A 229,183-nucleotide genomic window follows, 5' to 3' on the forward strand; every position below is an offset into this window, starting at 1 on the left:
CCTTAAGCAGCGCGTCGGTCTTGGCCACCGACCGATTGTGCACTGCCACGGTGTAGCCGTGCCGGGCGAAGTTTCGGGCGATGTTGGAACCCATCACGGCCAGGCCAGTGACGCCGATCTGCGCGATGCCGGCTGGCGATTCCGACGAACTCATGTCCTGCCTTTCAGTTGGGCCCGGCTTCGCTAGGCGATGAACAGCCGCTGCAGCTGCGTGAGCCACGGTACGGCCAGCGCGACGGTGGGCACCACCAGGACGGCGGCCGCAGCTAGATATGCGGCCGCGGACAGAACCGCGCTATTTCCACGCCCCGACAGCCGGCGCACGCGGAGCACCGTGCTGGGACCTCCGACGGCCAACGCACCCGACGGCGCCCGCCCGGACGCACAGGCGACCAATGCCCGAGCCAGGGGAGTGCGCCCGGCGGCGCGCACCGCGGCGTCATCGGCCAGGAGCTCGACGAGTAGCTGCACCGCCCCCAGCGCATTGGCGCTGCGGACCAACCGCGGGAAAGCCGCGTGCACCGCGGTAAACGCCTCCAGGACAAGATCGTGGCGGGCGCGTAGATGAGCCCGCTCATGGGTAAGGATCGCCGCGACCTCGGCGTCGGCGAGCGCGGTCAGTGCGCCTTCGCTGACCACAACCCGGCTGCGCACACCGGGCAGACAGTAGGCAAGGGGCTGCGCGACGTCCAAGACCCGAAGGTCGCGGGCCCGCGCGCACGGCTGGGCAAGCGCGACATTGTGCCCGACCCCGACGAGATCGACCACCATGCGGTGGTGGGCCCGTCGTCGTCGCGTGGCGGTGGCGACGCGCACCACGGCGACCGCCAGCCGGGCACCGACCAGCACAGTCAACGCAAAGACGGTGATGTAGGCCGCCCACAGCGGCCAGCCGAGGCGGCCGGCCGCGCCGACGAAGCTGGTCGTAGGGCGGCCGTCGGGACCGGGCATGAGCAGCCTGCTAGCGATCGCGATTCCGGCGCTGAACGACGACAGCACCGCGGCCAGGGCAATCGCCTGCCACAGCACCATGGCGGCGCGCGGTGCGCGCAGTGGCCACGTTGCCCGGGCTAGCAGGGCTGGGGTCGGGCCAGCCAGCAGCACCGCGAGGATGGTGAAGGCCAGCGCGGACACGCCGTTAGTCTCCCTCAGGTCTCCGTTGCCGCGCCAGCCGGTGGCCGATTGCCATGACCGGCTTCCAATTCGGCGAGCGCACGTCGTAGCGCATCCGCCTCGTCGGCACCGACTCGCTCGACGAAGTGCACCAGCGCGGCTTGCCTGCTGCCGGAGTCCTCGGCCTGAGCCAATGCATCGACCATCAGCCCGGCGACCAATTCGTCGCGGCCGTGCACGGGAGCGTAGCGGTGGGCTCGATCGTCGCGGATCTGCAGCACGAGGTTCTTCTTCGCCAACCGTTGCAGCACGGTCATCACCGTCGTGTAGGCAAGGTCGCGGCGCGCCGACAACGCTTCGTGGACTTGGCGAACGGTTTGGGGTTCCGTTCTGGACCACAAATGGTCCATGACCGCGCGTTCCAAATCCCCCAACCGTGTCAGCTTGGCCATTGTTCGTTCATCTCCTGCGGGTTGAAACCAGCGTACTCCGGCTTACTACTCGCTGTCGTATCCAAACGGGCGGGCGGCCGTACCGGGCCTATGCACCCGGCTCGCAAACATTACACGCTAACGCTTGCTAAATTAGGGCAGCCTTGCCTATCATTACGTCGTCGAGCCACAACGACCGCGGCCGAGTCCTGAGGGCTGCAGTGACCCCCGGTCGACTCGATCGGCGAGCCCCGTGCCTTGGTGCACGGGGCTCGCCCGTTGGTGTAGACACAAGGACGTGCAGCCATCGCCGGACTCACCTGCTCCGCTGAATGTCACCGTGCCGTTCGACAGCGAGTTGGGTTTGCAATTCACCGAACTGGGTCCCGACGGGGCCCGAGCGCAGCTCGACGTCCGGCCCAAGTTGTTGCAGCTGACGGGCGTCGTGCACGGCGGTGTCTACTGCGCGATGATCGAGAGCATCGCCAGCATGGCAGCCTTTGCCTGGCTCAATTCGCACGGCGAAGGCGGGAGTGTGGTCGGCGTTAACAATAATACGGATTTCCTGCGCTCCATCAGCTCAGGGATGGTGTATGGCACCGCCGAACCGCTGCATCGGGGTCGGCGGCAACAGCTGTGGCTGGTCACCATCACCGACGACACCGACCGGGTGGTCGCCCGCGGCCAAGTGCGGCTGCAGAACCTCGAGGCGCGGCCTTAACCCGCTCGAAACCGTTGAACCTGCCGCGGCGTGGCAGGATCGCAGAGCATGCGCCTGACGCCGCACGAACAGGAGCGTTTGCTGTTGTCCTACGCCGCCGAGTTGGCCCGCCGGCGTCGGGCCCGCGGCCTGCGCCTCAATCATCCGGAAGCCATCGCGGTGATCACCGACCACATCCTGGAAGGCGCGCGTGACGGCCGCACCGTCGCAGAGTTGATGGCATCCGGGCGTGAGGTGCTCGGCCGTGACGATGTGATGGAGGGAGTGCCGGAGATGCTCGCCGAGGTACAGGTGGAGGCGACGTTTCCGGACGGCACCAAGTTGGTCACCGTGCATCAGCCGATCGCATGATTCCCGGAGAAATCTTTTACGGCAGTGGTGATATCGAGATGAACGCCGCGGCACTCTCCCGCCTGCAGATGCGGATCATCAACGCCGGCGATCGTCCGGTGCAGGTCGGTAGCCACGTCCATCTCCCGCAGGCCAATCGGGCGCTGTCATTCGACCGTGCGACGGCCCACGGCTACCGTCTGGACATCCCGGCGGCGACAGCGGTGCGCTTCGAGCCGGGCATTCCCCAAATCGTCGGGTTGGTTCCGTTGGGCGGACGGCGCGAGGTACCCGGTCTGACGCTAAATCCGCCCGGACGGTTGGACCGCTGATGGCGCGACTGTCAAGGGAGCGCTACGCACAGCTGTACGGACCTACCACCGGCGACCGGATACGGCTGGCCGACACCAACCTGCTGGTTGAGGTCACCGAAGACCGGTGTGGGGGACCGGGACTGGCCGGTGACGAGGCGGTGTTCGGCGGCGGCAAGGTGCTGCGCGAGTCCATGGGCCAGGGCCGTGCGAGCCGGGCCGACGGTGCCCCCGACACCGTGATCACCGGTGCGGTGATCATCGACTACTGGGGAATCATCAAGGCCGACATCGGGATTCGCGATGGCCGCATCGTCGGGATCGGAAAGGCCGGCAATCCCGACATCATGACAGGTGTGCATCGGGATCTCGTCGTCGGGCCGTCCACCGAAATCATCAGCGGCAACCGTCGAATCGTCACCGCAGGCACCGTCGACTGTCACGTGCACTTGATCTGTCCGCAGATCATCGTCGAAGCCTTGGCCGCGGGCACCACCACGATCATCGGCGGTGGCACCGGACCCGCCGAGGGCACCAAGGCCACCACAGTCACTCCCGGCGAGTGGCACCTGGCCCGGATGCTGGAGTCACTGGACGGTTGGCCGGTGAACTTCGCGCTGCTCGGCAAGGGAAACACCGTGAATCCCGACGCACTGTGGGAACAGTTGCGCGGTGGCGCATCGGGTTTCAAACTCCACGAAGACTGGGGATCGACCCCGGCGGCCATCGACACCTGCTTGGCGGTCGCCGACGTGGCCGGGGTGCAGGTTGCGCTGCACTCCGACACTCTCAATGAGACCGGATTCGTCGAGGACACCATCGGCGCGATCGCCGGACGTTCGATTCACGCCTACCACACCGAGGGCGCCGGCGGCGGGCACGCACCGGACATCATTACCGTCGCGGCGCAACCGAATGTACTGCCCAGCTCGACCAATCCGACCCGCCCGCATACGGTGAACACCCTTGACGAGCATCTCGACATGCTGATGGTGTGCCACCACCTCAACCCCCGGATCCCGGAGGACCTCGCGTTTGCCGAAAGCCGGATCCGACCGTCCACCATTGCGGCAGAAGATGTGTTGCACGATATGGGGGCAATCTCGATGATTGGCAGCGATTCCCAGGCGATGGGCCGTGTCGGCGAGGTGGTGCTGCGCACCTGGCAGACCGCGCACGTGATGAAAGCCCGCCGCGGGGCACTGGAAGGTGACCCGTCTGGTAGCCAAGCCGCCGACAACAACCGGGTCCGCCGCTACATCGCCAAATACACCATCTGCCCGGCCATCGCACACGGCATGGATCACCTGATCGGTTCGGTGGAGGTGGGAAAGTTGGCCGACCTGGTGTTGTGGGAGCCGGCGTTTTTCGGGGTTCGCCCGCACGTCGTGCTCAAAGGTGGGGCGATCGCCTGGGCGGCGATGGGCGATGCGAACGCGTCAATCCCGACCCCGCAACCGGTGCTCCCGCGACCGATGTTCGGCGCGGCCGCGGCAACCGCGGCGGCGACCTCGGTGCACTTCGTCGCGCCGCAATCCATCGACGCGCGCCTGGCGGACCGGCTCGCGGTCAATCGGGGACTAGCGCCGGTGGCCGACGTGCGCGCAGTGGGCAAGACCGACCTGCCGCTCAATGATGCCCTACCGAGCATCGAGGTCGATCCCGACACCTTCACCGTGCGAATCGACGGCCAGGTGTGGCAACCGCAGCCGGCCGCCAAACTACCTATGACACAACGGTATTTCCTGTTCTAATGACCTCGCTGGCCGTGCTGCTCACCCTCGCCGACTCGCGGCTGCCCACGGGTGCGCACGTGCACTCGGGCGGCATCGAAGAAGCCATCGCCGCCGGCATGGTGACCGGCCTGGCCACCCTGGAAGCGTTCCTGAAACGGCGGGTCCGCACCCACGGCCTGCTGACGGCGTCCATCGCGGCCGCGGTGCACCGGGGCGAGCTGGCCGTCGACGACGCCGACCGGGAAACCGACGCGCGCACACCGGCTCCCGCGGCCAGACACGCCTCACGCAGCCAGGGCCGCGGGCTGATCAGGCTGGCACGGCGGGTGTGGCCCGATTCCGGCTGGGAGGAACTGGGCCCGAGGCCGCATCTGGCGGTTGTGGCCGGACGGGTCGGCGCGCTGAGCGGGCTGGCGCCCGAGCACAACGCCTTGCACCTCGTCTACATCACAATGACCGGCTCGGCCATCGCCGCCCAGCGACTGCTGGCGCTAGATCCCGCCGAAGTGACCGTGGTGACCTTCCAGCTGTCCGAACTGTGCGAGCAGATCGCGCAGGAGGCCACAGCCGGACTGGCAGACTTGTCTGATCCGCTGCTGGACACGCTCGCCCAGCGGCACGCCGAGCGCGAGCGTCCCCTGTTCGTTTCCTGAAAGGTAAGGCATGGCAACGCATTCCCATTCCCACTCGCACACCGTGCCCGCTCGGCCAAGGCGGGTCCGCAAACCGGGCGAGCCACTGCGCATCGGCGTCGGCGGCCCGGTCGGCTCCGGCAAGACCGCACTGGTGGCGGCGCTGTGCCGGCAATTGCGGGGAGAGCTGTCGCTGGCGGTGCTGACCAACGACATCTACACCACCGAAGACGCCGACTTCTTGCGCACACATGCGGTGCTGCCAGACGACCGGATCGCGGCCGTGCAGACTGGCGGCTGCCCGCACACCGCGATCCGCGACGACATCACCGCCAACCTGGATGCGATCGACGAGTTGATGGCCGCCCACGACGCGTTGGACCTGATCCTGGTCGAATCCGGCGGCGATAACCTCACGGCCACCTTCTCTTCGGGGCTGGTGGATGCGCAGATCTTCGTCATTGACGTTGCCGGCGGCGACAAGGTGCCGCGCAAGGGCGGGCCGGGGGTGACCTATTCGGATTTGTTGGTAGTCAACAAGACTGACCTGGCTGCATTGGTGGGCGCCGACCTGGCGGTGATGGCCCGCGATGCGGACGCGGTGCGCGACGGCCGCCCGACGGTGCTGCAATCGTTGACCGAGGACCCAGCTGCCAGCGATGTCGTGGCCTGGGTTCGTAGTCAACTGGCCGCCGATGGAGTCTAGTGTTCTGGTGGTCGCGTCGCCGAATCGGTTGCCGCGCATCGACTGTCGGGGCGGTGTCCAGGCACGCCGAACCGCGCCCGACACGGTGCACCTGGTGTCGGCGGCCGCGACCCCGCTGGGCGGTGACACCATGAGAATCCGGGTGATCGTGGAACGGGGTGCCCAGCTACGGCTGCGTAGTGCCGCCGCGACGGTGGCCTTGCCCGGCGTGGATACCCTGACGTCGCATGCTCACTGGGAGATCGACGTGACCGGCACCCTGGATGTGGACCTGGAGCCGACGGTCGTCGCCGCCTCAGCCCGGCATCTGTCGCATGCCACCTTGCGCCTGCACGACGACGGTCGGGTCCGCTTGCGCGAGCGCGTGCAGATTGGCAGATGCAATGAGCGCGGAGGATTTTGGTCGTCATCGCTGCAGGCCGATCGGCATGGTCGTCCCCTGCTGCGGCACCGGGTGGAACTGGGTGCCGGGTCTTTGGCCGACGACGTCATTGCGGCGCCGCGCGCCACTATCAGCGAGCTGCGCTATCCGGCGACGGCATTCACCGACGCCATCGACGCACGGTCGACCGTTTTGGCGTTGGCGGGTGGCGGAACACTGAGTACCTGGCAGGCTGACCGGTTGCCTGGCTAACGCTAGCTGGCCACCTTAGCGCTTGCCGCTGAGCCCTGCGCCTCGGCGGCCAGCTCGGCCAGCTGTTCGAGCCGCGTTCGCGCAAATGCCTGCTGGTCGGTGATGGTCAGCTGGCCGCGGCGAGTACTCAGGAAAGTCACCGTCCACGACAGCAGAGTGGTGATCTTGGTCTTGAACCCGATCAGGTACGCCAGGTGCAGCACCAGCCAAATCAGCCAGGCGATAAAGCCGCTGAACTCAACGGGACCGATCTTGGCCACCGCCGAAAACCTCGAAACCGTGGCCATCGATCCCTTGTCGAAGTACTGGAATGGCTCACGCTCCGCCGGGTTGGCGCCGGCCAGTTCGGCCTTGATCGTGCTGGCGACGTATTTCGCCCCCTGGATGGCGCCCTGCGCCACACCCGGCACACCCTCCACAGCGGCCATATCGCCCACCACGAACACGTTCGGGTACCCGGGAATGGACAGGTCGGGCAGCACTTGGACCCGGCCGGCCCGGTCGAGCTCAACCCGTGATTGCTCGGCAAGGTCCCTGCCCAACCGACTGGCCGAAACCCCGGCCGACCAGACCTTGCAGGCCGACTCGATGCGCCGGACGGTGCCGTCGGAGTCCTTGACGGTGATGCCGTTGCGGTCGACGTCGGTGACCATCGCACCCAGCTGGATTTCCACGCCCAGCTTCTGCAACCGGGCAGCCGCCCGATGACCGAGCTTTGCGCCCATCGGTGGCAGCACCGCCGGGGCGGCGTCAAGCAGAATCACCCGCGCCTTGGTCGAGTCGATGTGCCGGAATGCGCCCTTCAACGTGTGCTCGGCCAGCTCGGCGATCTGTCCGGCCATTTCAACACCGGTGGGGCCAGCCCCGACAACGGTGAATGTCAGTAGCTTGGCCCGCCGTTCCGGATCGCTGGACCGTTCGGCTTGCTCGAAAGCGCTCAATATGCGGCCACGCAACTCCAACGCGTCGTCGATGGACTTCATGCCGGGTGCGAATTCGGCGAAATGGTCGTTGCCGAAATAAGACTGGCCAGCACCCGCGGCGACGATCAGGCTGTCGTAGGGGGTTTGGTAGGTGTGACCGAGCAATTCCGAGACGACGCACTGCCCGGCCAGGTCGATGTGGGTGACGTTGCCCAACAGTACCTGGACATTGCGCTGCTTACGCAGCACGACCCGGGTCGGCGGAGCGATTTCTCCCTCGGAGATAATCCCGGTGGCCACTTGGTACAGCAGCGGCTGGAACAGGTGATGGGTGGTGCGCGCGATCAGCTTGATGTCAACGTCGGCCCGCTTGAGCTTCTTTGCCGCGTTTAGCCCGCCGAACCCAGATCCGATGATCACAACTCGATGCCTACGAGGTGGTTGCGCTGTGGGTTCTTGCTGGGGACTCATGTTCCGCTGCTCCTGACGGGGTCACCTCGATGAGCGAGTTCAGTTAGCTACTACGGTAGTCAACCCGACCGCTGCAGGCCCAGTTGAGGACATGTGTCATCAGCCACACCACAGCGTGCCTGCGTCACCGGCCCCCGGTGGCTACACACCCAGCAGCGGGCGCAGCGCTTCAGCGGCGGTGGTGATGACCCCGGGCAGATAGCCGTGCGGAGCCAAGTTGATGATTAATCCGTCGACACCGGCATCGAGCACCTTGGCCTGAATTTGGTCGGCGATCTGTGCCGGGCTGCCCACCACCACGCGACCGCTCATCTCCGCGGGAATCGCATCTGGCGAGAGTGTCTCGTCGATCATCACCGTCAACAGCAGGCTGGTCTGAAGCGTCGACCGGTCCCGGCCGGCCTCGTCGCACCGCGCGGCCAGCGCCCGCATCTTGCGCGGCAGCTCGTCGACCGCCGCCACGATGTTGAGATGGTCGGCAAAGCGGGCGGCGATCGCGAATGTCTTTTTCTCACCACCGCCGCCGATCAAGATTGGGATGCGGTCGCGATACCGCGGCTCGGCCATCGCCGATTCGGTGGTGTACCAATCGCCGAAAAACGTTGGGCGCTCACCCTTGACCATTGGCTCGAGGATCTGTAGCGCCTCTTCGAGCCGGTTGAACCGGTCACTGAAAGTGCCGAACTCGAAGCCGAGCTGGCGGTGTTCCAGCTCAAACCAACCGGCTCCAATGCCGAGGATCGCTCGACCGGCGCTAACCACGTCGAGCGTGGTGATGATCTTTGCCAGCAGGGTCGGGCTGCGGTAGGTATTGCCGGTCACCAACGCGCCCAGTTGCAGCCGCTCGGTCGCCGTGGCCAGCGCACCAAGGGCCGTGTAGGCCTCCAGCATCGGCTGGTCGGGCGTCCCCAACATGGGCAGTTGGTAGAAGTGGTCCATCACAAACAGGGAGTCGTAACCAGCCGCTTCGGCCTCACGCGCTTGAGCGATGACGGACGGGAAAAGCTTCTCCACCCCTGTGCCGTAGGAGAAGTTGGGGATCTGTAGACCCAGCCGAATAGTCACACTACCTACCGTAGCGATCGGCCGGTGAAGCGAAAGGTTCAGCCGAAGTGAGCCAGCGCGCCGTGGCTGACGTGCAGCGTCTGGCCGGTGATGTGGCGAGCCGCAGGGGTGGTAAGGAACAGCGCCAGCCGCGCAATCTCGGCCGCGACGGGCGCGGGTGTGCGCGAAAGCCCTTCGTAACCGGTCTGCACGCTGCGGCCGCAAGCGACTGTATTGATGGTGATCCCGCGCGTGCCGAAAACGGCGGCCTGGCCCGCGATCCAATTCGAGAGGGCCGCTTTGATCGCGGACTCGGCGCCACCGGCAGGCGGGTTCTCCGCCACCACGCTGACAATCGAGCCGCCGGAGCGCAGGTGATCGCCCACGGATTGCACCGTCAGCACCACCGAGAGCACCGTCGCGTCGAGCGCATTGCGCCAGGCGTTGGCCGTGTCGGACACCGAGTAGGCGCGCGGGTCACCGGCATCCCAGGACGGCGCTGGCACGTTGACGATGGTGTCCAGGTGACGGGGGAACAGTCCCCGTGCCTCGGTGAGGCTGGTCGGGTCGGTGGTGTCGCACACAACGGCGTCCACGTCGAGTTCCTTCGCGGCGACCTCGAGGTCGCCGCGGCGGGCACCCACCAGGGTGACCTTGTGGCCGTCGTTGCGAAAGCCTTCAGCCATTGTGCGCCCGAGATCGGTATCCCCGCCGGTGACCAGCACCTCCACTGCCATGACCTCCTCGTGTTCAACGCTGAACCCAGACCCTGGACCGTTGCCTGGAATTGCATCGTGATGGCGTAAGCTCCGGTAGATGTTACTGGACAGTAGCTATTCGGGGAAACTCCGCACCGCCACGACGCGCAGACGATCTTGGTAACCATTAGGTTTGGCCAGTGCGTTGGATCGGACTGCCAACTGGCCTAGTGTCGGCGATGCTGGTCGCGGGCCTGGTGGCATGTGGATCGAATTCACCCGCATCGTCGCCAGCCGGGCCGACGCAGGGTGCCCGGTCGATCGTGGTGTTCGCTGCTGCCTCGCTGCAGTCTGCGTTCACTCAGATCGGTGAGCAGTTCAAAGCCGGCAACCCAGGGGTTAACGTCAACTTCGCTTTCGCTGGTTCTTCTGAGTTGGCCACCCAGCTGACCCAGGGCGCGACCGCCGACGTCTTTGCATCTGCGGACACCGCGCAAATGGACAGTGTGGCCAAGGCGGGGTTGCTGGCCGGTCATCCGACAAACTTCGCCACCAACACGATGGTCATCGTTGCCGCCGCAGGCAATCCCAAGAAGATCCGATCTTTTGCCGACCTCACGCGGCCGGGGCTCAACGTGGTGGTCTGCCAGCCGTCGGTGCCATGCGGATCGGCGACCCGGCGCATCGAAGATGCAACCGGGATTCATCTCAACCCGGTCAGTGAGGAACTTAGCGTGACCGACGTTCTGAACAAGGTCATCACCGGGCAAGCCGATGCCGGGCTGGTCTATGTCAGTGACGCGCTCAGCGTTGCCACCAAAGTGACGTGTGTCAGATTTCCCGAAGCCGCGGGTGTGGTCAATGTCTACGCCATCGCGGTGCTAAAGCGGACCTCCCAGCCCGCTCTGGCCCGGCAGTTCGTGGCCATGGTGACCGCTGCGGCAGGTCGGCGGATCCTGGATCAGTCGGGTTTCGCCAAGCCCTGACGATGCACCCGCCTACGGATCTGCCTCGTTGGGTATATCTCCCGGCGATCGCGGGGATCGTGTTCGTGGCAATGCCGCTGGTCGCGATCGCCATCCGGGTCGATTGGCCGCGTTTCTGGGCGCTGATCACTACTCCGTCTTCTCAAACGGCCCTGCTGTTGAGCGTGAAGACCGCCGCGGCCAGCACGGTGCTGTGCGTACTGCTGGGCGTCCCGATGGCGCTGGTGCTGGCCCGCAGCCGCGGACGACTGGTGCGGTCGTTACGACCGCTGATCCTGTTACCGCTGGTGCTGCCGCCGGTAGTCGGGGGTATCGCGTTGCTCTACGCGTTCGGCCGGCTTGGCCTGATCGGGCGCTACCTGGAGGCGGCCGGCATCAGCATCGCATTCAGTACCGCGGCTGTGGTGCTGGCGCAGACCTTTGTCTCGCTGCCGTATCTGGTGATTTCCCTAGAGGGTGCAGCCCGCACCGCCGGAGCCGACTACGAGGTGGTGGCGGCGACACTTGGGGCGCGGCCCGGCACTGTCTGGTGGCGCGTGACCCTGCCGTTGCTGCTCCCGGGCGTGGTGTCCGGATCAGTACTGGCGTTTGCCCGCTCGCTCGGAGAGTTTGGCGCGACCCTAACCTTTGCCGGTTCCCGGCAAGGGGTCACCCGTACCCTTCCGCTGGAGATTTACCTGCAGCGGGTGACCGATCCGGACGCGGCGGTGGCATTGTCACTGCTGCTCGTTGTGGTAGCGGCACTGGTGGTGCTGGGTGTGGGTGCTCGTACGCCGATCGGGACCGATACCAGGTAGCCGGTCATGAGCAAGCTGCAGCTGCGCGCGGTCGTCGCCGACCGGCGTTTGGACGTCGAATTCTCGGTGTCCGCGGGCGAGGTGCTTGCAGTGCTCGGGCCCAACGGTGCGGGCAAGTCCACCGCCCTGCATGTTATCGCGGGGCTGCTTCGCCCCGACGCGGGCTTGGTACGTTTGGGGGACCGGGTGTTGACCGACACCGAGGCCGGGGTGAATGTGGCGACCCACGACCGTCGAGTCGGGCTGCTGTTGCAAGACCCGTTGTTGTTTCCACACCTGAGCGTGGCCAAAAACGTGGCCTTCGGACCACAATGCCGTCGCGGGATGTTTGGGTCCGGGCGCGCTAGGACAAGGGCGTCGGCACTGCGATGGCTGCGCGAGGTGAACGCCGAGCAGTTCGCCGACCGTAAGCCTCGTCAGCTATCCGGGGGCCAAGCCCAGCGCGTCGCCATCGCGCGAGCGTTGGCGGCCGAACCGGATGTGTTGCTGCTCGACGAGCCGCTGACCGGACTCGATGTGGCCGCGGCCGCGGGTATCCGTTCGGTGTTGCGTAGTGTCGTCGCGAGGAGCGGTTGCGCGGTAGTCCTGACGACCCATGACCTGCTGGACGTGTTCACGCTGGCCGACCGGGTATTGGTGCTCGAGTCCGGCACGATCGCCGAGATCGGCCCGGTTGCCGATGTGCTTACCGCACCTCGCAGTCGTTTCGGAGCCCGTATCGCCGGAGTCAACCTGGTCAATGGGACCATTGGTCCGGACGGCTCGCTGCGCACCCAGTCCGGCGCCCACTGGTACGGCACCCCGGTCCAGGATTTGCCTACTGGGCATGAGGCAATCGCGGTGTTCCCGCCGACGGCGGTGGCGGTGTATCCGGAACCGCCGCACGGAAGCCCGCGCAATATCGTCGGGCTGACGGTGGCGGAGGTGGATACCCGCGGACCCACGGTCCTGGTGCGCGGGCATGATCAGCCTGGTGGCGCGCCTGGCCTTGCCGCATGCATCACCGTCGATGCCGCCACCGAACTGCGTGTGGCGCCCGGATCGCGCGTGTGGTTCAGCGTCAAGGCGCAGGAAGTGGCCCTGCACCCGGCACCCCACCGACACGCCAGTTCATGAGCCGACCCGCGCCGTCCTTGCGTCGCGCCGTTAACACGGTAGGTTCTTCGCCATGCATCAGGTGGACCCCAACTTGACACGTCGCAAGGGACGATTGGCGGCACTGGCTATCGCGGCGATGGCCAGCGCCAGCCTGGTGACCGTTGCGGTGCCCGCGACCGCCAACGCCGATCCGGAGCCAGCGCCCCCGGTACCCACAACGGCCGCCTCGCCGCCGTCGACCGCTGCAGCGCCACCCGCACCGGCGACACCTGTTGCCCCCCCACCACCGGCCGCCGCCAACACGCCGAATGCCCAGCCGGGCGATCCCAACGCAGCACCTCCGCCGGCCGACCCGAACGCACCGCCGCCACCTGTCATTGCCCCAAACGCACCCCAACCTGTCCGGATCGACAACCCGGTTGGAGGATTCAGCTTCGCGCTGCCTGCTGGCTGGGTGGAGTCTGACGCCGCCCACCTCGACTACGGTTCAGCACTCCTCAGCAAAACCACCGGGGACCCGCCATTTCCCGGACAGCCGCCGCCGGTGGCCAATGACACCCGTATCGTGCTCGGCCGGCTAGACCAAAAGCTTTACGCCAGCGCCGAAGCCACCGACTCCAAGGCCGCGGCCCGGTTGGGCTCGGACATGGGTGAGTTCTATATGCCCTACCCGGGCACCCGGATCAACCAGGAAACCGTCTCGCTCGACGCCAACGGGGTGTCTGGAAGCGCGTCGTATTACGAAGTCAAGTTCAGCGATCCGAGTAAGCCGAACGGCCAGATCTGGACGGGCGTAATCGGCTCGCCCGCGGCGAACGCACCGGACGCCGGGCCCCCTCAGCGCTGGTTTGTGGTATGGCTCGGGACCGCCAACAACCCGGTGGACAAGGGCGCGGCCAAGGCGCTGGCCGAATCGATCCGGCCTTTGGTCGCCCCGCCGCCGGCGCCGGCACCGGCTCCTGCAGAGCCCGCTCCGGCGCCGGCGCCGGCCGGGGAAGTCGCTCCTACCCCGACGACACCGACACCGCAGCGGACCTTACCGGCCTGACCGGATCCGGCCGCACCCCAAGTGATACCCCTGGGCGGGGTGTCAGCGCGGCCGGGCGCTCTTGAGCCGGCGCAGCGGCGTCCATGGAGCGCCGCCGGCCAACGCGGCGTTCTTGGCGCCGGCGCGAACGTTGTTCAGGTGCCAACCGGTGGTGGGTCGTGGTTGGCGACTTGTACCGCTTCCGGTTCTCCATAGGTCGCGCCGGGGACGGGCAGCGGGTCGTGTGCGCGTCTTTCAGTGCACCGTGCGAAACGCCGACACCGTTGAACTCCACCTGAAAGCACCGCTGAACAGCAGAAAAGCGCCCACGAAAACACCGTGGGGCGCCACACACGTTTGATCACGCCACAACCCACCGACACCGTCACTACCCTCAAATCGTTACGCAGAAGCGGTATACCGATATCACGGCCCTGTGCTGGGCTAAGCCAGCGTCTGCAAGGAGAACCGCATGGACATCACGGCAACAACCGAATTTTTCGCCATGAACCTCGACGGCAAGACGGGTATAGGTTGGCTCGGCTACATCGTCATCGGCGGTATCGCCGGCTGGCTCGCCAGCAAGATCGTTAAGGGGGGCGGCTCGGGCATCCTGATGAACGTTGTGATCGGCGTCGTCGGGGCATTCGGCGCCGGCTTGGTCCTTAACGCGCTGGGCGTCGACGTCAACCATGGCGGGTACTGGTTCACCTTCTTCGTCGCCCTGGGCGGGGCTGTCGTCCTGCTGTGGATCGTCGGCATGGTGCGCAAGACCTAGCGCCAAACTGTTGTCGGCCAGGCAAATTGAGTGTGACTGCGGCGGCCGGCGACGGGTAGCGGCATGATGGAGTGATGGTCTCACCGGCGACCACGGCGACGATGAGTGCGTGGCAGGTGCGTCGGCCCGGCCCGATGGACACCGGCCCGCTCGAACGAGTGACCACCCGGGTGCCGCGCCCGGCGCCATCGGAGTTGCTGGTGGCCGTGCACGCATGCGGGGTGTGCCGCACCGATCTCCACGTGACCGAAGGTGACCTGCCCGTGCACCGCGAACGGGTGATTCCCGGCCACGAGGTAGTGGGAGAGGTCATTGAGGTGGGCTCAGCGGTGGGCGCGGCTGCCGGTGGCGAATTCGACCGAGGAGACCGGGTGGGTATCGCCTGGCTGCGTCACACTTGCGGGGTCTGCAAGTACTGCCGGCGCGGCAGCGAGAACCTCTGCCCGCAATCCCGCTACACCGGCTGGGACGCCGACGGGGGATACGCCGAATTCACGACGGTTCCTGCGGCTTTCGCGCACCATCTGCCGAGCGGCTATAGCGACAGCGAGCTGGCGCCGTTGTTGTGCGCCGGCATCATCGGATATCGATCGCTGCTGCGCACCGAGCTACCACCCGGTGGCCGGCTGGGTCTCTACGGATTCGGCGGCAGTGCCCACATCACCGCCCAGGTCGCGTTGGCGCAAGGCGCCGAAATACATGTGATGACACGCGGGGCCCGCGCGCGCAAGCTGGCGCTGCAACTTGGCGCTGCATCGGCTCAGGACGCCGCCGACCGGCCACCCGTGCCGCTGGACGCCGCGATCTTATTCGCCCCGGTCGGGGATCTGGTGCTGCCCGCGCTGGAAGCGCTGGACCGTGGCGGCATCTTGGCGATCGCCGGGATCCACCTGACCGATATTCCGGACCTGAACTACCAGCAGCACTTGTTCCAGGAGCGTCAGATCCGGTCGGTCACGTCGAACACCCGCGCCGATGCGCGCGCGTTCTTCGACTTCGCCGCCCAGCATCACATCGAGGTCACCACGCCGGAGTACCCGCTTGGCCAAGCCGATCGTGCGCTGGGCGACCTGAGCGCCGGCCGCATCGCCGGTGCCGCCGTGCTGCTGATCTGACCGAGCTCAGGTCGACAGGTGCCAGACCAGGGCAGCGGCCAGGGCACCCATCCCGTTCAGCGACCAATGCAGTGCGATCGGTGCGATCAGGCTGCCGCTGCGCCGTCGCAGCCAGCTGAACACGAATCCGGCCACTCCGGTGGCCAACACCGCCAGCATGACACCGGCCACCAGCCCGATGATCCCGCCACCGAACAGTCGAGTGAAGCCGACATTGCTGCTCGTGAGCCCCAGCGACGTCGCAATATGCCACAGACCGAACAGCACCGAACCCGCCACCGCGACACCCCGGAATCCCCAAGCCCGATTCAGCGCCCCATGCAACACACCGCGGAAGGCCAGCTCTTCGGGGATGACGGTTTGCAGCGGGATCATGACCATCGAGGCGATCACCGCGCCGGAGATCGTCGCGTAGTGATGGTTCATGAACATCGGCCGGGTTATCGGCAGCAGGACACCTACCGAGATCACCGCCACCACCAGGGCAACGGCCGCTAGCGCATAGACGAGCCCGGATTTCCAGTGTTGGCGGCTCAGTCCGAGTTCAGCCCAGCCCAGGCCTCTACTCCGCACCAAGATCACCAGTCCGACCGCGGCGGCCGGGACGGTGGCGATGCTCGCCCACGGTGTGGTGAAATGCGCGATCAGGTTCGTCAGTACCAGCACCAGGACGACGACGGCGATGTCGACATATATCCGGAACCGGTGCATCACCGAGAGGTGCGACACCAGTGGACCTGGATGAACGGCTGCGCAAGCAGTCAAGTGGTCAGACATCGTCAGCAGAGTCTACCGGCGGAGGGCTCGGTGTCCGCTCTCGCGCGTAGGCCTTGAGCTCGGCTGCGAGCGCGTCTGCCGCCAACAGCTGGGGAAGCAGCTCCGATTCAGAGGTTCGGGCGCGAAACACGAGCCCGACGGTCACGTTGTGCTCAGGGCGGTAATCGACGGTGATTGTGTCGCCGGCGCGCACTGTTCCGGGAGCGATCACCCGTAGGTAGGCGCCTGGTTTGGCGGCCCGGGTGAAGGTCTTGATCCAATAACGCAAATCCAGGAAGGCCGCGAAGGTCCGGCACGGGATCCGGGGCGCCGAGACTTCCAACACCAATCCGTCGGAGCCGATGCGCCAGCGTTCACCAATCCGCGCGTACGTCACGTCGACGCCCGAGGTGGTCAGATTCTCGCCGAACATTCCGTTGTGAAGGGTGCGGTGAAGCTGGGTTTCCCACGCGTCGAGGTCTTCTCGCGCATACGCATAGACGGCCTGATCATCACCGCCATGGAGCTTCGGGTTGCCGACGGTGTCGCCAACCAGGCCGCTGCCGACACCCGCATGCATCGACCCGGGTGCCCGCACCATGACCGCCTCAGATGCCGCCACTTTGTCGATTCCGGTCAACTTCGACTGCGCGCGCGGATCAGGGTTCGCCCGAACACGAGCCAGGTTGACCGACAACACATGCGCCACCCGCACAGGGTAGCTCTGACGCGCGTTGGTCCACGCCAGCCGGCGCGGCGCAACGGTCACTCCTCGCCGCGAGCCCGAGCCTCGTAGGTCCTGCGCTTCTCCATGTCGACATCGTCGGTGAAGACATGCTCGCCGCCGAGGAGTCGGTTCAAGCCCTCGGAAACCTGGCGCGGCATGAACCGCTGTGCCACGATCATCGAGCCAGCCGCTTTCGTGACCCGCACCCGCGGTTTGGGATGAACAATCAGCCCGACGATCGCGTCGGCGATATCGGCCGGCTCGGCGTTCTTGAATCCTTTGATCCCACCGGTGCCCGCAATGAGCTCGGTGTTGACAAACGACGGCAACACCATCGAGAACTTCACGCCGGCCGAACGGTATTCAAGCCGGGCCGAATCGGTGAACGCGACCACCGCGTGCTTGCTGGCACAGTAAGTGGCCACGCCTACGGCGTAGATTTCCCCGGCAAGCGAGGCGACATTGATAACGTGTCCCCGCCCGCGCGGGACCATCCGCTGCGCCGCCAGCTTGCTACCCAAGATCACCCCGTAGACGTTGATGTCCAGGATTCGGCGGGTTACCGGGTCTGGTTCGTCGACAATCCGCCCCAAGGGCATGATGCCGGCGTTGTTGACCAGCACGTCGATCGGGCCGAGTTGGCGCTCGACGGCGTCGAGGAATCCCGAAAACGAATCCGGGTCGGTGACATCGAGTTTGCCGTACATGTCGAGGTCGAGATCGGCACCCGACTCTTTCGCCATCGCCTCATCGATGTCGCCGATAGCGACCTTGGCTCCCAAGTTGTGCAGCGCGGCCGCTGTGGCCAATCCGATTCCCCGGGCGCCGCCGGTGATGGCGATTACTTTGTCCTGGACCTTGTCCCGGATCTTGACGCCGATGGATGTCCTGCCTGGCACTGTCGTCCCTTCGCTCGGCGGGCCTTAGCCGCCGTCCAATGCGGTCGCGCCCGTGTAGTCACGGTAGCCGCGAACGGCGATGAAACAGCTACGGTGTGCACGTGCCCGAACGATTGCTCGATGCCGTGCGTGTGCTCGACTTGTCCGACGGCTGTTCTGCTGGAGGCACCGATATGGTGACACGACTGCTCGCCGACCTGGGCGCAGACGTTCTCAAGGTGGAACCCCCCGGCGGCAGCCCAGGACGCCACGTGCGGCCCACGCTGGCCGGCACCAGCATCGGGTTCGCCATGCACAACGCGAACAAACGCAGCGCAGTGCTCAACCCGCTCGACGAGAGCGACCGTCGGCGGTTCTTGGACCTCGCCGCCAGCGCCGACATCGTCGTCGACTGTGGTCTTCCGGGACAGGCCGCCGCGTACGGGGCATCGTGTGCCGAGTTGGCCGATCGCTACCGACACCTGGTGGCGCTGTCGATCACCGACTTTGGCGCTGCCGGTCCGCGGTCGTCATGGCGCGCGACCGATCCGGTGCTGTACGCGATGAGTGGTGCTCTCTCGCGGTCGGGCCCTACCGCCGGCACGCCGGTACTGCCGCCGGACGGTATCGCTTCGGCAACCGCAGCGGTGCAGGCAGCCTGGGCCGTACTGGTCGCCTATTTCAACCGATTACGTTGTGGTACTGGGGATTACATCGACTTCTCCCGGTTTGACGCCGTCGTTATGGCGTTGGATCCCCCCTTCGGGGCGCACGGGCAGGTCGCAGCCGGCATCCGCAGCACCGGGCGATGGCGGGGACGGCCCAAGAACCAGGACGCTTACCCGATTTATCCGTGCCGGGACGGCTACGTACGGTTCTGCGTGATGGCGCCGCGGCAGTGGCGCGGGCTGCGCCGCTGGTTGGGGGAGCCCGAAGATTTTCAGGACCCCAAGTACGACGTGATCGGCGCACGTTTGGCCGCATGGCCGCAGATCAGCGTGTTGGTCGCGAAGTTGTGCGCCGAGAAGACCATGAAGGAGTTGGTGGCAGCCGGCCAAGCGCTCGGGGTTCCCATTACCGCGGTGCTGACACCGTCGAGAATCCTGGCCTCCGAACACTTCCAGGCGGTGGGTGCGATCACCGATGCCGAGCTCGTTCCGGGGGTGCGCACCGGGGTGCCTACCGGATACTTCGTTGTCGACGGGAAGCGCGCCGGTTTCCGTACTCCGGCCCCCGCCGCGGGGCAGGACGAACCGCGCTGGCTCGCGGATCCAGCGCCGGTGCCCCCACCCTCAGGCCGGGTCGGCGGCTATCCATTCGAAGGTCTGCGGATTCTTGATCTGGGCATCATCGTGGCCGGCGGCGAGCTCAGCCGGCTGTTCGGCGACTTGGGCGCCGAGGTCATCAAGGTCGAAAGTGCCGACCACCCCGACGGGTTGCGGCAGACCCGAGTCGGGGATGCGATGAGTGAATCATTCGCGTGGACCCATCGCAATCACCTCGCGCTGGGCCTGGACCTGCGCAACAGCGAGGGCAAAGCGATCTTCGGTCGCCTGGTCGCTGAATCCGACGCGGTGTTCGCCAACTTCAAACCGGGAACCCTTACCTCACTTGGGTTTTCCTACGATGTACTGCACGCCTTCAACCCCCGGATCGTGCTCGCCGGGAGTAGTGCATTCGGGAACCGAGGGCCGTGGAGCACCCGGATGGGCTACGGGCCACTGGTGCGCGCCGCCACCGGGGTCACCCGTGTTTGGACATCCGATGAGGCGCAGCCGGACAACTCTCGGCATCCCTTCTACGACGCGACGACGATCTTCCCCGACCACGTTGTCGGGCGGGTCGGTGCCCTGCTCGCGCTGGCGGCCCTGATCCACCGCGATCGAACTGGCGGCGGAGCCCACGTCCACATCTCCCAGGCCGAAGTCGTCGTCAATCAGCTAGACACCATGTTCGTTGCCGAGGCCGCCCGAGCGACCGACGTTGCCGAGATCCACCCGGACACCAGTGTGCATGCGGTCTACCCTTGTGCTGGCGACGACGAATGGTGCGTCATCTCAATCCGCTCCGACGATGAATGGCGTCGCGCGACATCTGTTTTCGGCCAGCCTGAATTGGCGAACGACCCACGCTTCGGGGCAAGCCGGTCACGCGTGGCCAACCGTTCGGAGTTGGTGGCCGCAGTGTCGGCCTGGACCAGCACCCGTACCCCGGTGCAAGCGGCCGGCGCGCTGCAGGCGGCCGGAGTTGCGGCCGGCCCGATGAATCGCCCGTCGGATATCCTCGAGGATCCCCAGCTGATCGAGCGAAACCTGTTCCGCGACATGGTGCATCCGCTGATCGCCCGTCCGCTGCCCGCCGAGACGGGTCCGGCTCCGTTTCGTCACATTCCGCAGGCACCCCAACGCCCGGCGCCGCTGCCCGGACAGGACAGCGTTCAGATCTGCCGCAAGCTGCTCGGCATGACCGCGGACGAGACCGAACGCCTAATCAACGAGCGCGTAATGTTCGGGCCGGCCGTCACTGCCTAAGTGGTCTCGCCGGTGTCGTTCGTCGACGGTCGGCTGATTGCCCTTCCGGCTCCGAGATCGACGTTTTGCCCGCCTGTTCGTGCTTTATCTGCGAAGCCCCGATCTGGGCGCATCGGGGTGACGCATTCGGGCAGCTAAAGCTTTTCGACCCGCAAGCCGGCGGTGCCCCTCCTCGTTCCGTTGCCCGGTCTGCTCGATCGGTTCGGGGTCGCCGCGCTAGGCCCAATTGCCCGGCTCCTCCTCGGGCCGTTCCACGACCCGCATCGTCGCCGGGCTAGGCCCAATTGCCCGGCTCCTCCTCGGGCCGTTCCACGACCCGCATCGTCGCCGGGCTAGGCCCAATTGCCCGGCTCCTCCTCGGGCCGTTCCACGACCCGCATCGTCGCCGGGCTAGCCCCAATTGCCCGGCTCCTCCTCGGGCCGTTCCACGACCCGCATCGTCGCCGGGCTAGGTTCAAGCCATGCCGGTAGACCCCAGGACGCCAGTGCTGATCGGCTATGGACAGGTCAACCACCGAGACGACATCGACGCCGAGAAGCAGTCCATCGAACCCGTCGACCTGATGGCCGCCGCGGCCCGGAAAGCCGCGGATTCGACGGTGCTCGAGGCGGTGGATTCGATCCGTGTGGTGCACATGCTGTCGGCGCATTACCGGAATCCCGGGCAGCTCCTCGGCGAACGAATCAAGGCGAGGACCTTCACCACCGGTTACAGCGGGGTGGGCGGCAACATGCCGCAATCCCTGGTCAACCGGGCATGCCTGGACATCCAGCGCGGGCGGGCCGGCGTGGTGCTGCTGGCTGGCGCCGAAACCTGGCGCACCCGAACGGGCCTGCGCGCCAAGGGCAGCAAACTGGAGTGGACTGTGCAGGACGAATCCGTTCCGCTGCCGGACATGGCCGGCGACGACGTTCCGATGGCCGGTGCGGCTGAGCTGCGGATCAACCTGGACCGGCCGGCCTACGTGTACCCGATATTCGAGCAGGCGCTGCGCATCGCCTACGGCGAGTCGATCGAGAACCACCGAAAGCGGATCGGCGAGCTGTGGGCGCGGTTCAGTGCCGTAGCTGCTGACAACCCGCACGCGTGGATCCGCAACCCGGTTACGGCTGACGAGATCTGGCAGCCCGGCCCACAGAACCGGATGGTCAGCTGGCCCTACACCAAGCTTATGAACTCCAACAACATGGTTGACCAGGGTGCCGCGCTGCTGCTGACGTCGGTCGAACGTGCGACACGTCTGCGAATACCGGCCGAACGCTGGGTTTATCCACAGGCTGGCACCGACGCCCACGACACACCGGCCGTCGCCGACCGCCACCGACTGCATCGGTCGACGGCCATTCGGATCGCCGGTGCCCGGGCGCTGGAACTGGCTGGGCTGGGGCTCGATGACATCGAATACGTCGACCTGTATTCGTGCTTTCCCTCCGCTGTCCAAGTCGCCGCAATCGAACTCGGCCTGGACACCGACGATCCTGCCCGCCCGCTGACCGTCACCGGGGGCCTGACCTTCGCCGGCGGGCCGTGGAGCAATTACGTCACGCACTCCATCGCCACCATGGCTGAACTGCTGGCGGCCAATCCCGGGCGCCGAGGTCTGATCACCGCCAACGGCGGTTACCTGACCAAACACAGTTTCGGGGTCTACGGCACCGAGCCGCCGTCGGAATTCCGCTGGGAGGACATGCAACCCGCGGTCGATAGGGAGCCCACCGGAGATGGGTTGGTCGAGTGGGAAGGCATCGGCACCGTCGAAGCGTGGACCACACCAGTCAACCGGGACGGACAACCCGAGAAGGCGTTCCTGGCGGTGCGCACGCCCGACGGGTCGCGCAGCTTGGCCGTGATCACCGATCCCGCATCGGTGCAAGCAACGGTGCGCGAGGACATCGCCGGCGTCAAGGTTGCCGTCGCCCCCGACGGCACCGCGACCCTGCGATAGCCGGCGGGCAGCACGAGTCACGTTCCAGAAGCAATGGTCGCGCAAGCGACACTGACGTGCCTATTGTCATGAGGAGACGTTGGGGGAGGTGAGGCCGGGTGCAGATCCTGGTTACCGACGCCACGGGTGCCGTCGGGCGGTCGGTCACTCGGCAGTTGATCGCTGCCGGACACACGGTGAGCGGTATAGCCCAGCACCCGCACGATGCTCTGGACCCCCGCGTCGACTATGTTTGCGCGTCGTTGCGCAACCCAGTGCTGCAAGAGTTAGCCGGCGAAGCCGACGCGGTGATCCATCTCGCCCCGGTCGACACCAGCGCCCCGGGCGGTGTTGGCATCACCGGACTGGCACATGTGGCCAACGCGGCCGCCCGCGCCGGTGCCCGGCTGCTGTTCGTTTCTCAGGCCGCTGGGCGACCCGAACTATATCGGCAGGCTGAGACGCTGGTGTCCACCGGTTGGGCACCCAGCTTGGTCATCCGTATTGCGCCACCGGTCGGCCGCCAACTCGATTGGATGGTGTGCCGGACAGTGGCCACGCTGCTGCGGAGCAAAGTCTCGGCACGGCCGATACGAGTGCTACATCTCGACGACTTGGTCCGCTTCCTGGTTTTGGCGCTGAATACCGACCGCAACGGTGTCGTTGACCTGGCCACCCCTGACACCACCAATGTGGTCACCGCGTGGCGGCTGCTCCGATCCGTGGACCCGCACTTGCGAACACGTCGGGTCCGCAGCTGGGAGCAATTGATTCCCGAGGTGGATATCGCTGCCGTGCAGGAGGATTGGAACTTCGAGTTCGGCTGGCAAGCGACCGAAGCAATTGTCGACACCGGGCGGGGCCTCGTCGGCCGCAGACTGCACCCGGCAGGCGCGACCAACGGATCGGGTCAACTAGCACTGCCGGTGGAGGCGCCCCCGCGGTCTGTGCCTTCCCACGGGGAACCCTTGGGCAGCGCGGCTCCAGAAGGGTTGGAGGGAGAGTTCGACGACCGTATCGACGAGCGGTTCCCGGTCTTCAGCTCGGCCAGTCTCGCCGAAGCGCTGCCGGGTCCGCTGACCCCGATGACGCTGGATGTCCAGTTGAGTGGACTGCGCGCGGCCGGTCGGGCGATGGGTCGGGTACTGGCGCTTGGCGGTGTCGTTGCCGATGAGTGGGAGAGAAGAGCCATCGCGGTGTTCGGTCACCGCCCGTATATCGGAGTGTCGGCCAATATTGTGGCCGCCGCCCAACTGCCGGGGTGGGACGCGCAGGCCGTAGCCCGGCGGGCACTGGGCGAGCAACCGCAGGTCACTGAGCTGCTTCCGTTTGGTCGACCGCAACTTGCGGGCGGACCGCTCGGCTCGGTCGCGAAGGTGGTCGTGACGGCGCGGTCGCTGGCCCTGCTGCGCCATCTCCGGAGCGACACACACCACTATGTTGCCGCCGCAGATGCCGAGCACCTCGCTGCCGGGCAGCTTGCCTCGCTACCGGACGCCGGCTTGGAGGTCCGGATTCGGCTGTTGCGTGATCGCATCCACCAAGGCTGGATTCTTACGGTGCTGTGGGTGATCGACACGGGCGTCACAGCGGCGACGTTAGAGCACACCCGCGCAGGCTCCGCGGTGTCCGGAGTGGGCATGATCATGGAAAGTGGCAGAATCGGCGCCGAGATTGCTCCGCTGGCTGCGGTGCTGCGCGCCGACCCGCCGCTGTGCGCGCTGGCCAACGACGGCAACCTCGCCAGCATCCGCGCGCTGTCTGCTCCCGCCGCCGCCGCAGTTGACGCGGTCATTGCCCGGATAGGGCACCGCGGGTTAGGCGAAGCCGAGCTGGCTAACCTGACGTTTGCCGACGATCCGGCGCTACTGCTGAAGACAGCCGCCGAAATCGCCGCGCGGCCCGCCGGGCCAGCTCACCCAGCGACGTTGATCCAGCGACTGGCTGCCGGCACGCGCAGTGCCCGGGAGCTGGCGCACGACACCACCATCCGATTCACCCATGAGCTCCGGATGACATTGCGGGAGTTGGGATCTCGACGAGTCGCGGCGGATGTGATAGACGTCGTTGACGACGTGTTCTACCTGACCTGCGACGAACTGATTACCACGCCGGCCGACGCTCGGCTGCGAATCAAACGTCGGCGCGCCGAACGAGAACGCCTGCAGGCACAGCGCCCGCCAGACGTTATCGATCATGCCTGGGTACCCGTGGAGTAGCGGTCAACACACGTCAATTCGTCGTCAGGTCCGCCAACGGCCACTGCGGATCAACCAGCCTGTCAACGTCGACCGGGTTCCCGGACCGGATCAGGCCCTTGACGTCGTCCACCACGTCCCAGACGTTGACATTCATCCCGGCTAGCACCCGGCTGTCGCCGTCGAGCCAGAAGGAGAGGAACTCGCGGCCGGCAACGTTGCCACGGAACACCACCCGATCACAGCTGGGGGCGTGGCCGACGTACTCCATGCCGAGGTCGTATTGATCGGTGAACAAATAGGGCAGTTCAGCGTATTCGCCCGGCCGGCCCAGCATGCCGGCAGCCGCCACCGCGGGTTGTTTGAGCGCGTTGGCCCAGTGTTCGGTACGGACGCGGGTACCCAATAGCGGGTGTTCAGCGGCGGCAATGTCGCCGACTGCGTAGATGTCGGGATCGCTGGTGCGCAGCGATGCATCAACCAACACACCGCCCTCGCCCATCGCCAGCCCGGCCTGTTGGGCGAGTTCTACGTTGGGCTTCGCGCCCACAGCGACTAGCACGGCGTCGGCGGCAACCGTCGACCCGTCACGCATCTTGAGCCCGGTCGCCTTGCCGTCGGCTGCAGTGATCTCTTCGAGCTGGGTCTGCAACCGTAAGTCCACCCCTTGATCTCGATGTAGGTCGGCAAACACTTTGCCAACCGCTTCCCCGAGCGCGGCCAGCAGCGGTTGTTTGGCGGTCTCGACGACGGTGACGTCGACGCCACGTTGACGCGCACTGGCGGCCACTTCCAGGCCTATCCAGCCGGCACCCACCACTGCGAGGGAAGACCCCTGCACCAGAACGGAGTTCAATGCCACGGCGTCGTTGTAGCTGCGCAGGTAGTGGACGCCGGCGGCATCGGATCCAGGTATTGGTGGGCGCCGTGGGGCCGATCCCGTGGCCAACAGCAGCTTGTCGTAGCGCACCGCAGCGCCGTCGGGAAGCTCTACCGTGTGTGCGGACCGATCCAATGACGACACCCGCACGCCGAGCCGCACATCCACGTCATGGTCGCGGTACCAATCGGAGGTCTGGATGGTGAAGTCGCTCAGCGACTTTTTGCCGGCCAGAAACTCCTTGGAAAGCGGCGGCCGGTCGTAGGGCAGGTGCTCTTCGTCGCCGAACAAGATAATCCGACCGCCGAAGTCGCTGCGGCGCAACGCCTCTACGGCTTTAGCCCCGGCAAGTCCCCCGCCAACAATGACGAACGTGGTTGAGCTGGCCATAATTGCTGCTCCGTCCTGTTGTGTGCGGTGCCGCTTGACAGCCTACGAGCCGGTCGCGTACCTGGGTCAACCGGTCACCTGCAGGCGCAGCTCGTCGTCTAACGCCACTCGCACTAACGCAGCAGCGAGCAGCGCATTGGAGCTGGGTGCCACCGACGCCAGCTTCTTCGGGTCAGTGGGCAAGCCGAGCTGCTTCGCCGCGGCGGTGGCTCGATCGTCGAAATACGGTCGTACCCAGATCCAGACGTCTTGGACCTCGCGTAAGAAAATGTCGGCACCGGTGTCGCCGATTCCGTTGAAAGTCTTGAGCATACGTTTGGCGGCCGAAACGTCGGGTCGTGTGCGCTGGGCGAGTTCCCGCAAATCACCGGAGTACTCGTCGCGAACCCGGTGAGCGATAGCGGTGAGCCGGGTGGCTGAGCTCTCGTCATACCGCACGTAGTGGGCACGGCCAAACGCACTGATCATCGTTTGTCGCTCTGCTGACAGCACAGCTTTGGGTGTCCGCAGGCCCGAGCAGAACAATTCCCGGGCGGCACGTGCTGCCGTGGCGGCACCGATCGGCTTGCTGGCCAGCATGCACAGCACCAGCAGCTGAAACAGCGGCATCGGTTTGTCCCTGATCCGGATTCCCGCCTCCGCCGCGTAAGTGGTGCCGGCGAGTTTAAGCAGTCGTCGTGCCAGTGGCTCCGGCTTGATCACAAGCAACCGCATACCCGCAATGCGTGGCGGCAAACCGCGACTATTGCTCGGGCAAGCGCGCTCCGGCGGCCTAAGCCCCGGTTCCGGCCAACCCCTGTCAGTCCAAATCCACCCGGATGGTCAGCAAGTCGGTGCCCATCGCGCGTACGCCGGCACTGTTCAGCCGGGGCAGGCCGCGCAGCCGCTGCCTCGGATCGTCGTCGGGTAGCAGGTAGGCGGTCCCACTGCGCCATCGGCCGCCGATGCGGACCCGCACGGCGGGGTTGGCCTTGATGTTGTAGACGTAATCGGAATGCTCGCCGTGCTCGGACACCATCCAGAACTGGTTGTCTACGACGCGCCCGCCCACCGCGGTACGCCGCGGCTGTCCCGTTTTGCGGCCGATGGTTTCGAGCATGGTCATCGGCAGTTGCCGGCCGATTGGATTGACCACGAACCGTTGCACGCGATGGACGAATTCCCGCTTGAGATTCATAGCTGCATTCAACGCTACCGATCTGGCCGCGGCCTCACGTTGGTGCCCCGATAGGGCCGAGCCGCCGCAGTTGTGTCACGTGCCGAGGTGACAGCTCCTCAAGGCAGGTCACGCCCAGTAGCCGCATGGTCCGGATCACACCTGTCTGAAGGATCTCGATCGCGCGGTTGACGCCCGCCTCACCACCGGCCATCAGCCCGTAAAGGTAGGCCCGCCCGATCAGCGTGCACCGTGCCCCCAACGCGATCGCCGCGACGATATCGGCGCCCGACATGATGCCGGTGTCCACCAGGATTTCGGTGTGTTTGCCCAGTTCGCGTGCCACGTGGGGCAACAGGTGGAAGGGTACCGGGGCCCGGTCAAGCTGGCGGCCGCCGTGATTGGACAACACGATGCCGTCGACGCCGCGGTCCACCACGGCGCGGGCGTCGTCGAGTGTTTGGATCCCTTTGACAACGAGCTTGCCCGGCCACTGCGACTTGATCCAGGCCAAATCGTCGAAGGTGAGGCTGGGGTCGAACACGGTGTTCAAGTACTCGCCGACGGTGCCAGGCCAGCGATCCAGTGAAGCGAAGGCCAGCGGTTCGGTGGTCAACAAGTCGAACCACCACCGCGGGTGTCCCATCGCGTCGAGAACGGTTCGCAGCGTCAGCGCCGGCGGGATAGACATCCCGTTGCGGACATCGCGTAGCCGGGCACCGGCGACCGGGACGTCGACCGTGACCAGCATGGTGTCAAATCCCGCGGCGGCGGCGCGCCGCACCAATGCCATCGAGCGGTCTCGATCACGCCACATATACAGCTGGAACCATTTGCGGCCCTGCGGCACAGCGATGACGAGGTCTTCGATGGCACAGGTGGCCAGGGTGGATAGCGAAAACGGGATCCCAGCCGCGGCCGCCGCCCGCGCGCCGGCGATCTCGCCCTCGGTGTGCATCAAGCGGGTGAACCCGGTTGGCGCGATCCCGAATGGCAAGACGGTGGGCTGACCGAGGACGTTCCAGCCGGCGCACACGGTGGTGACGTCACGCAGGATAGTCGGGTGAAACTCGATGTCGCGGAACCCTTGTCGAGCACGCTCGATGGACAGTTCGTCCTCGGCAGCCCCGTCGGCGTAGTCGAACGCCGCCCTAGGGGTACGCCGTTTGGCAATGCGTCGCAGGTCCTGGATGGTCAGCGCGGCGCCCAGGCGGCGCTTGGAGGTGTCGAACTGCGGCCTGTTGAACTGGAGCAGGGGTGCCAGATCGCGCACTCTGGGCACTCGCCGGTTGACCGCCATCCGTTTATCTAACCAGTGTGCAACCGTAGTGATATGAAGTCAGCAAGCGACCCGTTCGACCTGAAGCGTTTCGTGTACGCGCAGGCTCCGGTCTACCGCAGCGTCGTCGAGGAGCTGCGCGCCGGACGAAAGCGCGGTCATTGGATGTGGTTCGTCTTCCCACAACTCCGCGGGCTAGGTAGTAGCCCACTGGCAGTGCGCTACGGCATCTCCTCGCTCGAGGAAGCCCAGGCCTATCTGCAGCATGACCTGCTCGGGCCCCGCTTGCATGAGTGCACCGGGTTGGTCAACCAGGTGCAAGGCCGCTCAATCGAGGAAATCTTCGGCCCGCCCGACGACCTCAAGCTGTGCTCGTCGATGACCCTGTTCGCCCGTGCCACCGACGCCAACCAGGACTTTGTCGCGCTGCTCGCCAAGTATTACGGCGGCGGAGAGGACCGGCGGACGGTGGCATTACTGGCGGTCACATAGACCGCGCGATCCACCGGGGCGTCGACGCCTGACAGCGGATGTAGGTTCGGGCTCATGGAGAAGGTGATCGCCGTGCTCATGCGGCCCGAGCCAGACGACGACTGGTGTGCCCGCCAACGAGCTCAAGTCGCCGACGCCCTGCTGGGACTGGGCGTTGCTGGGCTGTCGATCAATGTCCGGGACAGTACCGTGCGCGACTCACTGATGACCCTGACAACGCTGTACCCACCGGTCGCAGCGGTGGTCAGCCTGTGGACCCAGCAGTGCTATGGCGAGCAGGTAGCAGCCGCCCTCAGGCTACTGGCTCAGGAGTGTGATGAACTCGGCGCATACCTGGTGACCGAGTCGGTTCCGCTGACCTTCCCATCGCTCGTCGAGTCCGGTTCTCGTACACCGGGTCTGGCCAACATCGCGCTCCTGCGCCGGCCCGATGGCCTGGACCAGGCGACCTGGCTGACCCGCTGGCAGCGCGACCACACGCAAGTGGCTATCGAGGCACAGGCGACATTCGGCTACACCCAGAACTGGGTGGTACGAGCCCTCACCCCAGAGGCACCGGGAATCGCGGGCATTGTCGAAGAGTTGTTTCCCGTGGCGGCGACAACCGATCTGAAAGCCTTCTTCGGAGCCGCCGACGACAACGATCTGCGGAATCGGATAAGCCGGATGGTCGCGAGCACATCTGCATTCGGTGCCAACCAGAACATCGACACCGTGCCAACCAGCCGCTACGTGTTCAGAACACCGTTCAAGGATTGAGGAACGTGAGATGACAACACTCAACGAAGCCGCGGCACTGGCGGCGGCAGAACGTGGGCTTGCGGTGGTTTCCACCGTTCGTGCCGACGGCACCGTGCAGGCGTCGCTGGTCAACGTTGGACTGTTGCCGCATCCTGTCAGCGGCGAACCATCTCTGGGATTCACCACCTATGGCAAGGTCAAACTCGGCAACCTTAGGGCGCGCCCACAACTGGCCGTCACGTTCCGCAACGGTTGGCAGTGGGCGACCGTCGAAGGCCGAGCACAACTTGTCGGCCCCGACGATCCGCGGCCGTGGCTGGTCGACGGCGAGCGATTGCGGCTGCTACTCCGCGAGGTCTTCACTGCGGCGGGTGGCACGCACGACGACTGGGACGAGTACGACCGGGTGATGGCGCAGGAGCAGCGCGCCGTGGTGCTGATCACGCCCACCCGCATCTACAGCAACGGCTGAGGGACTCAGCAAACGGCGTCGCTCGTGCGACCTGCGGGGTCGAGTTGGGTTGGGTTGAGTCGGGCGGCTGCGATGATAGCTCGCAGTGTGCGCCGGCAGCGTCCGCAGTCGCCGCCAGCCCCGCACACAGCGGCCACTTCTTTGGAGGTCGACGCACCTCGCGCCACGGCGTCACACACGGTTTGGTTGGTGACGCCGACGCACAAGCACACGTACATCAGCAAACCCCCAGCAGATGCTGCGTCGGCGAACGATCAAGCCGCATATTAGTGGAGTCTAACCTAAGCTGATTAGTGGAGTCTAACCTAACAATGACCCGCGGCTTGGACTTTGCGCCGGCGAGACGCGCCGACGCCGCAACAAACCCTGCGCCGACCCGTACTCGCTGCACTAGATTGAGACGCGGCACGCAAACGTGCTGTTATCAGCCCAAGACGAGCCCGACACCGGTGCGCTCCAGCCCTGCCCACCTGGCGCGGTTCGCCACGACAGCCTTATATCCCATAGGAGTGGTCATGCAAGGTGATCCCGATGTTCTGCGCCTGCTCAACGAACAATTGACCAGCGAGCTCACCGCTATCAACCAATACTTTCTGCACTCCAAGATGCAGGACAACTGGGGTTTTACCGAGCTGGCGGCCCACACCCGCGCGGAGTCGTTCGACGAAATGCGGCACGCCGAGGAAATCACCGATCGCATCTTGTTGCTGGATGGTTTGCCGAACTACCAGCGCATCGGTTCGTTGCGTATCGGCCAGACGCTCCGCGAGCAATTTGAGGCCGATCTGGCGATCGAATACGACGTGTTGAATCGTCTCAAGCCAGGAATCGTCATGTGCCGGGAGAAACAGGACACCACCAGCGCCGTACTGCTGGAGAAAATCGTTGCCGACGAGGAAGAACACATCGACTACTTGGAAACGCAGCTGGAGCTGATGGACAAGCTAGGAGAGGAGCTTTACTCGGCGCAGTGCGTCTCTCGCCCACCGACCTGATGCCCGCTTGAGGATTCTCCGATACCACTCCGGGCGCCGCTGACAAGCTCTAGCATCGACTCGAACAGCGATGGGAGGGCGGATATGGCGGGCCCCACAGCACCGACCACTGCCCCCACCGCAATCCGAGCCGGTGGCCCGCTGCTCAGTCCGGTGCGACGCAACATTATTTTCACCGCACTTGTGTTCGGGGTGCTGGTCGCTGCGACCGGCCAAACCATCGTTGTGCCCGCATTGCCGACGATCGTCGCCGAGCTGGGCAGCACCGTTGACCAGTCGTGGGCGGTCACCAGCTATCTGCTGGGGGGAACTGTCGTGGTTGTGGTGGCTGGCAAGCTCGGTGATCTGCTCGGCCGCAACAGGGTGCTGCTAGGCTCCGTCGTGGTCTTCGTCGTTGGCTCTGTGCTGTGCGGGTTATCGCAGACGATGACCATGCTGGCGATCTCTCGCGCACTGCAGGGCGTCGGTGCCGGTGCGATTTCCGTCACCGCCTACGCGCTGGCCGCTGAGGTGGTCCCACTGCGGGACCGTGGCCGCTACCAGGGCGTCTTAGGTGCGGTGTTCGGTGTCAACACGGTCACCGGTCCGCTGCTGGGGGGCTGGCTCACCGACTATCTGAGCTGGCGGTGGGCGTTTTGGATCAACGTGCCGGTTTCGATCGCGGTGCTGACAGTGGCGGCAACCGCCGTCCCTGCGTTGGCCCGACCGCCCAAACCGGTCATCGACTACCTTGGGATCCTGGTCATCGCTGTGGCCACGACCGCTTTGATCATGGCCACAAGTTGGGGCGGAACCACCTACGCCTGGGGCTCAGCGACCATTGTCGGGCTGTTGATCGGGGCCGCAGTGGCGCTGGGTTTCTTCGTGTGGCTGGAGGGCCGCGCCGCTGCGGCCATCCTGCCGCCCAGGCTGTTTGGCAGCCCAGTATTTGCCGTGTGCTGCGTCCTGTCCTTCGTGGTCGGATTCGCGATGCTGGGTGCACTGACCTTCGTACCGATCTATCTGGGGTACGTGGACGGCGCGTCGGCGACCGCGTCAGGTCTGCGCACGTTGCCGATGGTGATCGGCCTGCTGATCGCCTCGACCGGGACGGGTGTCCTGGTCGGCCGGACGGGCCGCTACAAGATCTTCCCGGTCGCGGGGATGGCGCTGATGGCGGTTGCGTTCCTGCTGATGTCGCAGATGGACGAGTGGACGCCACCGCTGCTGCAATCGCTGTACCTGGTCGTCCTAGGTGCCGGCATCGGATTGTCCATGCAGGTGCTCGTTCTCATCGTGCAGAACACGTCGTCTTTCGAAGACCTCGGCGTCGCAACATCGGGTGTGACCTTCTTCCGGGTGGTCGGCGCCTCGTTTGGTACCGCAACATTCGGTGCGTTGTTCGTAAACTTCCTGGACCGAAGACTCGGTTCCGCGCTGACGTCGGGCGCCGTGCCTGTCCCGGCAGTGCCATCTCCGGCTGTCTTGCATCAGCTGCCCCAGAGCATGGCCGCCCCGATCGTGCGGGCATATGCCGAGTCGCTCACCCAGGTGTTCCTTTGCGCGGTCTCGGTCACGGTGGTCGGTTTCATCCTGGCGCTGTTGCTGCGAGAGGTACCGCTCACCGACATCCACGATGACGCCGACGACCTCGGCGACGGGTTCGGTGTGCCCAGAGCCGAATCGCCGGAGGATGTGTTGGAAATCGCGGTTCGGCGTATGCTGCCGAACGGGGTGCGACTGCGCGATATTGCGACACAACCCGGTTGCGGACTCGGCGTCGCCGAGCTGTGGGCCCTTCTGCGGATCTATCAATACCAGCGGCTGTTCGAGGCAGTACGGCTGACCGATATCGGTAGACACCTGCACGTGCCCTATCAGGTCTTTGAACCCGTCTTCGACCGTCTGGTCCAGACCGGCTACGCGGCACGCGACGGCGACATCTTGACGCTAACCCCGTCCGGGCACCGTCAGGTCGACTCCCTCGCAGTTTTGATCCGTCAGTGGCTGCTCGACCACTTGGCCGTGGCGCCCGGCTTGAAGCGACAGCCAGACCACCAATTCGAAGCCGCTCTGCAGCACGTCACCGACGCGGTGCTCGTTCAACGAGACTGGTATGAAGATCTGGGCGACCTGTCGGAATCACGCCAACTCGCGGCTACAACGTAGCGATGCTTGCCGCGCGTAGCCGCGCGAGCTGATCCGCGCTGCAGAATGACTGCCATGACAGCCACACCGCTTGCCGCGGCCGCGATCGCCCAATTGGAGGCAGAGGGCGTCGACACCGTCATCGGCACCGTCGTGAACCCCGCCGGACTCACCCAGGCCAAGACCGTGCCGATACGCCGGACCAACACATTCGCCAATCCTGGCCTCGGCGCCAGTCCGGTGTGGCATACCTTCTGTATCGACCAATGCAGTATTGCATTCACCGCAGACATCAGTGTGGTCGGCGATCAACGTCTCCGCATCGATCTGTCCGCCTTGCGCATCATCGGCGACGGGTTGGCGTGGGCGCCCGCCGGGTTCTTCGAGCAGGACGGCACACCGGTCCCCGCCTGCAGCCGAGGAACGCTGAGCCGGATCGAGGCCGCGCTTGCTGATGCCGGCATCGACGCGGTAATCGGCCACGAAGTCGAATTCCTCTTGGTCGACGCGGACGGCCAGCGGCTGCCTTCGACGCTGTGGGCGCAGTACGGTGTCGCCGGGGTGCTCGAGCACGAGGCGTTCGTCCGCGATGTCAACGCCGCGGCAACGGCAGCAGGCATCGCTATCGAGCAGTTCCATCCCGAATACGGTGCCAACCAATTCGAGATCTCGTTAGCGCCGCAGCCGCCGGTCGCGGCCGCCGATCAGCTGGTGCTGACCCGCCTCATCATCGGCCGTACCGCCCGCCGGCACGGGTTACGCGTGAGCCTATCGCCAGCGCCCTTCGCCGGAAGTATCGGATCCGGTGCCCACCAACACTTCTCGCTGACTATGTCGGAAGGGATGCTGTTCTCCGGTGGGACTGGAGCAGCTGGCATGACCTCGGCCGGGGAGGCCGCGGTGGCAGGAGTGCTTCGCGGACTGCCGGACGCCCAAGGCATCCTGTGCGGATCGATCGTGTCCGGTCTGCGAATGCGACCCGGTAACTGGGCCGGAATCTATGCATGCTGGGGTACCGAAAACCGGGAAGCGGCGGTGCGATTCGTCAAGGGCGGGGCTGGCAGCGCGTACGGCGGGAACGTGGAGGTGAAGGTCGTCGACCCGTCGGCCAACCCGTATCTCGCGTCGGCGGCGATCCTCGGACTGGCACTCGACGGCATGAAGACCAAGGCGGTGTTGCCGTCGGAAACGACCGTAGACCCGACACAGCTGTCTGACGTGGATCGTGACCGTGCCGGCATTCTGCGACTTGCTGCCGATCAGGCGGATGCAATTGCTGTACTGGATAGTTCGAAACTGCTTCGGTGCATCCTTGGCGATCCCGTGGTAGATGCAGTGGTCGCGGTACGCCAGTTAGAGCATGAGCGCTACGGTGACCTCGATCCTGCGCAGCTGGCCGACAAGTTCCGGATGGCTTGGAGTGTGTAACGATGGCCGACTCCGCCGGTTCGGACCTGACGCGGCACACGGCCGAAGTGCCGTTGATCGATCAGCACGTCCACGGATGCTGGCTGACCGAGGGGAACCGGCGGCGGTTCGAGAACGCGCTCAATGAGGCCAACACCGAACCCCTGGCAGACTTCGACTCGGGATTCGACTCACAACTCGGGTTCGCCGTGCGCAACCACTGCGCTCCCATCCTTGGATTGCCTAGGCACGTTGATCCGCAGACTTATTGGGATCGCCGCAGTCAATTCAGTGAAGCTGAATTGGCTCGCAGATTTCTGCAGGCCGCCGGGGTAACCGACTGGCTGGTGGAGACCGGAATCGGCTACGACGTGTCCGGAATGGCAAGCGTCGCCGGCCTCGGCGAACTGTCGGGCAGCCACGCTCACGAGGTGGTTCGTCTTGAACAGGTGGCCGAACAGGCCGTGCAGGCATCCGGCGACTACGCCTCGGCGTTCAACGAGATACTGCGCCGGCGCGCAGCCACAGCGGTGGCAACCAAGTCCATCCTGGCCTATCGAGGTGGATTCGACGGTGATCTGACCGAGCCACCCGCGGCGCAGGTCGCCGAGGCCGCCAAGCGCTGGCGCGACCGTGGCGGTGTCCGATTACAGGATCGGGTTCTGCTGCGCTTCGGGTTGCATCAGGCGTTGCGCCTGGGCAAGCCGCTGCAGTTCCACGTCGGATTTGGCGACCGGGACGCTGATCTGCACAAGGCCAATCCGCTGTATCTGCTCGACTTCCTGCGGCAGTCCGGCAATACCCCAATCGTGTTGCTGCACTGCTATCCCTACGAACGAGAAGCCGGTTATCTGGCACAAGCCTTCAACAACGTCTATCTTGACGGCGGGTTGAGTGTGCACTACCTGGGGGCCCGGTCGCCGGCCTTCATCGGCCGACTACTGGAGCTTGCCCCCTTCCGCAAGATCGTGTACTCGTCGGACGGATTCGGCCCCGCGGAACTGCACTTTCTCGGTGCAACGTTGTGGCGCAGTGGAATTCAGCGTGTTCTGCGTGGCTTTGTCGAGCGCGACGACTGGTGCGAGACCGATGCCCTGCGGGTGGTCGACCTAATTGCCCATGGCACTGCCGCACGCATCTATCGCCTTGGCGATCGGTAGCTTTCAGGTGGCGCAGGTGTGGCCCCGTCACGGGCTAACCATGGACCGTGCCGGACCCAGTGTCACCGGCAGCGTCGACCAACCGCGCAGCACCCGCGTGTCACGCCGACTTCCGGCACCCGCGGCCCGCACATCGGGGAAGCGGTCGAAGAACGTTCTCAGCCCGACCTCGCCTTCGGCGCGGGCCAGGGCGGCCCCCAGGCAGAAGTGGCGGCCGGTAGAGAACGCAAGATGTCGTCCGGCATTGGGGCGTTCGATGTCAAAGCGGTGCGGATCCGGGAACACAGCGGGATCGCGGTTGGCGGCTGCTAGGTAGATCACCACGACTTCGCCGCGTTTGATTCGCACACCAGCCACCTCGACGTCACGGCAAGCCACCCGGGCGGTGAGCTGAACCGGCGAATCCAGCCGCAGGATTTCTTCAACCGTATTCGGCCACAGCTCCGGATGTTGGCGCAGTGTGGCCAGATGTTCGGGGGTATCCAACAACATGCGAATCCCGTTGCCTAACAGGTTCACTGTGGTTTCGAATCCGGCGACCAAAACCAGTCCGGCGATCGCCCGAAGTTCGGTCTCGTCGAGCTGTGTCTCGTTGTCCCCGCTTTCGGCGATCTGGATCAACTGACTCATCAGGTCGTCACCCGGAGCGTGCCGCAACTGCTGCAGATGCCCTTCCAGCCAGCAGTCGAATCCTCGTATCCCCTGCTGCACACGCAGGTACTGCCGCCACGGAATCCCGATGTCTAGACTCGGCGCTGCCAACTCACCAAATTCCAGGACGCGCGGCCTGTCATGCTCGGGCACGCCCAAAATTTCGCTGATGACCACGATCGGCAGTTGCGAGCAATAGCGTCCTACGACGTCCACAATCCCGGGCTGCTCAGCGAACCGATCCAAGAGATTGATCGCGGTCTGTTCGACCAGATCGCGTAGCGCGCTGACCGCCCGTGAGGTGAACACCGCCGACACCGTTTTGCGGTAGCGAGTGTGATCGGGCGGCTCGACGGCCAGCAGCGAAGGTTCTCGCAGGGGGTGAAGTTGATCGCCGCGGGTCCGCCGCTCCAGCCAGCGCAGCGGTGGTGGCAGATTCTCGCCGAAGGAGACGACGCGGAAGTCGTCCGATCGCAGCAGGTCATGGGCGAGCCGATGGTCGACGGTCAGGTAGTTGGCGCGGTTGCGCACCAGGGCGCCGTGGGACCGGACTTCGTCGTAAAAGGGCACCGGATCGGTGGCGACGGCCGGATCCGCGATCAGCCGGGCCTGCAAGTCGCCACGCCGAATCCCGATTGCCGCAATGCCGCGGATCACCCCGTGCATCGCCAACCAGTGCAGCTTGTCCTTCACCGCGCCTCCGTCGATCGAGTGGCTTTTCTTCAAGACTAGAACCCGCAATTCAACATTCGGCGAGGATGTTGAAGTCTGTTGACACCACCGTGTTGGGTTTTTTGCTGCTGATGCCGTAGGCACTGCCGGCAACTGTGTATGTGTTGCGGGCGCGGTCGGCGCGGGCGTTGCCCACCCCGCCGTGCCAGAAGCTGCCGTTGAACCCGTCGACGTTACGGATCTTCACCCACTGCGGGATTACCCTGTCACCGCTGAGCAATACCACGGCTTGGACGGTGCTGTCGTGGTTGCGGATGTCGATGGTCCGGTAGGAGTGCTCCTGGCTGCATTTTGCGGGACGTGTCGTGTGAGTGACGCCGTCAATAGTCAGGCGTGCGGCTTTTCGGGGTACCGTCTGAGCTTGCCCGCACGCGGAGAGACCAGCCGCGACGACCATTGCAACTCCGGTCACTGTGACCAACCGATTGCACACCAGCCACCTCCATTCGGGCCTGAGCATCGTGCTCGGGACATTACTTCCGTTTTGGCTCCAACGTGGCCAGGGACTTGGCAATGTGACGTCGGACGAACTCCGGACTGACGCCCTTGAGCCGATCAATCCAGCGAATGCTTCGGGGCACATACCAATGCAACCGTGTGGGGTGCTGGTAGGCCCGCCAGGCTGCCTCGGCGACGCTGGACGAGGGCATCAGCCGGAACATGCCCTTCTTGGGCGCGGCAGCGCGGATCTGCTCCGCGGAGATCGTGTAGGGGCCCTCGTCGGAATGCTGGCGCGTCGAGGTGAGGATAGCGGTGTCGATCAGACCGGGCAGCACGTCGGCGACGCGAACCCCATGACGCTGCCACTCAACGCTCAACGCCTCGGTCAACCCCTTGACGGCGTGTTTGGTCGCCGAGTAGACCGCGATACGCGGCATGCCATAGGTGCCCGCGGACGACGACGTCGAGAACATCAGACTTCCCGGTGCTTTCTTGAGGTAAGGCAGTGCGGCGTAGGCGCCAGTGAGCACCGCCTTGAAGTTCACGTCGACGACGCGCACGGCGGCCTCGTACGGCACGTCCTCGAACCAACCGCCTTCGCCGATGCCGGCGTTGTTCCACATCATGTCGAGACCGCCGCCGACATTGCCGGCGCAGAAATCAGCGAGCGCACCCTCAAGGGCCGCCTTGTCCGTAACGTCGACGGCGCGGGCCCACAGCCGTTCGGCACCAAGCTGTACGCGCAGGGCAGCCAGCCCATCCTCATTGCGGTCTATCGCACCTACTCGCCAGCCGTTGGCGTGGAAAAGCGTTGCACCCTCGCGGCCCATTCCACTGCCGGCGCCGGTGATGAATATCGCTTTCATGCGGAATCCGGAATAGCCGAACCGCCCTCAGCCTGCTTCAACCAGATCTTTGATGCGCTGCAACGTCTTGGTCATGTCTCGGATGTTGCGGCGCTGACGCAGCCAGCCCCCGAACACCCGGTAGTACACGGTGGTCAACACGGACGGGGGGAGCCGAAACGACTCAGTGACCTCGGTGCCGTCGGCGGTGGGCGTCAAACGATAATGCCAATTGTTCACCGGTCTGTCGCCGAGCAGCACAGCAAACCCGAACTCACGGCCCGGTTCGCATGCCGTCACCTCGCATACCGTCCAGTAGACCGGCCCGATCCCGTTGCGCCGGACATGCCCGCGGAATCGAGCGCCAAGCGCGGGGCCGGTGGCACCGTCAAGCCACTCGGCCTCGAAGGTTTCCGGCGAGAACCGGCCGGTATTGCGGACATCCGCGATCAATGTCCAGATCTTGTCCGGCGGCGCTGCCATGTGAACTGTGGCCGAACCTTCCATGACCTGATCCAAACACATACGTCGACCTGGTCATAGACCGCACACGCCGCCAACCGTCAGCGCGGAATACTTGCCTGAATGCCTGCCCAAATGATCTCGTTGATGATTTGCTTGATGCCCTGCGCGGGTTTCGACCACAGTGCGATCGGAAGGCCAGAGGCGGCGCCGCACGTCGGCCACGCGTCCAATCCCTGTTCGGCGAGAACCCGATTGGCAACTGCGATTTGTTGTTCCCGAGAGGCAGCTGCTGGGTTGCCGACACCGCCGAATGCGGCCCAGGTGGCCGGCTTGAACTGCAGTCCGCCGTATTTGCCGTTTCCGGTGTTGGCCGCCCAGTTGCCCCCGGATTCGCACTGCGCGACGGCGTCCCAGTTCGGGCTGGGACCGGCGTGGGCAACGGCGGTGGAGAGCGACATGGATGCCGTGACGAGTCCTGCGGCCATGGCGGACTTGATGAGCGGCTTGGCGATTCTTGTCATGCTCGACATATCGCCGGAAGTGGCCGAAGCGTTACCGATTAGAGAGAGTGGTGAGATCGGGTGTCTATTGCACCGCGACCGGCCGTGGTCGGCCGGCAAAGGATACACAACCGGATTAATCAGGCCGGCGGTAGGGCCTGGCAATACGACTGTGTTGCTGTCGTCAGGGCCCGTTGATAGAGGCTATCGAGGTGGCGGGACCGCACTATGTCGCGTTTGGCGCGGTCGAGTTGGGCGGCGCAGGACGGCGCGGACAGCAAACTCCAGTGACTCCAAATCTGCGACAGCATCCGATTATTCAGGGAGTCGATCGCCGATCGCGATGCCGATAGATCCGGCGGCTCCGGGGGCGCGCTGGCCGGGTTGAGCTTCCAGTCCGAGAACCGGCTGTACTCGATTGCCTCGGTGGCGCGAATCTGGTCGTCGAAGACGCGGGTGACGTAGTCGGGGTCGATGTGCTGCGAGCGGGCATCTTCGCCCAACTTTGCGAGTTGCTGTTCGACTCGGCCGGAATCCTCAATGGGCAGCTGAGCACGCCACTTGAAGGCTGCCACCGGGTCGGCGACCTCCAACCGCTCAGCGGCGGCGTCGACCAACTCGGCTAACTGGCTGGTGCCGTCGGCTCGCGCCAGCGGGGGGCCTAGTGGTGCAATCAGCGACAACAGGATGCCGATCGAGACGGCGGTCGCGAGGTATATCTCACGTGGACGGGTAAGCAACCCTTCGGTTGATCCCGTCAGCCGGCGCCTAACGAACTCTGCAGGTCACCCTTCATGGCGTTGAGCTGAGCGCCCCAGTACTCCCAGCTGTGCGTGCCGTTGGGCGGGAAGTTGAACACGGCGTTGTGCCCGCCCGCGGCGTTGTACGCATCCTGGAACTTCAGGTTGCTGCTACGAACGAAGTTCTCCAAGAACTCGGCGGGTATGTTGGCACCGCCCAACTCGTTCGGGGTGCCGTTCCCGCAATAAACCCATAGCCGGGTGTTGTTTGCGACCAGCTTGGGGATCTGCTGCGTAGGGTCGTTGCGCTCCCATGCCGGGTCACTCGAGGGACCCCACATGTCTGCGGCCTTGTAACCGCCGGCGTCACCCATCGCGAGGCCGATCAGGCTAGGCCCCATCCCCTGAGAGGGGTCCAGCAGGGCCGACAGCGAGCCGGCGTAGATGAACTGCTGGGGGTGGTAGGCGGCCAAGATCATTGCCGACGAGCCGGCCATCGACAAGCCGATTGCAGCGCTGCCGGTGGGCTTCACGGCCCTGTTGGCGGACAACCATTGCGGCAGCTCGCTGGTCAGGAAGGTTTCCCACTTGTAAGTCTGGCAGCCAGCCTTACCGCAGGCCGGGCTGTACCAGTCGCTGTAGAAGCTGGACTGCCCGCCGACCGGCATGACTATCGACAGTCCCGACTGGTAGTACCACTCGAACGCCGGGGTGTTGATATCCCAGCCGTTGTAGTCGTCTTGGGCGCGCAGGCCGTCGAGCAGATAAACCGCAGGTGAGTTGTTCCCACCGCTCTGGAACTGAACCTTGATGTCGCGGCCCATCGACGGCGACGGCACCTGCAGGTACTCGACCGGCAGCCCCGGCCGGGAGAACGCGCCCGCGGTTGCCGCTCCGCCGGCAAGCCCCACCAGGCCCGGAAGGACTACAGCCGCTGCCGTGCCGATCATCAATCGGCGTCCCCAAGCTCGAATCTTTCGGCTCACGTCTGTCATACCTGTGCCCCTTTGTCCTGTATGTCGTCGTGTGCTCGGGCCAGAACATACCGTGTGTGGAGGCCAAATGTCGATTCGGGCGCAAAGTCGTCTCATTTCCGTATCGGTTACCGCCGCGGACAGAGCAAGTGTGTTAGAGGGCTCACAAACGGTATGGCGGTATGGATCTATCGCGGATTTCTCAGAATCGCGGCCCGGGGCTACCGGCTGTGCTCCCCCAGGGAGGCCGAACTTGCGTTCACCGCGTAGGCTCGCTCGAAGCAAGCCGACGAAGACCACGCTATCCCGGTCTGTTCCGGCGTCCGCGTAACACCGCACTGGGGTTTGTGGCGTGCGATGGTGCGGGCTGAGGGCATCGGAGGTTCCGGGAACGATTGAGGTGCGAGAATTTGGACACGGTACTTGGGCTCTCGATAACGCCTACCACCCTGGGGTGGGTCCTCGCTGAAGGACACGGCGCAGACGGCGCCATCTTGGACCGCAACGAATTGGAGCTACATAGCGGTCGTAACGCGCAGGCCATACATACCGCAGAGCAGCTGGCGGCGGAAGTTCTGCTCGCCCATGAAGTGGCCGCTGCAGGCGATCATCGGTTGCGCGTCATCGGAGTGACCTGGAACGCCGAAGCTTCGGCTCAGGCGGCGCTGCTGGTAGAGTCGCTGACCGGTGCAGGTTTCGACAATGTGGTGCCGGTTCGGCGGCTACGTGCCATCGAGACACTGGCGCAGGCTATCGCACCCGTTATCGGCTACGAGCAAATCGCGGTATGCGTTCTTGAGCATGAGTCGGCGACCGTCGTCATGGTCGACACCCACGACGGAAAGACGCAGATCGCCGTCAAGCATGTGTGCCGCGGATTATCAGGACTGACCTCCTGGCTGACCGGCATGTTTGGTCGCGATGCCTGGCGCCCGGCCGGCGTGGTCGTGGTCGGCTCGGATAGCGAGGTCAGCGAATTCTCGTGGCAGCTCGAAAGGGTCCTGCCGGTGCCGGTCTTTGCGCAAACGATGGCGCAGGTTACGGTCGCGCGGGGTGCGGCCCTGGCGGCGGCCCAGAGCACCGAGTTCACCGATGCGCAGCTAGTGGCCGACAGTGTCAGCCAACCAACGGTCGCGCCCAGGCGATCCCGGCACTACGCCGGGGCGGCGGCAGCGTTGGCCGCCGCGGCCGTGACCTTCGTGGCTTCGCTGTCCCTAGCGGTGGGCATCCAGCTGGCTCCGCACAACGATACCGGGACGGCGAAGCACGGAGCGCACAAGCCGACGCCACGTATCGCAAAGGCCGTGGCGCCGGCGGTGCCGCCTCCGCCGACGGTCACGCCACCAGTCCCTGCTCGGGCACCCCGGCCGGCTGCGCAGCACGAACCACCCGCTCGCGTCACCTCCGGCGAAGCGCTCACGGAGCCGAACCCGCCTGAGGAGCAACCGAATGCTTCTGCGCCGCAACAGGATCGGAATGACAGCCAGCCGATCACTCGAGTGCTAGAGCACATACCCGGCGCTTACGGTGACTCGGCACCCCCAGCTGAGTAGTCGGAGGCCGCCGTAGCCGGTTGCGAAACCTGTTCGCGCGGACCCATGTCGAGGCGAAGCGGTGGGTACTCGTCGCGCATCAGCGTGGTGTATGCGCGGACCCGCAACGCCCACCGGTTTACTCCGATCACCAGGTTGTATAGCCCTATGGGGTACCGGCCGGTGAACAGGAGCGCCACCACGGCGACGAGCAGCAGGATCACCAGTAGCGAAGGCCACATTATGCCGACGCGGTCGTGGGGGTCGATCAGGAAGACTCGCCAACCGCTGGAGAGGAAGACCGCCAGGATCAGGTAGTGGGGGATGGCAAGTAGCCACCACTTAATCAGCACCAGGCCGCGGCTCAACCGCTCCGGATAGTCAACCTCCAAGTCAGCCGGATACTCCGCCTTTGTCTGCAGGCTGAAGGGCGGGTACCGGTCGGTTCCCAGCGCCGACAGCGCATAGAAGGCAACCCGCCAGCGCCACCGCATGACGCCGACATTGAAGTCGAACAGCGTCCGGGGATATCTGCCGGTGAACAGGATGGCAAAGAACGCGATCACGGTGACCACCACGGCGGCAACGTGCAAGAAGAACAAGACAATGTAGTGCGGGATGGCCAAAAACCACTTGACTAGCCACTGCCAACGTGACAACGCAGGATCGAGGTCACCCCGGACCCGGACTGGATAGGCGTCAGGTTGCATGATCGACGGCTCCTTTACATGCGCGTCGGCTCGATCCACGAGCCAGGCCCATTGTCTCTCATCTGCCGCGCATGGGCGAAGCCATCGTCGTGCGCTACGGACACCGGATCGACGTGCAGTAATAGCCTTGGGCTGTAGGCAGCTTTCCGGGCGATGACGGCGGCACTGGTAATCCATTGTCGGCCAACAATTTACTGAGAGGGGTCGGTACAGATTGCCAGCCGTGGCTATCCAGGTACGTGGCAACGTCGTTGCGCTCGCCGTCGCTGTATAGCAGGTGGGTGATTTCTATGTCGAACCCGTGGACGCTCCAGCGCTGCGAAGCGGTGTCAAGGAGGTCGGATGCCGGTCCGCCATCGTCATCTACCGACTCCCCGGCGCGCTGAGCGCGGTGATGTTGTCCAGCAAGCGATCCTGAGCGTCGGGCGGCAGGAATGCCAGCAGGCCCTCGGCGAGCCAGGCACTGGGTTGGTTGGGGTCAAAGCCCGCTTGGCGCAACGGGGTCGGCCAGTCACGTCTGAGGTCGACGGGAACCGCGCGAGGTCAGCTGTTGCAGTGGCATCCAGATCAGCAAGTGTCGTCATCGGTATGCGCGCGCGTCAAGACCTGAGGCCAGGATGACAGCCTGCCGAATCCCCGCAGACGTCGCGTCACGGAAAAACGCATCGAAGTACCGCGTCCGGGCGGCCAACAGGTCGGCCAATCGCTGCAGTCCCCACGTGCCGTCGGGGTCGTCGACGTCGGTCGCCTTGATGTTTCCGGCGGCCCAGCGAGTGAAGAAGTCAATCCCCACGGCTCTCACCAGTGGTTCGGCGAACGGATCATCGATCAGCGGGTTATCGGCCCTGGTGGCCACCGCGCGGGCGGCAGCCACCATCGTCGCCGTTGCTCCGACGCTAGTTGCCAGGTCCCACGCGTCGTTGTTGGTGCGCGGCATCGGGATCCTTTCGGCTCGGCCAGCGATATACAGCCTTCGAAGTCCACCGCTTGTGGGATCAATCGTCCTTTGCCCGAACCGCGGTGAATGCCACGCTCACTTCGTCGGCGACCCGTATTGAACCCATCAACAGCGAGTAGGGTTTGACGCCGTAGTTGGACTGGCGAACCGTGGTGTCGGCAGAGATGCGCCACGCAGCACCGAGATCCTCTGTGTGCAAGTCGATGACGTGTTCTCGCGACTTTCCCCGGATGTGCAGTTTCCCGGTCAGGCGGTACCCATTCCCGGTCTGGGCAATGGCTTCCGTGGTAAAGCGAATATGGGGGAAGCGGCTGGCGTTGAGCGTTTTCAGCGCGTTCGCCCGCACCAGAGCTTTCTCAGGCTCGGACAGCCCCTTCACGCCACCCTCACCGCGCATCACCTCGAAGGAATCCACCTCAGCCATAAGCTCGACGGCGACGGGATCGGTGCCGGACCAGTTCACCAGGGCCTGCCACCGTGTCATCGCGATGGTCAGGCGATGACCCAAGCGCGCGGCTCTGCCAACGACTCCGGTGCGAAGTACCAGCTCGCCGTCGGAAGCATCAAGAGTCCACACCTCGTCGCTCACGCTACGACTGTATTCAGACGACCTGCCTGCCCGCCCCTCCCGCCGCGTCTTGTGGGCCACGACACAATCGTTATGCTTGGTGAGGCTCGCCGGTGCCGTTGGAGGGGTGCAACATGATTCGCGAACTGGTCACCACCGCTGCGATCACGGGTGCCGCGATCGGTGGGGCGCCAGTCGCGGGCGCAGACCCGCAGCGTTATGACGGCGATGTGCCGGGGATGAACTATGACGCTTCGCTGGGCGCCCCATGCTCCAGCTGGGAGCGCTTCATTTTTGGACGAGGCCCCTCCGGTCAGGCCGAAGCCTGTCATTTTCCGCCTCCTAACCAGTTCCCCCCGGCCGAAACCGGCTACTGGGTGATCTCCTACCCGCTGTACGGCGTCCAGCAGGTCGGTGCGCCGTGTCCGAAGCCGCAGGCGGCCGCGCAGTCTCCGGATGGGTTGCCGATGCTGTGTCTGGGAGCCCGTGGATGGCAGCCGGGATGGTTTACCGGGGCCGGGTTCTTCCCCCCGGAGCCATAACCGGTGGGTGTTTCTCATGATCATGTGCGAAGGCCGGCCCACCGAATCACCGATCCCACGGTGGCTGCGCTTCGTGCTTACGTCTGACCGTGCCGGCTCGGCATGGTATATCGGGGCGGGCTTCTTCTTCGCGCCAGTGCTGGCGGTGCTTTCGCCATGGCCGACCATCACCGCGGTGCTGTGGTGGATCATCGGACTGGCGGGACTATGGCTCGGACTGCTCGGAATCGCGATGGCAGTCGGACTGGCCCGGGTGTTGCGTTCCGGCGCCGAGATACCGGAAGCCTACTGGCGCACGCTGGTCGACTACCGATCCGCCAACGAATAGGAGACTCCGATGAGCTTCAATCCCAAAGATGCGGTCGACGCTGTCCGGGACATTGCGGCCAATGCCGTCGAGAAGGCCTCGGACATCGTGGAAAACGCCGGCCACATCATCCGCGGCGACATCGCTGGCGGGGCCAGCGGCATCGTCAAGGACTCCATCGACATCGCCACCCACGCGGTCGACAGAACGAAAGAAGTGTTCACCGGCAAGACGGACGACGAAGGTTAGTCGAGACTAGTCGGCGCGCGCTTGTCGTCCGTTGTCAAACGGACGCGGCAGCATTGAGTGCGTCCAACCGGGCGGTCGCCTCGAGGTATTCCTGCACCCAGCGTTCGATAACGGTAGCCGTCTTTTCCACCTTGGTGAACTGCCCAACAACCTGCCCCACCGGGTTGAACGCGACGTCGACGGTCTCGTTCGGGTATTTATGTGTGGCCTTGACGGCCATGCCGGAGACCATGTATTGCAACGGCATACCGAGCGGCTTCGGGCTCTCCGGTTGCTCCCAGGCCTCAGTCCAGTCGTTGCGCAGCATCCGGGCCGGCTTACCCGTGAAGGAACGACTGCGCACGGTGTCGCGGCTGGTCGCTTTGGCGTATGCGGCCTGTTGAACCGCGGTGTTTGCGGCTTCCTCGACCATCAGCCACTGCGAACCGGTCCATGCCCCTTGGGTCCCCAGCGCCAACGCTGCAGCGATCTGCTGACCGCTGCCGATTCCACCCGCCGCCAACACCGGAACCGGCGCTACCTCCTTGACGACCTGAGGCCACAACACAATGGAGCCCACCTCGCCACAGTGCCCGCCGGCCTCGCCGCCCTGGGCGATGATGATGTCGACGCCCGCATCGGCGTGCTTGCGGGCCTGCGAGGGTGAGCCGCACAATGCGGCCACCTTGCGACCCGAGTCGTGGATGTGCTTGATCATGTCCGCTGGGGGGGTGCCAAGCGCGTTGGCGACCATCGTCATCTTGGGGTGCTTCAGCGCCGCGTCGACCTGTGGGGTGGCCGTCGCCTCGGTCCAACCGAGCAGCTGCAGACTGTCCTCGTCGGCGTCCTCGACCGGGACACCATGATCGGCGAGGATCTTGCGGGCGAAGTCCAGATGCTCCTGCGGGACCATCGACCGCAGCGTCTTGGCGAGCTCATCCGCCGACAGCTGGGAGTCCATGCCCTCGTACTTGTTCGGGATCACGATGTCGACCCCGTAGGGGTGGTCGCCGATGTGTTCATCGATCCAGTTGAGCTCGATCTCCAGCTGCTCCGGAGTGAACCCAACTGCTCCGAGCACACCAAAACCACCAGCTTTGCTGACGGCGACCACCACATCGCGGCAGTGAGTGAAGGCAAAAATAGGAAACTCGATACCGAGCTCGTCGCAAATGGCAGTGTGCATGCCTGCTCCTGGAATGCTAGCGGACGCAAATAGAACTGAAACGTGTTCTAGTTTAGTACCCGTCTTGGTAAGGTGGCCAACAGCCCAGGTTCCGGTCGGGTTTCGGCGCGCACCCCGGCGAAGCTGACGAGGCGGTCTAAGGTCACCTTCACCCGCGCATGGCCGGCCAGCAACAACGACGGCTGTCCTACCGAGCAGAAGTACTGGGCGATGGTGTGCACCGCGGTCGGCTACCACCGCGACGACCCCGCGGCAGAACTGCTGTTACGCAACGAAGGCTTGGCAGCTGCAGTCCAAACTGGCCACCTACGTCTACCCGCCACAGAAACTAGTCGCCAAGGTCCGTGCGGGCGCCAAAGTGTCCGACAACCACGACCAGGCGACCACTCTGTTCCACCACGCGATCGATCACCCAACCGTGACCGTGCAGCAGACCTACTCCCTGATCAACCCTCAATCGGCCCCGGGGCGATGGACCTTGATCCGCTGGGGCCCCACCGGTAGCCTAGTGCTGCGAATTACGCTATGCCGAGTCTCGGAATTGCCGGCCCGCCGTTCACCACGTTCAAACGCCCGAGACCGGTGCCAGGCAGCTACGCGAACCTCATGGGTCTCAATTCGTTCTGCCACAAAGAAAGTGAGTAAGCCAGCATGCGTGCGGTAGTCATCGACGGGGCCGGCAGCGTCAGAGTCAACACCCAGCCCGACCCGGCACTGCCCGGGCCTGACGGAGTGGTTGTCGCCGTGACCGCCGCCGGCATCTGCGGATCCGATCTGCATTTCTACGAAGGCGAATATCCGTTCACCGAGCCGGTGGCCCTCGGTCACGAGGCGGTAGGCACCATCGTCGAGGCCGGGCCACAGGTGCGCACCGTCGGAGTTGGCGACCTGGTCATGGTGTCTTCAGTGGCCGGCTGCGGCGTCTGCCCGGGATGCGAAACCCATGATCCAGTCATGTGCTTCTCCGGCCCGATGATCTTCGGCGCCGGCGTGCTTGGCGGCGCACAGGCCGATCTGCTGGCGGTGCCGGCCGCCGATTTCCAGGTGCTCAAGATCCCCGAAGGTATCACCACCGAGCAGGCACTGCTGCTCACGGACAACCTCGCCACCGGTTGGGCGGCAGCCCAACGGGCCGATATTTCATTCGGCTCCGCCGTGGCGGTCATCGGCCTGGGAGCCGTCGGCCTCTGCGCGCTGCGCAGCGCCTTCATACACGGTGCCGCAACGGTTTTCGCTGTCGACCGAGTAAAGGGACGCTTGCAACGCGCGGCCACCTGGGGTGCTACGCCGATACCGTCACCGGCGGCCGAGACGATTCTGGCCGCGACGCGGGGTCGCGGCGCAGACTCGGTGATTGACGCCGTCGGCACCGACGCCTCGATGAGCGACGCGCTCAATGCGGTGCGCCCTGGCGGCACCGTCTCGGTTGTCGGCGTGCACGATCTTCAGCCGTTTCCCCTGCCCGCACTGACGTGCCTGTTGCGAAGCATCACGCTGCGAATGACCATGGCACCGGTACAACGAACCTGGCCGGAACTGATCCCGTTGCTGCAGTCGGGCCGACTCGATGTCGATGGCATCTTCACCACCACCCTGCCGTTGGACGAAGCGGCCAAGGGCTATGCAACCGCGAGGGCGCGCTCGGGTGAGGAGCTTAAGGTTCTGCTTACGCCCTGACAGCCGTGATGTACTGGGAGCGCATGAAACTGTCGATCTTTACGTCCACGTCCGGCGGTGTCAGTCCGTAGCCGACCTGCAGCTCGAGGGTGCTGCGGACGGGGTCGACGGCCCATCCATGCTCAACTAGCCACTCCACGGGATCGGTCTTGTCGTCGTAGGTGAGCGCGGAGAAATTCACGTCACCAGACATATTGACCCCCGGGTGTGCGGTTTCCAGCGCGGCGAGCTGCTCGTGATCCAACCGGGACCCTAAGGCGCCCAAGGCAACTCGGCTGCCAGGCGCACACAACTCATCGATCCGGGCGAACAGAGCATATTGCGCATCGCCGGTCAGGTAGGGCAGTAGTCCCTCGACCGACCAGGCGCTGGGTCGTTGCGAATCGAACCCGGCCGCTTTCAGCGGCGTGGGCCAGTCCGTACGCAGATCTGCTGGCACCGCCACCCGGTGAGCTTTGGGTACAGCACCCCGCTCACTTAGCACCCGTGCTTTGAATTCCAGGACCTTCGGCACATCGATCTCGAAAACCGTTGTCCCGGGCTGCCAGTCAAGGCGATAAGCGCGGCAGTCCAGACCGGCGGCGACGATCACCGCCTGTCGTATGCCAGCCTCATCAGCGCAGTTGAAGAAGTCGTCGAAGAACCGGGTTTGCACGCCGTAGAGCCGGGGGAAAGCGGTGCCGTCCTCCGACGTTCTCGGGTTTGCTAGCAGACCCTCCAGATACGGGTCGGCCGAAGCGGTGATGAAATGCTTCGCGTATTCGTCTTGGACCAGCGGTTTAGGGCCCGTGGTGTGCAGTGCACGCCAACCCGCAACCAGTAGCGCGGTGTAGCCCACGTTGCTGACAATGTCCCAGTGGTCGTCATCGGAACGAAGCGAGCCATACTCAGGTGTAGTCATCTCATCAGCCTTCCAGCATTACGGTCACCGGACCGTCGTTGACCAGTTCGACCTGCATGTGGGCACCGAACACGCCGGCTTCCACGTGCGCTCCCAACTGGCGCAGCGCTGCCGCGAACGCTGCTATCAGGGGCTGCGCCACCGCACCTGGCGCCGCGGCGTTCCAGGACGGTCGCCGACCCTTCGCGGTGTCTGCGTAGAGGGTGAACTGGCTGATTACCAGGATCGGTGCGTGCACGTCGGAGGCGGATTTCTCGTCGGCGAGAACTCGCAAATTCCAGAGCTTTTCGGCGAGACGGCGCGCCTTGTCGAGATCGTCGCCGTGGGTGACACCGACGAACGCGACCAGGCCCTGCCCGTCCGGCCGGATAGCGCCGACCACCCGACCATCGACCCTCACCGCAGCCGATGAGACCCGTTGCACCAGAACCCGCACGAGCCTCGATGCTGCCAGGCCGGCTGTGCAGTCGCTGGGGCTGGGTAGGCTCATTGTGTGTCTGTGCTGGTCGCGTTTTCCGTCACCCCGCTGGGCGTGGGGGAGGGGGTCGGCGAGATCGTCACCGAAGCGATTCGCGTGGTCCGTGATTCCGGCCTGCCGAACCAGACAGATGCCATGTTCACCGTGATCGAAGGCGATACCTGGGCGGAAGTGATGGCCGTCGTGCAGCGCGCGGTGGAGGCCGTGGCCGCCCGGGCACCGCGAGTCAGCACGGTGATCAAGGTCGACTGGCGTCCCGGGGTCACCGACGCGATGACCCAGAAGGTCGCTACCGTCGAGCGGTATCTTCTCCGGCCTGAATAGCAGCGCTAAACGCCCGCTCGGCCGCATCCCCATGGACCGCAAATACCACCCTTTGCAGCGACCCCGGCCGGTGCCGACGGACGGCGTCGACCATCAGCCGCGCAGCGTCGTCGAGCGAAAAGCCGCCCACGCCCGTGCCGAAAGCCACCAGCGCCAGTGAGCGGCAACCGAGCTCGTCGGCTTTCCGCAGGGTAGCAGCGGTGGCTGCGGTGATGATCTCGTCCGAGGTCGGACCTCCTAGCTCCATCGTCGCCGCGTGGATCACGTAGCGCGCCGGCATGTCACCTGCGGTGGTCTCGACCGCCTCCCCGAGCCCAATCGGCGCCTTCTCGGTGGACTCGCGCTGCAGCTCGGGGCCGGCGGCGCGGGCGATGGCCGCAGCGACACCACCGGCATGCCGCAGTCGGGTGTTCGCCGCATTGGTGATGGCGTCGAGCTCGAGCTTGGTCACGTCGGCCTGATGTACCTCCAACTCGATCATCGACACATTGTCCCCCCTGCAAGTACTCGGCGGCCGCGGTGATGCACCCCTTATTGTGTTGGACCGTCGCCACCATCGCCCACACAATCGAACCCTCGCCCGGCGCCACTGCGGCCCATCGAGACTCCGGCCCATCGAGCCCAGATTCGGGGTAGCTTGAGGTGAACGAGGACAATCAAGCGGCTGGCAAGGAGACAGACCGATGGCTCGTGATCCAGTTGTACCGAGGGTGCGAACAGCATGAGTGGCGACGACGCCGGGCCGGGCGAGGTCAGCCATGCCCGCGGCGTCGGTGGGCCGGGCGGAGCCGGAGGCGCCGGTGGCCGGGGTGGTGCCGGCGGTCGCGGCGGGGCGGGCGGTAGAGGCGGCGACGGCGGGCAAGGCGGTCGCGGCGGGGCGGGCGGTAGAGGCGGAGATGGCGGCATAGGCGGGGCAGCGGGCCCCGGCGGTCAACCCGGCCAGGGCGGGGTGGGCGGCGCACCCGGCCCCGGTGGAACCCCCGGCGAACCAGGTCAGCCCGGCAAACCAGGACAACCGGGGCAACCCGGCAGCCCGGGACATTAGCGCGTGCGGGTGGCGTCGTCGCGCATGAGCACGCATAGCCGCCATCTGCCCGGTACGCCCTTGAGTTCCTGCTCACCACGCTCGGCGAACCGGTGCCGTGATCCGGCGACGATGTCTCGCACGGTCGAGGACACCAGCACCTCACTGGGTCCGGCCAGCGCGCAGACGCGCGCACCGATATGCACGGCCACGCCGGCGACGTCGGTACCGTGCGAGGCATCGCGCACCTCGACCTCGCCCGCATGAATACCGATCCGGACCTCAATACCCAGCGCGGCGACCGCGTCGACGATGTCGTCCGCGCACGCGATCGCGGCACTCGGACTGGTGAACGTCGCGACGAAACCGTCACCGGCCGTGTTCACTTCGCGACCGCCGAACCGCTGGATTTCGTGGCACACGATGGTGTCGTGGTTGTCCAACAGGTCGCGCCATCGGTCGTCGCCGAGCGCGGCGGCGTGCTGGGTCGAGCCGACGATGTCGGTAAACATGATGGTGGCAAGCATGCGCTCGGCGTCAGCGCCGCCGCGCACGCCGGTGATGAATTCCTCGATTTCATCGAGCATCGGCCCGGTGTCGCCAACCCAGTACAGGGTATCGGTGCCGGGTAGTTCGACCAAGCGGGATCCAGCGATGTGCTCGGCGAGGTAGCGACCATGTCCCACCGGGATGTACGTCGATCCGACACGGTGCAAGATCAGTGTTGGAGCCTCGATGTGTCCCAAGACATCTCGTACGTCGGCCTCGGCTATGACCTTTGAAACGGCACGGGCCATGCTCGGCGGTCCGGCACGGTTGCCGGCGAGATCCCACCAGGCTCGAAACACGTCATCTCCGGCTACGGTAGGAGCCACGATGCTCAGCACGTCGAAGCCCCGCTCGACGGCATCCGGTTCCAGCGCCACCGTCAGGAACGGGTCAGCTCGACGAACCTGGGCGCCTACCGGGTAGTCGGGCGCCCATAGTGGGCGCGCCGAGCCGTTGACGACGATCAGGCTGCGCACCCGCTCGGGGTAGTCGGCGGCGAGAACAAGTCCGTTCATGGCGTGGAAACTGGGCGCGAAAATTGTCGCCTGCTCGCATCCGACCGCGTCCATCACCGCGATCGCGTCCTGGGCCCAGAACTTCGGCCCCAGCGTGGTTATCGCGGCGAGCCGTGACGACAGGCCGACCCCACGATGGTCGAGGCGGATCACCCTGCTGAATGACGCAAGACGGCGATGGAAACGGTACAGCGATGGCTCGTCGTCGATCGAGTCGATCGGCACGAACGGCCCCGGCAACACCAGCAGATCCGTCGGACCGTCACCCAGCACCTGGTAGGCGATATCCATGTCGCCGCATTTTGCGTAGCGGGTCCTGTGAATGTGGGGAGCCTGCGCCACGGTCCTACGTTAGTTCATGCGTAGGCTCATGGCGGTGAGCGCACGTGCGGGCATCGTGATCACCGGAACCGAGGTCCTGACCGGGCGGGTCCAAGACCGCAACGGCCCCTGGATCGCCGATCGGCTCCTGGAGCTCGGGGTCGAGTTGGCACACATCACGATCTGCGGCGACCGTCCCGCCGACATCGAGGCACAGCTGCGATTCATGGCTGAGCAGGGTGTGGACCTGATCGTCACCAGCGGCGGCCTGGGGCCGACCGCCGACGATATGACCGTCGAGGTGGTGGCGCGCTATTGCGGGCGCGAGCTGGTGCTGGACGACGAGCTGGAGAACAGGATCGCCAACATCCTCAAGAAGCTGATGGGGCGAAATCCCGCTATTGAACCCGCCAACTTCGACTCCATACGCGCCGCCAACCGCAAACAGGCCATGATTCCGGCCGGATCGCAAGTGATCGATCCGGTGGGCACCGCCCCCGGTCTGGTTGTGCCGGGACGGCCAGCGGTGATGGTGCTTCCCGGGCCACCGCGCGAGCTGCAGCCGATATGGAGCAAGGCCATCCAGACGGCTCCGGTACAGGATGCGATTGCCGGCCGGACGACCTACCGACAGGAGACCATCCGGATCTTCGGCCTGCCGGAGTCTTCTCTGGCCGACACACTGCGTGACGCCGAGGCAGCCATCCCGGGTTTTGACTTAGTCGAGGTCACCACCTGCCTGCGGCGCGGCGAGATTGAAATGGTCACTCGCTTTGAACCGAACGCCGCGCAAGTGTACACGCAATTGGCACGGTTATTGCGCGACCGGCACGGCCACCAGGTCTATTCGGAAGACGGTGCGTCCGTGGACGAGCTGGTCGCAAAATTGCTAACTGGCCGCCGGATAGCGACCGCCGAATCCTGCACCGCAGGGTTGCTGGCGGCACGGCTCACCGACCGGCCCGGGTCGTCCAAGTACGTGGCGGGCGCAGTGGTGGCCTACTCTAACGAGGCGAAGGCACAGCTTCTCGGTGTGGATCCGGCGCTGATCGAGGCCCACGGGGCGGTTTCCGAGCCGGTCGCCCAGGCAATGGCAGCGGGGGCGCTGCAAGGCTTCGGCGCCGACACCGCCACCGCGATCACCGGAATTGCGGGTCCGAGTGGGGGAACGCCGGAAAAGCCTGTGGGAACAGTGTGCTTCACCGTCCTGCTGGACGATGGCCGAACAACCACCCGAACCGTGCGGCTGCCCGGGAACCGGTCAGACATTAGGGAGCGCTCGACGACTGTGGCGATGCACCTGCTGCGGCGCACCCTGAGCGGTATCCCGGGCTCACCCTAGCGACGGCGAAATCGACAGCAGCGCGACAAAGTTCGACGAGAAGACACCGCGCTAATGTCGATTTCGATGACGAACAAGAAAAGCAGTTTCCGTAGTACCAAAGCGGATTCCGGTGGCATCCTTGCCAATCGCCGTCAGCACCGCTACGACCAATAGCACGGGCACGATCGTCGCGGCCAAGGCGAAGGGGTAGCCATGGGATTCGGCCAGACGCTCTTGAATAGGAAGGTTGAACGCCGCCAGCAGATTACCGAGCTGGTAGGTTACGCCGGGGTAGACGCCCCGGATAGCGTCTGGCGACATCTCGGTCAGATGCGCGGGGATCACACCCCAGGCACCCTGTACGAAGACTTGCATCAAAAACGAACCCAGGCACAACATCGCCGCAGTGCGCGAGTAAGCGAACAGCGGCACGATCGGCAGTCCCAGCGCCGCACAGAAAACGATGGTGTAACGGCGGCTGAACCGCTGGGACAACGTGCCGAACGCCAGACCGCCGATGATGGCGCCGATGTTGTAGATCACCACTATCCACCTGGCGGTCAGGCTGGACAAACCGGCACCATGATCGGTAGTCGCGGTCAGGAAGGTCGGGTAGACATCCTGGGTGCCGTGGCTCATCCAGTTGAAGGCGGTCATCAACAGCACTAGGTAGACAAACCGGCGCACAATTGCGGGGTTACCCAGGACATCGCGGATTCGGGTCTTGGTGAGCCGCATGCGGTCCTGCGCGGCTTCCCAGACTTCGGATTCCTTTACCCGGTACCGGATGATCAAGCTGATCAGAGCCGGGATGATGCTTAGGCCGAACAACCACCGCCACGACAGCCCTAGCCAGTTCATCACCACCAGCGCTGCCACACTGGCCAGCAGATAGCCGAACGCGTAGCCCTCCTGCAGCAGCCCGGAGAAGACGCCACGCCGCTCGGCTGGAACCTTCTCCATGGACAGCGCGGCACCCAGCCCCCACTCTCCGCCCATGCCAATGCCGTAGAGCAGTCGCAGGATCACCAGCACGGTGAAGTTGGGTGCGAATGCGCACAGAAATCCGATCACCGAATAGAACGACACGTCGACCATCAGCGGGACCCGCCGGCCCACCCGGTCGGCCCATAGCCCGAACAGCAACGCACCCACGGGGCGCATGGCCAGGGTGGCGGTGGTGAGAAACGCGACGTCGGTCTTGGTGTGGTGGAAGGTCGTTGCGATGTCGGCATAGACCAGCACCACGAGAAAGTAATCGAACGCATCCATCGTCCAACCCAAGAAAGATGCCATAAAAGCGTTTCGCTGGTCGCCGGTCAACCGCGGTGCTGCCACGTCTGCATCGTGGCGTACCGGGCGCGGCACCGCGAGTCCGGGGACATGGCGAACAGCGGCGGCTCGCATGTCCGTGGCAGGATCGGGCAATGGTGCCTTTTCTGATGCGCGCCGCAGTGACCGGATTCGCATTATGGGTGGTGACTCTTTGCGTCCCGGGCATGCGGTTTGCGGGCGGCGACACAACGCTGCAGCGGGTCGCCATCATCTTCGTCGTCGCGGTGATCTTCGGTCTGGTCAACGCGTTCATCAAGCCCATCGTGCAGATCTTGTCGATCCCGTTGTACATCCTGACTCTCGGTCTTTTCCATGTAGTCGTTAACGCGTCGATGCTGTGGCTTACCGCGTGGATCACTGAGCACACCACCGGTTGGGGACTGCAGATCGACCACTTCTGGTGGACCGCGATCTGGGCGGCGATCTTGTTGTCGATCGTCAGCTGGATCCTGTCGCTGTTGGCTCGTGACTTTCGACGTGTCACTCGCGCACACTAGAGCCACAAATTTTGGTGGGGGGACATCCTAGGTTTTCGGGGCATGTTCCACTTATGCTTACTCACACTGCTTGCCAACCTCGTCCAAGACAGGCACCCTGTCTTCGGCGTGATGACGCTGACCTCCCGCCCTCCAATACGCCGGACGGCAGCACCTAACAGCACACGACGACGGGACTGCAAATGATGCGCACTGTCGCGATTGGACCAGGTGCCGGTCCTTCGAGCACACGGCCGAGTTCGCAACCCAGTGACCTGCATAGCGGCCTACGCGCGGTTACCGAGTGCACCGGCTCAGCGGTGGTCGTTCATGTGGGCGGCGACATCGACGCCAGTAACGAGGTCGCTTGGCAGCGTCTGGTGAGCAAGAGCGCCGCTATCGCCATCGCGCCGGGTCCGTTCGTCATCGACATTCGGGACCTCGACTTCATGGGATCATGTGCATACGCTGTGTTGGCCCAGGAGTCGGTGCGGTGTCGCCGGCGCGGGGTGAATATGCGGTTGGTGAGTAACCAGCCGATCGTGGCCCGCACCATTGCCGCGTGCGGACTGCGGCGACTAATTCCGCTGTATGCAACGGTCGAGACCGCACTGGCGCCGCCTCCCAGCGCGCATTGACCGACCCATTAACCGACCGGTGCCACCCAACCCGCCATGGTGTCGGGTTAACCGCCGCCGACAAGATTGACCACCTCCCGCGCACAACCCCATGACAGGGTCACGCCGTCACCTCCGTGGCCATAGTTGTGGATGCACAGCGCTCGCCCGATCGGTTCAGCTTCCACCCGCACGGACGGCCGATCAGGACGCAGCCCGGTAATCGTCTCAATCACTGCCGCCTCGGCAAGCCGTGGTTGTATGCGGCGACACCGTTGCAGGATCCGCTCGGTTATCTCCGGCTCTGGGGTGGTGTCCCACCTGCCAGGGATACTGATGCCGCCGCAGACTACACGCTGCGGGTGGGCAAAGTAGCAGATCCATTCCGAGCCGCCGGTGCGCTCGATAAACAGTTGCTCTAGACCTGGATTGGTGAGGACGACGTGCTGGCCGAACCGCGGCCAGACCGTGGCGTCGCCGGCCAGTTCCCGAGCGCCCAGACCAGCACAGTTGATCACTATGGGCGCCGCCTCAGCGGCCTCGGCCAGCGACCGTAGCGGGCGCGTTTCGATTTCACAGCCAGTCGCCGCCAATCGCTGGGTCAGACAGTCGAGGTACTGGGGCATATCGATCATCGGCAAGGTGGCATGAAACCCAGCACGGAAGCCCCCGGGCACGTCGGCCGGGTCAGCCGGCCGCACGTCGGGGATCAGCTCCAACCCGGGCGGCATCGCACCGGTCTCGATACGATCGCCGACACTCAGCGCCGGCGTCATGCGCACGCCGGTGGCGGGATCCTTGGCCAAGTCGCGAAACACGTGCAATGACTGTTCGATCCACCCGCGTACCTTGGCAACGGGTTCCTTCGGCCGCGGCCCCCAGACCGCACCCGCCACCGCCGATGTCGTTTGCTGCGGCAATGCGGCCGCCCATACCCGCACCGGCCACCCCGCCTCGGCCAGGCATATGGCCGACGTCAGTCCGCTGACGCCGGCCCCAATCACGATGACCTGTTGCTCACCTATTGCCACAGCAGGACCGTAGCCGAAGCCAGCGTCAGTTAGGGCTGAGGCACTCGCCCTCCAGTCGGTCCGAGTAAGCCGTTGAGGATGCCGAGCTGATTTTGTAGTTGGGCCCCCGCTTCAGGTCCAGGAACTCCGGCAGGGGCAGCGCCTTCGCTGCCCGTGTTCTGCCAGGGTTGGCAGCCGTGCGTCTTGAACGCCTTGTCGGTCGGCTCAATCGTCACTACCTGTGGTTTCTTGCTGAGTGCGTTATCGATGAGCGCGCCATCGGGGTTACCCATCCGCTTCCAATAGCAGGTGCCGTCGCCGACGGGTCCCGCGGAGCTGTACGTGCCGGGAGCGATGTCAATCCCCACCGCATAGGTGCCGTCGCTATCAATTGCCGTCTTCGGTGTCGGTGCCGGCTCCGGATCGGCGCCGGCGAGGCCCACGGATCCGGCCCAGCCTGCGAGGATCAGGCCGGCGACGGCAAAGGCTGCAGCAGGAGATGGGGCTGGCTTCAAGCGCATCACACAATAGCCTACTGGGGCCTACCGGTATCCGGAACTCACTCGGCCTGGAAGCAATCACTCGTTCTCCCGCCGCCGATGGGCTTGTTCGATCCCCATATGCGCCTGCGAGCGCACGGACGGCGCGCCACCGACGCAGTGTCCGGCAATGATGCGGTAAATCGCGGACGGCGCCAACGCTTCCACCGAGTCACAGCCTTGTCCGCCAGCACACCGCCCAGACCGCATGTATCGGAGGATGTCCGGAAGCCGTTGGCCACCTCCGTGTCGAGCAACCACCGCTGTCACTGCATTGCTGTCACTAAATCGTTGTCCGGCAACACGTTTAGAGCGCTCGCGTCAGGCTGACCTCCTGGTGGCTCGCATCCCGAGCACCGGCTGGGTACCGCGACCTTCGTCGAAGTCCGCCGCCCACGGCCAGCGACCACGCCGGTCGGCCCACACCAACTGCAAGGCCGTCACCTTGTCGCCAAAGATGGCGATCGCACAATACAAATGCGCGTCCGGATGTGTAACCTGGACCGTTTCGACAAGAGGGCCGGCTGGGAGGGTGGTCTGCATACCGGGAGTCAGCAAGTCACCGACCAGAGCCCTGCGAGCGGCGATGTTCAACAACCGCTGCCCACGTCGTGGCGAGAGGCCAGTCACCACCAGTTCGGGCAAGCCGCGCCGGGTTAGACCAACCGTGTAGGCAAATGGCCGTCGCTCGCACTCCACGTGCTGTACCGCCCAGCCATGCATGAGCATTATCCCGTACACCTCGTCGAGGTACTCCTCGGCGGTGGCTTCCGGGTGATCGCACATCCAGCACATTTCGGCGCCCTTTCTCCTCATCCCCGTCTCGTCATCCCCGTCTCGTCGTGCCTGCGACCACCATGCACGCGGGGTCTGACAAATCGCGCCGGGCAAACACCAGCACCCCGCGAGCCGGTCAGCTCGCGGGGTGCTGCGGCGGGTTGTGGTTGATCGGCGGGCAGGGCCGATCAACCCGAATCAGCGCACGTCGAACCTGTCGAGGTTCATCACCTTGTCCCAGGCAGCGACGAAGTCCTGCACGAACTTCGGCTGCGCGTCATCGGCGCCATAGACCTCGACAAGCGCCCGCAACTCCGAGTTGGACCCGAAGACCAGGTCCACGCGGCTGCCGGTCCACTTCACCTTGCCACTGCCATCCTTGCCCTGGTAGGTCCCGTCATCTGCTGGCGAGGGCTCCCAGGTGATACCCATGTCGAGCAGGTTCACGAAGAAGTCGTTGGTCAGTGACTCGGAGGCCTCGGTGAACACGCCCAGCGGTAAGCGCTTGTAGTTTGCGCCGAGGACGCGCAGGCCACCTACCAGCACCGTCATCTCAGGGGCACTGAGCGTAAGCAGGTTCGCCTTGTCGAGCAGCATGTACTCGGCCGGCAACGGGTTGCCCTTTCCGAGGTAGTTTCGGAAGCCATCTGCCTTGGGCTCCAGCACGGCAAAGGATTCCACGTCGGTTTGTTCCTGCGACGCATCCGTGCGGCCCGGGGTGAAGGGCACCGTGATGTTGTGGCCAGCCGCCTTTGCTGCTTTCTCTATGGCGGCACAGCCACCGAGCACGACGAGGTCGGCGAAGGACACTTTGATGTTCCCCGGCGCCGCGGAGTTGAATGACTCCTGGATCTCTTCCAGGGTGCGAATGACCTTGCGCAGATCCCCGTCGGGGTCGTTGACCTCCCACCCGACTTGTGGCTGCAGGCGGATGCGACCACCGTTGGCGCCGCCGCGCTTGTCGCTACCACGGAACGACGACGCCGCCGCCCATGCGGTCGAAACTAGCTGTGAGACAGTCAATCCCGATGCCAGGATCTGGCTCTTAAGGCTGGCAATCTCGGCTTCGCCGACGAGGTCGTGGCTGACCGCAGGGACCGGATCCTGCCACAGCAGGGTCTGCTTGGGGACCAGCGGCCCAAGGTATCTCGCAACGGGACCCATGTCTCGGTGGATCAGCTTGTACCAGGCCTTGGCGAACTCGTCGGCCAATTCCTCGGGGTGTTCCAGCCAGCGACGCGTGATCCGCTCATAGATCGGATCCACCCGCAGCGAGAGGTCAGTGGCCAGCATCGTCGGGGAGCGCCCTGGCCCGCCGAACGGGTCCGGGATGGTGCCGGCACCGGCGCCGTCCTTGGCGGTGTATTGCCAAGCGCCAGCAGGGCTCTTCGTCAGCTCCCACTCGTAGCCGTACAGGATCTCGAGGAAACTGTTGTCCCATTTCGTCGGGGTGTTCGTCCATACGACCTCGATGCCGCTGGTGATCGCGTCCTTACCGGTTCCGGTGCCATACGAGCTCTTCCAGCCCAAGCCCATCTGCTCCAGCGGAGCAGCCTCGGGTTCGGGGCCGACCAGATCGGCCGGGCCGGCGCCATGGGTCTTACCGAAAGTGTGACCGCCGACGATCAGCGCCGCTGTTTCGACGTCGTTCATGGCCATGCGCCGAAACGTCTCGCGAATGTCGACCGCCGCGGCCATGGGGTCCGGGTTGCCGTTCGGCCCCTCCGGGTTCACGTAGATCAGCCCCATCTGCACCGCGGCCAGCGGGTTCTCCAGATCCCGCTTACCGCTGTAACGCTCATCGCCGAGCCAGGTGGCTTCCTTGCCCCAATAGACCTCATCGGGCTCCCACTGGTCGACCCGGCCGAAGCCGAACCCGAACGTCTTGAAGCCCATCGATTCCAGCGCGCAGTTGCCGGCGAAAACAATCAGGTCCGCCCATGAGAGCTTCTTGCCGTACTTCTTCTTGACCGGCCACAGCAGCCGGCGCGCCTTGTCCAAGCTGGCGTTGTCGGGCCAGCTGTTAAGCGGCGCGAACCGCTGCATGCCGCCCCCGGCGCCGCCGCGGCCGTCGTGGATGCGGTAGGTGCCGGCAGCGTGCCACGCCATCCGGATAAACAGCGGCCCGTAGTGGCCGTAGTCGGCGGGCCACCACGGCTGCGAGGTGGTCATCACTTCCTCGATGTCCCGCGTCAGGGCGTCAACGTCGATGGTCGCGACCTCCGCGGCATAGTCGAACGCCGCACCCATCGGGTCAGCGACGGCCGGGTTTTGGTGCAGTACCTTCAGATTGAGCCGGTTGGGCCACCAGTCCTGGTTTCCGCCGCCCTCGACGGGGTATTTCATATGACCCACGACGGGACAACCGTTGCTAGCGGCTCCGGTGGTGGTTTCTGTAATGGGTGGGTGTTGCTCGGGCACAGCATTCCTTCCAGGAGTTGGTGTTATCGGGCTGTGATCACGGATGTGATCGCGAAGTGTCGGATATCGAACAATCAGGACATAGACCCCAGTAGATGACCTCCGCCTCGTCCAACAGGAAGCCGTTATGGTCCGAGGCCGTCAGACAGGGTGCCTCGCCAACAGCACAGTCGACATCGGCGATAACCCCGCAAGACCGGCAGACGATGTGATGGTGGTTGTCGCCGACCCTGGACTCGTAGCGCGCGACGGAGCCCGAGGGTTGGATCTTTCGCACCAAGCCCGCGGCGGTCAGGGCATGCAGCACGTCGTACACGGCTTGCCGGGATACGTCGGGCAGCGCAAAACGCACGGCACCGAAAATCGTTTCCGTGTCGGCGTGTGGATGCGCATTCACTGCTTCCAGGACGGCGACGCGCGGTCGGGTCACGCGCAGGTCGGCCGTCCGGAGCTGTTCGGCGTAGTCCGGTATAGAGGACACACTAGACAATATGACTCCCTTTTCTGGAATCAGTCAAGACTTTGGCTAGCGTGACAGGCGTCTGCCAGGACCCGATCGCCCCGGGGCCGCTGGATCGTGGGATGGCGGGTGGATCAGCCTTCGTATGTTCCGATGAGCCGGGCCTGCATGGTGGCGGCCTGCGCGATCACCCGCGCCGCTTGTGTCCCAGCCAGTCCCGCGAGTGGAGGCACGGCAGGAAGGTGGTAGAGGGTAAACCGGTAGTGGTGTGTCCCGGTGCCCGCCGGCGGGCAGGGTCCGGTGTATGCGGGCTGACCGCTGGAGTTCGGCAGGCTGATTCCGCCACCGGGAGTCTCACCATCGGCGGTGCCGCCAGCACCAGGGGCGATCCCGATCACGATCCAATGGACGTAAGGTTCGCGAGGTGCGTCCGGATCATCGACAACGAGTGCGCCGCCAAACGGCGCCGACCAGGTCAACGGAGGCGCGATATTGGCTCCTTTGCAGGTGTACTGTTCCGGGATCGGCGCACCGTCGGCGAATGCCGGACTGCTGATTGTCAGTACATCGCCGGTAGGCGTTTCGGGCATACTCCGACCGAGCGCTGCTGCTTTCGGCGCCAGCGGCGCCGCCTTTCGACTGTCACCGTTGCCACCGTAGGCAACTAGCGCCACGGGGAGCGCCAGCCCCAAGATGGCCAGTGCGAACCGGTGAAATGCGTGCGCCACTGTCGATTCCATATTGATCATTGTCGCCAGGCGCAATTGGAGAAGCCAGGGTTTCGACCACCTCGCCAGGGATGCCGCGGCGTCAGCCTTCGAATGTGCCGACGAGCCGGGCCTGTCCGCTGGCGGCCTGTGCTATCGCCTGTGCCGCTTGGACTCCCGTGGCTCCCGGTGGCAGCTGGAGCGCGACAGGAAGGTGGTAGAGGGTAAACCGGTAGTGGTGTGTCCCGGTGCCCGCCGGCGGGCATGGACCGAAGTATCCTTGCCGACCACCAGAATTCGGCACGCTGTGCCCACCAGCAGGAGTCTGACCATCCGCCGTGCTGCCAGAGCCAGGGGCGATTCCGGTCACGATCCAGTGCACGTACAGTCCGCCGACCGCGTCGGGGTCATCGACGACGAGTGCCAGTTCGGCTGCGCCCGCGGGCGACGACCACGTCAACGGTGGCGCCACGTTGGCCCCCTTGCAGCTGAATTGCACCGGGATCGGGGCGCCGTCGGCGAACATGGGACTGGCGATCGTCAGTGGCTCGGCGGCCGGCGCCGGCGTTGTTGCGTCGACGGTCGTCGCTTTCGGCACGTATGGCGGTGTCTCTCGACTGTCACCGCCCCCGCCCCCGCAGCCACCCAGCGCCATTACGAGCGCCAGCCCCGCGGTGGCTAATGGGGTTCGGTGAAGTGTGCTCGTCATTGGAGATTCCATAGCACATTGTTACTAACTGGGATTCGAGAGTACAGCTGTTTTGCGGCCGCGCTTACCAGACAGCCGGGCCCCGGGCCACCCATCGCCTCACGGTACCAGCACCACCTTGCCGACGTTCTCCCGTGCGGCCAGAATCCGATGTGCCTCAGGAGCTTCGGCGAACGGCACGATTGCATGAACGATCGGCAGGATCGTTCCGTCGTTGAGCGCCTTGGTCAGCGGCGCGATCCAGGGTTCAAGGGTGCGGCGATCGTCCCACAACCGCAGCATGTTAAGACCGATCACGGTTTTCGACTCCTCGAGTTGTTTCATCAGGTTAAAGCCGCGCAGCATTGACAACGCGTGGGGCGCCACCCTGCGCATCGATCGTTTCTCGCCGTGCTGCATATTCGAAATCCCGTAGCCAACCAGCCTTCCACCCGGGCGCAGCAGAGTGTAGGACCGCCGCAGCGAGGTGCCGCCGAGCGCGTCAAGCACGACGTCATACGGGCCCAATCCCTGCCACCAGCCGTCCCGGCGGTAGTCGATCGCGCGGTCCACACCGAACTCGGCCAGCTTCTGATGTTTTTGGGGTGATGCGGTGCCGTGCACTTCGGCCTTGGCTGCTTTCGCGAATTGGACCGCCGCGATGCCGACTCCACCGGCCGCGGCGTGAATCAGCACCCGCTCACCGGCGCGCAACGATCCGTAGCCGTGCAGCGCCGCCCAGGCGGTCGCGTAATTCACCGGGACCGCGGCACCCTGTTCGAAGCTCAGCGCATCGGGGAGCACAACCGAGTCGGTGGCCGCAACGTTGACGATCTCGCAGTAGCCACCAAATCGTGTACCGGCCAGGACTCGTTCGCCGACCCGGTTCGGGTCGACCCCATCACCGACAGCCTCGACCGTCCCAGCGACTTCGTATCCGACCACCGCCGGAAGTTTCGGCGCGTCTGGGTACAGGCCGACGCGGGCGAGATGGTCAGCGAAGTTCACCCCTGCTGCGCGGACGGCGACCCGCAGCTGGCCCGGGCCCGGTGGCGGCGGGTCCGGTCGCTGCCGCACCTGCAAGACCGATGGGTCGCCATGTTTGGTGATGACCACTGCTCGCATAATGTTCTCCTTGTCAGGCTTGACGGGTCGCACCCGCGAACACCCCTCTGTGATAGCACGAGTTATCAGGAGGTTCGGCGGGGCGTTACCTTTGCGGTTGTGCACTTCGACTGGGAGCGCCTGACCGACAGCGTGCATCGCTGCCGGCTGCCGTTCTGTGACGTCACCGTTGGGCTGGTCCGGGGCCGCACCGGAATACTGCTCGTCGACACCGGGACCACCCTCGGCGAAGCAACAGCAATCGCGGCCGACGTCACGCAGATCGCTGGTTGCCAGGTAACGCATGTTGTGTTGACACACAAGCATTTCGACCATGTGCTGGGTTCCTCGGTGTTCGACCAAGCGGAGGTGTTCTGCGCTCCCGAGGTCGTCGAATACCTACGGTCGGCTACCGACCGGCTCCGCGAAGATGCCCTGAGCTACGGCGCGGACACAGCTGAGGTTGACCGCGCGATCGCGGCCCTGAAACCACCTCAGCACGGGATCTACGATGCAGCCGTCGATCTCGGGGACCGCACCGTCACCATCACTCACCCCGGCAGCGGCCACACCACAGCAGATCTCGTCGTGGTGGCGCCGGCCACCGGCCATGCAGACGGCCCAACGGTGGTCTTCACCGGTGATCTTGTCGAGGAGTCAGCCGATCCTGATATCGACGCCGATTCCGACCTGGCGGCCTGGCCGGCAACGCTTGATCGGGTACTTGCGATCGGCGGCCCTGACGCCAGCTACGTCCCGGGGCACGGGAAGGTCGTCGATGCGCAGTTTGTCCGTCGCCAGCGCGCCTGGTTGCGAACACGTGCGAGCCGCCAGCCTCGTGAAACGCCAGCTACTTTGCCGTGCAAGCGGTGACGAGCGCATCCGGGTCGGTAACGCTGACCCACAATTCGCGCACCGTCATCGACTTCTTCCACATCTTTGCCTGTTCGGGCGGATCGATCGTCAGTGCCACCAGGCCCTTACGTGACCCGTTGACCAGCCAGCGGCCGAATCCAAAGTGCACCCCGGCTGCGTAGACCCTTGCGTTGGTCGCCTCTGCCTTCGTGATCGACGTCAACGGGATGTCGGCGGCAAATGCCCATCCCATCTTGACGTGCAGGCTCCCCGCCCCAACCCATAGCTCGCTGTTCTTGGGGCCGAGCCCGAGCGGCACCGCAAGCGGGAGAAACCAACGGTCAAAGCGCAACTGGGTCGGCACCAAGATGACCCTACCGGTGCTAGTGCGGCTCAGTACCATGTAGGAGTTAGTCTCGAACCGCCCCAGTGGCGTTGCGGAATTTGCGAGCCGTCATCGGTCAGTGATCTAGGTCGCCCGTCCGGGGATACACTCGGTCCGTCAGGTGAATCGGGGCTGCAGAGGAGCGCAAGGCCATGGCCATCGCCGAAACGGACACCGAGGTCCACACACCGTTCGAGCAGGACTTTGAGAAAGACGTAGCCGCCACTCAGCGATACTTCGACAGCTCGCGCTTTGCTGGGATCATTCGGCTCTACACCGCCCGCCAAGTTGTGGAACAGCGCGGCACGATCCCCGTCGACCACATCGTGGCGCGAGAGGCGGCGGGCGCCTTCTACGAGCGTCTGCGCGAACTCTTTGCAGCCCGCAAGAGCATCACGACGTTTGGCCCCTACTCGCCGGGGCAGGCGGTGAGCATGAAGCGGATGGGTATCGAGGCGATCTACCTCGGTGGTTGGGCTACCTCAGCTAAGGGCTCCAGCACCGAAGATCCGGGGCCCGACCTCGCCAGCTACCCGCTGAGCCAGGTGCCTGACGATGCCGCGGTGCTGGTGCGCGCCTTGCTCACCGCGGACCGCAACCAGCACTATCTACGCCTGCAGATGAGCGAGCGACAGCGTGCGGCGACACCGGCTTACGACTTCCGCCCGTTTATCATCGCCGACGCCGACACCGGCCACGGCGGCGATCCGCACGTACGCAACCTGATCCGCCGCTTCGTCGAGGTCGGTGTGCCGGGCTACCACATCGAGGACCAACGACCCGGCACCAAGAAGTGCGGCCACCAGGGCGGCAAGGTCCTGGTGCCGTCCGACGAACAGATCAAGCGGCTCAACGCCGCCCGCTTCCAGCTCGACATCATGCGGGTGCCCGGCATCATCGTCGCACGCACCGACGCGGAGGCGGCCAACCTGATCGACAGTCGCGCCGACGAGCGTGACCAGCCGTTCCTTCTCGGCGCGACCAAGCTCGACGTACCGTCCTACAAGTCCTGTTTCCTGGCAATGGTGCGGCGTTTTTACGAACTGGGCGTCAAGGAGCTCAATGGTCATCTTCTCTATGCGCTTGGCGACAGCGAGTACGCGGCGGCCGGCGGTTGGCTTGAGCGCCAAGGCATTTTCGGCTTGGTCTCCGACGCGGTCAACGCGTGGCGGGAGGACGGCCAGCAGTCGATCGACGGCATTTTCGACCAGGTCGAGTCGCGGTTCGTGGCGGCCTGGGAGGACGACGCCGGCCTGATGACCTACGGAGAGGCCGTGGCGGACGTGCTCGAATTCGGTCAGAGCGAGGGCGAACCCATTGGCATGGCTCCCGCGGAGTGGCGGGCGTTCGCCGCGCGTGCATCGCTGCATGCCGCCCGGGCAAAGGCCAAGGAGCTGGGCGCCGATCCGCCATGGGACTGCGAGCTGGCCAAGACCCCGGAGGGCTACTACCAGATCCGCGGCGGCATACCGTATGCGATCGCCAAATCGCTGGCCGCGGCACCGTTTGCCGACATTCTTTGGATGGAGACCAAGACCGCCGATCTCGCCGACGCTCGACAGTTCGCCGAGGCGATCCATGCCGAGTTCCCCGACCAGATGCTGGCGTACAACCTCTCACCATCGTTCAACTGGGACACCACCGGCATGACCGACGAGGAGATGCGGCGCTTCCCCGAGGAGCTCGGCAAAATGGGCTTCGTCTTCAACTTCATCACCTATGGCGGGCACCAGATCGACGGTGTCGCGGCCGAGGAATTCGCCACCGCGCTGCGCCAGGACGGCATGCTGGCGCTGGCTCGGTTGCAGCGCAAGATGCGCTTGGTCGAATCTCCCTATCGCACACCGCAAACGCTAGTCGGCGGGCCGCGCAGTGACGCCGCATTGGCTGCCTCCTCCGGACGCACGGCGACCACGAAGGCAATGGGCAAGGGCTCCACCCAGCACCAGCACTTGGTGCAAACTGAGGTGCCGCGCAAGCTGCTAGAGGAATGGCTGGCCATGTGGAGCGGTCACTACCAGCTCAAAGACAAACTGCGCGTACAGCTTCGGCCGCAGCGGGCCGGCTCGGAGGTGCTCGAGCTCGGCATCCACGGCGAAAGCGATGACAAGCTCGCCAACGTGATATTCCAACCGATCCAAGATCGCCGCGGCCGCACCATCCTGTTGGTACGCGACCAGAACACGTTCGGTGCGGAACTACGCCAAAAGCGGCTGATGACCCTGATCCACCTCTGGCTCGTCCACCGCTTCAAGGCGCAGGCGGTGCACTACGTCACGCCCACCGACGACAACCTCTACCAGACCTCGAAGATGAAGTCGCATGGAATCTTCACCGAGGTCAATCAGGAGGTGGGCGAGATCATCGTCGCCGAGGTGAACCACCCGCGCATCGCCGAACTGCTGACGCCCGATCGGGTGGCGCTGCGGAAGTTGATCACGAAGGAGGCGTAGCCAGCGCTGCCAACTGTCTTGGGGGCCAACCGGGTGTGCGTCGAGGTGGCGCACATCGCGAAACGCGAAGGATGCTGTCAGACGGCGTCTGCGGTGGCCTGTCGAAGATCCAGCGCACCGGCGTTCACCTGCGTCGGCCCGCAGTCGCGACTACCATCGCCGCCCCCGTTTACGGGCTCTTCATGATCGAGGGTGTAGTCGGGGTTTGAATCCGCCGGTTTCCAGGAGGGATCGGGTGATGTAGTGGGTGAGGTTGCGAAATCCCAGCGCAGAGCCGCGTAGGTGTTCGAGGCGGCCGTTGATCGCCTCGGTGGGTCCGTTGGATGTGCCAGGCCGGTCGAAGTAAGCCAGAACGTCGGCGGCGCGTTTCTTCAATGTGCGCCCCAGGGTGATGACCTCGGTCAATGCCGCGGGGACCGCGTCGCTGATCGACTCGATCAGCGCGCTCATCAGCTCGCGGCCCCTGCGGCGGTCGGGGTTGCGGTAGGCGCTGATCATGCGCTGGTAGATGCCCCAGGTCGCCTCGACTTCGATGTGGGTGTCGACGGCGAATAGCTTTGTCAGCCGGTCTTTTTGCTTGTCGGTGAGCAGGTCGGCCCCGGTCTGCAGGGTGCGCCGCGCGGCGTAGAGCGGATCAGTCTTGCGACCGCGGTGTCCACAGGTGTCGAGTTGAACGCGGCGCCGGCATTTATCCAGCGCCTCACCACCGAGCCGCACCACGTGGAAGGGATCCATCACCGCCACCGCGTCGGGCAGTTCCTCGCTGGTGGCGGTCTTAAACCCGGTGAACCCGTCCATCGCCACCACTTCCACCGCCTGGCGCCAGGATTCTTCTCGTTCGGCCAGCCAGGTCTTGAAGGCCTGCTTGGAGCGTCCTTCGACCATGTCCAGCAGCCGGGCCGGACCGGTGCCCTCACGGATGCCGGTCAGGTCGATGATCACGGTGACGTACTTGTCGCCGCGCCGCGTGTGGCGCCACACGTGTTCGTCGACCCCGATCACCGTGACTTCGTCGAACCTGCCCGCATTGTCGATCAACACCCGCTTGCCCTCGGCCAACACGGCGTTGTTGGCGGTGTTCCACGACACCCCCAGCCCTTCGGCGACACGGGCGATGGTGAGGTGTTGGCACACAACGGCTTCCAATGCCCACCGCAGCCCATGGCGCGACAACTTCGCCCGCGGCTCGGCTGCCGCGCTGCTGTCTTGCCGCCACACATGAGCGCAGCCGGCACACCGATAGCGGCGCACGGTAAGCACCAAGGTCGTCGGGCGCCACCCGAAGGGCTCATGAGTAGCCCTGTGTCAAGCCGCCGTTTGGCGAACTTGGTTACGGAGAGCCTGCAGGGCTCGGTGTTGGGTGGGATCGTAAGCGACGCCGTCTTGCCAGCAGTGCCAGATGACGTAAAGCCAGGCGCGGGCGAGGATGCGTACGGCGTGAGGGTGGTCGTGGCCGCGGGCTCGGGCGCGGTTGTAAAGGTCGGCGGCCCAGGGGTTGGCTCGGCGGCTGTCGCCGGCGAAGTCGCAGACGGCGTCGCGGAGTTGTTTGTCTGCGGCCCAACGGAACCCGACGTGGGTGACTTTGCCGGACTGGCGGGTGGAGGGGGCGACGCCGGCCAAGCAGGCCAGCGATTCGGGCGTGGGAAAACGGGCTCGGCAGTCACCGATCTCGGCGAGCAGCCGGGCCGCGCGCACGGTGCCGGAGCGGGGCAGGGAGGTGAAGATGTGCGCGTCGGCGTGCAGGGCGAGCTGCTCGGCGATCTGCGCGTCGAGGGCCTTGATCTGCGTGGCGATGCTGGTAAGCGCAGCGAGCAGGGCGCGGGTGATGTGTGCGTTGGCGGCGCCGTCCTCACCTGTGACACCGCGCGGGGCGCCGGTGAGCCGGCCGTGAAGCACCGCGGGGTCGACGCGCCCGCAGTAGCCGGCGGCGGCCAGCCAGGCGGCCAGGCGCTTGACCGACAACCAGTCTGCGCGGTCCTGGCAGTCGAATCGGGTCAGGAACGCCAGGCTGATCGGCGAGTCGATGTCGGCGAACAGCCCGACCACGCCCGGAAAGACGATGCGCAGGTGCGCGCGCAGCTGGTTGGCCAACGCCACCCGGTGCCCGACCAGGTCTTTGCGAGCGCGACAGGTCCGGCGCAGGGTGGCCGTGGCCGCGGTGTCGGGCAGCAGTGGACGCAGCCGGGACCGGTCGGTGCGCAGCGTGTCGGCGAGCACGAACGCGTCGAAGCGGTCGTCCTTGTTGCCGGCCGAGCCGTAACGGCCGCGCAGATTCTTCAGCTGGTTCGGGCTGATCACCACCACCGTGAGCCCGGCCTCGAGCAGGGTGTCCACCACCGGGCCGTCCGGGCGTTCGATGGCGACCTCGCGCACACCGGCCCGGTTCAGCAGCTCGAGCAGCTCGCGCAGTCCGGCGGCGTTGTGCTCGATCGTGGCGCGGCGAACCTCGCGGCCACGCGCATCGACGATCGATACCGCGTGATCGTCTCGCGCCCAATCAATTCCACCCGTGACGCCGTTCTGCGGCTCGTCGCGCAATGTGGTTTCGGCAGTAGACTCCATAACAGCCTCCTCGCTGCTAGACCCAGTGGGGAGGCACCCTCGTGCGAGGCCCGAACGCGGCTGCCGCATCGCTCACTGTTCGGCGCTCGTCGGCGCTCAGTCCTGTCGACGGTCGGCGCGTCCGGGGCAACCGCCGGACTCCGCAAAACTCATGATGGACATCACGGCTGTCAAGCGAGCAGGGCGATAACCCAGCGGCGCCTCGGGTGCATCGGGCAATCCATCCAAGATCACCGACACAAGGATGGTGCACCAGTGAGCCAATCGGCGGGTTACGGTATCCCGGACGGCGCCTTGCTCGCCGCAACGTCGACACCATCGATCCTCGTCGGTGATCCGACACGCCAGCACCGCCCGCTCGGAATCCAGGTGTTGGCCGGTCACCTCCACCCCGAGCTCATCAAGCCGGCAGAAAGCGGTCAGATCGGGGCGGACAAAGCCCGCACCACCGGTAGCGTCGTGCACGTCGAGGTCTTTCGGATGAGAGGTGTAGGAAACCCCATCATCGGAAGACCTCGACCCCTACCCCGGCAACGACGCGCCGACCCGCCCTACACCCTCAACTGCGAAGAGCCCGTTTACGGCCCGGCACCCGGTGAGAAGAAGCCCAGGAGCATTTGGCCGATGTTGTTGACGCCCGAGTTAAACGCAGCGGTGAGGTGACCAACGGTGCTCGTGTTGTTGAAGCCCGAGACGGTGTTGCCTAGGTTCGCCACGCCCGACGCCAGCTGCCCGACGTTGTAGATTCCCGAGACTCCGCCTTGCAGCGCGTTCGGCACCTGGTTCCAGAGGCCCGAAATGCCGGGCCCGACGTTGCCGAAGCCGGATGCGCTTCCATCGCCACTGTTGAAGAAGCCCGAAGACGGGGTGGTGGTGGAGTTTCCGAAGCCCGGGGCGCTCGTGATGTTGATCGGGATGTTGATCGGTCCCAAGCCGCCGTTGGCGGTCAAGTTCAGGGGGGATCCGGGAATGGTGAAGCCGGGGATCGTAACCGGGCTCGTGCCCCCGCTCAACGGAACATTCAACCCAAACGGATTAATCGCGAAACCAGGGATCGTAACCGGGCTCGTGCCCCCGCTCAACGGAACATTCAACCCAAACGGATTAATCGCGAAACCGGGGATCGTGACAGCGTTGGTGCCCCCGCTCAACGGAACATTCAACCCAAACGGATTAATCGCGAAACCGGGGATCGTGACAGCGTTGGTGCCCCCGCTCAACGGAACATTCAACCCAAACGGATTAATCGCGAAACCAGGGATCGTAACCGGGCTCGTGCCCCCGCTCAACGGAACATTCAACCCAAACGGATTAATCGCGAAACCAGGGATCGTAACCGGGCTCGTGCCCCCGCTCAACGGAACATCCAACCCAAACGGATTAATCGCGAAACCAGGGATCGTAACCGGGCTCGTGCCCCCGCTCAACGGAACATCCAACCCAAACGGATTAATCGCGAAACCAGGGATCGTAACCGGGCTCGTGCCCCCGCTCAACGGAACATCCAACCCAAACGGATTAATCGCGAAACCAGGGATCGTAACCGGGCTCGTGCCCCCGCTCAACGGAACATCCAACCCAAACGGATTAATCGCGAAACCAGGGATCGTAACCGGGCTCGTGCCCCCGCTCAACGGAACATCCAACCCAAACGGATTAATCGCGAAACCAGGGATCGTGACAGCGTTGGTAGCACCGCTCAACGGAATATTCAAACCGAACGGATTAACACTGAATCCCTGGATGCCAGACTCCAGGGTGCCGCCGGCCAGCGTGACGCCTAATACGAATGTGCTAAGCGGGATGGGGCCGATGTAGCCCGTGAAGATACCAGCGACGTTAAACGGAAGTTCGTTGAGAGTGATGTTGACCGGTATCCTGATGTTAATCGTAAGGGGGATGCGGGAAATAGGGACGCCGGGAACGGTGATCGGACCGACACCACCCAGCGCGTTCAGGCTCAACGGAATACCAGGAATAGTAATATCCGGCACCACAATCGGACCGATACCACCCAGCGCGTTCAGGCTCAACGGAATACCAGGAATAGTAATATCCGGCACCACAATCGGACCGATACCACCCAGCGCGTTCAGGCTCAACGGAATACCAGGAATAGTAATATCCGGCACCACAATCGGACCGACACCACCCAGCGCGTTCAGGCTCAACGGAATACCAGGAATAGTAATATCCGGCACCACAATCGGACCGACACCACCCAGCGCGTTCAGGCTCAACGGAATACCAGGAATAGTAATATCCGGCACCACAATCGGACCGACACCACCCAGCGCGTTCAGGCTCAACGGAATACCAGGAATAGTAATATCCGGCACCACAATCGGACCGACACCACCCAGCGCATTCAGGCTCAACGGAATACCAGGAATAGTAATATCCGGCACCACAATCGGACCGACACCACCCAGCGCATTCAGGCTCAACGGAATACCAGGAATAGTAATATCCGGCACCACAATCGGACCGATACCACCCAGCGCGTTCAGGCTCAACGGAATACCAGGAATAGTAATATCCGGCACCACAATCGGACCGATACCACCCAGCGCGTTCAGGCTCAACGGAATACCAGGAATAGTAATATCCGGCACCACAATCGGACCGATACCACCCAGCGCGTTCAGGCTCAACGGAATACCAGGAATAGTAATATCCGGCACCACAATCGGACCGATGCCACCATTCACTTCGACGCTCAGTGGGATGGCGGGAATGCTGAGTGTGTCTGAGTAGCCAATCAGACCCTGGTAATCGCCCCTCCACAGTATGCCGTTGCTGTAGCTGCCCGAGATCAGGGCGCCGGTGTTAAGGTCGCCAATGTTTCCCCAGCCGGTGTTGAGGTCGCCGAGGTTTAGGTACCCCGTGTTGGCGTTGCCCGGGTTGAGGTCGCCCGTGTTGGTGTCGCCGGCGTTGTAGCTGCCTGTGTTGTAGCTTCCTGCGTTGCCGATTCCAGTGTTGACGTTGCCGGTGTTGAACAGGCCCGTGTTGGCGTTGCCCACGTTACCCAGGCCGGTGTTGTAGTTGCCGGAGTTGCCGATGCCGACGTTTCCGTTGCCTGAGTTGAAGAAGCCGATGTTGCCGTTGCCGGAGTTGAAGAAGCCGATGTTGCCGCTGCCGGAGTTCAGCGCCCCGAATCCGACCTGATTGTCGCCGGTGAGCCCGATACCAATATTTCCAGTGCCCGTGTTGCCGAAGCCGATGTTGCCGTTACCGATGTTCGCGAAGCCGTAGTTGTTGCCGCCGATGTTCCCAAAGCCAATGTTGTGCAGGGCCTCCGTCAACCCCGGACCCGTGTTTGCAAACCCAAGGTTGTTGCTGCCGACGTTTCCAAAACCGAAGTTGTTGCTTCCGATGTTTCCGAAACCGAAACTTCCGTTGCCGATGTTTCCGCTACCGAAGTTGTAGCTACCGACGTTTCCGCTACCCACGTTGTAGTCGCCGAGGTTTGCGTTGCCCAAGTTGAGTGTGCCGTCGTTGGCGAAGCCGAAGTTGAATAACGTCCCACCTGCGGCGTTGCGCATGAAGCCGGCGAGTTGGCTGTCGGTGTTACCGACGCCGGAGTGAAAGGCCGATGTCGCTAGGCCTAGCGTGCTGGTGTTGTAGAGGCCTGAGACGGTGTTGCCGAAGTTCAAGATTCCCGATGTCAGTGGCCCGACGTTAAGGAATCCGGAGTTGCCGAGATTCCCAGCAATGTTCCAGAAGCCAGATCCGCCCGAACCGACGTTCCCGAAACCCGATGTGCCGCCCGTACCGCTGTTGAAGAAGCCCGATGACGGGGTGGTGGTCGAGTTTCCGAAGCCTGGGGTTCCCGCGATTTCGATCGGGATGTTGATCGGCCCGAGGCTGCCGGACACGTCGATGCCCAACGGGATTGCGGGGATCGTGATTGGCGGGGTAGTGAGGGGGCCGATGGCGCCGCCCACATCAATACCCAACGGGATTGCCGGAAGTGCGTAGCCATCCGGGAACACCGTAAACGGGCCTAACCCTCCACCCACATCAATACCCAACGGAATAGCCGGAAGTGCGTAGCCATCCGGGAACACCGTAAACGGGCCTAACCCTCCACCCACATCAATACCCAACGGAATAGCCGGAAGTGCGTAGCCATCCGGAAACACCGGAAACGGGCCTAACCCTCCACCCGCATCAATACCCAACGGAATAGCCGGAAGTGCGTAGCCATCTGGGAACACCGTAAACGGGCCTAACCCTCCACCCACATCAATACCCAACGGAATAGCCGGAAGTGCGTAGCCATCCGGGAACACCGTAAACGGGCCTAACCCTCCACCCACATCAATACCCAACGGAATAGCCGGAAGTGCGTAGCCATCCGGAAACACCGTAAACGGGCCTAACCCTCCACCCACATCAATACCCAACGGAATAGCCGGAAGTGCGTAGCCATCCGGGAACACCGTAAACGGGCCTAACCCTCCACCCACATCAATACCCAACGGAATAGCCGGAAGTGCGTAGCCATCCGGAAACACCGTAAACGGGCCTAACCCTCCACCCACATCAATACCCAACGGAATAGCCGGAAGTGCGTAGCCATCCGGGAACACCGTAAACGGGCCTAACCCTCCACCCACATCAATACCCAACGGAATAGCCGGAAGTGCGTAGCCATCCGGAAACACCGTAAACGGGCCTAACCCTCCACCCACATCAATACCCAACGGAATAGCCGGAAGTGCGTAGCCATCCGGGAACACCGTAAACGGGCCTAACCCTCCACCCACATCAATACCCAACGGAATAGCCGGAAGTGCGTAGCCATCCGGGAACACCGTAAACGGGCCTAACCCTCCACCCACATCAATACCCAACGGAATAGCCGGCAAACTATAACCACCCGATAAGAAGGTGATGGGACCGATTTGACCACTCACTGTCACGTAATCTGGAGGGAATCCGGGGAAAAATGGCGGAATCGCGGGAAGCTCAGGAGTGCCTAGCTGTATCGATATGCTACCCGGGCCTATGCTGCCAACGGTGGGATTTACGCCGAATAAGCCGATCGCAAGCGGAGACGCGGGGATCGAAATCAATCCCACGTTAATGACCTGGAACGCCGATAGCTCTAGGCCAATAGAATTTAGAGTGATCGGCGGGATGTTGATGGGGCCAACGAGTGCCCCGGTACTGTTGATGCCCAGCCCGATGGCGGGAACAGTAATAGGCGGAACATTGATCGGCCCCACCAACGCCCCGGAACTGTTAATGCCCAGCCCGATGGCGGGAACAGTAATAGGCGGAACATTGATCGGCCCCACCAACGCGCCCGAACTACTCACACCCAAACCGATGGCGGGAACAGTAATAGGCGGAACATTGATCGGCCCCACCAACGCCCCCGAACTACTCACACCCAAACCGATGGCGGGAACAGTAATAGGCGGAACATTGATCGGCCCCACCAACGCCCCGGAACTGTTAATGCCCAGCCCGATAGCGGGAACAGTAATAGGCGGAACACTGATCGGCCCCACCAACGCCCCCGAACTACTCACACCCAAACCGATAGCGGGAACAGTAATAGGCGGAACACTGATCGGCCCCACCAACGCCCCCGAACTACTCACACCCAAACCGATAGCGGGAACAGTAATAGGCGGAACACTGATCGGCCCCACCAACGCCCCCGAACTACTCACACCCAAACCGATGGCAGGAACAGTAATAGGCGGAACACTGATCGGCCCCACCAACGCCCCCGAACTACTCACACCCAAACCGATGGCAGGAACAGTAATAGGCGGAACACTGATCGGCCCCACCAACGCCCCCGAACTACTCACACCCAAACCGATAGCGGGAACAGTAATAGGCGGGACATCGATCGGACCCACCAACGCCCCGGAACTGTTAATGCCCAGGCCGATTTCGGGAATGGTGATGGACGGGATGGTGATGGGGCCGATTGAGCCGAGGCCATTGAGGTCTAGGCCAGCAGCGGGAATGGTCAGTGTGCCGGAGAAGCCGATCAAGCCCTGGTAGTCGCCTCGCCAGAAGAAGCCGTTGCTGTAGTTGCCAGAGTTGAATCCACCGGTGTTGACGTTGCCGGTGTTTCCCACGCCGGTGTTGAGGTTGCCGGGGTTGAAGAAGCCTGTGTTGGAGCTGCCCGTGTTGAAGTCGCCCGTGTTGAAGCTGCCTAGGTTGAAGCTGCCCGTGTTGTAGTTGCCCGTGTTGCCGATGCCAGTGTTGGCGATGCCGGCGTTGAAGAAGCCCGTGTTGGCTTGGCCCGTGTTGCCGATACCCGTGTTGTAGCTGGCACCTGAGTTCCCGATGCCGAAGTTTCCGGTGCCCGTATTGCCGATGCCGATGTTGCCGGTGCCTGAGTTGAACAAGCCGATATTGCCGGTCCCCGAGTTCCAGCCGCCGAAGCCCTGCTGGTTGTCGCCGGTGAGGCCGAAGCCGATGTTTCCGTTGCCCGTGTTGCCGAAGCCGATGTTTCCGTTGCCGGTGTTGCCCAAGCCAACGTTGTTGCTGCCAACATTTCCAAGGCCGAAGTTGTTGCCGCCGGGATTTAGGCCGCCCAAGTTCAAAATGCCAAGGTTAGCGGCGCCCATGTGTCCGAAGCCCGAGTTTGCCAGGCCTAAGCTAAGATTTGCCAGCACACCCTTGGAACTGGTGATCGCCGCGTTGACGACGGCCGCCGGAGCGGCCGCCAACTGGGCCGGCAGGCCTGTGAGGTTCTGCGGCGGCGCAGTGAACGGCGTCAGGGCCGACGCCACCGCCGATGCCCCGGCATGGTAGGCCGACATCACTGACACATCGATGGCCCACATCTGCTCGTATGCGGCCTCAATCGCAGCGATCGCCGGAGCATTCTGCCCGAAGAGGTTTGAGAACACCAATGACACCAAGTCGGAGCGGTTGGCCGCCACCAGCGCCGGTTGCACCATCGCCGCCCGGACAGCCTCGAACTCGGTCACTAGGGCCGCGGCTTGGGTTGCCGACCGCTGGGCCTGGGCCGCTGCCGTGGCAAGCCATCCCAGGTACGGCGCTGCCGCAGCGGCCATCGCCGCCGATGACGGTCCGAGCCACGATTCGCCGACCAGGCCCGACGTCACGGAGTTGAAAGAGGCCGCTGCCGAGGCCAATTCCATCGCCAGCTGGTCCCAGGCGACCGCGGCCGCCGACATGGGTTCTGATCCCGCCCCGCCGAATATGAGGGCCGAGTTGATCTCTGGTGGCAATGTTGAAAAATTCATGGCCCCGACCTTCCCTGGGTGCACCGAATTCATGGCAGGTCACCAACCCGCGGTCGGCGAGCGCCGTGTCGCTCCACGCTAGTCGGCGATCTTCGCGGCCGTATACATATCACCCGAATAGGGCCATGATTCATAGATCTCGTCAAACTGATTTACGGCGGGCGCTTTTTAGCCGCTCTAGGAATCGACGCCAAACCCAACGAACGAGCCTCAGCCAAAGGCCGAAATCGATTATTCCCCCGATGATTTCATCGTTGTGGAGGTCGTCGCAGGCGTCGTTGATCTGATCGTGGCGATTACGGCTGGTGATCCTCTCCGCGGGGCGGGGTCCGCACGGATTATGGCGTGGTGCTCTGGAAGAACAGGCCCGACAGGTTGTTGCCGATGTTGGCCAAACCGGAGACCAAGCTGGTCACGGCAAACGGCAGGGTGCCGGTGTTGGCGAAGCCCGATATGCCGCTGCCAACGTTGGAGAAGCCGGAGATAAGACCACCGTAGTTCTGGTAGCCCGAGCCGGCTAGCAGCCCAACAGGACTTGTGTTGAACCAACCCGACAGTCCCGAGCCGCTGTTGCCGAAGCCCGAGTTCCCACCGATTCCGGCGTTGAAAAAGCCCGACGAGGGCGTTGCGCTCGAGTTGAAGTATCCCGGCCCCGCTGGGATTGCGAATCCGCCCATGGTGGTGCTCGGCAGGTGGATGCTGGCGATGGTGAGTGCGGGTGTGGTGAAGGCCGCCAAGCCCACCGGCTGGATGGTGAACTCTGGCGTGGTGATCTCCGGGATATTGACCTGGGGGAGGGTGAAACCGCTAAGTCCGATCGGGTCGATGGCGAACGGTGGAGTCGTTATCTCGGGCGTCATGATCTGAGGAAGCGTGAAACCACCCAGCGCTATCGGATCGATCGTGAACGCCGGGGTGGTAATCGCCGGGATGCTGAGCTGCGGCAGCGTAAACCCACCCAGCGTGATCGGGTCGATGGTCAACTCCGGGGTCGTGAACTGTTGAGTAGTGATATCCGGCAGGCTCAATGCACCGACACCAATCGGACTGATCGTCAACGCCGGAGTGGTGAATTCTTGGGTGCTGATCTCTGGCAGGGTGAACCCGTCGACCGAGATCCCCCCGAGGGACCACGGTTGGATGACGACGTTGGGGAGGGTGAAGGGGGTGACGTTGATTGCGCCGATCGAGAAGCCGACGCCGTTGATTTGGCCTCCACCTACGGTAATGGTCCCAGTATTAATAAAGGCAGGGGGCGTATTAGGGAAGCCGCCAATTTGCGGGAATACCCCGGGCATATTGGTTTGCAAAGCAGTGATGTTATTCGGAATGAACACCACCAAATTAGTTATCGTAATGCCGTTAAGGCTAAAGGTGGGAAGATTGATGACACCAGAATTTGCTTGCGTGGCTATGCCGGGAGTGCTAAAGCCGCCTATACTTATTTGGGGTGTACTTATTAACGGGGTGTGTATCGTGGGTAGCGTAAATCCGCCGACAGTGGTGCCAGCCGGAATCGTGATCGGCGGAACCGTCACCGACGGAATACTCAGCGTCGGCAGATTGAACGCACCTAGCGCTGTGCCAGCCGGAATCGTGATCGGCGGAACCGTCACCGACGGAATACTCAACTGAGGCAAGTTAAACGCACCTACCGTGATGTTGGCTGGTGTCGTTGTAGCTGGAATCGTCAACGACGGCACCGTCAACCCCGGCAAATCAAACGCACCCACCGTGATGTTAGCTGGCGTCATCGCCGCTGGAATCGTCAACGACGGCACCGTCAACCCCGGCAAATCAAACGCACCCACGGTAACGTTGGCCGGCGTCGTCACCGCCGGAATCGTCAACGACGGCAAGGTTATCGCGGGCAGGCTGAACGCGGGAACCGAGATTCCGGGTATTTCCAGAGACGGAAGCGTCAAATCAGGGCTGGTGATGGCGAACTGCAGGCTGCCTTGGCCCACACCACGGTAAAAGACACCATTGTTCATGTCGCCCGTGTTGAACAAGCCGTTATTCATGTCGCCTATGTTGAAGGCGCCGGTGTTGATGCTTCCTGTGTTGAACCAGCCGGTGTTGGCGCCGCCCGTGTTGAAGGTACCCGTGTTCGACGGGCCCGGGTTGAAGGCACCGAAGTTGTAGTGGCCTGCGTTGAAGCTGCCGGTGTTCGCGTTCCCAACGTCGAACATGCCCGTATTGAAAGAGCCCGCATTCAGGAATCCGGTGTTGCCGTGTCCGGGGTTGAACAGGCCAGTGCTGAAGTTACCGGAGTTCCCGATGCCAAAGTTGCCGTTGCCGGAGTTGAAGAAGCCGATATTGGCGCTACCCGAGTTGAATAATCCGACGTTACCGTTACCGGAATTGAGTCCGCCGATGCCGATTTGGTTGTTTCCAGTCAGGCCGATGCCGATATTGTTGTTGCCGGTATTCGCAATTCCGAAGTTGCCGATGCCCGCATTGGCGAACCCCGTGTTCAAATTGCCCAGGTTTGCAAGACCGAAGTTGCTGGCGCCCGCGTTTCCTATACCGATGTTGTTGCCACCCAGGTTGGCCGAGCCGATATTGAAGCTACCAAAGTTGCCGGACCCCAGATTGTTGTTGCCAAGGTTGGCGTTGCCAATGTTGCGGAGCCCAATGTTGGCGTTACCGAGGTTGCCACCGCCAACGTTGGCCAAACCAAGGTTGGCGGCGATCGCGCGGCCCGCAAAAGTCGGTATGCCCGCGGCCGTGGTGAGCGCGGTCACCACGGCCGCGGGCCCGGCCGCCAGACCCGCCGGAAGCCGCAGCGGGAGGGCGAATGCCGGTAGCGCCGCAGCGACGGCCGACGCCCCGGAGTGGTAGGTCGCCATCGCCGACACATCGAGAGCCCACATCTCCTCGTATGCGGCTTCGGCGGCCGCGATCGCGGGAGCGTTTTGGCCAAAAAGGTTCGCCATTACCAGCGATACGAGGCTAGAACGGTTGGCGGCCACCAGCGCCGGTTGTACCATCGTCAGCCGCGCAGCTTCGAACTCGGTCACGATCACCTGGGCCTGGGCGGCCGCCTGCTCGGCCTGGGTCGCCGCCGCGGCCAGCCACCCCGCATACGGGGCTGCCGCCGCTGCCATCGCCACCGATGACCGACCCTGCCACGACCCGCCGACCAGCCCGGCTGTCACCGAGCCGAAAGAGGCAGCAGCCGAGGCCAATTCCGTTGCAAGCCCGTCCCAGGCCGACGCCGCCGCCAGCATCGGTCCGGATCCCGCCCCGGCGAAGATCAAGGCCGAGTTGACCTCCGGCGGCAACACCGAGTAATGCATCGCTCCCCAACCTTCCGGGGTGAGCCTGGTGCTGATGAAAGGTCACACGCCCGTCGTCGATGACATGCTGGTAGCGCACGACGCTACGCGGTGATCTTGAATTGTATACCTAAGCAATGAAACCGTTATCTATTTGTTATAGACATATCGGGCGCGGCTGCAAAGTTTTTTTACACGCTATGCTTAATCACGATCCGGGCCGTCTGATGTAAACCACCGACGTAGCCGCACTGACCTAAATGCACTGATTACCATGGCGATTGGGTGAAATAATTATCCCGCAAAACTGTGCTCAATAGGAACGATTATTGGTTTGAATCACTGCCATAATCCACCCTATGTGCAACCCGGATGCATTCCGATCGCGCGCTTACTCCTGGCAAACATTCGGGCTTTAGCCCCGGCCCACCACGCGGGCACCAATCCGACGCTGCCCATACAGCGAAATCACCGGCGCACCGCCTCCCGCTCGGCCGCCTTCACCAGTTGACCCGCGAAGAACCTGACCGCGCCACCCAGCGCCGCCCGCATCACCGGCCCCGTCCCACGAACCTTTTCGGTAAACGAGCCACTCCAGCGGAGATCGGTACCGCCCGATGCATTTGGTGTAAGGACCACCTCGCCGAAGTAGTCCTGGACGGGTGTCCTCGCGCCAACCAGCTTGTAGACGTGGCGACGGTCCTGCTCATACTCGACGGTCTCTTCCTGTACGAACACCGGCCACATGCCTAGTTTGCGGATGGCCCCGATGCCGCCGGGCGCGGGATCACCGCGTCGCGCCCAACTCGATTGAGCAACGATGGGCTTGGCCCAGGTCGCCCAGTTGCCACCGTCTGTCACGAGCCGAAACAAGGTTGCAGCCGGCGCGCTGCTGGTCTTGGTGACCTCGAACGAAAATTTCCGACCCGACATGCGCGACTCCCGAAACGACAACTGAAGCGGCCCGATATGGTGCTGCCGCGTACCCTACCGCGCAGCCGGCCGTGCCGGCCGTAGTGGACCAGCCAAGGTGTTCCCGCGCTGGCCGCAGCAGGCGCATAATCACGAGGTGTCCCGCGCAGATACCGTCTCAGTGCCCCGTGCGCCCACCCAGGCTGAGGTCGCCGCAGTGCTGCGCATCATGACGCCGCTGCGCAAGGTGATTAAACCAAAGGTCTATGGGATCGAAAATGTGCCGACCGAACGCGCATTGCTGGTTGGCAACCACAACACGCTTGGCTTGGTCGACGCGCCATTGCTGGCCGCCGAGCTCTGGGAGCGGGGGAGAATCGTCCGGTCCCTTGGCGACCACGCCCATTTCAAGATTCCGGGGTGGCGCGACGCGCTGACACGAACAGGGGTCGTCGAAGGCACCAGAGAGATCACCTCGGAGTTGATGCGACGCGGCGAGCTCGTCATGGTCTTTCCCGGCGGCGCCCGTGAGGTCAACAAGCGCAAGAACGAGCGCTACAAGCTGGTGTGGAAAAATCGGCTGGGGTTCGCGCGCTTGGCAATTCAGCACGGCTATCCGATTGTGCCGTTCGCTTCGGTGGGTGCTGAACACGGCATCGACATCGTGCTCGACAACGAATCCCCACTGCTGGCACCGGTCCAGTTCCTCGCCGAGAAGCTGCTCGGCACCAAAGACGGTCCGGCGCTGGTCCGTGGTGTCGGACTGACACCGGTACCGCGCCCCGAACGGCAGTATTACTGGTTCGGCGAGCCAATCGACACCACAGAGTTTATGGGGCAGCAAGCCGACGATAACGCCGCACGCAGGGTGCGCGAGCGTGCCGCCGCCGCTATCGAACACGGCATCGAGCTGATGCTGGCCGAGCGCGCAGCCGATCCAAATCGATCCCTGGTCGGACGGCTCTTGCGCTCGGACGCCTAAGGCGCCCCTGAGGCGTTCCCGGGGCCTGATTCAGAAGTCAGAAGACCGAGTCGACTTGATCGGGGATTGGGGTGCCGTCGTTGCGCAATACCGGTTGTTTCGATCCGTCGGGGTTGATGAATGCCTCCCCGCATACGTAAGGAGCGTGCTGGGGTAGCGGGTCGATAAACATCGGGTTGATCGCCCACTTACCGCCCCTGGTGAACAGGCCGTCGTAGGCCCGGCACATGAGGTCGTCCTGGTTGCGGTTGATCACGAGTGACACCACGGTGGCGTCGCCGACGAAGGCGGCGTCGCTGTTCGAGTCGCCGGCGGCGAGGACTTGACGACGATCCGCCGCGAGCTGATTGAAGGCTTGCGGGCCGGTCACCCCGAAGATGACCTGATTGGCCCAACACCGTTTGCCATCAAGGTAGGTCATGACTGAATCGTCGCCGTCGCGAACGCCTCCGCAACCGACGAGGTGAGCGGTGAGTTTCCCGGACTGGTCGGCGACGCTGCGGACTCCGACGACATGCTGATCGTCTAGACCTACCTCGCCCGCCCACACCTTCACGATCGGTTCGGGTGACGCTGACACCACCCAGGTGTCGATACCGTGTGCCTGCAGAGTACCGATGAGGTCTTTCATTTGTGGATAGACGCGGATGTAACCGTCGACCTGCTGTGTTCCGACCTGCTGGGTTGCGCCGACATCGGCGGCAAGGTTCTGTTTCTTGGCCTGGTCTGCGAATCCGGCGAGCTCCTCAGCGGTGTAGCCCGCCGACAGTGCGTTGCCCCACGCGTACGGACCCGCCAACCGGCGCACGTTGTTACCCACGAAAGCCGGCTGTCCCGTGGTGGTTTCGCCGTCGAGAAGGGAAAGGATCTCGTTCGCGCACAACGCATTGCTGCCGGTCGGCAGCGGCTTGCCGGCAGGTACAACCTTGCCGCATGCCACGCTCAGCGCGTTCGCCGCCGCGTCGGTCAGGTATCGGCTGGCGGCGTGCCAATCCTGGTTGGCTGGCTGCAGCACCAGGCTGTGCTGCAGCATGTAGTAGTTCGTGGCGTAGCCGATGTCGTTCTTGACGACGGTGTTGTCCCAGTCAAAGATGGCGACCTTGCGCGCAGAACCGTCCGCGGTGCCGGTGCACCTGCTGTTGGCATCGATCGCCGACTGCAGGAATTCACGAACTCCGTGGTGCCACTTCAGAGACGCGTCGAGCTGACGACAGCCGGACGCTGGGGTCGGGGGTTGGTGGGCCGAGCAGCCGATGACGCCACCGAGCACGGTTGCCATTGCCAACAGCGACGGTATGAGTCGCACCATGTAAGCCCTTCGTCAGCCCTTGGTCGTGCCAGCATGCGCCGGATGGAAGGGGGATGGGAACTGAATGGTTGCCTGCTGAACTGAACGCTGAGCAAATTCGATGCCGACGAAACATTATGGGTTTGTTTCTCGACGGCAACCCGTGCGCGATTCGGCAGTCACCGCGATGCTGCCGACGCCGGCCCGCGCTCCCGGGCAATCCGCGTGAGCAGCGTAATCTCGTGCGCACGAATTTGCGGCCCGGACTAGCGCGAAAGATAGATGTTGAACAGATGGATTCGACTGTAACGGCCTCGATCCGACGCATGCTGGGACTGCTCGCCGCCACATTGCTGCTCGGCGGCTGCACCGGCCAGCACACGACACGCACAGCGGCGAGCACCACATACACGCCCCACATCAAGGCCAGCAGTCAGGACGTACTGGACGGCGCCATCAATGCCGACGAGCCAGGTTGTTCGGCCGCGGTAGGAGTCGAGGGGAAAGTTATCTGGTCAGGCGTTCGCGGCATTGCGGATCTGGCAACCGGCGCCAAGATCACCACGGACACCGTGTTCGACATCGCGTCGGTGTCCAAGCAGTTCACCGCCACCGCGATCCTGCTGCTCGTCGAAGCCGGAAAGCTAACACTCGACGACCCGATATCCCAATACGTACCCGAGCTACCCGACTGGGCCCAAACCGTCACCGTCGAGCAGCTCATGCATCAAACCAGCGGCATCCCTGATTACGTCGCATTGCTGGCAGCCAGGGGGTATCAGGTCAGCGACCGCACCATCGAGGCCGAAGCCCGGCAGGCGTTAGCGGCCGCCCCGGAGCTGCAATTCAAGCCTGGCACCAGGTTCGATTACTCCAACTCCAACTACTTGCTGCTCGGCGAGATTGTCCACCGCGCATCGGGACAACCGCTGCCTGAGTTCCTCAGCGCCGAGATCTTTCAACCGCTTGGTCTGGCCATGGTGGTGGATCCGGTCGGGAAGGTTCCCAACAAAGCCGTGTCATATGAGAAGGGCACTGGTGGAAACCGGTCCGAGTACCGGGTGGGCAATCCGGCCTGGGAGCAGATCGGCGACGGTGGCATCCAGACCACGCCTAGCCAACTGGCCCGGTGGGCGGACAACTACCGGACAGGAAGCGTCGGCGGCCTGAAACTGCTCGAAGCACAACTTGCCGGTGCGGTGGAAACCGAACCCGGTGGCGGCGACCGCTACGGCGCCGGAATCGTGTCGCGCGCCGACGGAACACTCGACCACGCGGGCGCCTGGGCCGGATTCGTCACGGCATTCCACATCAGCAGTGACCGACGGACCTCGGTGGCCATCAGCTGCAACACCGACAAGCCGGACCCGGTGGCCATGGCCGATGCGCTGGGGCGCCTTTGGATGTAGCGGGGCTACCGCGGTTGGCCGCCGGTACCCAGGCTGCAATCATTCACGGTATGGCGCAACCACCGTCACTCCTCACAACTGACAATGGCCTACCCTCCGGCGTGCAAGGTGCCTGCGACTCCCGTTTCACCGGAGTCATCCGTGCCTTTGCTGGGCTGTACCCCGGCCGCAAGTTCGGGGGTGGGGCACTGTCGGTTTATATCGACGGTCGCCAGGTCGTCGATGTCTGGACGGGGTGGTCCGATCGGCAGGGCAAAGTACCCTGGACGGCCGATACCGGGGCAATGGTGTTCTCCGCGACCAAAGGGTTGGCCGCAACGGTGATTCACCGTTTGGTCGATCGCGGCCTTTTGTCCTACGACGCGCCGGTCGCGGAGTACTGGCCCGAGTTCGGAGCTAACGGCAAGTCTGAGGTCACCGTCAGCGATGTGTTGCGACATCGGTCCGGACTGGCGCACCTCAAGGGGGTGGACAAGGACGAGGTCATGGACCACCTCCTGATGGAGCAGAAGTTGGCGGCTGCGCCGCTAGACCGCCAGCACGGGAAGTTGGCTTACCATGCGGTGACTTACGGATGGCTGCTGTCCGGCTTGGCTCGTGCAGTGACCGGCAAAGGCATGCGTGAACTGTTCCGCGAAGAACTCGCTCGCCCGCTGAACACCGATGGTATTCATCTCGGCCGGCCACCGGCCGACTCGCCTACCAAGGCGGCACAGACACTTCTGCCCCAAGCCAAGGTCCCCACCCCACTGCTCGATTTCATCGCACCAAAGGTTGCGGGGCTGTCGTTCTCCGGGCTGCTCGGCGCCGTCTACTTCCCGGGCATCCTGTCGTTGCTGCAAGACGATATGCCGTTCCTCGACGGTGAGGTTCCGGCGGTCAACGGCGTTGTGACCGCGCGCGCCCTGGCCAAGACGTATGGGGCGTTGGCCAATGACGGTGTGATCGACGGCACCCGACTGCTGTCGTCGCAGGCGGTACGTGGATTGACGGGGAAGTCCGAGCTATGGCCGGACCTTAATCTCGGTCTTCCTTTTACCTACCACCAGGGTTACCAATCGTCTCCGGTGCCTGGGCTGCTGGAGGGGTACGGCCACATCGGGCTCGGTGGCACGATCGGATGGGCCGACCCGGAGACCGGCAGCGCATTCGGATATGTGCATAACCGCTTGCTGACGCTACTGTTGTTCGATATTGGCTCGTTCGCAGGGCTGGCTGCGCTGCTGAACAGCGCCGTCGTGGCAGCACGTCGCGATGACCCCCTGGAAGTGCCGCATTTCGGTGCGCCCTATAGCGAACCGCGTCATGAGCAGGCGGCCTCGGGTGCATAACTGCTCCCGTTATGCCGCGAGCGCGAGCCCGACGGGCTAGAACTCGTAAACGAGTAGCCAGACGAGAGCGACGGCCGCCAAGAACAGACCAACCAGGATAGCCGCGCGGGTAACCAGTACCTGGCGATGGAACCACTCTCGCAGCTGGGTGAATCGCCAGTCGGTCCAGGCGTAGGCGCGCACAGCCCACTGCGCCTCGACCGCGAGCAGTCGAAACGCGACCAGCAGGGCCGGGATGCCGAGTTCGGGGAGCAGCACGATCATCGGCAGGGATACGACGAATAGCCCGCCACCGACCACAGCGAGTGTCGCGCGAATCAGTAGCGGCCTGGCCCGTACCCGCTGTCGGTATGCGAGCACTCGGGCGAGCGCGGCGTCGCGGGTGGAAGTCGGGTTGATGACGTCGGCCGGGTCCATGACTGCTCCTAGTGTGCCTGCCTCGACGCCTAGCGGACGGCTGTGTCGGGGGTGGTTTGGTTCGGACTCTAGTGGAGCCCGGTTGCGCACTCGGGTCCGACCAATGCGGGGCCGCGCCTCATACGCACGATAAGCGTGGGTGCATAGACTGCGGTTATGAATGACGGCTCCCGGCAGGAACTCAGGGTTCGTAGCGGCCTACTACAAATCGAGGACTGCCTGGATGCTGACGGCGGCATCGCATTGCCGGCAGGCACCACGCTGATCTCGCTCATCGAGCGCAACATCAAGTATGTCGGCGACCTCGTGGCGTATCGCTACCTGGACCACGCCCGTTCGGCCGCCGGATGCGCCCTGGAAGTGACCTGGACGCAATTCGGTATGCGATTAGCGGCCATAGGTGCACACGTGCAACGGTTCGCAGGCCCCGGCGACCGCGTTGCGATCCTCGCACCACAGGGCATCGACTATGTTTGCGGGTTCTACGCTGCAATCAAGGCAGGCACCGTCGCGGTGCCGTTGTTCGCACCCGAACTGCCGGGTCACGCCGAGCGTCTTGATACGGCACTTCGCGATTCGGAGCCAGCGGTCATACTCACGACGGCGGCGGCGAAAAACGCCGTTGAAGGTTTTCTGAACAACGTTCCGCGCCTGCGAAAGCCGACAGTCCTCGTCATCGATCAAATACCCGACCGCGAGGGGGAGCTGTTCGTCCCGGTCGAGCTGGACATCGACGCCGTATCCCACCTGCAGTACACCTCGGGCTCGACGCGACCCCCGGTCGGTGTCGAGATCACCCACCGCGCGGTCGGCACCAACCTGGTGCAAATGATCCTGTCGATCGACCTGCTCAACCGAAACACCCACGGCGTCAGTTGGTTACCGCTGTACCACGACATGGGCCTATCCATGATCGGCTTTCCGGCGGTCTATGGCGGACACTCAACCCTGATGTCGCCCACGGCGTTTGTCCGCAGGCCACTGCGATGGATCCAGGCGTTGTCCGAGGGGTCGCGGACCGGACGCGTGGTCACCGCGGCGCCAAACTTCGCCTACGAGTGGGCCGCACAGCGTGGACTACCCGCGCAAGGCGACGACGTCGACCTCAGCAATGTCGTGCTGATCATCGGTTCCGAACCAGTCAGCATCGATGCGGTGACCACGTTCAACAAAGCGTTCGCGCCCTATGGTTTACCGCGTACAGCGTTCAAACCCTCGTACGGCATAGCCGAGGCGACCCTGCTCGTCGCGACCATCGACCATGCCGCTGAGCCGACGGTTGTTTATCTTGACCGGGAGCAGTTGGGCGCCGGACACGCGACGCGCGTCGCGCCGGATGCGCCCAACGCCGTCGTGCACGTGTCGTGTGGCCATGTGGCCCGCAGCCTGTGGGCCGTGATCGTCGACCCGGATACCGGCCCCGAGGCGGGCGCCGAACTGCCCGACGGTGAGATCGGTGAGGTTTGGTTACAAGGCGACAACGTTGCTCGGGGGTATTGGGGACGGCCGGAAGAAACGCGGATGACGTTCGGTGCCCGCTTGCAATCACCGCTCGCCGAAGGCAGCCACGCCGACGGGTCCGCGATCGACGACACCTGGCTGCGCACCGGAGACCTCGGCGTGTACCTCGACGGTGAGCTCTACATCACCGGTCGAATCGCGGATCTGCTGACCATCGACGGCCGCAACCACTATCCGCAGGACATCGAGGCCACGGCCGCCGAGGCCTCGCCGATGGTGCGGCGCGGATACATAACCGCTTTCACGGTGCCGGCCAGCGACGGGGACGACCGCAATCAGCGACTGGTGATCATCGCCGAACGCGCGGCAGGCACCAGTCGCAGCGACCCGCGGCCGGCGCTCGACGCGATTCGCGCAGCGGTTTGCAACCGCCACGGGTTATCCGTTGCGGACCTGAGTTTCCTGCCGGCCGGCGCCATTCCACGCACCACCAGCGGGAAGCTGGCTCGCCAGGCCTGCCGCGCCCAATACCTCAGCGGTCGCCTGGGCGTGCATTAGCTACGATCTACGGCTCCCAAATCAGCAGATCCTCCATGCCGTTGTTCATCGCGACGATGGTTGGCGATGGGCCGGTGACATCGAAGTAGATTTTGCCGGTCGATTGTTCGCCTTGGGGGATAGTGGCTCCGCTAATGGTGTCGGGACCCGCGGCTTGCCACAGCACCCGGTAGTTGATGCCGTCGGCGGTGCGGGCATTGAACTGCGAGATCGCGGGCGTGACGCTGCCGCGAATCGCATTGACCGTGGCAGTGGCCTCCCAGACCTGGCCGGCCACCGGATAGCCGGGGATGACTGCGGTGCTGGATTTGAGATCACTGACCTTCCAGCCGAGCACGACTTGGCCAACGGTGTCGGTCATCGTTAGCTCACTGCCAAGTTTTCCGGTGATGGGATAGGCAGCCAACGCGACCGGTGCCGCAAAGGTCGCGATGGCAGCCATGGCCACGACCGCTACTGCCGTCTTGATCATTGTGGTGAGCTTCATTGGTCCCTACCTCCACTACTTGTTGGGGCGATTACCTGGTTCGAACCTCGCCGACGTCATTACCTTAAGCCGCAAATGACCCGTTGCTAACTCCAGATTCGATAGTGGGGCAGACGATGCCGTTCACATCCGTAGCCGGCGCACCGACGACGGGCGTGGCCATGAATGCTTGATGGCCGAGTCGTAGGCGACCAGCGCAAGGGAGCCAAACCGCATGTCAGGATGGTGTGGTGACCGCCATACCCGGCCCGTCGGGCGCCGAACCCGGTGAGAGCCGCGCGCTCGCGGGTTACCCGGTGACGCCGCCGGCGCTGCCCCGCCCGGTGATCTTCGACCAGCGCTGGACTGACCTGACCTTCATCCACTGGCCGGTGCTGCCGGAGAGCGTGGCAGGCAGCTACCCGCCCGGGACCCGCCCCGATGTCTTCGCCGATGGGATGACCTACGTGGGTCTGGTCCCGTTTCGCATGAGCAGCACCAAACTCGGCACCGCACTGCCGATCCCGTATGTCGGCACCTTCCCGGAGACCAATGTCCGGTTGTACTCCATTGATAACGCCGGCCGGCACGGGGTGCTTTTCCGGTCGCTGGAAACAGCTCGACTGACTGTCGTACCGCTCACGCGGATAGGACTCGGCATCCCTTACGCCTGGGCGAGGATGCGGATGATGCGCTCTGGTAAGCACATTACGTATCACAGTGTCCGCCGCTGGCCACGGCGCGGACTGCGCAGCCTATTGACGATCACCATCGGTGACCTGGTTGAGCCGACGCCGCTGGAAGTCTGGCTTACCGCACGGTGGGGTGCGCATACCCGCAAGGCTGGCCGGACTTGGTGGGTGCCGAACGAGCATAAGCCGTGGCCGTTGCGGGCCGCGGAGATCGCCGAGTTGAACGACGAGTTGATCGACGCAAGTGGCGTGCAACCCACTGGCGATCGGTTGCGCGCCCTGTTTTCACCGGGTGTGCATGCCCGATTCGGCCGTCCGTGTGTCGTTCAGTGACGTTTAGGGGCAGGTGTATCCACCATCAATCACGATGTCGGAACCGGTCATATAGCTGGAAGCCTCGCTAGCCAGATACAGGTAGAGGCCAGCGAGTTCTTCGGGCCGGCCCAACCGGCCCAACGGAATCTTGGGCTCCCATAGCGGCTGGTATTCCGTGTACGGTTCGACGAGCTCGGTCAGGATATAGCCCGGACTGACACTGTTCACCCGGATTTTATGCGGCGCCAACTCCACGGCCATGGCTTTGGTTAGATGAATGACCGCCGCCTTGGAGGCGCAGTAGTGGGAAACCTGCTGCGGGACGTTGATGATGTGGCCTGACATGGAAGCAGTGTTGATGATGACCCCGCCTTGGCCTTGTTTGACCATCGCCTTGGCAGCGGCCTGCGCGGTAAGGAAGACGCCTGTCACATTGGTGTTTTGGAGGCGCTGGAACTCTTCCAGCGGCATGTCCAGCATCGGAGTGACCGTGATGATGCCGGCGTTGCAGACCGCGATGTCGATCCCACCCAGCTCCGCGGTCACCTGATCCAACATGCTGGTCACCTGCTGGTGCTGGCTCACATCGCAGCAGACGGGCACGACCTTGCCACCTGATGTGCCAATCTCATCCGCCAACTTCTCTAAGGCATCCAAATGCCGTGCGGCGATCGCCACTTGAGCCCCGGCTTCGACGTATGCCAGGGCAACTCTCTTGCCGATGCCGGTGGATGCCCCGGTTATCAGCGCCCTCTTGCCGTGCAAGTCGAACAGGTCCAACACGCTCATTCGTGATCCCCTTTCGCGCGACGCAGGGCCGATACCTGATGGAATCACATGCCGAAATGCGTTCGATGAACTGCCGCAATGGCTTCCAGTGGTCCGCTCACTTCGACCCGCGCTACGGCTCGGCGTCCAAAGACGTACAGCAGCAACTCGCCGGGCGGTCCGGTCAGGCGAGCCGTCGGCTCGCCTGACCGGACCCTCACCCGCTTACCGGTTCCAACCCACTCGATCTCAAGCCCGCAACCGTGCAGCCGCCGACTCAGGAAGTGGCTGCCGCGCCGAACATTTCGCCATAGGGCAGCATCCATTTCGGGCGTGAGGCTTCGGGGCCCTCGTCCGCTGGCGCGGCGAACGTCCTCGTGATGGACAAAGAATTCGTTGAGGTTCGCCAAGGTACGAACCCATCCGATGCGGAAGAACCCCATCGGTGGACCGGACCGAATCCGAGCGACGAGCCACGTGAAGTCTTTACTCTGAGCCAATCTCGCTCTACGGCGTTCGGCAAACCGCTGGAAGGGACCCGGTAGAACGATGCAAAGGCCAGCAACGAGATCGCGTTCACGCAGCACGATGTGAGCGGCCAGGTCGTGAGCAGTCCAGCCCTCGATCAGTGTAGCAACCGCAGGACCGAGCTCCTCAAGGAGATCACAGAGCTCCAAGCGTTCTTGCGCGTCCAACGGGACATCAGCCACGCCGCGGGAGTCTACGGGCGACGTGCCTGCGCGCCAACGGGCTGCCGCTTGCGCCGTCGCGACTGCACAGCAGCCAGCGCCCGCTCCCAGGCGAGCAGCGTTGCGGCCGTCAGATTGGCCGGTTTGGCGCTGTCCTTGGACAGCAGCGCGGTCGCGGCGGCTTTGGTGGTCGGCGACGCCTTCGACATGTGACCGGAGTCGAACGGCGGCTGCGGGTCGTACTCGATCGCCAGCTGAATCGCCTTGGCCCGGGCCTCCCCGCCCAGCTGTCCGGCCAGCCAGAGGGCGAGATCGAGCCCGGCGGACACGCCCGCGCTCGTGACAATGTTGTCCTGGTGCACAATCCGCTCGTCGGCGACCGGGATAGCGCCGAATGCCTTGAGCGCGGGAAGCGTCAGCCAATGCGAGGTCGCGCGCCGGCCCCGGAGCCACACGAACCGCACCTGGGCGTGCGGCAGGTTTCGCAGCACCTCGTACGGGCCGACCACGTCCAGCGCGGTAACGCCGGGGTAGGCCACGAATGCGATTTGCGTCATCGGTGTTCTCCCTAGTGTCAGGCGAAGGCTTTGCGGTATTGGTCGGGTGATATCCCGACGCGGCGAATGAAGCTGCGGCGCATGGTTTCCGCGGTCCCGAAGCCGCATCGGGCGGCAATTGCCACCACGGTGTCGTGGGTCTCCTCCAACTGGCGGCGCGCAGCCTCGGTGCGGATGCGTTCGACGTACCGGCCGGGCGCCTCGCCGACCTCGTCGCTGAACACCCGAGTGAAATGACGCGGGCTCATGGCCGCACGTTGAGCCAGTTCGCCGATGCGGTGCGCGCCCCCGGCTCGGCCTCGATGGCCTCCTGCACCCGGCGGATCGAGGTCCGTTTGGCGCGTGGCATCCACACCGGAGCCGCGAACTGGGTCTGCCCACCGGGTCGGCGCAGATACAGGACGAGCCAGCGGGCAACCGTCTGGGCAATCTCGGTGCCGTGGTCGTCTTCGACCAGTGCCAGCGCGAGGTCGATGCCGGCGGTGACTCCAGCCGCGGTCCACACCTTCTGCGAACTGCGCATGAAGATCGGGTCGGCATCGACCCGAACGGCCGGAAATTCGCGGGCGAAATGTTCGGCAAAGGCCCAGTGCGTCGTCGCTCGGTGTCCGTCCCAACAACCCCGCTTCGGCCGCAAGAAACGCGCCCGTGCACACGGTGACGACGCGGCGGGCGGTGCCGGAGACGGCTTTGACCCAGTCGATGAGGGCCGGTTCGGACCGTGCGGCATCGACTCCGGCGCCACCGGGCAGGATCACGGTGTCGACGGGGTCGCCGGGGAATCCCACGATAACCACTCTTCGCGCCATGAATGCCAGTGTTGGCCAGGCGCTGGCCTGGCGTCCACGCCACACACCGCACAGATTAGGACACGCCGGCGGCGCAGCCCTGCCCGAAAGACCGTGCACCGGTCTTGGCAGACTGTGCCCATGGCACAGATAACCCTGCGAGGAAACGCGATCAATACCGTCGGTGAGCTACCTGCTGTCGGATCCCCGGCCCCGGCCTTCACCCTGACCGGGGGCGATCTGGAGGTGATCAGCAGCGACCAGTTCCGGGGTAAGTCCGTGTTGCTGAACATCTTTCCATCCGTGGACACACCGGTGTGCGCGACGAGTGTGCGAACCTTCGACGAGCGTGCGGCGGCAAGTGGCGCTACCGTGCTGTGTGTCTCGAAGGATCTGCCATTCGCCCAGAAGCGCTTCTGCGGCGCCGAGGGCACCGAAAACGTCATGCCCGCGTCGGCATTCCGGGACAGCTTCGGCGAGGATTACGGCGTGACCATCGCCGACGGGCCGATGGCCGGGCTGCTCGCCCGCGCAATTGTGGTGATCGGCGCGGACGGCAACGTCGCCTATACGGAATTGGTGCCGGAAATCGCGCAAGAACCCAACTACGAAGCGGCGCTGGCCGCGCTGGGCGCCTAGGCTTTCACAAGCCCCGCGCGTTCGGCGAGCAGCGCACGATTTCGAGCGCTGCTGCCGAAAAGCGCCTCGGAGGTCTTGGCCCGGCGGTAATACAGGTGCAGGTCGTGCTCCCACGTGAAGGCGATGGCACCGTGGATCTGAAGAGCGGAGCCGGCGCATAACACAAAGGTTTCCGCGGTCTGCGCCTTCGCCAGCGGCGCGACCGTCTGGAGTTCGTCACCGTTGGCCGCGCTCATCGCGGCGAACATCACGGTCGCCCGGGTGGCGTCGATCTCGATCATCATGTCGGCGCAGGCGTGCTTGACCGCCTGGAACGAGCCGATCGGTCGATCGAATTGTTTTCGGCTCCGGGCATATTGGACCGCCAGGTCAAGACAGGCCTCGGCGCCGCCCAGCATCTCGGCAGCCAACAGCACCCGGGCCACGTCGAGCACCCGCTCCATGTCGTCGGGTGTCCCGGCGGTCAGCGGCTCGGCGGGGGACCCCGCCAGCCGGAGCGTGGCGACCGGACGGGTGATGTCAAACGAGGGCAACGGTGTGACGGTCACCCCGGGGGCGTCGGCGGCCACGACGTGCAGAACGATCGACCCGTCGGCCACCGCGGGCACCACGAACAGGTCTGCGACGTGACCGTGCAGCACCGGGGTGCACTCACCGGTGAGTGCGGGCCGACCGTCGCGCCGAACGGCCCGAACGGTGGTAGCCGACGCGACGTCGTGGCCACTGACGGCGATCGTTCCGATCCGCGCGCCGGTAAGCAGACCGGCGAGCAGGCGCTTGCGCTGCTCGTCGTCGCCCATGCGCAGAATCGCTTCGATCGCAAACACCGTGGCCGCAAAGGGAATTGGGGTGAGCGCCCGGCCGAGTTCGGCAAACGCGATCGCGGTCTCGACTAAGGTGGCACCCAATCCGCCGTGCTCCGGCGGGACGTGCAGCGCGGGTAATTCGAGCTCGGTGCAAAGCCGTTGCCACAGCCTGCGGTCGGATCCGTCCGCGGCAGCCATCTCCCGCACGGGCGCGCCCCGGCCAAGGAAGCCGCGCAGCGAGGCGCGGAAATCGTCTTGTTCGGTGCTGTATCGGAAGTCCACGTCAGCAGAGCACTTCGGGCCGCGGCTCCTTGGGGAGGCCGAGCAGTCGCTCGCCGATCACGTTGCGCTGGATCTGCGAGCTGCCGGCATAGATCGTCGCGGCCCGTGCGTAGAGCAGCTCATCCATCCAGCAGGCCGGGGAGTTTGGCGTACCCGCCTCCGGGACCAGCCGCGCACCGCCGTTGCCGGGCCCCCGCGGGCCCAGCGCCTCGAGCCCCAGGATTTCGACGGCGAGATCGGTGTACCGGCGGAAATATTCGCTCCAGATGACCTTCGTGATCGCGGCTTCCGCGCCGGGCGGCCGTCCGGTCAAGGCCAGGGTGAGGTCACGGTAGCCCCGATACCGCATGATCTGAACCCGGGCATAGCACCACGCCAAGCCGTCTCGTACCCGTGGATCGGTGTGTAATCCGCGGTCACGGGCCAGCTCGCACAGCCGCTGCAGGTCCCGCTCAAAATCGATGGCCGCGGTGGTGATGTGCGACCCGCGTTCGAAACCGAGCAGCGTCAGGGCGGTCGACCAGCCGTCGCCGACCTTGCCGACGGCATTGCCGGCGCTGGTGCGGGCATCGGCCAGGAAGACCTCGCTGAACGAGGAGTGCCCGGCCGCGTTGACGATCGGCCGAACCACCACGCCGGGCTGGTCCATGGGCACCAGCAGAAACGACAGGCCCCGGTGTTTCGCAGCGCTGGGATCCGTGCGCGCCAGCAGGAAGATCCAGTTCGCGGTGGCGGCGGCCGACGTCCAGATCTTGTGGCCGTTGATCACCCATTCGTCACCGTCGAGCACCGCCCTGGTGCGCACGGAGGCCAGGTCGGAGCCCGCCTCCGGCTCGGAGAATCCCTGGCACCACCGATGCGTACCGGCCAGGATGCGCGGCAGGAAATGCCGCTTTTGCTCCTCGGACCCCAGGGCGATCAGGGTGTTGCCCAACAGGTCGATTCCGAGCAGGTCGTTTTCCGCGCGTTCGGGCGCGCCGGCGTGGGCGAACTCCTCGGCAAGCACCACCTGATCGATCGGGGACAGGCCACCACCCCCGTATTCCGCCGGCCAGGACACCGCAATCAGGCCAGCGCCGGCCAGGGTCCGCCGCCAGTGCCGTGCGAACTCTTCCCGCTCGTCGGGCGGCAGCGCCCCGGGTCCCGACCAGCCGGGCGGCAGGTGCTCGGTCAGGAAGGCTCGGATCCGACCGCGGAACGCTTCCGCTTCGGGTGGGTAGCTGATGTCCACGACGCGCCCCGGCCTCAGGGCCGCTGCTTGATCGCGGGCCGGATCTGCGGTGTGGCACGCCAATCCTCCAGTCCGTACTCGACCGTTCCGTAGGACAGCTTGCCGCCGGTGACTTCGCCCCAGTGCGCGTGATTGAGCTGGTGAATCTTGAAGCAACCGTCCAGTGCGGCGGAAAACCCCATGGCATCGACGGTTTGGTTCACCGATTCCTTGATCAGCAGTGCGGCCATCGTCGGTACCTTCGCGATTCGACGCGCGAATTCGATTGTGCTGGTGGCGAGTTCGTCAACGGGAAACACCTTGCTGACCATCCCCAGCGCGTGGGCCTCGTCGGCGTCTATGCAGTCGCCGGTGAGCAGCAGTTCCTTGGTCTTGCGCGGCCCGAACTCCCACGGATGGCCGAAGTACTCGACCCCGCACATGCCCAGCCGGGTGCCGACCACGTCGGCGAACACGGTGTCCTCGCTGGCGACGATCAGATCGCAGCACCAGGCCAGCATCAACCCCGCCGACAACACCGCCCCGTGCACCTGGGCGATGGTGATCTTGCGCAGGTTGCGCCACCGCTTGGTGTTTTCGAAGTAGTAGTGCCACTCCTGGCGGTTGCGTGACTCGACCCCGCCGAAACTTGCCCCGTTGCACCGGTAGCTGGGGTGCTGGTCCGGTCCGGGCGAGCGTTCCCGGATATCGTCAGCCGATCCGAGGTCGTGACCGGCGGAGAAGGCGGGTCCGGCGGCCCGCAGGATCACCACCCTGACGGTGTCGTCAGCCTCGGCGAGTTCGAATGCGGCGCCCAGCTCGACCAGCATGCCCCGGGTCTGGGCGTTGCGTAGTTGTGGGCGGTCCAGGGTGATCGCGGCGATGCGCCCATCGTCGATCGTTTCGTAGCGGATGTATTCGAACTCCCGGGGCCGCTGGCAGCGTTGCCCGTCCGATCGGCGATCGACCGGACTGACCCCGCCGACGGACATGTCCGCTCCTTACTGGACGTGAACGGCTGACCTGTGCGAGGTTACCCGCCAACCAGGCATCATGTCCATAGTTAATACGCACATGATAGCGCCATATGATGGACAAATCCCCATGAAAATCGGTACTTGTAAACATTGAAGTATCTTGGTAGTACTGTGATATACGCCTGAAGCGCCACCGCAGGCGCCGGCATCGGACCGAACAACCGGGAAGGGTTGACCATGGAGATCGGGATATTCCTCATGCCGGCCCATCCACCGGAGCGCACCCTCTACGACGCCACCCAGTGGGATCTGGACATCATCGAGCTGGCCGACCAACTCGGCTACGTGGAGGCCTGGGTCGGCGAACACTTCACCGTGCCGTGGGAGCCGATCTGCGCCCCCGATCTGCTGTTGGCGCAGGCGCTGCTGCGCACCAAACGGATCAAACTCGCGCCCGGCGCGCATTTGTTGCCCTACCATCATCCGGTCGAGTTGGCCCACCGGGTGGCCTATTTCGATCACCTCGCCCAGGGCCGCTTCATGCTCGGCGTGGGCGCCAGCGGCATCCCGGGTGACTGGGCGCTGTATGACGTGGATGGCAAAAACGGCGAGCATCGCGAAATGACCCGGGAAGCGCTGGAGATCATGCTGCGCATCTGGACCGAGGACGAGCCCTGGGAACATCGCGGAAAGTACTGGAACGCCAACGGAATCGCGCCGATGTTCGAGGGCCTGATGAGGCGCCACATCAAGCCGTACCAGAAGCCCCACCCGCCCATCGGCGTCACCGGGTTCAGCGCCGGCTCGGAGACCCTCAAGCTTGCCGGCGAACGGGGCTACATCCCCATGAGTCTAGACCTGAACACCGAATACGTCGCCACCCACTGGGACGCGGTGTTGGCTGGCGCGCAGCGCAGCGGCCGAACCCCGGATCGCCGCGATTGGCGGCTGGTGCGGGAGGTGCTGGTGGCCGAGACCGATGAGCAGGCGTTCCGGTATGCCGTGGACGGCACGATGGGACGCGCCATGCGTGAGTATGTGCTGCCGACGTTTCGGATGTTCGGCATGACCAAGTTCTACAAACACAATCCGTCGGTGCCCGACGACGAGGTGACACCGGAGTATCTCGCCGAGAACACCTTCGTCGTCGGCTCGGTGCAGACCGTGGTCGACAAGCTCGAGGCCACCTACGACCAGGTCGGCGGGTTCGGCCACCTGCTGATCCTCGGGTTCGACTACAGCGATAACCCGGGCCCGTGGAAGGAGTCGTTGCGGCTGCTGGCCCACGAGGTCATGCCCAGACTCAACGCCCGCCTCGCCACCAAGCCCGCCATCGCGGTGGTGTAGCCATGGCGGATCGTCAGGTCACCGTCGGCTATTCGGACGGCACGCACAAGACGATGCCGGTGCGGTGCGACCAGACGGTCCTGGATGCCGCCGAGGAACACGGCGTGGCCATCGTCAACGAATGCCAAAGCGGGATTTGTGGCACCTGCGTGGCCACCTGCACCGCCGGCCGCTACCAGATGGGACGCACCGAGGGACTGTCCGATGTCGAGCGGGCGGCGCGAAAGATCCTCACCTGCCAGACGTTTGTTACCTCCGATTGCCGGATCGAGCTGCAGTATCCGGTCGACGACAACGCCGCCCTGCTGGTCACCGGTGACGGTGTGGTGACCGCGGTCGAGTTGGTGTCGCCCAGCACCGCCATCCTGCGGGTGGACACCTCTGGCATGGCCGGCGCGCTGAGATACCAGGCCGGCCAGTTCGCCCAATTGCAGGTTCCCGGTACCAACGTATGGCGCAACTACTCCTACGCCCATCCGGCCGACGGCCGCGGTGAGTGCGAGTTCATCATCAGGTTGCTGCCGGACGGCGTGATGTCGAATTATCTTCGCGACCGCGCCCAGCCCGGTGACCATATCGCGCTGCGCTGCAGCAAGGGCAGCTTTTATCTGCGCCCGATCGTGCGACCGGTGATCCTGGTCGCCGGAGGAACCGGCCTGTCAGCGATCCTGGCGATGGCCCAGAGCCTGGATGCCGATGTCGCTCACCCGGTCTACCTGCTCTACGGGGTCGAGCGCACCGAAGACCTGTGCAAGCTCGACGAACTCACCGAGCTGCGCCGCCGCGTTGGCCGCCTGGAGGTGCACGTCGTCGTCGCGCGCCCGGACCCCGACTGGGACGGTCGCACCGGGCTGGTCACCGACCTGCTCGACGAGCGGATGCTGGCGAGCGGTGACGCCGACGTGTATCTGTGCGGTCCGGTCGCCATGGTCGACGCAGCCCGAATCTGGCTGGACTACAAGGGCTTTCACCGCGTCGGGTTGTACTACGAGAAATTCGTGGCCAGCGGGGCGGCGCGCCGCCGCACCCCGGCGCGGCTGGACTACGCGGGCGTGGACATTGCCCAAGTGCGCCGCCGCGGCCGCGGCACCGCGGTGGTCATCGGCGGCAGCATCGCGGGCATCGCGGCGGCAAAGATGCTCAGCAACACCTTCGATCGTGTCATCGTGCTGGAGAAGGACGGCCCGCACCGTCGCCGCGAGGGCAGGCCGGGCGCGGCACAGGGTTGGCACCTGCACCACCTGCTGACCGCCGGGCAGATCGAGCTGGAGCGCATCTTCCCCGGCATCGTCGACGACATGGTGCGCGAGGGCGCGTTCAAGGTCGACATGGCGGCGCAGTACCGCATCCGGCTCGGCGGCACCTGGAAGAAGCCCGGCACCAGCGACATCGAGATCGTCTGCGCCGGAAGACCGCTGCTCGAATGGTGTGTGCGCCGCCGGCTCGACGACGAACCCCGCATCGAATTCCGGTACGAATCGGAGGTGGCCGACCTCGTCTTCGACCGCGACAACAACGCCGTCGTCGGCGTCGCCGTCGACCGGGGCGACGCCGACGGAGGCGACGGTTTGCAGGTGGTGCCCGCCGAGTTCGTCGTGGACGCCTCGGGCAAGAACACCCACGTGCCGGAGTTCTTGGACCGCATCGGCATTGGCGCTCCCGAGGCCGAACAGGACATCATCAACTGCTTCTACTCCACGATGCAGCACCGGGTTCCACCGGACCGGCGGTGGCAGGACAAGGTGATGGTGATCTGCTATGCGTACCGCCCTTTCGAGGACACCTACGCTGCGCAGTACTACACCGACAGCTCCCGCACCATCCTGTCCACCTCACTGGTGGCCTACAACTGCTATTCGCCGCCGCGTACCGCCCGAGAATTCCGCGAGTTCGCCGACCTGATGCCGTCACCGGTCATCGGAGAAAACATCGACGGACTGGAGCCGGCCTCGCCCATCTACAATTTCCGCTATCCCAACATGCTGCGGCTGCGCTACGAGAAAAAACGCAACCTGCCGCGCGCGCTGTTGGCCGTGGGTGACTCGTACACCAGCGCCGACCCGGTGTCCGGATTGGGTATGAGCCTGGCGCTCAAGGAAGTTCGTGAGATGCAGGCGCTGCTGGCCAAATACGGCGCCGGTCACCGGGATCTGCCGCGCCGGTACTACCGGGCGATCGCCAAGATGGCCGACACGGCCTGGTTCGTGATCCGCGAGCAGAACCTGCGCTTCGACTGGATGAAGGACGTCGACAAGAAGCGCCCCTTCTATTTCGGTGTGCTGACCTGGTACATGGACCGCGTGCTGGAGCTGGTGCATGACGATCTCGACGCGTACCGGGAATTCTTGGCCGTCGTCCATCTGGTCAAGCCGCCGTCGGCGCTGATGCGACCCAGGATCGCCGGCCGCGTCCTCGGCAAATGGGCACGAACCCGATTGTCGGGGCAGCAGACGCTGATCGCCCGCAACTACGAAAATCGTTCGGTGCCTGCGGCACCCGCGGATCAACTGGTAGACGCGTAGGAGAGGCCAAGATGTCACGGGTTCATCGAATCTTGGACTGCCGGGGCACCCGCATCCACGCCGTGGCGGACGGCCCACCCGACCAACAGGGGCCGTTGGTGGTGTTGCTGCACGGTTTTCCGGAGTCCTGGTACTCGTGGCGGCATCAGATTCCCGCGCTTGCCGGCGCGGGCTACCGCGTGGTGGCCATCGACCAGCGCGGGTATGGCCGCTCGTCGAAATACCGGGTGCAAAAGGCCTATCGCATCAAGGAATTGGTGGGCGACGTCGTGGGCATCCTCGACTCCTATGGTGCGGAGCAGGCTTTCGTGGTGGGCCACGACTGGGGCGCGCCGGTCGCCTGGACCTTCGCCTGGCTGCACCCCGACCGATGCGCCGGCGTGGTGGGAATCAGCGTTCCATTTGCCGGTCGCGGCGTGATCGGCCTGCCGGGCAGCCCGTTCGGCGAGCGCCGTCCCAGCGACTACCACCTGGAGCTGGCCGGGCCCGGAAGGGTCTGGTATCAGGACTATTTCGCCGTGCAGGACGGCATCATCACCGAGATCGAGGAAGACTTGCGGGGCTGGCTGCTCGGGTTGACCTACACCGTTTCCGGTGAGGGGATGATGGCGGCGACCAAGGCGGCCGTCGACGCGGGCGTCGACCTGGAGTCCATGGACCCGATCGACGTGATCCGTGCCGGACCGCTGTGTATGGCCGAAGGCGCGCGGCTCAAGGACGCGTTCGTCTACCCGGAGACCATGCCGGCCTGGTTCACCGAGGCCGATCTCGATTTCTACACTGGCGAATTCGAACGTTCCGGGTTCGGCGGGCCGCTGAGCTTCTACCACAACATCGACAACGACTGGCACGACCTGGCCGACCAGCAAGGCAAGCCGCTCACCCCGCCGGCTCTGTTCATCGGCGGCCAGTATGACGTCGGCACCATCTGGGGCGCGCAGGCCATCGAGCGTGCGCACGAAGTCATGCCGAACTACCGCGGCACCCACATGATCGCCGACGTCGGACACTGGATCCAGCAGGAAGCGCCCGAAGAGACCAACCGGCTGTTGCTCGACTTCCTAGGCGGGCTGCGGCCGTGAGCTGCACCTTCGACATGGTCCCGGAGACCGTCGATCATCTCGACGAGGTCGGGCTGCGGCGGGTCTTCGGCTGCTTTCCGTGCGGCGTGATCGCCGTCTGCGCGATGGTCGACGACCAGCCGGTCGGCATGGCGGCCAGCTCGTTCACGTCGGTTTCAGTTGACCCGCCGCTGGTATCGATCTGTGTGCAGAACTGTTCGACGACGTGGCCGAAGTTGCGCGACCGCCCACGGCTCGGTGTGAGCGTGCTCGCCGAGGGGCACGACGCGGCCTGTATGAGCCTGTCGCGCAAGGAAGGTAACCGGTTCGCCGGGGTGTTCTGGAGCGAATTGTCCAGCGGGGGTGTGGTGATCGCCGGGGCCGGCGCCTGGCTGGATTGCCGCCCGTACGCGGAGATCCCGGCGGGGGATCACCTGATCGCCCTGCTGGAGATCTGCGCGGTGCGCGCCGATCCCGAGACACCGCCGCTGGTGTTTCACGGTAGCCGGTTCCGCCGGTTGGAGTCTCGATGAAGACGACCGATGTGCGGGTACGTCGTGCGATCACGGCGATGGCGGGCGGTCACGCCGTGGTCCTGACCGGCGACCCCAATGGCGATGGCTATCTCGTCTTCGCCGCCCAGGCCGCGACGCCGCGGCTGGTTGCCTTTGCGGTCCGGCACACCTCGGGTTATTTGCGCGTCGCGCTGCCGGGCGCCGAATGCGAGCGACTGCACCTGCCGCCCATGTGTGACCGAGACACCACGCATTGCGTGTCGGTCGACGTTCGCGGCACCGGCACCGGAATCTCGGCGAGCGATCGCGCCTGGACCATCGCGGCACTGGCTTCGGCCACCTCCGTCGCCGCCGATTTCCAACGTCCGGGCCATGTGGTGCCCGTGCAGGCGCAAGCCGACGGTGTGCTGGGTCGGCGGGGACCCGCCGAGGCGGCCGTCGACCTGGCCCGCCTGGCGGAACGGCGGCCGGCCGCCGCGCTCTGCGAGATCGTCTCGCCCGATAATCCCGTCCAGATGGCGCACCACGCCGAGTCGGTCGAATTCGCCGTCGAACACGGACTGGCCATGGTCTCGATCGGGGAGCTGGTGGCGTATCGCCGGCGGATCGAGCCCCAGGTGGTCCGGTTTACGGCAGCGACGCTGTCCACCTGGGCCGGCGCCTCGCGTGTCATCGGCTTTCGTGACGTTTACGACCTCGGCGAGCATTTGGCGGTCATCGTGGGTGCGGTCGGTGCCGGGGTGCCCGTGCCGCTGCACGTCCACATCGAGTGCCTGACGGGCGACGTGTTCGGCTCGACGGCGTGCCGCTGCGGCGAGGAACTCAACGGCGCGCTGGCGAGGATGTCGGCTCAGGGCAGCGGCGTGGTCTTGTATCTGCGTCCGCCCGGACCCGCGCAAGCGTGCGGCTTGTTCGCCCGGGGCGATGCGGCGACCGATGTCATGCCGGAGACCGTGACATGGATCCTGCGCGATCTTGGGGTGTATGCGATCCGACTTTCCGATGATGTGCCAGGATTTGGGCTTGTCATGTTCGGGGCGATCCGAGAAGCCAGCACGTTGGCGGCCGCAGGTTGAACCATCCAGACCTGGCCGGCAAGGTCGCGATCGTTACTGGGGCGGGCGCCGGAATCGGTCTGGCGGTTGCCCGGCGACTCGCCGACGAGGGCTGCCATGTGCTGTGCGCGGACATCGATGGTGATGCCGCGGATGCCGCGGCCACCAAAATCGGTTGTGGCGCAGCGGCCTGCCGGGTTGACGTCAGCGACGAACAACAGATCATCGCCATGGTCGACGCCTGTGTTGCCGCGTTCGGCGGGGTGGACAAGTTGGTCGCCAACGCCGGTGTCGTTCATCTGGCTTCGCTCATCGACACCACCGTCGAGGACTTCGATCGGGTCATCGCGATCAATCTCCGCGGCGCCTGGCTGTGCACCAAGCATGCGGCACCGCGGATGATCGAGCGCGGCGGGGGAGCCATTGTCAACCTGTCGTCGTTAGCGGGCCAGGTAGCGGTGGGCGGCACCGGCGCATACGGCATGTCGAAGGCCGGCATCATCCAGCTCAGCCGCATCACCGCCGCCGAACTGCGCTCGTCGGGCATCCGCTCCAACACGCTGCTGCCCGCATTCGTCGACACCCCGATGCAGCAGACCGCCATGGCAATGTTCGACGGGGCCCTGGGCGCGGGGGGTGCGCGCTCGATGATTGCCCGGCTGCAGGGCCGCATGGCCGCACCGGAGGAGATGGCCGGCATCGTGGTGTTCCTGCTGTCCGACGATGCGTCGATGATCACCGGCACCACCCAGATCGCCGACGGCGGGACGATTGCCGCGCTGTGGTGATCCCCTCGGGTCAGGCGGTTTCGAAAGATCACGCGAGACATTGCCTGCGACGGCATGCTACATATGTGATTCCGGTGTATTCGGGCCTCTGCGCATTGCTTTCGATCACAATGAGCTTGGCCGCGAGCCGTCTTGTTCGTTGAGCCACGGGGCCGTTCGAATGCGTTCGTCAGAACTCCGGCTCGGATTCTCGCTAGTTTGCTGACGTGTCATCGAGAGCAATCGACGGCGACCTCGAGGGCCGTGCAGATGGCGCGCATCCGGATGTCGGCGAGGCGGCCAAGCCGATTCACCAATACCGCGACCGAGACACTTTCGACTGAGTCCAAATTCACCGCGGAACGGCGCGGGATCGGGTCGGAACCGGGTTCAAGAACAACCTCACTGGCTAGCCCTCGGATGGTCGTGGTGCAGGGCGCGACAAGTGCGCGTCGCAGCCGAGGGATCGCGGCATCGCGCGACAGCACGACGACTGGTCGCCGACCGATCTCAGCCATCTCACACCACCACACCTCTCCGCGCGCCGGAAGTGCGGTCACGAGTCTCCAGCCGCCCGCCGCCACGACGCTAGATCGCCCCACTCGTCGGGCTCATCGACCGGGTGCTTGTCGTAGGCCGCATAGCTGGCATCCACCTCGGCCGATCGATGACGAGCCAGTAATGCCGCAAGGGCCTCATCGATGAGGGCTGCGTCAGTGATTCCTGCCCGCATGTCGCGCGCACTTGTCAAGAGTGCGGCGTCGACAGTAGTGCTCAGCCGTATGCGATTCATGCCACTACTATGCCACACTCCGGGGCGTGGATCCGCCTGATCGGACGCAACGTGCTCGATACGGGCGAAACATTGGTCGCTGGACGAATTGATGAGGTCTACCGCGCAGCGCAACGTCACCTGCAACCGGGCCGTCTTCACGGTGCGGGTTCCGTGTCGATGAACGACGCTGCGGCACAACACTTTTTGTACTTGTGCCCCGAGCCGCACCAGCACTGTTGGTTGCGGCCCGGTGGCCAGGCCATCACATCGTGGTCACCGTGTGCTGTCAGGTACGCGGCATACTCGGCGCGGGCCTCCGGCGAGTCCGGCTCCTGACCCTGTTCGGCGCACCAGGCAGCGAAGGGTGCCACGCGCATCGCGGCGACCGCCAGTCCTGGGAAACCAGCCTCGGCGAATTCGACCAGCTTTTGCTGCATCCTCCGGCAGTACAGCGGGTGCGCCACCGGCCCGTCCGGACCGGTCACCAGGTCGCTGCCGGCGAAGTCTGGCCACAGGTCGAGCGCCCGCTCGTAGTCACCGGCAGGCAGCCACGCCAATGACACCGCGGTGATCGGTTCGGCGGATTCCGCCGCGGGTGTCTCATCGACGGGAGGCACCCGGCTGGCTCCGTTGTCACTCATGGTCCAACATCCTGTCGCATCACCACCGCACGCGGCATATGATGCTCGAAGTCGCGGTGGTGCGGCCTTATCGCCATGAGCGAAATCTTCTGTATCACTGATCATTCCGAGCCTATGACGGCCCGGTTCTTGTCAGTGGTGCTTCGTAGAATCCGAGGCATGAGGTCGGACACGCGCGAGGAGATCTCCGCGGCGTTGGATGCCTACCACGCCTCGTTGTCGCGGGTGCTCGATCTCAAGTGCGATGCGTTGACCACCCCGGAATTGCTGGCCTGTTTGCAGCGACTCGAGGTCGAACGGCGCCGCCAGGGCGCCGCCGAGCACGCCTTGATCAACCAACTCGCTGGGCAAGCCTGCGAGGAAGAGCTCGGCGGGACGCTGCGCACGGCGTTGGCCAACCGGCTACACATCACTCCCGGTGAGGCCAGCCGCCGCATCGCCGAAGCCGAAGACCTCGGTGAGCGCCGCGCCCTGACCGGTGAACCGCTGCCAGCGCAGTTGACCGCGACCGCGGCCGCTCAACGTGAGGGCAAGATCGGCCGAGAACACATTAAGGAGATCCAGGCCTTCTTCAAGGAGTTGTCCGCCGCGGTGGATCTGGGTATCCGCGAGGCCGCCGAGGCCCAGCTGGCCGAACTGGCCACCAGTCGGCGTCCCGATCACCTGCATGGCCTGGCCACGCAGCTGATGGACTGGCTGCACCCCGACGGCAACTTTTCCGACCAGGAGCGTGCCCGCAAGCGCGGCATCACGATGGGTAAGCAGGAATTTGACGGGATGTCACGTATCAGCGGTCTGCTGACCCCGGAGTTGCGGGCTACCATCGAGGCGGTGTTGGCCAAACTGGCCGCACCGGGGGCGTGCAACCCCGATGACCAGACCCCGGTGGTGGATGACACACCGGATGCGGACGCGGTGCGCCGCGACACCCGCAGCCAAGCCCAACGACACCATGACGGTTTACTGGCCGGGCTGCGGGGCCTGTTGGCCTCCGGTGAGCTGGGCCAACACAAGGGGCTGCCGGTAACGATCGTGGTGAGCACCACGCTAAAGGAGCTGGAAGCCGCCACCGGCAAGGGGGTAACCGGTGGTGGTTCGCGGGTGCCGATGTCGGACCTTATCCGGATGGCGAGCAACGCGCACCACTATCTGGCATTGTTTGACGGCGCTAAGCCGTTGGCGTTGTATCACACCAAGCGGTTAGCTTCCCCGGCGCAGCGAATCATGTTGTACGCCAAGGATCGTGGCTGCTCCAGGCCGGGTTGCGACGCCCCGGCCTACCACAGTGAGGTCCACCACGTAACGCCGTGGACAACCACCCACCGTACCGACATCAACGACCTCACACTGGCCTGCGGCCCCGACAATCGCCTTGTCGAAAAAGGCTGGAAAACCCGCAAGAACGCCAAAGGCGACACTGAATGGCTACCGCCGGCCCACTTGGACCATGGCCAACCACGCATCAATCGATACCACCACCCCGAGAAAATCCTGTGCGAACCCGACGACGACGAACCACATTGACACCCAATGACCGTGGCATTGCCGGTCACGTCGCAACCAAGTACTGCGACCGTAGCCGCGCTCAAGGCTCGGGGTAGACGAGCGCGGAGAGAGGCACGTTGCCGAGCTGCCTGCCGACGACGAGTATCCCAATATCGTGCTCACCCATAGCGTTTCAGCGGGCAACCAACGATTGCCGGCCAGCGAATCTCGGTGGCGGTAGCCAGCATGAAGGACGCAGATGACCTCGCCGACTACGGGCTGAGCATAGAGCAGGTGCGTGCAGCCGTCGACTCGCATGTGGACGTGGACCATTCTGTCTCAGCGCTGTGACCGCACGGTAGAGTTCGCCATCGTGGCTGACGATGACGTCACCGGTCAGGATGGCTCCGGCGACGGCACCGATCCGCGCACCATGCTGGGCCGGTTTGCCAACCAGCACAACGAATGGGTGCGCCTGAGCGTGCGCCACGTGCTCGATGCGGGCGAAGCATTGGATGCCGGACAGATTGATTAGGTCTACCGCCACTTTCGGCAGGAAAAGGCACTGGACACACGCCACCGAGCCGGCCGTACCACCGTTGACACTCGGCATCAGCAACCCGGAAACAGCCGAACCCCTGATCATCTGGCCGACCTCGCCCCTGGCCGCACCGCGACCATCGGGCTGCGGGATTCCAGCTGCCTGCGCGTGGACCGCTACAACGACCAGGCGTCCGGGCGAGCGCTCATCGAGATCCGGTTGTGCAACGAACGTGCCACGCCGATGCCAATCCCGATCGGGCTGTGGATGTTTCAGACCAAGCTCCACGTCAACGCCGGCGGCGCTGACGTGTTCCTGCCGGTCTGCGACGTGCTGGAGCAAGACCTCGCCGAGCGCGACGAGGAGGTGCGCCAGCTGAACCTGCAGTACCGCAACCGGTTGGAGTATGCGATCGGGCGGACTTGCTCGGCGGCCTGGTCGGTGAACGGCTCGCGGCGCCCGTCGGCAGTGTGGACCACCTGGCTGCCGGTCGCCGAAACACCCCACACCCGGGCCCGGTCGGTGGAGAACGCGCTGTTGTCCATGGACAGTCGCGGAGGGGTTACGTAGCGGACTGGCGTCGTTCGTCGCGGGATATGGAAGCTGGTTTCAGGGTCAGGCGGCTGTCGCGGCCGAGCTGCCCGAGCACCTGCACCCGACCGCCGACGAGAGGCTGGCTCATGTTGCGGCCGAAAAGGAAGCGCTGCGCTGCTTCCAGTTCATGAACCAGGTGATGCGCGATCACCGTAAAAGCTTGTCAGAGGTGCAGTGAACACTGTTTCCATGACCAAGAGCAACGGGCACTGTTGAGACACAGCGCGTCGCCAACGGGCGCTGCCTGTGGCCGAACATCGTAAATCAAGCATATTCGTCAACAGATATCATCAATGTCGGCGCCGGACTATTCAAATCATCGATATACTGGTGGCCTGGTCCTTCGCCATCGATCAATGGCGATAGCTTATCGAGGATTTCTACCAACTTCGTGTCATCGAAGCGCCATACAACGGTTTGCGATCCCAGTTCCATATCCGCAGTTCCGCTTTCTCGAACTATCCGTTGCTGTACACCATCTATGTCGAAAGTTGCCTGACCACTCTCATGGGCCGATCGCACGGCGTACTGGAAAATGCGAAGCCCATCCCGGTCTGCGGCCGCCAGAACCACGTCACCGAAGTAGTTATCCGGCTTGATACGGAAAACGGTCATTCTGGTCCAATCACTTGTGAGTCGGAAGGTCCCCGATGGGAATATTCTGCCACCTGGCGGTCGGCGAATCGTGGGGGTTGTAATCCCAATGCGGATAGCGGTAATTGTCTCCCGGAAAATATCGCCACTCGCCGCCGTTCTCGTCCCAGAGGCTTTCGCCGCCGCGAGCCTGTTGGCTAGGACGACTGGGCGGTCCAACCGTTAGGTTGCTCTCGGCGGGCGGGCTGACACCGGGCGGAGGTAAGCCTTCGTTCGGTTGTGGTCCAGCGGGGTCGGGAGCAGGAGGGGGTTCGCCTTCGACCGGCACGCCCAATTCGCCTAACCGGGCTCTGATTGCGGCTTGTCTTTCAAGGAGAGAACCCTTGTCCGCGATGCACGCGTCGTAGGCTGCCTGCTCGTTGGGCAGAACGAAGGTGCGTCCGCATCGGGCGTTGTACCGAGCGATGTCAGCGTTGACGGCGTCCCAGGCTGCGCGTGCCTGTGCGGCTGTCATGTCTTTCGGGTCGCCCGGCATCGGTGAGGGTGGATCTTGTTTCCAGCTGCGGTCGACCGCGTGGATTTGCGGTTTCTCGTTGTGGGGCACCGGTGTCGGTAGCGACGGTGCGATTGGGGGTTCGTGGAAGCCGACGGTGTTAAGGGGTGCGGTAGCGGTGGCTATTTTGGCGGCCACTTCGTGTTCGACTCCGATGAGTTGTGTCGCGCGTTGGCGGATATCCCCGGCCAATGCTTGTGCTTGGGCCTGGCGAGCTGCTTGTTCGGCGGCGGTGCGGCTGGTTCGGGTGTCGGTGACCGAGAGGTCCTCTTCGACGTTGAAGCCCGCGTTGTGGGCATCTTGAACGGCATAGATGACCCTGCGCTGGGCTGCGCCGATGGTTCCGGCGCCTTCACGGGCAAGCCCACTCGCTTGGCGCAAATGCTCGGCTATGCCACTGACTATCTGTAGGTCAGCGCCGGTTCGCTGTCGCAGCCCATCACCGCCTGCGCCTTCCCACGCGATGAAGTGGGATCGGTTACGCATCTCTAGGAACACGTCCTCCCACTGATCGGCGACCTTCGTCCAGTAGTAGGCCGCCTCGATGAGATGTTCGGTGTCCCAGGCGTGGATATGCGACAGGGTCGGCAGCAATTACACCAGCCTTAAGTGCGGCACGGTCGCCATCTCGGTCGCTGCGGCCGCCTCGTTGTTGGCATACTCCGCCGCGGCCGCCTCGACCGCACTGGCCGTGGCGTGTGTCCGGGCGGTAAACGCCGCCACGGCAAGACCAACCGCTGCGTGGGCACCGCCCACAGCCGCCGTGGTGGGTTGGAACGGCTGCCCCAGCGGAGGTGGTGCAAGGACGCTGAGTTCAGTGCTTCGCCCGCTCCATTGGCTGGCCGTAGCCGCTACCTGTTGGATATTGACCCGCAGCTCACCGGCTTTCATCCTCGGAAAGTTTAATAGCGAGCTACAGGGTGGCAACTCATCGCAGGTCGAGCCAACTACTGCCGGGCCGGGTGACCGCAGCTCGTGCTGAGGCAGCACCGAGGCTGGCTGACTCAAGCAGTCTCGGCGTATGCCAGCCTGATCGCGAACACGGGAGTCAACCGGGGCAACCGCCGTCCGCCGCGACAACCTCGATCCGATATCAATTAAGCGATATCGTCATCTCCGATGGAGCAGATCGTGATCCGCAACCTTCCCGAGGGGACCAAGGCGGCACTACGGGTCCGTGCTGCACGTCATCACCACTCCGTCGAAGCGGAAGCCCGCGCGATCCTCACCGCGGGATTGTTGGGCGAAGAAGTCCCCATGCCGGTACTGCTGGCCGCCGACAGTGGCCATGACATCGACTTCGAGCCCGAACGTCTCGGCCTGATCGCCCGCACCCCGCAACTGTGACCTACGTCCTGGACACCAACGTGGTGTCCGCTTTGCGCGTGCCGGGACGCCACCCCGCCGTGGCGGCGTGGGCGGACTCGGTGCAAGTCGCCGAACAGTTCGTTGTGGCGATAACGCTGGCCGAGATTGAGCGAGGCGTGATCGCCAAGGAACGCACCGACCCGACCCAGAGTGAGCACCTACGGCGCTGGTTCGACGACAAGGTGCTGCGCATATTCGTGTTCGCCCGCCGGGGCACAAACCTCATCATGCAGCCCCTAGCTGGGCATATAGGTTACAGCCTATATTCTGGTATAAGCTGGTTTTAGACGAAAAGGACCCCACCTCGGGGTCTGATGGCCAGGAGCAGGGTCGTGTGCATTGGGGATGCAGGTTGCGACTGTACACCCGGCGTGTTCCGCGCGACAGCGGGTGGGATGCCGGTGCTGGTGGTCATCGAGTCTGGGACAGGAGGTGATCAGATGGCTCGTAAAGCTACGTCCCCGGGTAAGCCGGCTCCGACGTCGGGACAGTATCGCCCGGTTGGCGGTGGCAACGAGGTGACCGTTCCGAAGGGACACCGTCTGCCTCCCTCGCCCAAGCCCGGTCAGAAGTGGGTGAACGTCGATCCGACGAAGAACAAGAGCGGCCGCGGCTGAGCTTGTGCCGTCGGGATGGGTGTCGCACCGTCTCGGCGGGTCGCCCAAGTGCATAAGTGCTTTGTCGCTGCCCTCCGGTACCGTCGGAGCCCCGTCCAAGCCGGACAACGACGCCACTCGAGGCAGGACAAGACCAACTGTGCCGCCCCCTGATCCACGCGCCATAGGTACCTGGAAGTTCTTCCGGGCATCTGTGGATGGCCGGCCGGTATTCAAGAAGGAGTTCGACAAGCTTCCTGATCAGGCCCGGGCCGCGCTGATCGTGCTAATGCAGCGGTATCTCGTCGGCGACCTCGCCGCAGGGAGCATCAAACCGATTCGTGGCGACATTCTGGAGTTGCGATGGCATGAGGCGAACAACCACTTCCGGGTACTGTTCTTCCGCTGGGGCCAGCATCCCGTAGCGCTGACAGCGTTCTACAAGAACCAGCAGAAGACTCCCAAGACGAAGATCGAGACGGCCCTGGACCGGCAGAAAATCTGGAAAAGAGCCTTCGGCGACACCCCACCGATCTGAACAACGCCCAACCACTGTTACGAGGCTAGGAGAGCACAACCATGAGCATTGACTTCCCTTTGGGTGACGACCTCGCCGGCTATATTGCCGAGGCGATTGCGGCTGATCCCAGCTTCAAAGGCACTCTCGAAGACGCCGAGGAGGCACGCAGGCTGGTCGATGCGCTGATTGCGCTGCGCAAGCACTGCCAGCTGAGCCAGGTTGAGGTTGCTAAGCGTATGGGGGTGCGCCAGCCCACCGTGAGCGGTTTCGAGAAGGAACCCAGCGACCCCAAACTGTCTACGCTGCAACGTTATGCCCGTGCATTGGACGCCCGGCTGCGGCTGGTGCTCGAAGTTCCCACGCTTCGCGAAGTGCCTACGTGGCATCGGCTCTCCTCTTATCGGGGCTCCGCACGGGACCACCAGGTCCGGGTGGGTGCAGACAAGGAAATCCTGATGCAGACGAACTGGGCCCGCCACATTTCGGTTCGGCAGGTTGAGGTGGCATGACTGACCGAACCGACGCCGACGACCTTGACCTGCAACGCGTTGGCGCGCGGCTGGCAGCCCGCGCACAGATCCGCGATATCCGGCTGCTGCGCACTCAGGCCGCTGTCCATCGTGCGCCCAAGCCTGCGCAGGGCCTGACCTACGACCTCGAGTTCGAACCCGCTGTGGATGCCGATCCGGCCACTATCTCAGCATTTGTGGTGCGGATTTCTTGCCACCTGCGCATTCAAAACCAGGCGGCAGACGACGACGTCAAGGAAGGCGATACCAAAGACGAGACACAGGACGTAGCCACCGCTGATTTCGAGTTCGCGGCACTGTTCGACTACCACTTGCAAGAAGGTGAAGACGACCCCACCGAAGAAGAACTTACGGCATACGCCGCCACGACCGGGCGGTTCGCGCTTTATCCGTACATCCGCGAATACGTCTACGACCTCACCGGCCGTCTCGCACTGCCACCGTTGACCCTTGAGATATTGTCTCGGCCGATGCCGGTTTCTCCCGGCGCCCAATGGCCGGCAACGAGAGGAACGCCCTGACCAAACGAGGGTGAATCAAGCTGCCCGACGACCATGGTTTCCACACCTACCGCCAGATGCAGCGCTGGACTGTCAGCCCAGCGGCACGGGTCGAGATCCTGGGCCGCTACTGGTGGAGAATCCGCCGCCGTGCCACCGAAGGGGCGAAGGCGAAATCCAAAGGCAAGGCCCGCCGCGGCTCTCAGTTCAAGGTTCTCGAACACGGGTGATGCGGTTCGAGCCCGGGAAGGTGGAGCGTTAGCCGCAGGGGAGGGAATCTTGGCGGGTCGGCCGACAAGAGGTTGAACTTGACTGCGGGACAGCAGTTTACGGCTCTTGTCGCCACGCCTACAGCGGATTCGCATACCGCCGGGGTTCATTGACAACCGGCGGGAGTTCGTTCCGCCGTGTTTCCGAGGTAGGTATCGGCGGGGGTGTATGTCGGTAGGCCTCGGGAATGTCCGACAGGCGCGATGGGAGATCTTCGCGTTGATCACCGCGCCAATGGATGGTGTCGGGATCATCCCCCGGCTGACGGGAAATGCGGCCCGGCCATTCTTCCTCAAGATCGAGTCAGAGGTTCCGGTCGACGTCCATCCGTTGGTGCAGGACTCGCACGACGTCGATGGTGCCTTCGCCAGTCACCCGATAGAACAACGTGTGTGACCCGGCCGAGAGCTTGCGATAGCCGGGGCGAATCTCGTCGCACGCTCGTCCGATCCGCGGGTTTGCCGCAGCACGGTCGATAGCGTGTTGAAGTTCGCGCAGGTACTGCTCGGCCTGATCGACACCCCAACGGTCATAGGTGCAGTCCCAGATCTCTTCCAGATGTGCCTGCGCGGCAGGCGAGAGAAGGTATCGGCTACTCACCGGGCACGCGAGGCGTCAGCCCGCTTACGACCGAGGAATCCGTCGAAGTCGAACGGTGTCGAGCTGCCGCTGCGTTCGCCGGCCTCGAGAGCCTCACGAAGCGCGCGCAGCTGGGTTTCACGGTCCTCGAGCAGTCGCAACGCGGAGCGGATGACTTCACTGGCCGACCGGTAGCGGCCCGCGGCGATCTCGCCGTCGATGAAGGCGCTGTAGTGCTCGTCGAGGACGAAGGACGTGTTCTTACCCACGAACGCACAATACCAATTGTTGGTAGTAGGTGTTAGCCCCTGGGACACCCCAAGCCCCAGCGGCAGAATCTCCTGGGGATCGGCATGGCCGCACCAGGCGCGGCGCGCCCAGACATGTCAGAGGGTGAGGCGACACTGGATGATCGACACCACCGAAGCGGCATATCGGCTGACGTATCAGCCGGACGGCACGTCGATCACCGTCCGGGAGAACCTGGTCGACATCCTGGCGCGTGAGCTGCTCGGCCCGATCCGCGGCCCGCAGGAGGTGTTGCCGTTCAGCCCGCGCTCGCAATACCTGGTCGGGCACCTCGCCCCGGTAAAGCTGACCGGCGCCGCGCTCATCGACGACAACGCGGTCCAGGCCCGTGCCAACGCCGAGGCGCTCGCCGAGGGCGGTGGCGTGCCGGCCTACGCGGCCGACGAAACGCCGACACCGACGACGACGCCCAAGACCGCGCACCCAAGCAGGGCCTGATGATCCCGGCATCAATGGGTTTACGGTTTCAGGTGCCACCCGATCTGGTGTCGTTCACCATCACCGCGTCATGGATAACCTACGAGACCGTCGAGAGCGGGAGGTGACCAAGGCCGGCCGTACGATAGCCAGCGCGATAGCAGTGATCTCGTCCCGGCTTCATCGCGCTTGTCCGGGTGCGACGACCGCCAACGACAGGGCCTCGGCGGCTTCCTTAAGGCGGTTGTCGTAGGTAACCAGCGCGGTCAATGGTGCAACGGATCCGGCGGTTTGAGCAGTGGCTAGGTGTATCGCGTCGAGCGAGCGCAGTGCTGGGTTGGGGTAGGCCGCCGCGGTGGAGCGTATGACCGCGTCGATTTCGAAACGGTCCAGCCTGGCTAGCACGGAGGGCACCGCCGGTAGCCCTTCTGGGGAGACTGCGCGGATGGCTCTGGATAGCTCAACTTCGGTCAAAGCCGATGTGATCCACCGTAGTTCGGTGCGGTCATCGAGCCAATCAGCTAAAGCGTCAGATTCGACCTCGATCCGAATTAGCTTGACCAGCGCCGAGGTTTCCAGGTAGATCACGCGCTAGTACCGCTCCTCGGCGCGCATGCGCTCCAACAGCGTTCCCGAGTCGAGACCGCCGCGCATCGGAATCGTGGGCCGAGGCGCCGGGCCATGCACTCTCGCCGGTTGCACACTGCCGGTGCTGATCAGTGAGTCGAGAGGGCCGGCAGAAGCCGGGATTATTCGGGCGATAACCTTGCCGCGCTCAGTCAGGTTGATCTCTTCACCGCGCTTGACGCGGGCCAGGACCTTGGACGTCTCCTGGTTGAGCGTTCGTATGGACACCTCATTCACACCGATAATGTACTACCTATTTGTTCTACATGCTATGCGCGCAAGAGGTTACCTGCCCCGCTGGTCAGGATCGCCAGCGCCAGGCCACTGATCTCGTCGGCGACTCCGGCGTAGCGCGTGAGATGCCAGGTGCGAGCGACGTCTTCGATGAAGCTAATCGCCGCCGCGACCAGCAGTCGCCCCTGGGCGACACTGGTCGCGGGTACCAGCTTGCCGATGAGGTCGATCCACACGGCCTCGCGGTCGCCCTGATTTCGCAGGTAGCCGTCGCGTACTTCGACAGAGGCGTGCGACAGTTCGGTGACCGACACTGCCACCAGATCCGGAGCGTCCAGGCTGATCCGAACGTGCCCTTCGACCAGGCCGCGCAACCGTTGTGTCGCTTGCTGATTCGCTCGTAGCGCTCGGATGCACTCCAGGCAGCGCCACTCGTCGAGGCGGCGGATGAGCGCGTCCAGGATGGCCTGTTTGGAAGAAAACGAACGGTACAGCCCCGGGCCCGCGATGCCGGCTCCCTTGCCGATTTCGCTGGTGTTGACGGCCGGATAGCCCTGCGCACGGAACAGCCGCGCGCCTGCGGCCAGCAGGGTCTCGTAGCGGGAGAACAGCACGTCGGCCTCGTCGCGCGCGGCATCACCGGCCGGCAGTGGCGGCAATTCGCAGACGGGAGGCGTCCTTGCCGCGGCCATACACGCCTGGTAGAGAAGCTTTTTCAGTTCCTCGCCCGGCAGGCTTAGGCTGTGCCGGCCCAGGCTGGTCAAAGTGCTGGACACCGCCCACGCCCGCAACTCCGAATGCTGTGGACTCAGATCGGGCACCTCCAGCAGCACGCTGTCACGCATGCCGGCGACGATCGCGTTGATGCGGCGCCGGACCGCCGTGCGGTCGTCCTCGTTGAGGTAGCGGGCCTCGCGCTGCCACAGCACCGTCAACGCCCGAGAGGCGACCGCCGCGGCGATCAGGTCTTCCAGATCGGCGTTCAACGGCCGCGGCGTCGGCTCCGTCTCGCCCTCGGTGAGACGACGCGCGCTCTGGTACTGATCCTGGCCGGTTCGGATCGCTTCGGCGAGCAACGCCTGCTTGTTGTCGTAGTGGCGATACAACGCGCGCGCGGTCACCCCGGCCGCCTCGGCAATGTCCTCCAATTTGACCGAATGGAAGCCACGTTCGATGAACAGTCCAACGGCCTGATCCAAAATCTGCTTCTTCCGGTCCTTTGGGCGGCGCCTAACGGGTTGGGCGACGGATGCCATCGGCTCGAACCCCCTTCTTGCGCACCGGAATCACAAATCCTGCTAGCAGCATCGCCTCAGCTTCACCCCGCTCATTCTTCACCTCGAATGCGCCGGTCACCGGGTGCGACACTTACCGGCCGTCGTTCATGGTGACGTTTCGAGGCTGTGCTGCTGCCAAGACCCCAGGAAGTCTCGGACGAGAGACTCGCTAGCCTCCGTGGTATCGGGCATCCCTATCACCCCTGCTCGATCCTCAATATCGGACTAACAAAATACATCATCGCGCCTGTATACGCGATTACATTGCAATTTATCCTTATCACCCTTCTTAGAGTGCATATCAGTAATAGACATATCGCGCTCCTCGCGCCCCAGGAGGCGGTCGACGAATTCGCCGTGCGCAACGACATGAGCCGTCGCTGAGCCTGAAAACCTGCAGACAAAGCGCGAGTGGGGGCTGGCAAAACTACAGGCTCGTTAGCAGCAAGTTGCTTCGACGACCATGGTGGCAACCTCGCCGGTCGCGAAGGCTCTGGTCGGCGGGCCCGAATCGAGGCGGTCAGGATGCGGCATCCGATCACCGCCCGTCGGGCGCGCTGTTGATGCCTGATCGTGGTGCCTCGCCAGCGTGACTCGAGCAACGGCTTGACCGGTGATGCGCCTGTCAGCCGCCAAGGCAGCAGAGCACATCGCCCCGCGCTATAGGATACTAGCAAGATACATCATAGCCAATATATGCCAGTTTGCATTGCTATTTACCGATCAGTTGTCCAAGCAATCGCGTATTGGCTATGGACATCAGCGGTCTCTGCCGCGTACGCTCACCAATGTCACCGATCGTCGACCTGTCCGGGGGGCCAGCGTGCGCCACCTCACCCAACGGCCCAGCATCGAATCCAGCTGGTGCGCCGCGCCATGGTAATCGCGGCCGACAAGGCGGCCGGTCGGGTCGCTGATCCGGTCTTGCGGCCGGTGGGCGCGCTGGGCGATTTCTTCGCGATGACGCTCGACACGTCCGTGTGCATGTTCAAGCCGCCTTTCGCGTGGCGTGAATACCTACTTCAGTGCTGGTTCGTGGCGCGGGTGTCGACGCTGCCTGGGGTGTTGATGACGATCCCATGGGCGGTGATCTCGGGGTTTCTCTTCAACGTCTTGCTGACCGACATCGGTGCCGCGGACTTTTCCGGCACCGGCTGTGCGATCTTCACCGTGAACCAAAGCGCCCCGATCGTCACGGTCTTGGTGGTCGCGGGCGCGGGCGCCACCGCCATGTGCGCCGATCTGGGTGCGCGCACCATCCGTGAGGAACTCGACGCACTGCGGGTGATGGGCATCAACCCGATCCAAGCGCTAGCGGCTCCGCGCGTGCTGGCGGCCACCACGGTGTCGTTGGCGCTGAATTCGGTGGTGACCGCGACGGGGCTGATCGGCGCGTTCTTTTGCTCGGTGTTTCTCATGCACGTCTCGGCGGGGGCATGGGTGACCGGGCTTACCACGCTGACCCACACCGTGGACGTCGTCATTTCGATGATCAAGGCGACGTTGTTCGGGCTGATGGCCGGACTGATCGCCTGCTATAAGGGCATGTCGGTCGGTGGCGGCCCGGCCGGAGTCGGCCGGGCGGTGAACGAAACCGTGGTGTTTGCCTTCATCGTCTTGTTCGTGATCAACATCGTCGTCACCGCGGTCGGCATCCCATTCATGGTGTCCTGAGGTGAACCCATGACGGCAGCGAAAGCCCTTGTAAGCGAATGGAATCGGATGGGATCGCAGATGCGGTTCTTCGTCGGCACGCTGGCCGGGATTCCCGACGCCCTCATGCACTACCGCGGCGAGCTGCTGCGGGTGATCGCGCAAATGGGGTTGGGGACCGGGGTTCTTGCGGTGATCGGTGGAACGGTCGCGATCGTCGGGTTCTTGGCGATGACCACCGGCGCGATCGTGGCCGTGCAGGGCTACAACCAGTTCGCTTCGGTGGGTGTGGAGGCGCTGACCGGCTTCGCGTCGGCCTTCTTCAACACCCGCGAGATTCAGCCCGGAACCGTGATGGTCGCGCTAGCGGCCACCGTCGGTGCCGGTACCACCGCTGCGCTGGGGGCGATGCGGATAAACGAGGAGATCGACGCGCTCGAGGTGATCGGCATCCGCAGCATCAGCTACCTGGCGAGCACCCGGGTGCTGGCCGGAGTGGTCGTGGCCGTCCCTCTGTTCTGTGTGGGACTGATGACGGCCTACCTGGCCGCGCGCGTCGGCACCACCGCCATCTATGGCCAGGGGTCGGGCGTGTACGACCACTACTTCAACACGTTCCTGCGCCCGACCGACGTGCTCTGGTCGTCGGTTGAAGTCGTCGTGGTCGCTCTGATGATCATGCTGGTGTGCACCTATTACGGCTACGCCGCACATGGCGGGCCGGCCGGGGTTGGCGAGGCGGTCGGCCGGGCCGTGCGTGCCTCGATGGTCGTCGCGTCGATCGCAATCCTTGTCATGACGCTGGCCATCTACGGCCAGTCGCCCAACTTTCACCTGGCGACCTAGTGACATGAGACGCGGGCCGGGTCGACACCGTTTGCACGACGCGTGGTGGACGCTGATCCTGTTCGCGGTGATCGGGGTGGCTGTCCTGGTGACGGCGGTGTCCTTCACGGGCAGCTTGCGGTCGACTGTGCCGGTGACGCTGACGGCCGACCGCTCCGGGCTGGTGATGGACTCCGGCGCCAAGGTCATGATGCGCGGTGTGCAGGTCGGCCGGGTCGCCCAGATCGGTCGGATCGAGCGGGCCCAGAACGGGGCGAGCCTCAGACTGGAGATCGACCCCGACCAGATCCGGTACATCCCGGCCAATGTCGAGGCACAGATCAGCGCCACCACCGCATTCGGTGCCAAGTTCGTCGACCTGGTGATGCCGCAAAACCCAAGTCGTGCACGGCTGTCCGCTGGGGCGGTACTGCATTCGAAGAACGTCAGCACGGAAATCAACACCGTCTTCGAAAACGTCGTCGACCTGCTCAACATGATCGACCCGCTGAAACTGAACGCCGTGCTGACCGCGGTCGCCGACGCCGTTCGCGGGCAAGGTGAACGGATAGGCCAGGCCACCACCGACCTCAACGAGGTGCTGGAGGCACTCAACGCACGCGGCGACACCATCGGCGGCAACTGGCGATCGCTCAAGAACTTCACCGACACCTATGACGCGGCCGCCCAAGACATCCTGACGATCCTGAACGCCGCCAGCACCACCAGTGCGACCGTCGTGAATCATTCGACGCAGCTGGATGCCTTGCTACTCAACGCCATCGGACTATCCAACGCTGGCACCAACCTGCTTGGCAGCAGCCGAGACAATCTCGTCGGCGCGGCCGACATCCTGGCGCCGACCACGAGCCTGCTGTTCAAGTACAACCCCGAATACACCTGCTTCTTGCAGGGCGCCAAGTGGTATCTCGACAACGGCGGCTATGCGGCCTGGGGCGGGGCCGACGGGCGCACGCTACAACTCGATGTGGCGCTACTGTTCGGCAACGACCCCTATGTCTATCCGGACAACCTGCCGGTTGTCGCGGCCAAGGGGGGTCCCGGCGGAAGGCCGGGATGCGGGCCATTGCCGGATGCCACCCACAACTTCCCGGTGCGCCAGCTGGTCACCAACACCGGATGGGGAACCGGGCTGGACATCCGGCCCAACCCCGGCATCGGGCATCCCTGCTGGGCCAACTACTTCCCGGTGACCCGCGCGGTGCCCGAGCCGCCGTCGATCCGTCAGTGCATCCCCGGGCCGGCGATCGGGCCCAACCCCGCGGCGGGGGAGCAGCCATGAGGGAGAACCTGGGGGGCGTCGTGGTGCGCCTCGGCGTCTTCCTGGCGGTATGCCTGCTGACGGCGTTCCTGCTGATTGCCGTCTTCGGGGAGGTGCGCTTCGGCGACGGCAAGACCTACTACGCCGAGTTCGCCAACGTGTCCAATCTGCGAACGGGCAAGCTGGTGCGCATCGCCGGCGTCGAGGTCGGCAAGGTCACCAGGATCTCCATCAACCCCGACGCGACGGTGCGGGTGCAGTTCACCGCCGACAACTCGGTCACCCTCACGCGGGGCACCCGGGCGGTGATCCGCTACGACAACCTGTTCGGTGACCGCTATTTGGCGCTGGAGGAAGGGGCCGGCGGACTCGCCGTTCTTCGTCCCGGTCACACGATTCCGTTGGCGCGCACCCAACCGGCGTTGGATCTGGATGCCCTGATCGGTGGATTCAAGCCGCTGTTTCGTGCGCTGAACCCCGAGCAGGTCAACGCGCTGAGCGAACAGTTGCTGCACGCGTTTGCCGGACAGGGGCCCACGATCGAGTCATTGCTGGCCCAGTCCGCGGCCGTGACCAACACCCTGGCCGACCGTGATCGGCTGATCGGGCAGGTGATCACCAACCTCAACGTGGTGCTGGGCTCGCTGGGCGCTCACACCGATCGGTTGGACCAGGCGGTGACGTCGCTATCGGCGTTGATTCACCGGCTCGCACAACGCAAGACCGACATCTCCAACGCCGTGGCCTACACCAACGCCGCCGCCGGCTCGGTCGCCGATCTGCTGTCGCAGGCTCGCGCGCCGTTGGCGAAGGTGGTTCGCGAGACCGATCGGGTGGCCGGCATCGCGGCCGCCGACCACGACTACCTCGACAATCTGCTCAACACGCTGCCGGACAAATACCAGGCGCTGGTCCGCCAGGGTATGTACGGCGACTTCTTCGCCTTCTACCTGTGCGACGTCGTGCTCAAGGTCAACGGCAAGGGCGGCCAGCCGGTGTACATCAAGCTGGCCGGTCAGGACAGCGGGCGGTGCGCGCCGAAATGAAATCCTTCGCCGAACGCAACCGTCTGGCCATCGGCACAGTCGGCATCGTCGTCGTCGCCGCCGTTGCGCTGGCCGCGCTGCAATACCAGCGGCTGCCGTTTTTCAACCAGGGCACCAGGGTCTCCGCCTATTTCGCCGACGCCGGCGGGCTGCGCACCGGCAACACCGTCGAGGTCTCCGGCTATCCGGTGGGAAAGGTGTCCAGCATCTCGCTCGACGGACCGGGCGTGCTGGTGGAGTTCAAGGTCGACACCGACGTCCGACTCGGAAACCGCACCGAAGTGGCAATCAAAACCAAGGGCTTGTTGGGCAGCAAGTTCCTCGACGTCACCCCCCGCGGGGACGGCCGACTCGATTCTCCGATCCCGATCGAGCGGACCACGTCGCCCTACCAACTGCCCGACGCCCTTGGCGATTTGGCCGCCACGATCAGCGGGTTGCACACCGAGCGGCTGTCCGAATCGCTGGCCACCCTGGCGCAGACCTTTGCCGATACGCCGGCGCACTTCCGCAACGCCATACACGGGGTGGCCCGGCTCGCCCAAACCCTCGATGAGCGCGACAACCAACTGCGCAGCCTGCTGGCCAACGCGGCCAAAGCCACCGGGGTGCTGGCCAACCGCACCGACCAGATCGTCGGCCTGGTGCGCGACACGAATGTGGTCTTGGCGCAGCTGCGCACCCAAAGCGCCGCCCTGGACCGGATCTGGGCGAACATCTCGGCGGTGGCCGAACAACTGCGGGGCTTCATCGCTGAGAACCGCCAGCAGCTGCGCCCGGCGCTGGACAAGCTCAACGGGGTGCTGGCTATCGTCGAAAACCGCAAAGAGCGTGTGCGGCAGGCCATCCCGCTGATCAACACCTATGTCATGTCGCTGGGTGAGTCGCTGTCGTCGGGCCCGTTCTTCAAGGCATACGTGGTGAACCTGCTGCCGGGTCAGTTCGTGCAACCGTTCATCAGCGCCGCGTTCTCCGACCTGGGGCTCGACCCGGCCACGTTGCTGCCGTCGCAGCTGACCGACCCACCGACCGGTCAACCCGGAACCCCGCCGTTGCCGATGCCCTACCCGCGCACGGGCCAGGGCGGTGAGCCGCGGCTGACGCTGCCCGACGCGATCACCGGCAATCCCGGCGATCCGCGCTATCCGTACCGGCCGGAGCCGCCCGGGCCGCCGCCCGGCGGGCCGCCGCCCGGCCCGCCCGCGCAGCAGCCGCGAGACCAACCGTGACAACGAAACTCAGACGTGCCCGCTCGGTGTTGGCGACCGCCCTGGTGCTGGTCGCGGGCGTGATCCTGGCCATGCGCACCGCCGACGCCGCCGCCCGCACGACCGTGGTCGCCTACTTCGACAACAGCAACGGTGTGTTCGCCGGTGACGACGTGCTCATTCGGGGCGTGCCGGTGGGCAAGATCGTCAAGATCGAACCGCAACCGCTGCGCGCCAAGATTTCGTTCTGGTTCGACCGCAAATACCGAGTCCCCGCCGATGCCGCCGCGGCGATCCTGTCGCCGCAACTGGTGACCGGCCGGGCCATCCAGCTGACACCGCCGTATGCCGGCGGGCCGACCATGGCCGACGGCACAGTAATCCCGCAAGAGCGCACCGTGGTGCCGGTGGAGTGGGACGACTTGCGGGCGCAACTTCAGCGGCTGACCGCATTGCTGCAGCCCACCCGGCCGGGCGCCGTCAGCACGCTGGGTGCGCTCATCAATACTGCCGCCGACAACCTGCGCGGGCAAGGCGCCACCATCCGCGACACCATCATCAAACTGTCACAAGCGATTTCGGCTCTCGGTGACCACAGCAAAGACATCTTCTCCACCGTGACGAACCTGTCGACGCTGGTCACGGCGCTGCATGACAGCGCTGACCTGCTCGAACGGCTCAACCACAACCTGGCCGCGGTGACCTCGCTGCTGGCCGATGGCCCGGACAAGATCGGTCAGGCAGCCGAGGACCTCAACGCGGTCGTAGCCGACGTCGGCAGCTTCGCCGCCGAGCACCGCGAGGCGATCGGCACCGCATCAGACAAGCTCGCGTCGATCACCACCGCGCTGGTCGACAGCCTCGACGACATCAAGCAGACGCTGCATATCAGCCCGACGGTGTTGCAGAACTTCAACAACATCTTCGAACCGGCCAACGGCGCGCTGACCGGCGCGCTGGCGGGCAACAACATGGCCAACCCAATCGCCTTCCTGTGCGGCGCGATCCAGGCTGCCTCCCGGCTGGGCGGCGAGCAAGCGGCCAAATTGTGCGTGCAATACCTGGCGCCGATCGTGAAGAACCGCCAGTACAACTACCCGCCGCTGGGGGCGAACCTGTTCGTCGGGGCGCAGGCCAGGCCTAACGAGGTCACCTACAGCGAGGACTGGCTGCGGCCCGATTACGTTGCACCAGTTGCGGACACGCCGCCAGATCCGGCCGCGGCCGTGACCGTCGATCCCGCGACCGGCCTGCGCGGCATGATGATGCCGCCGGGGGGTGGCTCGTGAGGATCGGCCTGACCCTGGTGATGATCGCGGCCGTGGTAGCGAGCTGCGGCTGGCGCGGGCTGAATTCGCTGCCGCTGCCCGGCACGCAGGGCAACGGCCCGGGGTCCTTCGCGGTCCAGGCGCAGCTGCCGGATGTCAACAACATCCAGCCGAACTCGCGGGTGCGGGTTGCCGACGTGACGGTCGGCCACGTCACGAAAATCGAGCGCCAAGGCTGGCACGCGTTGGTGACCATGCGGCTGGATGGCGACGTCGATTTGCCCGCCAACGCAACGGCCAAGATCGGCACCACCAGCCTGCTGGGTTCCTACCACATCGAGCTGGCGCCACCGAAAGGCGAAGCGCGGCAAGGCAAGCTGCGCGACGGTTCACTCATTGCGCTGTCACACGGTAGCGCCTACCCAAGCACCGAGCAGACGCTGGCAGCGCTGTCGCTGGTGCTCAACGGCGGCGGACTGGGCCAGGTTCAAGACATCACCGAGGCGTTGAGCACCGCGTTTGCCGGCCGTGAGCACGATCTGCGCGGGCTGATTGGGCAGCTGGACACCTTCACCGCATACCTCAACAACCAGTCCGGTGACATCATCGCGGCCACCGACAGCCTCAACCGCCTCGTCGGCAAGTTCGCCGACCAGCAACCCGTCTTCGATCGGGCCCTGGCCACCATCCCCGACGCGCTCGCGGTGCTGGCCGATGAGCGGGACACGCTCGTCGAGGCTGCCGAGCAGCTGAGCAAGTTCAGCGCCCTGACCGTCGACTCGGTCAACAAGACCACCGCGAACCTGGTCACCGAACTGCGGCAACTCGGACCGGTGTTGGAGTCGCTGGCCAATTCCGGTCCGGCGCTGACCCGATCGCTGTCCCTGCTGGCCACGTTCCCGTTCCCGAACGAGACGTTCCAAAATTTCCAGCGCGGCGACTACGCCAACCTGACCGCGATCGTCGACCTCACGCTCAGCCGCATCGACCAGGGCCTGTTGACCGGCACCCGCTGGGAGTGTCATCTGACCCAGCTCGAGCTGCAGTGGGGTCGCACCATTGGGCAGTTCCCCAGCCCGTGTACCGCGGGCTATCGGGGTACCCCGGGCAATCCGCTGACGATCGCCTACCGCTGGGATCAGGGGCCCTAGATGCTGCATCTACCGCGCCGAGTGATCGTTCAGCTGGCCGTCTTTACCGTGATCGCGGTGGGCGTGCTGGCCATCACGTTCCTGCATTTCGTGAGGCTGCCGGCGATGCTTTTCGGCGTCGGCCGCTACACGGTGACGATGGAGCTGGTCGAAGCCGGTGGGCTGTATCGCACCGGCAATGTCACCTACCGCGGCTTTGAGGTGGGCCGGGTGGCAGCGGTGCGGCTCACCGACACCGGGGTGCAAGCGGTGCTGGCCCTGAAATCGGGCATCGATATCCCGTCGGACCTCAAGGCCGAGGTGCACAGCCACACCGCGATCGGCGAAACCTACGTCGAGTTGTTGCCGCGCAACGCCGCCTCGCCGCCACTGAAGAACGGCGATGTCATTGCGCTGGCCGACACCTCGGTGCCGCCCGACATCAACGACCTGCTCAGCGCGGCCAACACCGCATTGGAGGCAATACCTCACGAGAACCTGCAGACCGTCATCGACGAGTCGTACACCGCGGTGGCCGGGTTAGGGCTCGAACTTTCCCGGCTGATCAAGGGCTCGGCGGAACTGGCGATCGATGCTCGCGCGAATCTCGATCCGCTGGTGGCGCTGATCGACCGGGCAGGACCGGTGCTGGATTCGCAGACCCACACCTCGGATGCGATCGCGGCCTGGGCGGCACAGCTGGCCGCAGTCACCGGCCAATTGCAGACACACGACTCGGCGGTCGGCGATCTCATCGACCGGGGCGGTCCGGCGTTGGGGGAGACGCGCCAACTGCTCGAGCGGCTACAACCCACCGTGCCCATCCTGCTGGCCAACCTGGTCAGCGTCGGCCAGGTCGCACTCACCTATCACAACGACATCGAACAGCTGCTGGTGGTGTTCCCCATGGCCATCGCCGCCGAACAGGCCGGCATCCTGGCCAACCTCAACACCAAGCAGGCCTACCGGGGCCAGTATCTGAGCTTCAACCTCAACCTGAACCTGCCGCCGCCGTGCACCACCGGCTTTCTGCCGGCCCAGCAGCGGCGCATTCCCACGTTCGAGGACTACCCGGATCGCCCGGCCGGTGATCTGTACTGCCGGGTGCCCCAGGATTCGCCGTTTAACGTGCGCGGCGCCCGCAACATCCCCTGTGAAACCGTGCCGGGCAAGCGCGCACCCACCGTGAAGTTATGCGAGAGCGACGAGCCATACCTGCCGCTGAACGACGGCTACAACTGGAAGGGCGACCCCAACGCCACGGTGCCGGGTTTGGGGTCCGGCCAGGACATCCCGCAGACATGGCAAACGATGCTGCTGCCGCCGGGCAGCTGACGGTGATGGAGGGAGGACACGATGTCGGTAGCAGTGGATTCCGACGCCGAGGATGACGCCGTATCGGAGATCGCTGAGGCAGCCGGCGTGTCGCCGGCCCCAGCCAAACCATCCATGTCGGCGCCGCGGCGCATGCTGCTGTTCGGCCTGGTCGTCGTCGTCGCTTTGGCGGTGCTGTTGTGTTGCTGGGGATTTCGCGTCCAGCGGGCACGCCATGCGCAGGACCAGCGTGGTCACTTCCTGCAAGCGGCCCGGCAGTGCGCGCTGAACCTAACGACCATCGACTGGCGCAACGCCGAGGCGGATGTGCGCCGCATTCTGGACGGCGCCACAGGCGAGTTTTACAACGACTTCGCCCAGCGGTCCCAGCCCTTCGTCGAAGTACTGAGGCACGCAAAGGCCAGCACGGTCGGCACGATCACCGAGGCCGGGCTGCAGACGCAGACCGCCGACACGGCCCAGGCGCTGGTGGCGGTGTCCGTGCAAACGTCGAATGCCGGCGAAGCCGACCCGGTTCCACGAGCGTGGCGAATGCGCATCACCGTGCAGCGGGTCGGCGACCGGGTCAAGGTGTCCGACGTCGGGTTCGTGCCGTGAGCTGGTCGCGGGTGATCGCCTACGGGCTGCTGCCCGGGCTGGCGTTGGCGCTGACGTGTGGCGCGGGCTTGCTGAAATGGCAGGACGGCGCCGTCCGCGACGCCGCGGTTGCCCGTGCGGAATCCGTGCGGGCCGCGACCGACGGCACCACCGCGCTGCTGTCTTACCGGCCCGACACCGTGCAGCATGACCTCGAGAGCGCGCGAAGCAGGCTCACGGGCACGTTCCTCGACGCCTACACACAGCTGACCCACGACGTGGTGATCCCCGGCGCACAGCAGAAGCAGATCTCGGCCGTGGCCACCGTCGCGGCCGCGGCGTCGGTGTCGACTTCCGCCGACCGCGCCGTCGTCCTGCTGTTCGTAAACCAGACCATCACCGTCGGCAAGGACGCGCCGACCACCGCCGCTTCCAGCGTTCGGGTGACCCTCGACAACATCAACGGGCGTTGGCTGATCTCGCAATTCGAACCGATCTGACGGGGGGCACCAGTGCAGCGCCAATCATTGATGCCCCAGCAGACCCTTGCCGCCGGCGTTTTCGTGGGTGCGCTGCTATGCGGTGTCGTGACGGCGGCGGTGCCACCACACGCACGCGCCGACGTGGTCGCCTATCTGGTCAACGTGACGGTACGCCCGGGCTACAACTTCGCCAACGCCGACGCCGCATTGAGTTACGGACATGGCCTCTGCGAGAAGGTGTCTCGGGGCCGCCCTTACGCACAGATCATCGCCGACGTCAAGGCCGATTTCGACACCCGCGACCAATACCAGGCCTCGTATCTGCTCAGCCAGGCTGTCAACGAACTCTGCCCCGCGCTGATCTGGCAGTTGCGAAACTCCGCGGTCGACAATCGGCGCTCGGGCTGAGGTAAGGGGACTGACATGTCGCGTCGAGCATCGGCCACGTGTGCCTTGTCCGCGACCACCGCCGTCGCCATAATGGCTGCTCCCGCCGCACGGGCCGACGACAAGCGGCTCAACGACGGCGTGGTCGCCAACGTCTACACCGTTCAACGTCAGGCCGGCTGCACCAACGACGTCACGATCAACCCGCAACTACAATTGGCCGCCCAATGGCACACCCTCGATCTGCTGAACAACCGACACCTCAACGACGACACCGGTTCTGACGGATCCACACCGCAAGACCGCGCGCATGCCGCCGGCTTCCGCGGGAAAGTCGCTGAAACCGTGGCGATCAATCCCGCCGTAGCGATCAGCGGCATCGAGTTGATAAACCAGTGGTACTACAACCCCGCGTTTTTCGCGATCATGTCCGACTGCGCCAACACCCAGATCGGGGTGTGGTCAGAAAACAGCCCGGATCGCACCGTCGTGGTGGCCGTTTACGGACAGCCCGATCGACCTTCCGCGATGCCGCCCAGGGGAGCGGTAACCGGACCGCCGTCCCCGGTGGCCGCGCAAGAGAACGTTCCTATCGACCCCAGCCCCGACTACGACGCCAGCGACGAGATCGAATACGGCATCAACTGGCTGCCATGGATCCTGCGCGGCGTGTACCCGCCGCCCGCAATGCCGCCGCAGTAGGCGGTCGCTAGCGCACCGCTGAGTTCCGCGGCTGCCAGATCTGGGCCGGGCACCGGAGATTAACCGCGTGGGAGACCGGCAGTTCCAGCAGCGAATCTGAGGCGTCTTCGATCGCCGGAGCCCTAATCACTGCGTGCGGCGGGCCGCGTTCGACCCGCGCGGGTCGATAAGGTCACGGAACCGTTCTGCCGGGTAGACTGCCGCACCCAAGTCTCGGACCCGGTCGGTCAACGCTTTGTCCGATGTCACCACACGAATCTCTTGTGGCTGGGCGCCGGATCGGACCAGCCGGACGATCTCGTCGTCGGCCGAGTTGGCGGCCGCCTTGGGCGCATGCGCCACTTCGACCACCGATGACGGGATGGCGGTCGACGGCGGCCGCTCGAACACCACCGTCACGTCGTCGCCCCGAGCCTTGGTGATGGCCCACCCCTCGAGCCTTTCCACCAGCATCACCATCGCGCGATGGCGGTCGCGCCACCAACCATCCGGACGACTCCCGATCACGTTCATACCGTCGACAATCCACCGCATACCTCACGGTACGACGGCGCCACCTCACCGCGTGTGTCGACGCCGGCTATGCGTTTGCCGCACTACCACCATCTGCGCTTTCGGTGCTTCTTCAGCTCTTGCTGGAACTTCTGGTAATGCTCCAGCGCGAATCGCTCTTCCAAAGCCCCAAGGGCGTTAATGACCTCCAGGTGCGAAAGGAGGAGCAGCCCATTCAACTGAAGGACTTGTTCGGGACCAGTTGGCACGTTCCGTCCGTCCTCGGTGTTGGCCAGCAAGAAGTCGCGGAGCGCCTGGCTGCTGGTCATACGCTCGGGGATCTTCATCTGCCGCAAGACGGTGGCGATGTCGGGGTCGGTCACCACACCTCTCCTTCGCTAACGAGTAGTAGCGCAAGCGTAAGAGACCGCTCCCAGGCCTGCGGATGGGTCTGGGGCTACGGCCGTGACGGCGAAAGCAACGAAAAGTAACGAGTTGAACGTCGCGGGCGGCTACGCCAAGCGCTCACCACTGGGCTGGTCGCGCCGGTCTTCCGGGTCCTTGTCATCCTCGTCCGCCGGCCCGGTGGCCGAGACCAGCCCTGCTTTGGAGCTGCCGCCGGCTGGCGTTCCGGCCCCCATTCCGCTGCCCACCGGGGCAGCTCCACTCATCGCCGACGATCCGGCGTTAGCGGCGGTCGATGCCATCGGCGAGGATGCCCCCTCCAACAACTGAGCCATCAGCGGGGTGCGCGCCGCCGATCCGGCTTCGCCGGGCAGCGATCCCGCGCGCATCAGTCCCGCACCTGCGCTTGCGCCCGACCCACCCGCGAGCGGGTGGCGCGATGTCAGGCCGGCTCCGATCGTCAACGCACCCGCCGCATTGTCATCGGTATCCCCATACATCCGAGCGATGTCCGTCAACGCTGTCCCCGCTCGCATCAGCTCCTCTTGAGCTGCCGTGTTCGAAGCGATCATTGAAGCGGCCTCCGTCGCGAACGCCATCACAGCCTGCGCGGACACCTCTTCGCCCCCCGCGGGTACCAGCCCGGTCATGGTCGGCATCGTCGCCGCGTTGCCGGCCGCCAGGCCACGGCTACCGATCTCGACCAGTTGCGATCCGATGTCGCCAGCGGCCGGATCGTGTGACAAGGAATCCATCTGGTTATTGCTCCTGTGTGTTTGTGCGCGGACTCGAACGCTTGTGACGCCCCCGTAGCAATCCCCGCGGAAAGCCGGCGCGACTACCGCCGCAAAGCCCGGTCCGGCTGCGCCGGACAATAAGACAATTCTAGACCCGCTGCGGGTTAGCAGACCCGCGAAGCCGCAGAAATACGTTTGCAGCCACCTGACCTTGCGCCGGATCGCCCTGTGCGAAGGTCGGAACCAGCGTTGCTCGAAGGTGATGCACCCAGCCGCAAGTGTCGACCTATTGCGCAAATCACACTGCGGCACGCGGTCTGCCTGCCCGTGGGACCGAACACAACGAACGAAACGGTCAGTCGCACCCCTGAGTTCGGTCTGGCAAACACCGAAACAATCATGCGATCTGCCGGAATAAATAGCTATTTGCAACACTTTCACATGCGTAGTGAAAGTTGGGCGTCAAACAAAAGCTAAGGCGTACGCAAATTCCATGCCGGGGCTCGGCCGACTGTGTCACACCTGCCATCGCGGGCGGGGAAGCCGCCGTTGTGTCTTCGGCCGCAATGCCGCGCTGAACGCTAATGTGTACGGCGACACCCCGGTGGCGATGCGGACGCCGCGCAGACCGGCCCGCGGGGAGGAGCACGAATTGCGGTTCGATCGGTTCAGCCCGTCCACAGCTCGGCCGTGCTGATGGATAACCTCGAGCGGCTTCGTGGTCACCTTTTCGATCGGTGATGCGTTGGCCAGCTAGTACACCGTCACCGAGAGCGATAGGTGCTATTTCCCTTGCCGTGCTGGGCGCCTGCGGTGCGGCCTTGGTGCTGACCGCGCCGCCGGCCAACCAGGCCCGAGCCGCGGCGAGCCTGCTGTCACGATCGAACTGGGTGCTCGCCACTGCGTTGCCCGCCAGTCAGGACGTCCCGGCCGATTGGGGCTACTCGTTGACCGGGCGGTTGCGACGAGCGGTCTCGCCAAGCACCGTGCCGCCGGCCGCGCTGCCTAACACGAGCCGAGCAGCCGTCTATTCGCCGGCTGGATGCGGAAACATTCCGAAAATCCTGGACCACTCCAGCGCCGACTTGGCCGCCTATGTCCAGATAGACCGCGACGTGCAGGTGTTCGGGCAAGATGCGCCCCTGGATGCTGCCGCGACCGGGGAAAGCGATGAGCGCGGACCCAACGCCCGCTTCGCACTCTGGGCCGTTGCCGACGGCCCGGCGCGGATCGCCAACTACCTGGACTGGCTAAACCGGTGCGGTTCTTACCAGGTCACCAACCACTTTTTGGACGGAACGGTCAAGAACGAACGAACCGTCACCACCGAGGTGGAAGCGCTTTCGGCCGGCGGTGCCGACGCCGCCGTCGCGGTCACAAGGACGTTTACCACCGCCGACGGCCGTGACCCGTCGTCGACTTACCATGTCGCGTACTACGCCGTGCGGGGCGTCCTGCTGGAGTGCACCAGCTATCTTCAGGGCGCCGACCTGGATCTGGTGAGGCAGCTCGCAACCCGAACAGTGCAGAAGTTGCGCGCGTTATGAGCGGCTCGGTGCGACTCCGCGATTCACCGAGGTCAGGGCTGATAGCTGCCGCGCTGTGCGTGCTCGCGACCGCCGCCGTACTGATCACCGCCCCCGCGGTGCACAGCGCCTTACGCTCCGGCGCGTCGGGCCGCCAGCCGCTCGCCCCGAGGCTGGCTGCCCTCAGCGACCAGGAACTAGCGCAGTTGCTGCCCAAGCAGAGCGAATTCCCGGCCTCGTGGACCGTCGACGAGACCACGGAGCTCTCGGACACGTTCGGATACTTCAAATATCACGTGTTCGATGAAGGTCTGGGTTTTGATCCCATCGAGTGCTTCGGGGTGGTGGGGGTGGCCTCGACCGGCGCGTTCGACGCGGCCCAAGTGTTCGGGCACGACCCCGCCACGCAGGTCGCGGTCGCCGACGGCAAGGACATCCTCTTGACGGTTGGCCGTGAGTTCGACCGAAGCGGGTTCGATGCGTTCGTCGGCTTGGTATCCCGATGTTTGCGATTTGGTAGTGCTGTCGCCGGTTCTTACACGGTGCGCATCCTCGAGGATTCTCGGCCGACCGCCGGTCCGCAGCGCTTCCGGTACTCACTCACGACGACGATCAGTGCAGAGCCTGCCGACGAGACGCGCACTGATTACTACTCCTACGGGCGCACATCAGGGTTGATCCTGACTGGTTCGGCCGGCAGCGGTCACCAACAGGCTCTCGATGCCCTGTTCGACATCACCCTGCAGCGAATCGTCGAGCGCTGACTGGCGCCAAACGGGACCGTTCCGATGTCGGATCGCCGCAACCGGTCCGGCTTTATGCCAGAAATACACCCGCGGAAGTGATCACATCTCCGGGCGCTAGCTCGCTCTTGTCGAGCCTGTGGAACAGCAGGCCGACGTTATCGCCGGCCTTTGCCGTGTCCCGCTTTTTGCGAAAGGCCTCGATAGCGTCGACCCGCACAGCTGAACCCTCGTTGATCCGGACCTCGTCGCCGACCCTCAGCTCCCCATGCTCGACGCGGCCGGTAGCCACAAGCCCACGATTGCGAATGAAGAACACGTCTTGGACCGTCATGCGAAACATGCGCGGAACGCTACTCGCCCGACCAGCTGAGCCGCCCAGTCGGCGGCGCGGTGGTCCACCGCCGCGTCAAAGCCCCGCTAGTCGGTGAGAAGCGCGCACTTCTCGGGGCCGCCGGCGATCCCTACGACGCGTGCGCCGTCGGCCTTGGCCAGCTGGCCGGCAACAGAGCCGACCGCACCGGCTGGTGCCCGGCCCGATGCGTCCGGTTGGGCGTTCGCGAAGGAGAAAGCGGCGGTTTCGATCGGCCATGAGCGCACCGTACCGCCAACACGTGCTTGCTGAGGCCAGCACCAGGGCACTGGTCCGCTTATGGTCTCGGCAGCCGTTTCGGTGCCGAAACGAGCAGGTCGCTAATGCTTTTCATCGATCGGTGTCTGGCCCCGGAGCGGGGGCGAAGCCCGGGGTTAATCAATGCAATTGGTAACTATTTTCGTTAACTGCCGTATTCGATCGTCGGCGCTTTTCATACCGGCTACGGCACTTAACGCAGCGCACGCTGCCCGTGTTCGCAGCGGTGCGGATTTCCAGCGAATTCACGGGCAATTCTCATCTAAAGACACGGTTGGGTCACAGCTTTGCCCGGAATCCTGGACAACAAGGTGGAAACACCGGCCATGCATTTGGTGTTGCACGGCGAGTGCAGTTGAGTTGCGTACATCTGAAAGGCGGTGCCAATCGTGGCGAATGCATCAGAGGCGACGGTGATTTTTCTTCAGTCACACCCGGCATGGATTGCAGCTCAGCAGCGTGACCATCAGCTCGAGGAAGAGATGCGCCGCCATCCTGCGTTTTTGGGTCGGCAACGCGCTGCCGAACGAAGTGCCGAAGTCGCCGTCAGCACCAGAGACTTGACGGTATGCCCCGGCGCCGACACACCGGCGTGAACGTATCCGCAACTACGCAGTGCGCCGATAACAGCACCTATATGGGCGCCTGCTCGCCAAACTGAGCGGGATCTTTGACCCCAGGGGTCGATGGCCAATCTCAGGTTGGTAAATCGGGTGCTCAGATCGGCCCTCCAGACCAGGTTGTCGCCTGGGCAGATGTGCGCTCGCTAACCGCCAACTCACTTTCAAACTACGCTGCGTGTTGTGAGCGTAATGTCAGTGATCTGACGGCAAAGGTCACGGATTTCGTCGAGCAGATGGACGGTATTTCGCGAAAAGCGGTTCGACCTACTGGCTCCTGGTGTGTGGCCTCCCAGGGTGCTGGGCTGCGGTTTCGCCAACCAACCTGCTGGTCGGCGCGCCGTATTCTGAAGACCGGACCAACGAGGGGACCGAGCCATGTCTCAGACACCCGCTACAACCCGCAAAACGTTTCCCGAGATCAGCTCAAGAGCGTGGGAGCACCCCGCCGACCGGACCGCCCTTTCCGCGCTGCGCCGGCTCAAAGGCTTCGACCAGATCTTGAAGCTGATGTCGGGGATGTTGCGGGAACGGCAGCACCGGCTGCTGTACCTGGCCAGCGCGGCACGGGTCGGGCCGCGGCAGTTCGCCGACCTCGACGCGCTGCTGGACGAATGCGTGGATGTGCTGGACGCGTCGGCGAAACCCGAACTCTACGTGATGCAGTCACCAATCGCGGATGCCTTCACCATCGGCATGGGCAAGCCATTCACCGTGATCACCTCGGGGCTGTACGACCTGGTGACACACGACGAGATGCGGTTCGTGATGGGCCACGAGCTCGGCCACGCACTGTCCGGCCACGCGGTGTACCGCACGATGATGATGCATCTGCTGCGGTTGGCCCGGTCATTCGGCGTCTTGCCGGTTGGCGGCTGGGCGCTGCGCGCAATCGTGGCTGCGCTGCTGGAATGGCAGCGCAAATCGGAGCTGTCCGGCGATCGCGCTGGGTTGCTGTGCGCGCAGGATTTGGACACCGCGCTCAGGGTGGAGATGAAGCTCGCTGGCGGCTGCCGGCTGGACAAGCTGGACTCGGAGGCCTTCTTGGCTCAGGCCCGGGAATACGAGACATCCGGCGATATGCGCGACGGGGTGCTCAAGCTGCTCAACCTGGAGCTGCAGACCCATCCGTTCTCGGTGCTGCGGGCTGCCGCCTTGACTCACTGGGTGGACACCGGCGGCTATGCCAAGGTGACAGCCGGCGAGTACCCGCGTCGGGCCGACGACGGCAACGCCAAATTTGCAGACGACCTTGGCGCGGCCGCCCGGTACTACCGGGACGGCTTCGACCAGTCCAACGACCCGCTGATCAAAGGTATCCGCGACGGATTCGGTGGCATCGTCGAGGGCGTGGGACGGGCAGCCTCGAACGCGGCCGATTCATTGGGCCGCAAGATCACCGAGTGGCGGCAGCCCTCGAAGTGACGGCCCCTCTGCTACGTAGCTAAGCACGCGCGACCGGCGGGCTGGGGAGCCCGGTCAGCGGTCTCATAGCATTGCGAACACGGGACGTCGAGAGGGGAAGAGCTGCCATGGGTGAGGCGAACATCCGCGAGCAGGCGATCGCCACGATGCCACGGGGTGGCCCCGACGCGTCTTGGCTGGATCGTCGATTCCAGACCGACGCACTGGAGTACCTCGACCGCGACGATGTGCCCGATGAGGTCAAACAGAAGATCATCGGGGTGCTCGACCGGGTGGGCACCCTGACCAACCTGCACGAGAAGTACGCCCGGATAGCCCTGAAACTTGTTTCTGACATTCCCAACCCGCGAATCCTGGAACTTGGTGCGGGCCATGGCAAGCTCTCAGCGAAAATCCTCGAGCTACACCCGACAGCGACGGTGACGATCAGCGATCTAGATCCCACCTCGGTGGCCAACATCGCCGCGGGAGAGCTGGGAACACATCCGCGAGCACGCACCCAAGTGATCGACGCCACCGCAATCGACGGCCACGACCACAGCTATGACCTGGCGGTCTTCGCGCTGGCATTTCACCACCTGCCGCCTACGGTCGCCTGCAAAGCGATCGCCGAGGCCACCCGGGTGGGGAAGCGCTTTCTGATCATCGACCTCAAACGGCAGAAACCGCTGTCGTTCACGCTCTCTTCGGTGCTGCTACTGCCGCTCCACCTACTGCTGCTGCCATGGTCGTCGATGCGCTCGAGCATGCACGACGGCTTTATCAGCGCACTACGTGCCTACAGTCCCTCGGCGTTGCAGACGCTTGCCCGCGCCGCCGATCCGGGAATGCAGGTTGAAATCTTGCCCGCACCGACCAGGCTATTCCCGCCATCGCTCGCCGTTGTGTTCTCCCGTTCGAGCTCAGCGCCAACGGAATCTAGCGAGTGCTCGGCCGATCGCCAACCCGGCGAATGATTCGGTAGTAGTGCAGATAAGCCATCGCCGGTACCACGATGAACGTGATCACGATCAAAGCAATCGAGAAGTAGTTCGGACCACCCCGCACTAGAAAGATGCAGCGGTAGTCGTAGGACACTGCCAGCCCAACCGAGACCACGATCGCAACAAGCGGTAACACCTTGTCGGTGAACGCATTTCGCCGCACAGCAGCATGTTCTACTGCCTGAGACCTCGCCAATGCGATGAGAGCGATCGGCACGATGATGAACTGGACGAATCGGGCGATCACCGCCAGGCCGGTCAGGTGCAGGTTGTCGAACCGCAGCGCCAACGGGAATGCGAGCGCCAACGACGCCGTAATTGCGAAGGAGACCATCGGCACGTCGTATTGGTTCTTGCGTGACAAGCGTGTCGGCAGAACCCCGCTGTCCGCTAACGCGGTCCAAAGCCGCGGTGCACCGAACGAGGCCGCGACATTGATGCCGAACATCGATATCAGGGCTCCGACGACGATGATCGTTCGGAAGGTAGCGTTTCCGATGGCCGCGGCCAGTTTCACGGTGTCGCCCGACGCGGCGATCTTGTTCGATCCGAGCAGCATCGCTACCGTTAGGGCGAGCAAGTAGATCGCGCCAACCGAGAAGATCGCGATCGGTATAGCTCTCGGCAGGTTCCGGTCCGGCGCGTCCATTTCTTCGGCGGCGTTCGCGATCGATTCGAAACCGGTGAATGCGTACAACGCGACAATCGTGGCCAGCGCCATACTCGAGAACGTGCCCTTGCCAATTTCGGCGACGCCAAGCAACGAGTACGGGGTCGCGCTGTATGCCGACCACGCCGTTGCGTAGTTGTTCACGTGCTGGGTGGTGATGATCCACAGCCCGCCGACAATGAATGCCGAGAGCGCGAATGCCTTGCCTACCGTTGACGTTCCGTTGGCCCACTTGATCGCCCGGTTGCCGAAGAGGTTGATGGCCAACAGCACGCCGATAAAGCCGAGAAACGTCAGCGTCTTCACACTGAACAGTTGCTCGGCGTCGGCCCAGGCCTTGTCGGGGAAGGCCACTCGCAACAGCGTCGAGACGAAAAAAGAAGCCAACACCCCCCAAGCGATGGACGCGGTAATGGCGTGGGTGACACCGACATAGATGCCGATCCGGCGCCCAAATGCGGCCGTTGTGTAGGCGTAGGAGGCACCGTTTGTTCTGACGTACCTTGCCGCCGTCGCGAAGACGATCGCCACGACACCCGCGAAAATGCCAGCTAAAACATAGGCCATCGGCGCGAAGGGTCCTGCGAGCCCGATCACCTCACCTGGAGTTAGGAAGATACCGGCGCCGATTATCGAGTTGATCCCGAGCATGACGACGCTGCAGAAACCCAGCTTGTGGATCGCATATCCTCTCGTCCGCGGGCCGACCACCGCACCAAGGCTGTCTAGCAGGGAATCCTCTAACGCACCATAGATTCTCTAGCGACGATTCTTGAGCTCCCGGCCTGTCGATGCCGGCGCTGCAGGTGAGTCACCGCAGTGGGCGCACCGAACACTCACTTCCGCCGCCCCAAATCCGCGCAGCGACCACCGCGCGGTCCTCGCGAGTCTAGGCCAGCATCGAGTCGATCGCGGAACGTGGGACCAATACCTGGGTTGGGCCGGCTGCTTCGGGCAGCAACTCCCCCGGGTTGAAGAAGAAAATCACCCCGTCGTTCGTGACTGCGAAGTTCTGATAATTCACCGGGTCCAAGCCGGCATTCGGCGCTATCGATACCTGTTGTCCGGTCTGCTTGCTCAGTTCACCTTGCACAATGGGGAAGACGACTGGCAGCGGATCGGTGTCAGCCTGCCACAGCGTGTCATAGGTGATTGGCTTGCGATAGGCCTGGTCCCAATCGAAGGCCTTGTACGTGGTCGTTGGGTGCGTGCCGCCGGCGTTCTGGTAGACCTTGAGCACCACGGCCTGCGTACCACGCGGCGGTATCGCGGACTGGTATGTGGCCGAGGTGATATTCAATTCGTAGGGGGCTTCGCGTGGAGTGGACGATGTGGCCGCGCTGAGGAACTTGTCGCGCGTCTGGGCGATGTAATTTTCCAGCGACTTCTGGTCGGGGTAGTAACTGGGCAGGCTGATGTTGATGTTGTAGGCCGGGTCGGACGTTTGAATCTGGCACGCCTGGCCGGTATCGGTGCCTTTCAACTCCTCGCAGTAGGTCTTGGGCGCGGCCGTGGCCACACCCGAACAACAGAGCAAAACGACAGCCGTGACCAGCATGAAGATCTTGATGCGCACGTCGAAATTCCTCCGGGAGTAGTTTGCAGCACCGCCGGCCGCAGGCGGGAGATTGGATTGCCGCGATATCTGAGTCGACGACAAACATAGGGCATCGCGCTGCTGACGACGATGCCTGACCAGACTCAAGCTAGCAGATCGATCGGGCCCGGTGTCGCGTGGTGCTCGACGCCCCCGACGCGCTGGGCGGTTAGAAGTCCCAGTCGGTGTCGGTGGTGGGTTGGTGGGTGCCCATTACGTATGAGCTTCCGGAGCCGGAGAAAAAGTCGTGGTTCTCCCCTGCACCGGGGTCGAGAGCTGCGCGCACGGCCGGGTTCACCTGGCAGGTGTCACGATCGAATGCGGGCTGGTATCCCAGGTTGGCTAGCGCCTTGTTGGCGTTGTAACGCATGTAGGGCAAAACGTCGTCGGTCCAGCCCAACTCGTCGTACAAGTCGTGCGCATAGTCGATCTCGTTCGCGTAGAGCGTGTGCAGCAGCTCGTAGGTGTATTCGCGGTGGTCGGCCCGCTCGGCGTCGGTCAGGTCGGCCAAACCTCGTTGACATTTGTAGCCGATGTAGTAGCCGTGGACGGCTTCATCTCGGATGATCAGCCGGATCAGATCGGCGGTGTTGGTGAGCTTACCCCGCGACGACCAGTACATGGGCAGGTAGAAGCCGGAGTAGAACAGGAAGGACTCCAGCATTACCGACGATGCTTTGCGCTTGAGCGCGTCGTCACCGCGGTAGTAGTCGACGATGATCTGCGCTTTTCGCTGCAGGTAAGGGTTCTGTTCCGACCAGTCGAAGGCATCGTCGATCTGCTTGGTCGAGCACAGGGTCGAGAAGATCGAGCTGTAGCTCTTGGCGTGCACTGACTCCATGAACGCCATGTTGGTCAGGACCGCCTCTTCGTGGGGGGTGACCGCGTCGTCGATCATGGCCACTGCTCCCACCGTCGCCTGCGCGGTGTCGAGCAGGGTCAAGCCGGTGAACACCCGGATCGTCGTCTGCTGCTCGGTGGAACTCAACGTTTGCCAAGATGCCAGGTCGTTGGAGAGCGGAATCTTTTCCGGCAACCAAAAGTTACCGGTCAAACGTTCCCAGACCTGCAAATCTTTAGCATCGAGCAACCGGTTCCAATTGATTGCGTGCACCCGCTCAACGAGCTTGCCGGTCATCGAGGGCCGTCCTGCCTTGCCATGGTCATGCCGCTGTTGGCCGGTGCGTACGCTCCTGTGGGCGTCAAGTCCGGCAGTCGGTCCTTGGGCATTTCGGCCGTCCTCCTTGTCATTGACGGTCTTTCATGGCGTGCACCAGCACTGTAGCTTAGTGATTTCGGCTACCCATATTTTATTCTTCGTGTCGCTGAACTCATTACAAACAGCGATCACCGCGCATACGGTTACGCGACGCCTGGCCAGTAGCCGACGACTCCGCGGAACTCAAGGTCGGTTTGCGGGAAGTCGTTGCCGACGGCCAGCAGTGGTTGGTGGCCCAGCTGGGCGGTCGCGTACGTCATACAGTCTCCGAAGTTGAGAGCCGCGCGGTGGCGCCCCTTGCCGTATCGCAGAAAGGCTCGTTGCGTGGCAGCGGCATGCTCGGCGGTGAAAGATGACACGCTCAAGCCGATTTCGCTGCGAAGTCGTTCGAAGATCGTGCGCGCAACGGGGCCGTGACGGGCGGTCAAGACAATCAGGCATTCGGCGACGGTGGGTGCAGACATGACGGGGCTATCGGCGCCGGCCAGGGCGGCCGCGACCAGGGTGGCGTGCGGCCGCTCGCCTTGAACCAGGGCCACCACGGCGCTTGTGTCCACGATCATTGCGGTGCTCAGACTCCGGTTGCGGGGTCGTAGCCGAGGATTTGTTCGCGCTCGAGCTTGGTGATGGGGGAGCGGTCGGCAAGCAGGGGCCAGATTTCGGTACGCAAGATGTCGAGAAGTTGTGCCTCACGGTCGCCGGCGCGCGACTCCAAAAACGCCAGCTGGGCAGACAGGGCATGCCGGATGGCGGCAGTCTTGCTGGTGTGCAGCCGGTCAGCGAGTTCGGTGGCTAGTCGGTCTACCTCAGGGTCTTTGATATTCAGCGCCACAGGTAGATGGTACCAGCAAATAGCCACTATCTACCTAACGCGTGCTGTGCCGTGCGGTAGCTACTGAAAATCCGAGATGTCAAAGGCAGCGTCTGGATACGCTGTATGCGCGCAGGGATGGTGATCGAGGCGGAGGGGCGGCGTGTCATTTCTGGTCGTGGTTCCCGAGTTCTTGACGTCCGCGGCAGCGGATGTGGAGAACATAGGTTCCACACTGCGCGCGGCGAATGCCGCGGCTGCCGCCTCGACCACCGCGCTTGCGGCCGCTGGCGCTGATGAGGTATCGGCGGCGGTGGCAGCGCTGTTTGCCAGGTTCGGTCAGGAATATCAAGCGGTCAGCGCGCAGGCGAGCGCTTTCCATCAACAGTTCGTGCAGACGCTGAACTCGGCGTCAGGATCGTATGCGGCCGCGGAGGCCACCATCGCGTCACAGTTGCAGACCGCGCAGCACGATCTGCTGGGCGCGGTCAATGCACCAACCGAAACGTTGTTGGGGCGTCCGCTAATCGGCGACGGAGCACCCGGGACGGCAACGAGTCCGAATGGCGGGGCGGGTGGGCTGCTGTACGGCAACGGCGGCAACGGTTATTCCGCGACGGCGTCGGGGGTCGGCGGCGGGGCCGGCGGTTCCGCGGGGTTGATCGGCAATGGCGGCGCCGGGGGAGCCGGCGGACCCAACGCCCCCGGGGGAGCCGGCGGCAACGGTGGCTGGCTGCTCGGCAACGGCGGGATCGGCGGGCCCGGGGGCGCGTCGAGCATCCCCGGCATGAGTGGTGGAGCCGGCGGAACCGGCGGTGCCGCAGGACTTTTGGGCTGGGGAGCGAACGGCGGAGCCGGCGGCCTCGGTGATGGAGTCGGTGTCGATCGTGGCACGGGCGGCGCCGGAGGCCGCGGCGGCCTGTTGTATGGCGGATACGGCGTCAGTGGGCCAGGCGGCGACGGCAGAACCGTCCCGCTGGAGATAATTCATGTCACAGAGCCGACGGTACATGCCAACGTCAACGGCGGACCGACGTCAACCATTCTGGTCGACACCGGATCCGCTGGTCTTGTTGTCTCGCCTGAGGATGTCGGGGGAATCCTGGGAGTGCTTCACATGGGCCTCCCAACCGGATTGAGCATCAGCGGTTACAGCGGGGGGCTGTACTACATCTTCGCCACGTATACCACGACGGTGGACTTCGGGAATGGCATCGTCACCGCGCCGACCGCCGTTAATGTCGTCCTCTTGTCCATCCCAACGTCCCCCTTCGCCATTTCGACCTACTTCAGCGCCTTGCTGGCCGATCCGACAACAACTCCGTTCGAAGCCTATTTCGGTGCCGTCGGCGTGGACGGCGTTCTGGGAGTTGGGCCCAATGCGGTGGGACCAGGCCCCAGCATTCCGACGATGGCGTTACCGGGTGACCTCAACCAGGGAGTGCTCATCGACGCACCCGCAGGTGAGCTCGTGTTCGGTCCCAACCCGCTACCTGCGCCCAACGTCGAGGTCGTCGGATCGCCGATCACCACCCTGTACGTATCGATCGATGGTGGGACTCCCATACCCGTCCCCTCGATCATCGATTCCGGTGGGGTAACGGGAACCATCCCGTCATATGTCATCGGATCCGGAACCCTGCCGGCGAACACAAACATTGAGGTCTACACCAGCCCCGGCGGTGATCGGCTCTACGCGTTCAACACAAACGATTACCGCCCGACCGTCATTTCATCCGGCCTGATGAATACCGGGTTCTTGCCCTTCGCATTCCAGCCGGTGTACATCGACTACAGCCCCAGCGGTATAGGGACAACAGTCTTTGATCATCCGGCGTGATCGAGCCTGTTCGCCGCGAATGTCGCCGCCTGGCTTGTCATCCCCGACTGAACATACGAAACATGCGCCATAATATTGCCGCCTCCGGTGCATATTGGATCGTCGGGAGCACACAAGTTTATGGTCTTAGAGCTATACAGCGGACCGATTGTCGGCAACGACCCGCCGCCCCACAACATGCTGGAGAAACCACTGGATGGCTCGCCGAAAAGGGCGACAGCGGCGACATGATCTGCCACCGCGGGCGGCATCGCCGAGGTGGACAAATCGATGACCGTCGCACCCTGCGAATAGCCACCAAGCACAATCCTGGTGTTCGGGCAGCTGGCGACGGTGCGCTGGATGTGGGCGCTCGCATCATCGGAACCGTTTGACGCGCTCGCGCGGTAGTCGTCGCTTGCTGGGTAGTTCACCGCGTAGACCCCAATCGACCGCCCGCCAACTTGCGAGGTAAGCGAGTCGACGAACGCCTCACCGACGTCGCCAAGACCAGAAGCCTGATGCGTGCCGCGAGCGAAAACGACCGCGATGTCCGAACACGGATCCGCATGCGCGGCACGACCGCCGGCGGGTGCGCTCACCAGCGCCAAGGTCGTCGCAACCACGACACCAACGATGCGAACAAGGCTGCGTGGAGTCATCTGCACATGCTGACATACTGCCGGCGACCGAGGTGGCGGTGGGCCGCTGAGACATGACGTGCCTCACGTCGTCGGCGCCCACGCAGCCCCAGGTCAGAACGGTAGCCTTAGGCGATGACCGACTCTGTGGTCGTCCGCGTCAAGCCCGGCAGTCACAAAGGACCCCTGGTCGAGGTCGGTCCCAACGGTGAGCTGATTATCTACGTCCGCGAGCCGGCGATTGATGGCAAGGCCAACGATGCGGTCACCCGGCTGCTCGCAGCTCACCTTCAATTGCCAAAGAGCCGAGTCAAATTGGTGTCCGGAGCGACGTCGCGGTTCAAGCGTTTCCGTCTGAGTCGTTAAGTTCAACCTGTTTGAGGAAGCGGGTCCAGCAAGGCCGGGACATCGAGACCAAGCCGCGCTGACACAACAACATGCTGGCGTCGGTCAACCCGGTCGGCGGCGGCGTTGCTGGCCCCGGTACAGACCGCTTGCCGCCGCCCTCACCGTGTCGGTAATTCGCGCGATGATCGGACTGTCCAGTTTCCAGCATTGCCAATAGAGAGGGACGTCGAGGTGTATGTCGCAGACCCGTACGAACGATCCATCGGCAAGCGGAGATGCTGCCAGCTTCTCGGGGAACATGCCCCATCCCAGCCCGGCGCGCGCTGCGGCGGTGAAGCCCTCTGTGGTCGGGACAAAGTGCGTCGGTCTGGTGATGGCGCGACGAAAGGCCTTACGCACCAACATGTCCTGCAGCCCATCGTCACGATTCCACGCCAGTGACGGAGCTTTAGCCGCCGCGGCGGCAGTGAACCCGTCGGATAGATGGCGCTGGACGAATGGCCTGCTGGCCACTGGTAGGTAGCGCATTTCACCCAGCGGGTGCACCCGGCAGCCCGGCACCGGGTTCCGCTCGGTGGTCACCGCGCCCATCGCCACACCCTCCCGTAGCAGCCGCGCGGAATGGTCCTGGTCCTCGATCCGAACGTCGAGCAGGACGTCGCCGAGACCGTCGAACACGGCCGAAAACCATGTCGCCATGGAATCGGCGTTTACCGCAATGGTGATCCGCGTGCGTTTCAGCGACGCGTTGCCACCCATTTCAGCGAGCGCCTCGGACTCGAGCAACGCTGTTTGCGCGGCCAACCGCAACAGCGGGATACCTGCGGTCGTCGCCCGACATGGCTTTTCCCTGACCACCAGCACCTGGCCGACCTGCTGCTCCAACGACTTGATGCGCTGACTGACAGCCGAGGGGGTGACATGTAGGCGCTCCGCGGCCGCATCGAAGCTGCCCAGTTCGACCACGGCAGCCAATGCGGCCAGCTGTGGACCGTCAAGCTGCGGATCCACCATCTCAGGTGTAGACCATCTGCGGAGCGTCGCACTGCACATTAATAATGCTAATGTAAATGAAGAATTATTAGCTATACTGACCCATACAAACTGCCTAGTGTCGATTGCGTGAACTCACCACTGGTCGTGGGCTTCCTGGCCTGCTTCACGCTGATCGCCGCGATTGGCGCGCAGAACGCATTCGTGCTGCGGCAGGGAATCCAGCGTGAGCACGTGCTGCCGGTGGTGGCGCTGTGCACGGTGTCCGACATCGTGCTGATCGCCGCCGGTATCGCGGGGTTCGGCGCATTGATCGGCGCACATCCGCGTGCGCTCAATGTCGTCAAGTTTGGCGGCGCCGCCTTCCTAATCGGCTACGGGCTACTTGCGGCCCGGCGGGCGTGGCGACCTGTTGCGCTGATCCCATCTGGCGCCACGCCGGTTCGCTTAGCCGAGGTCCTGGTGACCTGTGCGGCATTCACGTTCCTTAACCCACACGTCTACCTCGACACCGTCGTGTTGCTAGGCGCGCTGGCCAACGAGCACAGCGACCAGCGCTGGCTGTTCGGCCTCGGCGCGGTCACAGCCAGTGCGGTATGGTTCGCCACCCTCGGGTTCGGAGCCGGCCGGTTGCGCGGGCTGTTCACCAACCCCGGCTCGTGGAGAATCCTCGACGGCCTGATCGCGGTCATGATGGTTGCGCTGGGAATCTCGCTGACCGTGACCTAGTACAGCACGTGTGCACACGCGGGTTGGACCACGTGATCGTCGATGGTCACATACCGTTCGGCAGGAGGGCGCGCGGTCAGTCTGCACAACTCAGTCACCAGCTGACACGCCAACGGCGGCCTCGCCCGGGCGTGTCGGCGCCACCAGTGCACATTCGGCGTGACGCGGCCCTACGGATCGTGTTGGAGCTGTAGCCCGTTGATACCGGTCGCGAACGGTGAACGGCGCTAATCGGGGGAGTGGGGTCGAGGCTGTCTGGCCTTCCCCGTCCGCAAGTTCGCGTTCGGCCGGGCCGATATCTGGTTCAGGGTGGGTCGAGGCCAAATTTCATCACGGTTGCGGTTGAGCAAAGTTGCTGTAGCTTGCTCGCGAGGAGACGGCCGATATCGCCTCATTGGCATTAGTGTTGGCTGTCATGGCCGGACTGAACATTTACGTGAGGCGCTGGCGGACAGCGCTTCACGCAACCGTGTCGGCATTGATAGTTGCCATCCTCGGACTCGCCATCACCCCGGTCGCTAGTGCGGCGACGGCCAGGGCGACGTTGTCGGTGACATCGACGTGGCAGACCGGTTTCATCGCCCGCTTCACCATCACAAACTCGAGCACGGCGCCGCTAACCGATTGGAAGCTTGAATTCGACTTGCCGGCAGGAGAATCCGTCTTGCACACATGGAATAGCACCGTTGCACGATCTGGCACGCACTACGTTCTCAGCCCAGCGAATTGGAATCGCATCATTGCCCCCGGTGGTTCAGCCACGGGCGGCCTAAGAGGCGTGCTGACCGGTTCTTACTCGCCGCCGTCGAATTGTCTGCTCAACGGGCAATATCCTTGCACCTAGACGCGACTGCGCACTGAGGCTCGCCGACTGCGACAATGCGGCTACTGCCAGGTGGGTCTAGTGGGTCGTCACGGCCAACGTCATCTCGGAGTTGATGCGGACGGCGCCAGAGCCCTGGGGCTGGTGATGACCAGAAGGTTGCCTGAACCGAGAAATTGGATTGATCGCAGTGCCGGTGGCGGGCTACGGTCGGGCGCGTGGGCATCTACGCAGTGACGGTACGTCGTGTCCGCCCTCGGACGGTCGCGACGGGCATGGGGCTGGCACCGGCTCCATGACGAATGGGCAGCGCGGGTAGTCAGCGCGGCCGCAGTGCGGCCCGGTGAACTCGTGTTTGACATCGGCGCCGGCGAAGGGGCACTGACGGCGCATCTAGTGCGAGCGGGGGCGCGGGTGGTCGCCGTGGAGTTGCACCCGCGACGAGTCGGTGTCCTCCGCGAGCGATTCCCTGGCATTACCGTGGTGCACGCGGACGCCGCCTCGATCCGGTTGCCCGGCCGGCCGTTCCGGGTTGTGGCGAACCCGCCGTACGGGATTTCGTCCCGCCTGCTGCGGACGCTGCTGGCACCCAACAGCGGGCTTGTCGCGGCCGATCTCGTGCTGCAGCGAGCCCTCGTATGTAAATTCGCTTCTCGCAACGCGCGAAGGTTCACCCTGACCGTCGGCCTCATGCTGCCACGGCGCGCGTTCCTGCCACCGCCGCATGTGGATTCCGCGGTGCTCGTCGTCCGCCGCCGGAAGTGCGGTGACTGGCAGGGGCGGTAAACCCGCGGCCGCCAGTCGGTGTACCACCTTTGCTAGAAGTGGCACACTTCGTTCTATGTCGACCACTCGTCCGCGCTACCAAATAACCGAAACCCCGGAGGTAGCTCAGGCATTGGACCGGGCCGCCCAGCGATGGCCTGGCGAGCCCCGTTCCAAATTATTGCGGCGCCTGATCATCGATGCTCGACGATCCGCGTTCCGCGGGTAGCGTCGTTGCGCCGTACGACGATGGCGAGCTGCTGCGTCTCGCCGAACTACGCGCTAGCAGCGGGCTAAAACTACCTGATTGCTGCGTGCCGGATGTGGCAATTCATCACCAGGCAAGCCTCGCAACCTTTGACGACACGCTCGCTGCCGCAGCACGCACAAGGAGCGTGCCCGCTAGCACAAACGGCGCAGCTAACGCAATACGACCAGCTTCACTTGACATAATGTCGCTTATCGGCTTATAAGTGATGCGAGTTGCACCGACCACTCAATTGTTCCGCGTGCGTCGATACGCTGGACGAGCCCTTCATCGAGGGCATCGCTCACACGAACACGCCCTCCGCCATCGCGTCGATGAGCGCCAACACGCGTTGGTACTCGCCGTCTCGCACGAGGTCGGCAGGCTTGCGCTCCATGTCGCCGACTTCCTCGTAGGTCAATCCCAAGCGCTCGATCGCACTCGACATCAGGCCTCGACGGGTTGGGCTACACCAAGCAGGAACGTCACCGTGACGAATTGTCGCGTGGCGCAGTGTCAAAGGTCCAGTACGCGACGAAGTCCTCGGTCAACCTCGTGCATCAAGCTCGCTGGCACCTCCCCAACTCGGTCGGTGAGGTCAGTCTTGTTGAGCGTGACAATCGCCGTGACGTTGACGACCGAGTCACGTGGCAGTCGCGTTGTGGTCGCGGGCAAGAACACGTTGCCGGGCATTGCCGCCAGCGCCGTATTGGACGTGATCACCGCTGCGATCACAGTGGCAAGGCGACTTGCGTTGTACGGATCTGACTGGATTACGAGCACCGGGCGGCGCTTCGCCGGCTGACTGCCTGATGGCGGCCCGAGGTCAGCCCAGTAGATCTCGGCACGACTAATCACCACTCATCGTCCATGGTTTCTAGCACGCGGTATGCGTTGGCCACGGCGAGGGCCTCCGCTTCGTCGGTGCCATGGATGCTCTCTAGAGCCCTGTCGATCTGGCCCGTGAGCAATTGGGCGTCCAGCTCGTGCAGGTAGCGCTGCGCAGCCTTCGTGAAGAACTCGGACCGACTCATGCCGAGCTCACTCGCACGCCGCGATACCCGATCGAACGTCTCATCCGGCAGAGAAATAGCTGTCTTCATACAGATAGTATAACCGGGTATAACTTCCAGAAGACGGCGGCTGTTTCGTCACAGTGACGCTATTGCTGGTCCAAACACACTCCACGATTCCGCGCGTCGCTACCCCGGGATAGTCCGATCAGGTGTCTTGGGTGGCCCGGCAAGTGGTTTGATGCGTCCGGCCCGCACGCCGTTGGCGATGACGATGACCTCGGTGAACTCGTGCACAAGCACGACCGCGGCCAGGCCGAGGATCCCGAACAACGCCAGCGGCATCAGCACGGTGATGATGCTTAGGGACAATCCGACATTTTGCACCATGATCTGCCGCGAGCGCCGGGCATGGTCTAGGACTTGCGGCAGATGCCGCAGGTCTTGGCCCATCAGGGCGACGTCGGCCGTTTCGATGGCGACATCGGTTCCCATGGCGCCCATCGCGATTCCCAGGTCGGCGGCGGCCAGGGCCGGAGCGTCGTTGACTCCGTCGCCGACCATCGCGGTGGGTTGCCGAGCCCGCAGTTGTGCGACCAGATGAGCCTTGTCCTCGGGCCGCAATTCGGCATGTACCTGCTCGATGCCAGCTTGGGCTGCCAGGGCGGCAGCGGTGGCATGGTTGTCGCCGGTGAGCATCGTCACCTGGTAGCCGCCGGTGCGCAGCCCGGCCACCACCTCGGCGGCTTCCGGGCGTAGTTCGTCGCGCACGGCGATGGCACCAAGCAGATGCTGGTCGCGTTCGACGAGAACCGCTGTGGCGCCGGCTTGTTGCATGCACGCCACATGATCTGCGAGCTCGGCGGCATCGAGCCAGCCGGGTCGCCCCAGTCGCACCACCCGCCCGTCGAGGCGGCCTATCAGCCCGGCGCCCGGGACGGCTTGCACGTCGCTGGCGGCGGTCGTCGCTTGGGTCGCGGCAAGCACGGCCACAGCCAGGGGATGTTCGCTGCGGGCTTCCAGGGCGGCTGCCACCGCCAACACTTCCTCGCGGGTAGCGCCGTTTGTGGTGGCGACGTCGATGACGACGGGCCGGTTGGCGGTTAACGTACCGGTTTTGTCCAGGGCTACTGCGCGGATGGTGCCCAGGGTTTCCAGCGCGGCGCCGCCCTTGATGAGCACGCCGAGTCTGGAGGCGGCGCCGATGGACGCGACCACGGTGACCGGAACGGCGATGGCCAGCGCGCACGGGGCGGCGGCGACTAATACCACGAGCGCGCGTTCGATCCAGACCAGCGGATTACCCAAGACGCTGCCGGTCCCGGCGATCAGCGCCGCGGCGATCATGATGCTGGGCACCAACGGTCGCGCGATACGGTCGGCTAGCCGCTGACTAGCACCTTTTCGGACCTGTTCGGCCTCCACGATGTGCACGATGCGCGCCAGCGAGTTGTTGGCCGCGGTAGCGGTGACCCCCACCTGCAGCACGCCCAAGCCGTTGATCGACCCGGCGAACACTTCGTCACCGGGTCCAACCTCGACCGGCACCGATTCGCCGGTGATCGCGGAGACATCCAGGGCGGTGCGCCCGGCACGAATGATGCCGTCGGTGGCCAGGCGTTCACCCGGTTTAACGATCATCTGGTCACCGACGTGCAATTCGGTTGAGGCCACGATGGTTTCGGTGCCCTCCCGCAGAACTGTGGCCTGATCCGGCACCAGCGACAGCAGGGCGCGCAGGCCACGGCGAGTGCGCGCCGTCGCGTATTCCTCCAAGCCTTCGCTGATCGAGAACAGAAACGCCAGCGTAGCGGCCTCACCCAGCTCGCCAAGTGCGACAGCGCCCAGCGCGGCGATGGTCATCAGGGTGCCTACGCCGACGCGGCCTTCGGCCAGTCGTTTGAGGCTGGAGGGCACGAATGTCGAGGCCCCAACCGCCAGCGCAAGGGCCTTCAGTCCCAGTACGACCGGCCACAGCGGATAAGCCCATGCGGCAACTAGCGACGCGGTCAGCAACACTCCGGAGAATGCGGCTCGCCGCAGTTTGGCGACTTGCCAGAGCTGCTCCGGCTCGCGGTCCTCGTTGTCCTCGCCGTCGCAGCAGGCATCGCTCGTCTCCCCCGATGGCTGCGCGGCCACGTCACGCCGAACTCCTGATAGTGTTCGCGTGCTCCAGTCGATGATTTTCTGCACTACCCCGGCCTTGCGGTTACTGGCCGAGCGCGAAGCATACGCGGGCACCGCCGCCGCAGGGACGGTCTCGGCATCGATGATCGCCGACAGGATGGCAGCGGTGTCGCAGATTGCGCGTGAATACCAGATCACAATGGATGCCGTCCGCGGATAGGCATGCACGGCCTGCACACCGGCCACCTTGCCGACGGTGTCCTCGATCGCAACGGCCCGTCCCGCGTCGAACTGAAACCCGGTGGCCTGCACACGCATCCGCCCGGCTGCATCGGATACAACGGTCAGCTGGACCTCGGCGTCAACTACAGTCGTCACTCGTCGACCCTGGTGCCAGCGGGCAGGGGCGCCTCCTCACCGATGCGCCCGCGAGCCTCGGCAACGACGTCGGCGACTGTCAGCCGGGCCGACTCGGCCGCCACCTCTGCGCGCCGGGTTCCGCGCAGGCCCCACTCCATCACGGTCACCGACGCCCGGCGAATGGGCGCCGTACCCAGCGCTTTGCGCAGCGTTTCGTAGGCGCTCACCCCGACCAGTCCGGTGAGCACCGCCCCGGCCGCCTTAACCAATAGCTCATGCGTAACCACAGTCAGTTCTCCTTTGCTTTGTCCTGTAACCACAAGTCGTGTCGTCTGCTGCTCAGCTACCTGTCATCTCGACCGCCTCCCCGGACGCGGCGCGCTCGGCGACACAGGGTTGGTCGGTATCCACCGCGAGAACGACCTGGACCAACTCGCCCAAGGCTCGCGCCAGGTGACTGTCGGCCAGCGCATACCGAACCTGCCGGCCCTCATAGGTTGCGACCACCAGCCCGCAGCCGCGCAAACACGACAGATGGTTGGACACATTCGATCGCGTCAACCCGAGGTGCGCAGCTAGCTGGCCGGGATAGCAAACGCCATCCAGCAACGCCACCAGAATCCGGCACCGCGTCGGATCAGCCAGAGCCCGGCCGAGTCGAGCCAGCGCCGATTCCCGCATCTCACACGTCAGCATAGATCAAATAGTACATCATGTACTGTTATAACAGCAAGAGCTGAATTGTACATCCATAGCAGATATGATCGGCGCGCGTCACAAGCTTCCGGCCGCAGAGCTGCCAACTCACGATATCGTTAACCGATATCCCGAGCCGATAGCTGGCGGGCTCGGGTGGTGGCCAGCGGCGCTGCGACGAAAGGTGTGACCGTAATGAAACAGACACCACCGGCGGCCGTCGGCCGTCGTCACCTGCTCGAGATCTCAGCATCCGCAGCCGGTGTGATCGCGCTTTCGGCGTGTAGTGGGTCGCCGCCCGAGCCCGGCAAAGGCCGGCCCGACACAACCCCGGAACAGGAAGTCCCGGTCACCGCGCCCGAGGACTTGATGCGCGAACACGGAGTGCTCAAACGCATCCTGCTGATCTATCGCGAGGGGATCCGCCGCCTCCAAGCCGATGATCAGAGTCCCGCTCCAGCACTGAACGAAAGCGCGCAGATCATTCGACGCTTCATCGAGGACTACCACGGACAGCTGGAAGAGCAATACGTCTTCCCCAAGCTGGAACAAGCCGGCAAGCTCACGGACATCACCTCGGTCTTGCGCACCCAGCATCAGCGCGGCCGGGTGCTCACGGACCGGGTACTCGCCGCCACCACTGCAGCGGCTGCATTCGATCAGCCTGCGCGAGACACCCTGGCCCAAGACATGGCAGCGTACATCCGAATGTTTGAGCCGCATGAGGCGCGCGAGGACACGGTCGTTTTCCCGGCGTTGCGCGACGTGATGTCCGCTGTCGAGTTTCGCGACATGGCCGAGACCTTTGAAGACGAGGAGCACCGGCGCTTTGGCGAGGCCGGTTTTCAATCGGTGGTCGACAAGGTCGCCGATATCGAAAAAAGCCTTGGCATCTACGACCTGAGCCAGTTCACCCCCAGCTAAAGACACTAATGCCCTTGGGTTAGGGACCATCGCCTCCTGACGCGATCGCGACAGCTGGCTAACGTCGGTAGTACACCCATGCAGAGGGGACGCCAATGTCAGCCCAACAAACGAACCTCGGAATCGTGGTCGGTGTGGATGGTTCACCCTGCTCGCATACGGCAGTCGAATGGGCCGCGCGCGATGCGCAGATGCGCAACGTTGCGCTCCGCGTGGTGCAGGTCGTGCCCCCGGTAATAACCGCCCCGGAAGGGTGGGCATTTGAGTATTCGCGGTTTCAAGAAGCCCAAAAGCGCGAAATCGTCGAACACTCGTACCTGGTCACCCAAGCGCACCAAATCGTCGAACAGGCCCACAAGGTCGCCCTCGAGGCATCCTCCTCAGGTCGCGCCGCGCAAATCACCGGCGAAGTGCTGCACGGCCAGATAGTGCCCACGCTGGCCAACATCTCCAGGCAGGTCGCGATGGTCGTGCTGGGCTACCGAGGTCAGGGCGCCGTAGCCGGCGCCTTGCTGGGATCGGTCAGCTCAAGCCTGGTTCGCCACGCTCATGGCCCTGTCGCCGTAATACCCGAGGAGCCGCGACCGGCGCGCCCGCCGCACGCGCCGGTTGTGGTGGGCATCGACGGCTCGCCCACCTCGGGATTGGCGGCCGAGATCGCCTTCGACGAGGCATCGCGCCGCGGCGTGGACTTGGTGGCGCTGCACGCGTGGAGCGACATGGGCCCCCTCGACTTTCCTAGGCTCAATTGGGCGCCGATCGAATGGAGAAACCTCGAAGACGAGCAGGAGAAAATGCTCGCCCGGCGTCTGAGCGGATGGCAAGACCGGTATCCCGATGTCGTCGTGCACAAAGTCGTGGTGTGCGATCGACCGGCACCCCGCCTGCTCGAATTGGCACAAACCGCTCAGCTTGTGGTGGTTGGCAGCCACGGCCGCGGGGGGTTCCCCGGCATGCATCTCGGCTCAGTCAGCAGAGCGGTGGTCAATTCCGGTCAGGCTCCGGTTATCGTCGCCCGAATCCCCCAAGATCCGGCGGTGCCGGCCTGAGGGCCTGCGATCTGCTCGGGTGGTGCCCACCCGCGCGGAAAGCTCCGTCCGAACCGTGATCGGGCAACGTCGGGCCGGGCCAGCAGCGCTGGACCGTAGGTCCCTGCAGTGGATGACTTACGGCCCTGATCCGCACCGGCGACCGTTAGGCAGGGTTGAGCCAACCGTCGGTTGAGCGTCTGGCTGCGAGGTGAGGTGATTGTCGGCGTCAGTGTCTGCCACGACGGCTCATCATGGCTTGCCAGCACATGAAGTGGTGCTGCTGCTGGAGAGCGATCCATATCACGGGCTGTCCGACGGCGAGGCCGCCCAACGACTAGAACGCTTCGGGCCCAACACTTTGGCGGTGGTAACGCGCGCTAGCTTGCTGGCCCGCATCCTGCGGCAGTTTCATCACCCGCTGATCTATGTTCTGCTCGTTGCCGGGACGATCACCGCCGGTCTTAAGGAATTCGTTGACGCCGCAGTGATCTTCGGTGTGGTGGTGATCAATGCGATCGTGGGTTTCATTCAAGAATCCAAGGCAGAGGCCGCACTGCAGGGCCTGCGCTCCATGGTGCACACCCACGCCAGGGTGGTGCGCGAGGGTCACGAGCACACAATGCCATCCGAAGAGCTGGTTCCCGGTGACCTTGTGCTGTTAGCGGCCGGTGACAAGGTTCCCGCCGATTTGCGGCTGGTGCGACAGACCGGATTGAGCGTGAACGAGTCAGCACTTACCGGCGAGTCGACGCCGGTTCACAAGGACGAGGTGGCGTTGCCGGAGGGCACACCGGTCGCTGATCGTCGCAATATCGCGTATTCCGGCACATTGGTAACCGCGGGCCATGGCGCCGGGATCGTCGTCGCGACCGGCGCCGAAACCGAACTCGGTGAGATTCATCGGCTCGTTGGGGCCGCCGAGGTTGTCGCCACACCGCTGACCGCGAAGCTGGCCTGGTTCAGCAAGTTTCTGACCATCGCCATCCTGGGTCTGGCAGCGCTCACGTTCGGCGTGGGTTTGCTGCGCCGGCAAGATGCCGTCGAAACGTTCACCGCTGCGATCGCGCTGGCGGTCGGGGCAATTCCCGAAGGTCTGCCCGCCGCCGTGACCATCACCTTGGCCATCGGTATGGCCCGAATGGCCAAGCGCCGCGCGGTCATTCGACGTCTACCCGCGGTGGAAACGCTGGGCAGCACCACGGTCATCTGCGCCGACAAGACCGGAACGCTGACCGAGAATCAGATGACGGTCCAGTCGATCTGGACACCCCACGGTGAGATCCGGGCGACCGGAACGGGCTATGCACCCGACGGCCTCCTGTGCGACACCGACGACGCGCCGGTTCCGGTGAATGCCAATGCGGCCCTTCGCTGGTCGCTGCTGGCCGGTGCCTGCAGCAACGACGCCGCACTGGGTCGCGACGGCACACGCTGGCAGATCGTCGGCGATCCCACCGAGGGCGCGATGCTCGTCGTGGCCGCCAAGGCCGGCTTCAACCCGGAGCGGCTGGCGACAACTCTGCCGCGAGTGGCGGCCATACCGTTCAGTTCGGAGCGCCAATACATGGCCACCCTGCATCGCGACGGGACGGATCATGTCGTGCTGGCCAAGGGTGCTGTGGAGCGCATGCTCGACCTGTGCGGCACCGAGATGGGCGCCGACGGCGCATTGCGGCCGCTGGACCGCGCCACCGTGTTGCGTGCCGCCGAGATGTTGACTTCCCGGGGGTTGCGGGTGCTGGCAACCGGGATGGGTGCCGGCGCCGGCACTCCCGACGACTTCGACGAAAATGTGCTACCGGGTTCGCTGGCGCTGACCGGCCTGCAAGCGATGAGCGATCCACCACGAGCGGCCGCGGCATCGGCGGTGGCGGCCTGCCACAGTGCCGGCATTGCGGTAAAGATGATCACCGGTGACCACGCGGGCACCGCCACGGCGATCGCAACCGAGGTGGGGTTGCTCGACAACACTGAACCGGCGGCAGGCTCGGTCCTGACGGGTGCCGAGCTGGCCGCGCTGAGCGCAGACCAGTACCCGGAGGCCGTGGATACAGCCAGCGTGTTTGCCAGGGTCTCTCCCGAGCAGAAGCTGCGGTTGGTGCAAGCATTGCAGGCCAGGGGGCACGTCGTCGCGATGACCGGCGACGGCGTCAACGACGCCCCGGCCTTGCGTCAGGCCAACATTGGCGTCGCGATGGGCCGCGGTGGCACCGAGGTCGCCAAGGATGCCGCCGACATGGTGTTGACCGACGACGACTTCGCCACCATCGAAGCCGCGGTCGAGGAAGGCCGCGGCGTATTCGACAACCTGACCAAGTTCATCACCTGGACGCTGCCCACCAACCTCGGTGAGGGGCTAGTGATCTTGGCCGCCATCGCTGTTGGCGTTGCCTTGCCGATTCTGCCCACCCAGATTCTGTGGATCAACATGACCACGGCGCTCGCGCTCGGCCTCATGCTCGCGTTCGAGCCCAAGGAGGCCGGAATCATGACCCGGCCACCGCGCGACCCCGACCAACCGCTGCTGACCGGCTGGCTTGTCAGGCGGACTCTTCTGGTTTCCACCTTGCTCGTCGCCAGCGCGTGGTGGCTGTTTGCCTGGGAGCTCGACAATGGCGCGGGCCTGCATGAGGCGCGCACGGCGGCGCTGAACCTGTTCGTCGTCGTCGAGGCGTTCTATCTGTTCAGCTGCCGGTCGCTGACCCGATCGGCCTGGCGGCTCGGCATGTTCGCCAACCGCTGGATCATCCTCGGTGTCACCGCGCAGGCCATCGCGCAATTCGCGATCACGTATCTACCCGCGATGAATATGGTGTTCGACACCGCGCCAATCGATATCGAGGTGTGGGTGCGCATATTCGCTGTCGCGACCGCAATCACGATTGTGGTGGCCACCGACAAGCTGCTGCCGAGAATACGGGCGCAACCGCCTTGATGCCCCGTCCGTGAGTACGGGGTGCGTGCGGTCGATCCGACCAGAGCTACCAGGTCGGAACTAGCCAGTTACGTTGTACTCGTGCGGTTCTCGTAGTCAACCAAGCGTGCCTGCAGTTCGGCGTACGGTACCGACCGTGGCAGCGGCTCTCCGTCGCGCACGGCCCGAGCCGCCTGAGCCGCGGCATACAACCCCGCGCTGTAGGGCACTGAACCGGTTGACACCCGGGCCACCCCGAGCTCACCAAGGTCAGCGATCGTCAAGCCGGGCACGGGCAACGTGTTAACCGGGCGCGGAATGTTGCGAGTGAGCTCAGCCAGTTCGTCGGGATCGTTGGCCAGTGGGACAAAGACGCCGTCGGCGCCGGCATCGACGTAGCGCAGTGCGCGCTGGATCGTGCTGGCGGTATCGGCGTCCTGGCGCAACCAGTAGGTGTCGACGCGGGCGTTGACGAATACCTCGGGGTTACGTTGTTTGATCGCAACGATTTTAGCGGCTGCCAGGGCGGGGTCGATGAGCTTTTCGGCGCTACTGTCCTCGATATTGATTCCGGCGGTCGACAGTTGTGCGACGTACTCAGCAACGGCGTCGGGTTCGTCGCTGTATCCGTCTTCGATGTCGACGCTGACGTAGCACTGCAGCGGTGCCAGGGCGGCCGCCAGTGCGATGTTGGCGCCGCGAGTGGCGCGGTGCCCGTCCGGGTGCCCCCCGCTGGACGAGACCCCGAAACTGGTTGTGCCGATAGCCGTGAAGCCCTCCGCGAGGTAGGCCAGGGCCGACGGCACATCCCAGGCGTTGGGCAACACGAACGGAACACCTTGGTGATGAAGATCGTGGAAACTCATTCCCTACCTCCCGGCTGGCGGATGGGCCTGATTGTATGTGTGACCCGCGTCAGCAGGGTCAGTCGGTGAGACCCGTCGCCGCTGGCCGATTCAACTAGGTTGCCGACGGATGACCACTTCGTTGGGTATCACCGGAATCAGTCTGTCGTGCTCGACGAGTGATGATGCGGCGCACACCGTATGCCGCGACACCGACACCGATCACCGCGGCCCCGGCGGCCACCGAGGAGAGTGGCAGCGCGAACGCCAGGACTACGCAGCCGATCAGTCCCACCAGCGGAATCAGGCGGCGGGGCCGGCCCTCGTCGAGCCCCAGAGTCAAGGCGGAGGCGTTGGCGATCGCGTAGTAGACCAGCACACCGAAGGACGAAAAGCCGATCGCACCACGGATATCCGCTGTCGCCGCCAGCGCCGCCACCACCGCACCAACCACCAGTTCGGCACGAAAGGGCACCTTGAACCTAGGGTGCACGGCGGCCAGCCAGCGCGGTAGGTGCCGGTCGCGTGCCATCGCCAAGGTGGTGCGGGAGACCCCGAGAATCAAGGCCAGTAGCGAGCCCAATGCGGCCACCGCGGCCCCTATCTGCACGGCGGGAATCAGCCAGTTCACCCCCGCGACCCGCATGGCCTCCGACAACGGGGCGGCGGCCCGCGCGAGCCGCTGCGGACCCAACACAGCGATCACGGCCACGGCGACCAGGGCATACACCGCCAGGGTGATGCCCAGCGCCAGCGGGATGGCGCGCGGGATCGTGCGGGCCGGGTCGCGGACCTCCTCCCCCAGCGTGGCGATGCGGGCATAGCCGGCGAACGCGAAAAACAGCAGGCCGGCCGCCTGCAGCATCCCCCAGACGTGTGCATCTACACCGATATCGAGTCGCGCCGGGTCCGCAGCGCCGGAGCCATAGGCGGCGACCACGACTGCGGTCAAGACCACCAACACCACGGCGACGATCGACCGGGTGAGCCAGGCCGACTTCTGTATCCCGGCGTAGTTCACCGCGGTCAGTGCCACCACCGCGGCGACGGCCACCGCGTGCGCTTGCGCGGGCCACACATAGAAGCCGACCGTCAACGCCATCGCCGCACACGATGCCGTCTTGCCGACCACAAAGCCCCAGCCCGCCAGGTATCCCCAGAAGTCGCCCAGCCGCATCCGGCCATACACATAGGTGCCCCCCGAGGCCGGGTAGCGCGCGGCCAGCCGCGCCGACGAGATCGCATTACAGTAGGCCACCACCGCGGCCACCGCCAACCCGAGCAACAACCCAGAACCGGCCGCGTACGCGGCCGGGGCCAGGGCGGCAAAGATTCCGGCACCGATCATGGACCCAAGCCCGATCACCACCGCATCCAAGAGCCCCAGCCGTCGCCGCAGCTCATCTGGAATATCGCGTGGGTCTAGCGGGCGTCTCATGCCTCGATAAGGCTACGGCATCCGATATCGGTATACGATATCTACCCGGAATTTGACGCCCGAGACCCGCATGCGTCCAGGGTTTGTGGGTTTGGGGTTTGGTCAGTGGCCGGTCTACGTTGTTCGCTGGCCTAAACTCCACCTGACGCCGCGGCAGCGAAACCGTGTCTTGCATCGGCGACGATTGCTCGCCGATCGCCCGATTTCGTTGTCACAAATTCCAATCCGCACAGGAGGGCCCATGAACGACCCGTGGCCCAGGCCAACGCAAGGGCCGGCGAAAACCATCGAAACCGACTACCTGGTGATAGGTGCCGGAGCGATGGGAATGGCATTCACGGATACCCTCATCACCGAGTCCGATGCGCGCGTCGTCATGATCGACCGCGCGTGTCAACCTGGTGGACATTGGACCACCGCCTACCCGTTCGTGCGGCTACACCAGCCATCGGCCTATTACGGCGTCAACTCAAGGGCACTGGGCAACAACACCATTGACCTCGTCGGTTGGAACCAGGGACTGAACGAACTGGCACCAGTCGGCGAGATATGCGCCTACTTCGATGCTGTATTGCAGCAGCAACTGCTCCCCACCGGGCGGGTTGACTACTTCCCGATGAGCGAATACCTGGGCAACGGCCGGTTCCGGACACTGGCAGGCACCGAATACGTCGTCACCGTCAATCGGCGCATCGTCGATGCCACCTACCTGCGTGCCGTCGTACCATCGATGCGGCCGGCGCCGTACTCGGTTGCACCCGGCGTCGACTGCGTCGCTCCAAACGAACTGCCCAAACTCGGCACCCGGGATCGCTACGTGGTCGTCGGTGCCGGCAAGACCGGCATGGACGTCTGCCTATGGTTGCTCCGAAACGACGTCTGCCCTGACAAGCTGACCTGGATCATGCCGCGTGATTCCTGGCTGATCGACCGAGCGACGCTGCAGCCCGGGCCCACATTCGTCAGGCAGTTCAGGGAAAGCTACGGTGCGACTCTGCAGGCCATCGGGGCCGCGACCTCGACCGACGATCTGTTCGACCGACTAGAGACCGCCGGAACCCTGCTGCGCATCGACCCCTCGGTGCGTCCGAGCATGTATCGCTGCGCCACTGTGTCGCACCTCGAACTCGAGCAGCTGCGCCGTATCCGCGACATCGTCAGGATGGGCCACGTCCAACGCATCGAGCCCGCCACGATAGTGCTCGACGGCGGATCGGTTCCCGCCACACCCACGGCCCTCTATATTGACTGCACCGCCGATGGAGCACCACAACGTCCAGCCAAGCCGGTTTTCGACGCGGACCACCTAACCCTGCAAGCCGTGCGCGGATGCCAACAGGTGTTCAGCGCCGCGTTTATCGCGCACGTCGAATTCGCCTACGAGGACGACGCGGTGAAAAACGAACTCTGTACCCCGATTCCACACCCGGACTGCGATCTGGACTGGATGCGTCTGATGCACTCCGATCTAGGCAACTTTCAGCGCTGGTTAAACGACCCCGATCTGACGGACTGGCTGAGCTCGGCGCGGTTGAACTTGCTCGCCGACCTGCTGCCGCCGTTGTCTCACAAGCCGCGGGTGCGCGAGCGGGTGGTGTCGATGTTCCAAAAGAGGTTGGGCACCGCCGGCGACCAGCTAGCGAAGCTGCTCGACGCCGCCACCGCAACAACCGAACAACGCTAAGGATCGGCCGTGCACCATAACCGCGATGTCGACTTGGCGCTTGTCGAGCGACCCAGCTCGGGATACGTCTACACAACGGGTTGGCGACTGGCCACAACGGACATCGACGAGCACCAACAACTGCGCCTCGACGGTGTCGCGCGCTATATCCAAGAGGTCGGTGCCGAGCATCTCGCCGATGCCCAATTGGCAGAGGTCCATCCCCATTGGATTGTCCTGCGCACGGTCATCGATGTCATCAACCCGATTGAGCTACCCAGCGACATCACCTTTCACCGGTGGTGCGCAGCGCTTTCCACCAGGTGGTGCAGCATGCGTGTGCAGCTGCAAGGATCCGCCGGCGGCCGCATCGAAACCGAAGGGTTCTGGATCTGCGTGAACAAAGACACCCTGACGCCGTCCCGTCTCACCGATGACTGCATCGCACGTTTCGGCAGCACCACCGATAACCACCGGCTCAAGTGGCGCCCATGGCTCACCGGACCGAACATCGATGGTACCGAGACACCATTTCCCTTGCGTCGCACGGATATTGACCCGTTCGAGCATGTCAACAACACCATCTACTGGCACGGTGTGCACGAAATACTCTGCCAGATACCCACCCTGACGGCACCCTACCGCGCCGTGCTCGAGTACCGCAGCCCCATCAAGTCCGGCGAACCGCTGACCATTCGTTACGAGCAGCACGACGACATCGTGCGCATGCACTTCGTCGTCGGCGACGACGTGCGCGCGGCAGCGCTGCTGCGCAGGCTATAACCGTCTGGACGAATCGGCGGTATGCCGACCACCATGAACCAAGGTCCGCAACGCATCGAAGCACGAGGAGAATCCATGTCTGGACGGTTGATCGGAAAGGTCGCACTTGTCAGCGGCGGGTCGCGCGGTATGGGTGCATCCCATGTGCGGGCGATGGTGGCCGAAGGCGCAAAGGTTGTGTTCGGCGACATCCTCGACGAGGAGGGCAAGGCGGTGGCCGCCGAACTGGCCGATGCGGCCCGCTACGTCCATCTCGACGTCACCCAACCCGCGCAATGGACGGCTGCGGTGGACACCGCGGTCACCGCATTCGGTGGCCTGCACGTGCTGGTCAACAACGCCGGCATTCTCAACATCGGGACCATCGAGGACTACGCCCTCACCGAATGGCAGCGCATCCTCGATGTCAACCTGACCGGAGTCTTCCTGGGCATCCGCGCTGTCGTCAAGCCAATGAAAGAGGCTGGTCGCGGCTCCATCATCAACATTTCGTCGATCGAGGGGCTGGCCGGCACGGTTGCTTGTCATGGCTATACCGCCACCAAGTTCGCCGTGCGCGGGCTGACCAAGTCCACCGCTCTCGAGTTGGGGCCCAGCGGAATTCGAGTCAACTCGATTCACCCTGGGTTGGTCAAGACGCCGATGACTGACTGGGTCCCCGAAGACATCTTCCAGACCGCGCTGGGCCGCGCGGCCGAACCCGTGGAAGTGTCCAACCTCGTCGTCTACCTGGCCAGCGATGAGTCGAGCTATTCCACCGGCGCGGAATTTGTGGTCGACGGCGGGACCGTAGCTGGCCTGGCACACAACGACTTCGGTGCCGTCGAGGTGTCCTCGCAGCCGGAATGGGTGACGTAAACGCCGATTGGCAGGCAATGCCCGACCGGTCTGGCGATGACGATCGCGTCCGCGCTCAACCGCAATCGGATACCCAGCCGGCCTGTCCCGCACCCGGCCCAAGGAACGGCGTCGTGGTGGCTATTCCGACTCGAGTGGGTGATCATCCTTAGGCTCGTGCGCTTGGTCGACCGCCGAGATAGCAACGAAGCCGGCGCCGGCTTGGATACCGTCATGGGCGGCTTCGATGTCGTACCGGGCGAGTCCCGGCGGTTGGTGCAGCGTGCAGCGGCGGGCGATGACCCGGAATCCCGAGTCTGCGAGCAGTTGTTCGAGTTCGGCCGCGGTGTAGAAGCGGGCGTCGCGGTAGCCTGGCTGTCCGCGGGCCGCGCGCAGAGCGTACAGGTCGGCCCACGGTGTCCCGCGAGGCAAGAACCCGATAACAAGGCCGCCGCCGTCGGCGAGCAGACGCCGCGTTTCCCGGAATATGGTGGCCGGGTCGGTGACGAAACAGAGCGTGAATGCCATGAGGACCGCCCCGAAGTGCCGGCTGACGAAAGGGACCGCCTCGCCGACGGCATTGGCGACCAGGACGCCGCGCCGGCGTGCGAACATCAGCGCATCACGGGATGGATCGAGTCCGAACCGCACGCCGAGCAGGTCGGCGAAACGTCCTGTACCGACACCGATTTCCAAGCGTGGCTGGGCAAAGACCTCGATGAGCGGCCGCAACGCGGCGACCTCGGTCGCCAGGATCGGCCGCCCGGTGGGTGAGTCATACCAGACGTCGTAGGCCGCCGCGTCGCGCCCGGCGGCCGACGATGCCGGCATCCGGGTGTCAGGCGTCACCGCGAGCTGATTCCAGCAACAATCGGCGTTCGGCGGCCGCGACCGACCCCGGGGTAGCAGCAATCGCGCCCGAATGGACCCACACTGAGGTGATTCCCATCCGGACCAGATGCTCGGCGAAAGTCAGGTTGCCCGAGAGCGCTTGACCACACAGCGACGATGTGCTGCTGACAGTGATGGTTGGCATCGGTTTTCCTTTCGGCGTTCTCAGATCGCGCTGCGCCAGATGTGGTAGGCCTGTCCCACGGAGCGCTCACGCGGCCCCGCCGTGTCGATCCGGTGCCCGGTGTCCCAGTCCGCTTGCCGGGCGGCCAAGGCCGCCGCGATCTCGGCGGTGGCGTCGGAGTTGCCCCCGGCTCTGGCAACGATTCTGTCGGCCATCACGTCAACCGTCGCCGAACACCTGAATTCGACAATCGCCGAGTGCGTGTCCGCCGCGAGACGCCGGGCGCAGGCGCGCATCTGCGGATCACCCCAGGTACCGTCGAGGATCACTGAGTGCCCACTACCCAAGAGCAGGCGGGCTTTGCGCAGCGCCTCCTGGTAGACCGCCACAACGTTGGCACGACTGTAGAGCCCGGAGTCCAAAACGCCGGGCTCCCCGATGATTACTCCGCAATCGCGTAGCCGCCGGCGCACATCGTCGGTTGAGATCACCTGCGCCCCCACCAGTTCGGCGACCCCGCGGGCCAGGGTCGACTTGCCGGTGCCCGGATTGCCACCGACCAGCGCCAACCGGACCGTAGCGTGCTGTAGGTGTTGGGTGGCGATGATCAGGTGGCGCACGGCGTCCGCAGCGGCCTCCGGTTTGCCCTGGGAGAATCGCACGCACTCGACTTTCGCGCGCACCACCGCGCGATAAGCAATGTAGAAGTCGCGCAGCGACGCCGGGGCGGTATCACCCGAACGCACCGCATAGCCGGCCAGGAAGTAGTCCCCAAGATCTTTGCGGCCCAAGAACTCCAGATCCATGGCCAAAAAGGCGGCGTCGTCGATGCGGTCGAGGTAGCGAAGCTCGTCTTCGAACTCCAAGCAATCCAGCAGCGCCGGTTCGCCATCCACCAAGAAGATGTCATCGGCCAGTAGATCCGCGTGGCCGTCTACAATACAACCTTCTTTGATCCGGCCGGCGAACAAAACCTCGCGCCCGGAAACGAATTCGTCGACCATGTGTTCAATCCGCCGAATCACATCCCCGGAGACCACTTTGCCCGCGTGGTGGCGAAGTTCGGCCAGGTTTTCGTGCCAACGCCGCGCCACCGCACCGACCTCACCTTGAGTATCGATGCACCGGTTGCGCTGTGCGCGCTGGTGAAACCGGGCCAACACCTCAGCGATCGCGTCCAGGGCACCCTCGACCGGCAGGCCGGCGGTCACCATCGACGCCAGCCGCTGCTTGTCGCGGTAACGCCGCATGACGACGACCGGTTCGGCGTGCCCGCCGCTTGGATCGCTGAGATGGGCAATGCCCAAGTAGCTCTGCGCGGCCAGCCGACTATTCAACTCGAATTCCCGGATACAGGCGCGCTCACGCTGTTCCGCCGTGCGGAAGTCGCAGAAATCCGTCACCACAGGCTTTTTCGCCTTGAACGCCCGGTCGCCGGCCAACACAACCACTGCGGTGTGGGTTTCGCGCACATCGATGAAAGGCTCATCTGTCACAGGATGGTCGTCACACGTGCCGTCGTTGGTCGGTGAGTCCATGGCGGTAGCCAAGCCAAGTAGTCACGACTGCCGTGCCACGATCACTGGCACCCGCGCGGCGTGTAAGACCGCGTTACTGACCGACCCCAGAAGCATGCCGGTCAAGCCACCTCGGCCATGACTGCCAACGACGACAAGCTGGGCGGACGCCGACTTTTGCACTAGCTTCCGCGCCGGGCGATCGCAAACGACAACCCGGCTCACCGGCACATCGGGATAGCGTTCTTGCCAACCTGCCAAGCGTTCGGCGAGACTAAGCTCCGCTTCCTGCTGTACAGCCGAGAAGTCCAAACCCGGAAGTTCCACCACTTCGACGTCACTCCACGCGTGCACGGCGATCAGTTCGACGCCGCGGCGCGACGCCTCGTCAAATGCCACCGCCGTCGCAAGCTCCGAAACCGGCGAACCGTCGATTCCCACCAGCACGGGAGCGTGCTGCGGATCAGGGATCACCGCACCATCGCTGTGGATGACCGCGACCGGGCACCCGGCGCGTCGCACCAGGCTCGAGCTGACCGAACCGAGCAAGCCTCGGGCCAGCGCTCCCCGGCCCGAGCTGCCCAAAACCACCATCTCTGCCTCGTTGGAGATTTCAACCATGGTAGGTACCGGCGTGGAAAATACGAGCTCGCTCTTTACGCTGAGCTTTCGATCCGCTCCAACCGCCTCTTTGGCGAGCTTGACGGCGTTGGCGACGATCTGGCGACCCTCGTCCTCCTGCCAAACCCCCCAGGTCTCCGGATACGGCATCGGCGGCCACGTCGCTACATCGGCGTTCACCACGTGGACCACGGTCAGCGGAATGTTCCTCATCGCCGCATCGGTGGCACCCCAACAGACGGCGGCATCCGATTCGAGCGAACCATCTACCCCGACGACAAGTCCGTGCTGCTTGCGGGGTTTAGACATTTCATTCTCCCTTCGCCTCGAGCAACGCTATGAACCGGGACAGTCACCGGTCATGAGGCTTTAGTCCCCAATCGGACGGCCAACCGACCATGATTGGATTCGACGCCCGAATCCAGGCGTGCGCTGTGGCATCGTCGTCAATGTGACCGGACCGCCGCCCACCATCGACCGGCGCTACCACGACGCTGTCATCGTCGGCCTCGACAACGTGGTCGACAAGGCCACGCGAGTGCACGCCGCGGCATGGACGAAGTTCTTGGATGACTACCTCACCCGACGACCCCAGCGGACCGGCGAAGACCATTGCCCCCTCACCCACGACGACTACCGCCGCTTCTTGGCCGGCAAACCCGACGGTGTAGCCGACTTCTTGGCCGCCCGCGGAATCAGGCTGCCGCCGGGCTCCCCGACTGATCTCACCGACGACACCGTGTACGGGCTGCAAAACCTCGAGCGCCAGACATTCCTGCAACTGTTGAACACCGGTGTCCCCGAGGGCAAGTCGATTGCCTCGTTCGCACGTCGGCTGCAGGTTGCCGGTGTCCGCGTGGCCGCCCACACCTCCCACCGTAACTACGGGCACACGCTGGATGCCACCGGCCTGGCAGAAGTGTTTGCCGTCTTTGTCGACGGCGCCGTCACCGCCGAGCTCGGGCTACCGGCCGAGCCTAACCCGGCCGGCCTGATCGAGACGGCGAAGCGGCTGGGAGCAAACCCCGGTCGCTGTGTGGTCATCGACAGCTGCCAGACCGGTCTGCGCGCCGGCCGGAACGGCGGATTCGCGCTGGTGATCGCCGTCGACGCGCACGGCGATGCCGAGAACCTGCTGTCCAGCGGAGCCGACGCCGTGGTCGCAGACCTGGCCGCCGTCACGGTGGGAAGCGGCGACGCCGCCATCTCCACGATTCCCGACGCCCTGCAGGTCTACAGCCAATTGAAAAGACTACTGACCGGCCGACGACCAGCGGTGTTTCTCGATTTCGACGGCACGTTATCCGATATCGTCGAGCGCCCCGAAGCGGCAACGCTCGTCGACGGCGCAGCAGAAGCGTTGCGAGCGCTGGCGGCCCAGTGTCCGGTGGCGGTGATAAGCGGACGCGACCTGGCCGACGTTCGCAACCGGGTCAAAGTCGACGGGCTGTGGCTGGCCGGCAGCCACGGCTTCGAATTAGTGGCGCCAGACGGCAGCCATCACCAAAACGCCGCCGCCACTGCAGCTATCGACGGATTGGCCGAGGCGGCAGCGCAATTGGCCGACGCACTCCGCGAAATCGCCGGAGCAGTAGTGGAACACAAACGCTTCGCAGTCGCAGTGCACTATCGTAACGTTGCCGACGACAGCGTCGACAACCTGATTGCGGCGGTGCGCCGACTCGGACACGCAGCAGGGCTGCGTGTCACCACCGGCCGCAAAGTCGTCGAGCTTCGCCCGGATATAGCCTGGGACAAGGGCAAAGCACTCGATTGGATCGGTGAGCGGCTCGGCCCGGCCGAAGTCGGCCCCGACCTACGGTCGCCGATCTACATCGGCGACGACCTTACCGACGAAGATGCCTTTGATGCCGTGCGTTTCACCGGTGTCGGGATTGTGGTGCGCCACAACGAACACGGTGATCGACGGTCTGCCGCTACCTTTCGTCTCGAATGTCCTTATACCGTTTGCCAATTCCTCTCCCAGCTGGCTTGCGATCTGCAGGAGGCAGTGCAGCACGACGATCCGTGGACTCTGGTCTTCCACGGCTACGACCCTGGCCAGGAGCGGCTGCGTGAAGCGCTGTGCGCGGTGGGCAACGGCTACCTGGGTTCGCGGGGCTGCGCACCCGAATCAGCGGAAAGCGAGGCACATTATCCGGGCACCTATGCGGCCGGGGTGTACAACCAGCTCACTGACCACATCGAAGGGTGCACCGTTGACAACGAAAGCCTGGTCAACCTCCCCAACTGGTTGTCGCTGACCTTCCGTATCGACGGCGGAGCATGGTTCAACGTCGATACGGTCGAGTTGTTGTCCTACCGGCAGACGTTCGACCTACGCCGTGCCACGTTGACCCGCAGCTTGCGATTCCGAGACGCCGGCGGACGAGTGACCACGATGACCCAGGAGCGGTTCGCGTCCATGAACCGGCCCAACCTGGTCGCACTGCAAACTCGGATTGAATCCGAAAATTGGTCGGGCACAGTTGATTTCCGCTCACTAGTCGACGGAGGTGTGCATAACACCCTGGTGGAACGCTATCGGCAACTATCCAGCCAACACCTTACCACCGCCGAGATAGAAGTCCTGGCGGACTCGGTGTTGTTGCGCACCCAGACGTCGCAATCGGGTATCGCGATCGCGGTCGCCGCTCGCAGTACCCTGTGGCGCGATGGCCAACGGGTCGACGCGCAATATCGGGTCGCCAGGGACACCAACCGCGGCGGCCATGACATCCAGGTCACCCTGTCAGCGGGGCAATCGGTCACGCTGGAAAAGGTCGCGACGATCTTCACGAGCCGGGACGCCGCGACATTGACAGCGGCAATAAGCGCACAGCGCTGTCTAGGTGAGGCCGGTCGCTATGCCGAGCTCTGTCAACAGCACGTCCGCGCGTGGGCACGGCTGTGGGAACGATGCGCCATCGATTTGACCGGCAACACCGAGGAATTGCGGCTCGTGCGACTGCACCTACTGCACCTGCTACAGACCATTTCGCCGCATACCGCTGAGCTCGACGCCGGGGTCCCAGCGCGCGGGCTGAACGGAGAGGCCTACCGCGGGCATGTCTTCTGGGATGCGCTGTTCGTCGCTCCGGTGCTCAGCCTGCGGATGCCGAAGGTGGCGCGATCGCTGCTGGACTATCGGTACCGACGACTACCCGCGGCCCGCCGAGCGGCGCACCGGGCGGGCCACCTTGGCGCGATGTATCCCTGGCAGTCGGGCAGCGACGGAAGCGAAGTGAGTCAGCAGCTGCACCTCAATCCACGGTCCGGGCGGTGGACTCCCGATCCCAGTGACCGTGCCCATCACGTCGGTCTAGCGGTTGCCTACAACGCGTGGCACTACTACCAAGTGACCGGTGACCGCCAGTATCTCGTCGACTGCGGGGCAGAGCTGCTGGTTGAGATCGCACGCTTCTGGGTAGGCCTGGCCAAGTTGGATGACAGTCGCGGCCGCTACCTGATCCGGGGAGTAATCGGTCCCGACGAATTCCATTCGGGGTATCCCGGCAACGAGTACGACGGAATAGACAACAATGCGTACACCAACGTGATGGCGGTATGGGTGATCCTGCGGGCAATGGAGGCGCTGGACCTGCTACCGCTGACCGATCGCCGCCATCTGATCGAAAAGCTCGGGCTGACAACGCAGGAGCGCGACCAATGGGACGACGTGAGCCGACGCATGTTCGTTCCATTCCACGACGGCGTGATCAGCCAGTTCGAGGGCTATTCGGAACTGGCGGAACTGGATTGGGATCACTATCGGCACCGATACGGAAACATCCAACGACTCGACCGGATCCTGGAAGCCGAGAGCGACAGCGTGAACAACTACCAGGCGTCCAAGCAAGCCGACGCGCTGATGCTGCTCTACCTGCTGTCTTCCGACGAGCTGATCGGCCTGTTGGCCCGGCTTGGCTACCGCTTCGCGCCCACACAAATCCCAGGCACCGTGGATTACTATCTTGCCCGCACCTCGGATGGATCTACCCTGAGCGCTGTCGTGCATGCGTGGGTTCTCGCCCGCGCCAACCGGAGCAATGCCATGGAGTACTTCCGTCAGGTCCTGCGCTCCGATATCGCCGACGTCCAGGGCGGCACAACCCAGGAAGGAATTCACCTGGCGGCCATGGCCGGCAGCATCGACCTGCTGCAGCGGTGCTATTCCGGATTGGAACTGCGCGACGACCGGCTGGTGTTGAGCCCGCAATGGCCGGAAGCACTTGGACCACTTGAGTTTCCGTTTGTGTACCGCCGCCACCAGCTGAGCCTGCGAATCAGTGGCCGAAGCGCCACCTTGACCGCAGAAAGTGGAGACGCCGAGCCAATTGAGGTCGAATGCCGTGGCCACGTGCAGCGGCTACGGTGCGGGCACACCATCGAAGTCGGTTGCAGCAGGTGACCAATGTCGCACATGGTGGGTCGACGATCTCTCCTGGAAAGGACGGCCGGCCGCGGTTTCCCTTATTGCGTTGGGTGTTGTGTGCTCGTCGCCTGCGACTAAGGGCACTCTACCGGGATAGCCGCGACCAGAGGCGTGTCGACTCCGATCGGGCCCACCGCTGCGGCACCACCCGGCGAACCCAGCGGAGCCACTCGGCCCGGCAGGACTTGGTGGAAAAAGGCGGCGTTGTCCCCCAGATGCTGGTGTTGGTCGTCGGGTAGATCGCCTTCCCAGTAGATCGCCTCGACGCGGCAGGCCGGTTTGCACGCACCACAATCCACGCACTCGTCGGGGTTGATGTAGAGCATTCGGGCGCCCTCATAGATACAGTCGACCGGACACTCCTGCACACAGGACTTGTCCATCACATCCACGCACTCACTACCGATCACATAGGTCACAAACGGCAAGCTACCGGCCCGATGCCGAGGATCGCGCCTATCCAAAGACCCCTACCGGAAAGGACCAAAGGCCTTATTCGTCAAGTTCGTCACCGGCACGTCGACGCGGGGTGCAAGAAAACCGGGGCGGTTCACCCGACCGCCAGCGGGATTCACGCTCCCCCAGGGCATAAACTTACGATAGCCCGTCATTTCAATAGCGCGAGAAGTTCATCGACACTCCCGGTGGTCAAGATCTGATCCGCGGGAACCGCAACGACCGTGTCGCTCAAGGGAAAGCGGTGTTCGCCAGGGTAGACGATTGCCAACCTCGCCAGTTGGAGGTCGACAAGAGCCGAGCGCATCGACCGGGAAATCGACGGTGTAGACGTCCGCTTGATCTCGAATCCATAGGGACGGCCAGATAATTCGACATAGAGATCGAGTTCGGCGTCTTGCTGGGTGCGCCAGTAATACAGCGGATTCGGGGCGAGCAGGGCCGCAAGCTGCTCGAGCACGAACCCCTCCCAGCTCGCGCCGAGCTTCGGATTGCGTTCGAGGGCAAGCCGATCGTCGATACCGAGCAACCTGTGCAACAAACCGGTGTCCCGGATGTAGATCTTGGGTGATCGGCGTTGTCGCTTTCCGATGTTGGCGAACCAGGGCGTCAGCTGACGGACGACGAGTGCATCGGTGAGCGCATCGAGGTATCGTCGCGCCGTCGTCTGAGCAACGTCGAGTGAGCGGGCAAGTTCTGCGCCGCTGAAGAGCTGGCCATGGTAGTGGGCGAGCATCGTCCACGCGCGCCGCATCGTCGCGGCCGGAATGCGCACACCAAGCTGGGCGAGATCGCGCTCCAGAAACGTGGTGATGTAGCCGTCGCGCCACGCCGCGGAGTCCTCGTTGGAGCGTGCCGTGAACGAGGGCGGTAGACCCCCACGCAACCAGAGGCGATCGGCGGCCGAGGATCCGACGTCGCGGACCGTCAGGCCGGACAACTCCACCAACTCGACGCGTCCGGCCAAACTTTCGGACGCCAGCCCGACAAGATCGGGTGAGGCGCTACCCAAGATAAGAAACCGGGCCGGCATGACAGGCCTGTCGACGAGCACGCGTAGGACCGGAAACAGATCCGGAATCCGTTGCGCCTCGTCGATCGTGATCAACCCGCTAAGGCCGGATAAAGCCAACATCGGGTCGGCAAGCCGTGTCGCGTCGACGGGATTTTCGGCGTCAAACGTACATTCGGGTGCGGACTTGCCCACCAGCCGGCTAAGGGTGGTCTTGCCGGCTTGACGAGGTCCGGTAAGCAACACCACCGGCGCTCGGTGTAGCGCGCGTCGCAACCGCGCGGCGGCGTCGCGGCGTTCGATCAACATGCATGAAATTCTAGCGGTAGGCGCTGATATTTCATGGTTAGCCGCCCCCCGGGAGACTCGGTGGTGGGTCCCACACGCCTAGAAAGTCGCCCGCGATAACGACCGGCCACGTCAGCGGGGTTGGCCGCAGCCCGATAAGGCTCTCGATCTCGTCCATCAGGCATGCTCCACATCGCCTGCACCAGGGCAAAGCTGCACCGGTCGTGCGAGCCGGTTAGCAAATAGCACGTTCATACACATAAATGTGTATAGTGGTGTTGTGTCACGGACCAACATCGAGATCGACGACGAACTCGTGGCCGCCGCACAGCGGATGTACCGACTCGATTCCAAGCGAAGTGCCGTCGACCTCGCGCTGCGCCGGCTCGTGGGTGAACCGTTGGGCCGCGATGAGGCTTTGGCGCTGCAGGGCAGCGGTTTCGACTTCAGCAACGATGAGATCGAATCGTTCTCGGATACGGACCGCAAGCTCGCCGACGAGTCGTAGATGATCGTCGACACCTCGGTCTGGATCGAATATCTCTCCACGTCAGAGTCGTTGGCCAGTCGCTGGCTAGCCGATCGCATTGCCGCTGACTCGACGGTGATCGTGCCCGAGGTGGTGATGATGGAGCTGCTGATCGGTACGACCGATGAGGACAGCGCCGCACTGCGCCGACGGCTCCTGCAACGATTCACTATCGAACCGCTGGCCCCGGTCCGCGACGCGGAAGATGCCGCCGCCATTCACCGGCGCTGTCGTCGCGGCGGCGACACCGTACGCAGCCTGATCGATTGCCAGGTGGCCGCGATGGCGTTGCGGATCGGGGTCGCCGTGGCGCATCGTGATCGCGACTACGAGGCGATCCGCACACATTGCGGACTACGCACCGAGCCGTTGTTCTGACTGCGGACACCCGGACGATTTCGTGTCTCACATCTGACCCGTGGCCGTCGTCGTCCGCCGCCGGGTACATCGACATAGTGGACCAGGGAAGACATAGTGGACCAGGGAACATCGCCAGCGCATGAGTGAGCGCGGATACCACCCGGTCCGGGGACGCGTTGGCGCTGGCCGAAGCCGACCGGCCCAGCGATGACATCGACTTCAAGGACGTTCGGCTTTCAGCGCGACGATCATCCGCCTCAGGCTGTCGCGGGTCGCTTGCAGCGCGGCCGGGTCTACGGCGTCAGCAAGTCGGTTGTTGACGACGATGGCGCGTTCGGTGATTGCCTGGAGAACGCGGCGACCATTCTCGGTTAGCACCAGCAGTGGTGATGTGCGGTGGTCGGGGTTGTGTCTGAGCTCGGCCAAGCCGCAAACGACCAGATCGTTGGCCACTCGCTGCACCCCCTGACGGGTAACTCCAAGGCGGCGAGCGGCTTGGGGCACGGTCAGCGCTCGATCGGAGACCACGCTCAGCAGCTGCCATCGCGCCTGCGTGTGCCCCTCTCTGGCAGCGACCACCTCACCTGAGCGCCGTAGCAGGCCAGCGAGCTCGAATACGTCTGCTACCAGCCGAGCGATCTCATCGGACATCCCGCCTCCAACTTTGGCAATATATTGTCATCATGGTTCGATGCTGTCAAAATCGAAACGGTCCTGTCGTCGTCGTGAATCCCTTCGCATCGGAGAAAAGATGAGTCTTCAAGCCGCACAGCGTGATGCCATCATGAACCGACCAGCGGTCAACGGCTTCCCCCATCTGGCCGAGACGCTGCGCCGCGCCGGTGTCCGAACCAATACCTGGTGGCTACCGGCGATGCAAAGCCTGTACGAGACTGATTACGGTCCAGTCCTTGACCAAGGCGTGCCCCTGATCGACGGCGTGGCCGAGGTCCCGGCATTCGACCGCACGGCCCTCGTCACCGCGCTGCGCGCCGATCAGGCGGGTCAGACGTCTTTCCGAGAGTTCGCCGCGGCAGCCTGGCGAGCCGGTGTGCTCCGCTACGTCGTGGACCTCGAGAACCGCACCTGCACCTACTTCGGCCTGCATGATCAGACGTATATGGAGCACTACGCGGCAGTGGAGCCTTCCGGTGGTGCCCCTACGAGTTGAGCGGCGCCCGTCGCAGCGACATTCCAGCAGACCGCGACGTCAGTCTTGGGCGGCCTGACTATCGCGATGATCCGTCGCCCGCTCATCAACCCGGTTCGTGGTCAAGACTTTTCACCCGGGGCGACGTTTCCTGGGGCTAGTAAGGCGGTTACCGATCTTCGTGAAGCGGCGGTGTCCGAGACCCACGACACCAAGGACGTGTTAGCCGCTTTGGCCGCGCGCAAGTCCCCGGTACGACCTTTCTGATGCGATCGACGATGTAGGTGGGATCTCGTGCTCTTCGCACCAGTCGTTGGGATCCTGGTCGATTCCGGACGCTTTGTCGGTGGTGACGCGGTCGATGATCCAGCCCAGCGCCGAACCCGAGCCGAGCAGGCAACGCCCGGCCCCAAGTGGTGCGCACCGCCGCCTGTCGGCGGCAACTGAATACTGACCAGAGCGCGGCAACTGAAAATTGACCAGCTTCCTGGAGAGCCTTGGCTATGGGCCAAGGAGGAAGCGAGTGTTGAGCGTGGAGGATTGGGCCGAGATCCGGCGGTTGCGCCGGTCGGAGCGGTTGCCGATTTCGGAGATCGCGCGGGTGTTGAAGATTTCGCGGAACACGGTGAAGTCGGCGTTGGCCTCCGATGGGCCGCCGAAGTACCAGCGTGCGGCGAAGGGCTCGGTTGCAGATGAGGCCGAGCCGCGGATCCGGGAGTTGTTGGCAGCCTATCCGCGGATGCCTGCGACGGTGATCGCCGAGCGGATCGGTTGGTCGTATTCGATCCGGACGCTCAGCGGGCGAGTACGCGAGTTGCGGCCGCTGTATCTGCCGCCGGATCCGGCGTCGCGTACGACGTATGTGGCCGGTGAGATCGGGCAGTGCGACTTCTGGTTCCCCGATGTCGTTGTGCCGGTGGGGTACGGCCAGGTCCGCACCGCCACGGCGTTACCTGTGCTGACCATGGTGTGTGGGTATTCGCGGTGGGCCTCGGCGCTGTTGATCCCGACACGCACCGCCGAAGACTTGTATGCCGGGTGGTGGCAGCATCTTTCGACGTTGGGCGCCGTTCCAAGGGTGTTGGTGTGGGACGGCGAGGGCGCGGTCGGGCGGTGGCGGGCGCGCCAACCTGAACTGACTGCGGCATGCCATGCCTTCCGCGGCACCCTGGCCGCCAAAGTGTGGATCTGTAAACCCGGTGATCCCGAAGCCAAGGGGCTGGTCGAACGTTTTCACGACTACCTGGAGCGGGCGTTCTTGCCGGGTCGGGTCTTTGCCTCTCCGGCGGATTTCAATACCCAGTTGCAGGCCTGGCTGGTGCGGGCCAATCACCGCCAGCACCGAGTGCTGGGATGTCGACCGGCAGATCGCATCGAGGCCGATACCGCAGCGATGCTGACATTGCCGCCGGTCGGGCCCAGCATCGGGTGGCGAGCTGGCGTATCTGACCCGGGCGCTGAAAGCCCCCACCCTGCGCGGGGCCATCGAGCGGCTCGCTGACCGCGCCCGCACCGAGACTTGGAGCTATGAGGAGTTCCTCGCAGCGTGTCTGCAACGCGAGGTGTCGGCCCGCGAATCCCACGGCGGCGAAGGACGCATCAGGGCCGCCCGCTTCCCATCGCGCAAGTCGTTGGAGGAGTTCGACTTCGACCACGCCCGCGGTCTCAAACGCGACACCATAGCGCATCTGGGCACCCTGGACTTCGTCACCGCCAAAGACAATGTGGTGTTCCTCGGTCCACCAGGAACCGGGAAAACCCACCTAGCAATCGGGATCGCGATCCGCGCCTGCCAGGCCGGCCACCGCGTCCTATTCGCCACCGCCTCGCAATGGGTTGATCGTCTGGCCGCCGCCCACCACAGCGGCACCCTGCAATCTGAACTGATTCGGCTGGCCCGATACCCGCTGCTGGTCGTCGACGAAGTGGGCTACATCCCCTTCGAACCCGAAGCCGCCAACCTGTTCTTCCAATTGGTGTCGTCCCGCTACGAACGGGCCAGCCTCATCGTCACGTCAAATAAGCCCTTCGGGCGCTGGGGCGAAGTGTTCGGCGACGACGTCGTAGCCGCGGCCATGATCGACCGACTCGTGCACCACGCCGAAGTCATCGCACTCAAAGGAGACAGCTACCGCATCAAAGACCGAGACCTCGGCCGCGTCCCCACCGTCACGGCCGACGACCAATGAAACCAAGCTGGTCAATTTTCGATTGCCGACACCTGATCAGTTTTCGGTTGCCGTTGACACCCCGCCGTGGATCTTGATGGGAGCACGCGAAGCTCACTGGTGCACCATCCTTGTGTCGGTGATCTTGGATGGATTGCCGATGCACCCGAGGCGCCGCTGGGTTATCGCCCTGCTCGCTCGACAGCCGTGATGTCCACGATGAGTTCTGCGGAGTCCGGCGGTAGCCCCGGACGCGCCGACCGTCGACAGGACTGAGCGCCGACGAGCGCCGAACAGTGAGCGATGCGGCAGCCGCGTTCGGGCCCCGCACGAGGGTGCCTCCCCACTGAGTACAGCAGCGAGGAGGCTGTTATGGAGTCTACTGCCCAAACCACTACCCTGCCCGACGAGCCGCCGAACGGCGTCACGGGTGGAATCGATTGGGCGCGAGATGATCACGCGGTGTCGATCGTCGATGCGCGTGGGCGCGAGGTTCGCCGCGCCACGATCGAGCACAACGCCGCCGGACTGCGCGAGCTGCTCGAGCTGCTGATGCCGGGCCGGTGCCCGCGAGGTCGCCATCGAACGCCCGGACGGCCCGGTCGTGGATACCCTGCTCGAGGCCGGGATCACGGTGGTGGTGATCAGCCCCAACCAGCTGAAGAATCTGCGCAGTCGTTACGGCTCGGCTGGCAACAAGGACGACCGGTTCGACGCGTTCGTGCTCGCCGACACGTTGCGCACCGACCGGTCCCGGCCGCGCCCCCTGCTGCCCGACACCCCGGCCACGGCCACCCTGCGCCGGACCTGCCGCCCCCGCAAAGACCTCGTCGCCCACCGGGTTGCGTTGGCCAATCAGCTGCGCGCGCACCTGCGCGTCGTCTTTCCGGGTGTGGTCGGGTTGTTCGCTGACCTTGACTCGCCGATCAGCCTGGCGTTTTTGACCCGTTTCGACTGCTAGGACCGCGCGGACTGGCTGTCGGTCAAGCGCCTGGCCGGCTGGCTGGCCGCCGCTGGCTACTGCGGCCGTGTCGACCCGGCCGTGCTCCACGACCGGCTCACCGGTGACCCGCGCGGCGCCACCGGTGACGAGGGTGCCGCCAACGCCCACATCACCCGGGCCATGGTCGCCGCGCTCACCAGCGTCGCGACCCAGATCAAGACGCTCGACGCGCAGATCGCCGAACAGCTCTCCTTGCACGCCGACGCGCATATCTTCACCTCCCTGCCCCGCTCCGGCACCGTCCGCGCCGCCCGGCTGCTCGCCGAGATCGGGGACTGCCGAGCCCGTTTCCCCACGCCCGAATCGTTGGCCTGCCTGGCTGGCGTCGCCCCCTCCACCCGTCAGTCCGGCAAAGTCAAACACGTCGGATTCCGTTGGGCCGCAGACAAACAAATCCGCGACGCCGTCTGCGACTTCGCCGGTGACAGCCGCCGAGCCAACCTCTGGGCCGCCGACCGCTACAACCGCGCCATCGCCCGAGGACACGACCACCCCCACGCCGTGCGCATCCTGGCCCGCGCCTGGCTCTACGTCATCTGGCACTGCTGGCAAGACGGCGCCGCCTACCACCCTGCCAACCATCGCGCCCTCCAGGCACTGCTCAACCAAGATCAAGACCGGGCGGCTTGACACAGGGCTACTCATCGGCTTAGCGGGTGGGCGCCACCAGCGGGTAGCACGAACGAAATCCTTGATGCCCCAAACCGTTTAAGCGTTACTGCAGGGTACAGGTACCGAGCGGGACCCGCTGCCGGGCCTAGTTGCTTATCGGAGGTGGTTGCGGCTGGAAGGGTTCATACCACCACCAGTCGGCGCGCTCGCCGGTGGGCCCAGGCCACGGCGCTACCGCCGGCGGCGGCTTCGTCGACGCCCGCGCCAACGATCCCGCGCTCAAAGGTCGGCCCGCGCTGTCGGTGACGGTGAGGTTGTCTGCCGGTCCGGTAATGGTGATCAGGCCCCGATGGTGTGCCCGGTGGTGATACGGGCACACCAGCACCAGGTTGGCCAGCTCGGTGGCCCCACCGTCCTGCCAATGTTGGATGTGATGGGCGTGCAAACCCCGGGTGGCCCCACAACCGGGAACCACACACGTGCGGTCGCGATGCTCAAGCGCCCGGCGCAACCGACGATTGATCTGACGAGTCGTTCGACCGCAGCCAATGACCTGCCCGTCACGTTCGAACCAGGCCTCATAGGTGGCATCACAGAGCAGGTATCGGCGTTCGGACTCGCTGAGCAGCGGACCCAGGTGCAGCGCGGCGGCGCGCTCCTGCACGTCTAGATGCATCACCACGGTGGTGTGCTGCCCATGTGGCCGACGGGTCACCTCGGCGTCCCAGCCGGCCTCAACCAGACGCAGAAACGCCTCTGCGGTAGTCGGCAACGGGGGCCGCTGATCGGACGGGCGATCGCTGTTGTCGTAATCACGCTTGTACTCGGCGATCAACGCATCCAGATGAGACTGCAACGCCGCATCAAACTTCGCCGCCTCCACGTGCGGAAGCTTGATCCGCCAACAACTGAACTGCTCATCGCTGCTCTTAGAGATCGACGGCCGCGGATCCGGCGGAAAATCCGGTTCGGGTTCGGGTCGCGGTTCCAACTTGAGCGCGGTCCGCAACTGGTTGACCGTGGCAACCCCGGCCAACTCCGCATAATGCGCATCCGAACCCTCACCCGCGCGCGCCGCGATCACCCCAACCTGATCCAGCGACAACCGGCCCTCCCGCATACCCCGGGCGCAGCGCGGAAACTCCGGCAACCGCCGCGCCACGGTGGCGATCGTGTGCGCATTTGCCGGTGAGCAGCCCATCTTCCAGGCCACCAACGCCGGCACCGACCGCGCCCCCGTCACACCCCACAGCTGGTCGCGATCCAGCTCGGCCACGATCTCCACAATGCGCCCATCAATCGCATTGCGCTGACCGGCCAACTCCGCCAACTCCTCAAACAACACCTCCACACGCTCGGCAGGACTGACTACCGCTGCGCCAGACGTCGCGGTCGAAGACATGAGTTCATCATCGCAGCAGGGTCTGACAACTCCGGCCAACCCGAATCCACGCCCGGGGCCGTGCCGTCATCACCCCGCAAAGAGATGCTCGGCTCCGGCTCCGCCCCGGCCGGGGCCAAGGGCACTCGAGACAACGAAATCAGCGAACCCACCATGGAAACGCTCAACGGCGTGGGCCGCGAAGCCAGCGAAATGCTGGGAGCAGCTGGTGGACATCGCACAGATAGGCCCCAGACCCAGCCAGCACGGCTCCAACCGTCGACGCGCCTAGGGCGTGTCTCCCAATTTCGGAGTTCCCACTCGGGCGTGGATGACGGCGCAGGCCAGCAGGACGCCGCCGAGGTAGGTCAGGGCGTATTTGTCGTAGCGGGTTGCGATGCCGCGCCACTGCTTGAGTCGATGGAAGCCGCGTTCGACGGTGTTGCGTAGCCCGTAGAGCGCGGCGTCGAATGCTGGTGGCCGCCCGCCGGCAGACCCCTTGGCCTTGCGCCGGTCGATCTGATCTTGGCGTTCGGGGATGGTGTGCTTGATCTTCTTAGACCGTAATGCGGCACGGGTACTTGGGTGTGAGTAGGCCTTGTCGGCGAGTAAGCGGAAATCCGTGCTGCCCAGGGCGTATTCGGTGCTGGCATGGCGATAGTCGTCGAGCAGGGGCAGCAGTTGCGGGTTGTCGCCGGCCTGGCCTGCGGTCAACCGGATCCGCACCGGGGCTTCGCGCTGATCGGTCAGGGCATGGATCTTGGTGGTCAGCCCGCCGCGCGAGCGGCCGATCGCATGATCGTCGGGTTCATCGGCGGATTTCTTGTAATTCGACAGTGCCCCCTGTGGCGAGCGTGTCCGAGCGGGCGCCCGCCGAATGCTGGTGTGCCCGCACGTTCGTGGAATCCACCGACAGCAACTTCTCGATATCCTCGGCCACCTCAGCGTCCACCCCGAACACCGCGGCAACGTGGGCGAACATCTCGTCGTAGGTACCATCCAGCGACCAACGGTGATGGCGCTTCCACACCGTTTGCCACGGCCCGAACTCAGCGGGCAGGTCCCGCCACGGACTTCCCGTACGGAACCGCCACGCGATCCCTTCCAGGATAAGCCGGTGATCGCTAAACCGTCTGCCGCGCTTGCCCTCATGCGACGGCATCAACGGCTCGACCACGGCCCAGAACTCGTCCGAAATCACACCCACTCGCGTCACCGGCCAATCCTCGCTGGCCAGTACCTAAAAATTTGGGAGACACGCCCTAGCTGCAAAATCGCATGCTTGTCAGCGGATACCGGTATATTTTCCGGTATGTTTTCAGAGCCTTATCCGACCGACGGCGAAGTCATGACGGAACTCGGCGACAAGTTACTTGCTGCTCTTGTTAGCGCCATCAGGGATACGCGCGTCGACATCGCCGATATGCGGGAGTGGCGGCCCGGATGGTTTCCGACCATGCATAGCCGGTGTCTGTCCAGCCTCATCCACGACAGAATCTGGGCACACCTGGTCACCCTCATCGCGAGCGATCCAGGCACCAACATCAAGGAGAAGGGTGCCACCCGCGAGATTGTGGTTGGCGCACACCTGCGGTTGCGAATCAAACGGCACCACGCAGGTGACGAGATCAGCACCTACCCGACCCAAACGGCCATCGAATTCTGGCAACAGGGCAGCCAGCCCGCCTTCCCGGGGCTGGAGGAGGTTCGCATTGCGGTGGGCTATCGGTGGGACCCTGATACCCGCGACATCGGAGCCCCCCTGCTGTCGCTTCGCGACGGGAAGGATCACGTCATCTGGGTAGTCGAGCTCGACGAGCCTGCGGCGGGCGTGAAGATCACCTGGACCCCGATCGAGCCGACACTACCGTCCATCGACTTCGGTGACTTGGGTGAAGACTCTGGAGCATCGGGGGAACGATGAACGGTCTGGGAGACGTGCTCGCGGTCGCCCGGAAGGCTCGTGGACTCACCCAGACCGAATTGGCCGAGCTGGTGGGACTCACCCAGCCGGCGATCAACCGGTACGAATCAGGCGACCGTGACCCCGACCAACACATCGTGGCCAAGCTGGCCGAAATCCTCGGTGTGACTGAGGATCTGCTCATACACGGGAACAGGTTTCGTGGTGCGCTCGCAGTCGATGCGCATATGCGCCGCCACAAGACCACAAAGGCGTCGGCCTGGCGTCAGATGGAGGCCCGGCTGAACCTGCTGGGCGTGCACGCGTCATTCCTCTTCGAGGAAGTGGCTATCAATAGCGAGCAACACGTGCCCGCGTTCGACCCGGAGTTCACCGCCGCCGAGGACGCCGCCCGGTTGGTCCGTGCCCAGTGGCGCATGCCGATGGGCCCGGTCGTCAACCTGACCCGGTGGATGGAGGCCGCGGGCTGCCTGGTGTTCGAAGAGGACTTCGCCACCCAGCGCATCGACGGGTTGTCGCAATGGGTCGACGACTACCCCGTCATGCTGATCAACGCCAACGCAGCACCCGACCGAAAACGCTTGACCCTTGCCCACGAGCTCGGCCACCTCGTGCTGCATGCCACCAACCCCACGGAGAACATGGAGACCGAAGCCACCGCCTTCGCCGCCGAATTCCTCATGCCCGAGAGCGAGATTCGGCCCGAGCTGCGCCGGCTCGATCTCGGCAAGCTGCTGGAACTGAAGCGGGAATGGGGCGTCTCGATGCGAGCCCTCCTGGAGCGGGCATATCGCATGGGCCTCGTATCGGCCGAGGCTCGCACCAAGTTCTACAAGGCGATGAACGCGCGCGGCTGGAAAACCAAAGAGCCAGGCATCGAGTCCATCGTGCGAGAAAAGCCGAGCCTACCCGCCCACATCGGCATGACACTCCGAAGCCGCGGATTCACCGACCAGCAAGCCGCCGCCATCGCCGGATACGCCAATCCTGCGGACAATCCATTCCGCCCCGAAGGTGGCCGCCTCCATGCGATTTGACTTCCGATTGACGCTGGGTTGTCATGCCGACGGCGCCAGGTGCGGTCACATAGGGCGGCCGGAACAGGCATCGATTCTTGGCGACGCCGTTGCTGTACCGATAGCGACTGCCCCGTATCGATCCCAGGGAACGTGACGATGGTCGTAGGGGTGACTTGACAGTTTCAACGGGGTGCGACCACCGTTGCGCTCAGAAGGCATACGTTGGTGGAACACGTCGGAAAGCTGGGAGGTGAATCTGATGGCTGGCGACCAAGAGCTGAAACTGCGGTTCGACGTTCCTCTTTACACGCTTGCCGAGGCATCGCGGTACCTGGTGGTTCCCCGCGCCACCCTGGCTAACTGGGCTGACGGCTACGAGCGTCGGCCGGCCAATGCACCGGCGGTCCAGGGGCAACCGATCATCACGGCTCTTCCCCACCCGACCGGCAGTCACGCTCGGCTCCCATTCGTCGGAATCGCCGAGGCGTATGTGTTGAACGCCTTCCGCCGAGCGGGCGTCCCTATGCAGCGGATCCGGCCATCCCTCGACTGGCTGATCAAGAATGTCGGACCACACGCGCTTGCGTCCCAGGATTTGTGCACGGACGGTGCCGAGGTGCTCTGGCGGTTCGCTGAACGGTCCGGGGAGGGCAGTCCTGATGATCTGGTGGTCAGGGGGCTGATTGTCCCGCGATCCGGGCAGTACGTCTTCAAGGAGATCGTCGAGCACTACCTGCAACAAATCAGCTTTGCCGACGACAACCTGGCTTCGATGATTAGGTTGCCGCAGTACGGCGATGCCAACGTCGTCCTCGATCCACGCCGCGGCTATGGGCAACCGGTGTTCGACGGAAGCGGCGTCCGGGTAGCTGACGTACTCGGCCCATTGCGCGCCGGCGCGACGTTCCAGGCTGTCGCCGACGACTACGGTGTGACCCCGGACCAGCTTCGAGACGCGCTCGACGCCATTGCAGCCTGATCCGCATCTCCTCGCCGACCTCGATCACATCTTTGTCGACCGGAGTTTGGGCGCTGTGCAAGTCCCGCAACTCCTTCGGGATGCCGGATTCCGGCTGACAACGATGCGGGAGCACTACGGCGAGACGCAGGCTCAGAGTGTCAGCGACCACGAGTGGATCGCAATGACCGCCGAGTGCGGCTGGATTGGATTTCACAAGGATGCCAATATCCGGCGCAACGCCGTCGAGCGACGGACGGTGCTCGACACGGGAGCCCGGCTATTCTGTGTGCCGCGGGCCGACATCCTGGCAGAGCAAGTCGCGGCACGGTATATCGCGTCCCTTGCGGCGATGGCCCGTGCCGCACGATTTCCGGGACCATTCATCTACACGGTTCACCCGAGCAAGATCGTTCGCGTGCTCCAGTCGTTCATCGCTCCGTTAACCGCCGGCGAGGCCGTCGACGATCTTCATGGTCTCGACGCTGACGGTGGTCACCTTCTTGATGAGGTCGACGATGTAGGTGGGATCGTCGTGTTCGTCGCACCAGTCGTTAGGGTCGTTGACGATTCCCGACGCTTTGTCGGTGGTGACGCGGTAGCGCTCGATGATCCAGCCCAACGCCGAGCGTGAGCCGAGCAGGTATCGCTCGGCCTCGTCGGGGATACCGGCGATGGTGACGCGGGAGTAGAACGATCGCCAAGTGGTCGGTCTTGGCTGCCCACTTCATCACCGGCGTCACCGGCAGGTCTCGCGGCCATATCGCCCAACGGCGGGCGGTCGGTGGTTCGTATCCGGCCAAGAACGGCGAGAACGGATTGTGTCATCTATGCCAGGGTGAATGTCTCATCTCCCAGGCGGACGGTGATATCCAGTTCTCCGCCAAGAGCGGACACGTATTTGCGCAGTGTGTTGACCTGTGCGGTGCCGATGTCGCCGTTCTCGATGCTGGATACCCGGCTCTGCCGGATGTGCGCCAGCTCGGCCACCTGGACCTGGGTGAGTGACTGAGCCGCGCGCAGCTCCCGGAGCCGGAATGCCCGCACTTCATCGCGCATTCGCGCCTTGTGTCGGTCCACCGCCTCCCGGTTGACGGGACGTACGGCGTCCATATCCCGCAGTGTCATCGCCATCGTGCCACTTACCCTTTCTTGGGCTTGCGCTTCTTTCGCTTCGTGTCCTCGAACTGTGCGAGATGTTCGGCAAACATCTCATCGGCCGCTTTGATCTTCTCGTGGTACCACTGGGACCACCGCCCGGCCTTGTTGCCGGCGGCCAGCATGATCGCCTGCCGCGCCGGGTCGAAGGCGAACAGAATGCGGACCTCGGACCGCCCTTGTGATCCTGGACGCAGCTCCTTCATGTTCTTGTGGCGCGACCCACGCACCGTGTCCACCAGAGGACGGCCAAGTGCGGGGCCCTCTTCCTCGAGAACCTCGATAGCTGCGAACACCAATTCGTAGGTCTCTCGGTCCAAGCCGTTGAGCCAGGCGGAGATGCGCTCCACATCCGCCGTCCACCCCACAGAGTCGCAGAGTAGCGCGATACGCGATATCACACAAGGGTGATATTCCTCCGGGTAAGAGCAGCGGGCGACGGGGCTACTCCACACCCAAACCAGCCTCAACGGGAACGACGCCACCACGTGCAAGATCAGTGATGCGCAACACCACCTACCTTCGCGCCGCTGGGTCTGGACCGGCAGCGACCGCCACACTTTGACTTCGGCGTCGGCGCCTTTGACTACCAACAGCGCACCGCCCGTGAACGTCCGCTACCACGAAAGGTGCCGCGGGAAGTGTTACTCCTGAGGCGGTAGTGGCTTATACACCAGGTCTTAGCGATTTCTTGGGATTAAACACCGGCGTGTCGGCCCCGAAACTGTCGGCAGGCGGTGCCACACTTTTCACGCAGCTCGGCCGGTCAAATGATCGAGCCCGGCAACGCATCCGGACGAGGATCGCCGCATGATCTTGTCGGTCCTCGATGAAATAGTCGAACGTTGGCGTGACGCACACCACGCTGGGAAATGCAGATCGGGGTTCAGGTGGACATACGACGCGTGGACATTGCTCATTTTCGGGGGATCGAGCAAATGTCCTGGCGCATTCCGAAAGGAACGCACTTCTTAGCGCTCATCGGCCCAGGAGATAGCGCGAAGTCAACCATCCTGTCAGCGATCGATATGGCGTTGAGTGGCCGGTGGAACCTCGCTATAACCGATTCCGACTTCTACCTGGGAGACGTCGAGAAGCCGATCAGCATCCGGGTAGCACTCAGCGATCTGCCGACCTCGATTCGCCACCACGACATGCTCGGCATGTCGCTCGCGGGGATCGATGATGCCGGTGAACTTTACGAGGATCCGGACGACGATCACGACTGCTGCGCGGTTATTGCCCTAGCCCCAATTTTTCGTCGTGGGTGATGTCGGTCGAACTCGGCGATGGGATGCGTCGTGATTCGGGTTTGTGTGGTTCGGGGCGTGCTGGGGTTGTCCCGTGTCGCCGGGTTGGCGGGCTTTCCCAGGGCCAGTGGGTCTTTCGTGCTTGGTCGGTCAGATGGGCTGTCGGTCAACCGAAGGCGGTGCGGACGCGTTGCCATGCGGTAGCGATGGCTGCGGCCCATCGCCAGGTGGCGTCGATGCGTAGTCGGGTTCGACGGGCGCCGTGGGTGATGCGGGCTGCGACGTGCAGGACTCGGTAGCGGAAGGTGTTGATTTCGGCGCGGGTCAGGCCGGGGTGGCCGGTGAATCCGATGAGCCGGCACCAGGTGACCAGATCGGCTGCGGCCAGAACGATCTTCAGCCAGGCGGCGTTGGCGTCGAATGCGTGACACGGCAGGTTGCGCAGGCCGGTGGCTTTGAGTTCGCGGATGCGGTCCTCGATACGGGCGTGCTGGCGGTGGCGTAGTTCCAGACCTGCCACCTGGCCGGCGACCACACCGGGCGGTGTGTCGGTGATGAACGCGGTGACCCGCATCCCGTCGGCGTCGGTGAACCGCAACTGCGCACCAGGATGGGGCCTCTCCTTGCGCAGGATCAGCCGGGTCCCGGCCGGCCACGCCGACAGGTTGACCAGGTTGGTGGCCTCGGCGACCCAAGCGCCGTCGCGGATACCACCGTCGGTGTCGATCGCCGGATACCAGCACTGACCGATGTTGAGGGTGTCCACGGCGTCCTGCACCCGCCAATCCACGGGGTAGCCGAAGGAGAACCCCACCCCCGCGGCGCGGCAGGCGTCGGCGAAGTCGTGGGTGGCCCCGGCGGTGTCGCAGCGCACCAGCACCGCCGGCTTATCGGGGTCGTCGCGATGATCGGGGTCGGGCCGCCATCGCGCCGGCAGGCCGGCGAGTGCCTGCGCCAGGACACTGGCGTGGTCAGCTGCGGTGTTGGAGCCGGCGCCACCTGGGCGCAGCAGCCCGGCCAGCGCTTCACCGCCGGCGATCTCCGGGCGATCCAAAAACGCCAGCAGCGGGTGATGCCCGAAGGACTTCTTCCAGGTCGCCCCCGCCTTCTCCTTGTTATCGGAATGATCGATAACCAGGGTGGCGTCGATATCGATGTGTAGCCATTGTCCCGCTACGGGGGCGGCTCCAGCGGCCCAGGCCGCCGCGCGGGCCGCAGCCCGGGCGGCACGCACCCGCGGTAGGTGCCCAGCATCGATCCGCTCATCGATCAGCCGCCACATCGTGGTCGTGGAGGCTTTGGCACCCAGGACATGCTCACGGTCGCCGCACAGTTGTCCGACCGCGTCGATGCAGTCCGCCCCATCGGCGACCGCGACAGCCAGATCAGCGAACACCTCACCGGGCGCATACACCCACGGGCCACGGTAGGTATCTGCCAACGCGGCGGTGACCTGCGCCGACAACCCGCTCCGGTCAGCGAGCTCACGCACCATGGCCATCCCGGCATGCGACACGACACCATAACCGTCGGCGGAGACTTTCACCCGCGACCCGACCGCGATATTCTTCACCTGCGAAGTGCCTTCCCGTCAGGATCATTGAACCGTAGAGAAGTCCAATTCTTCCTTGCAGGACAGGCACTTTCGCATATCGACACCCCGAAACTCACAACGCCTCACGAAAAATCCGGGCTAACTCGGGAAATATGCGGTTGTCACTATCTGAGCGCAGCTATCTCATTTGCGGAGAACTAGCCCTGATCAATTCCTGCCTCGGTTACGTGTTTCATGATCAGCCGGCCAGTTCGAGGTTGAGGTGACCTTCGCATAGTGAAGCCTCCCGGGTTTCGTGCGCACCTTCTTTCGAGGGAAGGATGGCACGCTGAGCTGCGAGTTCGTCGCCGAGCATCGATCCCGGTTCGGGGTCGCTGCGATCTGTCGCGTGCTGTGTGGGCAGGGCTGCAGATCGCCCGGAGAACCTTCTACGCCTGGGCAGCGTCGGCCGCCGTCTAGGCGTGCCCTGCGGGAGATGACGGTCACCGAGCCCCTGGCCGGTTACGACGGGCCCGATACCGATGGCCGCCGTAAGCCCGAGTCACTCTACGGTGCGGCCACGATCTGGGATCGACGAGCCATGTTCAGCCGGATAGGCGTGGATGAGGGCGGTGCTCAGCTTGGGAACGGTGTGGGTGAGTGCGTGTTCGGCGTCGTGGGCGATGCGGTGAGCTTGCGCGAGGTCCAGGGCGGGGTCGACGTCGAGTTCGGCATCGGCGTGCAAGCGGTGTCCGATCCAGCGCATCCGCACGCTGCGTACCGCCTGCACGCCGGGCCGGGCCGCCAGGGCTTGTTCGGCGGCATCGACCATCGCTGGGTCGACGCCGTCGAGCAGGCGGCGGAACACATCTCGCGCGGCAGTTCGTAGCACGGCCAGAATCGCCGCCGTGATGAGCAGGCCGACGATGGGGTCGGCCAGTGGGAACCCAAGTGCGACACCGCCGGCCGAGCACAGCACGGCCAGCGAGGTGAATCCGTCGGTTCGAGCGTGTAGTCCGTCGGCGATCAGGGCGGCCGAGCCGATGCGGTGCCCAACCCTGATGCGGTAGAGGGCAACCCACTCGTTGCCGATGAATCCGACCAGCCCGGCCAGGGCGACCCAGCCGACATGCTCGATCTGCTGCGGGTGGATCAGGCGGGCGATGGCTTCGTAACCGGCGATGATGGCCGACATCGTGATCATCGCGACCACGAACGACCCAGCCAGGTCCTCGACGCGACCGAATCCGTAGGTATATCGGCGAGTGGCGGGCTTGGCGCCCAACGCGAACGCGATCCACAACGGCACCGCGGTCAACGCATCAGCGAAGTTGTGGATGGTGTCGGCGGCCAGCGCAACCGACCCCGAGATCACCACGATCACAATCTGGATGAGCGCGGTCAACCCGAGAACCAACAAGCTGATCTTGACCGTACGGATCCCTGCCGCAGTGGATTCCAGGGTGTCGTCGACGCTGTCGGCGGCGTCGTGGGAGTGCGGCGCGAAGATCTCCTTGATCATCGCCGGCACACCTCGTGAATGAGCGTGGTCGTGGGTCATCGGGCGCAGGCCCTTTGCGACAGCAGGCCAGATCGGCCGCGTTCGACCACCAAGTAAGCTCTTTTATCTGCATTCATACGCAGATAATAGCGGATGCTCTCGCCGGTTCCAGTACTAGCTGGGACGGACGACGATCACCGGGATTCTCACCGAATGGGCTACCGCGGAACTCACCGAACCCAACAGCATGCCGGAAAACCCCCCGCGCCCGTGGCTGCCGACCACCACCAGCTGAGCTCGCTCAGAATGCTCGAGCAGCCACCGAGCGGGCTTGTCGCACACCAGCGATCGGTGCACGCGGACATCCGGATACTGCTCTTGCCAGCCGGCGAGGCGTTCAGCGAGGACCTCTGCCTCTCTCTTCTCGCGCTCTCGCCAATCCATCCCCAGGACCGGAAACATCCCCAGGTCGGTCCAGGCGTGCAACGCCACCAGGTCCACCCTTCGGCGGGAGGCTTCGTCGAAGGCTAGGGCCGTTGCCGCCTCAGAGGCTGGCGATCCGTCGATGCCCACCAACACCGGTGCATCGAAGTCGGGAGTCGCGCCATTACCGGAATGAATGATGGCCACTGGACACCGCGCATGGTGGAGCAACGCGGTGCTGATCGAGCCGAGCAGCAGTCGACCCAATGCGCCCATCCCCTGGCTGCCGACGACCATCAGCCAAGCCTGTTGGGATGCATCGATGAGCGTCGGCACAACATTGGAAAAGACCAACTCGGTATGCACCTGCGGCGGTTTGGACTCACCCAAGCTGTTGGTGAGCGCCTCGCGGGCCTGCTCAATGACCTGCTGTGCGTTGTCCTTTTGCCACTCAGTCATATTCGCGTACAGCTGGCCCACCGGCCAGCCGACAACCACAGGGGCAACAATGTGCAGCAGGGTGATGGGCAGCTGGCGCATGACGCCCTCACGGGCGGCCCAGGCTACCGCCGCGTTGGATTGCGCTGATCCGTCGACGCCAACGAGTATTCCGTATTTCGCTGTCGCAGCAGACATTTCACGCTCCTTGCGGTCGGAACACAGTCCATCAATCCATCAGCGCAGCGGTGCAGACCACCGCAGCAAGGTGCCTCCGGTCGGCATGTTCTCGACTGTGAATTCGCCGCCCGCGTCGTCGGCACGCTGGCGGAGATTGCGCAGGCCGCTTTCGGTGATGTCGCCGGAGATGCCGACACCGTCGTCGACGACCTCGACCCGCACATCATCCTCGACGCTGACGTTGATGGCCAGGCTGGTCGCGTTCGCGTGCCGGACAGCGTTGCTAACCGCCTCCCGCAGAACCGCTTCGGCGTGGTTGGCCAGGACGGTGTCGACAACGGACAGCGGGCCCGTGTACTGGACCGTGGTGTGCAGCGCGGGGATCGCGAGTTGGTCGATGACCTTGTCCAGTCGGTGGCGCAGACCCGTCGCCCGGGAGGGCCCGGCGTGTAGGTCGAAGATCGCAGATCGAATCTCCTGAATGATTTCCTGGAGATCGTCGATGCTGCTGTAGATGGATTCCCGGACGGCGGGGACACGTGCTCGCGGAGCGGCACCCTGCAGGGTGAGCCCGACTGCGAAGAGCCGCTGGATGACGTGGTCATGCAGATCACGTGCGATCCGGTCGCGATCGGTCAGGATCTCCACTTCTCGCATCTGTCGCTGCGCGGTCGCCAGCCGCCAGGCGAGCGCAGCCTGGTCAGCGAAGGCGGCCATCATATCGAGCTGTTTGTCGCTGAACGGCTGTTCATCGGCACGGCGAAGTGCGACCAGCACACCGGCAACGGTGTCGGCGGCACGCAGCGGCAGCACCAGGGCGGGCCCGGGCTCCACCGGGCCGTCGACCGTGAGGTCAAGCCGGTCGAACCGGCGGGGCGTACGGTCGTGAAAGACTCCCCCGATCGAGGTCCCGCTGACGGCAACCGTCATTTGCTTGACCGCCGGGGAGATCTCTCCGGCCACCTCTACGATGACCAGGTCGTCGACCTCGCAAGCCGGCGCTTCGTCGTCGAGCGGCACCGCCACCAAGGTGGCTGCCGCAGCCATCAACGTCAACGCTTCCTCGGCGATGAGCCGAAACACCATGGCCGGGTCCGCACCGGCCAGCATCTGCGTTCCGATGTCGCGGGTTGCCTCGATCCACGCTTCCCGGGTCCGTGATTCCTCGAAGAGACGGGCATTGTCAACGGCAATCCCGGCCGCGGCGGCCAACGCCTGCACCAGCACCTCGTCGTCATCGCTGAACGGCTGGCCATCTGCCTTCTCGGTCAAGTAGAGATTGCCGAACACCTCGTCGCGGATGCGCACCGGAACCCCGAGGAAGGTCCGCATCGGCGGATGGTGCAGCGGAAATCCAACCGATGCGGGATGCCGCGCGATATCGTCCAGCCGGATCGGCTTTGGCTCCTCGATCAGCGCGCCGAGAACACCTCGCCCCTCCGGCAATGAGCCGATGAGGTGCCGGGTCTCTTCGTCGATCCCCTCGTAGACGAATTCGACCAATCTATGGTCGTAACCGCGCACCCCGAGCGCCCCGTAGCGGGCATCCACCAACTCGGCGGCGGTATGCACAATGGCGCGCAGGGTGGCGTCGAGCTTGAGTCCCGATGTGATCGCCAAGATGGCGTCGATCAGACCATCCAGCCGGTCGCGGCCTTCGACGATCTGTTCAATCCGGTCTTGGACTTCCAGCAGCAGCTCTCGCAACCGAAGCTGCGACAGTGTCTCGCGCAATGGCGGGCTGCCAGGGTTAACGTTCGCCCTGTCAGGGTGTGTCACATAGCTATGTTGACACCGGAGCTGCGCTCAGCCAACTGGTCTGGCTACCCAGCGGCACAGTCACAGATACTGCTGACCGACGACCAGCAGGGTGCAGCCGGCCTCCTGCAACACGGCGTTGCCCGGCGCTCCCACAAGTTGCTCCACATGCTCCTGGTCGCTCGCGCTGACCACCACCATGTGTACCGATCGACCCAGCCCAGCCAGATAATCCAGCAGCTCGCCGTGCACTGCCGCCGATTGCACCCGCACATCGGGATACCGTGGTTGCCAACGGGCAAGCCAGCGGTCCAGGCTGGCACGGACGTCGTCCCCGGTATCGCCCACTCCGGATTGCCGGCAGGTGACCACCCGAACCGGCGAGTCGCGCAGCCGTGCTTCGGCCATCACCGCCCCCAGCAAAACACCGATATCGGACGACCCGTCCGCCTCGACGACGATCCATGCGGCGTCGCGTCCGATGGGGACCCGGTGGGATCGCACGATCGCCACTGGGCACTGCGCCGATAACGCCAGGGCCGCTGCGGTAGATCCCGCCCGCTCCGGTCGGAAGTGGTGCACGCCGATAGCGCCAACGCACACCAGGGCAGCAGCCGCCGAAGCGCGGATCAACGAGGTGACCGGCCGCTCCTGGGTGATCTCCACCTCGACCTTGACCGGCCGGTCCGCCGCCTCGACCGCCGTGAACGCGTAGCGCACCGCGTTCTCGGCAGCGGCGAGTTTGCGAGCCGCCGCGCCGTGTGCGGCGTACCCGGGATCGTCGGGTTCGATCGCGTACAGCAGACGCAGCGGGATGTCACGGCTGGCTGCCTCGTCGACCGCCCACAGTGCGGCTTGCACGGCCGGCTTCGAGCCATCAATACCGACGACTATCGATGGGGGTTTGTGTGATTGGTTCATGGCGCGGCTTCCGGGTTAACGATCGGGTGCCAAACGTATTGACCCTGCCCGACTTCGGTGGGTTCGGCCGCCAGCTCGAAGAACCTCTCCACATCGTCGCGATTGCAGGCCGCGGTGCCTGGCGTCAGCAGCATGGCTGCACCTGCCGCGTTTCCCAAGCGAACGGACTTGATGAGCGACCAGCCACGGCTGAGGCCCACGGTAATCGCGGCCACCATCGCGTCGCCGGCGCCGACACCGCTAACCGCGGTCATCGGAATCGACGAAAATCGATGGCTCGCATGTCGTGTGGCCAACAGCGCACCCTGAGATCCAAGCGAGACCACCACGACCTCGGCGCGCCCACGGTCAATGAGTTCGTGTGCGGCGGCCAATTGTTCGGGCTCGGTCAGCAGTTCGGATCCGACGCACTCGCGCAGTTCCCGCACGCTCGCCTTGAGAAGAAACACCCCGGACGAAATGTGCTGCAACCCGCCACCAGATGTATCCAGGATCAGCGGAGTGCTCGATCGGCGGCAGATGTCGGCAACCCGCTGATAGTAGTCGGCAGCCACACCTGGCGGCAGGCTGCCACTGGCCACCACAAAGGCGGCCGAAGCCGCCGCACCGCGCAGTTCGTCGAGGCATTTCTCCTGCTCCGCGACGGTCAGCGACGGCCCCGGAAGCACGAAACGATACTGCTTGGCGGTCCTGGACTCGTTGACCGTGAAGCTCTCCCGCGTCGAGGCCGCGATCGGAATGACCCGAAACGGCACTCCCGCATCACCGAGCAGCGCCATCAGCAGGCTCCCGGTCGACCCGCCGGCCGGGAACAGTGCTGTCGAGCAACCGCCGAGGACATGCACAATGCGGGCGACATTGATACCGCCGCCGCCGGGATCGTAGCGAGGTGCGCCACAACGCATTTTCTCGGTCGGGCGCACCACGTCGACGCTCGTCGTGATGTCCAAGGCGGGGTTCATGGTCAAAGTGATGATTCGCGGCTTGCCTTCGCCCCACGCCGCCGGCTCCGTCATCGTCGTGGACTCTGCGCTACAGACCGGTCGGGTAGGTTTCCGGGTTCTCGCCGGCGATCCACCGGCTCGTCACCTCGAGAGGTTCTAGGGCACGGGTCTGATCGATGTGGATCATGGCGTCGAACTGGTCGGCGGGCCGCACGTGCAAGTAGTGACTTTGCCGTTCCGTTGCCGGTAGATAAACGACGCCGATGGCACGTCCCAACCGGACAACGTCCAGCGGGGCTTCGGCGTCGCGGCTTAGCCGCGCTGACACCAGGAAACTGTCTGCAGTCTGGTGGAAGAGCTCCTCGACACTGCCGTGCAGTGCCGGCCGAACCGCTTTGCGTTGGGCGACACCACCCCATTCGCTGGCCGCGGTGACGGTGCCCGTGTACGTGCTGAATCCGATGCTGCGCGACTCGTCACCGTATCGCTCACGGACTATCTGGCCGAGGGTGAGCTGCCCGTCGGCCCACACCTCGGTAGCGCGTGCGTCACCGACGTGGGAGTTATGAGCCCACACCACTATTCGGGCCGGCGGCGCAACGAGGTGTCGGTCCAAATGCGTCAGCAAACTGCCAAGGGTCTGCGCCATGTGCTGGTCGCGCAGGTTCCACGAGGTAACGCGTCCACTGAACATGGCCCGGTAATACACCTCTGCGTCGCGCACCGTCTGCGCGTTTTGCTGGGCGTAGAACAGTTCGTCCTCGGCAAGCAGCCCGTCTTGGCGCGCATACGCCAGGGCATTGCGTTGAACGTCGACCAGTTGCTCGACGGCTTCACGTTCGCACGACGGACCGGCGCCGAATGCGGCCGCGAATCCGTACGCCTGACCGTCATCGGCGCAGGCATGGTCGAAGCACGCATACCGGGCCCGCGCCCGTGCCGCCGCGCGCGGGTCGACCTTGTCGAGATAGCTGATCACCTCTTGGATCGACCGATGCAGGCTGTAAATATCCAGACCGTAGAAGCCGGCTTGCCGCAGCGCGCCCGACTCGTAGCGCTGGTTGCGTGTGCGCAGCCATTCCACAAAATCTCGGACCACGGTGTTGCGCCACATCCAGGCGGGAAACCGCTCGAATCCGCTAAGCGCCTCGTCGGCGTTGGTGTCCTCGCCGAGGCCGCGAACGTACCGATTGACCCGGTAGGCGTCGGGCCAGTCCGCCTCGGCGGCTACCGCACCAAAGCCCTTCTCCTCGATCAGCCACTGTGTCATGGCGGCCCGGGCCTGGTAGAACTCGTGTGTGCCGTGCGAGCTTTCGCCGATCAACACGATTCGTGCATCGCCGACCAGCTCCGCCAACACCTCGTGCGTCGGGACACCCCCGGGGGCGTCGATCACGACTCTGCGCAGGACATCGGCCGCCGTTGACGCCGCGGGCCGGCGCAGCGACGGCCCAGCGGTCGGGGTGGCCAGGAGCCGGCGGACCTCCTCGTCGGTGACCTGCCGGAAGTCCCAAAACGACTCACCGACGGCCAGGAACGGGGTCGGCATGGTCGCGCACACAACGTCGTCGACGAGGCCGGCGAACTCCCGGCACGTGGACTCCGGCGCCGCCGGCACGGCAATCACGATCTGCGCTGGTTGCGCATCGCGCAATGCCTGTACCGCCGCGAACATGCTTGCGCCGGTGGCCAAACCGTCATCGACGACAATGACCGTCTTGCCGGTGATATCGGTGGGCGGGCGCTCGCCGCGGTAGGCGGACTCGCGCCGAAGCAGTTCCCGACCCTCACGTTCGGCGATGTCGCGCAGTTGCTGCGGTGTGATCCGCAGGCCCCGCACGACGTCGTCATTGACCACGACGCGGCCGCCGCTGGCCAGTGCACCAACGGCGAACTCGTCATGACCCGGGGCACCGAGTTTGCGCACGACGAAGGCGTCTAGCGGGGCATGCAGTGCCGCGGCAACCTCCCATGCGACCGGGAGGCCACCCCGGGCCAAGCCGAGCACCATTACGTCCGGCTGGTCCCGATAGGCGGCGAGTAATTCCGCCAGCACCCGGCCGGCCTCGCGGCGGTCACGGAACATGCGCCGCGGCGAGCGCCGGGTGACATCAGCCGCTGCGGTCATCAGCACGGTCCCAGTGGTCAGTTGGTGGACCGGATCTGAATGTGCTTTTCGGTTGGCCTCCCTTCCGAAACCGCCACCGACACAGTAAGAATGCCCTTGTCGTAGGTGGCCTTAATGTCGTCCTCGTCAGCACCTACCGGCAGCGACACCGTGCGAACGAAGGAACCGTACGCGAATTCCGAGCGACCGTCGAAGTCCTTCTGCTCGGTGCGCTCGGCCTTGATGGTCAGCTGACCATCGCGGACCATAATGTCGACGTCCTTGTCGGGGTCGACCCCGGGAAGCTCCGCGCGTACTTCGTAGCGCCCCTCTTTCATCTCGTCTTCCAGCCGCATCAACCGGGTGTCGAAGGTGGGCCGGAGTCCGGCGAATGACGGGAAGGCCGCGAACAGCTCAGAAAACTCGGGGAAGAGGGACCGCGGGTGGCGCTGAACCGGAAGGGTGGTGGCCATTTGATGCCTCCTAATCGATGGAAACGGATGCCTTCGATCCGACCAGCCCATCGTGGCCAGGGCTAGGGACAGAAGTCCCCGAAGCGCGGGCCATTTGTCCGCGCCCGTCGGTGATCCACTTGGGGACCATTGACCCTGTTGTCTGCCAACCGCCGTTCAGAAAGATCGGGGTGATGTCGAACAGCGGAGGTTGATCATGCCGGACACCATGGTGACCACCGATGTCATCAAGAGGGCGGTGCAGTTGGCCTGCCGCGCACCGTCGCTCCACAACAGCCAGCCCTGGCGCTGGATAGCCGAGGACCACACGGTTGCGCTGTTCCTCGACAAGGATCGGGTGCTTTACGCGACCGACCACTCCGGCCGGGAAGCACTGCTGGGCTGCGGCGCCGTACTCGACCACTTTCGGGTGGCGATGGCGGCCGCGGGTACCACCGCCAATGTGGAGCGGTTTCCCAACCCCAACGATCCTTTGCATCTGGCGTCAATTGACTTCAGCCCGGCCGATTTCGTCACCGAGGGCCACCGTCTAAGGGCGGATGCGATCCTACTGCGCCGTACCGACCGGCTGCCTTTCGCCGAGCCGCCGGATTGGGACTTGGTGGAGTCGCAGTTGTGCACGACCGTCACCGCCGACACGGTGCGCCTCGACGTCATCGCCGACGATATGCGTCCCGAACTGGCGGCGGCGTCCAAACTCACCGAATCGCTGCGGCTCTACGATTCGTCGTATCATGCCGAACTCTTTTGGTGGACAGGGGCTTTTGAGACTTCTGAGGGCATACCGCACAGTTCATTGGTATCGGCGGCCGAAAGTGACCGGGTCACCTTCGGACGCGACTTCCCGGTCGTCGCCAACACCGATAGGCGCCCGGAGTTTGGCCACGACCGCTCTAAGGTCCTGGTGCTCTCCACCTACGACAACGAACGCGCCAGCCTACTGCGCTGCGGCGAGATGCTTTCCGCCGTATTGCTTGACGCCACCATGGCTGGGCTTGCCACCTGCACGCTGACCCACATCACCGAACTGCATGCCAGCCGAGACCTGGTCGCAGCGCTGATTGGGCAGCCCGCAACTCCGCAAGCGTTGGTTCGCGTCGGTCTGGCCCCTGAGGTGGAAGAGCCGCCACCGGCAACGCCTCGGCGACCAATCGATGAAGTGTTTCACGTTCGGGCTAAGGATCACCGGTAGCGGACGCCGCCGGGACCGCGTCTAGGCACCGTATCCAAATCGGGCGGATGATGTGTCGACGCCGGCGTCGGGCACGGCGGACAACGGGTCCAGCTCTCGCTTCCGCGGCTATTCGTCCCCGGCCGGCTGAGTGACGAAGTCGATCAGTTCTTCCACCCGGCCGATCAACGCCGGCTCTAGGTCGGTCCAGTCGCGTACTTGCGAACGGATGCGCCGCCACGCCGCGGCGATGTCCGCCTGGTCGGCGTGCGGCCAGCCGAGCGCTTCGCACACGCCGTGCTTCCACTCGATGTGCCGCGGCACCCTCGGCCAGGCGGCCAGCCCAACTCGGTGTGGCTTGACCGCCTGCCAAATGTCGACGTAGGGGTGCCCGACGACCAAAGTGTCGGAGCCGCCCGGTGCGCGGCGCACCACCTCGGCGATGCGCGCCTCTTTCGACCCCGCGACCAAATGGTCAACGAGAACGCCGAGCCGACGCCGCGGGCCGGGCCGGAACTTGGCGACGATGTCCACCAGGTCGTCGACGCCACCGAGATGTTCGACGACGACACCTTCGATTCGCAGGTCCGCTCCCCATACCGCCGCGATGAGTTCAGCGTCGTGTCGGCCCTCGACATAGATCCGGCTGGCCCGGGCCACCCGGGCACGCGCGCCCGGCACCGCGACCGAGCCGGAGGCCGTTCGCCTCGGGCCGGCAGCCGCCGCGCACCGCGGCGCGGTAAGGATCACTGGCAGGCCGTCGAGTAGATACCCGGGGCCCAGCGGAAACCCGCGGGTCTTCCCGTAGCGGTCTTCCAGGTCGATGCGGCCATATTCGACTCGGACCACCGCACCGACGTAGCCGGTCTCGGCGTCTTCGACGACCATGCCGAGCTCGACCGGATGCTCAACCGAGCGGGGCCGGCGCCGCCCGCCTGCGGCAAGCACGTCGGTTCCATAGCGATCCAGCACGCGGCAATATTAGGGAGCCTCTCTGCCGGTCATCGCCGCGACGCGCCGCATGGGTTCTCGGAAAATGCTTGTACCAGTCGACTTGCCGGCGGGCCAACGTCGCCAACCGATACTCGGCTCCAACGGCATGGGGGACGGGATGCCCGGATCACGTGTCACACCACCCGCGCACCCTTGCGGAAGGATATCCGTAAGTCTAGACTTACGGTTCGTGTCCACTTACAGATCGCCGGATCGCGCTTGGCAGGCGCTGGCGGACGGCACTCGCCGGGCCATCGTGGAGCGGCTGGCGCACGGCCCGCTGGCCGTCGGCGAGTTGGCCCGCGACCTGCCCGTCAGCCGACCCGCGGTGTCACAGCACCTCAAAGTGCTCAAGACCGCCAGGCTGGTGTGCGACCGCCCCGCGGGAACACGCCGCGTCTACCAGCTCGACCCGACAGGCCTTGCGGCATTGCGCACCGACCTCGACCGGTTCTGGACACGCGCCCTGACTGGCTACGCGCAGCTCATCGACTCCGAAGGAGACGACACATGACACGCCCGCGAACCGATGCCATCCACCACCACGTTGTCGTCAACGCCCCGATCGAGCGTGCGTTCGCCGTGTTCACCACGCGGTTCGGCGACTTCAAGCCTCGCGAGCACAATCTGCTTGCTGTCCCGATCACCGAGACGGTGTTCGAATGCCATGCGGGAGGTCATATCTACGATCGCGGTGTTGACGGAAGCGTGTGCAAATGGGCGCGCGTGCTGGTCTATGAACCGCCCAGCCGGGTGCTATTCACGTGGGATATCGGCCCGACTTGGCGGCCGGAAACCGATCTGGCCAAGACCAGTGAGGTCGAAGTCCGCTTCACCGCGCAGTCCGCCGAGACGACACGCGTCGACCTCGAACATCGCCATCTCGACCGACACGGTCCGGGCTGGGAGTCGGTCGCCGACGGCGTTGACGGCGAGGCCGGATGGCCGTTATACCTACGCCGCTATACCGACCTGTTCTGCATCCAGGTGCAGCCATGATCGCGGCAGACGACGAGACCGAGATGTCCATGATGGACATGGCCCGCGCCGAGCGGGGCGAACTGGCGGCGTTTCTGACCACCCTCACACTGCAGCAATGGGAAACACCCAGCCTGTGCGCCGGGTGGAGCGTCAAAGAAGTTGTCGCACATATGATCAGCTACGAAGATCTCGGCGTTTTCGGGTTGCTCAAGCGCTTTGCCAAAGGCCGGATCGTCCGGGCCAATGAGGTGGGTGTCGACGAATTCGCTGGGCTCAGCCCACAGGAGTTGGTTGACTATGTCGGCCGGCATCTCCAACCGCGTGGGCTGACGGCGGGTTTCGGCGGAATGATCGCCCTCGTCGATGGCATGATCCACCACCAGGACATCCGCCGCCCGCTCGGTCAGCCCCGCACCATCCCCGCGCAGCGACTTGACCGCGTGTTGCGGCTGATGCCGAAGAACCCCAGGCTGCGAGCTCGGCCACGCATCAAAGGGCTGCGACTGCGAGCCACCGACCTCGACTGGACAATCGGCACCGGGCCCGAAGTAACCGGACCCGGCGAAGCCTTGCTCATGGCAATGGCCGGCAGGCCAGCGGCGGTCAGCGACCTCTCCGGCCCCGGAAAGCCCACGCTAGCCGGACGACTCGGTTAACGACAGCTACAGCGACGGCGTGAACGGGCCGCCGCAGTCAGCCAGATAACCAGCGTAATTCCAGTTCGCCAAGAACTTTTGACCCGCCTGGAATCCGCGTTGGTAAAGAGCCTCGCGTTGTTCGGCGGTGATGTCGAAGTCGATCGGACTCACGTCGTGGGCGGGCACGAAGATGGTGCGCCGAACGGTACACGGATCGTCGATGTAGGCGTTGTCCTGATTGCTCACCAGTGTTTCGATCGCCGCGATGCCCAACGACACTGGCCCTTGGACCGGCCGGGTAGGTGGAATGCCCGGACGCGCCGACAACCTGATCCCGAACGTGGGCCATCGCGGTTCAGCGTCGGTTCGGTCGAACAGCGCCACCGGAAAGTTCGACAGCAAGCCACCGTCGACCCAGGTGGCGCCGCGCACCCGAACAGGCTCGAACACAAACGGGATCGCCGATGAGGCGTGCACCGCACGCGCCACCGAGAAGTCGTCCGGGTGGATGCCGTAGGAGTCCAGGTCCCACGGGATGCGAACGAGTCGGCGACGGGATAGGTCGCTGGCGGTGACCACCAGCGACCAGGCGAACTGTTCGGGTGCCTCGCCGGTGCGCAAGTCGCCAAAGGTGTGCACGCCTAGGTCAGCGAGCAAACCGCCGAGCAGCTGTTCCAGATAGGCCCCGCGGTAAACGCCGTCCGACAACAGCAGAGAGAGTCCCCCGCCGATCAACGGCACGTGTCCTATCAGATTGCGGTCGAGGAACTTCGGGTAGTCGATGCTGCGCATCATCTCGGCAAGCCGCGTCACCGGCTCACCGGCCGTTTGTAGGGCCGCGACCAGCGACGCGACGATCGCACCCGCGCTGCTGCCCGCCACCCTGGGAAATCGGTAACCGGCATCGGCCAGCGCGTCCACCGCTCCAACCAACCCTATCCCCCGGACCCCGCCGCCTTCACACACCAGGTCGACGCGTGCTGTGCTCACCAGCGCCACGTTAGCCCGGAATCCGACGCCCGTCGACGGCGAAGAAGTGCAGGTGTCCCGGTGTGGGACATAGCCGCACGCGACTACCCCGCTCGGGCGGGCCGCGGCCGTCCACTCGAGCGACGATTGACTGGTCCATTTCGCAGCCGCCCGACACGATTCGACCATACAAGTAGGCGTCCGCTCCAAGTTCTTCGACCATGTCGACGTCCATCTCGATGCCGGCGCCGCCCAGCTCCAAATGTTCGGGGCGAACACCGATAATGACCTCGGCTGCCGTACCGACGACCGCACGCGGCAGCAGGATCTGCCAATCACCCAGTGACACCGTGGAATCGGCGATGGAAAGCCTGAACAGGTTCATCGCCGGGGAACCGATGAACCCCGCGACGAACACGTTGCCCGGCTTGCGGTAGAGCTCTCGAGGCGAAGCACACTGTTGCAGCACACCGTCAGACAGCACCGCGACGCGGTCACCCATCGTCATGGCCTCGACCTGGTCGTGAGTGACATACACGGTGGTGGTACCCAGTTGCCGTTGTAACGCGGCGATCTGATTGCGGGTTTGCCCGCGAAGTTTGGCGTCAAGATTGGACAGCGGTTCGTCCATCAGGAATACCTGTGGGCGCCGCACGATCGCACGACCCATCGCCACCCGTTGCCGTTGGCCGCCGGAGAGATCTTTCGGCTTGCGATCCAGATAAGATTGCAGATCAAGCAATTTCGCTGCGGCAAGCACCCGCTGGCGGATCTCGGCCTTGCCGATCTTGGCGACCTTCAACGCGAAGCCCATGTTCTGCGCCACCGTCATGTGCGGGTAGAGGGCGTAGTTCTGGAACACCATGGCGACATCACGATCCTTGGGATCGACATCGGTGACGTCGCGCTCGCCGATCCGGATACGCCCACAGTCCAGCGTCTCCAAGCCAGCCACCATTCGTAACGACGTCGTCTTGCCACATCCGGACGGCCCCACCAGGACAACGAACTCGCCATCGCCGACGATCAGGTCGAGCCGATCCAGGGCCGGTCGGTCCGTGCCGGGATAGCGCCGGGTTGCCTGCTCTAAACTCACCGAAGCCATGGTTACCCGCCGAGCCCAGTCACCGCGATACCACGGACAAAGGAACGTTGTGCGACCGCATAAAGGATGACCAACGGCACCAGCATCAGCATCGACGCCGCCATCAGCACCGGCCACCGGGCGACGTATTCGCCCCGCAATCGGACCAGGCCAAGGGTGAGCGTCGCCAGGCTGTTTCGCTGGATCATCAGCAGCGGCCACAGAAAGTCGTTCCACACGTTGACCCAGGTGAGCACACCCAGCACCAGCACCGCGGGACGTGAATGCGGCAGCAGAATCCGCCAGTAGATCTGCCACGGCGAGCAACCGTCGAGAATCGCGGCTTCCTCGAGATCGGTCGGCAGCGTGCGGAAGAACTGCCGCATCAGGTAGGTACCGAACGCGCTACCGAACAATCCCGGCACGATCATCGCCCACGGCGTATCCACCCACCCCACGATCCGCATGAGAATGAACTGTGGGATGACGGTCACCGTCAACGGCACCATCAAAGTGCCCAAGTACAAGACGAACAACGTATCGCGGCCCCGGAACTGCAGTCGCGCGAAGGCATAACCGGCCAACGAGCAGAAGAAGACCTGCCCGGCGGTGACACATCCGGCATACAGCACGGTGTTGAAGAACATCCGCCAGAACGGCATCAACGCGAACACCTCGCGGTAGTTGGACCATTGCGGATGCGACGGGAACAGCGTCGGCTCGGTCACCTCGCCGTCCGCCTTCAGGGAGCCCGACAGCGCCCAGATGATAGGGAACAGCGCGCACCAAGCGATCCCGATCAGTCCCGCGTACAGGGCGAGCCCACGAATGAAGTGGCGGTGGACTATTCGATCAGCCCAGCCCACGGGACGCCTCCCAGGAGCGCCGGTGCGTAATTCGCAACTGCAGCACGGTCAACACCAGCAAGATGGCGAACATCACCCACGCCAACGCGGACGCATAGCCGAATTCCAGGAACGAAAACGCGTGCTGGAACAGCATGATGCCCAAAACATAGGTAGCCGTCTCGGGCCCACCGTTGGCACCGGTAAGGACGTAGACAAGGTCAAACGCCTGGAACGCGTGGATGATCGATATGACCACCACGAATGACAATGCCCCCCGGATCAGCGGTACCGTGATGGACACGAACTGGCGGATCTCGCCGGCACCATCGATCCTGGCCGCCTCGTACACAGTCTCCGGAACCCCCTGCATCGCGGCCAGCAGGACGACCGTGGCGAAGGGCACACTGCGCCAGACGCTGACCAGGCAAAGCGAGACCATGGCCCATCGGGGTTCGATTAGCCATGGGATGGGGCCGATTCCCAACCAGCCGAGCATGATGTTGAGTAGGCCATTGTCGGTGTTGAAGACGAACTGCCAGACGACCGCCATCACCACCGAGGAGATCGCCAACGGCAAGAAGACGACCGTCCGAAAAAGGCTGATGCCTTTGATTTTCCGGTTTAGAAAGGCGGCGACGACGAGGCTGACGACAACGGTCGGTACCACGGTGCCGACGGTGTAGACCGCGGTGTTGACCACGGCGATGAGAAACAGCGGATCAGAAGTGAAGAGGTTTCTGAAATTGTCCAACCCCACGAACGTCGCATGTGTAAACAAGTCCCACTTCTGAAAGCTCATGTACAGCGAGAATCCCAGCGGAAACAGCATGAACACCACAACGGCAGCCAAGTTCGGCGCGACGAACATACGCCCCGCCCACGCGCGTCGCCCCCTGCGCTGTGTCATGGATTGCGCAGCACTTCATCGACGGCCTGCGATAGCCCGGTCAGCGAGGTCGCCGGCCGGGATCCACGCAGCACGGGTCCGAAGTAGCGGTCCATCAGGGCGGCGATCTTCTCCCAGGCCGGGGTCACCGGCAAGCCTTCCGAATAGGCCGGCCCCTCGCTGAGCACGGCAAGATTGCCTACCCTGCGGTGGGCGTTGGCGAATCCGTGCGAGTTGATCGCCGATCTCAGCACCGGCACGAACAGGCGGGATTCGCCGATCAGTGCCTGCCCCACCGGGCCGGTCGCGAACTTTACGAATTCCCACGCCTGGGCCTTGCGTCGACTGGTCGCCGCAATGGCCAGCCCGGTGACACCGATATCTGAACAGGCGGCTCGTCCGCGCGGACCGATGGGCAGTGGGGCGACGTCGAAGTCCAGACCGTCGGCACGGTCGAACGTCTGATATCGCCAGTGCCCGGCCAACGCGATCCCGGCCTTGCCCACAGAAAACAGGTCCGCCGTCGACATCGACTGCTGCTCAGCAGCGCTGGGGGCTACCTTGTGCTTGTTGGTCAGGTCGGCGTAGAACTGCACCGCTTCGAGGAACCCGTCGTGGTCGAAATTGAGGTGGGTGGGATTCATCCGCGGAACCGACCACGGTACACCGTTATTCATGGCGAACAACCCGGCAGCGTAGAACGAGACCCACGCGTTGACGAAGCCCCATTGCCTGTCCCGTCCCGACCGGCCCTGCTTGGTAAGCGCCTGGGCGGCATCCAGGAATTCGGCGAAGCTCCATGGCCGTTCCCAGCTACCGGGCGGCGGTGGCACGCCGGCGTCGTCGAATAGCTGTTTGTTGTAGAACAAGAAGTTGCCGGACCATTGCTCCGGAAAGGCGTACTGGCCTCCGTTGAACGTGAAAGTCTCATACAGGGCCCCGATGCTGTCCGATTTCAGCTCCGCGGCGAAAGCCTGGTCGCGCGCCAATAGCGTGTTCAGGTCAAGCAACACCCCCCGGTCGGCCAGTTCGGCATAGGTCAGTTCCCATGCCATCAGCACATCCGGACACTTGCCACCCGCGCAAAACGTTGCGAGCTGCTGCATGACGCCGGGTCCGGACAACAGGGCCCGTACCTTGATATCGGGATAGCGCCGCTGGAATTCGTTGACGACGCGCATCCGGGGACGGAGCTCGTCCGGATTGGCTGCAAAAAAGAAAGTCAACGCGTCATCGTCATCGGCAGCACACCCAGCGGCCCAGGGAGCCAGCGAGGCCGCAGTAAGCGCGCCCGCACCCCGTAACAGACTGCGCCGCTCGAACGGCTTATTGACCATCGTGCTCCCGATTTTGGGTCCTGTGGTACAACGACCGTCAGGCTGGGAAGTACCGAATCCGATTGATCCGGTTGCCGCGCCACGGCACGTCGGCGAACATGATGCCGCGCCGGTGGTCCGACGCGAGCGACACCGCGACGGTGGATCCGGCGCCGGTCACCTTGGTCCAGCTAGCCCCGCGCAGCTGCTCGAACAGCTCGACAATGTCGAGTAGCTCATCCTCGCCTAAAGTCATTGTGGCAGTGCGTGATAACGCGTGATACGCAGCGGGCTTGTCTGCCCGGGACGCGGCGTTGAGGAACGTTTCCACCAGCTTCTTGTGCCGCCGGCCCGCCCGGCGAAAGCCGGTCAGGAATCCTGCGGTGCCGCCCAACCCTTGATTGCCTAGCAGCGCTCGCGACAGTTGCAGGGCGGGTCTTGTGGCCCCCGATCCCGTACGCAGAAACTGCAGCATCATCGCCGGCAACTCCCAGTACGCCCGCAGTGCGGCAATCTGCCACTCGCCGGTAACCGGTCGTAGGTCATAGCGTAGGAAGGCGGGAATGAACACCGTCACAGCCGAGTCCATCGCGACCTCGAGTTCGAGATCGCGCAGCACCACCGTGCCGGAGACGATATCCAGATCGCGATGGAACGTGATATCCCGCGGCCCGATGAAGGTGTCGTAGAAGCGGCCGATGGCCTCATGCCCCACCTGCGGCCGCGAACCCACCGGGTCTTCGACCCGCGCGTCACCGGTGAACAACCCGACCCAGCCGGCGCGGTCGTGCGCGGCGGCCGCTTGCGGCGAGCGCTCCACCGCCGCCAACAGTTCATCCCGGTTCGGCGGTGCCATCAGGAGCTGCAAACCAACTCGACGCTGGCGGTGCGCATCTCCTCCAGCGCGGCGACGGTGGTATCGGCCGACACACCCGCTGTCAGGTCCACCAGCACCCTGGTGGCCAAGCCATTGCGTACCGCGTCCTCGGCCGTCTGGCGCACACAATGATCGGTGGCAATACCGACCACGTCGACCTCATCGACGCCGCGTTGCCGCAGCCAATTCAGCAGTGGCGTGCCGTTCTCGTCGACTCCTTCGAAGCCGCTGTACGCTCCGGTGTAGGCACCCTTGTAGAACACCGCCTCGATTGCCGACGTGTCCAGACTGGGATGGAAGTCCGCGCCGGGAGTACCGCTGACGCAATGCGGTGGCCACGACGAGGAATAGTCCGGTGTGCCGGAGAAGTGGTCACCCGGGTCGATGTGGAAGTCCTTGGTCGCCACGACGTGATGGTAGTCCGCCGCTTCGGCCAGGTAGTCGCTGATGGCGCGGGCCAGCGCGGCGCCACCGGTTACCGCCAGCGAGCCACCCTCGCAGAAGTCGTTCTGCACGTCGACGATGATCAACGCCCGCATACGTCCACCATACGTTCGGGCGACTGCCCGGGCAGTTTGCCTACCGACGCGGCAGCCACAGATATAGGGTCCATGACGCCGTGACGATCGCGAACATGACCAGCTGAGCGGCGGCCACCCAACCGGCGGGATAGATCACGCCGGTGATGTAGTGAGCGACAAATCCGTCCGGTGACAGAGGTGTCATCGCGGCCTTGGTGCGAGCCCAGCGCTCCACCCAGGTCAGCGGGCAGTCGACCCGCTTAGCGGCGATGCCGATCCCCCATATCACCGCCGGAACATGCAGCCACATCGTGCGTCGCCACCGCAGGGCAAGGAAACCGCCGGCAAGGACGTAAGCGATGAAAGCGAAGTGCATTACCACCGTTGATACAACGACGGTTTCGTACATCTCTCGGGTTGCCTTTCCAGGTCGCGGCGCTTCGGCCACTGACAGAAAAGGTTCAATTCGCCAGCGAAAACCCGTCCCATGCGATCCGGCGGTGCTGATGCGGATCGAACTCGATGCGGCACCTGCGGTCGAAAACCAGGACGGCACGGTCGTCTTGGGTGTAAGCCGGCCAGTCGTCGCCCGGAACGCCAATTTGGCTGAAACAACGCCAGCGGCGTTGCACCTCGTTGCTGACCCGAAGGGCGGCACGGCGGTCGGCGGCGGCGGTCAGCAATGCGCCAAATCTGGTGCGATAGATGTCGAAGACGGCAAACAGTTCGGTGGCATGGGTGGCGCCGAAACCCGACCAGCGCAGCGTCCGTGGCGCGTAGTCATATCGGTATAGGTAGGTGGGCGCATTGGCGCCGTGAGCCTCGGCGATCTGCCAGGCCGCCGAGCTAAAGGCGAAGTCACCACCGAGCTGGATGCACGCCGAGGGCGCAGGGTAGTTCGGGTAGGCGGCGGTAATGCGTTCACGATCGGCCGGTTTCATGCCCGACAGTAGCTCTTCAACCATCGGTTCGTTGGTCGGCAGCATCCCCAGAAAGCGGGTGAACAACCGACCCTCTTCGGCGTTGGTTCCCACGATCAGCGGAACCGCGTGCACCCGGCCGGACCGCATCGCCTCGACGGGGTCCATGGGCAGGTAGTCGTCGCCGAACACCGGACCAATCGGGAAGGCGCCCAGCCTTTTCCGCATTCCCTGGCGAATCAGGTGGTGTTGGGCTTCCACCAGCTGCGCGGGGGACGCCTGCATCAACGCATTGGCGGCATCCTGGGTACGCGCGCCGATCAGATTGGCAAAGCGTGCCGCGAACTCGGCGGCCACCTCGCGCGAACGCACCATGCCCGCCGCTGGGCTTTCCGAGATCGCCCTGGCGAACAGGCCTTTGGCGGCTGGCACCGCCAACAGTGTGGCGGTGATATGCGCGCCCGCGCTTCCGCCGAAAATGGTGACATTGCCTGGGTCACCGCCGAACTCCGCGATGTTGTCGTGGACCCAACGCAACGCCAACACCAGGTCGCGCAGGTACACGTTGCTGTCGAGGGTGATCTGCGGTGTCGACAAGGACGACAGGTCAAGACACCCCAACGCGCCCAGCCGGTAGTTGACCGACACGTACACGCAGCCGCGGCGTGCCAACGCTGCGCCGTCGTATATGGGGGTTGCCGAGCTGCCCAGGATGTAGCCCCCACCGTGGATGAACACCATTACCGGCAGCGGCTGGGTGGCTGGCTCTTCGGGTGTGACGACGTTGAGGGTGAGACAGTCCTCGCTGCGGGTCTGGTACCTGCCGATGCCCATCACGGTGTAGCGGCGCTGCTGAGGAGCACAGTTGGCAAACGTGTGGCAGTGCCGTACGCCCGGCCAGGGCTGCGCTGGCTGCGGCGCCCGGAATCGCAGCGAGCCCACCGGCGCCCTGGCGTAAGGGATTGATCGCCAACGGTGCACACCGTCGCGCGTGAAGCCTTCAACGATGCCGGTGGCCGTGCGGGCGCGCACGGTGCGCTCGTGCATAGACCCGACGGTAGCCGACTCCAGGGCCACGCGGCATGCGCAGCGCAGGAATGGGGCGGGGCGGCTAGCCTGTCGGGATGCGGATCGCCGCGCTGGTCGCAGTGTCGTTGCTGATTGCGGGGTGCTCGCGCGAGGTCGGCGGTGATGTAGGGCAGTCGCAGACCATCGCCCCGCCGGCGCCCGCCCCGTCGGCGGCGCCGTCAACACCACCGGCCGCAGGAGCGCCGATCACCACTATCGTGTCTTGGATTGAGGCGGGTCACCCGGTTGATCCCGCCGCCTATCACGTCGCCACCCGCGACGGCGTCACCACCCAGCTTGGCGACGACGTCGCGTTCAGCGCTTCGTCGGGCACGGTGGCCTGTATGACGGATGGCAGGCACACTAGCGGCACCCTGGCCTGCCTGGTCCGACTCGCGAACCCACCACCCCGGCCCGAGACGGCCTACGGTGAATGGAAGGGCGGCTGGGTCGACTTTGACGGCATCCACCTGCAGGTCGGGTCCGCCCGCGCCGACCCGGGCCCGTTCGTCTACGGCAATGGACCCGAGCTGGCCAACGGGGACACGCTGTCGATCGGGGACTACCGCTGCCGCTCCGATCAAGCGGGCCTGTTCTGCGTGAACTACGCCCATCAGTCCGCGGTCCGGTTCGCCAGCGCCGGGATCGAGCCGTTCGGCTGCCTGAAGCCGGTGCCGCCACCCGACGGCGTGGGCGTTGCGTTCGGCTGCTGAGGTGCACCCGTCACAAGCTGACACGACGAACTAGGTTCAGCGACTGAGATCGCTTCCCGGAAGCGCCGGCCCATCTTCGGACGCCAGCTCAACCACATGAATTTCCCCGGTAGCCCCGTCGACCTCCACCAATGCTCCTGGTGGCAGAAACCGGGTAGCTCCCTGGGCGTCGACCACGCAAGGGAATCCGAACTCGCGGGCGACCACCGCGGCATGTGACATCGGGCCGCCGAGCTCGGTCACCACGGCGGCGGCGTAGCAGAAGGCCGCGGTGTAGCCGACGTCGGTGACCTCGGCGACCAGAATCTCGCCGGGCTGCAAATCGTCGATGGTCTCCGGACGCACGATCCGCACCCGGCCGCGCACCCGTCCGCCGCAGACGCCGACTCCGCGTAGAGTGTCCCCGGCCGCCAGCGCCGCCGCCGACGAAGGCGACGATTCCCAGCTTCCGCTGAACACCGTGGGCGGAACGATGCCGGCAAGCCTGCGCTGTTCGGCACGGCGCCGAGCCACCAGCCCCGACACGTCTGCCGGCAGCGCATCGATTTCGTCGACCAAGAGGTAGAACACATCGTCCGGGGTGTCGAAGACGCCGGCCTCGGTCAGCCGGCGCCCGTACTCCCGCAGCAGAGCACGCAGCACCCAGATGGCACGCACCATCCTGTCGCGGCGGACCTCGCGGTCGCGGAGCTGGCGCGCCGCCAGCAACGCAACGGGCTTGGCCCGCAACGGAATCACCGGCGTCGGCGGTTGCGGCGCTGGCACCGCACGTAGCGTCTTGGCTACCATCCGCACCAGCAACTCGGGGTTGTCGGCATAGCTGGTGGCGGCCATCTCGACTTCCGCCGGACCGCGGTGCCCGATCAGCGCCAGCTCGGCCAGCACCGCGGAATGGAACTCCGGCGCCTCGACAGCTAGCTTGTCCAGACGCTCCCCCGGCTCGGCCAGCAACCGAATCACGACCGGATCCCGCCGTGCCGCGGCCACCAGCCGCTGCACCGCCTCCACCGATCGCGCGCTGACCAACTCCGGCCCGGCCGCCGGTGCGGTGTCCCGCCCGCACAATCCTCGCAACAACACGTTGAACGCCGCACACAGCATGAACGACCCCGAGGCCAGCACCCAGCCGTGCACGACGTGGTCACGTGCCAACAAGATCAGGCTCAACAACCGGCGGTCGTCGTGGGTAGCGAGGTTATCGAAGGCGAGACGCTCCAGGCGATCGACGTCGGCGACATAGGCATCGGTGTCGCGGGGTGAGCCGGCGGACAGGCCCACCAGGTTGACGCCGAACACCCCGATATTGCGTAGCGTACGTAACCACCTGCGGGCACGGCTGGATTCCGATGGCGGTCGCTGCGCGCCAAAGATGGGCAGCGAAGCCATGCTGGGTCCGAAGAACCCGCTGTTGCTGACGATCGTCGCCGGCTTGGCGAAGGGGACGGTTGCTGCCATGAAATGCGCCGACGTGATGGCCCCGTACAGCCGGTGGGCGAACACCGCGACGGTCCGCATGGCGATTTCGCGCTGGATCACCCCGCCGGGCCGCAGCCGCTCCGCGATGCCCACCCCGCCGGCACGCAAGCCCCGCACAGTCACCGATGCCGACGACGGCGAGAACGGGCCGGGCAGCGCCTCGGAGAGGTTGGTGGCCAGATAGGTCGGGAAGCGCGGGTCGATCGGCGTGTCGAACTCGCCGTTGGCCCCTTCTGGGCCGGCCAATCTGGGTGCGACACCGTCGTCTGCCGGGGAGTCGACCGCCGGAAGGTCCTGGATGTTAGCCAGCCGCCAAGGCAGGGAAAAGGTTCGCTTTCCCAGACCGATCCGGCCACGCACCGCCAGGGTGAAGTCTTCGAGACACTCCTCGGCGTTCCAGGCCGGCTGGAATCCCCAGTGGTCACGCAGGAGCGTGACATCCATCAATGGCGCGCTGTGCAGGAGTTCGAGTTCGGCGAACGAGGTGACACGTCGTAGCACTGGGGAGCCAATAGGCACCATGGGCCGCCCGAGCGCGGCCGCGATGCGCCGAAACGTCAACTCGCCAGGGGCGGCGAGATTAACAGGGCCGCTGTCGATTACCGTGTCCAGTAGCGCGCGAACCAACAGCCGCTGCGCGTCGTCGGAGTGGACGACTTGTACGACGCGATCAGCATACCCGGCGGGTAACACCGGCAGAGCAAACAGCCGCTGCACCCAGTTGTCGACATTTCGACCGAAAATGAGCGCGCAGCGCACGGCGACCCATTCCAGGCCGCAGTCGGCCAGCATCTGCTCGACGCGGGGTTGGTGACCGCTGGACGTGAAAACGATGCGCCCGGTTCCGGTCTCGGCCATCGCCTTGAGGACATTGGCGGTGCCGTCGATATTGATGTGGTCGTTTCGGCCACGCACCCACGCACAATGCGCGACCACATCCGCACCTGTCATAGCACTTTCGACGGCGGTGGCATCCCGGATATCGGCCGCAATGAAATCCGCTGAGCTCGGCCAGCTGTCCGGTCGATGACGTGCGATTCCGACGACCTCGTGACCCTGACTCAGCAATCTGGCGGTCAGGCCGCGGCCGAGAACTCCGCTGGCCCCGGTGACGGCGATTCTCACGGTCCTACTCGTCGTCGTTCCGAAACGCCGCGTTGACCAGGTCGTCGAGGTCCATGTCCGCGATCTCTTGTTCGGCGGTCGGCGCCAACGCCGGGTCCTGGCCGCTGGTTTCGGTTTCATTTGCCAGCGCGAGCAACAGATCCAGCACTCCCGCCTGCCGTAAGCGCTTGACCGGAATGGACGCCACAATGCGTTGTAGTTCGGCTTCCCCGGCCGCCACGGCTGAAGTGTCTTGCGGTGATGAGCCGAGCAGTTCTCGACGCATGTAGCCGGCCAGCGCCGCGGAGTTGGGGTAGTCGAAGATGAGCGTGGGTGAAAGCGCCAGGCCGGTGGCGGATTTGAGCCGGTTGCGCATTTCGACCGCGGTGAGCGAGTCGAAACCCAACTCCTGGAATGCCCTATCCGGGTCGATGGCTTCGGGGCTGGCGCTACCCAGCACGGTGGCGATGTGCGAGCGCACCAGGTCCAGCAGGACGGCGTGTTGCTCGTCTTCGGGCAGTCCTTCCAGGCGTTGCAGCAGAGCCGATTTCGATTTCGCCGCGGCCAACGAGTCATCGACCTGGCGCCTGGTCGGCGCGTTGATCAGATCGACGAACATCGGCGGCAACGTGCCGCCATCGAACTTGACCTTCAACGCCGCAAAGTCGATGTGGGCGGGCAGCATGAATGGCTCGTCGACGATCATTGCGGTGTCGAACAATTGCAGGGCGTCAGCAGACGACATCGCCACGATGCCGTCGCGGGCGAAGCGTTTGAAGTCCACCGTCGCCAGGCCGCCGGTCATGGCGCTGGCCTGGTCCCACAGACCCCAGCCCAGGGAGATGGCCGGCAGCCCATGGGCCCGCCGGTGGGCGGCCAGCGCATCCAAAAACGAATTGGCGGCCGCATAGTTGGCCTGGCCCGACGATCCGACCAGCCCGGCCATCGACGAAAACATGACAAACGCCGACACATCCAGGTCGCGAGTCAACTCGTGCAGGTGCCACGCCGCGTCCACCTTGGACCGCAACACCACATCCACCCGATCCGGTGTCAGTGACGTCACCACCGCGTCGTCGAGTGCACCGGCGGCGTGGATCACGCCCGACAACCGATGCTGAACCGGAATATCGGCGATCACCTTGGCCAACGCCGCTCGATCCGCCGCATCACAGGCCACCACCTGCACCTGCGCACCGGCGGCAGCCAACTCGGCCACCAGCTCCGCAGCCCCGGGAGCATCCGGGCCGCGCCGACTCACCAACACCAGATTGCGCACCCCATGACGAGCCACCACGTGACGGGCCACCGCCGAACCCGCCATCCCGGTGCCACCGGTGATCAACACCGTGCCCGCCGCCCACGAGCCGGGCATCAGCATGACGACCTTGCCGGTGTGGCGCGCCTGGCTCAGATAACGCAACGCCGCAGGCGCGCGCCGCACGTCAAAAGTGGTGACCGGCAACGGCCGCAGCACCCCATCGCCGAACAGCGTGGCGAGCTCGGCAAGGATCTGCGCAATGCGGTCCGGTCCCGCTTCGAATAGGTCGAAGGCGCGGTAGCGCACGCCCGGGTACTGCTGGGCGATCACGCCGGGGTCGCGGATGTCGGTCTTGCCCATCTCCAAGAACACCCCACCCGGTGCCACCAGACGCAGCGACGCATCCACGAATTCACCGGCCAACGAGTCCAACACCACGTCGAACCCTCGACCGCCAGTGGCCGCGCGGAACTTGTCCTCGAACTCTAGGCTACGTGAATCGGATATGTGGTCGTCGTCAAAGCCCATGGCGCGCAAGGTGTCCCACTTACCCTTGCTCGCGGTCGCGAACACCTCCAACCCCAGATGCCGAGCCAGCTGCACCGCCGCCATGCCCACCCCGCCGGTGCCGGCATGGATCAACACGCGCTGGCCCGACCTAGCAGCGGCCAAATCCACCAGCGCGTAGTGGGCGGTGGCGAACACCACCGAGGTGGTGGCGGCGGCCGTGTGCGACCACCCCGCCGGCACCTTGACCAGCAGCCGCTGGTCGGTGCTGGCGACGGTTCCGGTGCCCTCGGGGAACAGGCCCATTACCCGGTCTCCGACCGCGAAAGATCCCTTGTTCAAGCTGGTTTCGATAACGACGCCGCAGGCCTCAACGCCCATGACCGCGTCCGGATCGGGATACAGACCCAGCGCGATCATGACGTCGCGGAAGTTGGCGGCAATCGCGGACACCGCAACTCGAACCTGCCCGGGGCCCAGCGGCGCGTCGGCATCGGGAATCAGCTCCAGCCGCAGATTCTCGAAGGTGCCGGCGGTGCTCATCGCCAACCGCCACGGCCGGTCACTCGGAGGAACCAACAGCCCGCCCACCGCGCGGCTACCGTGCACCCGCGCCGTATAAACCTCCCCGCGCCGCCACAACACCTGCGGCTCACCTGTCGTCACTACCGCCGCCAGGGCCGAATCGTCGAGCGGCGCATCGGAATCGACCAGCACGATCCGGCCCGGATGCTCGGTCTGCGCCGACCGCACCAATCCCCATACGGCGGCACCCGCCAAATCGGTGACATCTTCGCCCGGCAATGCCACCGCACCGCGGGTCATCACCACCAAAACCCCTGCCCCATCACGGGTTAGCCACGACTGCAACACATCCAGCACCGAACTCGTGGCGGCATACACGCCCGCCACTACGTCACCGGCCAGAGGCACCGACTCAAACACCACCGCCGCCGAGTCCTCCGTTGTCCCCCAGGCGCACACCGGTAGCGGCTCCACCGCGGCCGATGGCTGCGGCGACCAGGTGACCTCGAATAGCCGGTCCGGACCCGAGCTCGACACCGCCGCCCGCAATTGCTGATCGGTCACCGGTCGGGCCAGCATGGAAGCGACTGACAACACCGGCAATCCCAACCCATCGGCCAGCTCGATCGACACCGCCGACGGACCCACTGGCGCGATGCGGGCCCGCACCGCCGACGCCCCCGCTGCATGCAACGAGACCCCCTGCCAGGAGAACGGGACCAACACCGAACCTTGGCCACGCTCGGCGCTTTCCGCGCTCAACACCACCGCGTGCAAGGCCGCATCCAGCAGCACCGGATGCACCCCGAAGCCGGTGACCGAGACCCCGGCATCGGCGGGCAACGCCACCTCCGCGAACACCTCATCACCCCGGCGCCACATCGCGGTCAGTCCCCGAAACGCCGGCCCGTAGCCGTATCCGCGCTCGGCCAGCTGCTGATAGCCGTCCGCCACCTCAACCGGGACGGCGCCCGCCGGCGGCCACATCGCTAGATCCGCGGTCGGTTCCGCCGACCCGGCGCGCAGCGCGCCCTCGGCGTGCAACACCCAGCCGGTACCGACGTCACCACGCGAATACACCGACACCCCGCGCACGCCGGACTCGTCGGGACCATTGACGACCACCTGAACCGCCACCGAACCGGATGCGGGCAACACCAACGGCGCGGCCAGCGTTAATTCGTCGACAACGCCACAACCCACTTCGTCGCCGGCGCGGATCGCCAACTCCACAAATCCCGCTCCCGGGAAGATCGTCACGCCGGCAACGGAGTGGTCGGCCAACCAGCCCTGCACGCTGGGCGACAGCCGACCCGTCAACACCACCCCGCCCGAGGCCGGCAGATCGATCACCGCGCCCAAGAGCGCGTGCTCACTGGCCGCCAACCCCAAGCCGGCCGCGTCCGCCGCGACACCATCACCGGACAGCCAAAACCGCCGCCGTTGGAAGGCATACGTCGGCAACTCGACAAACTGCGCCTCGCCTACCACAGCGCGCCAATCCAGGTCCATACCGGTGACAAACCCTTGCGCGACGGCGTTGGTCAACGTCGCCGGCTCGGGGCGATCCTTGCGCAGCGCAGACATCGTTGTCACCGCAACGTCGGGCAACGACTCTTCGATCGACGCAACAAGGCCACCGCTGGGCCCGACTTCGAGGAATCGGCTGCCTCCGGCCGCCTGCGCGAAGCGCACACTGTCGGCGAACCGCACGGCTTGCCGGATGTGACGTCGCCAGTAGGCCGCTGATCCGAAATCGTCGCCCGCCAACTGCCCGGTCACGTTGGAGATGATTCCGATGGTGGGCCGGCCGATGGCGATTCCGGCAGCGACGGCTGCGAATTCGTCGATCATCGGATCCATCAACGGCGAGTGGAACGCGTGGGAAACCGCCAGCTGGTGGACTCGTCGTCCGTCGGCGCGCAGCTGGTCGGCCACCGCGGCCACGGCGTTTTGTGCACCCGAAATCACCAGTGACGCTGGACCGTTGACCGCAGCGATGTCAACCTCAGCGCTCAGCAGCGGCCGCACCTCTTCCTCGGCGGCTTGCACGGCGACCATCGCCCCACCGGCCGGCAACGCCTGCATGAGCCGGCCGCGGGCAGCCACCAACACCGCAGCGTTCTCCAACGACAGGACACCGGCGACATGTGCCGCAGACAACTCACCGATCGAGTGGCCCATGACAAAATCCGGTCGTACACCCCAGGATCCCAGCAACCGGAACAGGGCAACTTCCACCGCGAACAGCGCGGGCTGCGCGAATTCCGTGCTGTTCAGTAGGTTTTCGTCGTGACCCCACATCACTTCGCGCAGTGGGCGCAGCAGATGCCGGTCAAGTTCGCCCACTACGGTGTTGAACGCCTCGGCGAACACCGGGTATCCGGCGTGCAATCCCATTCCCATGCCCAGCCATTGGGAGCCTTGGCCGGGGAAGACGAACACCGTCTTACCCGCCGCAGTCGCCGTGCCCCGAACAACCGAGCCGCCCAACTGGTCACCCGCCAGCTCATCGAGCCCGGCCAACAACCGATCACGGTCCCCGCCAACCACCACCGCCCGATGCTCAAAAACCGAACGACCCGCCAACGACCACCCCACATCGGCAACATCGAGGCCATCATCGCCACGCACGTACGCGGCCAACCGAGCCGCCTGCCCCCGCAACGCCGACTCCGACTTCGCCGACACCACCCACGGCACCACCGGCCCCGCCCAACCAGCCTCCCGCCGCGGCACCACCGGCACCGCCTCGATAATCACATGCGCATTAGTGCCACTAATCCCAAACGACGACACCCCCGCACGACGCGTCCGAGCACCAGCAGGCCACACCCGCGGCGCGGTCAACAACTCCACCGCCCCCGCCGACCAATCCACATGCGGGCTAGGCACATCCACGTGCAACGTCGCCGGCAACAGCTCATGGCGCATCGCCAACACCATCTTGATCACCCCGGCCACCCCCGCCGCGGCCTGCGTATGACCCATATTCGACTTCACCGACCCCAACCACAAAGGTTCTCCCGGCTCCCCCCGATCTTGCCCATAAGTGGCCAACAACGCCTGAGCCTCAATCGGATCCCCCAACGTGGTCCCGGTCCCATGCCCCTCCACCACATCCACCTCGGCCGCGCTCAACCCGGCATTGGCCAACGCCGCCCGCACCACCCGCTGCTGCGAAGGACCATTAGGCGCGGTCAACCCATTCGACGCCCCATCCTGATTAACCGCCGACCCGACCACCACCGCCAACACCGGATGACCCAACCGCCGCGCATCCGAAAGCCGCTGCAGCACCAACATCCCACCGCCCTCGGAGAATCCGGTGCCGTCGGCCGCCGCGGCGAATGCCTTGCAGCGCCCGTCCGGGGATAATCCGCGCCAGCGGCTGAATTCCACGAAGATGTCGGGTGTGGCGTTGACGGTGACGCCGCCGGCCAGCGCCAGATCGCACTCCCCCGACCGCAGCGATCCCACCGCCATATGCAACGCCACCAACGACGACGAACACGCCGTATCCACCGACACCGCCGGACCCTCCAACCCCAGCACATAGGCCACCCGACCCGAGGCGACGCTGGACAATTGGCCGGTCAGCCGGAAGCCTTCTACCGGCTCGGCGGCGAACATGCCGTAGCCTTGCGTCATTACCCCGGCGAATACCCCGGTGGCGCTGCCGCGCAATCCGGTCGGATCAATACCGGCCCGCTCCAACGCCTCCCAGGACAACTCCAGCAACATCCGTTGCTGGGGGTCCATCGCGAGGGCCTCGCTCGGCCCCACCCCGAAGAAGGCGGGGTCGAAGTCGCCGACCCCGTCCACAAAGCCGCCGGTGCGGGTGTAGCACGCACCCGCGGCGTCGGGGTCGGGGTTGTATAGCCCGGCCAGGTCCCATCCGCGGTCGCCCGGGAATTCGGAGAGCACGTCGCGGCCCTGGATCAGCATGTCCCACATGTCGTCCGGGGAATTCACCCCGCCGGGATAGCGGCACGCCATGCCCACGATCGCGATCGGATCCTCGCTCGTGGTGCGTACCGCGGGTGTGTGCTTGATTTCCTGTGGGAGGCCGGCAAGTTCGGTGCGGATATAGGAGGCCAGCCGATTGGGTGTCGGGTAGTCGAAGATGAGCGTGGGTGAAAGTGAAAGGCCGGTAGCGGATTTGAGCCGGTTACGCATTTCGACCGCGGTCAACGAGTCAAAACCCAGGTCCTGGAACGCCTTGTCGGGGTCGATGGCTTCTGGCGTGATGTTGCCCAGCACGGTGGCGATGTGCAAACGCACCAGGCCCAGCAAGACGGCGTGCTGTTCGGCTTCGGGCAGCCCGTGCAGGCGATGCGCGAGCGCCGATTTCGACTTTGCGGCGGCCACGGAGTCGTCGACCTGACGGCGGGTCGGCGCGCTGGCTAGGTCGGAGAACATGGGCGGCACCGCCACCGCATGGGCTCGCAGTGCGGTGAGGTCAATGCGGGCGGGCGCCAGGAATGGCTCGTCGACGATCATTGCGGTGTCGAACAGTTCCAGCGCCTCAGCGGTGGACAGCGCCAGCACCCCTTCACGACCCAGCCGGGCCAGGTCTGCGGCGTCCAGGCCGCCGGTCATGGCGCTGGCCTGGTCCCACAGACCCCAGCCCAGGGAGATGGCCGGCAGCCCATGGGCCCGCCGGTGGGCGGCCAGCGCATCCAAAAACGAATTGGCGGCCGCATAGTTGGCCTGGCCCGACGATCCGACCAGCCCGGCCATCGACGAAAACATGACAAACGCCGACACATCCAGGTCGCGAGTCAACTCGTGCAGGTGCCACGCCGCGTCCACCTTGGACCGCAACACCACATCCACCCGATCCGGTGTCAGTGACGTCACCACCGCGTCGTCGAGTGCGCCGGCGGTGTGGATCACGCCCGACAATGGATGCTGAACCGGAATATCGGCGATCACCTTGGCCAACGCCGCTCGATCCGCCGCGTCACAGGCCACCACCTGTACCTGCGCACCGGCGGCGGCCAACTCGGCCACCAGCTCCGCAGCCCCGGGAGCATCCGGGCCGCGCCGGCTCACCAACACCAGATTGCGCACCCCATGACGAGCCACCACGTGACGGGCCACCGCCGAACCCGCCATCCCGGTGCCACCGGTGATCAACACCGTGCCCGCCGCCCACGAGCCGGGCATCAGCATGACGACCTTGCCGGTGTGGCGCGCCTGGCTCAGATAACGCAACGCCGCAGGCGCGCGCCGCACGTCAAAAGTGGTGACCGGCAACGGCCGCAGCACCCCATCGCCGAACAGCGTGGCGAGCTCCAGCATGTACTGATGCATCCGGGGACGTCCCGGTTCGAATAGGTCGAAGGCGCGGTAGCGCACGCCCGGGTACTGCTGGGCGATCACGCCGGGGTCGCGGATGTCGGTCTTGCCCATCTCCAAGAACACCCCACCCGGTGCCACCAGACGCAGCGACGCATCCACGAATTCACCGGCCAACGAGTCCAACACCACGTCGAACCCTCGACCGCCAGTGGCCGCGCGGAACTTGTCCTCGAACTCTAGGCTACGTGAATCGGATATGTGGTCGTCGTCAAAGCCCATGGCGCGCAAGGTGTCCCACTTACCCTTGCTCGCGGTCGCGAACACCTCCAACCCCAGATGCCGAGCCAGCTGCACCGCCGCCATGCCCACGCCGCCGGTGGCGGCATGGATCAACACGCGCTGGCCCGGTTGTACGTCGGCCAAATGTATGAATGCGTAGTACGCGGTGGTGAAGACAGCCGAGATGGCGGCGGCTTCGGCGTAGGACCAGTCGGCGGGCATCGGCAGCAGCAGCCGGACGTCGCCGGCCACCAGGGTGCCGCTGCCGTCGGGGAAGAATCCGAATACCGAATCGCCGACCGAGAATTCGGTGACACCGGGGCCGACCTCGACGACCACGCCCGCGCCTTCGCCGCCGAGCAGCGCGTCGTGGGTGAACATGCCTAGGGTGATCATGATGTCGCGGAAGTTGGCGGCGATGGCGCGCATGGCCACCCGGACCTGGCCGGGCCCCAACGGTGCGTCGGCGTTGGGAACCGGCTCGAGCCGCAGATTTTCGAAGGTGCCCGCGCTGCCCAGACCCAACCGCCATGGCCCATCGCCCGGCGGCACCAAGATGGCATCCGCCGCGCGGCTGCCGCGCACGCGCGCGGTGTACACCTGTCCGCCCCGCAGCACTACCTGCGGCTCGCCAGTCGCCAACGCCATCGCGATCGCCGCGTCGTCGGTGGCCGCATCGGAATCGACCAGCACGATCCGGCCCGGATGCTCGGTCTGCGCCGACCGCACCAGCCCCCACACGGCCGCGCCCGCCAGATCGGCGACGTCTTCGCGGGGCAGCGCCATCGCGCCCCGGGTCGCCACCACCAGCACCCCGGATTCATGGTCGGTCAGCCACGACTGCACTGCGGCCAGAGCCTGGTGGCTGCGCACGTAGCTGCCGGCTACCGGATCTTGGTCAGCCGCAACCGATTCAAAGATCTGGTAGGCGGGCGTGGAACCCAGGGCCGTGACCCCCGATGCACGCGACCAGATCACTTCGAACAGCCGGTCGGGACCCGAGCCCGACACTGCCGCCAGCAGCTGCCGCTCGGTCACCGGGCGGGCCACCATCGAGGCCACCGACAATACCGGCAGACCCAGCCCGTCCGCCAACTCCACCGACACCGCCGATGGCCCCGCCGGCGCGATCCGGGCCCGCACCGCCGAGGCCCCCGTGGCATGCAACGACACGCCCTGCCAAGCGAACGGCAATGCGAGTTCGTCCGGGTCGCCGGCGATCACGACCGCATGCAAGACGGCGTCCAACAAAGCCGGATGCACACCGAACCCACCGACTCCCCCGGCCGCCTCCGGCAGCCTCACCTCGGCGAATATTTCCTCGCCGCGGGCCCACATCGCGGTCAGCCCGCGAAACGCCGGTCCGTACCGGTAGCCGCATGTCGCCAACCGCTCATAGCCATCGGCCACGTCCACCGCCACGGCACCTGCCGGTGGCCACACCGATAAGTCCGCGCCTGGTTCAACCGACCCGGGCCGCAGGATACCCTCGGCATGCAAAAGCCAGCCCGCTTGCGCGTCAGCTCGGGAAAATATCGACACACCACGGGAATTCGAATCCCGGCCAGCGTCGACTACCACTTGCACCGCAACGGAGCCGGTGGCGGGCAACAGCAGGGGTGCGGCCAGCGTCAGCTCGTCAAGCACCGAGCAGCCGACTTCATCGCCGGCGCGGATCGCCAGCTCCACGAACCCGGTGCCCGGGAACAGCACGACGTCCGAAACGGCGTGGTCGGCCAACCACGGCTGCACGTTGGGCGACAACCGACCCGTCAACACCATCAACACCATCCCGCCCGAGGCGGGCAGGTCGACCACCGCGCCCAGCAACGGGTGTTCGCTCGCACCCAACCCCAAACCGAATGCGTCGGCACCTGAGCCCTCGGCCGAGAGCCAAAACCGGCGCTTGTCAAAGGCATACGTCGGCAGCTCGACATAGCCCGCTCCGTCCAGCGTGCCCCGCCAGTCCACAGCCACCCCCGCCACAAACGCGGACGCCGTCGAGAGCAGGAATCGGTGCAGCCCACCGTCTCCACGCCCCAGCGTGGGGACGACAATGGCCTCGCTGTCACCGTCGGTGCACGCGGCGAATGTTTCCTCGACACCGGTAATCAACGCCGGATGCGGGCTGGATTCGATGAACGTGCGGTAGCCCTGCTCGCAGGCGTTGCGCACCGCCTGGTCGAATAGCACGGTCTGGCGGACGTTGCGGTACCAGTAGTCGGCGTCCAAACCAGCTGTATCCAAACGATTTCCGGTCACCGTAGAGAAGAAGACGGTACGCGTGGGTCGCGGTTCGATGCCGGATAGAGCTTCGGCGAGTGGGCCGCGGATCGCCTCGACCTCCACCGAATGCGAGGCATAGTCCACCTCGATCCGGCGGGTCCGCAGTTCCTTGGTGGAGCACAGCGCGATCAGCTCCTCCAGCGCGCCCACTTCGCCCGACACCACCACCGCCGAGGGGCCGTTGACGACGGCGATGCTGACCCGATCGCCGAAGGGCGCCAACAAATCCCGCGCCTGGTCGGCACCGCACGCGATGGACACCATGCCGCCCGGGCCGGCCAGTCCGGCCAGCAACTTGCTGCGCAGCGTGACCACTCGTGCGGCGTCGCGCAGCGACAGCGCGCCAGCAACGTAGGCGGCAGCGATCTCGCCTTGCGAATGACCGATCACCGCATCAGGACGCACTGCGACCGACTTCCACAGCTCGGCCAGTGACACCATCACCGCGAACAGCACGGGCTGCACCACATCCACGCGATCCAGTCCCGGTGCACCGGGGGCGCCACGCAGCACGTCCACCAGCGACCAGTCGACAAATTCCGCGAACGCCTCGGCACACGCGTCGATCTGCTGCGCGAATGCCGGTGCGGTATCAAGCAATTCGATTCCCATGCCCAGCCATTGGGAACCTTGGCCGGGGAAGACGAACACCGTCTTACCCGCGGGGGTAGCCGTGCCCCGAACAACCGAGCCGCCCAACTGGTCACCCGCCAGCTCATCGAGCCCGGCCAACAACCGATCACGGTCCCCGCCAACCACCACCGCCCGATGCTCAAAAACCGAACGACCCGCCAACGACCACCCCACATCGGCAACATCGAGGCCATCATCGCCACGCACGTACGCGGCCAACCGAGCCGCCTGCCCCCGCAACGCCGACTCCGACTTCGCCGACACCACCCACGGCACCACCGGCCCCGCCCAACCAGCCTCCCGCCGCGGCACCACCGGCACCGCCTCGATAATCACATGCGCATTAGTGCCACTAATCCCAAACGACGACACCCCCGCACGACGCGTCCGAGCACCAGCAGGCCACACCCGCGGTGCGGTCAACAACTCCACCGCCCCCGCCGACCAATCCACATGCGGGCTAGGCACATCCACGTGCAACGTCGCCGGCAACAGCTCATGGCGCATCGCCAACACCATCTTGATCACCCCGGCCACCCCCGCCGCGGCCTGCGTATGACCCATATTCGACTTCACCGACCCCAACCACAGCGGCTCTCCCGGCTCCCCCCGATCTTGCCCATAAGTGGCCAACAACGCCTGAGCCTCAATCGGATCCCCCAACGTGGTCCCGGTCCCATGACCCTCCACCACATCCACCTCGGCTGCGCTCAACCCGGCATTGGCCAACGCCGCCCGCACCACCCGCTGCTGCGAAGGACCATTAGGCGCGGTCAACCCATTCGACGCCCCATCCTGATTAACCGCCGACCCGACCACCACCGCCAACACCGGATGACCCAACCGCCGCGCATCCGAAAGCCGCTCCAACGCCAACATCCCACCGCCCTCGGACCAGCCGACCCCGTCGGCAGCCCCGCCGTAGGGCTTGCACCGGCCGTCGGGTGCCAGCCCGCGATGCCTGCTGAATTCCACGAAGACCGTCGGCGTGGCGTTGACGGTGACGCCGCCGGCCAGCGCCAGGTCGCACTCCCCCGACCGCAGCGATCCCACCGCCATATGCAACGCCACCAACGACGACGAACACGCCGTATCCACCGACACCGCCGGGCCCTCCAACCCCAGCACATAAGCCACCCGACCCGAGGCGACGCTGGAGGTCATGCCGGTCAACCGGTAGCCCTCGATCTCCTCGGCCAACATTCCGTAGCCGCCGACGATGAGTCCGGCGAATACCCCGGTGGCGCTGCCGCGCAATCCGGTCGGATCAATACCGGCCCGCTCCAACGCCTCCCAGGACAACTCCAGCAACATCCGATGCTGCGGATCCATCGCTAACGCCTCGCTGGGCGAAATACCGAAGAACGCGGGATCGAAATCCGCGACACCATCCACGAAGCCCCCGGTGCGCGCGTACGACTTATGGCGCGCGTCGGGATCCGGGTCGAACAACCCGGCCAGATCCCAGCCGCGGTCGGTGGGAAACCCGGATATCACGTCCCGACCCTCGGCCACCATCTGCCACAGCCCTTCCGGGGAATCGACGCCCCCCGGGAAGCGACACGACATGCCCACGATGGCGATCGGCTCGCTCGAGCGCTCCAGCAACGCACGGTTGGTGCGCTTCAGGCGTTCCACCTGGACCAGCGCTTTGCGCAGCGCTTCGGTCGCATGCTGGAGTTGATCAACCATTACTAACCTCGCCTAACTCTCGCTAATATTGGCCGTCGCCGACCGCCGGATGCGGCTCTCGCCGAGTCACCGAAGTTGCTGCACAAAACGACGCCGTCGTACGGCGCTCTGGCGCAAGTTCGCTGGTGAGTATTGCCAACTCCGGCAGGATTTCAAAGCGTCCAATACTCCCTGGGCACCAGTGCGCCCGTGCAAAGCCTGCCGTCCATGGCGCGACTGTACCCGCCCGCCCGTCAACGCCGGATGGGCGCATGTCAATGCGGTGCTAGCGGTGGTCTTCACAACACAGCCGCACGAATGCAGCGACTAGGCGCCGGCTCGGCGCCACCCATCGGCAGCCCTGGCGGCCCGGATCAGCTCGTCGCACAGATCGCGCAGTTCGGTCGCCGCGGCTCCTTCGTCGAGCGCGGTGACGACATCCTCGGCGGCGCATCGCACCTGGTAAACACGATCCGACAGATCGGCGGCGTCGTCGGCTGACAACACGACCGCATCGGCGGGCAGCGCCCTCACCTCACCCCGGGTCAGCATGGCGCGCTGCTCGTAAGCCCGCTGCCGGCAAGACTGCCGGCAATACCGGCGGCGACGGCCCATGCCGACGTCGGTCACGTCACGGCCACACCACCCGCACGGCTGCGGACGGGCACGACGAGTCATGCCTGCAGACATTAGTCCGCCCGGGTGTCCGATCCCGGTATCATTGATGGTCGCGCCGCGCGCGTCGCGTGCCGGGAACTACGCAGACGGCCGCAGCGTTTGCCAACCGGAGCCAGTCGCCAGTACGCAACCTACCAGCAGAGCCCAGGGCTCACAGGACCTAAAGGAGTAGCGCCCATGGCTGATCGTGTCCTGCGGGGCAGTCGCCTCGGAGCCGTGAGCTATGAGACCGACCGCAACCACGACCTGGCGCCGCGCCAGATCGCGCGGTACCGCACCGACAACGGCGAGGAGTTCGAAGTCCCGTTCGCCGATGACGCCGAGATCCCCGGCACCTGGTTGTGCCGCAACGGCATGGAAGGCACCCTGATCGAGGGCGACCTGCCCGAGCCGAAGAAGGTTAAGCCGCCCCGGACGCACTGGGACATGCTGCTGGAGCGCCGTTCCATCGAAGAACTCGAAGAGCTGCTCAAGGAGCGCCTCGAGCTCATTCGGTCACGTCGGCGCGGCTGACCCGGCGCGAAAGGCGTCCCTCGATGCCCCAGCGGGCGACTTTGACCAGCGCCTCACGAATGTTGGACCCGCTCATCTTGGACACACCGAGCTCGCGCTCGGCGAAGGTAATCGGCACCTCGGTGACGACGAACCCGTTGCTCACCGTGCGCCAGGTGAGATCGATCTGGAAGCAGTAGCCCTTGGAGTCCACGCCGTCCAGGTCAATCGCTTCGAGTGCTTCGCGGCGGTACGCGCGGTAGCCAGCGGTGATGTCATGGACCCCGATTCCGAGCGCCAGGCGCGAATAGGTGTTAGCGGTCTTGGACAGGACTAGCCGCCGCCAAGGCCAGTTTCGTACCGTCCCCCCCGCGACATAGCGCGAACCAATCGCAAGATCGGCACCAGCGTCGACGGCGTCCAGCAGGCGCTGCAGCTGTTCGGGCGCGTGGCTGCCGTCGGCATCCATCTCGACCAGCACCGAATACTCCCGGCTCAACCCCCAGGCGAAACCTGCCAGGTACGCCGCGCCCAAACCGTTCTTGGCGGTGCGGTGCATCACGTGGGTGCGGCCGGGATCGGCCTGCGCCAGCTCGTCGGCGAGCTGGCCGGTGCCGTCGGGGCTGCTGTCGTCGACGACCAGCACGTGCACGGCGGGGCATGCTTGCGTCAGCCGCCGGTGGATCACCGGAAGGTTCTCCCGCTCGTTGAACGTGGGAATGATCACCAGGACGCGCTGGCTGGGACGGTTACCCGGGGCTGGGGGCGCCGGCTGGCCGGTGGTCATGTAACTCCTCGATGTTGCTCTGTGTCGTCCGAAACCGGATGAGTGTCGGCCGCCCTGATCGGGCTGAATGAGTTCGTCGTCGGATTCACTCAGGGCCGGCGGACCGGAGGCCTCAGATCTGCCCGGGGGCGCATCGGAATCGGCAGATTCGCCCTTTGGCTCCGAGCGCCTCGGACGCGGGAACCACCCATTCTGCCGCATGGCGACGAGAACGACAGCTGCGGCTGCTCCGACGAGAATCCATTGCAGGATTGGACCCCATCGAGTTGCCGGTGTCAGCCTCGTCTTGAGGCGCACCTGGCTGTCCAGGTATGCGGGCTGGAAAAAGTCGGTCCGGATCAGCTCACCACCGTCTGGTGCTATCACCGCACTGATCCCAGTGGTACCGGCGACCACCACGTATCTGTCGTGCTCGACGGCCCGTACCTTGGCGAATGCCAACTGCTGCTCGCTCATTGTCTTGTTGAAGGTGGCGTTGTTGCTGGGCACGGTCAACAGCTGTGCGCCGCTGCGAACGGACTTCCGCGGGGCACGGTCGAAGATCACCTCCCAGCAGGTAGCCACCCCGACCGGTACCCCAGCGATGCGCACCACACCGGTGCCGTTGCGGGGCACGAAGTGGCCGGCGCGGTCGGCATAGCCGGAGAGGTGCCGAAACAACCACGGCATGGGCAGGTACTCGCCAAAGGGCTGCACAATTGCCTTGTCGTGGCGGTCGGACGGCCCGGTGACGGGATTCCAGACGATGGCCGTGTTGGTCCACTCCGGATTTTCACGAGGACGGCCCGGAACATCCATCAGGGTGCCGATCAGGATCGGCGCGCCGATCGCTTCGGCCGCTGCGGAGATCCGTTGCCCGGCGTCGGGGTTGACGAACGGGTCGATGTCCGACGAGTTCTCCGGCCAGATGACGAACTGGGGTTGCTGCGCCAGCCCCGCATGCACGTCGGCGGCCAGCCGCAACGTCTCCTCAACGTGGTTGTCTAGCACCGCTCGACGTTGCGCATTGAAGTCGAGACCGAGCCGGGGCACATTGCCCTGGACCACCGCGACGGTGACCGTGGGTTCGCCGCCCGATCCGCTGCCCGCATGCCGCACCTGCGGCCAGACGATAATGGCGGCGAACAAGACCAGGCATATACACGCGCCCGGCAGCACCACCGCCGGCGGCGCATCCCCCTGACCACCGGTTCGCCACCACTTCTCGATTTCCAGCGCGATCGCGGTCAAGCCGCATCCGACCAGCGCTACCCCCGTTGACAGCAGCGCCACACCGCCAAGCTGGACCAACGGCAACAGCGGGCCTTCGGCCTGACCGAAGGCGACCGACCCCCACGGAAATCCACCGAACGGAAGGATCGACTTCAACCACTCCTGCGCCGCCCACCCCACCGCGAACCAGATTGGCCAACCGGGCAACCGGCGTACCACGACGGCAAACACGCCGAAGATGCCGGGGAACAGCGCGCACGTCGTCGCCAGCGCCAACCAGGGCCCGGGGCCCACCAGCTCGCCGATCCACGGCAACAACGAGACGTAGAACACCAGGCCGAACAGGAAGCCGTAGCCCAGCCCACCCACCGGTGTCGTCGCGCGGTGGGTCAGCACCCAGGCCAGCAATGCGAGCGCGACCACCGCCGCCCACCACCAGTTGCGCGGCGGGAAGCTGGCATACAACAGCAGACCGGCCACGATGCTGACCACCAGGCGCGTCAGCCGCGGCCGCACCGCAGTCCGTGTGGTGGGCAGCTGCGCTGCCACCCAGGCGCCAAGCCCCACCAGGCGCCGGCGGGCCGCGGCGCCGAGCCGGGCAGCCGCGCTCGGCGCGTCGGGGCCTTCCGCCGGCTCGGCCGACAGTTCGATTTCTGGATCGGCGGGGCTCTCCGGGCCGGTCTCGGCGAACTCAGCGGGCCGCGCCTTCCGGCCGAACCATTCCCTAGCCATAGATGACCGCACCTCGATGCACGGTTTGGCGGCAACGCGGCAAGGCGTCGGTCGGGCCCAGCCGCGGCAATGCGGGTACCCGGGAGCGCGGGTCGGTAGACCAGCGCTGGACTGCGTCGCGCGGTGCGTCGACGTCAAAGTCCCCGGCGTCCCATATCGCGTAGGAGGCGGGCGCGCCGGGCACCAGGGTGCCGATCCGACCGTCTCGAACACCACCGGCCCGCCAGCCGCCGCGGGTCGCGGCAGCAAACGCCGCCCGCGCCGATACCCCGCTGCCCGGCGTGCGGTGATTGACCGCCGCGCGCACGCTGGCCCAGGGATCAAAGCCCGTGACGGGCGCGTCGGAGCCAAGCGCGAGGGGCACGCCTTGGGATGCTAACAGCGCCAGCGGGTTGAGTTCGCTGCCTCGCTGGGCGCCCAGGCGGCGGGCGTACATGCCGTCGCCACCGCCCCACAGCTCATCGAAGTTGGGCTGCACACTGGCGATGACCCCCCAAGCGCCCAGCTTCGCGGCCTGGTCCGCGGTGACCATCTCCACATGCTCGAGGCGGTGGCCGCAGCGGGCGACGGCAACCACGCCGAGATCTGCCACCACCCGTTCGAAGGCGGCGACTGCGGCCGACACCGCAGCGTCGCCGATGACGTGGAAGCCGGCGGTCACTTCGGCCTTGGTGCATGCTCGTACGTGCGCTTCGATGCCGTCTACGTCAAGGTGGCAGGTGCCGATGCAGTCGGGGGCGTCCGCGTAGGGCTCGTGCAGCCAGGCGGTGCGCGACCCGAGCGCTCCGTCGACGAACAAATCACCGGCCAGCCCTCGAGCCCCGGTCTCGGTCACCAGGTCACGGGCCTGGGCTGGCGTGGCCACGGCCTCACCCCAGTACCCGATCACCTCGACTCCGTGCTCGAGGGCACGCAGCTGCAACCAGTCGTCGAGCCCGCCGATTTCCGGACCGGCGCATTCGTGCACGGCGACGACGCCGGCCGCGGCTATGGCCTGCAGCGCCACGGCCCGGGCGTCGGCAAGCTGGACGTCGGTCAAGAGGTAGCGTGCGGCGGCCCGGGCTAGGTGGTGGGCATCACCGGTCAGCGGCCGCTGGGCCGTGTAACCGGTTGCCGCCGCCAGCTCGGGGACCAGCCGCCGCAGTCCGGAGGAGACCAACGCGGAGTGCGAGTCGATCCTGGCCAGGTAGGCGGGACAGTCACCGAGAACCGCGTCTAGGTCGGCGGTGCTGGGCGCAGCATTCTCCGGCCAGGCCGACTCATCCCAACCGTGACCCCACAGCGGCTGACCCGGATGGTCGGCCGCATAGTCGGCGACCATCCGTAGGCACTGCGCGCGTGAGGTCGCGGGCCGCAAGTCCAGCCCGCTGAGCATCAGACCGGTCGCGGTCAGGTGGATGTGGCTGTCCACGAACCCCGGCGCCACGAATCGGCCGTCGAGATCCTGCACGTCAGCGTCTGGGAACTGGTCGCGGCCGACGTCGTCGCTGCCCAACCAGGCGACGACATCGCCGCGCACCGCCATCGCGGTGGCTTCGGGGTGGGTGGGGCTGTACACCCGGCCGTTGACCAGGAGTTTGACGGGAATCTGGCTCACACCGCTAATTCGACCCCGGCGATGGAGGTTCTGCGGCTACCCGAGGGGGCTGAAGGGTCAACGGCTCGACATCTATGACGTCGATGACCTCGCCATCAATAAAGTCCGGGTCGGTGCCGCTCTCGCCGAAGGCCCCGGCCATGTTGGCCGCCGCATCGGCCGTCAGTGGCACGTTCCGCAGGAAACCGCGCACGGCGATCGCGGTCAGCCCGGGTCGAGCGAGCGCCCGGATCGGCGGCACCAGCAGCAACAGCCCCATCGTCGTGGTGACCAGACCAGGAACAAGCACCAAGACCGAGGCAACGGTGACCAGCGCGCCGTCACTCAGTGCGCTTCGTGGTTCCGCCAAGCCGGATCGCAACCACAGGAGCCGTCGGCCGAGCTGCCAGCCACCGAGCGGCGCCAGCAGACCGAACCCGAGGACGAACGTCGCCAGCAACACCAGCAAAGTCCAGCCAAACCCGATCGT

General features: G+C 64.8%; 218 protein-coding genes and 15 pseudogenes (2 of these 233 cut by a window edge). 103 read left to right on the forward strand and 130 right to left on the reverse strand.

All coding sequences use genetic code 11. From position 1 onward, the window contains the following. The 3 genes in view from gndA to blaI are tightly spaced (at most 29 nt apart) and all read right to left on the reverse strand, a layout consistent with a single transcriptional unit that may run on beyond the window. Positions 1-154, reverse strand: the start of a protein-coding gene (gene gndA / locus MCAN_RS09710) for an NADP-dependent phosphogluconate dehydrogenase (protein ID WP_014000975.1). Its footprint begins 1,298 nt before the window's first position; the window shows 154 of its 1,452 coding nt (coding positions 1-154); it begins with the start codon at positions 152-154; its stop codon lies beyond the left edge, outside the window. 29 nt (positions 155-183) lie between these two features. Next, positions 184-1,134 (reverse strand): M56 family metallopeptidase, encoded by a 951-nt coding sequence (locus MCAN_RS09715; RefSeq protein ID WP_014000976.1) that lies wholly within the window; start codon positions 1,132-1,134, stop codon positions 184-186. Positions 1,135-1,148: 14 nt separating this feature from the next. After that, the gene (blaI, locus tag MCAN_RS09720) at positions 1,149-1,565 is read right to left on the reverse strand and encodes a transcriptional repressor BlaI (protein WP_003409301.1); all 417 of its coding nucleotides are present in this window, start codon (positions 1,563-1,565) and stop codon (positions 1,149-1,151) included. 277 nt (positions 1,566-1,842) lie between these two features. Between blaI and MCAN_RS09725 the strand changes: the two genes are divergently transcribed. From MCAN_RS09725 to MCAN_RS09755, 7 genes are read left to right on the forward strand one after another with little or no spacing between them, the layout of a single operon-like run. Then, on the forward strand, positions 1,843-2,265 hold the full coding sequence (locus MCAN_RS09725; RefSeq protein WP_003903650.1) for a PaaI family thioesterase: 423 nt from the start codon (positions 1,843-1,845) through the stop codon (positions 2,263-2,265). Positions 2,266-2,313: 48 nt separating this feature from the next. Beyond that, positions 2,314-2,616 carry an urease subunit gamma gene (locus tag MCAN_RS09730; protein ID WP_014000977.1) on the forward strand — a complete coding sequence of 101 codons (303 nt, stop codon included), beginning with the start codon at positions 2,314-2,316 and terminating at the stop codon, positions 2,614-2,616. Continuing rightward, entirely contained in the window at positions 2,613-2,927 is a 315-nt protein-coding gene (locus MCAN_RS09735) for an urease subunit beta (RefSeq protein ID WP_003409308.1), read from the forward strand. The genes MCAN_RS09730 and MCAN_RS09735 overlap by 4 nt, the downstream gene beginning before the upstream one ends. Further along, positions 2,927-4,660 carry an urease subunit alpha gene (locus MCAN_RS09740; protein WP_014000978.1) on the forward strand — a complete coding sequence of 578 codons (1,734 nt, stop codon included), beginning with the start codon at positions 2,927-2,929 and terminating at the stop codon, positions 4,658-4,660. The genes MCAN_RS09735 and MCAN_RS09740 overlap by 1 nt, the downstream gene beginning before the upstream one ends. Then, the gene (locus MCAN_RS09745) at positions 4,660-5,295 is read left to right on the forward strand and encodes an urease accessory protein UreF (protein ID WP_014000979.1); all 636 of its coding nucleotides are present in this window, start codon (positions 4,660-4,662) and stop codon (positions 5,293-5,295) included. Before MCAN_RS09740 ends, MCAN_RS09745 begins: the two co-directional genes overlap by 1 nt. A gap of 10 nt (positions 5,296-5,305) precedes the next feature. After that, a complete protein-coding gene (ureG, locus tag MCAN_RS09750; protein WP_014000980.1) occupies positions 5,306-5,980 on the forward strand; it encodes an urease accessory protein UreG in 675 nt (224 codons plus the stop codon). After that, positions 5,970-6,614 (forward strand): urease accessory protein UreD, encoded by a 645-nt coding sequence (locus MCAN_RS09755; RefSeq protein ID WP_041180084.1) that lies wholly within the window; start codon positions 5,970-5,972, stop codon positions 6,612-6,614. The genes ureG and MCAN_RS09755 overlap by 11 nt, the downstream gene beginning before the upstream one ends. Before the next feature lie 2 nt (positions 6,615-6,616). Here MCAN_RS09755 and MCAN_RS09760 read toward each other — a convergent pair whose 3' ends face one another. The 3 genes from MCAN_RS09760 to MCAN_RS09770 form a co-directional block, all read right to left on the reverse strand. Next, on the reverse strand, positions 6,617-8,008 hold the full coding sequence (locus MCAN_RS09760; protein ID WP_014000982.1) for an NAD(P)/FAD-dependent oxidoreductase: 1,392 nt from the start codon (positions 8,006-8,008) through the stop codon (positions 6,617-6,619). Positions 8,009-8,149: 141 nt separating this feature from the next. Then, positions 8,150-9,073: an LLM class F420-dependent oxidoreductase gene (locus MCAN_RS09765; RefSeq protein WP_003409319.1), complete on the reverse strand. Its 924-nt coding sequence runs from the start codon at positions 9,071-9,073 to the stop codon at positions 8,150-8,152. A gap of 38 nt (positions 9,074-9,111) precedes the next feature. Next, entirely contained in the window at positions 9,112-9,789 is a 678-nt protein-coding gene (locus MCAN_RS09770; RefSeq protein WP_003409323.1) for an SDR family oxidoreductase, read from the reverse strand. A 161-nt stretch (positions 9,790-9,950) separates the two neighbouring features. Here MCAN_RS09770 and modA point away from each other — a divergent pair, with 161 nt between their 5' ends. The 6 genes from modA (at position 9,951) to MCAN_RS09800 (ending at position 15,551) form a co-directional block, all read left to right on the forward strand. Continuing rightward, the gene (gene modA, locus MCAN_RS09775; RefSeq protein WP_014000983.1) at positions 9,951-10,736 is read left to right on the forward strand and encodes a molybdate ABC transporter substrate-binding protein; all 786 of its coding nucleotides are present in this window, start codon (positions 9,951-9,953) and stop codon (positions 10,734-10,736) included. Positions 10,737-10,738: 2 nt separating this feature from the next. Continuing rightward, entirely contained in the window at positions 10,739-11,533 is a 795-nt protein-coding gene (locus MCAN_RS09780; protein WP_003409329.1) for an ABC transporter permease, read from the forward strand. 6 nt (positions 11,534-11,539) lie between these two features. Further along, a complete protein-coding gene (locus tag MCAN_RS09785; RefSeq protein WP_014000984.1) occupies positions 11,540-12,649 on the forward strand; it encodes a sulfate/molybdate ABC transporter ATP-binding protein in 1,110 nt (369 codons plus the stop codon). Positions 12,650-12,701: 52 nt separating this feature from the next. Then, the gene (gene apa / locus MCAN_RS09790; RefSeq protein ID WP_003409337.1) at positions 12,702-13,679 is read left to right on the forward strand and encodes an adhesin Apa; all 978 of its coding nucleotides are present in this window, start codon (positions 12,702-12,704) and stop codon (positions 13,677-13,679) included. A 451-nt stretch (positions 13,680-14,130) separates the two neighbouring features. After that, positions 14,131-14,436, forward strand: coding sequence for a GlsB/YeaQ/YmgE family stress response membrane protein (locus MCAN_RS09795; RefSeq protein ID WP_014000985.1), 306 nt, complete (start codon positions 14,131-14,133; stop codon positions 14,434-14,436). A 74-nt stretch (positions 14,437-14,510) separates the two neighbouring features. Next, complete coding sequence (locus tag MCAN_RS09800) at positions 14,511-15,551, forward strand: zinc-binding alcohol dehydrogenase family protein (protein ID WP_003409345.1); 1,041 nt, start codon at positions 14,511-14,513, stop codon at positions 15,549-15,551. A 6-nt stretch (positions 15,552-15,557) separates the two neighbouring features. On the opposite strand, the gene MCAN_RS09805 is transcribed toward MCAN_RS09800, so the two are convergent. From MCAN_RS09805 to MCAN_RS09815, 3 genes are all read right to left on the reverse strand, one after another. Further along, positions 15,558-16,328: a CPBP family intramembrane glutamic endopeptidase gene (locus tag MCAN_RS09805; RefSeq protein WP_003899053.1), complete on the reverse strand. Its 771-nt coding sequence runs from the start codon at positions 16,326-16,328 to the stop codon at positions 15,558-15,560. Continuing rightward, complete coding sequence (locus tag MCAN_RS09810; protein ID WP_003911693.1) at positions 16,321-17,007, reverse strand: MOSC domain-containing protein; 687 nt, start codon at positions 17,005-17,007, stop codon at positions 16,321-16,323. Before MCAN_RS09810 ends, MCAN_RS09805 begins: the two co-directional genes overlap by 8 nt. A 65-nt stretch (positions 17,008-17,072) precedes the next feature. Continuing rightward, a complete protein-coding gene (locus MCAN_RS09815; RefSeq protein ID WP_014000986.1) occupies positions 17,073-17,933 on the reverse strand; it encodes an SDR family oxidoreductase in 861 nt (286 codons plus the stop codon). Positions 17,934-18,028: 95 nt separating this feature from the next. Here MCAN_RS09815 and MCAN_RS09820 point away from each other — a divergent pair, with 95 nt between their 5' ends. From MCAN_RS09820 to MCAN_RS09830, 3 genes are all read left to right on the forward strand, one after another. Continuing rightward, positions 18,029-20,443 carry a CaiB/BaiF CoA-transferase family protein gene (locus MCAN_RS09820; protein ID WP_003900424.1) on the forward strand — a complete coding sequence of 805 codons (2,415 nt, stop codon included), beginning with the start codon at positions 18,029-18,031 and terminating at the stop codon, positions 20,441-20,443. Positions 20,444-20,904: 461 nt separating this feature from the next. Next, entirely contained in the window at positions 20,905-22,389 is a 1,485-nt protein-coding gene (locus MCAN_RS09825; RefSeq protein ID WP_014000987.1) for an acetyl-CoA acetyltransferase, read from the forward strand. 98 nt (positions 22,390-22,487) lie between these two features. Next, positions 22,488-24,587: an NAD(P)H-binding protein gene (locus MCAN_RS09830; RefSeq protein ID WP_014000988.1), complete on the forward strand. Its 2,100-nt coding sequence runs from the start codon at positions 22,488-22,490 to the stop codon at positions 24,585-24,587. Between the two features lie 13 nt (positions 24,588-24,600). Here MCAN_RS09830 and MCAN_RS09835 read toward each other — a convergent pair whose 3' ends face one another. From MCAN_RS09835 to lldD, 4 genes are all read right to left on the reverse strand, one after another. Beyond that, the gene (locus MCAN_RS09835; RefSeq protein ID WP_014000989.1) at positions 24,601-25,836 is read right to left on the reverse strand and encodes an NAD(P)/FAD-dependent oxidoreductase; all 1,236 of its coding nucleotides are present in this window, start codon (positions 25,834-25,836) and stop codon (positions 24,601-24,603) included. A gap of 66 nt (positions 25,837-25,902) precedes the next feature. Continuing rightward, a complete protein-coding gene (locus tag MCAN_RS09840; RefSeq protein ID WP_003409378.1) occupies positions 25,903-26,550 on the reverse strand; it encodes a hypothetical protein in 648 nt (215 codons plus the stop codon). An 85-nt stretch (positions 26,551-26,635) separates the two neighbouring features. After that, positions 26,636-27,025, reverse strand: coding sequence for a nitroreductase family deazaflavin-dependent oxidoreductase (locus tag MCAN_RS09845; RefSeq protein WP_003409380.1), 390 nt, complete (start codon positions 27,023-27,025; stop codon positions 26,636-26,638). Positions 27,026-27,047: 22 nt separating this feature from the next. Next, positions 27,048-28,292, reverse strand: a complete 1,245-nt coding sequence (lldD, locus tag MCAN_RS09850) for a quinone-dependent L-lactate dehydrogenase (protein WP_014000990.1) — start codon at positions 28,290-28,292, stop codon at positions 27,048-27,050. A gap of 33 nt (positions 28,293-28,325) precedes the next feature. Here lldD and MCAN_RS09855 point away from each other — a divergent pair, with 33 nt between their 5' ends. From MCAN_RS09855 to MCAN_RS09865, 3 genes are read left to right on the forward strand one after another with little or no spacing between them, the layout of a single operon-like run. After that, positions 28,326-28,763 (forward strand): DUF1810 domain-containing protein, encoded by a 438-nt coding sequence (locus tag MCAN_RS09855; protein WP_003409385.1) that lies wholly within the window; start codon positions 28,326-28,328, stop codon positions 28,761-28,763. A gap of 54 nt (positions 28,764-28,817) precedes the next feature. Next, a complete protein-coding gene (locus MCAN_RS09860; protein ID WP_003899058.1) occupies positions 28,818-29,522 on the forward strand; it encodes an EthD domain-containing protein in 705 nt (234 codons plus the stop codon). 10 nt (positions 29,523-29,532) lie between these two features. After that, a complete protein-coding gene (locus tag MCAN_RS09865; RefSeq protein ID WP_003899059.1) occupies positions 29,533-29,976 on the forward strand; it encodes a PPOX class F420-dependent oxidoreductase in 444 nt (147 codons plus the stop codon). Positions 29,977-29,981: 5 nt separating this feature from the next. Here the strand turns inward: MCAN_RS09865 and MCAN_RS21385 are convergent, their stop codons facing one another. Then, positions 29,982-30,194 carry a (2Fe-2S)-binding protein gene (locus MCAN_RS21385; protein WP_003910872.1) on the reverse strand — a complete coding sequence of 71 codons (213 nt, stop codon included), beginning with the start codon at positions 30,192-30,194 and terminating at the stop codon, positions 29,982-29,984. A 297-nt stretch (positions 30,195-30,491) separates the two neighbouring features. On the opposite strand from MCAN_RS21385, the gene bfrA reads away from it, so the two are divergent. The 4 genes from bfrA to MCAN_RS09885 all read left to right on the forward strand — a co-directional run bounded on the left by bfrA (position 30,492) and on the right by MCAN_RS09885 (position 35,665). Continuing rightward, positions 30,492-30,971, forward strand: coding sequence for a bacterioferritin BfrA (gene bfrA, locus MCAN_RS09870; protein ID WP_003409398.1), 480 nt, complete (start codon positions 30,492-30,494; stop codon positions 30,969-30,971). Between the two features lie 84 nt (positions 30,972-31,055). Next, positions 31,056-33,119, forward strand: a complete 2,064-nt coding sequence (locus MCAN_RS09875; RefSeq protein WP_003899060.1) for an Rv1877 family multidrug efflux MFS transporter — start codon at positions 31,056-31,058, stop codon at positions 33,117-33,119. Positions 33,120-33,173: 54 nt separating this feature from the next. After that, positions 33,174-34,526 carry a type I glutamate--ammonia ligase gene (locus tag MCAN_RS09880; protein WP_003409401.1) on the forward strand — a complete coding sequence of 451 codons (1,353 nt, stop codon included), beginning with the start codon at positions 33,174-33,176 and terminating at the stop codon, positions 34,524-34,526. Between the two features lie 2 nt (positions 34,527-34,528). Further along, a complete protein-coding gene (locus tag MCAN_RS09885) occupies positions 34,529-35,665 on the forward strand; it encodes an amidohydrolase family protein (RefSeq protein WP_003899061.1) in 1,137 nt (378 codons plus the stop codon). Positions 35,666-35,692: 27 nt separating this feature from the next. Here MCAN_RS09885 and MCAN_RS09890 read toward each other — a convergent pair whose 3' ends face one another. The 7 genes from MCAN_RS09890 to ag85B are packed head-to-tail and all read right to left on the reverse strand — an operon-like array spanning position 35,693 to position 41,034. Then, positions 35,693-37,009 (reverse strand): cytochrome P450, encoded by a 1,317-nt coding sequence (locus tag MCAN_RS09890; RefSeq protein ID WP_003409406.1) that lies wholly within the window; start codon positions 37,007-37,009, stop codon positions 35,693-35,695. Between the two features lie 49 nt (positions 37,010-37,058). Further along, positions 37,059-37,481, reverse strand: a complete 423-nt coding sequence (locus tag MCAN_RS09895; RefSeq protein WP_014000991.1) for a lipoprotein LpqH — start codon at positions 37,479-37,481, stop codon at positions 37,059-37,061. Between the two features lie 40 nt (positions 37,482-37,521). Continuing rightward, positions 37,522-38,355, reverse strand: a complete 834-nt coding sequence (locus tag MCAN_RS09900; RefSeq protein ID WP_014000992.1) for an SDR family oxidoreductase — start codon at positions 38,353-38,355, stop codon at positions 37,522-37,524. A 27-nt stretch (positions 38,356-38,382) separates the two neighbouring features. Then, positions 38,383-38,859 carry an SRPBCC family protein gene (locus MCAN_RS09905; protein WP_003409417.1) on the reverse strand — a complete coding sequence of 159 codons (477 nt, stop codon included), beginning with the start codon at positions 38,857-38,859 and terminating at the stop codon, positions 38,383-38,385. Positions 38,860-38,897: 38 nt separating this feature from the next. Continuing rightward, positions 38,898-39,428 carry a resuscitation-promoting factor RpfC gene (gene rpfC, locus MCAN_RS09910; protein WP_014000993.1) on the reverse strand — a complete coding sequence of 177 codons (531 nt, stop codon included), beginning with the start codon at positions 39,426-39,428 and terminating at the stop codon, positions 38,898-38,900. Positions 39,429-39,439: 11 nt separating this feature from the next. Continuing rightward, the gene (locus tag MCAN_RS09915; protein WP_003899064.1) at positions 39,440-40,039 is read right to left on the reverse strand and encodes a chorismate mutase; all 600 of its coding nucleotides are present in this window, start codon (positions 40,037-40,039) and stop codon (positions 39,440-39,442) included. 17 nt (positions 40,040-40,056) lie between these two features. Then, positions 40,057-41,034 (reverse strand): diacylglycerol acyltransferase/mycolyltransferase Ag85B, encoded by a 978-nt coding sequence (ag85B, locus tag MCAN_RS09920; protein WP_003409456.1) that lies wholly within the window; start codon positions 41,032-41,034, stop codon positions 40,057-40,059. Between the two features lie 389 nt (positions 41,035-41,423). On the opposite strand from ag85B, the gene MCAN_RS09925 reads away from it, so the two are divergent. Then, on the forward strand, positions 41,424-42,566 hold the full coding sequence (locus MCAN_RS09925) for a DUF7159 family protein (protein WP_003899065.1): 1,143 nt from the start codon (positions 41,424-41,426) through the stop codon (positions 42,564-42,566). Here MCAN_RS09925 and MCAN_RS09930 read toward each other — a convergent pair. The 3 genes and pseudogenes from MCAN_RS09930 to MCAN_RS09940 form a co-directional block, all read right to left on the reverse strand. Next, positions 42,536-43,255 (reverse strand): DUF4389 domain-containing protein, encoded by a 720-nt coding sequence (locus tag MCAN_RS09930; RefSeq protein ID WP_003409492.1) that lies wholly within the window; start codon positions 43,253-43,255, stop codon positions 42,536-42,538. The two genes, MCAN_RS09925 and MCAN_RS09930, sit on opposite strands and share 31 nt — an antisense overlap. A 94-nt stretch (positions 43,256-43,349) precedes the next feature. Continuing rightward, a pseudogene (locus tag MCAN_RS23240) lies at positions 43,350-44,192 on the reverse strand (class I SAM-dependent methyltransferase). A gap of 58 nt (positions 44,193-44,250) precedes the next feature. Beyond that, complete coding sequence (locus tag MCAN_RS09940; protein ID WP_041180085.1) at positions 44,251-44,802, reverse strand: YceI family protein; 552 nt, start codon at positions 44,800-44,802, stop codon at positions 44,251-44,253. Positions 44,803-44,915: 113 nt separating this feature from the next. Here MCAN_RS09940 and MCAN_RS09945 point away from each other — a divergent pair, with 113 nt between their 5' ends. The 3 genes from MCAN_RS09945 to MCAN_RS09955 are packed head-to-tail and all read left to right on the forward strand — an operon-like array spanning position 44,916 to position 45,879. Then, positions 44,916-45,323, forward strand: coding sequence for a hypothetical protein (locus MCAN_RS09945; protein WP_003409509.1), 408 nt, complete (start codon positions 44,916-44,918; stop codon positions 45,321-45,323). Between the two features lie 16 nt (positions 45,324-45,339). Continuing rightward, on the forward strand, positions 45,340-45,651 hold the full coding sequence (locus MCAN_RS09950) for a hypothetical protein (protein ID WP_003409512.1): 312 nt from the start codon (positions 45,340-45,342) through the stop codon (positions 45,649-45,651). Positions 45,652-45,660: 9 nt separating this feature from the next. Further along, positions 45,661-45,879, forward strand: a complete 219-nt coding sequence (locus MCAN_RS09955; protein WP_003409515.1) for an Rv1893 family protein — start codon at positions 45,661-45,663, stop codon at positions 45,877-45,879. Between the two features lie 34 nt (positions 45,880-45,913). On the opposite strand, the gene MCAN_RS09960 is transcribed toward MCAN_RS09955, so the two are convergent. Beyond that, on the reverse strand, positions 45,914-47,044 hold the full coding sequence (locus MCAN_RS09960) for a nitronate monooxygenase (RefSeq protein WP_014000996.1): 1,131 nt from the start codon (positions 47,042-47,044) through the stop codon (positions 45,914-45,916). A 651-nt stretch (positions 47,045-47,695) separates the two neighbouring features. Here MCAN_RS09960 and MCAN_RS09965 point away from each other — a divergent pair. Continuing rightward, on the forward strand, positions 47,696-48,721 hold the full coding sequence (locus tag MCAN_RS09965) for an alcohol dehydrogenase family protein (protein WP_003409522.1): 1,026 nt from the start codon (positions 47,696-47,698) through the stop codon (positions 48,719-48,721). On the opposite strand, the gene MCAN_RS09970 is transcribed toward MCAN_RS09965, so the two are convergent. Both MCAN_RS09970 and dtd read right to left on the reverse strand, forming a co-directional pair. Then, positions 48,711-49,622, reverse strand: coding sequence for a class I SAM-dependent methyltransferase (locus MCAN_RS09970; protein ID WP_014000997.1), 912 nt, complete (start codon positions 49,620-49,622; stop codon positions 48,711-48,713). The two genes, MCAN_RS09965 and MCAN_RS09970, sit on opposite strands and share 11 nt — an antisense overlap. A 4-nt stretch (positions 49,623-49,626) precedes the next feature. Further along, the gene (dtd, locus tag MCAN_RS09975) at positions 49,627-50,058 is read right to left on the reverse strand and encodes a D-aminoacyl-tRNA deacylase (RefSeq protein WP_014000998.1); all 432 of its coding nucleotides are present in this window, start codon (positions 50,056-50,058) and stop codon (positions 49,627-49,629) included. A 57-nt stretch (positions 50,059-50,115) separates the two neighbouring features. Between dtd and MCAN_RS09980 the strand changes: the two genes are divergently transcribed. Continuing rightward, a complete protein-coding gene (locus MCAN_RS09980; RefSeq protein ID WP_014000999.1) occupies positions 50,116-50,424 on the forward strand; it encodes an MTH1187 family thiamine-binding protein in 309 nt (102 codons plus the stop codon). On the opposite strand, the gene MCAN_RS23125 is transcribed toward MCAN_RS09980, so the two are convergent. Then, entirely contained in the window at positions 50,390-50,905 is a 516-nt protein-coding gene (locus tag MCAN_RS23125; protein WP_041180258.1) for a macro domain-containing protein, read from the reverse strand. The genes MCAN_RS09980 and MCAN_RS23125 overlap by 35 nt on opposite strands. Before the next feature lie 240 nt (positions 50,906-51,145). On the opposite strand from MCAN_RS23125, the gene MCAN_RS23130 reads away from it, so the two are divergent. Further along, positions 51,146-51,469, forward strand: coding sequence for a hypothetical protein (locus MCAN_RS23130; protein WP_128882532.1), 324 nt, complete (start codon positions 51,146-51,148; stop codon positions 51,467-51,469). Here MCAN_RS23130 and MCAN_RS09990 read toward each other — a convergent pair. Then, positions 51,466-52,854: an adenylate/guanylate cyclase domain-containing protein gene (locus MCAN_RS09990; protein WP_003409539.1), complete on the reverse strand. Its 1,389-nt coding sequence runs from the start codon at positions 52,852-52,854 to the stop codon at positions 51,466-51,468. The two genes, MCAN_RS23130 and MCAN_RS09990, sit on opposite strands and share 4 nt — an antisense overlap. A gap of 34 nt (positions 52,855-52,888) precedes the next feature. Here MCAN_RS09990 and MCAN_RS09995 point away from each other — a divergent pair, with 34 nt between their 5' ends. Next, the gene (locus MCAN_RS09995) at positions 52,889-54,175 is read left to right on the forward strand and encodes a competence/damage-inducible protein A (RefSeq protein WP_456319998.1); all 1,287 of its coding nucleotides are present in this window, start codon (positions 52,889-52,891) and stop codon (positions 54,173-54,175) included. 51 nt (positions 54,176-54,226) lie between these two features. On the opposite strand, the gene MCAN_RS10000 is transcribed toward MCAN_RS09995, so the two are convergent. Beyond that, the gene (locus tag MCAN_RS10000) at positions 54,227-55,495 is read right to left on the reverse strand and encodes a sialate:H+ symport family MFS transporter (protein WP_003900427.1); all 1,269 of its coding nucleotides are present in this window, start codon (positions 55,493-55,495) and stop codon (positions 54,227-54,229) included. Positions 55,496-55,584: 89 nt separating this feature from the next. Between MCAN_RS10000 and MCAN_RS10005 the strand changes: the two genes are divergently transcribed. Together MCAN_RS10005 and MCAN_RS10010 are read left to right on the forward strand one after the other, a co-directional pair. After that, positions 55,585-55,989 carry a phage holin family protein gene (locus tag MCAN_RS10005; protein WP_014001002.1) on the forward strand — a complete coding sequence of 135 codons (405 nt, stop codon included), beginning with the start codon at positions 55,585-55,587 and terminating at the stop codon, positions 55,987-55,989. Between the two features lie 185 nt (positions 55,990-56,174). Continuing rightward, positions 56,175-56,606, forward strand: coding sequence for an anti-sigma factor antagonist (locus tag MCAN_RS10010; RefSeq protein WP_003409543.1), 432 nt, complete (start codon positions 56,175-56,177; stop codon positions 56,604-56,606). 47 nt (positions 56,607-56,653) lie between these two features. Here the strand turns inward: MCAN_RS10010 and MCAN_RS10015 are convergent, their stop codons facing one another. The 8 genes from MCAN_RS10015 to MCAN_RS10050 form a co-directional block, all read right to left on the reverse strand. Continuing rightward, a complete protein-coding gene (locus tag MCAN_RS10015; RefSeq protein ID WP_003409545.1) occupies positions 56,654-57,616 on the reverse strand; it encodes an FAD-dependent oxidoreductase in 963 nt (320 codons plus the stop codon). A gap of 29 nt (positions 57,617-57,645) precedes the next feature. Further along, positions 57,646-58,116 carry a hypothetical protein gene (locus MCAN_RS10020; RefSeq protein WP_003900428.1) on the reverse strand — a complete coding sequence of 157 codons (471 nt, stop codon included), beginning with the start codon at positions 58,114-58,116 and terminating at the stop codon, positions 57,646-57,648. A gap of 339 nt (positions 58,117-58,455) precedes the next feature. After that, positions 58,456-58,920: a DUF4262 domain-containing protein gene (locus MCAN_RS10025; protein WP_014585239.1), complete on the reverse strand. Its 465-nt coding sequence runs from the start codon at positions 58,918-58,920 to the stop codon at positions 58,456-58,458. Between the two features lie 189 nt (positions 58,921-59,109). Continuing rightward, entirely contained in the window at positions 59,110-61,332 is a 2,223-nt protein-coding gene (gene katG, locus MCAN_RS10030; RefSeq protein WP_003901285.1) for a catalase/peroxidase HPI, read from the reverse strand. Between the two features lie 37 nt (positions 61,333-61,369). After that, positions 61,370-61,813 (reverse strand): Fur family transcriptional regulator, encoded by a 444-nt coding sequence (locus MCAN_RS10035; RefSeq protein WP_003899076.1) that lies wholly within the window; start codon positions 61,811-61,813, stop codon positions 61,370-61,372. Positions 61,814-61,926: 113 nt separating this feature from the next. Beyond that, positions 61,927-62,520 carry a YbhB/YbcL family Raf kinase inhibitor-like protein gene (locus MCAN_RS10040; protein WP_014001003.1) on the reverse strand — a complete coding sequence of 198 codons (594 nt, stop codon included), beginning with the start codon at positions 62,518-62,520 and terminating at the stop codon, positions 61,927-61,929. Between the two features lie 82 nt (positions 62,521-62,602). Beyond that, positions 62,603-63,208: a YbhB/YbcL family Raf kinase inhibitor-like protein gene (locus MCAN_RS10045; protein ID WP_014001004.1), complete on the reverse strand. Its 606-nt coding sequence runs from the start codon at positions 63,206-63,208 to the stop codon at positions 62,603-62,605. A 99-nt stretch (positions 63,209-63,307) separates the two neighbouring features. Continuing rightward, positions 63,308-64,312, reverse strand: a complete 1,005-nt coding sequence (locus MCAN_RS10050; protein WP_003409570.1) for a synaptic vesicle VAT-1 family membrane protein — start codon at positions 64,310-64,312, stop codon at positions 63,308-63,310. A gap of 99 nt (positions 64,313-64,411) precedes the next feature. Here MCAN_RS10050 and MCAN_RS10055 point away from each other — a divergent pair, with 99 nt between their 5' ends. Beyond that, positions 64,412-65,164 (forward strand): MBL fold metallo-hydrolase, encoded by a 753-nt coding sequence (locus MCAN_RS10055; protein WP_014001005.1) that lies wholly within the window; start codon positions 64,412-64,414, stop codon positions 65,162-65,164. Here the strand turns inward: MCAN_RS10055 and MCAN_RS10060 are convergent. Next, positions 65,142-65,549 carry a hypothetical protein gene (locus MCAN_RS10060; RefSeq protein WP_003409577.1) on the reverse strand — a complete coding sequence of 136 codons (408 nt, stop codon included), beginning with the start codon at positions 65,547-65,549 and terminating at the stop codon, positions 65,142-65,144. The two genes, MCAN_RS10055 and MCAN_RS10060, sit on opposite strands and share 23 nt — an antisense overlap. A gap of 134 nt (positions 65,550-65,683) precedes the next feature. Here MCAN_RS10060 and aceA point away from each other — a divergent pair, with 134 nt between their 5' ends. Next, a complete protein-coding gene (aceA, locus tag MCAN_RS10065) occupies positions 65,684-67,984 on the forward strand; it encodes an isocitrate lyase ICL2 (protein ID WP_041180087.1) in 2,301 nt (766 codons plus the stop codon). 180 nt (positions 67,985-68,164) lie between these two features. Here aceA and MCAN_RS10070 read toward each other — a convergent pair. The 6 genes and pseudogenes from MCAN_RS10070 to MCAN_RS10095 all read right to left on the reverse strand — a co-directional run. Continuing rightward, a pseudogene (locus MCAN_RS10070) lies at positions 68,165-69,286 on the reverse strand (ISL3 family transposase); the annotation flags it as partial. Between the two features lie 3 nt (positions 69,287-69,289). Beyond that, entirely contained in the window at positions 69,290-70,546 is a 1,257-nt protein-coding gene (locus MCAN_RS10075; RefSeq protein ID WP_014001439.1) for an IS110 family RNA-guided transposase, read from the reverse strand. 159 nt (positions 70,547-70,705) lie between these two features. Further along, a pseudogene (locus MCAN_RS22410) lies at positions 70,706-71,011 on the reverse strand (hypothetical protein); the annotation flags it as partial. A 113-nt stretch (positions 71,012-71,124) separates the two neighbouring features. Further along, positions 71,125-77,793, reverse strand: a complete 6,669-nt coding sequence (locus MCAN_RS10085; protein WP_014001008.1) for a PPE family protein — start codon at positions 77,791-77,793, stop codon at positions 71,125-71,127. 338 nt (positions 77,794-78,131) lie between these two features. Continuing rightward, the gene (locus MCAN_RS10090) at positions 78,132-81,095 is read right to left on the reverse strand and encodes a PPE family protein (RefSeq protein ID WP_014001009.1); all 2,964 of its coding nucleotides are present in this window, start codon (positions 81,093-81,095) and stop codon (positions 78,132-78,134) included. Positions 81,096-81,542: 447 nt separating this feature from the next. Next, positions 81,543-82,007, reverse strand: coding sequence for an SRPBCC family protein (locus MCAN_RS10095; protein ID WP_003899082.1), 465 nt, complete (start codon positions 82,005-82,007; stop codon positions 81,543-81,545). 97 nt (positions 82,008-82,104) lie between these two features. Here MCAN_RS10095 and MCAN_RS10100 point away from each other — a divergent pair, with 97 nt between their 5' ends. Next, positions 82,105-82,968 carry a lysophospholipid acyltransferase family protein gene (locus MCAN_RS10100; RefSeq protein ID WP_003900432.1) on the forward strand — a complete coding sequence of 288 codons (864 nt, stop codon included), beginning with the start codon at positions 82,105-82,107 and terminating at the stop codon, positions 82,966-82,968. 37 nt (positions 82,969-83,005) lie between these two features. On the opposite strand, the gene MCAN_RS10105 is transcribed toward MCAN_RS10100, so the two are convergent. Next, entirely contained in the window at positions 83,006-84,277 is a 1,272-nt protein-coding gene (locus MCAN_RS10105; RefSeq protein WP_014001010.1) for an HAD family hydrolase, read from the reverse strand. A 272-nt stretch (positions 84,278-84,549) separates the two neighbouring features. On the opposite strand from MCAN_RS10105, the gene MCAN_RS10110 reads away from it, so the two are divergent. Next, on the forward strand, positions 84,550-85,665 hold the full coding sequence (locus MCAN_RS10110) for a serine hydrolase domain-containing protein (protein ID WP_014001011.1): 1,116 nt from the start codon (positions 84,550-84,552) through the stop codon (positions 85,663-85,665). Positions 85,666-85,715: 50 nt separating this feature from the next. Then, positions 85,716-86,996: a lipase LipD gene (gene lipD, locus MCAN_RS10115; protein WP_041180089.1), complete on the forward strand. Its 1,281-nt coding sequence runs from the start codon at positions 85,716-85,718 to the stop codon at positions 86,994-86,996. A gap of 36 nt (positions 86,997-87,032) precedes the next feature. On the opposite strand, the gene MCAN_RS10120 is transcribed toward lipD, so the two are convergent. Beyond that, positions 87,033-87,413 (reverse strand): hypothetical protein, encoded by a 381-nt coding sequence (locus tag MCAN_RS10120; RefSeq protein ID WP_003900434.1) that lies wholly within the window; start codon positions 87,411-87,413, stop codon positions 87,033-87,035. 156 nt (positions 87,414-87,569) lie between these two features. Between MCAN_RS10120 and fadD31 the strand changes: the two genes are divergently transcribed. After that, the gene (gene fadD31 / locus MCAN_RS10125; RefSeq protein ID WP_014001013.1) at positions 87,570-89,432 is read left to right on the forward strand and encodes a fatty-acid--AMP ligase FAAL31/FadD31; all 1,863 of its coding nucleotides are present in this window, start codon (positions 87,570-87,572) and stop codon (positions 89,430-89,432) included. Positions 89,433-89,439: 7 nt separating this feature from the next. Here fadD31 and mpt63 read toward each other — a convergent pair whose 3' ends face one another. Beyond that, a complete protein-coding gene (gene mpt63 / locus MCAN_RS10130; protein ID WP_014001014.1) occupies positions 89,440-89,919 on the reverse strand; it encodes an immunoprotective protein Mpt63 in 480 nt (159 codons plus the stop codon). Positions 89,920-90,149: 230 nt separating this feature from the next. On the opposite strand from mpt63, the gene MCAN_RS10135 reads away from it, so the two are divergent. Beyond that, the gene (locus tag MCAN_RS10135) at positions 90,150-90,923 is read left to right on the forward strand and encodes a YqjF family protein (protein WP_014001015.1); all 774 of its coding nucleotides are present in this window, start codon (positions 90,150-90,152) and stop codon (positions 90,921-90,923) included. 3 nt (positions 90,924-90,926) lie between these two features. On the opposite strand, the gene MCAN_RS10140 is transcribed toward MCAN_RS10135, so the two are convergent. From MCAN_RS10140 to MCAN_RS10155, 4 genes are read right to left on the reverse strand one after another with little or no spacing between them, the layout of a single operon-like run. Beyond that, the gene (locus tag MCAN_RS10140; RefSeq protein ID WP_003409686.1) at positions 90,927-91,694 is read right to left on the reverse strand and encodes an SDR family oxidoreductase; all 768 of its coding nucleotides are present in this window, start codon (positions 91,692-91,694) and stop codon (positions 90,927-90,929) included. Positions 91,695-91,738: 44 nt separating this feature from the next. Next, positions 91,739-92,383 (reverse strand): TIGR03085 family metal-binding protein, encoded by a 645-nt coding sequence (locus MCAN_RS10145; RefSeq protein WP_003409689.1) that lies wholly within the window; start codon positions 92,381-92,383, stop codon positions 91,739-91,741. A gap of 11 nt (positions 92,384-92,394) precedes the next feature. Next, a complete protein-coding gene (locus MCAN_RS10150) occupies positions 92,395-92,919 on the reverse strand; it encodes a type 1 glutamine amidotransferase family protein (RefSeq protein ID WP_003409694.1) in 525 nt (174 codons plus the stop codon). Between the two features lie 17 nt (positions 92,920-92,936). Then, on the reverse strand, positions 92,937-93,716 hold the full coding sequence (locus tag MCAN_RS10155; RefSeq protein WP_003899087.1) for an HTH-type transcriptional regulator: 780 nt from the start codon (positions 93,714-93,716) through the stop codon (positions 92,937-92,939). A gap of 132 nt (positions 93,717-93,848) precedes the next feature. Between MCAN_RS10155 and tpx the strand changes: the two genes are divergently transcribed. Further along, a complete protein-coding gene (gene tpx, locus MCAN_RS10160; protein ID WP_014001016.1) occupies positions 93,849-94,346 on the forward strand; it encodes a thiol peroxidase in 498 nt (165 codons plus the stop codon). Here tpx and MCAN_RS10165 read toward each other — a convergent pair. Genes MCAN_RS10165 through MCAN_RS10175 form a run of 3 tightly spaced genes read right to left on the reverse strand, consistent with a single transcriptional unit; the run spans position 94,343 to position 97,636 of the window. Next, positions 94,343-95,434: an acyl-CoA dehydrogenase family protein gene (locus tag MCAN_RS10165; RefSeq protein ID WP_014001017.1), complete on the reverse strand. Its 1,092-nt coding sequence runs from the start codon at positions 95,432-95,434 to the stop codon at positions 94,343-94,345. The two genes, tpx and MCAN_RS10165, sit on opposite strands and share 4 nt — an antisense overlap. 1 nt (position 95,435) lies before the next feature. Continuing rightward, positions 95,436-96,665 (reverse strand): acyl-CoA dehydrogenase, encoded by a 1,230-nt coding sequence (locus MCAN_RS10170; RefSeq protein WP_014001018.1) that lies wholly within the window; start codon positions 96,663-96,665, stop codon positions 95,436-95,438. 14 nt (positions 96,666-96,679) lie between these two features. Continuing rightward, positions 96,680-97,636: an enoyl-CoA hydratase gene (locus tag MCAN_RS10175; RefSeq protein WP_014001019.1), complete on the reverse strand. Its 957-nt coding sequence runs from the start codon at positions 97,634-97,636 to the stop codon at positions 96,680-96,682. Positions 97,637-97,858: 222 nt separating this feature from the next. Here MCAN_RS10175 and MCAN_RS10180 point away from each other — a divergent pair, with 222 nt between their 5' ends. The 6 genes from MCAN_RS10180 to MCAN_RS10205 are packed head-to-tail and all read left to right on the forward strand — an operon-like array spanning position 97,859 to position 104,909. Then, positions 97,859-98,968: an LLM class flavin-dependent oxidoreductase gene (locus tag MCAN_RS10180; protein ID WP_014001020.1), complete on the forward strand. Its 1,110-nt coding sequence runs from the start codon at positions 97,859-97,861 to the stop codon at positions 98,966-98,968. Positions 98,969-98,970: 2 nt separating this feature from the next. Then, positions 98,971-101,490: an FAD-binding oxidoreductase gene (locus MCAN_RS10185; protein WP_014001021.1), complete on the forward strand. Its 2,520-nt coding sequence runs from the start codon at positions 98,971-98,973 to the stop codon at positions 101,488-101,490. 11 nt (positions 101,491-101,501) lie between these two features. Beyond that, a complete protein-coding gene (gene ephB / locus MCAN_RS10190) occupies positions 101,502-102,572 on the forward strand; it encodes an epoxide hydrolase EphB (RefSeq protein WP_014001022.1) in 1,071 nt (356 codons plus the stop codon). Continuing rightward, complete coding sequence (locus MCAN_RS10195; RefSeq protein ID WP_003409718.1) at positions 102,569-103,084, forward strand: flavin reductase family protein; 516 nt, start codon at positions 102,569-102,571, stop codon at positions 103,082-103,084. The genes ephB and MCAN_RS10195 overlap by 4 nt, the downstream gene beginning before the upstream one ends. Then, entirely contained in the window at positions 103,081-104,142 is a 1,062-nt protein-coding gene (locus MCAN_RS10200; protein WP_014001023.1) for a 3,4-dihydroxy-2-butanone-4-phosphate synthase, read from the forward strand. Before MCAN_RS10195 ends, MCAN_RS10200 begins: the two co-directional genes overlap by 4 nt. Further along, positions 104,139-104,909 (forward strand): SDR family oxidoreductase, encoded by a 771-nt coding sequence (locus tag MCAN_RS10205; RefSeq protein WP_003409775.1) that lies wholly within the window; start codon positions 104,139-104,141, stop codon positions 104,907-104,909. The genes MCAN_RS10200 and MCAN_RS10205 overlap by 4 nt, the downstream gene beginning before the upstream one ends. Positions 104,910-105,118: 209 nt before the next feature. Here the strand turns inward: MCAN_RS10205 and MCAN_RS10210 are convergent, their stop codons facing one another. The 3 genes from MCAN_RS10210 to MCAN_RS10220 are packed head-to-tail and all read right to left on the reverse strand — an operon-like array spanning position 105,119 to position 106,409. Beyond that, a complete protein-coding gene (locus tag MCAN_RS10210) occupies positions 105,119-105,448 on the reverse strand; it encodes a type II toxin-antitoxin system PemK/MazF family toxin (protein WP_003409778.1) in 330 nt (109 codons plus the stop codon). After that, entirely contained in the window at positions 105,445-105,822 is a 378-nt protein-coding gene (gene mazE5, locus MCAN_RS21430) for a type II toxin-antitoxin system antitoxin MazE5 (protein ID WP_003409780.1), read from the reverse strand. Before mazE5 ends, MCAN_RS10210 begins: the two co-directional genes overlap by 4 nt. Continuing rightward, positions 105,819-106,409 (reverse strand): SEC-C domain-containing protein, encoded by a 591-nt coding sequence (locus MCAN_RS10220; protein ID WP_014001024.1) that lies wholly within the window; start codon positions 106,407-106,409, stop codon positions 105,819-105,821. Before MCAN_RS10220 ends, mazE5 begins: the two co-directional genes overlap by 4 nt. A 54-nt stretch (positions 106,410-106,463) precedes the next feature. On the opposite strand from MCAN_RS10220, the gene MCAN_RS10225 reads away from it, so the two are divergent. Further along, positions 106,464-107,828 (forward strand): HNH endonuclease signature motif containing protein, encoded by a 1,365-nt coding sequence (locus tag MCAN_RS10225; RefSeq protein WP_009939438.1) that lies wholly within the window; start codon positions 106,464-106,466, stop codon positions 107,826-107,828. Positions 107,829-107,982: 154 nt separating this feature from the next. On the opposite strand, the gene MCAN_RS10230 is transcribed toward MCAN_RS10225, so the two are convergent. Beyond that, positions 107,983-108,435 (reverse strand): lipoprotein, encoded by a 453-nt coding sequence (locus tag MCAN_RS10230; RefSeq protein WP_003899095.1) that lies wholly within the window; start codon positions 108,433-108,435, stop codon positions 107,983-107,985. A 63-nt stretch (positions 108,436-108,498) separates the two neighbouring features. Between MCAN_RS10230 and MCAN_RS10235 the strand changes: the two genes are divergently transcribed. Beyond that, positions 108,499-108,900 carry a hypothetical protein gene (locus MCAN_RS10235; RefSeq protein ID WP_003409869.1) on the forward strand — a complete coding sequence of 134 codons (402 nt, stop codon included), beginning with the start codon at positions 108,499-108,501 and terminating at the stop codon, positions 108,898-108,900. Here MCAN_RS10235 and MCAN_RS10240 read toward each other — a convergent pair. From MCAN_RS10240 to MCAN_RS10255, 5 genes and pseudogenes are all read right to left on the reverse strand, one after another. Then, complete coding sequence (locus MCAN_RS10240; RefSeq protein ID WP_003409870.1) at positions 108,893-109,075, reverse strand: hypothetical protein; 183 nt, start codon at positions 109,073-109,075, stop codon at positions 108,893-108,895. The two genes, MCAN_RS10235 and MCAN_RS10240, sit on opposite strands and share 8 nt — an antisense overlap. A gap of 113 nt (positions 109,076-109,188) precedes the next feature. Further along, positions 109,189-109,539, reverse strand: coding sequence for a hypothetical protein (locus MCAN_RS10245; RefSeq protein WP_003409871.1), 351 nt, complete (start codon positions 109,537-109,539; stop codon positions 109,189-109,191). Positions 109,540-109,549: 10 nt separating this feature from the next. After that, a complete protein-coding gene (locus tag MCAN_RS10250) occupies positions 109,550-110,452 on the reverse strand; it encodes a hypothetical protein (RefSeq protein ID WP_080603716.1) in 903 nt (300 codons plus the stop codon). Between the two features lie 20 nt (positions 110,453-110,472). After that, a pseudogene (locus MCAN_RS21435) lies at positions 110,473-110,665 on the reverse strand (hypothetical protein). Then, entirely contained in the window at positions 110,666-110,962 is a 297-nt protein-coding gene (locus tag MCAN_RS10255) for a hypothetical protein (protein WP_014001026.1), read from the reverse strand. A gap of 240 nt (positions 110,963-111,202) precedes the next feature. Here MCAN_RS10255 and MCAN_RS10260 point away from each other — a divergent pair, with 240 nt between their 5' ends. Together MCAN_RS10260 and MCAN_RS10265 are read left to right on the forward strand one after the other, a co-directional pair. Next, on the forward strand, positions 111,203-111,418 hold the full coding sequence (locus MCAN_RS10260) for a FitA-like ribbon-helix-helix domain-containing protein (protein ID WP_003409878.1): 216 nt from the start codon (positions 111,203-111,205) through the stop codon (positions 111,416-111,418). Beyond that, on the forward strand, positions 111,415-111,726 hold the full coding sequence (locus MCAN_RS10265) for a PIN domain-containing protein (RefSeq protein WP_003409881.1): 312 nt from the start codon (positions 111,415-111,417) through the stop codon (positions 111,724-111,726). The genes MCAN_RS10260 and MCAN_RS10265 overlap by 4 nt, the downstream gene beginning before the upstream one ends. Here MCAN_RS10265 and MCAN_RS22805 read toward each other — a convergent pair. Further along, positions 111,700-112,221, reverse strand: a complete 522-nt coding sequence (locus tag MCAN_RS22805; RefSeq protein WP_014001027.1) for a hypothetical protein — start codon at positions 112,219-112,221, stop codon at positions 111,700-111,702. The genes MCAN_RS10265 and MCAN_RS22805 overlap by 27 nt on opposite strands. Between MCAN_RS22805 and higB the strand changes: the two genes are divergently transcribed. Genes higB through secBL form a run of 3 tightly spaced genes read left to right on the forward strand, consistent with a single transcriptional unit; the run spans position 112,196 to position 113,606 of the window. Further along, positions 112,196-112,573 carry a type II toxin-antitoxin system toxin HigB gene (gene higB / locus MCAN_RS10275; protein ID WP_162138899.1) on the forward strand — a complete coding sequence of 126 codons (378 nt, stop codon included), beginning with the start codon at positions 112,196-112,198 and terminating at the stop codon, positions 112,571-112,573. The genes MCAN_RS22805 and higB overlap by 26 nt on opposite strands. A 41-nt stretch (positions 112,574-112,614) precedes the next feature. Then, positions 112,615-113,064, forward strand: coding sequence for a type II toxin-antitoxin system antitoxin HigA (gene higA, locus MCAN_RS10280; protein ID WP_003409886.1), 450 nt, complete (start codon positions 112,615-112,617; stop codon positions 113,062-113,064). Continuing rightward, the gene (secBL, locus tag MCAN_RS10285; protein WP_003409891.1) at positions 113,061-113,606 is read left to right on the forward strand and encodes a SecB-like chaperone SecBL; all 546 of its coding nucleotides are present in this window, start codon (positions 113,061-113,063) and stop codon (positions 113,604-113,606) included. The genes higA and secBL overlap by 4 nt, the downstream gene beginning before the upstream one ends. Here secBL and MCAN_RS10290 read toward each other — a convergent pair. Genes MCAN_RS10290 through MCAN_RS10300 form a run of 3 tightly spaced genes read right to left on the reverse strand, consistent with a single transcriptional unit; the run spans position 113,495 to position 114,703 of the window. Next, complete coding sequence (locus MCAN_RS10290; protein WP_014001029.1) at positions 113,495-114,109, reverse strand: hypothetical protein; 615 nt, start codon at positions 114,107-114,109, stop codon at positions 113,495-113,497. The two genes, secBL and MCAN_RS10290, sit on opposite strands and share 112 nt — an antisense overlap. Positions 114,110-114,158: 49 nt before the next feature. Continuing rightward, positions 114,159-114,455, reverse strand: a complete 297-nt coding sequence (locus MCAN_RS10295; RefSeq protein WP_003409896.1) for a type II toxin-antitoxin system RelE/ParE family toxin — start codon at positions 114,453-114,455, stop codon at positions 114,159-114,161. After that, positions 114,452-114,703, reverse strand: coding sequence for a type II toxin-antitoxin system ParD family antitoxin (locus MCAN_RS10300; RefSeq protein ID WP_014001030.1), 252 nt, complete (start codon positions 114,701-114,703; stop codon positions 114,452-114,454). The genes MCAN_RS10295 and MCAN_RS10300 overlap by 4 nt, the downstream gene beginning before the upstream one ends. Between MCAN_RS10300 and MCAN_RS10305 the strand changes: the two genes are divergently transcribed. Continuing rightward, positions 114,690-115,181, forward strand: coding sequence for a hypothetical protein (locus MCAN_RS10305; protein ID WP_014001031.1), 492 nt, complete (start codon positions 114,690-114,692; stop codon positions 115,179-115,181). The two genes, MCAN_RS10300 and MCAN_RS10305, sit on opposite strands and share 14 nt — an antisense overlap. A 159-nt stretch (positions 115,182-115,340) precedes the next feature. On the opposite strand, the gene MCAN_RS10310 is transcribed toward MCAN_RS10305, so the two are convergent. The 3 genes from MCAN_RS10310 to mce3R are packed head-to-tail and all read right to left on the reverse strand — an operon-like array spanning position 115,341 to position 117,277. After that, complete coding sequence (locus tag MCAN_RS10310) at positions 115,341-115,748, reverse strand: type II toxin-antitoxin system VapC family toxin (protein ID WP_003409913.1); 408 nt, start codon at positions 115,746-115,748, stop codon at positions 115,341-115,343. Positions 115,749-115,751: 3 nt separating this feature from the next. Further along, positions 115,752-116,024, reverse strand: a complete 273-nt coding sequence (locus MCAN_RS10315; RefSeq protein ID WP_003899100.1) for a type II toxin-antitoxin system Phd/YefM family antitoxin — start codon at positions 116,022-116,024, stop codon at positions 115,752-115,754. Positions 116,025-116,056: 32 nt separating this feature from the next. Further along, the gene (gene mce3R, locus MCAN_RS10320) at positions 116,057-117,277 is read right to left on the reverse strand and encodes a TetR family transcriptional regulator Mce3R (RefSeq protein WP_014001032.1); all 1,221 of its coding nucleotides are present in this window, start codon (positions 117,275-117,277) and stop codon (positions 116,057-116,059) included. A gap of 897 nt (positions 117,278-118,174) precedes the next feature. On the opposite strand from mce3R, the gene MCAN_RS10330 reads away from it, so the two are divergent. The 12 genes from MCAN_RS10330 to MCAN_RS10385 are packed head-to-tail and all read left to right on the forward strand — an operon-like array spanning position 118,175 to position 129,192. Next, positions 118,175-118,972: an MlaE family ABC transporter permease gene (locus MCAN_RS10330; RefSeq protein ID WP_014001033.1), complete on the forward strand. Its 798-nt coding sequence runs from the start codon at positions 118,175-118,177 to the stop codon at positions 118,970-118,972. 9 nt (positions 118,973-118,981) lie between these two features. Next, complete coding sequence (locus MCAN_RS10335; protein ID WP_003899102.1) at positions 118,982-119,797, forward strand: ABC transporter permease; 816 nt, start codon at positions 118,982-118,984, stop codon at positions 119,795-119,797. 4 nt (positions 119,798-119,801) lie between these two features. Further along, positions 119,802-121,079 carry an MCE family protein gene (locus tag MCAN_RS10340; protein ID WP_014001034.1) on the forward strand — a complete coding sequence of 426 codons (1,278 nt, stop codon included), beginning with the start codon at positions 119,802-119,804 and terminating at the stop codon, positions 121,077-121,079. Next, positions 121,076-122,104 carry a virulence factor Mce family protein gene (locus MCAN_RS10345; RefSeq protein WP_014001035.1) on the forward strand — a complete coding sequence of 343 codons (1,029 nt, stop codon included), beginning with the start codon at positions 121,076-121,078 and terminating at the stop codon, positions 122,102-122,104. Before MCAN_RS10340 ends, MCAN_RS10345 begins: the two co-directional genes overlap by 4 nt. Next, complete coding sequence (locus MCAN_RS10350) at positions 122,101-123,333, forward strand: virulence factor Mce family protein (protein ID WP_014001036.1); 1,233 nt, start codon at positions 122,101-122,103, stop codon at positions 123,331-123,333. Before MCAN_RS10345 ends, MCAN_RS10350 begins: the two co-directional genes overlap by 4 nt. Then, complete coding sequence (locus MCAN_RS10355) at positions 123,330-124,601, forward strand: virulence factor Mce family protein (RefSeq protein ID WP_014001037.1); 1,272 nt, start codon at positions 123,330-123,332, stop codon at positions 124,599-124,601. The genes MCAN_RS10350 and MCAN_RS10355 overlap by 4 nt, the downstream gene beginning before the upstream one ends. Further along, positions 124,598-125,731, forward strand: a complete 1,134-nt coding sequence (gene lprM / locus MCAN_RS10360) for an Mce family lipoprotein LprM (RefSeq protein WP_014001038.1) — start codon at positions 124,598-124,600, stop codon at positions 125,729-125,731. The genes MCAN_RS10355 and lprM overlap by 4 nt, the downstream gene beginning before the upstream one ends. Next, positions 125,732-127,045, forward strand: coding sequence for an MCE family protein (locus MCAN_RS10365; RefSeq protein WP_003899108.1), 1,314 nt, complete (start codon positions 125,732-125,734; stop codon positions 127,043-127,045). Positions 127,046-127,066: 21 nt separating this feature from the next. Beyond that, the gene (locus tag MCAN_RS10370; protein WP_003899109.1) at positions 127,067-127,642 is read left to right on the forward strand and encodes an Mce associated membrane protein; all 576 of its coding nucleotides are present in this window, start codon (positions 127,067-127,069) and stop codon (positions 127,640-127,642) included. Further along, complete coding sequence (locus tag MCAN_RS10375) at positions 127,639-128,121, forward strand: Mce associated membrane protein (protein WP_003899110.1); 483 nt, start codon at positions 127,639-127,641, stop codon at positions 128,119-128,121. Before MCAN_RS10370 ends, MCAN_RS10375 begins: the two co-directional genes overlap by 4 nt. A gap of 12 nt (positions 128,122-128,133) precedes the next feature. After that, entirely contained in the window at positions 128,134-128,511 is a 378-nt protein-coding gene (locus MCAN_RS10380; protein WP_003899111.1) for a DUF732 domain-containing protein, read from the forward strand. A gap of 15 nt (positions 128,512-128,526) precedes the next feature. After that, a complete protein-coding gene (locus tag MCAN_RS10385; RefSeq protein ID WP_003899112.1) occupies positions 128,527-129,192 on the forward strand; it encodes a CAP domain-containing protein in 666 nt (221 codons plus the stop codon). Between the two features lie 126 nt (positions 129,193-129,318). Here the strand turns inward: MCAN_RS10385 and MCAN_RS10390 are convergent, their stop codons facing one another. The 3 genes from MCAN_RS10390 to MCAN_RS10400 form a co-directional block, all read right to left on the reverse strand. Beyond that, positions 129,319-129,726 carry an NYN domain-containing protein gene (locus MCAN_RS10390; protein WP_003899113.1) on the reverse strand — a complete coding sequence of 136 codons (408 nt, stop codon included), beginning with the start codon at positions 129,724-129,726 and terminating at the stop codon, positions 129,319-129,321. A 62-nt stretch (positions 129,727-129,788) separates the two neighbouring features. Beyond that, the gene (locus MCAN_RS10395; RefSeq protein ID WP_009940633.1) at positions 129,789-130,070 is read right to left on the reverse strand and encodes a hypothetical protein; all 282 of its coding nucleotides are present in this window, start codon (positions 130,068-130,070) and stop codon (positions 129,789-129,791) included. A gap of 126 nt (positions 130,071-130,196) precedes the next feature. Beyond that, on the reverse strand, positions 130,197-130,844 hold the full coding sequence (locus tag MCAN_RS10400; RefSeq protein ID WP_003909553.1) for a PE family protein: 648 nt from the start codon (positions 130,842-130,844) through the stop codon (positions 130,197-130,199). Between the two features lie 779 nt (positions 130,845-131,623). Between MCAN_RS10400 and MCAN_RS10405 the strand changes: the two genes are divergently transcribed. Both MCAN_RS10405 and MCAN_RS10410 read left to right on the forward strand, forming a co-directional pair. Further along, positions 131,624-132,373 carry a hypothetical protein gene (locus MCAN_RS10405; protein WP_003908776.1) on the forward strand — a complete coding sequence of 250 codons (750 nt, stop codon included), beginning with the start codon at positions 131,624-131,626 and terminating at the stop codon, positions 132,371-132,373. Continuing rightward, positions 132,370-133,116 carry a hypothetical protein gene (locus MCAN_RS10410; RefSeq protein ID WP_015288194.1) on the forward strand — a complete coding sequence of 249 codons (747 nt, stop codon included), beginning with the start codon at positions 132,370-132,372 and terminating at the stop codon, positions 133,114-133,116. The genes MCAN_RS10405 and MCAN_RS10410 overlap by 4 nt, the downstream gene beginning before the upstream one ends. A 52-nt stretch (positions 133,117-133,168) precedes the next feature. Here MCAN_RS10410 and MCAN_RS10415 read toward each other — a convergent pair whose 3' ends face one another. Then, positions 133,169-133,438, reverse strand: coding sequence for an EF-Tu/IF-2/RF-3 family GTPase (locus tag MCAN_RS10415; RefSeq protein WP_014001041.1), 270 nt, complete (start codon positions 133,436-133,438; stop codon positions 133,169-133,171). 80 nt (positions 133,439-133,518) lie between these two features. Continuing rightward, positions 133,519-133,626, reverse strand: a pseudogene (locus MCAN_RS24125) (dehydrogenase); the annotation flags it as partial. A gap of 489 nt (positions 133,627-134,115) precedes the next feature. Here MCAN_RS24125 and MCAN_RS21450 point away from each other — a divergent pair. The 3 genes from MCAN_RS21450 to MCAN_RS10430 all read left to right on the forward strand — a co-directional run bounded on the left by MCAN_RS21450 (position 134,116) and on the right by MCAN_RS10430 (position 136,727). Beyond that, the gene (locus tag MCAN_RS21450) at positions 134,116-134,322 is read left to right on the forward strand and encodes a hypothetical protein (RefSeq protein WP_021082892.1); all 207 of its coding nucleotides are present in this window, start codon (positions 134,116-134,118) and stop codon (positions 134,320-134,322) included. A 402-nt stretch (positions 134,323-134,724) separates the two neighbouring features. Further along, complete coding sequence (locus tag MCAN_RS10425; RefSeq protein ID WP_014001042.1) at positions 134,725-135,771, forward strand: M48 family metallopeptidase; 1,047 nt, start codon at positions 134,725-134,727, stop codon at positions 135,769-135,771. Between the two features lie 107 nt (positions 135,772-135,878). Beyond that, positions 135,879-136,727, forward strand: a complete 849-nt coding sequence (locus MCAN_RS10430; protein ID WP_003409942.1) for a class I SAM-dependent methyltransferase — start codon at positions 135,879-135,881, stop codon at positions 136,725-136,727. Here MCAN_RS10430 and MCAN_RS10435 read toward each other — a convergent pair. The 5 genes from MCAN_RS10435 to MCAN_RS10455 all read right to left on the reverse strand — a co-directional run bounded on the left by MCAN_RS10435 (position 136,690) and on the right by MCAN_RS10455 (position 141,072). Continuing rightward, complete coding sequence (locus MCAN_RS10435) at positions 136,690-138,135, reverse strand: APC family permease (protein WP_014001043.1); 1,446 nt, start codon at positions 138,133-138,135, stop codon at positions 136,690-136,692. The two genes, MCAN_RS10430 and MCAN_RS10435, sit on opposite strands and share 38 nt — an antisense overlap. A 178-nt stretch (positions 138,136-138,313) precedes the next feature. Then, positions 138,314-139,000: an immunoprotective protein Mpt64 gene (gene mpt64, locus MCAN_RS10440; protein ID WP_014001044.1), complete on the reverse strand. Its 687-nt coding sequence runs from the start codon at positions 138,998-139,000 to the stop codon at positions 138,314-138,316. A gap of 190 nt (positions 139,001-139,190) precedes the next feature. Beyond that, the gene (gene nrdF / locus MCAN_RS10445; RefSeq protein ID WP_014001045.1) at positions 139,191-140,159 is read right to left on the reverse strand and encodes a class 1b ribonucleoside-diphosphate reductase subunit beta; all 969 of its coding nucleotides are present in this window, start codon (positions 140,157-140,159) and stop codon (positions 139,191-139,193) included. Between the two features lie 224 nt (positions 140,160-140,383). Next, the gene (locus MCAN_RS10450) at positions 140,384-140,803 is read right to left on the reverse strand and encodes a type II toxin-antitoxin system VapC family toxin (RefSeq protein WP_014001046.1); all 420 of its coding nucleotides are present in this window, start codon (positions 140,801-140,803) and stop codon (positions 140,384-140,386) included. 8 nt (positions 140,804-140,811) lie between these two features. Further along, positions 140,812-141,072 carry a type II toxin-antitoxin system VapB family antitoxin gene (locus tag MCAN_RS10455; RefSeq protein ID WP_015288196.1) on the reverse strand — a complete coding sequence of 87 codons (261 nt, stop codon included), beginning with the start codon at positions 141,070-141,072 and terminating at the stop codon, positions 140,812-140,814. A 142-nt stretch (positions 141,073-141,214) separates the two neighbouring features. Between MCAN_RS10455 and MCAN_RS10460 the strand changes: the two genes are divergently transcribed. Further along, positions 141,215-142,891 carry a PecA family PE domain-processing aspartic protease gene (locus tag MCAN_RS10460; protein WP_014001047.1) on the forward strand — a complete coding sequence of 559 codons (1,677 nt, stop codon included), beginning with the start codon at positions 141,215-141,217 and terminating at the stop codon, positions 142,889-142,891. Here MCAN_RS10460 and cfp21 read toward each other — a convergent pair. Then, positions 142,879-143,532: a cutinase Cfp21 gene (gene cfp21, locus MCAN_RS10465; protein ID WP_003409976.1), complete on the reverse strand. Its 654-nt coding sequence runs from the start codon at positions 143,530-143,532 to the stop codon at positions 142,879-142,881. The two genes, MCAN_RS10460 and cfp21, sit on opposite strands and share 13 nt — an antisense overlap. Positions 143,533-143,646: 114 nt before the next feature. Between cfp21 and MCAN_RS10470 the strand changes: the two genes are divergently transcribed. After that, positions 143,647-143,877, forward strand: a complete 231-nt coding sequence (locus MCAN_RS10470) for a DUF167 domain-containing protein (protein WP_003409980.1) — start codon at positions 143,647-143,649, stop codon at positions 143,875-143,877. Between the two features lie 84 nt (positions 143,878-143,961). Here the strand turns inward: MCAN_RS10470 and MCAN_RS10475 are convergent, their stop codons facing one another. Beyond that, entirely contained in the window at positions 143,962-144,873 is a 912-nt protein-coding gene (locus MCAN_RS10475; protein ID WP_003409986.1) for an ArgP/LysG family DNA-binding transcriptional regulator, read from the reverse strand. Positions 144,874-144,981: 108 nt separating this feature from the next. Here MCAN_RS10475 and lysE point away from each other — a divergent pair, with 108 nt between their 5' ends. The 4 genes from lysE (at position 144,982) to MCAN_RS23960 (ending at position 147,642) form a co-directional block, all read left to right on the forward strand. Beyond that, positions 144,982-145,581, forward strand: a complete 600-nt coding sequence (lysE, locus tag MCAN_RS10480; RefSeq protein ID WP_003409989.1) for an L-lysine exporter — start codon at positions 144,982-144,984, stop codon at positions 145,579-145,581. 415 nt (positions 145,582-145,996) lie between these two features. Continuing rightward, the gene (locus tag MCAN_RS10485) at positions 145,997-146,425 is read left to right on the forward strand and encodes a cellulose-binding protein (protein ID WP_014001048.1); all 429 of its coding nucleotides are present in this window, start codon (positions 145,997-145,999) and stop codon (positions 146,423-146,425) included. A 225-nt stretch (positions 146,426-146,650) separates the two neighbouring features. After that, positions 146,651-147,190, forward strand: coding sequence for a 23S rRNA (adenine(2058)-N(6))-methyltransferase Erm(37) (gene erm(37) / locus MCAN_RS10490; RefSeq protein ID WP_003900446.1), 540 nt, complete (start codon positions 146,651-146,653; stop codon positions 147,188-147,190). 179 nt (positions 147,191-147,369) lie between these two features. Next, positions 147,370-147,642: a PIN domain-containing protein gene (locus tag MCAN_RS23960; protein ID WP_015288197.1), complete on the forward strand. Its 273-nt coding sequence runs from the start codon at positions 147,370-147,372 to the stop codon at positions 147,640-147,642. Positions 147,643-147,658: 16 nt separating this feature from the next. Here the strand turns inward: MCAN_RS23960 and MCAN_RS23550 are convergent. The 7 genes and pseudogenes from MCAN_RS23550 to cmtR form a co-directional block, all read right to left on the reverse strand. Further along, positions 147,659-147,724, reverse strand: a pseudogene (locus tag MCAN_RS23550) (hypothetical protein); the annotation flags it as partial. Continuing rightward, entirely contained in the window at positions 147,721-147,864 is a 144-nt protein-coding gene (locus MCAN_RS10495) for a hypothetical protein (protein WP_015288198.1), read from the reverse strand. The gene MCAN_RS10495 and the pseudogene MCAN_RS23550, both read right to left, overlap by 4 nt. A 68-nt stretch (positions 147,865-147,932) precedes the next feature. Next, a complete protein-coding gene (gene mazF6 / locus MCAN_RS10500) occupies positions 147,933-148,277 on the reverse strand; it encodes a type II toxin-antitoxin system toxin endoribonuclease MazF6 (RefSeq protein ID WP_003410010.1) in 345 nt (114 codons plus the stop codon). Then, on the reverse strand, positions 148,271-148,519 hold the full coding sequence (locus tag MCAN_RS10505; RefSeq protein ID WP_003410014.1) for a ribbon-helix-helix protein, CopG family: 249 nt from the start codon (positions 148,517-148,519) through the stop codon (positions 148,271-148,273). Before MCAN_RS10505 ends, mazF6 begins: the two co-directional genes overlap by 7 nt. A 99-nt stretch (positions 148,520-148,618) precedes the next feature. Further along, positions 148,619-150,934, reverse strand: a complete 2,316-nt coding sequence (gene ctpG, locus MCAN_RS10510) for a cation transporter ATPase CptG (protein WP_014001049.1) — start codon at positions 150,932-150,934, stop codon at positions 148,619-148,621. Further along, a complete protein-coding gene (locus MCAN_RS10515; RefSeq protein WP_014001050.1) occupies positions 150,931-151,203 on the reverse strand; it encodes a DUF1490 family protein in 273 nt (90 codons plus the stop codon). The genes ctpG and MCAN_RS10515 overlap by 4 nt, the downstream gene beginning before the upstream one ends. Positions 151,204-151,255: 52 nt before the next feature. Further along, on the reverse strand, positions 151,256-151,612 hold the full coding sequence (cmtR, locus tag MCAN_RS10520) for a Cd(II)/Pb(II)-sensing metalloregulatory transcriptional regulator CmtR (protein WP_003410018.1): 357 nt from the start codon (positions 151,610-151,612) through the stop codon (positions 151,256-151,258). Between the two features lie 156 nt (positions 151,613-151,768). Here cmtR and MCAN_RS10525 point away from each other — a divergent pair, with 156 nt between their 5' ends. The 3 genes from MCAN_RS10525 to MCAN_RS10535 all read left to right on the forward strand — a co-directional run bounded on the left by MCAN_RS10525 (position 151,769) and on the right by MCAN_RS10535 (position 156,502). Beyond that, positions 151,769-152,536, forward strand: coding sequence for a hemerythrin domain-containing protein (locus tag MCAN_RS10525; RefSeq protein ID WP_003410019.1), 768 nt, complete (start codon positions 151,769-151,771; stop codon positions 152,534-152,536). Between the two features lie 95 nt (positions 152,537-152,631). Further along, entirely contained in the window at positions 152,632-153,585 is a 954-nt protein-coding gene (locus MCAN_RS10530; RefSeq protein WP_014001051.1) for a universal stress protein, read from the forward strand. Between the two features lie 199 nt (positions 153,586-153,784). Continuing rightward, complete coding sequence (locus MCAN_RS10535) at positions 153,785-156,502, forward strand: cation-transporting P-type ATPase (RefSeq protein ID WP_014001052.1); 2,718 nt, start codon at positions 153,785-153,787, stop codon at positions 156,500-156,502. Between the two features lie 68 nt (positions 156,503-156,570). Here MCAN_RS10535 and MCAN_RS10540 read toward each other — a convergent pair whose 3' ends face one another. Both MCAN_RS10540 and MCAN_RS10545 read right to left on the reverse strand, forming a co-directional pair. Beyond that, on the reverse strand, positions 156,571-157,347 hold the full coding sequence (locus tag MCAN_RS10540; RefSeq protein WP_014001053.1) for an isocitrate lyase/PEP mutase family protein: 777 nt from the start codon (positions 157,345-157,347) through the stop codon (positions 156,571-156,573). A gap of 94 nt (positions 157,348-157,441) precedes the next feature. Beyond that, complete coding sequence (locus MCAN_RS10545) at positions 157,442-158,764, reverse strand: APC family permease (RefSeq protein WP_014001054.1); 1,323 nt, start codon at positions 158,762-158,764, stop codon at positions 157,442-157,444. Positions 158,765-158,834: 70 nt separating this feature from the next. On the opposite strand from MCAN_RS10545, the gene MCAN_RS10550 reads away from it, so the two are divergent. The 3 genes from MCAN_RS10550 to MCAN_RS10560 all read left to right on the forward strand — a co-directional run bounded on the left by MCAN_RS10550 (position 158,835) and on the right by MCAN_RS10560 (position 162,068). Next, complete coding sequence (locus MCAN_RS10550; protein ID WP_014001055.1) at positions 158,835-160,448, forward strand: NAD(P)-binding protein; 1,614 nt, start codon at positions 158,835-158,837, stop codon at positions 160,446-160,448. A gap of 9 nt (positions 160,449-160,457) precedes the next feature. Next, entirely contained in the window at positions 160,458-161,210 is a 753-nt protein-coding gene (locus tag MCAN_RS10555) for an acyl-[acyl-carrier-protein] thioesterase (protein WP_014001056.1), read from the forward strand. 75 nt (positions 161,211-161,285) lie between these two features. Next, complete coding sequence (locus MCAN_RS10560) at positions 161,286-162,068, forward strand: SDR family oxidoreductase (protein ID WP_014001057.1); 783 nt, start codon at positions 161,286-161,288, stop codon at positions 162,066-162,068. A gap of 120 nt (positions 162,069-162,188) precedes the next feature. Here MCAN_RS10560 and MCAN_RS10565 read toward each other — a convergent pair whose 3' ends face one another. From MCAN_RS10565 to MCAN_RS10580, 4 genes are read right to left on the reverse strand one after another with little or no spacing between them, the layout of a single operon-like run. Beyond that, positions 162,189-162,878: a class I SAM-dependent methyltransferase gene (locus MCAN_RS10565; protein WP_041179896.1), complete on the reverse strand. Its 690-nt coding sequence runs from the start codon at positions 162,876-162,878 to the stop codon at positions 162,189-162,191. A 7-nt stretch (positions 162,879-162,885) separates the two neighbouring features. Next, complete coding sequence (locus MCAN_RS10570) at positions 162,886-163,083, reverse strand: hypothetical protein (protein ID WP_041180091.1); 198 nt, start codon at positions 163,081-163,083, stop codon at positions 162,886-162,888. 20 nt (positions 163,084-163,103) lie between these two features. Then, a complete protein-coding gene (locus MCAN_RS10575; protein ID WP_014001058.1) occupies positions 163,104-164,600 on the reverse strand; it encodes a bifunctional aminoglycoside phosphotransferase/ATP-binding protein in 1,497 nt (498 codons plus the stop codon). Positions 164,601-164,621: 21 nt separating this feature from the next. Further along, positions 164,622-165,509 carry a universal stress protein gene (locus tag MCAN_RS10580; protein ID WP_014001059.1) on the reverse strand — a complete coding sequence of 296 codons (888 nt, stop codon included), beginning with the start codon at positions 165,507-165,509 and terminating at the stop codon, positions 164,622-164,624. A 118-nt stretch (positions 165,510-165,627) separates the two neighbouring features. On the opposite strand from MCAN_RS10580, the gene otsB reads away from it, so the two are divergent. Beyond that, positions 165,628-169,611 carry a trehalose-phosphatase gene (otsB, locus tag MCAN_RS10585; protein ID WP_014001060.1) on the forward strand — a complete coding sequence of 1,328 codons (3,984 nt, stop codon included), beginning with the start codon at positions 165,628-165,630 and terminating at the stop codon, positions 169,609-169,611. Between the two features lie 98 nt (positions 169,612-169,709). Here otsB and fdxA read toward each other — a convergent pair whose 3' ends face one another. Beyond that, positions 169,710-170,054 carry a ferredoxin gene (fdxA, locus tag MCAN_RS10590; protein WP_003410065.1) on the reverse strand — a complete coding sequence of 115 codons (345 nt, stop codon included), beginning with the start codon at positions 170,052-170,054 and terminating at the stop codon, positions 169,710-169,712. A 188-nt stretch (positions 170,055-170,242) separates the two neighbouring features. Beyond that, on the reverse strand, positions 170,243-171,412 hold the full coding sequence (locus tag MCAN_RS10595) for an ATP-binding protein (protein ID WP_003899126.1): 1,170 nt from the start codon (positions 171,410-171,412) through the stop codon (positions 170,243-170,245). Between the two features lie 259 nt (positions 171,413-171,671). Here MCAN_RS10595 and MCAN_RS10600 point away from each other — a divergent pair, with 259 nt between their 5' ends. Both MCAN_RS10600 and vapC read left to right on the forward strand, forming a co-directional pair. Beyond that, on the forward strand, positions 171,672-171,899 hold the full coding sequence (locus MCAN_RS10600; RefSeq protein ID WP_003911750.1) for a type II toxin-antitoxin system VapB family antitoxin: 228 nt from the start codon (positions 171,672-171,674) through the stop codon (positions 171,897-171,899). Next, the gene (gene vapC / locus MCAN_RS10605; RefSeq protein WP_014001061.1) at positions 171,900-172,298 is read left to right on the forward strand and encodes a type II toxin-antitoxin system VapC family toxin; all 399 of its coding nucleotides are present in this window, start codon (positions 171,900-171,902) and stop codon (positions 172,296-172,298) included. A gap of 201 nt (positions 172,299-172,499) precedes the next feature. On the opposite strand, the gene MCAN_RS10610 is transcribed toward vapC, so the two are convergent. Next, positions 172,500-172,931: a MarR family winged helix-turn-helix transcriptional regulator gene (locus MCAN_RS10610; RefSeq protein WP_003410078.1), complete on the reverse strand. Its 432-nt coding sequence runs from the start codon at positions 172,929-172,931 to the stop codon at positions 172,500-172,502. Between the two features lie 100 nt (positions 172,932-173,031). Between MCAN_RS10610 and MCAN_RS10615 the strand changes: the two genes are divergently transcribed. Further along, positions 173,032-173,451, forward strand: a complete 420-nt coding sequence (locus MCAN_RS10615; protein WP_178125312.1) for a DUF1398 domain-containing protein — start codon at positions 173,032-173,034, stop codon at positions 173,449-173,451. 148 nt (positions 173,452-173,599) lie between these two features. Here MCAN_RS10615 and MCAN_RS24130 read toward each other — a convergent pair. After that, positions 173,600-173,847: pseudogene (locus MCAN_RS24130) on the reverse strand (hypothetical protein); the annotation flags it as partial. A gap of 106 nt (positions 173,848-173,953) precedes the next feature. On the opposite strand from MCAN_RS24130, the pseudogene istA reads away from it, so the two are divergent. Together istA and istB are read left to right on the forward strand one after the other, a co-directional pair. Next, positions 173,954-174,862: pseudogene (gene istA, locus MCAN_RS10620) on the forward strand (IS21 family transposase); the annotation flags it as partial. A gap of 4 nt (positions 174,863-174,866) precedes the next feature. Then, on the forward strand, positions 174,867-175,619 hold the full coding sequence (gene istB, locus MCAN_RS10625; protein ID WP_041180092.1) for an IS21-like element helper ATPase IstB: 753 nt from the start codon (positions 174,867-174,869) through the stop codon (positions 175,617-175,619). Between the two features lie 93 nt (positions 175,620-175,712). Here the strand turns inward: istB and MCAN_RS22155 are convergent. Next, positions 175,713-175,895 (reverse strand): annotated as a pseudogene (locus MCAN_RS22155) (hypothetical protein); the annotation flags it as partial. 75 nt (positions 175,896-175,970) lie between these two features. Here MCAN_RS22155 and MCAN_RS24275 point away from each other — a divergent pair. Next, positions 175,971-177,231, forward strand: a pseudogene (locus MCAN_RS24275) (IS110 family RNA-guided transposase). A 127-nt stretch (positions 177,232-177,358) separates the two neighbouring features. Here the strand turns inward: MCAN_RS24275 and MCAN_RS10640 are convergent. Further along, on the reverse strand, positions 177,359-178,615 hold the full coding sequence (locus tag MCAN_RS10640; RefSeq protein ID WP_014001067.1) for an HNH endonuclease signature motif containing protein: 1,257 nt from the start codon (positions 178,613-178,615) through the stop codon (positions 177,359-177,361). Positions 178,616-178,882: 267 nt separating this feature from the next. Next, a pseudogene (locus tag MCAN_RS21475) lies at positions 178,883-179,810 on the reverse strand (IS5-like element ISMt1 family transposase). 132 nt (positions 179,811-179,942) lie between these two features. Here MCAN_RS21475 and MCAN_RS10655 point away from each other — a divergent pair. From MCAN_RS10655 to MCAN_RS10670, 4 genes and pseudogenes are all read left to right on the forward strand, one after another. Continuing rightward, entirely contained in the window at positions 179,943-180,518 is a 576-nt protein-coding gene (locus MCAN_RS10655; protein ID WP_014001068.1) for a hypothetical protein, read from the forward strand. Continuing rightward, on the forward strand, positions 180,515-181,555 hold the full coding sequence (locus tag MCAN_RS10660) for an XRE family transcriptional regulator (RefSeq protein WP_014001069.1): 1,041 nt from the start codon (positions 180,515-180,517) through the stop codon (positions 181,553-181,555). Before MCAN_RS10655 ends, MCAN_RS10660 begins: the two co-directional genes overlap by 4 nt. 241 nt (positions 181,556-181,796) lie before the next feature. Beyond that, positions 181,797-182,516, forward strand: a complete 720-nt coding sequence (locus MCAN_RS10665; RefSeq protein WP_014001070.1) for an Rv2018 family toxin-antitoxin system antitoxin — start codon at positions 181,797-181,799, stop codon at positions 182,514-182,516. Next, positions 182,506-182,919: pseudogene (locus MCAN_RS10670) on the forward strand (PIN-like domain-containing protein); the annotation flags it as partial. The gene MCAN_RS10665 and the pseudogene MCAN_RS10670, both read left to right, overlap by 11 nt. 18 nt (positions 182,920-182,937) lie before the next feature. On the opposite strand, the pseudogene MCAN_RS10675 reads toward MCAN_RS10670, so the two are convergent. The 3 genes and pseudogenes from MCAN_RS10675 to MCAN_RS10685 form a co-directional block, all read right to left on the reverse strand. Beyond that, a pseudogene (locus MCAN_RS10675) lies at positions 182,938-183,226 on the reverse strand (type ISP restriction/modification enzyme); the annotation flags it as partial. A gap of 97 nt (positions 183,227-183,323) precedes the next feature. Next, positions 183,324-183,629 (reverse strand): helix-turn-helix domain-containing protein, encoded by a 306-nt coding sequence (locus tag MCAN_RS10680; protein ID WP_014001072.1) that lies wholly within the window; start codon positions 183,627-183,629, stop codon positions 183,324-183,326. Positions 183,630-183,637: 8 nt separating this feature from the next. Beyond that, positions 183,638-184,099, reverse strand: a pseudogene (locus MCAN_RS10685) (type II toxin-antitoxin system RelE/ParE family toxin); the annotation flags it as partial. A gap of 426 nt (positions 184,100-184,525) precedes the next feature. Between MCAN_RS10685 and MCAN_RS10690 the strand changes: the two are divergent. After that, complete coding sequence (locus tag MCAN_RS10690; RefSeq protein WP_014001074.1) at positions 184,526-184,924, forward strand: OLD family protein; 399 nt, start codon at positions 184,526-184,528, stop codon at positions 184,922-184,924. 145 nt (positions 184,925-185,069) lie between these two features. Here MCAN_RS10690 and MCAN_RS10695 read toward each other — a convergent pair whose 3' ends face one another. Next, a complete protein-coding gene (locus MCAN_RS10695) occupies positions 185,070-186,476 on the reverse strand; it encodes an IS1380 family transposase (protein ID WP_014001075.1) in 1,407 nt (468 codons plus the stop codon). Between the two features lie 316 nt (positions 186,477-186,792). Between MCAN_RS10695 and MCAN_RS23555 the strand changes: the two are divergent. Continuing rightward, positions 186,793-187,026, forward strand: a pseudogene (locus tag MCAN_RS23555) (IS3-like element ISMysp3 family transposase); the annotation flags it as partial. Here the strand turns inward: MCAN_RS23555 and MCAN_RS10700 are convergent. The 7 genes from MCAN_RS10700 to hspX form a co-directional block, all read right to left on the reverse strand. After that, positions 187,000-187,998, reverse strand: coding sequence for a cation diffusion facilitator family transporter (locus tag MCAN_RS10700; RefSeq protein WP_014001076.1), 999 nt, complete (start codon positions 187,996-187,998; stop codon positions 187,000-187,002). The pseudogene MCAN_RS23555 and the gene MCAN_RS10700 overlap by 27 nt on opposite strands. Before the next feature lie 114 nt (positions 187,999-188,112). Then, the gene (locus MCAN_RS10705) at positions 188,113-188,997 is read right to left on the reverse strand and encodes a universal stress protein (RefSeq protein ID WP_014001077.1); all 885 of its coding nucleotides are present in this window, start codon (positions 188,995-188,997) and stop codon (positions 188,113-188,115) included. 39 nt (positions 188,998-189,036) lie between these two features. Continuing rightward, positions 189,037-190,758 carry a two-component system sensor histidine kinase DosT gene (dosT, locus tag MCAN_RS10710; protein WP_014001078.1) on the reverse strand — a complete coding sequence of 574 codons (1,722 nt, stop codon included), beginning with the start codon at positions 190,756-190,758 and terminating at the stop codon, positions 189,037-189,039. A 60-nt stretch (positions 190,759-190,818) separates the two neighbouring features. After that, the gene (locus MCAN_RS10715; protein WP_014001079.1) at positions 190,819-191,658 is read right to left on the reverse strand and encodes a universal stress protein; all 840 of its coding nucleotides are present in this window, start codon (positions 191,656-191,658) and stop codon (positions 190,819-190,821) included. Then, complete coding sequence (locus MCAN_RS10720) at positions 191,655-192,674, reverse strand: 1-phosphofructokinase family hexose kinase (RefSeq protein ID WP_014001080.1); 1,020 nt, start codon at positions 192,672-192,674, stop codon at positions 191,655-191,657. Before MCAN_RS10720 ends, MCAN_RS10715 begins: the two co-directional genes overlap by 4 nt. A 16-nt stretch (positions 192,675-192,690) precedes the next feature. Beyond that, entirely contained in the window at positions 192,691-194,736 is a 2,046-nt protein-coding gene (locus tag MCAN_RS10725; protein WP_014001081.1) for an erythromycin esterase family protein, read from the reverse strand. An 11-nt stretch (positions 194,737-194,747) separates the two neighbouring features. Then, positions 194,748-195,182, reverse strand: coding sequence for an alpha-crystallin HspX (gene hspX / locus MCAN_RS10730; RefSeq protein ID WP_014001082.1), 435 nt, complete (start codon positions 195,180-195,182; stop codon positions 194,748-194,750). A gap of 196 nt (positions 195,183-195,378) precedes the next feature. Between hspX and acg the strand changes: the two genes are divergently transcribed. Next, positions 195,379-196,374, forward strand: a complete 996-nt coding sequence (acg, locus tag MCAN_RS10735) for an FMN-binding protein Acg (protein WP_014001083.1) — start codon at positions 195,379-195,381, stop codon at positions 196,372-196,374. A 108-nt stretch (positions 196,375-196,482) separates the two neighbouring features. On the opposite strand, the gene MCAN_RS10740 is transcribed toward acg, so the two are convergent. Continuing rightward, positions 196,483-197,325, reverse strand: a complete 843-nt coding sequence (locus MCAN_RS10740) for a DUF3097 domain-containing protein (protein ID WP_014001084.1) — start codon at positions 197,323-197,325, stop codon at positions 196,483-196,485. A gap of 211 nt (positions 197,326-197,536) precedes the next feature. On the opposite strand from MCAN_RS10740, the gene MCAN_RS10745 reads away from it, so the two are divergent. From MCAN_RS10745 to MCAN_RS10755, 3 genes are read left to right on the forward strand one after another with little or no spacing between them, the layout of a single operon-like run. Continuing rightward, positions 197,537-197,860: an ArsR/SmtB family transcription factor gene (locus MCAN_RS10745; RefSeq protein WP_003410200.1), complete on the forward strand. Its 324-nt coding sequence runs from the start codon at positions 197,537-197,539 to the stop codon at positions 197,858-197,860. Continuing rightward, positions 197,857-198,345: an SRPBCC family protein gene (locus MCAN_RS10750; protein ID WP_014001085.1), complete on the forward strand. Its 489-nt coding sequence runs from the start codon at positions 197,857-197,859 to the stop codon at positions 198,343-198,345. The genes MCAN_RS10745 and MCAN_RS10750 overlap by 4 nt, the downstream gene beginning before the upstream one ends. Then, complete coding sequence (locus MCAN_RS10755) at positions 198,342-198,983, forward strand: maleylpyruvate isomerase family mycothiol-dependent enzyme (protein WP_014001086.1); 642 nt, start codon at positions 198,342-198,344, stop codon at positions 198,981-198,983. The genes MCAN_RS10750 and MCAN_RS10755 overlap by 4 nt, the downstream gene beginning before the upstream one ends. A 6-nt stretch (positions 198,984-198,989) precedes the next feature. Here the strand turns inward: MCAN_RS10755 and MCAN_RS10760 are convergent, their stop codons facing one another. From MCAN_RS10760 to MCAN_RS10800, 9 genes are read right to left on the reverse strand one after another with little or no spacing between them, the layout of a single operon-like run. Next, positions 198,990-199,964, reverse strand: a complete 975-nt coding sequence (locus MCAN_RS10760) for a patatin-like phospholipase family protein (RefSeq protein ID WP_014001087.1) — start codon at positions 199,962-199,964, stop codon at positions 198,990-198,992. A gap of 1 nt (position 199,965) precedes the next feature. Then, positions 199,966-201,039 carry an ABC transporter ATP-binding protein gene (locus MCAN_RS10765; RefSeq protein WP_014001088.1) on the reverse strand — a complete coding sequence of 358 codons (1,074 nt, stop codon included), beginning with the start codon at positions 201,037-201,039 and terminating at the stop codon, positions 199,966-199,968. A gap of 2 nt (positions 201,040-201,041) precedes the next feature. Next, the gene (locus tag MCAN_RS10770; RefSeq protein ID WP_014001089.1) at positions 201,042-201,884 is read right to left on the reverse strand and encodes a carbohydrate ABC transporter permease; all 843 of its coding nucleotides are present in this window, start codon (positions 201,882-201,884) and stop codon (positions 201,042-201,044) included. Beyond that, positions 201,871-202,773, reverse strand: coding sequence for a carbohydrate ABC transporter permease (locus MCAN_RS10775; RefSeq protein ID WP_014001090.1), 903 nt, complete (start codon positions 202,771-202,773; stop codon positions 201,871-201,873). The genes MCAN_RS10770 and MCAN_RS10775 overlap by 14 nt, the downstream gene beginning before the upstream one ends. Next, positions 202,770-204,089 (reverse strand): ABC transporter substrate-binding protein, encoded by a 1,320-nt coding sequence (locus MCAN_RS10780; protein ID WP_014001091.1) that lies wholly within the window; start codon positions 204,087-204,089, stop codon positions 202,770-202,772. Before MCAN_RS10780 ends, MCAN_RS10775 begins: the two co-directional genes overlap by 4 nt. 37 nt (positions 204,090-204,126) lie before the next feature. Further along, on the reverse strand, positions 204,127-204,924 hold the full coding sequence (locus MCAN_RS10785; protein WP_014001092.1) for a ketosteroid isomerase family protein: 798 nt from the start codon (positions 204,922-204,924) through the stop codon (positions 204,127-204,129). Next, complete coding sequence (pncA, locus tag MCAN_RS10790; protein WP_003410243.1) at positions 204,924-205,484, reverse strand: pyrazinamidase PncA; 561 nt, start codon at positions 205,482-205,484, stop codon at positions 204,924-204,926. Before pncA ends, MCAN_RS10785 begins: the two co-directional genes overlap by 1 nt. Before the next feature lie 40 nt (positions 205,485-205,524). Beyond that, complete coding sequence (locus MCAN_RS10795) at positions 205,525-205,875, reverse strand: DUF2784 domain-containing protein (RefSeq protein WP_041180093.1); 351 nt, start codon at positions 205,873-205,875, stop codon at positions 205,525-205,527. A gap of 52 nt (positions 205,876-205,927) precedes the next feature. After that, complete coding sequence (locus MCAN_RS10800) at positions 205,928-207,433, reverse strand: carboxylesterase/lipase family protein (protein ID WP_041180094.1); 1,506 nt, start codon at positions 207,431-207,433, stop codon at positions 205,928-205,930. Positions 207,434-207,510: 77 nt separating this feature from the next. Between MCAN_RS10800 and MCAN_RS10805 the strand changes: the two genes are divergently transcribed. Further along, positions 207,511-208,167: a hypothetical protein gene (locus MCAN_RS10805; protein ID WP_014001095.1), complete on the forward strand. Its 657-nt coding sequence runs from the start codon at positions 207,511-207,513 to the stop codon at positions 208,165-208,167. A 36-nt stretch (positions 208,168-208,203) separates the two neighbouring features. Here MCAN_RS10805 and MCAN_RS10810 read toward each other — a convergent pair whose 3' ends face one another. The 3 genes from MCAN_RS10810 to MCAN_RS23135 all read right to left on the reverse strand — a co-directional run bounded on the left by MCAN_RS10810 (position 208,204) and on the right by MCAN_RS23135 (position 223,894). After that, a complete protein-coding gene (locus MCAN_RS10810) occupies positions 208,204-210,768 on the reverse strand; it encodes a sugar epimerase family protein (protein WP_014001096.1) in 2,565 nt (854 codons plus the stop codon). Between the two features lie 4 nt (positions 210,769-210,772). Continuing rightward, a complete protein-coding gene (locus MCAN_RS10815; RefSeq protein WP_014001097.1) occupies positions 210,773-223,237 on the reverse strand; it encodes a type I polyketide synthase in 12,465 nt (4,154 codons plus the stop codon). Between the two features lie 306 nt (positions 223,238-223,543). Next, the gene (locus tag MCAN_RS23135; protein WP_003912718.1) at positions 223,544-223,894 is read right to left on the reverse strand and encodes a hypothetical protein; all 351 of its coding nucleotides are present in this window, start codon (positions 223,892-223,894) and stop codon (positions 223,544-223,546) included. A gap of 177 nt (positions 223,895-224,071) precedes the next feature. Here MCAN_RS23135 and rbpA point away from each other — a divergent pair, with 177 nt between their 5' ends. Further along, positions 224,072-224,407, forward strand: a complete 336-nt coding sequence (gene rbpA / locus MCAN_RS10825; protein ID WP_003410601.1) for an RNA polymerase-binding protein RbpA — start codon at positions 224,072-224,074, stop codon at positions 224,405-224,407. On the opposite strand, the gene lnt is transcribed toward rbpA, so the two are convergent. The 3 genes from lnt to MCAN_RS10845 all read right to left on the reverse strand — a co-directional run. Then, positions 224,382-226,952: an apolipoprotein N-acyltransferase gene (lnt, locus tag MCAN_RS21485; protein ID WP_014001098.1), complete on the reverse strand. Its 2,571-nt coding sequence runs from the start codon at positions 226,950-226,952 to the stop codon at positions 224,382-224,384. The genes rbpA and lnt overlap by 26 nt on opposite strands. Positions 226,953-227,109: 157 nt before the next feature. Further along, entirely contained in the window at positions 227,110-228,714 is a 1,605-nt protein-coding gene (locus MCAN_RS10840; protein ID WP_014001099.1) for an amidohydrolase, read from the reverse strand. 4 nt (positions 228,715-228,718) lie between these two features. Then, positions 228,719-229,183, reverse strand: the 3' portion of a protein-coding gene (locus tag MCAN_RS10845; protein ID WP_003410608.1) for an FxsA family protein. It continues 63 nt past the right edge of the window; only the last 465 of its 528 coding nucleotides appear in the window; its start codon lies beyond the right edge, outside the window; the stop codon is at positions 228,719-228,721.

Source organism: Mycobacterium canetti CIPT 140010059 (assembly GCF_000253375.1).
In the GTDB taxonomy this organism is placed as follows: Bacteria; Actinomycetota; Actinomycetes; order Mycobacteriales; family Mycobacteriaceae; genus Mycobacterium; species Mycobacterium tuberculosis.

What these genes read in the sequence shown, in the direction of transcription:
- MCAN_RS09795 (WP_014000985.1), top strand. Translation starts at nt 14,131, where the DNA reads ATGGACATCACGGCAACAACCGAATTTTTCGCCATGAACCTCGACGGC.
- mpt63 (WP_014001014.1), bottom strand. Translation starts at nt 89,919, where the DNA reads ATGAAGCTCACCACAATGATCAAGACGGCAGTAGCGGTCGTGGCCATG.
- MCAN_RS10140 (WP_003409686.1), bottom strand. Translation starts at nt 91,694, where the DNA reads ATGAGCGTGTTGGACCTGTTCGACTTGCACGGCAAGAGGGCGCTGATA.
- MCAN_RS10385 (WP_003899112.1), top strand. Translation starts at nt 128,527, where the DNA reads ATGTCGCGTCGAGCATCGGCCACGTGTGCCTTGTCCGCGACCACCGCC.
- MCAN_RS10350 (WP_014001036.1), top strand. Translation starts at nt 122,101, where the DNA reads ATGAAATCCTTCGCCGAACGCAACCGTCTGGCCATCGGCACAGTCGGC.
- MCAN_RS10750 (WP_014001085.1), top strand. Translation starts at nt 197,857, where the DNA reads ATGACACGCCCGCGAACCGATGCCATCCACCACCACGTTGTCGTCAAC.
- MCAN_RS10060 (WP_003409577.1), bottom strand. Translation starts at nt 65,549, where the DNA reads ATGGTACTGAGCCGCACTAGCACCGGTAGGGTCATCTTGGTGCCGACC.
- MCAN_RS10200 (WP_014001023.1), top strand. Translation starts at nt 103,081, where the DNA reads ATGAAGACGACCGATGTGCGGGTACGTCGTGCGATCACGGCGATGGCG.
- MCAN_RS09860 (WP_003899058.1), top strand. Translation starts at nt 28,818, where the DNA reads ATGGAGAAGGTGATCGCCGTGCTCATGCGGCCCGAGCCAGACGACGAC.
- ureG (WP_014000980.1), top strand. Translation starts at nt 5,306, where the DNA reads ATGGCAACGCATTCCCATTCCCACTCGCACACCGTGCCCGCTCGGCCA.
- MCAN_RS10390 (WP_003899113.1), bottom strand. Translation starts at nt 129,726, where the DNA reads ATGCGGTGGATTGTCGACGGTATGAACGTGATCGGGAGTCGTCCGGAT.
- MCAN_RS10775 (WP_014001090.1), bottom strand. Translation starts at nt 202,773, where the DNA reads ATGACACAGCGCAGGGGGCGACGCGCGTGGGCGGGGCGTATGTTCGTC.
- MCAN_RS10615 (WP_178125312.1), top strand. Translation starts at nt 173,032, where the DNA reads ATGAGTCTTCAAGCCGCACAGCGTGATGCCATCATGAACCGACCAGCG.
- cfp21 (WP_003409976.1), bottom strand. Translation starts at nt 143,532, where the DNA reads ATGACTCCACGCAGCCTTGTTCGCATCGTTGGTGTCGTGGTTGCGACG.
- MCAN_RS10045 (WP_014001004.1), bottom strand. Translation starts at nt 63,208, where the DNA reads ATGACGAGCACACTTCACCGAACCCCATTAGCCACCGCGGGGCTGGCG.
- MCAN_RS09955 (WP_003409515.1), top strand. Translation starts at nt 45,661, where the DNA reads ATGAGCTTCAATCCCAAAGATGCGGTCGACGCTGTCCGGGACATTGCG.
- MCAN_RS10530 (WP_014001051.1), top strand. Translation starts at nt 152,632, where the DNA reads ATGTCAGCCCAACAAACGAACCTCGGAATCGTGGTCGGTGTGGATGGT.
- MCAN_RS09745 (WP_014000979.1), top strand. Translation starts at nt 4,660, where the DNA reads ATGACCTCGCTGGCCGTGCTGCTCACCCTCGCCGACTCGCGGCTGCCC.
- MCAN_RS09960 (WP_014000996.1), bottom strand. Translation starts at nt 47,044, where the DNA reads ATGCACACTGCCATTTGCGACGAGCTCGGTATCGAGTTTCCTATTTTT.
- MCAN_RS10150 (WP_003409694.1), bottom strand. Translation starts at nt 92,919, where the DNA reads ATGACGCAAATCGCATTCGTGGCCTACCCCGGCGTTACCGCGCTGGAC.
- MCAN_RS10185 (WP_014001021.1), top strand. Translation starts at nt 98,971, where the DNA reads ATGGCGGATCGTCAGGTCACCGTCGGCTATTCGGACGGCACGCACAAG.
- MCAN_RS09905 (WP_003409417.1), bottom strand. Translation starts at nt 38,859, where the DNA reads ATGTGTTTGGATCAGGTCATGGAAGGTTCGGCCACAGTTCACATGGCA.
- MCAN_RS10680 (WP_014001072.1), bottom strand. Translation starts at nt 183,629, where the DNA reads ATGGCGATGACACTGCGGGATATGGACGCCGTACGTCCCGTCAACCGG.
- pncA (WP_003410243.1), bottom strand. Translation starts at nt 205,484, where the DNA reads ATGCGGGCGTTGATCATCGTCGACGTGCAGAACGACTTCTGCGAGGGT.
- MCAN_RS10430 (WP_003409942.1), top strand. Translation starts at nt 135,879, where the DNA reads ATGGGTGAGGCGAACATCCGCGAGCAGGCGATCGCCACGATGCCACGG.
- MCAN_RS10410 (WP_015288194.1), top strand. Translation starts at nt 132,370, where the DNA reads ATGAGCGGCTCGGTGCGACTCCGCGATTCACCGAGGTCAGGGCTGATA.
- MCAN_RS10780 (WP_014001091.1), bottom strand. Translation starts at nt 204,089, where the DNA reads ATGGTCAATAAGCCGTTCGAGCGGCGCAGTCTGTTACGGGGTGCGGGC.
- aceA (WP_041180087.1), top strand. Translation starts at nt 65,684, where the DNA reads ATGGCCATCGCCGAAACGGACACCGAGGTCCACACACCGTTCGAGCAG.
- MCAN_RS09945 (WP_003409509.1), top strand. Translation starts at nt 44,916, where the DNA reads ATGATTCGCGAACTGGTCACCACCGCTGCGATCACGGGTGCCGCGATC.
- MCAN_RS10425 (WP_014001042.1), top strand. Translation starts at nt 134,725, where the DNA reads ATGTCTCAGACACCCGCTACAACCCGCAAAACGTTTCCCGAGATCAGC.
- MCAN_RS21385 (WP_003910872.1), bottom strand. Translation starts at nt 30,194, where the DNA reads ATGTACGTGTGCTTGTGCGTCGGCGTCACCAACCAAACCGTGTGTGAC.
- MCAN_RS10595 (WP_003899126.1), bottom strand. Translation starts at nt 171,412, where the DNA reads ATGTTGATCGAACGCCGCGACGCCGCCGCGCGGTTGCGACGCGCGCTA.
- MCAN_RS10755 (WP_014001086.1), top strand. Translation starts at nt 198,342, where the DNA reads ATGATCGCGGCAGACGACGAGACCGAGATGTCCATGATGGACATGGCC.
- MCAN_RS10765 (WP_014001088.1), bottom strand. Translation starts at nt 201,039, where the DNA reads ATGGCTTCGGTGAGTTTAGAGCAGGCAACCCGGCGCTATCCCGGCACG.
- ephB (WP_014001022.1), top strand. Translation starts at nt 101,502, where the DNA reads ATGTCACGGGTTCATCGAATCTTGGACTGCCGGGGCACCCGCATCCAC.
- MCAN_RS10800 (WP_041180094.1), bottom strand. Translation starts at nt 207,433, where the DNA reads ATGCACGAGCGCACCGTGCGCGCCCGCACGGCCACCGGCATCGTTGAA.
- MCAN_RS10245 (WP_003409871.1), bottom strand. Translation starts at nt 109,539, where the DNA reads ATGACCGTTTTCCGTATCAAGCCGGATAACTACTTCGGTGACGTGGTT.
- MCAN_RS23135 (WP_003912718.1), bottom strand. Translation starts at nt 223,894, where the DNA reads ATGACTCGTCGTGCCCGTCCGCAGCCGTGCGGGTGGTGTGGCCGTGAC.
- lldD (WP_014000990.1), bottom strand. Translation starts at nt 28,292, where the DNA reads ATGGCGGTCAACCGGCGAGTGCCCAGAGTGCGCGATCTGGCACCCCTG.
- MCAN_RS09885 (WP_003899061.1), top strand. Translation starts at nt 34,529, where the DNA reads ATGGCCGACTCCGCCGGTTCGGACCTGACGCGGCACACGGCCGAAGTG.
- hspX (WP_014001082.1), bottom strand. Translation starts at nt 195,182, where the DNA reads ATGGCCACCACCCTTCCGGTTCAGCGCCACCCGCGGTCCCTCTTCCCC.
- rbpA (WP_003410601.1), top strand. Translation starts at nt 224,072, where the DNA reads ATGGCTGATCGTGTCCTGCGGGGCAGTCGCCTCGGAGCCGTGAGCTAT.
- MCAN_RS10565 (WP_041179896.1), bottom strand. Translation starts at nt 162,878, where the DNA reads ATGCCGGCATCGTCGGCCGCCGGGCGCGACGCGGCGGCCTACGACGTC.
- MCAN_RS23130 (WP_128882532.1), top strand. Translation starts at nt 51,146, where the DNA reads ATGAGTGGCGACGACGCCGGGCCGGGCGAGGTCAGCCATGCCCGCGGC.
- MCAN_RS09900 (WP_014000992.1), bottom strand. Translation starts at nt 38,355, where the DNA reads ATGAAAGCGATATTCATCACCGGCGCCGGCAGTGGAATGGGCCGCGAG.
- MCAN_RS09840 (WP_003409378.1), bottom strand. Translation starts at nt 26,550, where the DNA reads ATGCGGTTGCTTGTGATCAAGCCGGAGCCACTGGCACGACGACTGCTT.
- tpx (WP_014001016.1), top strand. Translation starts at nt 93,849, where the DNA reads ATGGCACAGATAACCCTGCGAGGAAACGCGATCAATACCGTCGGTGAG.
- MCAN_RS09965 (WP_003409522.1), top strand. Translation starts at nt 47,696, where the DNA reads ATGCGTGCGGTAGTCATCGACGGGGCCGGCAGCGTCAGAGTCAACACC.
- MCAN_RS10785 (WP_014001092.1), bottom strand. Translation starts at nt 204,924, where the DNA reads ATGGCACCGCCGAACCGGGATGAACTGTTGGCGGCGGTGGAGCGCTCG.
- MCAN_RS10340 (WP_014001034.1), top strand. Translation starts at nt 119,802, where the DNA reads ATGAGACGCGGGCCGGGTCGACACCGTTTGCACGACGCGTGGTGGACG.
- MCAN_RS10715 (WP_014001079.1), bottom strand. Translation starts at nt 191,658, where the DNA reads ATGAACCAATCACACAAACCCCCATCGATAGTCGTCGGTATTGATGGC.
- MCAN_RS10090 (WP_014001009.1), bottom strand. Translation starts at nt 81,095, where the DNA reads ATGCATTACTCGGTGTTGCCGCCGGAGGTCAACTCGGCCTTGATCTTC.
- MCAN_RS10255 (WP_014001026.1), bottom strand. Translation starts at nt 110,962, where the DNA reads ATGAAAGCCGGTGAGCTGCGGGTCAATATCCAACAGGTAGCGGCTACG.
- MCAN_RS09740 (WP_014000978.1), top strand. Translation starts at nt 2,927, where the DNA reads ATGGCGCGACTGTCAAGGGAGCGCTACGCACAGCTGTACGGACCTACC.
- MCAN_RS10470 (WP_003409980.1), top strand. Translation starts at nt 143,647, where the DNA reads ATGACCGACTCTGTGGTCGTCCGCGTCAAGCCCGGCAGTCACAAAGGA.
- MCAN_RS10505 (WP_003410014.1), bottom strand. Translation starts at nt 148,519, where the DNA reads ATGAAGACAGCTATTTCTCTGCCGGATGAGACGTTCGATCGGGTATCG.
- acg (WP_014001083.1), top strand. Translation starts at nt 195,379, where the DNA reads ATGCCGGACACCATGGTGACCACCGATGTCATCAAGAGGGCGGTGCAG.
- MCAN_RS10110 (WP_014001011.1), top strand. Translation starts at nt 84,550, where the DNA reads ATGGATTCGACTGTAACGGCCTCGATCCGACGCATGCTGGGACTGCTC.
- vapC (WP_014001061.1), top strand. Translation starts at nt 171,900, where the DNA reads ATGATCGTCGACACCTCGGTCTGGATCGAATATCTCTCCACGTCAGAG.
- MCAN_RS10225 (WP_009939438.1), top strand. Translation starts at nt 106,464, where the DNA reads ATGAGGTCGGACACGCGCGAGGAGATCTCCGCGGCGTTGGATGCCTAC.
- MCAN_RS10705 (WP_014001077.1), bottom strand. Translation starts at nt 188,997, where the DNA reads ATGTCTGCTGCGACAGCGAAATACGGAATACTCGTTGGCGTCGACGGA.
- MCAN_RS10700 (WP_014001076.1), bottom strand. Translation starts at nt 187,998, where the DNA reads ATGACCCACGACCACGCTCATTCACGAGGTGTGCCGGCGATGATCAAG.
- MCAN_RS10180 (WP_014001020.1), top strand. Translation starts at nt 97,859, where the DNA reads ATGGAGATCGGGATATTCCTCATGCCGGCCCATCCACCGGAGCGCACC.
- MCAN_RS10795 (WP_041180093.1), bottom strand. Translation starts at nt 205,875, where the DNA reads ATGTACGAAACCGTCGTTGTATCAACGGTGGTAATGCACTTCGCTTTC.
- MCAN_RS10345 (WP_014001035.1), top strand. Translation starts at nt 121,076, where the DNA reads ATGAGGGAGAACCTGGGGGGCGTCGTGGTGCGCCTCGGCGTCTTCCTG.
- MCAN_RS10660 (WP_014001069.1), top strand. Translation starts at nt 180,515, where the DNA reads ATGAACGGTCTGGGAGACGTGCTCGCGGTCGCCCGGAAGGCTCGTGGA.
- MCAN_RS10120 (WP_003900434.1), bottom strand. Translation starts at nt 87,413, where the DNA reads ATGGACCCGGCCGACGTCATCAACCCGACTTCCACCCGCGACGCCGCG.
- MCAN_RS10335 (WP_003899102.1), top strand. Translation starts at nt 118,982, where the DNA reads ATGACGGCAGCGAAAGCCCTTGTAAGCGAATGGAATCGGATGGGATCG.
- MCAN_RS10640 (WP_014001067.1), bottom strand. Translation starts at nt 178,615, where the DNA reads ATGTCTTCGACCGCGACGTCTGGCGCAGCGGTAGTCAGTCCTGCCGAG.
- MCAN_RS10085 (WP_014001008.1), bottom strand. Translation starts at nt 77,793, where the DNA reads ATGAATTTTTCAACATTGCCACCAGAGATCAACTCGGCCCTCATATTC.
- MCAN_RS22805 (WP_014001027.1), bottom strand. Translation starts at nt 112,221, where the DNA reads ATGGCGCGTGGATCAGGGGGCGGCACAGTTGGTCTTGTCCTGCCTCGA.
- MCAN_RS10805 (WP_014001095.1), top strand. Translation starts at nt 207,511, where the DNA reads ATGCGGATCGCCGCGCTGGTCGCAGTGTCGTTGCTGATTGCGGGGTGC.
- MCAN_RS09950 (WP_003409512.1), top strand. Translation starts at nt 45,340, where the DNA reads ATGATCATGTGCGAAGGCCGGCCCACCGAATCACCGATCCCACGGTGG.
- MCAN_RS10575 (WP_014001058.1), bottom strand. Translation starts at nt 164,600, where the DNA reads ATGGACTCACCGACCAACGACGGCACGTGTGACGACCATCCTGTGACA.
- MCAN_RS09780 (WP_003409329.1), top strand. Translation starts at nt 10,739, where the DNA reads ATGCACCCGCCTACGGATCTGCCTCGTTGGGTATATCTCCCGGCGATC.
- lipD (WP_041180089.1), top strand. Translation starts at nt 85,716, where the DNA reads ATGGCGCAACCACCGTCACTCCTCACAACTGACAATGGCCTACCCTCC.
- MCAN_RS10570 (WP_041180091.1), bottom strand. Translation starts at nt 163,083, where the DNA reads ATGCCAACCATCACTGTCAGCAGCACATCGTCGCTGTGTGGTCAAGCG.
- MCAN_RS10485 (WP_014001048.1), top strand. Translation starts at nt 145,997, where the DNA reads ATGGCCGGACTGAACATTTACGTGAGGCGCTGGCGGACAGCGCTTCAC.
- MCAN_RS10330 (WP_014001033.1), top strand. Translation starts at nt 118,175, where the DNA reads ATGGTAATCGCGGCCGACAAGGCGGCCGGTCGGGTCGCTGATCCGGTC.
- MCAN_RS09800 (WP_003409345.1), top strand. Translation starts at nt 14,511, where the DNA reads ATGGTCTCACCGGCGACCACGGCGACGATGAGTGCGTGGCAGGTGCGT.
- MCAN_RS10720 (WP_014001080.1), bottom strand. Translation starts at nt 192,674, where the DNA reads ATGACGGAGCCGGCGGCGTGGGGCGAAGGCAAGCCGCGAATCATCACT.
- MCAN_RS10010 (WP_003409543.1), top strand. Translation starts at nt 56,175, where the DNA reads ATGCGCACTGTCGCGATTGGACCAGGTGCCGGTCCTTCGAGCACACGG.
- MCAN_RS10365 (WP_003899108.1), top strand. Translation starts at nt 125,732, where the DNA reads ATGCTGCATCTACCGCGCCGAGTGATCGTTCAGCTGGCCGTCTTTACC.
- MCAN_RS09755 (WP_041180084.1), top strand. Translation starts at nt 5,970, where the DNA reads ATGGAGTCTAGTGTTCTGGTGGTCGCGTCGCCGAATCGGTTGCCGCGC.
- MCAN_RS10105 (WP_014001010.1), bottom strand. Translation starts at nt 84,277, where the DNA reads ATGGTGCGACTCATACCGTCGCTGTTGGCAATGGCAACCGTGCTCGGT.
- MCAN_RS10550 (WP_014001055.1), top strand. Translation starts at nt 158,835, where the DNA reads ATGCGTCCAGGGTTTGTGGGTTTGGGGTTTGGTCAGTGGCCGGTCTAC.
- cmtR (WP_003410018.1), bottom strand. Translation starts at nt 151,612, where the DNA reads ATGCTGACGTGTGAGATGCGGGAATCGGCGCTGGCTCGACTCGGCCGG.
- MCAN_RS09760 (WP_014000982.1), bottom strand. Translation starts at nt 8,008, where the DNA reads ATGAGTCCCCAGCAAGAACCCACAGCGCAACCACCTCGTAGGCATCGA.
- MCAN_RS10415 (WP_014001041.1), bottom strand. Translation starts at nt 133,438, where the DNA reads ATGTTTCGCATGACGGTCCAAGACGTGTTCTTCATTCGCAATCGTGGG.
- MCAN_RS10220 (WP_014001024.1), bottom strand. Translation starts at nt 106,409, where the DNA reads ATGATCAGTGATACAGAAGATTTCGCTCATGGCGATAAGGCCGCACCA.
- MCAN_RS10580 (WP_014001059.1), bottom strand. Translation starts at nt 165,509, where the DNA reads ATGTCTAAACCCCGCAAGCAGCACGGACTTGTCGTCGGGGTAGATGGT.
- MCAN_RS10075 (WP_014001439.1), bottom strand. Translation starts at nt 70,546, where the DNA reads ATGGAGTCTACTGCCGAAACCACATTGCGCGACGAGCCGCAGAACGGC.
- higA (WP_003409886.1), top strand. Translation starts at nt 112,615, where the DNA reads ATGAGCATTGACTTCCCTTTGGGTGACGACCTCGCCGGCTATATTGCC.
- MCAN_RS10450 (WP_014001046.1), bottom strand. Translation starts at nt 140,803, where the DNA reads ATGATCGTGGACACAAGCGCCGTGGTGGCCCTGGTTCAAGGCGAGCGG.
- nrdF (WP_014001045.1), bottom strand. Translation starts at nt 140,159, where the DNA reads ATGACCGGCAAGCTCGTTGAGCGGGTGCACGCAATCAATTGGAACCGG.
- MCAN_RS10025 (WP_014585239.1), bottom strand. Translation starts at nt 58,920, where the DNA reads ATGTGCGATCACCCGGAAGCCACCGCCGAGGAGTACCTCGACGAGGTG.
- MCAN_RS10050 (WP_003409570.1), bottom strand. Translation starts at nt 64,312, where the DNA reads ATGCGAGCAGTGGTCATCACCAAACATGGCGACCCATCGGTCTTGCAG.
- MCAN_RS10175 (WP_014001019.1), bottom strand. Translation starts at nt 97,636, where the DNA reads ATGTCCGTCGGCGGGGTCAGTCCGGTCGATCGCCGATCGGACGGGCAA.
- blaI (WP_003409301.1), bottom strand. Translation starts at nt 1,565, where the DNA reads ATGGCCAAGCTGACACGGTTGGGGGATTTGGAACGCGCGGTCATGGAC.
- fadD31 (WP_014001013.1), top strand. Translation starts at nt 87,570, where the DNA reads ATGAATGACGGCTCCCGGCAGGAACTCAGGGTTCGTAGCGGCCTACTA.
- MCAN_RS23960 (WP_015288197.1), top strand. Translation starts at nt 147,370, where the DNA reads ATGCTCGACGATCCGCGTTCCGCGGGTAGCGTCGTTGCGCCGTACGAC.
- MCAN_RS10495 (WP_015288198.1), bottom strand. Translation starts at nt 147,864, where the DNA reads ATGTCGAGTGCGATCGAGCGCTTGGGATTGACCTACGAGGAAGTCGGC.
- MCAN_RS10095 (WP_003899082.1), bottom strand. Translation starts at nt 82,007, where the DNA reads ATGTCGGGTCGGAAATTTTCGTTCGAGGTCACCAAGACCAGCAGCGCG.
- MCAN_RS10005 (WP_014001002.1), top strand. Translation starts at nt 55,585, where the DNA reads ATGGTGCCTTTTCTGATGCGCGCCGCAGTGACCGGATTCGCATTATGG.
- MCAN_RS23125 (WP_041180258.1), bottom strand. Translation starts at nt 50,905, where the DNA reads ATGATCGAGTTGGAGGTACATCAGGCCGACGTGACCAAGCTCGAGCTC.
- MCAN_RS09930 (WP_003409492.1), bottom strand. Translation starts at nt 43,255, where the DNA reads ATGCAACCTGACGCCTATCCAGTCCGGGTCCGGGGTGACCTCGATCCT.
- MCAN_RS10665 (WP_014001070.1), top strand. Translation starts at nt 181,797, where the DNA reads ATGGCTGGCGACCAAGAGCTGAAACTGCGGTTCGACGTTCCTCTTTAC.
- MCAN_RS09825 (WP_014000987.1), top strand. Translation starts at nt 20,905, where the DNA reads ATGCCGGTAGACCCCAGGACGCCAGTGCTGATCGGCTATGGACAGGTC.
- MCAN_RS09970 (WP_014000997.1), bottom strand. Translation starts at nt 49,622, where the DNA reads ATGACTACACCTGAGTATGGCTCGCTTCGTTCCGATGACGACCACTGG.
- mce3R (WP_014001032.1), bottom strand. Translation starts at nt 117,277, where the DNA reads ATGGCATCCGTCGCCCAACCCGTTAGGCGCCGCCCAAAGGACCGGAAG.
- bfrA (WP_003409398.1), top strand. Translation starts at nt 30,492, where the DNA reads ATGCAAGGTGATCCCGATGTTCTGCGCCTGCTCAACGAACAATTGACC.
- MCAN_RS10020 (WP_003900428.1), bottom strand. Translation starts at nt 58,116, where the DNA reads ATGCGCTTGAAGCCAGCCCCATCTCCTGCTGCAGCCTTTGCCGTCGCC.
- MCAN_RS10610 (WP_003410078.1), bottom strand. Translation starts at nt 172,931, where the DNA reads ATGTCCGATGAGATCGCTCGGCTGGTAGCAGACGTATTCGAGCTCGCT.
- MCAN_RS10475 (WP_003409986.1), bottom strand. Translation starts at nt 144,873, where the DNA reads ATGGTGGATCCGCAGCTTGACGGTCCACAGCTGGCCGCATTGGCTGCC.
- apa (WP_003409337.1), top strand. Translation starts at nt 12,702, where the DNA reads ATGCATCAGGTGGACCCCAACTTGACACGTCGCAAGGGACGATTGGCG.
- MCAN_RS10655 (WP_014001068.1), top strand. Translation starts at nt 179,943, where the DNA reads ATGACGGAACTCGGCGACAAGTTACTTGCTGCTCTTGTTAGCGCCATC.
- ag85B (WP_003409456.1), bottom strand. Translation starts at nt 41,034, where the DNA reads ATGACAGACGTGAGCCGAAAGATTCGAGCTTGGGGACGCCGATTGATG.
- MCAN_RS09855 (WP_003409385.1), top strand. Translation starts at nt 28,326, where the DNA reads ATGAAGTCAGCAAGCGACCCGTTCGACCTGAAGCGTTTCGTGTACGCG.
- MCAN_RS09735 (WP_003409308.1), top strand. Translation starts at nt 2,613, where the DNA reads ATGATTCCCGGAGAAATCTTTTACGGCAGTGGTGATATCGAGATGAAC.
- MCAN_RS09880 (WP_003409401.1), top strand. Translation starts at nt 33,174, where the DNA reads ATGACAGCCACACCGCTTGCCGCGGCCGCGATCGCCCAATTGGAGGCA.
- MCAN_RS10370 (WP_003899109.1), top strand. Translation starts at nt 127,067, where the DNA reads ATGTCGGTAGCAGTGGATTCCGACGCCGAGGATGACGCCGTATCGGAG.
- MCAN_RS10230 (WP_003899095.1), bottom strand. Translation starts at nt 108,435, where the DNA reads ATGATCAGGGGTTCGGCTGTTTCCGGGTTGCTGATGCCGAGTGTCAAC.
- MCAN_RS09785 (WP_014000984.1), top strand. Translation starts at nt 11,540, where the DNA reads ATGAGCAAGCTGCAGCTGCGCGCGGTCGTCGCCGACCGGCGTTTGGAC.
- MCAN_RS10560 (WP_014001057.1), top strand. Translation starts at nt 161,286, where the DNA reads ATGTCTGGACGGTTGATCGGAAAGGTCGCACTTGTCAGCGGCGGGTCG.
- MCAN_RS10290 (WP_014001029.1), bottom strand. Translation starts at nt 114,109, where the DNA reads ATGATCCCGACACCATCCATTGGCGCGGTGATCAACGCGAAGATCTCC.
- MCAN_RS10545 (WP_014001054.1), bottom strand. Translation starts at nt 158,764, where the DNA reads ATGAGACGCCCGCTAGACCCACGCGATATTCCAGATGAGCTGCGGCGA.
- MCAN_RS10690 (WP_014001074.1), top strand. Translation starts at nt 184,526, where the DNA reads ATGCAGATCGGGGTTCAGGTGGACATACGACGCGTGGACATTGCTCAT.
- MCAN_RS10400 (WP_003909553.1), bottom strand. Translation starts at nt 130,844, where the DNA reads ATGGATTCCTTGTCACACGATCCGGCCGCTGGCGACATCGGATCGCAA.
- MCAN_RS09865 (WP_003899059.1), top strand. Translation starts at nt 29,533, where the DNA reads ATGACAACACTCAACGAAGCCGCGGCACTGGCGGCGGCAGAACGTGGG.
- MCAN_RS10540 (WP_014001053.1), bottom strand. Translation starts at nt 157,347, where the DNA reads ATGAGTTTCCACGATCTTCATCACCAAGGTGTTCCGTTCGTGTTGCCC.
- MCAN_RS10815 (WP_014001097.1), bottom strand. Translation starts at nt 223,237, where the DNA reads ATGGTTGATCAACTCCAGCATGCGACCGAAGCGCTGCGCAAAGCGCTG.
- MCAN_RS09805 (WP_003899053.1), bottom strand. Translation starts at nt 16,328, where the DNA reads ATGTCTGACCACTTGACTGCTTGCGCAGCCGTTCATCCAGGTCCACTG.
- MCAN_RS09835 (WP_014000989.1), bottom strand. Translation starts at nt 25,836, where the DNA reads ATGGCCAGCTCAACCACGTTCGTCATTGTTGGCGGGGGACTTGCCGGG.
- MCAN_RS09770 (WP_003409323.1), bottom strand. Translation starts at nt 9,789, where the DNA reads ATGGCAGTGGAGGTGCTGGTCACCGGCGGGGATACCGATCTCGGGCGC.
- MCAN_RS09730 (WP_014000977.1), top strand. Translation starts at nt 2,314, where the DNA reads ATGCGCCTGACGCCGCACGAACAGGAGCGTTTGCTGTTGTCCTACGCC.
- secBL (WP_003409891.1), top strand. Translation starts at nt 113,061, where the DNA reads ATGACTGACCGAACCGACGCCGACGACCTTGACCTGCAACGCGTTGGC.
- MCAN_RS09875 (WP_003899060.1), top strand. Translation starts at nt 31,056, where the DNA reads ATGGCGGGCCCCACAGCACCGACCACTGCCCCCACCGCAATCCGAGCC.